Annotated in this window: 199 protein-coding genes and 5 tRNA genes (1 of these 204 cut by a window edge); 147 read left to right on the plus strand and 57 right to left on the minus strand. The window is 57.4% G+C overall.

Features of this window, described 5'->3' with window-relative positions; all coding sequences use genetic code 11:
* Positions 1-105 precede the first annotated feature (105 nt).
* Positions 106-1,905: a FlgO family outer membrane protein gene (locus HEP89_RS20620; RefSeq protein ID WP_168692955.1), complete on the minus strand. Its 1,800-nt coding sequence runs from the start codon at positions 1,903-1,905 to the stop codon at positions 106-108.
* 770 nt (positions 1,906-2,675) lie between these two features.
* On the opposite strand from HEP89_RS20620, the gene HEP89_RS20625 reads away from it, so the two are divergent.
* The 3 genes from HEP89_RS20625 to HEP89_RS20635 are packed head-to-tail and all read left to right on the plus strand — an operon-like array spanning position 2,676 to position 6,495.
* Positions 2,676-4,124 (plus strand): tyrosinase family protein, encoded by a 1,449-nt coding sequence (locus tag HEP89_RS20625; RefSeq protein WP_168692956.1) that lies wholly within the window; start codon positions 2,676-2,678, stop codon positions 4,122-4,124.
* Between the two features lies 1 nt (position 4,125).
* Positions 4,126-4,950 (plus strand): DUF2182 domain-containing protein, encoded by an 825-nt coding sequence (locus HEP89_RS20630; RefSeq protein WP_168692957.1) that lies wholly within the window; start codon positions 4,126-4,128, stop codon positions 4,948-4,950.
* Positions 4,951-4,968: 18 nt separating this feature from the next.
* A complete protein-coding gene (locus HEP89_RS20635; RefSeq protein WP_168692958.1) occupies positions 4,969-6,495 on the plus strand; it encodes a hypothetical protein in 1,527 nt (508 codons plus the stop codon).
* Here the strand turns inward: HEP89_RS20635 and HEP89_RS20640 are convergent, their stop codons facing one another.
* From HEP89_RS20640 to HEP89_RS20650, 3 genes are all read right to left on the minus strand, one after another.
* Entirely contained in the window at positions 6,496-6,981 is a 486-nt protein-coding gene (locus tag HEP89_RS20640) for a hypothetical protein (protein WP_168692959.1), read from the minus strand.
* 411 nt (positions 6,982-7,392) lie between these two features.
* On the minus strand, positions 7,393-7,974 hold the full coding sequence (locus tag HEP89_RS20645; RefSeq protein WP_168692960.1) for a dienelactone hydrolase family protein: 582 nt from the start codon (positions 7,972-7,974) through the stop codon (positions 7,393-7,395).
* A gap of 323 nt (positions 7,975-8,297) precedes the next feature.
* Positions 8,298-9,833 (minus strand): arylsulfatase, encoded by a 1,536-nt coding sequence (locus tag HEP89_RS20650; RefSeq protein ID WP_168692961.1) that lies wholly within the window; start codon positions 9,831-9,833, stop codon positions 8,298-8,300.
* 495 nt (positions 9,834-10,328) lie between these two features.
* Here HEP89_RS20650 and HEP89_RS20655 point away from each other — a divergent pair, with 495 nt between their 5' ends.
* Complete coding sequence (locus HEP89_RS20655) at positions 10,329-11,312, plus strand: transporter (RefSeq protein ID WP_286201065.1); 984 nt, start codon at positions 10,329-10,331, stop codon at positions 11,310-11,312.
* A gap of 456 nt (positions 11,313-11,768) precedes the next feature.
* Here the strand turns inward: HEP89_RS20655 and HEP89_RS20660 are convergent, their stop codons facing one another.
* Positions 11,769-13,295 (minus strand): M20 family peptidase, encoded by a 1,527-nt coding sequence (locus tag HEP89_RS20660; RefSeq protein WP_168692962.1) that lies wholly within the window; start codon positions 13,293-13,295, stop codon positions 11,769-11,771.
* A gap of 561 nt (positions 13,296-13,856) precedes the next feature.
* Positions 13,857-17,540, minus strand: coding sequence for a vitamin B12-dependent ribonucleotide reductase (locus HEP89_RS20665; protein WP_168692963.1), 3,684 nt, complete (start codon positions 17,538-17,540; stop codon positions 13,857-13,859).
* A 641-nt stretch (positions 17,541-18,181) separates the two neighbouring features.
* On the opposite strand from HEP89_RS20665, the gene HEP89_RS20670 reads away from it, so the two are divergent.
* Both HEP89_RS20670 and HEP89_RS20675 read left to right on the plus strand, forming a co-directional pair.
* The gene (locus HEP89_RS20670) at positions 18,182-18,892 is read left to right on the plus strand and encodes a response regulator (RefSeq protein WP_208993526.1); all 711 of its coding nucleotides are present in this window, start codon (positions 18,182-18,184) and stop codon (positions 18,890-18,892) included.
* 205 nt (positions 18,893-19,097) lie between these two features.
* On the plus strand, positions 19,098-19,484 hold the full coding sequence (locus HEP89_RS20675; RefSeq protein WP_022998394.1) for an NADH:ubiquinone oxidoreductase subunit NDUFA12: 387 nt from the start codon (positions 19,098-19,100) through the stop codon (positions 19,482-19,484).
* Positions 19,485-19,729: 245 nt separating this feature from the next.
* Here the strand turns inward: HEP89_RS20675 and aat are convergent, their stop codons facing one another.
* From aat to HEP89_RS20700, 5 genes are all read right to left on the minus strand, one after another.
* Positions 19,730-20,410: a leucyl/phenylalanyl-tRNA--protein transferase gene (gene aat, locus HEP89_RS20680; protein ID WP_022998396.1), complete on the minus strand. Its 681-nt coding sequence runs from the start codon at positions 20,408-20,410 to the stop codon at positions 19,730-19,732.
* A 141-nt stretch (positions 20,411-20,551) separates the two neighbouring features.
* A complete protein-coding gene (gene accC / locus HEP89_RS20685; RefSeq protein ID WP_022998397.1) occupies positions 20,552-21,898 on the minus strand; it encodes an acetyl-CoA carboxylase biotin carboxylase subunit in 1,347 nt (448 codons plus the stop codon).
* 15 nt (positions 21,899-21,913) lie between these two features.
* A complete protein-coding gene (gene accB, locus HEP89_RS20690; protein ID WP_168693486.1) occupies positions 21,914-22,384 on the minus strand; it encodes an acetyl-CoA carboxylase biotin carboxyl carrier protein in 471 nt (156 codons plus the stop codon).
* A gap of 321 nt (positions 22,385-22,705) precedes the next feature.
* Positions 22,706-23,509: a DsbA family protein gene (locus tag HEP89_RS20695; protein WP_022998399.1), complete on the minus strand. Its 804-nt coding sequence runs from the start codon at positions 23,507-23,509 to the stop codon at positions 22,706-22,708.
* Between the two features lie 58 nt (positions 23,510-23,567).
* Entirely contained in the window at positions 23,568-24,986 is a 1,419-nt protein-coding gene (locus HEP89_RS20700) for a M48 family metalloprotease (RefSeq protein WP_286201066.1), read from the minus strand.
* 257 nt (positions 24,987-25,243) lie between these two features.
* Here HEP89_RS20700 and HEP89_RS20705 point away from each other — a divergent pair, with 257 nt between their 5' ends.
* Positions 25,244-26,413 (plus strand): pyridoxal phosphate-dependent aminotransferase, encoded by a 1,170-nt coding sequence (locus HEP89_RS20705; protein ID WP_168692964.1) that lies wholly within the window; start codon positions 25,244-25,246, stop codon positions 26,411-26,413.
* Positions 26,414-26,491: 78 nt separating this feature from the next.
* Here the strand turns inward: HEP89_RS20705 and HEP89_RS20710 are convergent, their stop codons facing one another.
* The gene (locus tag HEP89_RS20710; protein ID WP_168692965.1) at positions 26,492-29,314 is read right to left on the minus strand and encodes a ribonuclease E/G; all 2,823 of its coding nucleotides are present in this window, start codon (positions 29,312-29,314) and stop codon (positions 26,492-26,494) included.
* Positions 29,315-30,002: 688 nt separating this feature from the next.
* Between HEP89_RS20710 and HEP89_RS20715 the strand changes: the two genes are divergently transcribed.
* The 3 genes from HEP89_RS20715 (at position 30,003) to prfB (ending at position 35,232) form a co-directional block, all read left to right on the plus strand.
* Positions 30,003-31,280, plus strand: a complete 1,278-nt coding sequence (locus HEP89_RS20715) for an N-acetylmuramoyl-L-alanine amidase (protein ID WP_055656584.1) — start codon at positions 30,003-30,005, stop codon at positions 31,278-31,280.
* 188 nt (positions 31,281-31,468) lie between these two features.
* Positions 31,469-33,940, plus strand: coding sequence for a penicillin-binding protein 1A (locus HEP89_RS20720; protein WP_062491600.1), 2,472 nt, complete (start codon positions 31,469-31,471; stop codon positions 33,938-33,940).
* 160 nt (positions 33,941-34,100) lie between these two features.
* A protein-coding gene (prfB, locus tag HEP89_RS20725; protein WP_152510645.1) for a peptide chain release factor 2 occupies positions 34,101-35,232 on the plus strand; the annotation gives its coding sequence in 2 pieces (ribosomal slippage) (positions 34,101-34,166 and positions 34,168-35,232; 1,131 coding nt in all).
* A 71-nt stretch (positions 35,233-35,303) separates the two neighbouring features.
* Here the strand turns inward: prfB and HEP89_RS20730 are convergent.
* The 3 genes from HEP89_RS20730 to bcp all read right to left on the minus strand — a co-directional run bounded on the left by HEP89_RS20730 (position 35,304) and on the right by bcp (position 38,083).
* The gene (locus HEP89_RS20730) at positions 35,304-36,656 is read right to left on the minus strand and encodes a M23 family metallopeptidase (protein WP_022998406.1); all 1,353 of its coding nucleotides are present in this window, start codon (positions 36,654-36,656) and stop codon (positions 35,304-35,306) included.
* A gap of 90 nt (positions 36,657-36,746) precedes the next feature.
* Complete coding sequence (locus HEP89_RS20735) at positions 36,747-37,580, minus strand: ferritin-like domain-containing protein (RefSeq protein ID WP_168693488.1); 834 nt, start codon at positions 37,578-37,580, stop codon at positions 36,747-36,749.
* A gap of 35 nt (positions 37,581-37,615) precedes the next feature.
* The gene (gene bcp, locus HEP89_RS20740) at positions 37,616-38,083 is read right to left on the minus strand and encodes a thioredoxin-dependent thiol peroxidase (protein ID WP_062491612.1); all 468 of its coding nucleotides are present in this window, start codon (positions 38,081-38,083) and stop codon (positions 37,616-37,618) included.
* 245 nt (positions 38,084-38,328) lie between these two features.
* Here bcp and HEP89_RS20745 point away from each other — a divergent pair, with 245 nt between their 5' ends.
* A complete protein-coding gene (locus HEP89_RS20745) occupies positions 38,329-41,574 on the plus strand; it encodes an AsmA-like C-terminal domain-containing protein (protein WP_208997707.1) in 3,246 nt (1,081 codons plus the stop codon).
* Positions 41,575-41,702: 128 nt separating this feature from the next.
* Here the strand turns inward: HEP89_RS20745 and tyrS are convergent, their stop codons facing one another.
* Both tyrS and HEP89_RS20755 read right to left on the minus strand, forming a co-directional pair.
* On the minus strand, positions 41,703-42,956 hold the full coding sequence (gene tyrS, locus HEP89_RS20750; protein ID WP_022998410.1) for a tyrosine--tRNA ligase: 1,254 nt from the start codon (positions 42,954-42,956) through the stop codon (positions 41,703-41,705).
* 123 nt (positions 42,957-43,079) lie between these two features.
* Positions 43,080-43,298: a hypothetical protein gene (locus HEP89_RS20755; protein WP_022998411.1), complete on the minus strand. Its 219-nt coding sequence runs from the start codon at positions 43,296-43,298 to the stop codon at positions 43,080-43,082.
* Between the two features lie 183 nt (positions 43,299-43,481).
* On the opposite strand from HEP89_RS20755, the gene HEP89_RS20760 reads away from it, so the two are divergent.
* Together HEP89_RS20760 and HEP89_RS20765 are read left to right on the plus strand one after the other, a co-directional pair.
* Positions 43,482-43,754, plus strand: coding sequence for a hypothetical protein (locus HEP89_RS20760; protein ID WP_031268405.1), 273 nt, complete (start codon positions 43,482-43,484; stop codon positions 43,752-43,754).
* A 110-nt stretch (positions 43,755-43,864) separates the two neighbouring features.
* Complete coding sequence (locus HEP89_RS20765) at positions 43,865-44,911, plus strand: P1 family peptidase (RefSeq protein WP_168692967.1); 1,047 nt, start codon at positions 43,865-43,867, stop codon at positions 44,909-44,911.
* 167 nt (positions 44,912-45,078) lie between these two features.
* On the opposite strand, the gene glnA is transcribed toward HEP89_RS20765, so the two are convergent.
* Positions 45,079-46,488, minus strand: a complete 1,410-nt coding sequence (glnA, locus tag HEP89_RS20770; RefSeq protein WP_055656579.1) for a type I glutamate--ammonia ligase — start codon at positions 46,486-46,488, stop codon at positions 45,079-45,081.
* Positions 46,489-46,615: 127 nt separating this feature from the next.
* Positions 46,616-46,954: a P-II family nitrogen regulator gene (locus tag HEP89_RS20775; RefSeq protein WP_006934743.1), complete on the minus strand. Its 339-nt coding sequence runs from the start codon at positions 46,952-46,954 to the stop codon at positions 46,616-46,618.
* A 466-nt stretch (positions 46,955-47,420) separates the two neighbouring features.
* On the opposite strand from HEP89_RS20775, the gene HEP89_RS20780 reads away from it, so the two are divergent.
* From HEP89_RS20780 to HEP89_RS20830, 11 genes are all read left to right on the plus strand, one after another.
* On the plus strand, positions 47,421-47,582 hold the full coding sequence (locus HEP89_RS20780; protein WP_031268407.1) for a DUF1328 family protein: 162 nt from the start codon (positions 47,421-47,423) through the stop codon (positions 47,580-47,582).
* 69 nt (positions 47,583-47,651) lie between these two features.
* A complete protein-coding gene (locus tag HEP89_RS20785) occupies positions 47,652-48,698 on the plus strand; it encodes a sensor histidine kinase (RefSeq protein ID WP_168692968.1) in 1,047 nt (348 codons plus the stop codon).
* A 234-nt stretch (positions 48,699-48,932) separates the two neighbouring features.
* Complete coding sequence (locus tag HEP89_RS20790) at positions 48,933-50,552, plus strand: CHASE domain-containing protein (RefSeq protein WP_168692969.1); 1,620 nt, start codon at positions 48,933-48,935, stop codon at positions 50,550-50,552.
* A gap of 75 nt (positions 50,553-50,627) precedes the next feature.
* Complete coding sequence (locus HEP89_RS20795; RefSeq protein ID WP_168692970.1) at positions 50,628-52,163, plus strand: NAD(P)H-hydrate dehydratase; 1,536 nt, start codon at positions 50,628-50,630, stop codon at positions 52,161-52,163.
* 91 nt (positions 52,164-52,254) lie between these two features.
* Positions 52,255-52,339 (plus strand) — tRNA-Leu (locus tag HEP89_RS20800).
* Positions 52,340-52,909: 570 nt separating this feature from the next.
* A complete protein-coding gene (gene tig / locus HEP89_RS20805; RefSeq protein ID WP_168692971.1) occupies positions 52,910-54,259 on the plus strand; it encodes a trigger factor in 1,350 nt (449 codons plus the stop codon).
* 252 nt (positions 54,260-54,511) lie between these two features.
* Positions 54,512-55,147 (plus strand): ATP-dependent Clp protease proteolytic subunit, encoded by a 636-nt coding sequence (locus HEP89_RS20810; protein WP_022998420.1) that lies wholly within the window; start codon positions 54,512-54,514, stop codon positions 55,145-55,147.
* A 236-nt stretch (positions 55,148-55,383) separates the two neighbouring features.
* Positions 55,384-56,649 (plus strand): ATP-dependent Clp protease ATP-binding subunit ClpX, encoded by a 1,266-nt coding sequence (clpX, locus tag HEP89_RS20815; protein ID WP_022998421.1) that lies wholly within the window; start codon positions 55,384-55,386, stop codon positions 56,647-56,649.
* Positions 56,650-56,981: 332 nt separating this feature from the next.
* Entirely contained in the window at positions 56,982-59,411 is a 2,430-nt protein-coding gene (gene lon / locus HEP89_RS20820; RefSeq protein ID WP_031268409.1) for an endopeptidase La, read from the plus strand.
* A gap of 187 nt (positions 59,412-59,598) precedes the next feature.
* Positions 59,599-59,874 (plus strand): HU family DNA-binding protein, encoded by a 276-nt coding sequence (locus tag HEP89_RS20825; RefSeq protein ID WP_031268410.1) that lies wholly within the window; start codon positions 59,599-59,601, stop codon positions 59,872-59,874.
* A 162-nt stretch (positions 59,875-60,036) separates the two neighbouring features.
* Entirely contained in the window at positions 60,037-60,693 is a 657-nt protein-coding gene (locus HEP89_RS20830) for a hypothetical protein (RefSeq protein ID WP_077292759.1), read from the plus strand.
* A 2-nt stretch (positions 60,694-60,695) separates the two neighbouring features.
* Here the strand turns inward: HEP89_RS20830 and HEP89_RS20835 are convergent, their stop codons facing one another.
* Positions 60,696-62,060 carry an FAD-dependent oxidoreductase gene (locus HEP89_RS20835; protein WP_077292760.1) on the minus strand — a complete coding sequence of 455 codons (1,365 nt, stop codon included), beginning with the start codon at positions 62,058-62,060 and terminating at the stop codon, positions 60,696-60,698.
* 146 nt (positions 62,061-62,206) lie between these two features.
* Between HEP89_RS20835 and HEP89_RS20840 the strand changes: the two genes are divergently transcribed.
* The 28 genes from HEP89_RS20840 (at position 62,207) to dnaE (ending at position 92,562) form a co-directional block, all read left to right on the plus strand.
* Positions 62,207-62,282 (plus strand) — tRNA-Val (locus HEP89_RS20840).
* 268 nt (positions 62,283-62,550) lie between these two features.
* On the plus strand, positions 62,551-64,209 hold the full coding sequence (locus HEP89_RS20845; protein WP_077292761.1) for a Na/Pi cotransporter family protein: 1,659 nt from the start codon (positions 62,551-62,553) through the stop codon (positions 64,207-64,209).
* Between the two features lie 285 nt (positions 64,210-64,494).
* A tRNA-Asp gene (locus HEP89_RS20850) sits at positions 64,495-64,571 on the plus strand.
* Positions 64,572-64,626: 55 nt separating this feature from the next.
* Positions 64,627-64,703 (plus strand) — tRNA-Asp (locus tag HEP89_RS20855).
* 510 nt (positions 64,704-65,213) lie between these two features.
* A complete protein-coding gene (locus HEP89_RS20860; RefSeq protein WP_006934719.1) occupies positions 65,214-65,579 on the plus strand; it encodes an NADH-quinone oxidoreductase subunit A in 366 nt (121 codons plus the stop codon).
* On the plus strand, positions 65,570-66,148 hold the full coding sequence (locus tag HEP89_RS20865) for an NADH-quinone oxidoreductase subunit B (protein ID WP_006934718.1): 579 nt from the start codon (positions 65,570-65,572) through the stop codon (positions 66,146-66,148). Before HEP89_RS20860 ends, HEP89_RS20865 begins: the two co-directional genes overlap by 10 nt.
* A gap of 181 nt (positions 66,149-66,329) precedes the next feature.
* Positions 66,330-66,935 carry an NADH-quinone oxidoreductase subunit C gene (locus tag HEP89_RS20870; RefSeq protein ID WP_022998427.1) on the plus strand — a complete coding sequence of 202 codons (606 nt, stop codon included), beginning with the start codon at positions 66,330-66,332 and terminating at the stop codon, positions 66,933-66,935.
* Positions 66,936-66,949: 14 nt separating this feature from the next.
* Positions 66,950-67,393, plus strand: a complete 444-nt coding sequence (locus HEP89_RS20875; RefSeq protein WP_077292762.1) for a GFA family protein — start codon at positions 66,950-66,952, stop codon at positions 67,391-67,393.
* Positions 67,386-68,570 carry an NADH-quinone oxidoreductase subunit D gene (locus HEP89_RS20880; protein WP_022998429.1) on the plus strand — a complete coding sequence of 395 codons (1,185 nt, stop codon included), beginning with the start codon at positions 67,386-67,388 and terminating at the stop codon, positions 68,568-68,570. The genes HEP89_RS20875 and HEP89_RS20880 overlap by 8 nt, the downstream gene beginning before the upstream one ends.
* Positions 68,571-68,651: 81 nt before the next feature.
* Positions 68,652-69,926, plus strand: coding sequence for an NADH-quinone oxidoreductase subunit E (locus tag HEP89_RS20885; protein ID WP_022998430.1), 1,275 nt, complete (start codon positions 68,652-68,654; stop codon positions 69,924-69,926).
* Between the two features lie 9 nt (positions 69,927-69,935).
* Positions 69,936-71,237, plus strand: a complete 1,302-nt coding sequence (gene nuoF / locus HEP89_RS20890) for an NADH-quinone oxidoreductase subunit NuoF (RefSeq protein WP_022998431.1) — start codon at positions 69,936-69,938, stop codon at positions 71,235-71,237.
* Between the two features lie 26 nt (positions 71,238-71,263).
* Positions 71,264-73,327, plus strand: a complete 2,064-nt coding sequence (gene nuoG / locus HEP89_RS20895) for an NADH-quinone oxidoreductase subunit NuoG (RefSeq protein ID WP_062488657.1) — start codon at positions 71,264-71,266, stop codon at positions 73,325-73,327.
* Positions 73,328-73,343: 16 nt separating this feature from the next.
* Positions 73,344-74,402, plus strand: a complete 1,059-nt coding sequence (gene nuoH / locus HEP89_RS20900) for an NADH-quinone oxidoreductase subunit NuoH (protein WP_031268412.1) — start codon at positions 73,344-73,346, stop codon at positions 74,400-74,402.
* Complete coding sequence (locus HEP89_RS20905) at positions 74,399-74,635, plus strand: hypothetical protein (RefSeq protein WP_168692972.1); 237 nt, start codon at positions 74,399-74,401, stop codon at positions 74,633-74,635. Before nuoH ends, HEP89_RS20905 begins: the two co-directional genes overlap by 4 nt.
* A 20-nt stretch (positions 74,636-74,655) precedes the next feature.
* On the plus strand, positions 74,656-75,144 hold the full coding sequence (nuoI, locus tag HEP89_RS20910; RefSeq protein WP_006934709.1) for an NADH-quinone oxidoreductase subunit NuoI: 489 nt from the start codon (positions 74,656-74,658) through the stop codon (positions 75,142-75,144).
* An 89-nt stretch (positions 75,145-75,233) separates the two neighbouring features.
* Complete coding sequence (locus tag HEP89_RS20915) at positions 75,234-75,848, plus strand: NADH-quinone oxidoreductase subunit J (RefSeq protein ID WP_031268414.1); 615 nt, start codon at positions 75,234-75,236, stop codon at positions 75,846-75,848.
* 97 nt (positions 75,849-75,945) lie between these two features.
* Positions 75,946-76,254 (plus strand): NADH-quinone oxidoreductase subunit NuoK, encoded by a 309-nt coding sequence (nuoK, locus tag HEP89_RS20920; RefSeq protein WP_006934707.1) that lies wholly within the window; start codon positions 75,946-75,948, stop codon positions 76,252-76,254.
* A 6-nt stretch (positions 76,255-76,260) separates the two neighbouring features.
* Positions 76,261-78,264: an NADH-quinone oxidoreductase subunit L gene (gene nuoL, locus HEP89_RS20925; RefSeq protein ID WP_055654518.1), complete on the plus strand. Its 2,004-nt coding sequence runs from the start codon at positions 76,261-76,263 to the stop codon at positions 78,262-78,264.
* Entirely contained in the window at positions 78,264-79,790 is a 1,527-nt protein-coding gene (locus HEP89_RS20930) for an NADH-quinone oxidoreductase subunit M (RefSeq protein ID WP_022998436.1), read from the plus strand. Before nuoL ends, HEP89_RS20930 begins: the two co-directional genes overlap by 1 nt.
* Before the next feature lie 22 nt (positions 79,791-79,812).
* The gene (nuoN, locus tag HEP89_RS20935; protein ID WP_022998437.1) at positions 79,813-81,252 is read left to right on the plus strand and encodes an NADH-quinone oxidoreductase subunit NuoN; all 1,440 of its coding nucleotides are present in this window, start codon (positions 79,813-79,815) and stop codon (positions 81,250-81,252) included.
* A gap of 8 nt (positions 81,253-81,260) precedes the next feature.
* Entirely contained in the window at positions 81,261-82,034 is a 774-nt protein-coding gene (locus HEP89_RS20940; protein WP_075282115.1) for a biotin--[acetyl-CoA-carboxylase] ligase, read from the plus strand.
* A gap of 42 nt (positions 82,035-82,076) precedes the next feature.
* The gene (locus HEP89_RS20945) at positions 82,077-83,762 is read left to right on the plus strand and encodes a ribonuclease J (protein WP_055654514.1); all 1,686 of its coding nucleotides are present in this window, start codon (positions 82,077-82,079) and stop codon (positions 83,760-83,762) included.
* A 44-nt stretch (positions 83,763-83,806) separates the two neighbouring features.
* Positions 83,807-84,211: a methylmalonyl-CoA epimerase gene (gene mce, locus HEP89_RS20950; RefSeq protein WP_006934701.1), complete on the plus strand. Its 405-nt coding sequence runs from the start codon at positions 83,807-83,809 to the stop codon at positions 84,209-84,211.
* 3 nt (positions 84,212-84,214) lie between these two features.
* Entirely contained in the window at positions 84,215-84,505 is a 291-nt protein-coding gene (locus HEP89_RS20955; protein WP_022998440.1) for a DUF1467 family protein, read from the plus strand.
* A 561-nt stretch (positions 84,506-85,066) separates the two neighbouring features.
* The gene (gene proS / locus HEP89_RS20960; RefSeq protein WP_152510662.1) at positions 85,067-86,395 is read left to right on the plus strand and encodes a proline--tRNA ligase; all 1,329 of its coding nucleotides are present in this window, start codon (positions 85,067-85,069) and stop codon (positions 86,393-86,395) included.
* Positions 86,396-86,519: 124 nt separating this feature from the next.
* Positions 86,520-87,824, plus strand: coding sequence for a lipoprotein-releasing ABC transporter permease subunit (locus HEP89_RS20965; protein ID WP_022998442.1), 1,305 nt, complete (start codon positions 86,520-86,522; stop codon positions 87,822-87,824).
* A gap of 11 nt (positions 87,825-87,835) precedes the next feature.
* Entirely contained in the window at positions 87,836-88,552 is a 717-nt protein-coding gene (locus HEP89_RS20970; protein ID WP_022998443.1) for an ABC transporter ATP-binding protein, read from the plus strand.
* A 533-nt stretch (positions 88,553-89,085) separates the two neighbouring features.
* Positions 89,086-92,562, plus strand: coding sequence for a DNA polymerase III subunit alpha (gene dnaE, locus HEP89_RS20975; protein ID WP_055656573.1), 3,477 nt, complete (start codon positions 89,086-89,088; stop codon positions 92,560-92,562).
* Between the two features lie 83 nt (positions 92,563-92,645).
* Here the strand turns inward: dnaE and HEP89_RS20980 are convergent, their stop codons facing one another.
* On the minus strand, positions 92,646-93,560 hold the full coding sequence (locus HEP89_RS20980; RefSeq protein WP_022998446.1) for a LysR family transcriptional regulator: 915 nt from the start codon (positions 93,558-93,560) through the stop codon (positions 92,646-92,648).
* A gap of 123 nt (positions 93,561-93,683) precedes the next feature.
* Between HEP89_RS20980 and HEP89_RS20985 the strand changes: the two genes are divergently transcribed.
* The 5 genes from HEP89_RS20985 to atzF are packed head-to-tail and all read left to right on the plus strand — an operon-like array spanning position 93,684 to position 100,707.
* Positions 93,684-95,288, plus strand: coding sequence for an ABC transporter substrate-binding protein (locus HEP89_RS20985; protein ID WP_168692973.1), 1,605 nt, complete (start codon positions 93,684-93,686; stop codon positions 95,286-95,288).
* A gap of 3 nt (positions 95,289-95,291) precedes the next feature.
* Entirely contained in the window at positions 95,292-96,317 is a 1,026-nt protein-coding gene (locus HEP89_RS20990; RefSeq protein ID WP_168692974.1) for an ABC transporter permease, read from the plus strand.
* Positions 96,314-97,204, plus strand: coding sequence for an ABC transporter permease (locus tag HEP89_RS20995; protein WP_022998449.1), 891 nt, complete (start codon positions 96,314-96,316; stop codon positions 97,202-97,204). Before HEP89_RS20990 ends, HEP89_RS20995 begins: the two co-directional genes overlap by 4 nt.
* An 11-nt stretch (positions 97,205-97,215) precedes the next feature.
* Complete coding sequence (locus tag HEP89_RS21000; RefSeq protein WP_168692975.1) at positions 97,216-98,847, plus strand: ABC transporter ATP-binding protein; 1,632 nt, start codon at positions 97,216-97,218, stop codon at positions 98,845-98,847.
* A 21-nt stretch (positions 98,848-98,868) separates the two neighbouring features.
* Positions 98,869-100,707 (plus strand): allophanate hydrolase, encoded by a 1,839-nt coding sequence (atzF, locus tag HEP89_RS21005; protein ID WP_168692976.1) that lies wholly within the window; start codon positions 98,869-98,871, stop codon positions 100,705-100,707.
* Positions 100,708-100,726: 19 nt separating this feature from the next.
* On the opposite strand, the gene HEP89_RS21010 is transcribed toward atzF, so the two are convergent.
* Complete coding sequence (locus HEP89_RS21010) at positions 100,727-102,196, minus strand: PLP-dependent aminotransferase family protein (protein ID WP_168692977.1); 1,470 nt, start codon at positions 102,194-102,196, stop codon at positions 100,727-100,729.
* A gap of 105 nt (positions 102,197-102,301) precedes the next feature.
* Between HEP89_RS21010 and HEP89_RS21015 the strand changes: the two genes are divergently transcribed.
* Positions 102,302-102,664, plus strand: a complete 363-nt coding sequence (locus HEP89_RS21015; RefSeq protein ID WP_055656571.1) for a cupin domain-containing protein — start codon at positions 102,302-102,304, stop codon at positions 102,662-102,664.
* A 67-nt stretch (positions 102,665-102,731) separates the two neighbouring features.
* Here the strand turns inward: HEP89_RS21015 and HEP89_RS21020 are convergent, their stop codons facing one another.
* Positions 102,732-103,133 carry a VOC family protein gene (locus HEP89_RS21020; RefSeq protein ID WP_197923265.1) on the minus strand — a complete coding sequence of 134 codons (402 nt, stop codon included), beginning with the start codon at positions 103,131-103,133 and terminating at the stop codon, positions 102,732-102,734.
* Positions 103,134-103,454: 321 nt separating this feature from the next.
* Here HEP89_RS21020 and rpsB point away from each other — a divergent pair, with 321 nt between their 5' ends.
* The 14 genes from rpsB to lpxB all read left to right on the plus strand — a co-directional run bounded on the left by rpsB (position 103,455) and on the right by lpxB (position 117,983).
* Positions 103,455-104,255 carry a 30S ribosomal protein S2 gene (rpsB, locus tag HEP89_RS21025; protein WP_031268422.1) on the plus strand — a complete coding sequence of 267 codons (801 nt, stop codon included), beginning with the start codon at positions 103,455-103,457 and terminating at the stop codon, positions 104,253-104,255.
* Between the two features lie 144 nt (positions 104,256-104,399).
* Positions 104,400-105,317: a translation elongation factor Ts gene (gene tsf / locus HEP89_RS21030; protein ID WP_055654498.1), complete on the plus strand. Its 918-nt coding sequence runs from the start codon at positions 104,400-104,402 to the stop codon at positions 105,315-105,317.
* 69 nt (positions 105,318-105,386) lie between these two features.
* Positions 105,387-106,106 (plus strand): UMP kinase, encoded by a 720-nt coding sequence (gene pyrH / locus HEP89_RS21035; RefSeq protein ID WP_022998459.1) that lies wholly within the window; start codon positions 105,387-105,389, stop codon positions 106,104-106,106.
* Between the two features lie 111 nt (positions 106,107-106,217).
* Positions 106,218-106,781 (plus strand): ribosome recycling factor, encoded by a 564-nt coding sequence (gene frr / locus HEP89_RS21040; protein ID WP_022998460.1) that lies wholly within the window; start codon positions 106,218-106,220, stop codon positions 106,779-106,781.
* 31 nt (positions 106,782-106,812) lie between these two features.
* Positions 106,813-107,580 carry an isoprenyl transferase gene (locus HEP89_RS21045; RefSeq protein WP_022998461.1) on the plus strand — a complete coding sequence of 256 codons (768 nt, stop codon included), beginning with the start codon at positions 106,813-106,815 and terminating at the stop codon, positions 107,578-107,580.
* 15 nt (positions 107,581-107,595) lie between these two features.
* Positions 107,596-108,438, plus strand: coding sequence for a phosphatidate cytidylyltransferase (locus tag HEP89_RS21050; protein ID WP_168692978.1), 843 nt, complete (start codon positions 107,596-107,598; stop codon positions 108,436-108,438).
* Between the two features lie 16 nt (positions 108,439-108,454).
* Positions 108,455-109,654, plus strand: coding sequence for a 1-deoxy-D-xylulose-5-phosphate reductoisomerase (dxr, locus tag HEP89_RS21055; protein WP_168692979.1), 1,200 nt, complete (start codon positions 108,455-108,457; stop codon positions 109,652-109,654).
* 112 nt (positions 109,655-109,766) lie between these two features.
* Entirely contained in the window at positions 109,767-110,909 is a 1,143-nt protein-coding gene (rseP, locus tag HEP89_RS21060; RefSeq protein ID WP_055654491.1) for an RIP metalloprotease RseP, read from the plus strand.
* A 164-nt stretch (positions 110,910-111,073) separates the two neighbouring features.
* Positions 111,074-113,455 (plus strand): outer membrane protein assembly factor BamA, encoded by a 2,382-nt coding sequence (bamA, locus tag HEP89_RS21065; protein ID WP_031268423.1) that lies wholly within the window; start codon positions 111,074-111,076, stop codon positions 113,453-113,455.
* A gap of 79 nt (positions 113,456-113,534) precedes the next feature.
* A complete protein-coding gene (lpxD, locus tag HEP89_RS21070) occupies positions 113,535-114,572 on the plus strand; it encodes a UDP-3-O-(3-hydroxymyristoyl)glucosamine N-acyltransferase (RefSeq protein ID WP_168692980.1) in 1,038 nt (345 codons plus the stop codon).
* A 49-nt stretch (positions 114,573-114,621) separates the two neighbouring features.
* Positions 114,622-115,086: a 3-hydroxyacyl-ACP dehydratase FabZ gene (gene fabZ / locus HEP89_RS21075; protein WP_022998467.1), complete on the plus strand. Its 465-nt coding sequence runs from the start codon at positions 114,622-114,624 to the stop codon at positions 115,084-115,086.
* A 6-nt stretch (positions 115,087-115,092) separates the two neighbouring features.
* On the plus strand, positions 115,093-115,890 hold the full coding sequence (gene lpxA, locus HEP89_RS21080; RefSeq protein WP_077292776.1) for an acyl-ACP--UDP-N-acetylglucosamine O-acyltransferase: 798 nt from the start codon (positions 115,093-115,095) through the stop codon (positions 115,888-115,890).
* A gap of 3 nt (positions 115,891-115,893) precedes the next feature.
* Positions 115,894-116,799, plus strand: a complete 906-nt coding sequence (lpxI, locus tag HEP89_RS21085; RefSeq protein WP_168692981.1) for a UDP-2,3-diacylglucosamine diphosphatase LpxI — start codon at positions 115,894-115,896, stop codon at positions 116,797-116,799.
* Between the two features lie 11 nt (positions 116,800-116,810).
* Complete coding sequence (lpxB, locus tag HEP89_RS21090; protein ID WP_286201067.1) at positions 116,811-117,983, plus strand: lipid-A-disaccharide synthase; 1,173 nt, start codon at positions 116,811-116,813, stop codon at positions 117,981-117,983.
* Here lpxB and HEP89_RS21095 read toward each other — a convergent pair.
* Positions 117,964-118,644, minus strand: a complete 681-nt coding sequence (locus tag HEP89_RS21095; RefSeq protein ID WP_168692983.1) for an aminotransferase class I/II-fold pyridoxal phosphate-dependent enzyme — start codon at positions 118,642-118,644, stop codon at positions 117,964-117,966. The genes lpxB and HEP89_RS21095 overlap by 20 nt on opposite strands.
* Before the next feature lie 48 nt (positions 118,645-118,692).
* On the opposite strand from HEP89_RS21095, the gene HEP89_RS21100 reads away from it, so the two are divergent.
* A complete protein-coding gene (locus HEP89_RS21100; protein ID WP_168692984.1) occupies positions 118,693-118,956 on the plus strand; it encodes a hypothetical protein in 264 nt (87 codons plus the stop codon).
* 350 nt (positions 118,957-119,306) lie between these two features.
* On the opposite strand, the gene HEP89_RS21105 is transcribed toward HEP89_RS21100, so the two are convergent.
* The 3 genes from HEP89_RS21105 to gltX form a co-directional block, all read right to left on the minus strand.
* Positions 119,307-121,733 (minus strand): methyl-accepting chemotaxis protein, encoded by a 2,427-nt coding sequence (locus HEP89_RS21105; RefSeq protein ID WP_168692985.1) that lies wholly within the window; start codon positions 121,731-121,733, stop codon positions 119,307-119,309.
* Between the two features lie 437 nt (positions 121,734-122,170).
* Complete coding sequence (gene gltA / locus HEP89_RS21110) at positions 122,171-123,463, minus strand: citrate synthase (RefSeq protein ID WP_022998477.1); 1,293 nt, start codon at positions 123,461-123,463, stop codon at positions 122,171-122,173.
* 236 nt (positions 123,464-123,699) lie between these two features.
* Positions 123,700-125,124: a glutamate--tRNA ligase gene (gene gltX / locus HEP89_RS21115; protein ID WP_168692986.1), complete on the minus strand. Its 1,425-nt coding sequence runs from the start codon at positions 125,122-125,124 to the stop codon at positions 123,700-123,702.
* 221 nt (positions 125,125-125,345) lie between these two features.
* On the opposite strand from gltX, the gene HEP89_RS21120 reads away from it, so the two are divergent.
* Entirely contained in the window at positions 125,346-127,664 is a 2,319-nt protein-coding gene (locus HEP89_RS21120) for a ComEC/Rec2 family competence protein (RefSeq protein WP_286201075.1), read from the plus strand.
* A gap of 4 nt (positions 127,665-127,668) precedes the next feature.
* On the opposite strand, the gene lexA is transcribed toward HEP89_RS21120, so the two are convergent.
* From lexA to HEP89_RS21135, 3 genes are all read right to left on the minus strand, one after another.
* Positions 127,669-128,379 (minus strand): transcriptional repressor LexA, encoded by a 711-nt coding sequence (gene lexA / locus HEP89_RS21125; protein ID WP_022998485.1) that lies wholly within the window; start codon positions 128,377-128,379, stop codon positions 127,669-127,671.
* Positions 128,380-128,500: 121 nt separating this feature from the next.
* On the minus strand, positions 128,501-129,304 hold the full coding sequence (locus HEP89_RS21130; protein ID WP_209014789.1) for a hypothetical protein: 804 nt from the start codon (positions 129,302-129,304) through the stop codon (positions 128,501-128,503).
* Between the two features lie 92 nt (positions 129,305-129,396).
* The gene (locus HEP89_RS21135; RefSeq protein WP_168692988.1) at positions 129,397-130,977 is read right to left on the minus strand and encodes an acyl-CoA synthetase; all 1,581 of its coding nucleotides are present in this window, start codon (positions 130,975-130,977) and stop codon (positions 129,397-129,399) included.
* Between the two features lie 153 nt (positions 130,978-131,130).
* Between HEP89_RS21135 and HEP89_RS21140 the strand changes: the two genes are divergently transcribed.
* Together HEP89_RS21140 and fumC are read left to right on the plus strand one after the other, a co-directional pair.
* Complete coding sequence (locus HEP89_RS21140; RefSeq protein ID WP_197923266.1) at positions 131,131-131,940, plus strand: alpha/beta hydrolase; 810 nt, start codon at positions 131,131-131,133, stop codon at positions 131,938-131,940.
* Between the two features lie 21 nt (positions 131,941-131,961).
* Positions 131,962-133,347, plus strand: coding sequence for a class II fumarate hydratase (fumC, locus tag HEP89_RS21145; RefSeq protein WP_077292785.1), 1,386 nt, complete (start codon positions 131,962-131,964; stop codon positions 133,345-133,347).
* A 60-nt stretch (positions 133,348-133,407) separates the two neighbouring features.
* Here fumC and HEP89_RS21150 read toward each other — a convergent pair whose 3' ends face one another.
* The 4 genes from HEP89_RS21150 to HEP89_RS21165 all read right to left on the minus strand — a co-directional run bounded on the left by HEP89_RS21150 (position 133,408) and on the right by HEP89_RS21165 (position 136,682).
* The gene (locus HEP89_RS21150) at positions 133,408-134,559 is read right to left on the minus strand and encodes a fumarylacetoacetate hydrolase family protein (protein WP_077292786.1); all 1,152 of its coding nucleotides are present in this window, start codon (positions 134,557-134,559) and stop codon (positions 133,408-133,410) included.
* A 197-nt stretch (positions 134,560-134,756) separates the two neighbouring features.
* Positions 134,757-135,515: an FCD domain-containing protein gene (locus HEP89_RS21155; protein ID WP_022998491.1), complete on the minus strand. Its 759-nt coding sequence runs from the start codon at positions 135,513-135,515 to the stop codon at positions 134,757-134,759.
* Between the two features lie 243 nt (positions 135,516-135,758).
* Entirely contained in the window at positions 135,759-136,127 is a 369-nt protein-coding gene (locus HEP89_RS21160; RefSeq protein ID WP_022998492.1) for a PilZ domain-containing protein, read from the minus strand.
* Positions 136,128-136,136: 9 nt separating this feature from the next.
* Positions 136,137-136,682 (minus strand): hypothetical protein, encoded by a 546-nt coding sequence (locus HEP89_RS21165; RefSeq protein WP_077292787.1) that lies wholly within the window; start codon positions 136,680-136,682, stop codon positions 136,137-136,139.
* Between the two features lie 193 nt (positions 136,683-136,875).
* Here HEP89_RS21165 and flgB point away from each other — a divergent pair, with 193 nt between their 5' ends.
* From flgB to HEP89_RS21320, 31 genes are all read left to right on the plus strand, one after another.
* The gene (gene flgB / locus HEP89_RS21170) at positions 136,876-137,256 is read left to right on the plus strand and encodes a flagellar basal body rod protein FlgB (protein WP_022998493.1); all 381 of its coding nucleotides are present in this window, start codon (positions 136,876-136,878) and stop codon (positions 137,254-137,256) included.
* Between the two features lie 12 nt (positions 137,257-137,268).
* Positions 137,269-137,685, plus strand: coding sequence for a flagellar basal body rod protein FlgC (flgC, locus tag HEP89_RS21175; protein ID WP_022998494.1), 417 nt, complete (start codon positions 137,269-137,271; stop codon positions 137,683-137,685).
* Between the two features lie 2 nt (positions 137,686-137,687).
* Positions 137,688-138,020 carry a flagellar hook-basal body complex protein FliE gene (locus HEP89_RS21180; protein WP_077292789.1) on the plus strand — a complete coding sequence of 111 codons (333 nt, stop codon included), beginning with the start codon at positions 137,688-137,690 and terminating at the stop codon, positions 138,018-138,020.
* Positions 138,021-138,068: 48 nt separating this feature from the next.
* The gene (gene flgG / locus HEP89_RS21185; protein ID WP_022998496.1) at positions 138,069-138,857 is read left to right on the plus strand and encodes a flagellar basal-body rod protein FlgG; all 789 of its coding nucleotides are present in this window, start codon (positions 138,069-138,071) and stop codon (positions 138,855-138,857) included.
* Between the two features lie 13 nt (positions 138,858-138,870).
* Complete coding sequence (gene flgA / locus HEP89_RS21190) at positions 138,871-139,326, plus strand: flagellar basal body P-ring formation chaperone FlgA (protein ID WP_055654468.1); 456 nt, start codon at positions 138,871-138,873, stop codon at positions 139,324-139,326.
* 4 nt (positions 139,327-139,330) lie between these two features.
* Entirely contained in the window at positions 139,331-140,437 is a 1,107-nt protein-coding gene (gene flgI, locus HEP89_RS21195) for a flagellar basal body P-ring protein FlgI (RefSeq protein WP_055654466.1), read from the plus strand.
* 193 nt (positions 140,438-140,630) lie between these two features.
* On the plus strand, positions 140,631-141,173 hold the full coding sequence (locus tag HEP89_RS21200; protein ID WP_055654463.1) for a MotE family protein: 543 nt from the start codon (positions 140,631-140,633) through the stop codon (positions 141,171-141,173).
* Positions 141,173-141,877, plus strand: coding sequence for a flagellar basal body L-ring protein FlgH (gene flgH / locus HEP89_RS21205; protein ID WP_022998500.1), 705 nt, complete (start codon positions 141,173-141,175; stop codon positions 141,875-141,877). Before HEP89_RS21200 ends, flgH begins: the two co-directional genes overlap by 1 nt.
* Positions 141,878-141,907: 30 nt before the next feature.
* On the plus strand, positions 141,908-142,408 hold the full coding sequence (locus tag HEP89_RS21210; RefSeq protein ID WP_055654461.1) for a flagellar basal body-associated FliL family protein: 501 nt from the start codon (positions 141,908-141,910) through the stop codon (positions 142,406-142,408).
* Positions 142,405-143,148, plus strand: a complete 744-nt coding sequence (gene fliP / locus HEP89_RS21215) for a flagellar type III secretion system pore protein FliP (RefSeq protein ID WP_022998502.1) — start codon at positions 142,405-142,407, stop codon at positions 143,146-143,148. Before HEP89_RS21210 ends, fliP begins: the two co-directional genes overlap by 4 nt.
* Positions 143,149-143,455: 307 nt before the next feature.
* On the plus strand, positions 143,456-144,358 hold the full coding sequence (locus HEP89_RS21220) for a flagellin (protein ID WP_031268437.1): 903 nt from the start codon (positions 143,456-143,458) through the stop codon (positions 144,356-144,358).
* Positions 144,359-144,525: 167 nt separating this feature from the next.
* A complete protein-coding gene (gene fliF / locus HEP89_RS21225; protein ID WP_062488683.1) occupies positions 144,526-146,172 on the plus strand; it encodes a flagellar basal-body MS-ring/collar protein FliF in 1,647 nt (548 codons plus the stop codon).
* Positions 146,172-146,810, plus strand: a complete 639-nt coding sequence (locus HEP89_RS21230; RefSeq protein WP_055654457.1) for a hypothetical protein — start codon at positions 146,172-146,174, stop codon at positions 146,808-146,810. The genes fliF and HEP89_RS21230 overlap by 1 nt, the downstream gene beginning before the upstream one ends.
* Positions 146,810-148,306 (plus strand): MotB family protein, encoded by a 1,497-nt coding sequence (locus tag HEP89_RS21235; RefSeq protein ID WP_077292792.1) that lies wholly within the window; start codon positions 146,810-146,812, stop codon positions 148,304-148,306. Before HEP89_RS21230 ends, HEP89_RS21235 begins: the two co-directional genes overlap by 1 nt.
* Positions 148,307-148,437: 131 nt before the next feature.
* Positions 148,438-149,541: a chemotaxis protein gene (locus HEP89_RS21240; protein WP_208997710.1), complete on the plus strand. Its 1,104-nt coding sequence runs from the start codon at positions 148,438-148,440 to the stop codon at positions 149,539-149,541.
* Complete coding sequence (locus tag HEP89_RS21245) at positions 149,531-150,814, plus strand: flagellar hook-length control protein FliK (protein ID WP_167579600.1); 1,284 nt, start codon at positions 149,531-149,533, stop codon at positions 150,812-150,814. The genes HEP89_RS21240 and HEP89_RS21245 overlap by 11 nt, the downstream gene beginning before the upstream one ends.
* Positions 150,768-151,343 carry a transglycosylase SLT domain-containing protein gene (locus HEP89_RS21250; protein WP_062488687.1) on the plus strand — a complete coding sequence of 192 codons (576 nt, stop codon included), beginning with the start codon at positions 150,768-150,770 and terminating at the stop codon, positions 151,341-151,343. Before HEP89_RS21245 ends, HEP89_RS21250 begins: the two co-directional genes overlap by 47 nt.
* A 169-nt stretch (positions 151,344-151,512) precedes the next feature.
* Complete coding sequence (locus HEP89_RS21255; RefSeq protein WP_022998510.1) at positions 151,513-152,787, plus strand: flagellar hook protein FlgE; 1,275 nt, start codon at positions 151,513-151,515, stop codon at positions 152,785-152,787.
* A 33-nt stretch (positions 152,788-152,820) separates the two neighbouring features.
* Positions 152,821-154,311 carry a flagellar hook-associated protein FlgK gene (gene flgK / locus HEP89_RS21260; protein ID WP_168692989.1) on the plus strand — a complete coding sequence of 497 codons (1,491 nt, stop codon included), beginning with the start codon at positions 152,821-152,823 and terminating at the stop codon, positions 154,309-154,311.
* 5 nt (positions 154,312-154,316) lie between these two features.
* Entirely contained in the window at positions 154,317-155,363 is a 1,047-nt protein-coding gene (locus HEP89_RS21265; protein WP_022998512.1) for a flagellar hook-associated family protein, read from the plus strand.
* A 51-nt stretch (positions 155,364-155,414) separates the two neighbouring features.
* Entirely contained in the window at positions 155,415-155,765 is a 351-nt protein-coding gene (gene flaF / locus HEP89_RS21270; protein ID WP_022998513.1) for a flagellar biosynthesis regulator FlaF, read from the plus strand.
* Positions 155,766-155,769: 4 nt separating this feature from the next.
* On the plus strand, positions 155,770-156,243 hold the full coding sequence (gene flbT / locus HEP89_RS21275) for a flagellar biosynthesis repressor FlbT (protein WP_022998514.1): 474 nt from the start codon (positions 155,770-155,772) through the stop codon (positions 156,241-156,243).
* 11 nt (positions 156,244-156,254) lie between these two features.
* Complete coding sequence (flgD, locus tag HEP89_RS21280; RefSeq protein WP_022998515.1) at positions 156,255-156,650, plus strand: flagellar hook assembly protein FlgD; 396 nt, start codon at positions 156,255-156,257, stop codon at positions 156,648-156,650.
* Positions 156,651-156,664: 14 nt separating this feature from the next.
* Positions 156,665-156,931 (plus strand): flagellar biosynthesis protein FliQ, encoded by a 267-nt coding sequence (fliQ, locus tag HEP89_RS21285; protein WP_022998516.1) that lies wholly within the window; start codon positions 156,665-156,667, stop codon positions 156,929-156,931.
* 385 nt (positions 156,932-157,316) lie between these two features.
* Positions 157,317-159,407, plus strand: a complete 2,091-nt coding sequence (flhA, locus tag HEP89_RS21290; RefSeq protein ID WP_022998517.1) for a flagellar biosynthesis protein FlhA — start codon at positions 157,317-157,319, stop codon at positions 159,405-159,407.
* A complete protein-coding gene (fliR, locus tag HEP89_RS21295) occupies positions 159,404-160,180 on the plus strand; it encodes a flagellar biosynthesis protein FliR (protein WP_077292795.1) in 777 nt (258 codons plus the stop codon). Before flhA ends, fliR begins: the two co-directional genes overlap by 4 nt.
* 30 nt (positions 160,181-160,210) lie before the next feature.
* On the plus strand, positions 160,211-160,591 hold the full coding sequence (locus HEP89_RS21300) for a hypothetical protein (protein WP_055656561.1): 381 nt from the start codon (positions 160,211-160,213) through the stop codon (positions 160,589-160,591).
* 179 nt (positions 160,592-160,770) lie between these two features.
* Positions 160,771-161,193, plus strand: a complete 423-nt coding sequence (locus HEP89_RS21305) for a rod-binding protein (RefSeq protein ID WP_031268441.1) — start codon at positions 160,771-160,773, stop codon at positions 161,191-161,193.
* Positions 161,193-161,621, plus strand: a complete 429-nt coding sequence (locus HEP89_RS21310; RefSeq protein ID WP_022998521.1) for a hypothetical protein — start codon at positions 161,193-161,195, stop codon at positions 161,619-161,621. Before HEP89_RS21305 ends, HEP89_RS21310 begins: the two co-directional genes overlap by 1 nt.
* Positions 161,618-162,073 (plus strand): hypothetical protein, encoded by a 456-nt coding sequence (locus HEP89_RS21315; RefSeq protein WP_055654441.1) that lies wholly within the window; start codon positions 161,618-161,620, stop codon positions 162,071-162,073. The genes HEP89_RS21310 and HEP89_RS21315 overlap by 4 nt, the downstream gene beginning before the upstream one ends.
* Positions 162,074-162,273: 200 nt before the next feature.
* Complete coding sequence (locus tag HEP89_RS21320) at positions 162,274-162,468, plus strand: hypothetical protein (protein WP_077292796.1); 195 nt, start codon at positions 162,274-162,276, stop codon at positions 162,466-162,468.
* Between the two features lie 67 nt (positions 162,469-162,535).
* Here HEP89_RS21320 and HEP89_RS21325 read toward each other — a convergent pair whose 3' ends face one another.
* The 8 genes from HEP89_RS21325 to motA form a co-directional block, all read right to left on the minus strand.
* The gene (locus HEP89_RS21325; RefSeq protein WP_077292797.1) at positions 162,536-162,793 is read right to left on the minus strand and encodes a hypothetical protein; all 258 of its coding nucleotides are present in this window, start codon (positions 162,791-162,793) and stop codon (positions 162,536-162,538) included.
* 229 nt (positions 162,794-163,022) lie between these two features.
* On the minus strand, positions 163,023-163,469 hold the full coding sequence (locus HEP89_RS21330; RefSeq protein ID WP_022998525.1) for a hypothetical protein: 447 nt from the start codon (positions 163,467-163,469) through the stop codon (positions 163,023-163,025).
* A 25-nt stretch (positions 163,470-163,494) separates the two neighbouring features.
* A complete protein-coding gene (gene flhB / locus HEP89_RS21335) occupies positions 163,495-164,568 on the minus strand; it encodes a flagellar biosynthesis protein FlhB (RefSeq protein ID WP_022998526.1) in 1,074 nt (357 codons plus the stop codon).
* A 52-nt stretch (positions 164,569-164,620) separates the two neighbouring features.
* Positions 164,621-165,685, minus strand: a complete 1,065-nt coding sequence (locus tag HEP89_RS21340; protein WP_022998527.1) for a flagellar motor switch protein FliG — start codon at positions 165,683-165,685, stop codon at positions 164,621-164,623.
* 69 nt (positions 165,686-165,754) lie between these two features.
* On the minus strand, positions 165,755-166,147 hold the full coding sequence (gene fliN, locus HEP89_RS21345) for a flagellar motor switch protein FliN (protein ID WP_022998528.1): 393 nt from the start codon (positions 166,145-166,147) through the stop codon (positions 165,755-165,757).
* Complete coding sequence (locus HEP89_RS21350) at positions 166,147-166,716, minus strand: hypothetical protein (RefSeq protein WP_077292798.1); 570 nt, start codon at positions 166,714-166,716, stop codon at positions 166,147-166,149. Before HEP89_RS21350 ends, fliN begins: the two co-directional genes overlap by 1 nt.
* Positions 166,697-167,656, minus strand: coding sequence for a FliM/FliN family flagellar motor switch protein (locus HEP89_RS21355; RefSeq protein ID WP_022998530.1), 960 nt, complete (start codon positions 167,654-167,656; stop codon positions 166,697-166,699). Before HEP89_RS21355 ends, HEP89_RS21350 begins: the two co-directional genes overlap by 20 nt.
* Positions 167,657-167,659: 3 nt before the next feature.
* Positions 167,660-168,556, minus strand: coding sequence for a flagellar motor stator protein MotA (gene motA, locus HEP89_RS21360; RefSeq protein WP_022998531.1), 897 nt, complete (start codon positions 168,554-168,556; stop codon positions 167,660-167,662).
* 185 nt (positions 168,557-168,741) lie between these two features.
* Here motA and HEP89_RS21365 point away from each other — a divergent pair, with 185 nt between their 5' ends.
* The 11 genes from HEP89_RS21365 (at position 168,742) to HEP89_RS21415 (ending at position 182,922) form a co-directional block, all read left to right on the plus strand.
* Positions 168,742-169,530, plus strand: a complete 789-nt coding sequence (locus tag HEP89_RS21365) for a DUF1217 domain-containing protein (protein WP_022998532.1) — start codon at positions 168,742-168,744, stop codon at positions 169,528-169,530.
* Between the two features lie 3 nt (positions 169,531-169,533).
* Positions 169,534-170,265: a flagellar basal-body rod protein FlgF gene (gene flgF / locus HEP89_RS21370; RefSeq protein ID WP_022998533.1), complete on the plus strand. Its 732-nt coding sequence runs from the start codon at positions 169,534-169,536 to the stop codon at positions 170,263-170,265.
* A complete protein-coding gene (locus tag HEP89_RS21375; RefSeq protein ID WP_168692990.1) occupies positions 170,262-171,053 on the plus strand; it encodes a hypothetical protein in 792 nt (263 codons plus the stop codon). The genes flgF and HEP89_RS21375 overlap by 4 nt, the downstream gene beginning before the upstream one ends.
* Positions 171,022-172,368, plus strand: a complete 1,347-nt coding sequence (locus tag HEP89_RS21380) for a FliI/YscN family ATPase (protein WP_077292800.1) — start codon at positions 171,022-171,024, stop codon at positions 172,366-172,368. Before HEP89_RS21375 ends, HEP89_RS21380 begins: the two co-directional genes overlap by 32 nt.
* A gap of 328 nt (positions 172,369-172,696) precedes the next feature.
* Positions 172,697-173,473: a winged helix-turn-helix domain-containing protein gene (locus HEP89_RS21385; protein WP_022998536.1), complete on the plus strand. Its 777-nt coding sequence runs from the start codon at positions 172,697-172,699 to the stop codon at positions 173,471-173,473.
* Between the two features lie 442 nt (positions 173,474-173,915).
* Positions 173,916-175,517, plus strand: a complete 1,602-nt coding sequence (locus HEP89_RS21390) for a HAMP domain-containing sensor histidine kinase (protein WP_208984173.1) — start codon at positions 173,916-173,918, stop codon at positions 175,515-175,517.
* 7 nt (positions 175,518-175,524) lie between these two features.
* Positions 175,525-177,762 carry an EAL domain-containing protein gene (locus HEP89_RS21395; protein WP_208997711.1) on the plus strand — a complete coding sequence of 746 codons (2,238 nt, stop codon included), beginning with the start codon at positions 175,525-175,527 and terminating at the stop codon, positions 177,760-177,762.
* A gap of 280 nt (positions 177,763-178,042) precedes the next feature.
* Complete coding sequence (locus tag HEP89_RS21400; RefSeq protein WP_077292802.1) at positions 178,043-178,753, plus strand: carbon monoxide dehydrogenase subunit G; 711 nt, start codon at positions 178,043-178,045, stop codon at positions 178,751-178,753.
* A gap of 231 nt (positions 178,754-178,984) precedes the next feature.
* Positions 178,985-179,476: a (2Fe-2S)-binding protein gene (locus HEP89_RS21405; protein ID WP_031268448.1), complete on the plus strand. Its 492-nt coding sequence runs from the start codon at positions 178,985-178,987 to the stop codon at positions 179,474-179,476.
* A 216-nt stretch (positions 179,477-179,692) separates the two neighbouring features.
* Entirely contained in the window at positions 179,693-182,053 is a 2,361-nt protein-coding gene (locus HEP89_RS21410; protein WP_022998541.1) for a xanthine dehydrogenase family protein molybdopterin-binding subunit, read from the plus strand.
* Between the two features lie 71 nt (positions 182,054-182,124).
* On the plus strand, positions 182,125-182,922 hold the full coding sequence (locus tag HEP89_RS21415; protein WP_022998542.1) for a xanthine dehydrogenase family protein subunit M: 798 nt from the start codon (positions 182,125-182,127) through the stop codon (positions 182,920-182,922).
* Positions 182,923-183,055: 133 nt separating this feature from the next.
* Here HEP89_RS21415 and glp read toward each other — a convergent pair whose 3' ends face one another.
* From glp to HEP89_RS21440, 5 genes are read right to left on the minus strand one after another with little or no spacing between them, the layout of a single operon-like run.
* A complete protein-coding gene (gene glp / locus HEP89_RS21420) occupies positions 183,056-184,261 on the minus strand; it encodes a gephyrin-like molybdotransferase Glp (protein ID WP_077292803.1) in 1,206 nt (401 codons plus the stop codon).
* Positions 184,261-184,773: a cyclic pyranopterin monophosphate synthase MoaC gene (gene moaC / locus HEP89_RS21425; protein ID WP_075283163.1), complete on the minus strand. Its 513-nt coding sequence runs from the start codon at positions 184,771-184,773 to the stop codon at positions 184,261-184,263. Before moaC ends, glp begins: the two co-directional genes overlap by 1 nt.
* 6 nt (positions 184,774-184,779) lie before the next feature.
* Positions 184,780-185,592 (minus strand): indole-3-glycerol phosphate synthase TrpC, encoded by an 813-nt coding sequence (gene trpC, locus HEP89_RS21430; RefSeq protein ID WP_077292805.1) that lies wholly within the window; start codon positions 185,590-185,592, stop codon positions 184,780-184,782.
* 3 nt (positions 185,593-185,595) lie between these two features.
* Complete coding sequence (trpD, locus tag HEP89_RS21435; protein WP_022998546.1) at positions 185,596-186,609, minus strand: anthranilate phosphoribosyltransferase; 1,014 nt, start codon at positions 186,607-186,609, stop codon at positions 185,596-185,598.
* A 24-nt stretch (positions 186,610-186,633) separates the two neighbouring features.
* Positions 186,634-188,526 carry a peptidylprolyl isomerase gene (locus HEP89_RS21440; protein WP_168692991.1) on the minus strand — a complete coding sequence of 631 codons (1,893 nt, stop codon included), beginning with the start codon at positions 188,524-188,526 and terminating at the stop codon, positions 186,634-186,636.
* 231 nt (positions 188,527-188,757) lie between these two features.
* Between HEP89_RS21440 and tpiA the strand changes: the two genes are divergently transcribed.
* The 6 genes from tpiA to HEP89_RS21470 all read left to right on the plus strand — a co-directional run bounded on the left by tpiA (position 188,758) and on the right by HEP89_RS21470 (position 197,255).
* A complete protein-coding gene (tpiA, locus tag HEP89_RS21445) occupies positions 188,758-189,516 on the plus strand; it encodes a triose-phosphate isomerase (RefSeq protein WP_055656557.1) in 759 nt (252 codons plus the stop codon).
* Between the two features lie 125 nt (positions 189,517-189,641).
* Positions 189,642-190,025: a preprotein translocase subunit SecG gene (gene secG / locus HEP89_RS21450; RefSeq protein ID WP_022998549.1), complete on the plus strand. Its 384-nt coding sequence runs from the start codon at positions 189,642-189,644 to the stop codon at positions 190,023-190,025.
* 133 nt (positions 190,026-190,158) lie between these two features.
* Positions 190,159-191,787, plus strand: a complete 1,629-nt coding sequence (locus HEP89_RS21455; protein ID WP_022998550.1) for a CTP synthase — start codon at positions 190,159-190,161, stop codon at positions 191,785-191,787.
* A 28-nt stretch (positions 191,788-191,815) separates the two neighbouring features.
* Positions 191,816-192,643 (plus strand): VOC family protein, encoded by an 828-nt coding sequence (locus HEP89_RS21460; RefSeq protein WP_062488702.1) that lies wholly within the window; start codon positions 191,816-191,818, stop codon positions 192,641-192,643.
* A gap of 295 nt (positions 192,644-192,938) precedes the next feature.
* Positions 192,939-194,099 (plus strand): efflux RND transporter periplasmic adaptor subunit, encoded by a 1,161-nt coding sequence (locus HEP89_RS21465; RefSeq protein ID WP_208984171.1) that lies wholly within the window; start codon positions 192,939-192,941, stop codon positions 194,097-194,099.
* On the plus strand, positions 194,100-197,255 hold the full coding sequence (locus HEP89_RS21470; RefSeq protein WP_168692992.1) for a multidrug efflux RND transporter permease subunit: 3,156 nt from the start codon (positions 194,100-194,102) through the stop codon (positions 197,253-197,255).
* Positions 197,256-197,493: 238 nt separating this feature from the next.
* Here the strand turns inward: HEP89_RS21470 and HEP89_RS21475 are convergent.
* Positions 197,494-197,569 (minus strand) — tRNA-Lys (locus HEP89_RS21475).
* A gap of 371 nt (positions 197,570-197,940) precedes the next feature.
* Between HEP89_RS21475 and HEP89_RS21480 the strand changes: the two genes are divergently transcribed.
* The 3 genes from HEP89_RS21480 (at position 197,941) to HEP89_RS21490 (ending at position 200,513) form a co-directional block, all read left to right on the plus strand.
* The gene (locus HEP89_RS21480) at positions 197,941-198,234 is read left to right on the plus strand and encodes a hypothetical protein (protein WP_031268452.1); all 294 of its coding nucleotides are present in this window, start codon (positions 197,941-197,943) and stop codon (positions 198,232-198,234) included.
* 299 nt (positions 198,235-198,533) lie between these two features.
* Positions 198,534-199,646 carry a TAXI family TRAP transporter solute-binding subunit gene (locus HEP89_RS21485; RefSeq protein WP_209014790.1) on the plus strand — a complete coding sequence of 371 codons (1,113 nt, stop codon included), beginning with the start codon at positions 198,534-198,536 and terminating at the stop codon, positions 199,644-199,646.
* A gap of 126 nt (positions 199,647-199,772) precedes the next feature.
* On the plus strand, positions 199,773-200,513 hold the full coding sequence (locus HEP89_RS21490; protein ID WP_022998556.1) for a cytochrome c biogenesis protein CcdA: 741 nt from the start codon (positions 199,773-199,775) through the stop codon (positions 200,511-200,513).
* A gap of 69 nt (positions 200,514-200,582) precedes the next feature.
* Here the strand turns inward: HEP89_RS21490 and HEP89_RS21495 are convergent, their stop codons facing one another.
* Positions 200,583-201,521 (minus strand): hypothetical protein, encoded by a 939-nt coding sequence (locus tag HEP89_RS21495; protein WP_168692994.1) that lies wholly within the window; start codon positions 201,519-201,521, stop codon positions 200,583-200,585.
* A 509-nt stretch (positions 201,522-202,030) separates the two neighbouring features.
* On the opposite strand from HEP89_RS21495, the gene glmU reads away from it, so the two are divergent.
* The 3 genes from glmU (at position 202,031) to HEP89_RS21510 (ending at position 205,774) form a co-directional block, all read left to right on the plus strand.
* A complete protein-coding gene (gene glmU, locus HEP89_RS21500; RefSeq protein WP_168692995.1) occupies positions 202,031-203,386 on the plus strand; it encodes a bifunctional UDP-N-acetylglucosamine diphosphorylase/glucosamine-1-phosphate N-acetyltransferase GlmU in 1,356 nt (451 codons plus the stop codon).
* A 117-nt stretch (positions 203,387-203,503) separates the two neighbouring features.
* Positions 203,504-205,330, plus strand: a complete 1,827-nt coding sequence (glmS, locus tag HEP89_RS21505) for a glutamine--fructose-6-phosphate transaminase (isomerizing) (RefSeq protein WP_168692996.1) — start codon at positions 203,504-203,506, stop codon at positions 205,328-205,330.
* A gap of 3 nt (positions 205,331-205,333) precedes the next feature.
* Positions 205,334-205,774, plus strand: a complete 441-nt coding sequence (locus HEP89_RS21510; RefSeq protein ID WP_168692997.1) for a GNAT family acetyltransferase — start codon at positions 205,334-205,336, stop codon at positions 205,772-205,774.
* A gap of 9 nt (positions 205,775-205,783) precedes the next feature.
* On the opposite strand, the gene HEP89_RS21515 is transcribed toward HEP89_RS21510, so the two are convergent.
* Positions 205,784-206,203, minus strand: coding sequence for a YbaN family protein (locus tag HEP89_RS21515; RefSeq protein WP_062488708.1), 420 nt, complete (start codon positions 206,201-206,203; stop codon positions 205,784-205,786).
* Between the two features lie 122 nt (positions 206,204-206,325).
* Here HEP89_RS21515 and HEP89_RS21520 point away from each other — a divergent pair, with 122 nt between their 5' ends.
* Entirely contained in the window at positions 206,326-207,063 is a 738-nt protein-coding gene (locus HEP89_RS21520; RefSeq protein WP_055654395.1) for a DUF502 domain-containing protein, read from the plus strand.
* Positions 207,064-207,167: 104 nt separating this feature from the next.
* On the opposite strand, the gene recG is transcribed toward HEP89_RS21520, so the two are convergent.
* Positions 207,168-209,270, minus strand: coding sequence for an ATP-dependent DNA helicase RecG (gene recG / locus HEP89_RS21525; protein WP_168692998.1), 2,103 nt, complete (start codon positions 209,268-209,270; stop codon positions 207,168-207,170).
* A 231-nt stretch (positions 209,271-209,501) separates the two neighbouring features.
* Here recG and HEP89_RS21530 point away from each other — a divergent pair, with 231 nt between their 5' ends.
* Positions 209,502-209,819: a succinate dehydrogenase assembly factor 2 gene (locus HEP89_RS21530; RefSeq protein ID WP_077292816.1), complete on the plus strand. Its 318-nt coding sequence runs from the start codon at positions 209,502-209,504 to the stop codon at positions 209,817-209,819.
* Positions 209,820-209,836: 17 nt separating this feature from the next.
* Positions 209,837-213,322: a transcription-repair coupling factor gene (mfd, locus tag HEP89_RS21535; RefSeq protein ID WP_168692999.1), complete on the plus strand. Its 3,486-nt coding sequence runs from the start codon at positions 209,837-209,839 to the stop codon at positions 213,320-213,322.
* Positions 213,323-213,560: 238 nt separating this feature from the next.
* Here the strand turns inward: mfd and HEP89_RS21540 are convergent, their stop codons facing one another.
* Positions 213,561-214,217 (minus strand): protein-L-isoaspartate(D-aspartate) O-methyltransferase, encoded by a 657-nt coding sequence (locus HEP89_RS21540; RefSeq protein WP_168693000.1) that lies wholly within the window; start codon positions 214,215-214,217, stop codon positions 213,561-213,563.
* Between the two features lie 171 nt (positions 214,218-214,388).
* On the opposite strand from HEP89_RS21540, the gene HEP89_RS21545 reads away from it, so the two are divergent.
* The 10 genes from HEP89_RS21545 (at position 214,389) to HEP89_RS21590 (ending at position 222,855) form a co-directional block, all read left to right on the plus strand.
* A complete protein-coding gene (locus HEP89_RS21545; RefSeq protein ID WP_022998567.1) occupies positions 214,389-214,682 on the plus strand; it encodes a septum formation initiator family protein in 294 nt (97 codons plus the stop codon).
* A 175-nt stretch (positions 214,683-214,857) separates the two neighbouring features.
* Positions 214,858-215,907: a pyruvate dehydrogenase (acetyl-transferring) E1 component subunit alpha gene (gene pdhA / locus HEP89_RS21550; protein WP_197923268.1), complete on the plus strand. Its 1,050-nt coding sequence runs from the start codon at positions 214,858-214,860 to the stop codon at positions 215,905-215,907.
* A gap of 14 nt (positions 215,908-215,921) precedes the next feature.
* On the plus strand, positions 215,922-217,319 hold the full coding sequence (locus HEP89_RS21555) for a pyruvate dehydrogenase complex E1 component subunit beta (RefSeq protein ID WP_168693002.1): 1,398 nt from the start codon (positions 215,922-215,924) through the stop codon (positions 217,317-217,319).
* Between the two features lie 16 nt (positions 217,320-217,335).
* Entirely contained in the window at positions 217,336-218,682 is a 1,347-nt protein-coding gene (locus HEP89_RS21560; protein WP_168693003.1) for a pyruvate dehydrogenase complex dihydrolipoamide acetyltransferase, read from the plus strand.
* A gap of 72 nt (positions 218,683-218,754) precedes the next feature.
* Positions 218,755-220,203, plus strand: coding sequence for a dihydrolipoyl dehydrogenase (gene lpdA, locus HEP89_RS21565; RefSeq protein WP_055654385.1), 1,449 nt, complete (start codon positions 218,755-218,757; stop codon positions 220,201-220,203).
* A 181-nt stretch (positions 220,204-220,384) separates the two neighbouring features.
* Positions 220,385-220,633, plus strand: a complete 249-nt coding sequence (locus HEP89_RS21570) for a GlsB/YeaQ/YmgE family stress response membrane protein (protein WP_022998572.1) — start codon at positions 220,385-220,387, stop codon at positions 220,631-220,633.
* Between the two features lie 32 nt (positions 220,634-220,665).
* Positions 220,666-220,905 carry a GlsB/YeaQ/YmgE family stress response membrane protein gene (locus HEP89_RS21575; protein ID WP_022998573.1) on the plus strand — a complete coding sequence of 80 codons (240 nt, stop codon included), beginning with the start codon at positions 220,666-220,668 and terminating at the stop codon, positions 220,903-220,905.
* Positions 220,902-221,342, plus strand: coding sequence for a thioesterase family protein (locus HEP89_RS21580; protein WP_168693004.1), 441 nt, complete (start codon positions 220,902-220,904; stop codon positions 221,340-221,342). The genes HEP89_RS21575 and HEP89_RS21580 overlap by 4 nt, the downstream gene beginning before the upstream one ends.
* A 56-nt stretch (positions 221,343-221,398) precedes the next feature.
* Positions 221,399-222,373 (plus strand): lipoyl synthase, encoded by a 975-nt coding sequence (gene lipA / locus HEP89_RS21585; RefSeq protein WP_022998575.1) that lies wholly within the window; start codon positions 221,399-221,401, stop codon positions 222,371-222,373.
* 29 nt (positions 222,374-222,402) lie between these two features.
* Entirely contained in the window at positions 222,403-222,855 is a 453-nt protein-coding gene (locus tag HEP89_RS21590) for a type II toxin-antitoxin system RatA family toxin (RefSeq protein WP_168693005.1), read from the plus strand.
* An 18-nt stretch (positions 222,856-222,873) separates the two neighbouring features.
* Here HEP89_RS21590 and HEP89_RS21595 read toward each other — a convergent pair whose 3' ends face one another.
* From HEP89_RS21595 to HEP89_RS21615, 5 genes are all read right to left on the minus strand, one after another.
* On the minus strand, positions 222,874-223,308 hold the full coding sequence (locus tag HEP89_RS21595; protein ID WP_022998577.1) for a hypothetical protein: 435 nt from the start codon (positions 223,306-223,308) through the stop codon (positions 222,874-222,876).
* Between the two features lie 98 nt (positions 223,309-223,406).
* Entirely contained in the window at positions 223,407-223,883 is a 477-nt protein-coding gene (locus tag HEP89_RS21600; RefSeq protein ID WP_168693006.1) for a hypothetical protein, read from the minus strand.
* 171 nt (positions 223,884-224,054) lie between these two features.
* Complete coding sequence (locus tag HEP89_RS21605) at positions 224,055-224,522, minus strand: hypothetical protein (RefSeq protein ID WP_168693007.1); 468 nt, start codon at positions 224,520-224,522, stop codon at positions 224,055-224,057.
* Between the two features lie 104 nt (positions 224,523-224,626).
* Complete coding sequence (locus HEP89_RS21610) at positions 224,627-225,136, minus strand: CinA family protein (RefSeq protein ID WP_168693008.1); 510 nt, start codon at positions 225,134-225,136, stop codon at positions 224,627-224,629.
* A gap of 6 nt (positions 225,137-225,142) precedes the next feature.
* Positions 225,143-226,396 carry a bifunctional 2-C-methyl-D-erythritol 4-phosphate cytidylyltransferase/2-C-methyl-D-erythritol 2,4-cyclodiphosphate synthase gene (locus HEP89_RS21615; RefSeq protein WP_168693009.1) on the minus strand — a complete coding sequence of 418 codons (1,254 nt, stop codon included), beginning with the start codon at positions 226,394-226,396 and terminating at the stop codon, positions 225,143-225,145.
* Between the two features lie 170 nt (positions 226,397-226,566).
* On the opposite strand from HEP89_RS21615, the gene dusB reads away from it, so the two are divergent.
* The 4 genes from dusB to HEP89_RS21635 form a co-directional block, all read left to right on the plus strand.
* On the plus strand, positions 226,567-227,571 hold the full coding sequence (dusB, locus tag HEP89_RS21620; protein ID WP_168693010.1) for a tRNA dihydrouridine synthase DusB: 1,005 nt from the start codon (positions 226,567-226,569) through the stop codon (positions 227,569-227,571).
* Between the two features lie 8 nt (positions 227,572-227,579).
* Positions 227,580-228,719, plus strand: a complete 1,140-nt coding sequence (locus HEP89_RS21625; RefSeq protein WP_035909465.1) for a nitrogen regulation protein NR(II) — start codon at positions 227,580-227,582, stop codon at positions 228,717-228,719.
* 2 nt (positions 228,720-228,721) lie between these two features.
* Positions 228,722-230,161, plus strand: coding sequence for a nitrogen regulation protein NR(I) (ntrC, locus tag HEP89_RS21630; RefSeq protein ID WP_022998584.1), 1,440 nt, complete (start codon positions 228,722-228,724; stop codon positions 230,159-230,161).
* Positions 230,162-230,543: 382 nt separating this feature from the next.
* Positions 230,544-230,686, plus strand: partial view of a PAS domain-containing sensor histidine kinase gene (locus HEP89_RS21635; RefSeq protein WP_168693011.1) — the 5' portion only. Its footprint extends 2,122 nt past the window's final position; 143 of the gene's 2,265 nt are visible here — the first part of the coding sequence; it begins with the start codon at positions 230,544-230,546; its stop codon lies off the right edge, out of view.

The raw sequence follows: 230,686 nt of genomic DNA on the forward strand, positions 1-230,686 counted from the left end.
CCCAAATCCTCCAAAGCCCCCGAAGCCGCCTGCCGGATATGCTGTTTCCCTAGGTGTCATGACTAACTCTCCCTACCTTTTTGATTGGCCGGTTCCGTTCCATTCTCAGGGCGGCAGTCCGGCTTGCCTTAGGGTTTCGGCGAAGTCCTTCCCAACCTGAAACTGCGCACTTGGCGAATTCTTCAGCCAGCGGCTTACGGTCAGATCCGGCTGACGCTCGCGCAGTTCGCTGATGGTCTGAGCTGCCAGTTCGGTGTGTCCAAGACGCATTTCCGCGACAGCCTTGGCACGCAGCGTCGAGGTGTGCGCACGGTTGGAGCGAAGCGACTGGTTGGCGAACTCGAGAGCGCGGTCATATTTTTCGGCCGTAACGCAGGCGGATGCCGCAAGCGACAGGAAAAAGTACCTGTAGGGATCGATGGGAGACAGGCGGAGGGCCAGTTCCGTGTCCTTGACAGCCTCCTCGCCAGCTCCCTTGAACGCGAAGAGAGTGCCGCGCAGCAGGCGGCCCATGGCGTAATTCGGATTGTACTCGAGGGCCATGTTGTAACGCTGTTCAGCTTCTTCGAGCTTGTGCGCGAGATTTGTGAGGGCAAATCCTTCGGACACAAGGGCCGTGACATTTGTCGGGTCATGGTCGAGCGCGGTTTGCGTGCAGCTCAAGGCAAGGGATTTTTCGCGCTCGGGCGAATCCGTCCACCCCTGTTGAACCGCCAGAACGTGCCATTTTGCCTTCCATGCCAGGGCCATTGCGGGTTGGCGCGACGAACGGTGAATCAGTTCGTCAAGAAGTTCGGCGGCGTATTCGAAATGATGGCGCGAGAGCCTGTAGATCAGTCCGATCGCGCTCATGAGAAGTGAATAGGCATCGAGTGTCTGCATCGGGCAGGACAGTGCCTGTTGCACCTCGCTCCGGAAGATTGCCGCGTGGCAGTCCTTGGCGAACTGATACATGACGGATGAATCGCTAAGGAGGGTAGGAACCTCCTCGCTCAGGCGATCCGACCAGATCACGCGACCGTTTTTTGCGTCGGCGAGTTCCGCGTCCAGAATTACGTGGTTCGCATCACCGCTATAGGTCCCCGACAGGACAAAATCCGCCTGAAGCATCTCCGAGATCTTGGCAAGGGAGATGTTCCGCATGCGAAAACCTGTCGTCGAAAGGCGGGAAATGACATTGAGTTCCGAGGACCGGGACAATGCGACAATCAATTCCTCTGCGAGCACTTCACCGAGCACGTAATTGTCTCTTGATCTGCTGCGTGGCGTGAAGGGAATAACCGCGACGGTGGGGAACAGGTCTTCGAATTGCTGTAACGGAAAAATGCTCGGGTGGGTTCCCACGGGATGGACCCTGAAGGCCCGCACCGTCTCCGCGACATTCTTGAGGTGGCAATCACCAAGATCCTCGAATTCCGCGTCGAGTTCGCTTGCCAAAGCATCCCTGACCTCGGCGGAGGCAACAATCTCTCCGGGCCGGGCAAGCGACATGAGACGGGCGGCAATGTTGACGTGACTGCCATAAATGTCGTCATCGCCGGTGGTGAGCACGTCGCCGGTGTCGATACCGATGCGAACCTGCAACCGGTTCACGGCAGGGAGTTGCTCGTTGATCTTTGCCAGTTCCGTGGTGAGACGCATTGCAAACCGGACTGCACTCGTTGCGTGCTCGATTTCAGCCAGAATCCCGTCGCCCAATGACTTCACGAGCCTGCCATCGTGTTCCGGCAGAAGGTCATCTTTCAGGTAGGCGACAAAGGAGAGCCAAGCTCCTATGGATGCATTGTCGGCAGTCGTAAACAGCCGCGCAGATCCAACTACGTCGGCAAAAAGTATTACTTTCTGCCGATTCTCCCATTTTTCGAATAGCCGTACGGGCTTTCGGTATTCAGCGGCTGCCTGCATGAATTTCCTCGTAGCGACAAAATCGCTCCACCTGAAAACAGTCTAAAATAAAAGAGTAGGCACCAATTTTTCGCAGAAATAATGAGGTAATTAACAATGATTGTTTCACATAGATAGATTTTCACACGCGTTTTCAACGCGATCTGCGCCATGGTCAGGCGAAATCGCTCTGCGTCCACTTGCGTTGCCGATAATAATTTTTTTTTCCGCTTCTAGATTGCCTTCAATCTAGTCATGTGTAAAGCAATACATTTATTACGCTAGGGAAGCTTTTCTTAAATATTTGAATTAGATTGTTTTGGGTGCTCACTTGCACGCGATCGTCGGAAAATAGGGAGGCGATGTGCTCTCGGTGCAATTGGCACTCGTGAAGCCTTCCGGCTGTCCTTTTCGGCTGTTTTCCTGATCCTGGAAGGCTAGGTCCTTGCCTTTGTCGCCGCGCTCTCATTCGTGGAGTGGCCGAAACCGGCACCTGCCGGTACCGGCGGAGGTCATTGATCCGTGTGGTCGGCTATCTAGCCAGTCGAAGTGATTTCGTCTTCGAACGCCGGGAAGAGGGGATCTTGGAATATTGCAACTTTCAATGCACGTAATGGTATTGCTGCCGCATTCTGTCAACCTGGGGCGTTACATCTTTGTTGTTTCATGCTAACGTAGCTGCCTGTTTGAAAAACAGATTGATGCGCTTTTGATTTTCAGGCGCCGCAAGTAAATTTTCGCTTTTCAAAATTCAGATGACTGTTCTCTCGAGTTTTCAATGGGAGGAAATAATGGCAGGCATAAGAAAAGACATTGCCAAGCTCGGCGGGCCATGGTCCGACACGATGCTTTGGTATGCGCGAGCCGTTGGTGAACTGCGGTCGCGCCAGTTGCGTGATCGGACAAGCTGGCACTACCTGGCAGCGATCCACGGCATCAATCCTCAAGGTTGGATTGATCAGAACATCATTTCACCGACCACGCCGGCGCCAAACGCCGACGAGCAACGATTGATGTTCAACCAGTGTCAGCATGCGGGTTGGTTTTTCCTGCCCTGGCACAGGGGCTATCTGCATGCGTTCGAGGCAATCCTGGCAGACTGGATTTTCAGACAGGGCGGTCCGACTACATGGGCATTGCCCTACTGGAATTATCTCAACGGGTCTGACCCAGCGTCGCGAGACTATCCGCAGGAGTTTTTGGACAGCACCATTCCGGGTGACAATACGCCGAACCCGTTGGCCAACGCGTTTCGTGGCCCTGCCGTGAAACTTGGTCCGCAGGCCTGGATCAATGTCGACATTTCGCTCGACGCGCAAACCACGCAGACCGTTTATACATCAATCCCCGGCACGCTTGGATATGGCGGTCCTATCAGCGGTTTCGACCAGCAGGGCAATGCCTATGGTGCGGTCGAAAGTGACCCGCACAATTTCGTGCATGTCATGGTGGGCGGCAACGTACCGCCCAGTCCGACCGGCTGGATGTACGATCCGGATTTTGCCGGTCTCGATCCGATCTTCTGGGTTCACCATTGTAACATCGACCGCTTGTGGGCCGCCTGGATGACCGGGGGAGGCAACTCCCAGGAAACCAGCCGGCCCTGGCTCAACGGGCCGTTCCCGCGCCAGTTTGCGATGCCGGACGCACAGCAAAATATTTCCATTTTCACGCCGGAAGACACGCTTCCGGGCGCGGCTCTTGCGCCGGTCTATGATAATCTGATCGATGGAACGGGCATTACGCCCACCGTGGGGATTGCAATGGCCACCACACCGACAGGTCGGGGCACTTCGACACTCGTCGGGGCAAACGACGAGGTGCTGCAGGTTACCGCAAGTCCGGTAACGGCACGCGTGAAACTGTCAGCAGCGCCAACTGCGGCCCTTGCTGCTGCAGCCCCGGCCGCAGCGGAGCGACTTTATCTCAACGTTGAAGGTGTCCGGGGAAATTCTCCGAGCGGTGTTCTGTCCGTTCGTGTTGTTGCGCCAGGCATACCGGATGCGGAAATCAACGAAACTCTGGTGTTCTTCGGCCTTGGAAAGGCCAGTTCAACCGACGGTTCGCACGCAGGCAACGGCCTGTCATCAACCGTGGAAATCACCGACAAGGTTGCGGCCATGCAGGCGCGTGCTGGTGCTGCAATCCAGGAGCTCGAAGTTAGCCTCGTTCAGCCAGAGGGGGCCTCGTCGGAAATTACCGTCGACCGGATCAGCATCTACCGTCTCAGGGTTAGATGACATGTCCCGGCTGGCAGCCTTTGCCGTGCAGACCAGTCGGGGCGCAATGCCCTGGCTGGTTGCCTTGAGCGCGGGCAGCTACCTCCTGCTCGGTTTCGCACAACCAGCTTCGAACGTCGCGGCTCTTTGCGGGCGTCTGAATGTTGCGCAATCCGTTTTCCTGCCCGCACCGAACCTTCAATTCTCGCAGATCTTGCAAGCGGTAGCCGCGGACTGGGTCCTGATGGTCGTGGCCATGATGGCGCCGCTGGTTGCCGCCAATCTGTCTTATGTCGGCCGAGTGGTGCATGCGTCCCAAAAGGTGGCTGCAAGTATTGCCTTTCTGCTCGGTTATCTTTGCGTCTGGACCTTGTCGGGCCTGTTGCTTGTGCCACTGGCGTTTGTCCTGGCGCTTGCCGGCGCCTGGATCGACTTGTCGTTGGCATTCGGTGTCGCTGTCGTTTGGAGCATGTCCCCGCTCGCCCAATGGGCCAGAAACAGGTGCCACGGTACCAGCCGGATGGCAGCTTTCGGACAGGAGGCACAGGCTGATGGTTGTTGGTTCGGTCTTCGAACCGGGGCGGCTTGTGTGGTTGCTTGCTGGCCCTGGATGCTTGTGCCTTTGCAGGTGGAGACCGGCCATATTGCCGTGATGGTGCTGACAGGTCTCTATCTTTTCGCCGACCGGATTGCACCGCCTGCCGCGCCAGTCTGGCGCCTGCCTCCGGCACTGGAAACTGTTCTGGGGGTGTCGCTCCTGCCAGGAGGACGCGGACCAAACGGGCACAGTCTGCGCCACACCAAGCCGCTTGCTGCAACAAGCCAGCCTGTCCGGACACGCCATTGACGGTCAGAGGAGGAAATCATGCCGATCAATTTCATTCCGAACGACCCGAGAGCCGGACACCCGCCTGCAGCCGTCATCGAGGCGCATGCTGAGCGGCCAGATGAACTGGCCCGGTATGTCTATCTGGGCTCCGTCCCGGAAGACACATATCCAACTGACAGCGACGGCTTTCTGTTCTGGCAATGCCGCGAGGCCGCTCTCAGAGCCATCGACCTTTGGGAGTTGATCGACGGGAGCACGCTGACCAAGTGGCAGAACGGGAAAACCCTGCGGCTGAAACACAAGACGCCGGGGCAGCCCCAACTCAATGCCTTTTACGACAGGCTTTCGCTCTCCTTTTTTCAGGTGGATGCTGCCGGGGGAGACAGTTACCGCTCAGGGGCAAGTACGGATGTTGTCGCACACGAGGCGGGCCATGCCTTTCTGGATGCAATTCACCCGGATCTTTGGGGGGCTTTTCAGGCGGAGCCGGGTGCTTTTCACGAAGCCTTTGGAGACTGCATCGCAATTCTTGTCGCGCTTCAGGACAAGGCGACCCGCAAGGTGCTTCTCGATCAAGGGCTGTTGAGACAGAAAAACTTTGTCGAGACCACTGCAGAGGATCTGTCCCACGGTATTGCCGTCCTGGTCGACGCAAATCACAATGCGGCGGTCCCACGGCGCGCTCTCAATACACATCAATGGGTGATGCCGGCCTCCTTGCCGGTGTCAGGTGGCCCGGGCGTTCTGATCAACGAAGTACATTCGCTGGGCATGATCTTCAGCGGTTGTTTTTACGACACGTTGACGAACATCTATCAGTCGCGCGGTGTGGAGAGCGAAAAAGGATTGCTGGCGGCGGCAAGGACGGCGGGAGAGTTGCTGGTCGCTGCTGCGCGTACGGCGCCACTTAAACCTCGATTTTTCCAGGCTGTCGGCAACGCCATGCTGATTGCGGACGGAATGCGCAATGCCGGGGTCAATGCCCAGGCGATCCGGGACGGGTTCGAGAGCCATAATGTGCTGTTGAATGCCGAACAACTGACATCTCCCACCGTGGTTCTGGCTGGCCGGCCGCCTTCGGAAACCGTTCATTCCGTTCGTGATGTGCTGACACAGGCCTCTCGCCGCAGCCTGCTTGAAGTCACCGGAGATGATACGGATCAACGGTTCTACGGCAGCCGGGTTCAGCTTGGCGACCAGTCGGTAGCAGCCGTTCGGCGGCGCCAGAAAGTCTCGCTCGCAGATGTCGCCAGCGATCTGGAAGGCGTCTATTGCTACGTTGAGGAAGACGTCCTCATCGGTGAGCAAAACGGGAATGCCGCCCTGCTGGGCGAGGTGGAGACGGTACGGCAATCCGCTGTCGAGGCGCAAAGCTTTGTCTTCAGCCTGCATGCCGCCGGTCAGATTTCAGAAGAGGCCCACAGCCAGGCGGGCGACGATACGATCGGTGCCGTGAGCCATGTGGTCAGTAACGTGGGGAAGGAGCGTCGATTGCTTCGAAAGCGTTTCAATTGCCGGTGTCACGCTCTTCCAGGTACGGCAAGGGCTTTCCTGTGCACTTGATCAGTTGAAGCCCCTTCGCCGAAGTATGCGTCTGCCGGTCTCATCAGTTTCGACATAGTGCGTCGGTTGACCGAGCAGTGGCGACGCCATGCCTTCAAGCTCTCCTGCTTCAGCTTGACCTGTCTCACCTGGTGCCATCTCAAGCTGGCCATTGGCCCGCAGACTTTGAATGTAGGCCTTTGCCTCCAGGATCGTGTCTTCAGCAACCTCTTTGAATGCGACAGGGTGAGGGCTGTCCAGCTGTTCAATGATAAACGACGTGGGAAGGTTCAGGAACAGGCCGGAGAGGGCGCCAAGTGCGCTGTCTTCCACGGATATCAGGCAATGACCTTCTGCTTCGATCCGCTCCGGGCGGAACGAAACTTGCTGGAGGTCGACAACACCTTCCGCGGCCGCCAGAACCGGCAGCACCAGTTGCAGGTTCTCGGCCGCGTTTCTTCCGGTTTTACGGGCAATCTTCAATAGCATTGCCGGCCAGCCAGACATTCCATCGGCGCCAGTCTCCTCCAGAAGTAGTTTCGGTAAACCTGGCGGGAGAGCGGCTTCCGTGCTGCCGGGGCCGGCGTCGATCAAAACACATTCCGATGCGGGATCATTTACCGCGAAACGTTCCTGCAATTCTCCCAGGATTGTTGCGTCAACACCGGGTTTGTTCGTCTCAATGACCTGGGAGGGACCAGCTGGAAGCCGTAACTCTCTCAAGGTGGACAGGACTGCAGCTACGTCATTTGACGTGCGAACAACCAGCGCAAAGGCAAGCCGAGCTCCCGTTTCACCTCTCATCTGGCCAATCGCATCCAGTGCCTCACAGACGAAGTGTCTGAGGGCGCCATGCGGGTCAAGAAGACTGTCCGGTGTCAGAAGCAGCAAGCGCAGCAGTTTGGCCTCCTGGTTTCCTCAGACGCGTTGCAGGAATTCAATGACCCGCCGGGTGAGCAGGGCAGACGCTTCTGCATCAAACGATGGTAGCGAGCTGTCGGCGAAATAGTGCTCCTCTCCGGGATAGAGAAAAAGAGCCGCATCCTCTGCCGTTTCAACGATCTCGCGCGCGGCATCGATGTCACCTTCGCCGACGAAAAAAGGATCATTGTCCATCGCGTGGATTTGAACAGGGACGCCGTTAGGCCAGGGCCCAAAAGACCAGTCACCGCTGATTGGCAGGCAGGAGTGGATCAGCAAGGCTGCCCGTGCTCCAGACCGGGTTTGAGCAAGCTTCTGCGCCGGTAGCACACCAAACGAGAAACCCGCGTAGACGAGATCGTGGGGGAGTTCATCTGCCAAACGGACACCGCGTTCACGCATCTCGTCAAAGCCGGTTTCCTCGATGAAGGCGAGGCCCTTCTCGATGCTGTTGAACGTATTACCCTCGAACAAATCCGGCGTGTGCACTTTGTGGCCGGCCTGTCGCAGATTGTCTGCAAACTTCAGCACCCCGGAAGTCAAGCCAAGCGCATGGTGAAACAGCAGAACCTCAGACATCTGGCTCCTCCAGAAGTGGAAAATAGCACGCAGCAAGGCATCGTGTCATCGGTGGGCGCATGCAACGGCGCGACCCGTCTCCGGGGACGCCTGTACGTCGGACGGACTTCTGGCTTTCCGAAGCTGATTGGCAGCGAAAGCGGTCACAGGCGGGACTGCGCGCGGGCAGGAAGGAGGTTGAGCGATCCCTGTTTTCATTTCGGGGTGGCAGATCTCCCGGTGCTCTTCGCACGCCGCGCCTGTTGCCTCATAGTTTAGCCTCCCGGCCTTATTCGTCCGGAAGGCTGTATTGGTGGAATTGAGGATCCGCCGCTTGCTTAGGCTTACTGCGGTGGCGGCGCAGCGTTCATGATCCGCTTCGACATGTCCTCAACAGACGTGGAGAAACTGGCAATCCGCGGCGGGAATTCCTCGAAGGAGGCAACAAACTTGTTCACCAGGCCGAGTGCCGGACCGATGGCCCAGGACCTGTTCTCCTGCCATTCGTCAAATCCCCGGGCGTCGTGGAACCGTTCAAAGGGATCGAGATCGAGGCGCGTGATCAACGGGGAAGTCATTTCGTATTGGTTGCCGTTGAACCAACGGTCTTGGCTGGTGAACAGGAACTTCCATTCCCCGAAGCGCAGGCCGTGGAAAGTGGTTTCAGTGAAATAGAAGAACTCCATCCGGTTGGAAGGCCCGGTTTGGGTCAGCAACGGGGTCTGGTCATAGCCGTCCAGATGAACCTTGAAGGTCTTGCCGCCAATGTCCGCACCCGCCAGAAGCTGTTCCTTGATGTCTGGCTGACCCAGTTGGGACATGATGGTCGGGATCCAGTCCTCCATGGTCATAAGTTCGCCGGTGGTGGTTCCTGCCGGCGTTACTCCGGGCCAGCGCACTGCCATGGGCACCTTGAAGCCGCCTTCATAACCGCCCACGCCCTTTTCACCCCGGAAAGGCTGGTTGCCGCCGTCGGGCCAGGAATTGGACGCCGCACCGTTGTCGGTGGAGAACATCACCATCGTATTGTCGGCGACGCCAAGTTCGTCCAGCAGGTTCAGAAGCTCACCCACGTCGTCGTCCAGTTCCACCATGCCGTCGGCATAAACATTGCCGGTGCCGGTGATGCCATCATAATGGTCGTTCAGGTTGGTGCGATAGTGCATGCGGGTGGTGTTGTGCCAGACGAAGAACGGCTCGTTGGCGGAGACAGCCTCCGTAATGAAGCGCTTGCTTTCTTCAAGCACGTCCTGGTCAAGGTTGCGCTGAACTTCCTGGCCGAAGGGCCCGAGATCCTCGATCTCCTGACCGCCATCTGCTTTTGCAAAGCTGTGAATGATGCCTCGCTGTGCCAGGTTCGCATCCTCGAAAGCCTGTGCCGGATAATCCACCTGCTCGATATATTCCCCGGCGTTCAGGTGGTAGAGGATCCCGAAGAATTCATCAAACCCGTGGTTGGTGGGTAGATGTTCGTCCCGGTCACCAAGATGGTTCTTTCCGAATTGTCCGGTGCGGTACCCCAGGGGCTTGAGCATTTCGGCCAGTGTCGGATCTTCGGTCGAAAGACCTTGTGGCGCACCGGGGAGACCGACGGTGGACAGGCCGACCCTAAGCGGGTACTGGCCCGTGATGAAGGCGGCCCGGCCTGCGGTGCAGGACGCCTGGGCATAATGATCCATGAAGAGCATGCCTTCGTTTGCGATCCTGTCGATATTGGGCGTCTCGCCTGCCATCATGCCTCGGTGGTATGCCGAGATGTTCCACATCCCGACGTCATCCCCCCAGATGACGAGAATATTTGGCTTGTCTGGTTCCTGGGCTGTGGCAGCTACCGGGGCCAGGCAGGCAGCAAGTGCTGCTGCCGCAATAATTTTCAACATCACGCGGCTCCTTCACGAACGATAAGTCCATCAAACAGCCCAATGATCCCATACGTCAAATGGATTGCAAAAATTCTGTATGCAAATTTTGGGTGTGAGTTAATGCGAGTGTTCAAACAAGAAGGGTATATGCCACCGGAAAGTGAGCTGCTGATTTCGGGACAAGGTGGCAATGACTTCCAAAGTTGCGCCGACCAGACAGATCAGTGAACGTTGACGATTTACCCCAAGCGTAGTCCAATTCGTTGCTGGATAATATCCCGGGAAAATTGCATACTGTAGCTTCGCTACCAAATTGAAGTTGCTCTTTTTCTTCGGGTGTTGGGAGCTCGTATTGAAAAGGTGGCCCGGCAGACTGGCGAGTATGAGAGTAGAGGACTGCCTTCATGCAAAAATCGGTCTGTCAAACGGGCGGTAAGTGCGCAAGCAAGTGGAAATCGACACACAGGGCCATGCAGCAAACCCGTAGCGACTTTTGAGGCAGGAGAGGCGGACGTGGGCGAGACAAGAACCAGCAAAGCACGCAGACACTCACTCACCTTGAAGGTGTCGCTGTTCGCACTGATGTGCCTTGCGGGCACATCGCAGCAGGCAAACTCGGCTGAAAGCGGTGTCGGTTTTTATCTGCTTGGGTCTAAAGGGCCATTTGCGGCGGTGCTGCCCGGGCCGGGTGTCTACTTTCAAAATGACGTCTATTTCTATTCAGGGTCTGCCGGGGCGAGCCGTGACCTGCCTGTTGGCGGCCGGGTTATCGGCAATGTCGACGCGACCGCCTATATCGATCTCGCAACCGGCTTGTGGGTTGTACCGACAAGCGTTCTTGGGGGCAGCCTTGCCCTGCAGGCGACGGTTCCTTGGGGTGGACAATCCGTCGATGCCTCACTTGATGCCGGCGGAATTCTCGGAGCATCTGTCAGCGATACGGTGTTCACGATTGGTGACCCCGTGGTTGGCGCCTTGCTGGGCTGGCACAACGGCAATTGGCACTGGACGACGGGTTTCCTCGTCAACGTGCCGGTGGGGGACTACCAGAAAGGCGAGATTGCCAACGTTGCCTTCAACCGTTGGGGGCTCGACATCAACGGTGGCGTAACCTGGTTCGATCCCAAAAGCGGCTGGGAGGTTTCCGGTGTAGCCGGTTTCACCTTCAACGGCGAAAACCCGGCCACAAACTACACCACCGGAACGGAATTTCACTTCGAAGGGGCGCTCACCAAAACCTTTTCACCCCAGTTCTCGGCAGGGCTGGTCGGCTATTACTACGACCAGATTACAGCCGACAGCGGATCCGGCGCCAGGCTTGGCGATTTCGAGGGGCGCGTTGCCGCACTCGGCGGCACGGCGGGCTACAATTTCCAGCTCGGCCAGACACCGGTCTCGACACGCGTGAAGGTTTACCGGGAGTTCGCTGCGGAAAATCGTCTGGAAGGGACGTCGGCCTATCTCACCCTGACGATCCCGCTGGGCGTCAAACAGTAGCGCAGACTGGGCAAATTTTTATCTTGTTCAGCAGGCCATGAAGACCTCAAGTCACATGTACATGTGGCCTTTTTCAAGACAGGCGAGCGGCGCAAAACCAGATCCGTCTTTGCAGAGGGAGAACTTCAGGATTCCGCAGTCGATTTCCAAAAGAAGCCAGAGCTTTCAAGGATCTATCCAAACCAACTTCTACAGAGGCCGAGGAGTATCTCTTTGTTATTTCTGGTTTCGGTCGTAAAAAGCGTTTGAACGCAAGTCGCCCGACGCGTTGCCGAAAGCAATTTTGCCAGACAATCCTTCAGCTCGAAGACGAACGCCCCGGTCGAAAAGGCGGTATTGAGATCGGTATTTGCCCCTTGTGTTCGCCCGCTGGATGCCCGCGTTTCCTAAAAGGCTTATTTGGTACTATCGTTACCGTTGTCCCTGCAGTTCTGCCAAACAATGCTGGGCCCGATTTCACAGGTCGTCCAGATTGTCCATCATCTGGTAGAAGAAGCCGATGGTCTTGCCGTATTCATCGACTCTGATGCGCTCATTGACACCATGGAAACCTTCAAATTCCTTCGTGTTTTCAAGCTGGATGCCGGTGATGGTAAAAACGTCCGGAGCGAACGGCCGGGCCTGGAAGTGTTTTGAATCCGAGCCGCCGATCACGAAGAACGGCGCCACGACGAGATCATTGCCCCAGATCTGGCGAATGGTCTTTTCCAGTGCCTTGTAGCCGGGGCCTTCGGGGTCAGCCATGGCGGTTGCAGGTGTCGAGGCGGAGATGTCCCGAATGGTTATGCGGTCGTCGCCGATGGCATCCTTTACGTGCTGGATGATGACCTCGGGCGTGTCGCCGGGCATGGGGCGAAAATTCACGACTGCCGTCGCTGAAGGTGGCAAAACGTTATCCTTGATGCCGGCATTGAACATGCTGACGGCAATTGTCGTATGCATCATGGCCCGGGTGACCTGATTGCCGGCCATGACCTCGACAAACTGCTTTTCGAGATCGGTCATCTCGCCGTCCTTGCCGAAGGCAACGGCTGCATAAAGCGGCTGATAGGCTTCATCCAGTTCAGGCCCGAGGTAACGATACTGATGACGCAGCGCAGGATGAATGCGGTAGGGAAACTGCGCGGCTTCCAGCTTGGTGATCGCCTTTGCGAGAATGCCGATATTCGATTCCTCGGGCGGCTGCGATGAATGACCTCCGACCCCATGCATCGCCAGTTCAAGGCTGACGTAGCCCTTTTGCGCTATGCCGATCAGCGCCGTATTATCTGGAAGTCCGGGGAACAGACCGGGCACCAGCGGAGCTGACTCGTCCATGACGAAGGCAAATCGCTTGATGCCGCGTTTTTCCAGGGTCTCCGCAATGAATCTGGCCCCTTCCGGGCCGCCGACTTCCTCATCTTGACCAAAGACGAAATAAATCGTCCGTTCCGGTTGCCAGCCTTCCTTGATCTTCATTTCAGCAGCTTCAAGAATGCCGTGAATCTGGTTCTTGTCGTCAAGGACGCCACGTCCCCAGATGTATCCGTCGGCAACAGCCCCGGAGAACGGATCTTGTTCCCACTGATCTCGCGAGTCCGCCGGCACTGGCACCACATCCTGATGAGCGTAGAAGAGTGCTGGCTCCAGATCCGGGTTCTTGCCTTCCCAGGTGTAAAGCAGGCTGTAGGGACGAGGATCGCCGAGGATTTCTCGCTTCAAGACCTTGTGTACCTCCGGATAGGCCTCGACAAGGAACGCGTGATAGTCCTCAAACGCCTTGGTGTCGAAGTCGTCCCGGTCCTGGTTCGAGATCGTCGGAAACTGCACGGCCTTGGATAGTCGTTCGACCGCTCCATCGAGATCGACGTCGATCGAAATCTGCTCGACGCCTTTCATTTGCTTGGAAGAGAAATCCTGCGGCTCTTCCGCTAAGGCAGTCGCGCCAAAGGCAATGGAAGCCATGAGTGAAAAGCTGGCCGCATATCTGGTGGGGCGCTTCATGTTGGTCTCCTGGAGTGTGCGTTCGACTAGAACCGATTCTGGCTGATTGTGTTCTTTTAGATCTTGCCGTCCTTCTTGATCAGGATGAAATTTTCATCGGATCTGCGATCAGGCCAATTATTGTTCTCGACCGTCACCCGGTTAGCGAGAAGTTGCATCCATTTTGCACCCATTTTTCGAGCTTGGTAATTAATCTTGATCAATCAGGTGGTCTGATTTGCAAATTTGCCAAAAAGCGACGATGGGGAAGCACTACTTGAACCTGCGATCGTCGTCTTGGAAACCAGCTCTGTTTACGGGGGGCTCTTTGGATACTCGCTCATGGTCTGTCAGCGGCCCTTCGAATGCCGATGGTGTCGAGAACCGTGGCATGGAATGGCGGAAACCGGTGCTGGCAAAAAGAAAACCCGCCCGATCGTTTCCGATGGGCGGGTTCTTTCGTCTGGGCGCCGGGAGCCGCGCTGTGGCCGGTGGGAACCGGCCTGGGCGAACTCCCGGCTAAGCTTTGTGTGCGATGGAATTCAGACTTCCGGCCGGTGCCGGCCAGAAGTCTGTTGATCGTCAGCTGCAGCCGCTGGTGGAGCCGCAGGTGTCGCACTTCAGGCAGGTGCCGTTGCGCACCATGGTGAAGTTGCCGCATTCCGAGCAGCTCTCGCCTTCGTAACCCTTCATTCGGGCCTGAGCGATCTGCTGAGCCGCGGTTTTCACCTGTGGGGCAGGGGCCGAGGTCACTTCGACAGCGGCAGCTGCTTCCGAGCCGCGGGCGAAAGCCGTTGCGACGGCGGAGGTCTGGGCGGCGATTGTTGTGCCCAGTTCCACTTTCACCGCTTCGGTGATCTCGCCTGAAGGCTCGTTGCCGGCGACGAGACGGAAACGCTCGGTCTGGCCGCGGACGAGGCCGTGGGAAACCACACCGCCGGAGCTGCCCTTGTCCATGGTCTTGACCGCGCCAGCGCTGACCGGGCCGCTGAAGGCTTCCGGCGGAACGTGGGCAAGGTCGTGACGACCGAGATAGGATACTGCCAGTTCGCGGAACACGTAGTCGAGGATCGACGTGGCGTTCTTGATCGCATCGTTGCCCTGGACCATGCCGGCCGGTTCGAACTTGGTGAAGGTGAACGCGTCGACATATTCCTCGAGCGGCACACCGTATTGCAGACCAAGCGAAACCGAGATCGCGAAGTTGTTGATGAATGCCCGGAGAGCCGAACCTTCCTTGTTCATGTCGAGGAAGATTTCGCCGAGGCGGCCATCGTCATATTCGCCGGTGCGCAGGAAGATGGTGTGACCACCGATCTTTGCCTTCTGGGTGTAGCCCTTGCGGCGGGTCGGCAGCTTTTCCTGTTCGCGGACAACGCGTTCGACGATCCGCTCGACGATGCGTTCGGCAACCACTTCGGCCTTTGCAGCCATCGGCTTGGCGGCCAGAGCCTCGAGGGCCTCGTCCTCGTCTTCGTCCTCATCGGCCAGTAGCTGGGCGTTGAGCGGCTGGGACAGTTTGGAACCGTCGCGGTAAAGGGCATTCGCCTTGAGCGCGAGTTTCCAGGACAGCATGTAGGCTTCCTTGCAGTCCTCCACCGTCGCATCGTTCGGCATGTTGATCGTCTTGGAGATCGCGCCGGAGATGAACGGCTGGGCCGCTGCCATCATGCGGATGTGGCTTTCCACCGACAGAAAGCGTTTGCCGATACGGCCGCACGGGTTGGCGCAGTCGAAGACCGGATAATGCTCTTCCTTCAGGAACGGTGCCCCTTCCAGGGTCATCGCACCACACACGTGGGTGTTGGCGGCTTCGATGTCAGCCTTGGAGTAGCCGAGGAAGGTCAGGAGATCGAATTCCGGATCTTCCAGCTGCTCGTCGGTAACGCCGAGAGTCTTCATCTGCTCGTCGCCGAGGGTCCAGCGGTTGAAGACGAACTTGATGTCAAAGGCCGACTTCATGCCGTCTTTCAGCTTGGTCAGGCTCTCGTCGGTGAAGCCCTTGGTCTTCAGCGCGGACGGGTTGACGCCCGGTGCCTGATCGATGGAACCATGGCCAACGGCGTAGGCTTCGATCTCGCCAATCTCGCTTTCGGTGTAACCGAGCTTGCGCAGGGCTTCGGGAACAGCGCGGTTGATGATCTTGAAGTAGCCGCCGCCGGCCAGCTTCTTGAACTTCACCAGCGCAAAGTCAGGCTCGATACCGGTGGTGTCGCAGTCCATGACCAGACCGATGGTGCCGGTCGGGGCAATAACGGTGGACTGGGCGTTGCGGTAGCCGTTCTTCTCGCCAAGCTCAAGGGCACGATCCCAGGCCTTCTTGGCCCGCTCGACGATCACCTGATCCGGGCAGGATACGTGGTCAAGAGCAACCGGAGCCGTGTTGAGGCCTTCGTAGCCATCCGCTTCGCCGTAGGCGGCGCGGCGGTGGTTGCGCATGACACGCAGCATGTGGCTTGCGTTTTTCTTGTAGCCCGGGAAGGCGCCGAGTTCACCTGCCATTTCAGCGGAAGTGGCATAGGCAACACCGGTCATGACCGCGGTGAGGGCGCCGCAAAGTGCACGGCCTTCGTCGCTGTCGTACGGAATGCCGGAGGTCATCAGCAGGCCGCCGATGTTGGCATAGCCGAGACCAAGGGTGCGGAACTTGTAGGACAGTTCTGCAATTTCCTTGGACGGGAACTGAGCCATCAGCACCGACACTTCCAGAACGATGGTCCACAGGCGGACGGCATGTTCGTAGTTGTCGATGTCGAAGGACCGGTCTTCCCGGCGGAACTGCATCAGGTTCAGGGACGCCAGGTTACAGGCCGTGTCGTCCAGGAACATGTATTCCGAGCATGGGTTGGATGCGCGGATTTCGCCATCGGCAAGGCAGGTGTGCCAGTCGTTGATCGTGGTGTGGTACTGAAGGCCCGGATCAGCGGAAGCCCAGGCGGCATAGCCGATCTGTTCCCAAAGTTCCTTGGCCTTGACGGTCTTCAGAACGTCACCGGAGCGGCGGGCGGTCAGGTCCCAGGTGCTGTCGTCAACAACGGCGTTCAGGAAGCCGTCGGTCACACGCACCGAGTTGTTGGAGTTCTGTCCGGCAACCGTCAGATAGGCTTCGGAATCCCAGTCCGTGTTGAACGTCGGGAATTCGATCTTGGTGAAGCCCTGCTTTGCAAACTGGATGACGCGCTGAATGTAGTTTTCCGGCACCATCATTTTCTTGGCAGCACGGATTTCACGCTTCAGGGCCGGGTTCTTGGCCGGATCGAAGCAGTCGCCGTTGTCCGCCTCGCAGTTGACGCAGGCGCGCATGATTGCGCCGAGGTGCTTCTGGCAGATCTTGGAGCCGGTGACGAGCGCGGCCACCTTCTGCTCTTCCTTGACCTTCCAGTTGATGTATTCCTCGATATCCGGATGGTCGACATCGACAACGACCATCTTGGCCGCGCGGCGGGTGGTGCCGCCGGACTTGATCGCGCCGGCTGCCCGGTCGCCGATCTTCAGGAAGCTCATCAGGCCGGAGGACTTTCCACCACCGGACAGGCGCTCGCCTTCTGCACGCACGTGGGAGAAGTTGGAGCCGGTGCCGGAGCCGTATTTGAACAGGCGTGCTTCGCGGACCCAAAGGTCCATGATGCCGCCTTCGTTCACCAGGTCGTCGCCGACGGACTGGATGAAGCAGGCATGCGGCTGCGGATGCTCATAGGCGCTCTTGGACTTGACGAGCTTGCCGGTCTGGAAGTCGACATAGAAGTGACCCTGGCCCGGGCCGTCGATGCCGTATGCCCAATGCAGGCCGGTGTTGAACCACTGCGGAGAGTTCGGCGCCACCTTCTGGGTCGCCAGCATGTAACGCAGTTCGTCGTAGAAGGCCTGAGCGTCGGATTCCTTGTCGAAATAACCGCCCTTCCAGCCCCAGTAGGTCCAGGTTCCAGCTAGACGATCAAAGACCTGGCGGCCGTCAATTTCAGAGCCGTAGCGCTCGTCCTCGGGCAGGTCTGCCAGTGCGGCCTCATCGGCCTCATGGCGCCACAGCCAGGACGGAACGGTGTTTTCTTCTACGGCCTTCAGCTTGGCGGGCACGCCGGCCTTGCGGAAATACTTCTGAGCCAGAATGTCGGACGCGACCTGTGAAAACTGGGTCGGGACCTGAATGTTCTCAAGACGGAACACGATGGATCCATCAGGATTCCGGATTTCGCTGGTAGCGTTCCGGAATTCTACGCTGGCGTAAGGCGATTGACCTTCCTTGGTGTAGCGCCGCTCGATCCGCATCTTCTCAAGTCCCCTTTTAGATTACAGCCGGTTCCCCCGAACCGGGCTTGACCGCATTGCATCCGAACTGGCGTGGCCGCCTGCCTCTGTTCTCGAATGCCGCCCTGCAAGTTACAGGCTTCGAGCCTGTATGTAGCGTATCTTGTGTTTCTATCCACTATATATAGTGGTCATCAACAGGTTTGTCACGACATGCGCCTTGAAGTCGGCACAACAAAACCCGTCTCCCGGCTTTGGGGTCAAAGACCTGGAGCGGTACTCTTGGATACTGATGGTTTTGGATGACCGGAGCGCCCGGATAGGCACCCGACTACGCACATCGCAATGATGAGAAACTAATGTAAACGAATTCTTAAGGTCAAGGACCGAGTGACAACAGCTAGTGCCTGGATTGTGGGCAAACGCAAAATCTTGTGTGGTCGTGTGGATAATGGGGAACGGAGCGGGGACAGCGTTTTAGCAAGGGATTTAGCGCTTGCTTTCCCGGCGAAGGAGTGCCCGCCAGGAAGGCACAAGACCCTGTGGATGACGATAGACCGCATTTTATGAAAATTTGAAGAAAATGGCGGTGATCGATTTCAACCGGGTTTAAGCCGGGTCTGGTTTCATGATCGTGGGATAGGGAAAAAGGTCCGCAATTCATGAAACATCACGCCGCATTCGGACTAGCGATGGAGGACATCGATGCTGTCGTCGTCGAGGACAGCAAGCCGATGCAGACGATTCTCCGGTCGATATTGCTCAGCTTCAAGGTTGCGCGCGTGCGGGTGTTCGATTCGGTCGACGAAGCGCTCGAGGCAAGTCTCGCCGAACCACCCAACGTGATTCTCACGGACTGGCGCATGGCGCCGACATCCGGCTACCAGTTCCTGCGTCTGGTGCGGCATCGCCACATGGAGCCACTTTGTTATGTGCCGATTCTCTTCATTACGGCACATGGCACGCGACCACTGGTCGACAAGGCCTTGCGGGCAGGTGCGCACCACGTGCTGGTCAAGCCGGTTTCGCCGTCGACGCTGTTCAAGCGCCTCAAGTGGCTTCTTGCAGACGACCGGCCGATGATCCTGGAGAACTCCGGCTTCTACAATATCTATGGCATTCAAAAGGCCATGGATGAACAGGCGGAAAAGATGCAGTCGCTTGCCGGAGCCCGGCTGCACCACCGCGTTGCCACGCAAAAGCGTGCGGAAGTGGAAGGAGCCGTTGAGGCGGCATTCGACACCAAGGAAGAAGAGCCGGAAAAGGTCTTCGCCGGTGTGAAGAAGGAAGCGCCTCCCAAACAGCATTCCGCCGCTGCCAAACATATCCGCAATGCCGGCTTTGCGCCCTTCAAGGGTTTGAAACTTCACTGAAGCAGTCTGTTTGTAACCACCTGGGTGCGGTGTGCACCGGGCGTGACTGCGGCAATCGGCCCGCAGGCGCAAAATCCCGTTCTTTTCTGGCTGCCAAGTCTGGACAGATGCGGCCGTTGTCGCCATAGTCCGCGAAATTCCGTCCTGTCATGTTGGCGGGGCAACGGATGTTTCCGACTTGCAATCAAGGGACCTTCAAAGGGCCATGAAAACTCTGCTGCTAGAATTGTTCACCTGGTGGAACAGCCAGACAATGGGCACCCGCTTCTTCACGTGGCGCAAGGGTGAGTTTGTCGGTGAGGATGAGTTCGGTAACAAGTACTACAAGGAACGCGCAGGCAAGAAGCGCTGGGTGATCTATAACGGTCTTGCCGAAGCCTCTGCCATTCCTGCGGGCTGGCACGGCTGGATGCATCACCGCGTTGATACGCCGCCGTCCGAAGAAACCTATCACGCCAAACATTGGCAGCAGGGTCACAAGGCCAACCCGACGGGCACTCCGGCCGCTTACCGGCCGCACGGTTCCATCCTGACCCCGGAAAAACGCCCGGATGTGACCGGCGATTATGAAGCCTGGACCCCGGGCAGCTGATAACCGCGCATTGCGAAAATCAGGAATGAAATAGCCCCGCAATTGCGGGGCTTTTTTGTTCGTCCATACTTCTTGGACGTCCATGACTCTGCCAAGAGGACCTGACTGTCAGGTCTTGTACGGGCTAGATGGTTGTCGATGACGCAGCGAAAATTGCAGGGTTGCACCCTGCGATGGCGAACGGTGAAGCAGTGAGGCCATTGAAACGAGAAGTGTCACAAATCGCGTGACGCATGAGCTCAAAACTAACGCTCGTACCAACTATCGAGCACCGCCAAAACCTCCTCACCACTGGCTTGAGGTGACAGGGCGTAGAAATCGGTTTCCAGCTTCAGGGCTTCGCTGAGCAGCTCGTTATAGGCAGCTTGAGGAACTTCCTCGGTGCCGAACTTGCTGAGGTGCTCGGTTACGAACTGAGTATCGAGCAGGGAATAGCCGCCGACGATCAGCCGGGCAACCAGATGCGCAAGGCATACCTTGGAAGCGTCGGTGCGGAAGGTGAACATGCTCTCGCCGAAAAAGGCGCCGTTCAGGCTGACACCGTAAAGCCCTCCGACAAGTTCGCCATCCTGCCAAGCTTCAATGGTGTGGCAATAGCCCATGTCGAAAAGCTCGCCGTAGAGGCGCCTGATCTCCCGGTTGATCCAGGTTTTCTGGCGTCCGGGCATGGGCTCGGCACAGCCATCGATAACGCCCTGAAAATCCGTGCTGACCCGCACCTCGAACACGTCGTTGCGAATCGTTCGGCGCAGGCGGCGAGGCAGGTGAAAGTTATTGAGGGGAAGGATGCCGCGACGCTCCGGCTCCAGCCAGAAGAGGCCGGGGTCGTCGGCAGATTCTGCCATCGGAAACAGGCCGCAGGCATAGGCTTTCAACAGCACCTGCGGTGTGATTTCCATGATGATGTCGTCTTTGTAACCAGCCATGAGGCCTCACTTACCAGACGGGATGGGCAGATCAGCAGGTGTCGACTTGAGCACCCAAAATCTGATCGGCCGGAGTGCCGGAGCACCTCATGCGCATTCCTTGGAACACGCGATGCTCCCGGCACTCGTCCCAGGATCCGGTCAGCTGGACTTCTTCGCCAGATATTGTTCCAGCCAGTGGATGTCGTACTGACCGTTCGCTATGTCCTGATTTTCCACCAGATCGCGGAAAAGCGGAATAGTCGACTTGATTTCGTCAACCACAAATTCGTCCAGGCAACGACGCAGACGCATCATGCATTCCACTCGGTTACGGCCATGAACGATCAGCTTGCCGATCAGACTGTCATAATAAGGCGGGATCTTGTAGCCCTGATAGACACCGCTGTCGACGCGAACACCCAGACCGCCCGGCGGGTGGTAGTAGGTGATTGTGCCTGGTGACGGCGTGAAGTTGACCGGATCTTCCGCGTTGATGCGGCATTCGATGGCGTGACCTTCGAACGTGATGTCGTCCTGGGTCATATCCAGCGATCCACCTGCGGCGATGCGGATCTGCTCGTTGACGAGGTCAATGCCGGTGATCATCTCCGTAACTGGGTGTTCAACCTGCAGACGGGTGTTCATTTCAATGAAATAGAACTCGCCGTTCTCATAGAGGAATTCCACCGTGCCAACGCCGCGATACTTCAGCTTGCGCATGGCAGCAGCGACGATCTCGCCGATTTCCTTGCGCTGGCTGGCATTGAGGCTCGGGGAGGGAGCTTCTTCGAGCACCTTCTGGTGGCGGCGCTGCAGCGAGCAGTCACGTTCACCGAGGTGAACCGCATTGCCCTTGCCATCGCCCAGAACCTGGATCTCGATATGCCGAGGCTTGCCGAGATATTTTTCCATGTAGAGCGCGTCGTCGCCGAAGGCAGCCTTTGCTTCGGAACGTGCCGTGGACAGGGCAGTATCGAGTTCGGCTTCGGTGCGGGCAACCTTCATGCCGCGGCCACCGCCACCTGCAGCTGCCTTTACCAGAACCGGGTAGCCGATCTCGCGGGCGATCGCGTGGGCGTCGTCACCAGCCGTCACGGCACCGTCGGAGCCAGGAACAACCGGGATGCCAAGGTCCTTGGCCGTCTGCTTGGCCTGGATCTTGTCACCCATGATGCGAATGTGTTCAGCGGTCGGGCCGATGAACTCGATACCGTGTGCTTCAAGGATTTCCGCGAAACGGGCGTTTTCCGACAGGAAGCCGTAACCCGGGTGGACGGCATCCGCTCCGGTGATTTCACAAGCCGCAAGAAGCTGCGGGATGTTCAGGTAGCTGTCGCGTGCGGCAGGCGGACCAATGCAAACGCTTTCGTCTGCCAGGCGCACATGCATCGCATCTGCATCAGCGGTGGAGTGAACCGCAACGGTGGAGATGCCGAGCTCTTTACAGGCGCGCAGGATGCGCAGGGCGATCTCGCCGCGGTTGGCAATGAGAATCTTGGAGAACATGGCCACAACGGCTCCTTATTCGACGATAATAAGCGGTTCGCCGAATTCCACCGGCTGAGCGTCGTCCACAAGGATCTGCTTGACGGTGCCTGCCTTGGTGGCAGGAATGTGGTTCATGGTTTTCATGGCTTCGATGATCAGGATCGTCTGACCTTCCACCACCTTGTCGCCAACCTGAATGAAGGTCGGTGCGCCCGGTTCGGCGGCGAGATAGGCCGTGCCGACCATTGGCGAGGTTACGGTCGTGCCGGCGTGGGCCGGTTCGGCGGCAGGCGCTGCTGCTGCCGGGGAAGCCGCTGCGGCCGGTGCTGTCGGTGCGGCCATCGGGGCTGCAACGTTTACCGGTGCGCTGATCGTCATCTGACGGGCCACGCGAATGCGCGTGTCACCCTGTTCCAGTTCGATTTCCGAGAGATTTGTCTCATCCAGGAGAACGGCGAGGTCCCGGATCAGGGCCGTGTCGAATTTCTTGTTATCATTACGCATCATGTTTGGCTCTCATACTCGGTCCGCAAGACACGCAGCTGGCCGGCTCGCCGGGCGACCGCTCCATACCGGGATGGGGTCAGACCCGAAATATCCAGCCCTGCAACTCGATCAGGGTCCGTAAGGCCGGGGCCGCAACCACGCTCTTGCTCCGCCGTTGTTGGGCGGACAAAGATCTTCGGCCCGTCTCTTCCTGGAGGCGAGCCACGCTTCTTATAGGGATTCAATTGGAACAGGAAAACCCCCGATTTCTCACTGACATGAGGAATGGGGGTTTCCAACAGGCAAGTGAACGCCGAAACACTGTTTCGGCTCACAGGTTCAGCAAGTGGTCTGGCCGCAATTCTGCAGCGCGTCGAGCTTCTGGCTCAGTTCCTCGTAACCGACCGCGCCCATGACCACGTCGTTGCCGACCACATAGGACGGAGTGCCGGTCAAGCCGAGACGGTTGGCCAGGGAGTAGACTTCTTCAATCGTCTGGCCGGCTTCGTCCGTTTTCATGGACGCCAGGAGATCGTCTTCCGAAATGCCGACGGACGTCGCTGCGGCTAGGGCGCTGGCCCGGTTCGCCTGGCCGCGGCTCAGCAGCAGTTTTTCATGGAATTCGCCGTATTTCTCTGGCGCCACAGAGTTGACCGCGACAGCCACCTGGGCAGCTTCGACAGAGCCCTGGCCGAGTACCGGGAACTCCTTCAGGACGACTTTGAGGTCGGGGTTTTCATCGATCAGCTTGACCATGTCGCCGTGCGCGCGCTTGCAGTAGCCGCAGTTATAATCGAAGAACTCGACCAGGGTGACAGACCCTTCCGGATTGCCCAGCACTACTTGCCGCGACGAATTGAAAAGAACGTCGGCGCTTTCGTTGAGGGCTTCCACGCGCGCAACTTCTGCAGCTTCCTTTTCACGGCGATCGAGTTCGGTCAGCGCTTCGGCAATCACTTCAGGATGCTCAAGCAGATATTCCCGCACGATTTTTTCAATCTCACCGCGGTTCAGATCCTGAGCGGCAACCGGGCCAGCCAAAAGGGTAAGTGCAAGCGCACAAGCCGACAGGACGCGCAGCAGCATCGGCGGGCAGAGCGACCCGGTCTTCAGGATCTGGATCTTCGGGGAAGTGTCGGTCATTCAAGGCTCCTCAGGTAACCGTCTTTCGTTCGAACGGCACCCATATGTGTCTGAGATATCAGCGGCCGTTGTTAGGCAGATTAGGTGGGTTGTACGCTACAATGTCGTCCGCTTGAAGCCATGCCGGCGTTCCTCTCTTCAAACTTTTTTGAGCACGCGCCGCGTAGCGTTTCGCAGCCTGGAAATCGCCACTCACCATCAGGCCTTTCGCAGTTGCCAAATCAGCTTCCGCTCGCTCGCCCTGGCGGCCGTGGGCAATGGCCAGCTGACTGTAGGCAACGCCCGAGTTCTGGTCCCGCTGGATCGCCTCCTTCAAGATGCGTTCTGCGTCCGGCAGATTGGACTTGTCGTTCGAAGCAACCAGCGCATACCCGAGCCAGGTGAGGAACTGCGGTTCGGTTGGTTTGAACGACAGAGCCTTGCGGAAGGGAGCGATCGCGCCTTTGGGATCGCCACCTTCGATCAGGGCCTGCCCCTTGAGCTCGTAATAGTAGGGGTTGTTCGGCTGCGTGCGGATCAGGGCGTCTATCTCCTTGACCGCGCCTTTTCCCCGGCTCTTCATTGCGGCAATGGCGCGTGCGTATTGTGCCTGGGGGCTTTTGTCGCTGCGCGGATAGGCTCGCAACGTGGCGGACGGATGGCTGGTGAAGGCGAACAGCTTGGCTCGCACCATGTCGTGCCTGTATTGCAGCACATAGTCTTCCGGCTGGTTGAAGTATTTCGATTTCTGCGCGTCGGTTGCCAGACTGTTGTAGCGGTCCTGTGCCATCGGGTGGCTCTGGGCATAAGGGTCGGCGTACTTGCGGGTGAACATCTGTTGTTCCGACATGCGCTCGAAGGTCTTCAGCAGGCCGCGCGGGCTTTGTCCGGTGGCACTCAGGTATTTGAGTGCGGCCCGGTCGGCTGCGGCTTCTTCGCCGCGCTGATAGGACAGGAACGACCGCTGGCCGACGGATCCCGAGCCCATGATCACAGCGCCACCGCCCGAAGCAACCTCACCGGACCCGGAGGCCGCACCGGCTGCCGCGGCCCCCGCACCGAGAATCATGCCGATGACAGAGATGATCTGGGCATTGGCGGCAGCGGCACGCAGGCGCACGAGATGACGACCGGCGATGTGGCCCGATTCATGGGCAATCACGCCAATCACTTCACCGGGTGTTTCCGATTCCATGATGACACCGATGTTGATGAACATCCTGCGGCTGTCGGGAACGAAAGCGTTGAAGCTCTTGTCGTTGACCAGAATGATTTCCGGTTCTGAATTGGAAATGCCGGCAGCCTTGAAGATCGGCGTCGCATAGTCCTTCAGAAGATGTTCCGTTTCTGCATCGCGCACGAGCGGCAGGCTGCGCCCCTGTGCCATCGCTGGTACCGAAACAAGAGGCAGGGCGAGGGCGCTTGCACAGGCAAGTGCGACAGCTTTACGCGCAAGGCTGCGAGGAAAATCGATTTTCAAAATGGCGGAACCAGGCACAGGTGCAAAACTCCAATCCGGACCGGAACGCTTTCCAGGCTCATCTTTGCTCAGATGTTATCCTGGGACATGGATGTGTGGCGAAGGTATGGAGGTGTGCGATGCGGGTCAAGGAAGCCGGCATGACAAAAAGGTAAGGTGCCGGGCCGTTGTCGTGCCGGAACAGCCTAAAAGTTTCAACTGGCCGCACGCGTTGCATCGGATGGAAAAATCCGCGATAGGGTGAAGCCAGTTTCTCAGCCGGATTTTCAGGACACATGAACCAGCCTCTTTTTCAACCGTCTCGCCGCAGTGACGTTGCCCCCTTCATTGCAATGGATGTTCTTGCCGAAGCGGCACGTCTGGAAGCGCAGGGGCGCAAGATCATTCATATGGAAGTCGGGCAGCCATCGGCCCCGGCGCCCAAGGCTGCGTTGGATATGGCGAGAAAAGCTCTGGATCATGGTCGTCTCGGCTACACCGAAGCGCTTGGCATCCGCCCGTTGCGCGCGGCATTGGCTGCGCATTATCGAACGACCTATGGTGTCGACGTGCCTGTCGAGCGGATCATGGCAACCACGGGCTCATCCGCCGGTTTCAATCTCGCCTTCCTTGCCGCGTTTGATCCCGGGGACCGAATTGTCCTGACAGCTCCCGGTTATCCGGCCTATCGCAACATCCTGAAAGCCCTTGGTCTCGTTCCGGTCGAGATCGAAGTCGGGGAGGAAACCCGGTGGAGCCTGACGCCAGCGCATCTGGAAGAGGCTCAAAAAGAAGGTCCTGTGAAAGGCGTCCTGGTTGCCAGTCCGGCCAATCCGACCGGAACGATGATGACGGCCGATGCGCTGGAAGACCTGATCCGCTATTGCGACGAGGCGGGCATATGGTTCATCTCGGATGAGATCTACCATGGGCTTTGCTACGACGGTGAAGAGAAGACAGCGCTGGAAACATCGCAGAATGTCATTATCGTCAACAGTTTCTCGAAATACTATTGCATGACCGGCTGGCGGATTGGCTGGCTGGTGTTGCCGGAACAACTGGTGCGCCCAACGGAGCGGATTGCCCAGAGCCTCTATATTTCTCCGCCAGAGCTGTCCCAGATCGCTGCGGGAGCAGTACTCAACTCGGTTCAGGAACTGGAAGCGGTCAAGGCAGGGTATGCTGCCAACCGTGCCTTGCTTCTCGACGGGTTGCCGAAAATCGGTCTCGACAAGCTGTTGCCGGTAGATGGGGCCTTTTACATCTATGCAGATATAAGCCAGTTCAGCTCGGACAGTCTCGATTTCGCCAGGCGTATGCTGCACGAGGCAGGTGTCGCGGCAACGCCCGGTGTCGATTTCGATCCCGTGCACGGTCATGAGTTCTTGCGCTTTTCCTTTGCAGGTGCGCATGACGATATGAAGTTGGCGCTTGAGAAGCTCAGCGGTTTTTTCAAAGCAGTCTGATCATCGATCGCATCGGACAACAAAAAAGGCGGCACACTGGCCGCCTTTTCCATTTCAAAGCTGGTTGATGTTGCCGGTTCAGAAGAAAGACCGGCCACGCTGCCACCAGCCGCCGCGTTTCGGCTTGTCTTCCTTGTCGTCGTCTCCAGATGTTTCGCTGGTTACGACAGGCTCGGCCGGCGCCTTGCGTGCAGGTGCTTCTTCTTCAGCATCGACGTCGGCTTCGCTGGCAATCGGCTGTTCGGAAGTCGGCGTTTCGACCACGATGGTGTCAGCTTCAGCCATCACCGGTGTCTCATCTGCCGCATCGGCCTCTACAGGAACGGCGGCACCGTCCTGCTGCGCAGTTTCTTCCGCAGGGCTTTCGCCGCTAGCGTCCGAAACCGTGTCGCCATCGACGGCCTTTGCCTCATCGGCCTGGGCACCATCTTGTGATGCGGCACCCGCAGCTTCTGTTTCCTGACCGCTTTCGGCGACGGCTACGGCTTCAGAACCGGTCTGATCGTCCTGCTGTTCTTCAGAGGAAGCGGCTTCCCGAGTTTCGTCATTGGTCTCGCCGTCGTTTTCAGCGCCACCTTCGGCCTGCATATCGTCACCGTTGCGACGGCCGCGGCGACCACCACGGCGTCCACGGCGGCGCTTGCGACGCGGTTCATCGTCACCGTCCTCCTCACCACCGGAACGGGCTTCCTGCGGCTGCTCGTCATCGCCGTCGGCATCGTCTGCCTCGGCGTTGACCTGACGCGATTCGCCATCGTCCTGCTGGTTATCGGAACCACCCCTCCGGCGCTTGCGCCGGCGGCGCCGGCGGCGGCCGTCATTGTCGTCTTCCTGAGCGAATTCCTCGATGTCCGGCTGTTCGGTGTCTTCGTCGATGATCTCGATCGTATCCGGCTGGACAATCGCAGGAACCGGCATCGGCACACGGTCGCGATCGACCGGTGCACCGCGCTCCAGAACGTAGAGCTGGCCATTGACCATGTCGTCCGCATGCACTTCGACATCGATGGCGAAGCGGGTTTCCAGATCGACCAGGTTCGAACGTTTCTGGTTGAGGATATAGAGCGCTACCTGCGTAGTGGTGCGAATGATCAGGTTGTGGGACGCGCCTTTCAGAAGGTTGTCCTCAACCGAACGCAGCACGTGCAGGGCAACGGATTCCACAGACCGGATCATGCCGGTGCCCTGGCAATGCGGGCAAGGCGTGGTCGAGCTTTCCAGAACGCCGGTGCGGATGCGCTGACGCGACATTTCCAGCAGGCCGAAGTGCGAGATCCGGCCAACCTGAATGCGGGCGCGGTCGTTCTTCAGACAATCCTTCAGCTTGCGTTCGACCGACCGATTGTTCTTCGACTCTTCCATGTCGATGAAGTCGATGACGATCAGGCCGGCAAGATCGCGCAGGCGCAGCTGTCGGGTCACTTCTTCCGCCGCTTCCAGGTTCGTCTGGAGCGCGGTGTCCTCGATATTGTGTTCGCGGGTTGACTTGCCGGAGTTCACGTCGATCGAGACCAGAGCTTCGGTCTGGTTGATGACGATATAACCACCGGACTTCAGCGTAACCTGCGGCGAGAACATTGCATCGAGCTGCGGTTCGACACCGTAGCGGATAAACAGCGGCGAGGGGTCGCGGTAGGGCTGGACGTTCTTCGCATGGCTCGGCATGAGCATGCGCATGAAGTCCTTGGCCTCGCGGTAGCCTTCTTCGCCCGCAACAAGGACCTCGTTGATGTCCTTGTTGTAGAGGTCGCGGATCGATCGCTTGACCAGACTGCCTTCCTCATAGACGAGGCTTGGAGCACTGGATTTCAAGGTCAGCTCGCGAACGTTTTCCCAAAGCCGCATCAGGTATTCGAAGTCGCGCTTGATCTCGGCCTTCGTCCGGCTTGCACCGGCGGTGCGCAGGATCACGCCCATGCCTTCCGGCACATCCAGTTCGGAGGCGATCTTCTTCAGGCGCTTGCGGTCAGTCGGCTGGGTAATTTTGCGCGAAATGCCGCCGCCACGAGCGGTGTTCGGCATCAGCACGGAATAGCGGCCTGCGAGCGACAGGTAGGTCGTGAGTGCGGCGCCCTTGTTGCCGCGCTCTTCCTTGACCACCTGCACCAGAATGATCTGGCGGCGCTTGATGACTTCCTGAATCTTGTATTGCTTGCGCAGCGGGATAATGCGTTCAGGAACTTCTTCCATCGCATCTTCCGCGCCGACGGATTCGACGGCATCGACATCATTGTCGGCATCATCGTCATCGTCGTTCTGACGCTGGCGGCGACGGCCGCGCCCGCGGCCACGCGAGCGAACCGGAGCCTCTTCTTCTTCGTCCGCTTCTTCCTCGGAAGAGGATGCTTCGTCTTCTTCTTCGTCGGAGGCGTCTTCGTCTGTGCTACGTGCGGATACGGCTTCGCCATCCGTTTCGTCGGCAGAGGTCTCTTCGGAAACTGCCTCAGTATCTTCTGTGGCTTTTACGGCCTCTTCGTCGCCTTCTGCGGTGTCTTCGGAGGTATCCGCCTCAACCTTGTCGCTGGCAACGGTTTCAGCAGCCTCGTTTCGTGCTGCACGGGAGCGGCGGCGGCGCTTTGGTTTTTCTTCACCGTCCGAATCATCACGCTGTCTGTCGGCTGCTTCCGCAGCCAGAAGTGCTTCCCGGTCGGCAACAGGGATCTGATAGTAGTCAGGGTGAATTTCGCTGAAAGCGAGGAACCCGTGGCGATTTCCGCCATATTCGACGAATGCGGCCTGCAGGGACGGTTCGACCCGGGTTACCTTGGCAAGATATATGTTTCCGCGCAGTTGCTTCCGATTAGCTGCTTCAAAGTCGAATTCTTCAACCCGATTGCCACGCACGACGACGACCCGGGTCTCTTCCGGGTGGCCCGCGTCGATCAGCATTTTGTTTGCCATTATTGAACTTCTCCACGGCAGCACTCATGGGCGCATGTGCGAAACGCGCATCGCGCAGCAGGAGGATGTCTGCCGTATTTGTTTTGCTAAGATGAGAAAGAGCGTCTGCGCCCGGCGCGGTCGTATGATCAACGAAGGCAGCCGCTGAAGCGGTACCTTGCTGTATGTTGATCACCATGTGCATCGCGCGGGTCCTTCAGGCAACGCAGGCCCTTTAGTTAAGTCGTTGTACCTTTTGCCGGTATGCAGCCTGGCTTCGCCAATGGGCCTGCATCCGGTTCCGGAATGGGTCCGCTCCTAACGGCCGCCGAAAACCTCGCCGGGGAAACTGCCGTTTTGTAAGGGCAACACGTCGCGAGGCGGGGCGGTCTCAAAGAGGTGCCGATACCAGATCCACTGTCTTCCAGGGCTTGTCTTTAAGCGGCAGAACGGCCTCTGTTCTGTCGTTAGAAGGCCTGGGAATGCGATAGCGTTGTGGATAGACACCCATGTCAGCTATCTGGAAAGGTATCGGTTTCAAACCGAAATCCGTAAGGTACTTTTACGTTCCGTCGCAGCGCATTGCAAGCAATGTGAATTGGATATGGCATTTTCCTTGCGTGGCGGATGGCGTATGACAGGGCTGACGGGGGCTCAACACGCGAAGTTTTCGAGCGACATGGCCGAAATAATTGAGTTCAAGGACAGAATGAAACCGCAAGTAGACCAGGGACCGGGCACTGTTTTGAGACTGGCGACGTCTTTCGCAGTGGTTTTGAGCATCTGCGTTGCTGCGTTTGCCGGCCTGACTTGCGCCGCATCTGCCGAACCTGAAAAGGCCCGGGTAACCGGAGCGCGCGTGGCGGGAGACGAGGCGCGCACGCGATTCGTTCTTGATATGAACCGTCAGGTGACACCGACCATCTCCGGCCTTGCCAATCCGGCCCGGCTGATCATTGACCTCCCCGAAGTGACATTTTCGCTGCCGGCCGATTCTGGCGAGAGCGGGCGAGGACTTGTCACCGACTGGCGCTTCGGCCTCTTTGCGGTTGGAAGATCCCGTGTGGTGATGGACCTCACGGGACCGGTGAAGGTCGACAAGACCTTTTTCCTGCCGGCTGTCGATGACCAGCCTGCGCGGCTTGTTGTGGACCTTGTCAGCGCGACAGCCGACGAATTCGACACCTTTGTCGAGACCTCAAGGCCCAAGCGCGTCGTCGCCGGGAGTGATTCCGCACCGAAAAGTGACCGGTTGACCGCTCCAAAGAACAGGGACAAGCCGCTGATCGTCCTCGATCCGGGGCATGGCGGTATCGACACCGGGGCGACAGGTGTCCACGGAACTCTCGAAAAGGCGATCGTTCTCGACTTCGCTCAGCTGCTCAAGGAAAAGCTGGATGAAAGCGGGCTCTACAACGTTCAACTTACCCGGGATGATGACACATTCATTCCGCTGGGGCGCCGAGTTGAAATCGGTCATGAACTTGAGGCCGATCTCTTCGTCTCCATTCACGCCGATTCTGTCCGGCGCGGGCAGAAATTGGCGCGTGGCGCGACCGTCTACACAATTTCAGACAGGGCGTCGGACCAACTGGCCGAAGATCTGGCCCAATCGGAAAACATGTCGGACGTCATCGCCGGTGTGGATCTGACGGAAGAGCCAACAGAGGTGACAGATATCCTGATCGATCTTGCGCGACGCGAAACGAGGTCGTTTTCGGTCTATTTCGCCAGATCGCTGGTGGACGAGCTGAAAAGCGCTGTCCGGCTGATCAACAATCCGCATCGTTCTGCAGGTTTCCGGGTGTTGAAGGCACATGATGTGCCCTCGGTGCTGGTCGAGCTCGGCTATCTCTCCAACGAACATGATGAGAAGCTTCTGATTTCCGACGAATGGCGTGAACGCATGGCGAATGCCATGACCGAGGCTGTTCACGGATTTTTCCGGCCGCGGCTTGCGCGGCAACAAGCAGCACCGTCACAGTAAAAATCCTTGCATTGCTTTCAAAATGGCAGGTTAGCACTGGCGATTGCCTCAGCATCGCCATATTGGTGCACGAGGAAGGCAGACAAGTTTGTGCGACTGTCGGCATCGGTGATGCTGAGCAAATGTTTCCGTGTTAAAAAGCTGGAAGCGCTAAGAACGGGGAAAGACGAGCCCGCGGTATGAAATTTTTGGTGAAGTTTTTTGGCTACCTGTTCGGAATCGGCGCGATCTTTGCGCTGCTGATTGCCGCCGGGGTCTGGATGTACCTGCAGGACCTGACGAAGGATCTGCCGGATTATACGGCCCTGAAGAACTATGAGCCACCGGTCATGACGCGTGTGCATGCCGCTGACGGTAGTCTTATGGCCGAATACGCGACTCAAAGGCGCATGTTCCTGCCGATCCAGGCAATCCCGGATCGCGTCAAGCAGGCGTTTGTCGCAGCCGAAGACAAGAATTTCTACACCCACATCGGTGTTGACCCGGAAGGCATTGCCCGTGCGGCGGTGCGTTTCATCCAGAACTATGGATCCGGCCGTCGTCCGGAAGGTGCTTCGACCATCACGCAGCAGGTCGCAAAGAACTTCCTCTTGTCCGATCTCGTGAGCGAAGAGCGTGAACGCCGTTCCGCCGCGTATGAGCGCAAGGTGAAGGAAGCGGTTCTTTCCCTGCGCATCGAGCAGGCCTACACCAAGGACGAAATTCTCGAGCTTTATCTCAACGAGATCTATTTCGGCTTCGGGGCCTACGGCGTCGCAGCCGCTTCGCTGATCTATTTCGACAAGTCGGTTCACGAACTGTCGCTTGAAGAAATCGCCTATATGGCAGCGCTGCCGAAAGGTCCGAGTAACTATCATCCTTACAGGAAGACAGAGGCCGCCATTGCGCGCCGCAACTACGTGATCGACCGTATGATCGCAGATGGTTACGTAAGCGCCCAGGATGGCGAGGAAGCCAAACAGAAACCGATTGTCGTCAAGCCGCGTGAAACCGGTTCTCGCCTGTTTGCCGCAGAATACTTCACTGAAGAAGTCCGCCGCGAAGTGGCCGACATCTTCGGCGACAAGCGCCTGTATGAAGGCGGGCTTTCGGTGCGATCGACGCTTGACCCCGAAATGCAGAAACTGGCCCGCAAGTCGTTGATGGACGGCTTGATTGCCTTCGACCACCAACGTGGCAGCTGGAACGGCCCTGTCGACAAGATCACGCTTGGTGCCGACTGGGGCATCGATCTGGCCAAGGTGGAAGCCCTGAGCGATCTGCCGGAATGGAAGCTCGCAGTGGTTCTGGAAGCCGGCGGCGAAGAGGCCAAGATTGGTGTTCAGCCGGAACGGCAGGTCAGTGGCCAGCTTTCCGAAGAACGCAAGACCGGCCCGATGTTCCTGAGCACCATGAAATGGGCCCGGGTCAAGGGCAGGGCACCGAGCGCCGTTTCCGATGTGCTGACGCCTGGCGATGTTGTTTATGTCCAGGAAAGCCCGGTTGCGCCTGGAACCTATGAACTTCGTCAGATCCCGAAGGTGTCGGGTGCTCTGGTGGCGATGGATCCCTATACCGGCCGTGTCCTTGCACTTGTCGGTGGTTTCAGCTTTGCACAGAGCGAATTCAACCGTGCAACGCAGGCCTACCGGCAGCCTGGTTCGTCCTTCAAGCCGTTCCTTTATGCTGCCGCTCTCGACAACGGTTACACGCCGTCTTCCGTGATCATGGATGCGCCTCTGGAAATCAGCCAGGGCCCGGGTCTCGGCACGTGGCGCCCGCAGAACTACGGCGGCAAATTCTACGGTCCGTCGACCCTGCGCACAGGTATCGAGCTCTCGCGGAACGTCATGACTGTTCGGCTCGCTCAGGACATGGGCATGCCGCTGGTCGCAGAATATGCGAAGCGTTTCGGCATCTACGACAACATGCTTCCGGTTCTGTCCATGTCGCTTGGTGCGGGGGAAACCACCGTGCTGCGCCTGACCACCGCTTATGCGACCATCGCCAATGGCGGCAGGAAAGTTCGACCAACCCTGATCGACCGTATTCAGGACCGTTACGGCCGTACCATCTACAAGCATGACAGCCGCATCTGTGACGGCTGTACGCAGGATGTGTGGGAAGGCCAGGACGAACCGACCCTGATCGACGACCGCGAGCAGGTACTCGACCCGATGACTGCCTATCAGATCACATCGATGATGGAAGGCGTGGTTCAGCGCGGTACGGCAACGTCCGTTCGCGCAGTAGGTCGTCCGGTCGCCGGCAAGACAGGTACCACCAACGACGAAAAAGACGCCTGGTTCATGGGCTTTACGCCGGATCTTGCGGTCGGCGTGTTTGTGGGCTTCGACAATCCGAAACCGATGGGCCGCGGGGCAACCGGCGGTCAGGTGGCGGCGCCGATCTTCACCGAGTTCGTCAAGACTGCTCTGGCCGACAAGCCACCGGTGGAATTCCGTGTACCAAAGGGCCTTCAGCTGATCCCGATCAACCGCCGCACCGGTCTTAGAACCGCCGCCGGTGATCCGGGTTCGATACTGGAAGCCTTCAAGCCGGGCATGGCTCCGCCGGACAGTTACTCCGTCATCGGGTTCCAGGACACCATGGGAGTTCCGACTGCGGTTTCTCCGGAAGCGCAGCAGGCCGTTACGGTCGGTACAGGCGGTCTTTACTGACCCGCTTGGCCTAGCAGGGGCTGGCTGACTGTCAGGTCATAGCGAGATCCTTTTCGACGGTTTACAGCGAAGTCCTGCTTGGGTAATGTCCCGCTCCAATTCTCGGCCCGGTGCCTCTTGCAGGAGACCGGGCCGCTTCACATCAAAAGCGAGGTATCCGATGCGCGCCGAAATGGAAGCGATCGTCGATGAAATCAAGCAGGCCATAAGCCTGCTGAGGAGGCATCTTTGACTGGGATCAGGCCGTCGTCCGACTGGAAGAGCTGAACGCCCTTTCCGAAGATCCGAACCTCTGGAATGAGCCGTCCAAGGCCCAGAAGCTGATGCGCGAGCGTCAGCAGCTTGATGACAGCATTGGTGGCATCAAGTCTCTGGAGCAGGACCTTTCCGACAATATCGAACTGATTGAACTCGGCGAGATGGAAGACGACAAGTCGGTCATTACCGATGCCGAGGAAGCGCTTCGTGGTCTCAAAGGCAAGGTCAACCAGCTGCAGCTCAATTCGCTGCTGTCCGGTGAGGCCGATGCGAACGACACGTACCTGGAAATCAACTCCGGTGCAGGCGGCACCGAGAGCCAGGACTGGGCGTCCATGTTGCTTCGCATGTACCGCCGGTGGGCGGAAAAACGGGGCTTCAAGGTTGAAGTGCTGGAATATCATGACGGTGAAGAAGCGGGCATCAAGTCCGCGACCTTGCTGATCAAGGGCGAGAATGCCTATGGCTGGCTGAAGACCGAATCGGGCGTGCATCGCCTCGTGCGGATTTCGCCCTATGACAGCAACGCCCGCCGACACACCAGCTTCTCCAGTGCCTGGGTCTATCCGGTGATTGACGATTCCATCGAGATCGACATCAATGAGAGTGATTGCCGCATTGATACCTACCGCGCCTCCGGAGCGGGTGGTCAGCACGTCAACACGACCGATTCCGCCGTGCGTATCACGCACCAGCCAACCGGTATCGTGGTGCAGTGTCAGTCCGAGCGCTCACAGCACAAGAACCGGGCAACGGCCTGGTCGATGCTGAAGGCCCGCCTTTATGAAGCGGAGTTGAAGAAGCGCGAAGAAGCGGCCAGCGCCGAAGCCGCCTCGAAAACCGACATCGGCTGGGGGCACCAGATCCGCTCTTACGTCCTTCAGCCCTATCAGTTGGTCAAGGACCTGCGCACGGGCGTTGAGAGCACGTCTCCGGGCGATGTTCTCGATGGCGATCTGGATGAATTCATGGAAGCTGCGCTGGCACAGCGCGTCTTTGGTGGAGATCCGGTCGAAGTCGCCGATATCGACTAAAGGCACAGCGGAAAATACAAATGAAAGCGGGGCCATTCGGCCCCGTTTTTTGTTCCGGGCTTGCTCACCCTTCAAAGGTCGAGTGCCGAGAAGCGATCGCCTGCCGCCAGGAAAGCTGCCGGGTTGCCGGGCTTGTCATGCCGGCGGATCTCGTAGTGGAGATGCGGACCAGTGGAGCGACCGGTGGAGCCGACATTGCCGACGAGATCGCCCGCCAGAACATGGTCGCCTTCCGATACCTGGATGCGGCTCATATGAGCATATCGGGTGACGAACCCGTTCGCATGACGGATCTCCACCATCTTGCCATATCCACCATTACGTCCCGCGCTGATCACTGTGCCGGGTGCCGTTGCGAATACGCGTGCGCCGTAAGGGGCCTTGAAGTCGATGCCAGTGTGCATGGCCAGCCGGCCCAGGAACGGATCAACCCGAGGGCCGTAGGTGCTTGACACGGAGCCGTTCCGGACCGGCCGTTTGATCGGCAGACGCAGTGCGGTAAATTTCACGCGGCGCAGAGTGTCCAGGGCTGTGTTTGCGCGGTCCAGGCGGTCTGGAAAGTTCTCGTCGTTTATCGGCTGGAACGGGCCGCCGAGGGAGGTCTTTTCACGCAGTGTGGCGTTGAGTCCGGGCGTGATAGAACGCGTGATGCGGAGGATGTCCTCAATACGGCCTTCCGTCGCGATGGTGATCGCATCGACGGCGGCCGTACTTTCTTCGTCCATCATGGAGATGTCGGCCTTTACCGCGTCGAGGGCAGCCTGTTTCTCAGAGTTTTTTTTTACGTCGGTATCCGGCGTTGCGGTATCGGTTGCCGGCTGCTGCAGAATAGCCAGAGGATCGAAGGATCTTGTGGAACCATCGCGCAATCCCAAGGCCTTTACCGGTTCCTCGATCAACTCGCTTTCGCCGCCGATTGCAGATTTGTCGCTACCATCCAGGGAAGCGAGGTTGCGCTCGTCGAGCGAAGGTTTCTCCGGGGGCAGGGGCTTGTCGTTGCTAAGGTAGATACCGACGCTTTCCGCCCTGGCAACCAGGTCGGCCACGATGGCATGGCGCTGATTGAGGTCCTGCTGCCGGCGCAGAACGTCCATTACCTGGATCTCGACGGTTTCCCTGTCGACCATCTGGCGGCTCGTCAGATTTGCAATCTCGGTACGCAGGCGGTCGATGTGGTCCTGATACTCCAGCACCAGCTCTGTTCTTTCAGCGCTGGCCTCGGCCATCATGTCACTGCGCAGGGCGTAGTAGCCAATTGTGCCTGCAACCGCCAAGGTTGCCGTCACGCAGCCGATTGCACCGCAAATAAGATGAACCGGCCTTACACTGTACGTGGTCGTCTTCTCGCCCTTTTCCAGAACCGGATGATGTGGCTCTGTCCGGGGGGCTTGATAGGTCCGCGTCGATTCTTGGCGCTGTTGCATTGTCACTCAGTCACTGCCTGCATTCTGCAAAAGATCTGAGCCTGATTAGAATTTGGTAAGGTTAATAATTCGTCTTCACGGCAGTGAAATTTATCCGATGAGAGGCGCAAGAGGCTTGTAAAAACCGGGAGTTAGTCCAGCTTCGGACCGCGCGCGATCGTTGAAGGGAGGTTTTAACGGACCCCTGAAGTGACGGCGCACGTAGCTGTGGAATGCCGACTCAGGCCTGATTCCCTGCCGGTCACACAGAAACCGGAACCACTTTGCGCCAAAGGCAACATGGTTTTTCTCGTCCCGATAGATGATGTCGAGACATTTGGCGGTGTCTTCGTCATCGATTTCGCGGGCTTTTTCGATCATCGGTGGCGTGATGTCGAGGCCTCTTGCCTCGAGTACCAACGGGATGATGGCAAGGCGGGCAGCAAGGTCGTGTCCGGTGTCCTGCGCTGCCTGCCAGAGACCGTCGTGGGCAGGCAGGTCTCCGTAGGTGGCGTCCAGTTTCGCCAGGCGCTCCTGCAGCATGGCGAAATGCTTGGCTTCCTCAAGCCCGACTCGCACCCAGTCGTCATAGTAGGACCTGGGCAGCCTGACGTGCGCGAAGCGTCCGATCAGGTCCCATGTCAGGTCCACTGCATTGAGCTCGATGTGTGCCAGGGAGTGAATCAGGGCAAGGCGGCCCGCCTTGCCCTTCAAGCTGCGTTTTGGCATGTCTCGCGGTGCAAGCAGAACAGGTTTTTCAGGCCGGCCCGGCCGATCCGGCATCGCACCATCTCTCGAGGGAGATCCGAGAGCGAGTTCACGCTGAAACCAGGCCCTGGAAACAGCATAGGCAAGCCGCACTTTTTCGGCTGTATCGGAAGCGCACACGATCGCTCGCGCTCCGGCAACCAGAGTGTGCGGCAAGTTGTCCCTTCCGGTCACCATCCAGGCGCTGCCGGTTGCCGTTTCCAGTGGGGAACTCACAGGGCCCGCGCAGCCTCAAGAACGGCATCCGCGTGCCCTGGAACTTTCACCTTGCGCCAGATCTCGGCGATCTTGCCGTCTGCACCGACGAGAAAGGTAGTGCGTTCCACACCCATGTATTTCTTGCCGTACATGGATTTTTCGACCCAGACCCCATAGGCCTCCGCGACTTCCTTTTCCGTGTCCGCCCCCAGTCTGATCGCCAGATTGTGCTTGGCGATGAACTTGTCGTGTTTGGCGGCTGTGTCAGGCGAGAGCCCGATAATGGTCACACCAAGTTTGGCAAATGCATCGGACTGTTCAGTGAAGGCAATAGCCTCCTTTGTGCAGCCCGGTGTGTCATCCTTGGGATAAAAATACACTACGACGGGTTTTCCTTTGAGGGCGCTCAGCGACACCTTGTTGCCGCCATCCCCTTCCAGTTCGAAATCCGGTGCGACATCCCCGACGGCCAATTCGCTCATCATGCCTTCCTTCTGTCAAAGTTTGTGCGTTAATGCCGGTTTCCGGCTGCGTCTACAATGGCTGCGGTCGCTTTTAGCAAAGCTTTCGCAGTATCATCAATCGCTCAGCGACTCGTCCGGAGCTGTAGTGAGGTAACCAGGCGCTTTGCTCCGAACCCGAACCCAAGCGCCTGTCTTACGCATGCAGGCGAAAGATTGGATTGACGTATTTGCCTAAAACCGGCGGATCTCAGGACACGGCCAAAGTGACGCCGAAAAAACGCAAGCGCTTGCGCTACGTCTTCGCCGCCGTTCTGGTTGGTTTTCTTGTCGGCATCGCCATTCTGTTTGCAACCGGGCCGGTGCACATTCCGCTTCTAGGCAGCCTGCTGGCCTATCAAGGCACCCGAGGGCAGGTTGAACTTTCCATTGGCAGCGCAAGTGTCGATTTTACTGCGCCGGACGGCATCAATATCCTGATTTCGGATGCCAGGGCGGAGATCGCCGGTGGGTCACCAGTAAGCATCAGTCTTCCTGAACTGACTGCGCCGCTGAACCGGGATGCACTGCTCTCCGGCAAGCTCCATTTTTCGTCTCTAATCCTGACAAGGCCCCATGTGCGGATTGTCCTGGCTGGCGGGCCGGCGAAGTTTCCGGAAATGGGGCCGCTCATGGAAGCCGTCGACAGGGTCAGCGATGTAGTGGACGACCAGTTTGCCCGCCGAGGCCTCAGCTTCGTCAAGATCCGTGACGCTTCTTTCGAGTTGGCCGGTTCCATCCCCAGACGATACCGAGGCATTGACGCGGACATCCTGCGTGACGACAACCGCTCGATACGGGCCTTCGCGCGAGTTGCCGGCAATATCTCCACCTGGCGACTGGAGCTTGCGCGCAACGCACCGCCGGGTGCGAATGCCAAGAGCATCGGGGTCGTGGTCAACGGAATCACCCTTGCCGAACTGCTGGGGCCAAACGCGAAATCAGTGCAGGGCAAGGGGCTGGGACTTCCGGCCTCCGCCAAAATCGAGAGCAGACTGACAGGCGATGGCAAGTTCGTCTCCGCCAATGCGGTTGCGCGTGTGCGCAACGGCTGGTTCCAGCTTGGCAAGACACTGGTCGCATTTGACGATGCAGCACTGTCCCTGTTGTTCGAGGCGGGACAAGACGCAATTGAAATTACCAGTTCGCACGTCATTCGCGGCAATTCACGCATCTTCTTCACGGGGTCTGTTTCGCCGGTTGCTGGTGATAGTCCGGAGTGGCAGATCAATCTGGATTCGGAATATCCGCAGTTCGGTTCAGCCGATGTTCCCGAAGAGCCGCATATGCTGGACGGCGTCCAGATTCGTGCGCGTTTCGATCCGCTTGAAAAATTGCTCTCCGTCGACCGCTTCACGGCTCGCTCTGGCAAGGCCGTCGTGCATGGTGTCGCCTCGCTGCAGATTACACCGGAAGGACCTTATCTGGCGCTGGCCGCTGATGGGGAGTTGATACCGGTTGCAGTGGCAAAGCAGCTCTGGCCGATCACGCTTGTGCCGCCGGCGCGCCGCTGGATCATCGAACGCCTGAAAGGCGGCTTGATCGAGACCGTTTCCTATACGGGTGCGCTCCGCCCGCCGGCATTTGATCCGCGGGATCCGGACCCGGGCTGGGCGGGGGACGACATGCGCCTGGACATGACGTTTTCCGATGGTGCAGTGACGCCTGTTGGGGACGTTCCGCAGATTGATGGCCTCGACGGTACGCTCACAATTGAAAACGAGACACTGACCGTGACCGCGACAGGCGGAACGGCGACGGCCTCAAGTGGCGGCGAGGTTACCCTGCCGGATGGTGTCTTCGCGATCCAGAACCTGCCTTTGCGGGACGGCAAGATGGCAAGCGTGAAGACCCGCATGGAGGGATCGGCGAGCGACCTTGGTGCGATGGTCAACAGTGCGCCTTTCCGCGTGCTGGACCGGGCTGATCTCAAGAATGATGGCGTCGAAGGGGCGGGAGAACTTGAAATCACGGCTTCGTTTCCCTTGGGCAATGAAATCGATCTTGCCGATATCGACTGGCAGGCGACAGGCCGTCTGACGAATTTCTCGGACAGCAATCCGATCATGGGGCACACGGTGCGCAAGTCGGATGTTGCGCTGGAGGCCAACAAGGATCAGGTCGCGATTACCGGCAAGGGGATACTCGACGGATTGCAGGCCGATATCGACCTTGTGGTGCCCTTGGGCGAATCCGGTGTTGCGGCACGACAGGATGTTGTTGTTGCGCTCAACGCGAAGCAGCTGAAAGAGAAGGGGGTGGATCTGACCGCCTTTCTCCAAGGCAACATGACGTTGAGCGTTACAAAGGTCAGCGACGGACAGGAATTCGTCATCGACCTGAAACAGACGGATGTCCGGCTGCAGGCGCTCGGCTGGCAAAAAGCCAAGGGTGTTCCCGCAACGGCGTCTTTCAAGCTGGTTGAAACGGACACACAGCGCCGCGTGAAGGATTTCAAGCTGGTATCAGAGGGCGTCGATGTTGCCGGTTCGATGCAACTGTCGATGGCCGGCGATCTTGTCAGCGCATCGTTCAATACATTCAAGCTGCGCCCGGGCGACAATGTCGAAGTCGATATCCAGAAGGCGACAGACGGACGTTATGACATCATCTTCGCCGGATCTTCCTTTGACGGACGCGGCCTGATCAAGAGCATGCGGAGCCCCGGCGGCAGCAAGGGAGCCGGTGACTTTTCGGGCGGTGCAAGAATTGCCGCCAATATTGACCGTGTAACCGGGTTCAACAATCAGGCGATCGAGAAATTCTCGGGCAAGATCGATACCGGTGCCAAGGGACTGGTCTCTGCGGACTTGAAGGGACTTGTGAACGGCCGTGCGAATTTCGAATTCACGGTGACGGACCAGGGCGGCACGCAGGCGGCAATTGGCCGTTTTGCAAACACAGGCGCAACACTGCGTTTTCTCGACCTCTACAAGCGTATGCGCGGTGGAACCGGGGTCCTGAATGTGGCGATGGCCGACGAGAACAGCTGGGTCGGCGATTTCAACGTACGCTCACTGCGGATCACGGAAGATCCGGCCATTCAGCGTATTCGCGAGCAGAACCGTTCCAATCGCATCCCGGACGGGCGTGCGATCAATACCAACGAAGCTGCGGACACCGCCAGTTTCGAAACGCTGGATATCAATTTCTCACGGGAAGGCGAATTGCTGACCATCAGTCGCGGGGCTCTCCAAGGCAACGCACTGGGAGGAACTGTCAGCGGCTCTGTGGATCTGTCGCAGCAGACGCTCAACCTTACCGGTACCTTCGTGCCGATCTACGCTCTCAACAATTTCTTCGCCAAGATCCCGCTGTTGGGCTTTGCGCTCGGCGGCAATTCCGGAGAAGGCCTGATCGGTGTGACCTATCGCTTGTCTGGTTCGGTGTCCGACCCGGTGCTGTCGGTCAACCCGATTTCGGCGATAGCACCAGGCATTTTCCGCAAGATGTTCGAGTTTCAGGCGAACTGAGCAATCGCACCAGCCAATGTCTGGCGAACCAATTTTCTGCCGAAGGCCTTTGTTCCTGTCACTCTTATTGCCGAACAAAAAAAGCCGGGCGGTGCCCGGCTTTTTTGTCAGTTCTGGAGTGCCTCTGCTCAGACCGGCTTCAGGAGCACGTGCTTTTTCTTGCCGAGCGACAGTTTGACGATGCCGTCGCCGGTCAGATCAGCAAGCGTGATCTGGCGCTTGTCGTCCTGCTCGCCCTTGTCGTTGATCTTGACCGCGCCACCCTTGATGTTGCGGCGGACGTCTCCATTCGAGGCGCACAGGCCCGCACTCACGAATGCGGATAGCACACCTATGCCGGCTTCCAGTTCGGCCTTGGCAATTTCTACCGTTGGCAGGCCTTCGGCGGATTGGCCTTCTTCAAATGCCTTGCGGGCGGTCTCGGCAGCAGCTTCAGCGTTTTCCCGACCATGGATCAGGGCAGTCGCTTCCGTTGCCAGTATCTTCTTGGCCTCGTTGATCTCCGAGCCTTGCAGTGCCGCAAGACGGGCGATTTCGTCCATTGGAAGAACTGTGAAGAGCTTCATGAAACGCTCCACGTCGGCGTCTTCCGTGTTTCGCCAGTATTGCCAGTAGTCATAGGCGGAAAGCTGCTCTTCGTTGAGCCACACAGCGCCGGCGGCAGTCTTGCCCATCTTTGCACCCGACGACGTGGTCAGAAGCGGAGAGGTGAGGGCAAAGGCTTCGACTTCTGCCAGACGGCGAACGAGATCGGTGCCGGACAGGATGTTGCCCCACTGGTCGGATCCGCCCATCTGTAGTCGGCAACCGGTGCGACGGTAAATCTCCAGATAGTCGTAGCCCTGCAGGAGCATGTAGTTGAATTCGAGAAAGGACAGATGCTGTTCGCGTTCCAGACGCAGGCGCACGCTGTCGCGCTGGATCATCTGGTTGACCGAGAAATGCCGGCCGATGTCGCGAAGGAAGTCAACGTAATTGAGCTTCAGAAGCCAGTCCGCATTGTCCAGCATGATGGCGTCTGTCGGGCCGTCACCGAAGGTGAGAAGTTTCTCGAAGACCTTGCGGATGCCGGCCTTGTTATCCTCAATCAGCTCTTCGGTGAGCATTTTTCGGGATTCGTCCTTGCCGGACGGATCACCGACGCGCGTGGTGCCGCCGCCCATGAGGGCAATCGGACGGTGGCCGGTCTTCTGAAACCAGTGCAGCATCATGATCGGTACGAGAGACCCGGCATGAAGGCTCGGTGCGGTGCAATCGAAACCAATGTAGGCCGTTACGGTTTCTTTCGCGCAAAGCTCGTCCAGGCCCTTCGGGTCCGAGATCTGATGAATGAAACCGCGTTCTGAAAGAACGTTTAGAAAGTCCGATTTGAACTCGCTCATAGTCGCCTGTCCGTCCGTCTTGTGTGCCTGCCGGCATTCCTGCGGTCGTGCTCTAGCGCGTGCCGCAGGACTTGTAAATTGCGCCTGCCGGAAAATCAGGACGCTGCAGCGCTCTGCCGCTGGTTAGTTGCCGACCTGGCCGTTGGCGCGCACCTTCACACAGACGAATTTCAATTCGCCCCCCTCCCAGGCAAGGCGCATGCCTTCCGAGAGTGTCCGTGGAACGGCTTCGCTCAGTGCGGCCTGACATTCCGCTTCATCCTGAAAAGTGCCTTCATCGGCGACTGGCCAGACATTGGGACCGCTCAAAAGCTGAATGGATACGGCCATAATCACCCACATGGATAACTCCTACTTATTTGTGAGACCCCAGGTCCCGGACATTTTCCCAACACACTCCGGCACACACTCTGGCGAAAGTGACGCAGCGTGATCACAGTCACAGCCAACATAGCGGGCGGCGCCTACATTCAATTCATCAGCAGCGCAACGAAAGCCGCTGTTCAACAATTGAAAGGAGCCGTCATGTTTCGCAAGTTTGCAATAGCCGCCGTCGCAGTCGCCACCATGGCAACCGCTGCTGTCACCATTACCCCGAACGAAGCTCATGCCAAGAACCGTCATGGTGGCGCGATTGCTGCAGGTGCCATCATCGGCCTTGCTGCCGGCGCTATCATCGCCTCCCAGGCTCAGCCGCGCTACTACCAGCCGGTCCGTTGCCAGAACCGGCCCGTGACCCGCTGGAGCCCTTACCATGGTCGGTATATCGTCGTCGGTTACCAGCGCGTCTGTTACTGATCTCATCCACAGCACAAGCGAATGGCCTCCTTCGGGAGGCTTTTTCGTCTTGAGATTTGGTTGAACCTCCTTTTCAACACGGGACAGTGAAATTATTCGTCCGGTGTTCCATGTCTTCCTTTCCCTCGCTCTCTCGCACTCGCGTTCATGGCCTCATATGCGGCACTCTGGAACCCGGCCCCCTGAATACCCTTGCGGACATCGATGGTATTGCGGTTGGGCACAGAACCATGTGCGAGGGCGACCTCAGAACCGGTTTCACGGCAATTGTGCCGCATCCGGGCAATCTCTTTCGCGAGAAACTTCCTGCCGCCGTCGAGGTGATCAACGGCTTCGGAAAGAGTGCTGGTTTGATACAGGTCGATGAACTCGGGACGCTGGAAACGCCGATCCTTCTGACCAACACCTTTGGCGTTGGAACCGGTGTGAACGCGCTCATCCGCCGGGCAATTGCCGAAAATCCAGAAATAGGCCGTTCCACAGGCACCATCAATCCCGTGGTGATGGAGTGCAATGACGGCTACCTGAGCGATATTCAGGCAATGGCCTTGAGCGAAGCCGATGCGGAAGCGGCTCTGAAGGCTGCAGGTTCGACGGTGGAGCAAGGCAGCGTCGGGGCAGGGACGGGCATGAGCGCGTTCGGCTTCAAAGGCGGTATCGGTTCGGCCTCGCGCGTCTTTGAACTTGGAGGCCGTCAGCACAGACTTGCCGCCCTGGTGCTTGCCAATTTCGGTCGCCCCGGAGACCTTGTCCTGCCGGATGGACGCAGACCGCATCCCAAGGAGGCGCGCCATAGCGAAGAACGCGGTTCGGTCATCGTTGTTCTGGCGACTGATGTGCCTCTTGAAAGCCGGCAACTGAAACGCATTGCCCGCAGAGCCGGGGCGGGTTTGGCGCGTCTGGGTGCCTACTACGGCAATGGAAGCGGCGATATCGCACTTGCCTTTTCAACTGCCTGCAAGATTGCCCATTTCGAGGAAGGTGATTTCATCGTTCGCGATATTCTCAAGGAAGACAAGATCGATGTCCTGTTTCACGCAGCAGCTGAAACGACGCAGGAGGCTGTACTCAATGCGATGATTGCGTCTCCCGCCATGCGTGGGCGGGGGCGTAGCAAACGGCCGTCTCTTGCCGATTGGCTTGACGGGCGCGCCTAGGTCGCTCGCGATTTTCTCGTGGGGCTTGTCAGGCTGGCCAAGGCTGCTTGAGGAACCGTCGGTGGTAACCCACTCACTCTTGCGCTGAGACATGGAAAGCGGGTTGCTCGGAAAACAAAAAGGCCGGGCAAATGCCCGGCCTTTCCGCTTGTTTGAACCCGAAGGGATCAGACAGAGTAGTACATGTCGAATTCGACCGGGTGCGGGGTCATTTCGAAACGCTCGACTTCTTCCATCTTCAGTTCGATGTAAGCGTCGATCTGGTCGTCGTCGAATACGCCGCCGGCTTTCAGGAACTCACGGTCTGCATCGACTGCTTCCAGTGCTTCGCGCAGGGAGCCGCAAACGGTCGGGATTTCTGCAAGCTCTTCGGCCGGAAGGTCGTAGAGGTTCTTGTCCATCGCGTCGCCCGGGTGGATCTTGTTCTTGATCCCGTCGAGGCCGGCCATCAGCAGAGCGGAGAAGCAGAGGTACGGGTTCGCGGACGGATCCGGGAAGCGAACTTCAACGCGCTTAGCCTTCGGAGAAGCAGTGAACGGAATACGGCAGGAAGCCGAACGGTTACGCGAGGAATAGGCCAGCAGAACCGGTGCTTCGTAGCCCGGGACCAGACGCTTGTAGGAGTTGGTCGACGGGTTGGTGAAGGCGTTCAGGGCCTTGGCGTGCTTCAGGATACCACCGATGAAGTACAGGCAGCTTTCCGAAAGGTCGGCATACTGGTTGCCGGCAAAGGTCGGCTCGCCGTTGTTCCAGATGGATAGGTGGCAGTGCATGCCGGTGCCGTTGTCACCGAATACCGGCTTCGGCATGAAGGTGGACGTCTTGCCGTAGGCATGTGCGACCTGGTGGACGACATACTTGTACTTCTGCATGTTGTCGGCGCAACGGGTCAGGTGGTCGAACTTCATGCCGAGTTCGTGCTGTGCAGCAGCCACTTCGTGGTGATGCTTTTCGGTCGGAACGCCCATTTCGGCCATGACGGACAGCATTTCGGAACGGATGTCCTGCGCGCTGTCGATCGGCGGAACCGGGAAGTAACCGCCCTTCGTGCGCGGACGGTGGCCCAGGTTGCCGGTTTCGTACTCGGAACCCATGTTGGACGGCAGTTCGGAGCTGTCGAGCATGAAGCCGGTGTTGTACGGGTCGGCAGTGAAGCGGACGTCGTCGAACATGAAGAATTCAGCTTCCGGGCCGACGAAAATGGTGTCGCCAAAGCCGCCGGACTTCACGTAGGCTTCTGCCTTCTTCGCGGTCATGCGCGGATCGCGGTTGTAGCCTTCACCGGTGACCGGGTCGACGATGTCGCAGAAGATCGCCATGGTGGACTGTGCGAAGAACGGGTCGATGTGCGCGGATTCCGGATCCAGGATCAGCATCATGTCGGACTCGTTGATGGCCTTCCAGCCTGCGATTGACGAACCGTCGAAAGCGACGCCTTCAGCGAACATGTCTTCGTCAACGAGTACTACGTCCATGGTGACGTGCTGCATTTTACCCTTAGGATCGGTAAAGCGCAGGTCGACGAATTTCACGTCTTTTTCCTGAATCTCCTTAAGGATTTCAGCGGCAGTGGTCATAATGTCCATCCCTTTAGTTTTTCATGTGAACGGTTGGGTACTGTTCCGGCCCGGCAGAGTGTCTTAAATTTGGCTCCGTTGCGTGGGACCGGAATTCGGATTGCCGGCGAATGCCGGAACGGGTGGGTCAGATAGCGTCTATGCCGGATTCACCGGTACGGATACGGACTGCTTCTTCGATATTTGAAACGAAAATCTTGCCGTCGCCAATGCGGCCTGTTTGCGCAGCGGATCTGATTGCGTCAACGGCTTTCTCGACCATGTCGTCGCCAAGTACAATTTCCACTTTCACCTTCGGCAGGAAATCCACGACATATTCAGCGCCGCGATAGAGTTCCGTGTGGCCTTTCTGACGGCCGAAGCCCTTGGCTTCCGTAACGGTGATGCCCTGGAGACCGACCTCTTGCAGAGCTTCTTTGACCTCGTCCAATTTGAAGGGTTTGATGATCGCTTCGATCTTTTTCATCACCTTGTGTCTCTCTCCACTTTTAAGGCCGGATAATTTCGGCGTGCCCTTTTCCGATCCTGCGGGACAAAACGACCCGGTCGGGCCCGGAAGGGACCGTTGCAAGCTATAAAGCACGATGTGTGCCAAACGGCCATGACAACCCGTAAATTTTACCCGCGCTGGGAAATCCGCCACTAAAAGCGGCAAATTCCAACAGCGGGGTGGTGGTCAGTCGCCTATCACATTTGTCATATGATCACAAAATAAGCAAAGAGCCTAAAAAATAGGCGGAATCTTAGCAATCGGATGAGATTGCCCTGCTCAGTGGTTGCATGATTTTGCACAATCTCAAGTCAATCGACAGTTCCAGCCGGCGCTGCTGGGTGCGTTGCTCCGATGTACGGGCAGTTCCTGGCTGATTTCCGGAATGAGGAACCATCCCCGCCCTTACGCGTTGCAAAAGAACTGGAATATGGAGACGGCTATGCTTTTCTACGCTTTGGCTGTGGTGGCCATTGCTCTCGTCGCAGGTTTGTTCGGGTTTTTTGGAATGGCGGGCATGTCGGCTTCGATTGCACAAATCTTGATCGGGCTGTTCCTTGCAGTTTTTGTGCTTTCCCTGATTGCGGGCATGCTACGAAGGTAGCAACGAATATCCTGGACCCACGAAACGCCATCGGGGTTCGCTTCTTTTGAGTTTAATGTGAGGTTATCCGTGCGCAGGCTCACATGGCATAACGCCAGCCAGTCTGATGAGCAGCTTCGAGAATATCTCATTCTCGCATTGCTTCGTTCGCGTGCCTGCGTCACCTTGCAGGACGATGCGTTGCAATATCTTTATATCGCGAACCTGCCTCACATATGGTCGGTGCCCGAGGGAGAGACCCCGAAGGACGAAACGGTCTTCGGTCATTCCGTGGGCAGGCAGCTCGACGACGCCAAGAAGGTAGTGCTGGAGACGGGGCGGTCGGAAAAGCTCGAGGTGATGGCTGACGGTGGCCACGTTTTCGAGATCCACATCGAAACGATTTCCGGTGTTGGAGGCATCATCCAGGTGCTGACAACCATTGTCGATGTCACGGAAAGCCGCCGACGAGAGCAGGCCCTCAAGGATTTGCTGCTGGAAGTCAGTCACAGATCGAAGAACCTTTTGGCTGTCATCCAGAGCCTGGCAGGTCAGTCCGCTCGCTACGCCGGGTCGCTCGAGCAGTTTCTTGCCGAGTTTCAGGGGCGGATCTTTTCCCTTTCAAATTCACAGGATCTTGTGACGGAAGCTGACTGGTTCGGTGTTCGCCTGTTCGATCTTGCCCGAGCTCAACGCGCGCTGTTTGATTCAAAGCGGGTCATTCCCATCTCCATGACGGGCGAAAACCCTTTGCTGACCCCCAATGCTGCGCTTTACATCGGCTTGGGCTTGCATGAATTGATCGCCGCAACACTGGACGTCGGCTGGGCTTCGGCTGACCAGGGAATATTGCTCACCTGCAAAACGGTGATGAGGCAGGGCCGGTTGTGCCTCGTTCTCAACTGGAATGCAGGAGAGAGGGGCAGGGTAGACACCAAAAAGGCGCTTGCCGCAGGTGAAGCAGATGGCGACAGAACCGCATTTTCTGCCTTGCTACTCGAAACAGTGCTGCCTCAATCCTTGAGCGGTTCTGCCGAATTGAGCATCTCCCCTGACGGAATAGATTACAGCATGGTGTTTCCGAAGACTGAGTACAACGTTCGGCGGGAAGTGGGTGAAGACCTGCTCCGGGCTTGAATTCTGCGTTAAAATTCTTCACTGGTCGCAGTAACTCATTCGGCTGGTCGACGGTTGTAGGGCGTTCTCGGAATGGTTGTTTTTAAATACTTCAATGAATATTGAAATTAACAAATGTTATGATGATATTTTGAAATTTGTTGTTGGTTCTACAGGTGATTTTTGTTGCTTGCATCGTGAAAACTTCCTAATTCTGTTTTCTCCATACCTTCTTCCCGGATCAGGCCCGCGGTGATGAAAAGACACATTCCCCTTCTTGTGTTCGTGATAAGTGCCGCTATCGGCCTGTCGCTGACCTACGTCATTCTGGACAGGGAGCGAGCGGTTGAGCGGCGGGAATTCGAAATACTCGCAGAAGAGGCGGTCGACCGGATCCGCGGGCGCACCGAGCAGAACTTTTCTCTCATTGCGGCGACGCATTCGTTTTTCGAGGCGGATGGCGGAGCCATGTCGAGGGCCAAATTCCAGAGCTTTGCCCTTGGCCTGTTCCTGAAGGGGCATTTGTCCGGCATGCAGGGTATCGGCTTTGCCAAGCTGATGCAGACCGGCAGGGAAGATGAAGCAAGCCTGGCATTGCAGCAGAATTACGAACTGGAACGTCAGGTCTGGCCCGAGACGGACCAGGCGCATCGTACCCCCATCATACTTCTTGAACCGCTGGACCTGCGAAACAAGGCTGCACTCGGCTTCGACATGTTCAGTGACGAAACCCGTCGCAAGGCCATGCTGGCGTCCGCAGACACCTTCACAGTCAAGGTATCAGCCCCTGTCATGCTGGTTCAGGAAATCACGGAGGAGAAGCAGACGGGATTCCTGGCGTATCTCCCGCTGGCAAGTGAAGAGGAAGCTGCCGGAGAAAAACTGAACGGCGAAGAAAGCATCCAGGGCTTTGTCTATGCGCCTTTCCGTGCCGGGGACCTGCACAAGGCTGCCCTGACTTCTCCGACCCCGGTACCGGTTCTTGTCAACACGACCGACGTGACGGACGAGCAGCCGGAGCACCTGTACACCTCTGAAGACTATGAGGCGCGCGCCGCGGAAGCTGAAAATCTCGTGACGCGGCAGATAGAAGTCGGCGGACGGGTTTGGGAAATCTCCGTTATCGAAGCTGCTTCAAAGGACAACGCCTTTCTTTATTGGCGTACCTTCATGCTCGGGTCGATATCTTTGCTTTTCTCCGCTGCGCTCGCGGTTTCGATTCGCTCCCGCCTGCGGGCGAGAGAGGCTAATCAGCGCCTGAAGGAAATGTCTGAAAAGACGATCCAGGAAAAGGATCTGATGCTTCAGGAAATGAAGCACCGGATCAAGAATTCAATTGCCCGCATTCTCGCGATTGCTCGCCAGACCGCCGGTGCCTCCGAAAGCCTGGAGGAATTCAACGATTCGTTCAGCTCTCGCCTGCAGGCCATGGCGAATGCGCAGGATCTGTTGACCCGGTCCAGGTGGTCGAAGGCGGACTTGAAAGCATTGCTTCTGCAGGAACTGGAGCAGGTCTTTGGTGAGGGGGCAAAGGGCATCAAGCTTGCAGGTCCGGCCGTTCAACTGAACGAGACCGGCACCCATGCGCTCGGTCTGGTGTTTCACGAGCTTGCGACAAACGCGATGAAATATTCCGATGTCTTTGCTGATGGCGGACGCTTCGAGGTTATCTGGAAGGTCTTGCCTGCCAAAAAAGGCAAGCAGCTTGAGCTCGACTGGCTTGAGGAGACCGGAAAAGTGATTGAAGCTCCGAAAAATTTTGGCTTCGGCAGCAGGCTCATGGAAGCGCTGGTGGCTGGTGAGATGAATGGCAAGATCGATCGGCAGTTCACCGAGAAGGGTGTCGCCATTCGGATTTCCGTGCCTCTGGTCTGAGAATCGGCTGCTGGGCCATGATTTGCCCGAGTGCATTCTCAAGCGCCGTTTGAACATGGAAGGGACTGCCTAAAAATGAGCCAGCATGGCACGGCCCTGGATTATGTGTTGCTGACCCCGCAGGAGATGGCGAAAGCCGATCGACTGACCATTGAGGGGGGTGTTCCAGGTATCGAACTCATGGAGCGGGCCGGCCAGGCTGTGGCACGTGCTGCGGCGCGGATGGTTCCGGCTTCAGGTCGGATAGTCATTCTATGCGGTCCCGGCAACAATGGCGGTGACGGTTTCATTGCGGCGCGTTGTCTGGCGTCAGCCGGATACGACGTTGATGTCAGGTTGCTCAAAGCGCCCGATGCTCTGAAGGGGGATGCGCTTGAAGCCTTTCGGCGCATGGGGCTTTCTTATGCACTTTCTGTTGAAGGCGATCATATCGCGAGCGATCTAGGCGCTTTGTTGGATGGCGCCGATCTGATCGTGGATGCTCTCTTCGGGGCTGGGCTGGACCGCGCTTTAGGTGGTGCCGCCGAAGCTTTGGTGAAAGCTGTCAACAATTGCGGCGCACCTGTTCTTGCGGTAGATCTTCCATCCGGAGTTCAAGGCGCAGACGGTGTTGTCTGTGGTGAGGCTGTCAGTGCGCAAGAGACGGTCACGTTCTTTCGGCAAAAGCCGGGGCATTTGCTTTATCCCGGTCGTCAAGCCTGCGGCCGGGTTACAGGTGCGCAGATTGGCATCGATGTAACCGTTCTCGATCAAATCGCGCCCGATACTTTTATCAATGGGCCGGACCTCTGGCTTGACCATTGGCCACAAGTCGCGCCGACCGGTCACAAATATTCCAAAGGACATGCGGTTGTCTTTGGCGGTCCGGTCACGGCAACTGGCGCTGCGCGGTTGTCGGCTGGCGCTGCGCTGCGGGCGGGGGCGGGGCTCGTAACATTGGCGTCACCGCCGGATGCGCTTCTGGTCAACGCAAGCCATCTGACGGCGGTAATGCTGAAGAAGATTGCCTCTGAAAACGGTATTCGCGATCTCTTGTCGGACAAGCGCCTCAACGCGGTACTGATCGGTCCGGGTTATGGTGTTGGTGAAAAGACCCGATCTGCGGTAGCGGAGATCCTGGACTGTAACCGGGCAAGCGTATTCGATGCCGATGGTCTGACGAGTTGCGCCGTTGATCGCGCACCGTTTTTCGAAAGCATCAGGTCGCATAAGGCGGCGGTCGTTCTGACGCCGCATGAGGGAGAGTTTGCTCGCCTTTTCCCGGAACTTGCAGGTAGCAAGCTGACCCGTGCCAGGGAGGCAGCACGAATGTCCGGCGCTGTCGTGATTCTGAAGGGGCCGGACAGCGTTGTCGCTGCGCCGGATGGGCGTGCGGCAATCAATTGCAACGCACCTTCATGGCTTGCAACGGCCGGGTCTGGTGATGTGCTTGCCGGAATTGTAGTTGGTCTGCTTGCGCAGGGTGTTTCCGGCTTCGAGGCGGCCGCAATGGCTGTCTGGCTACATGGCGAAGCTGGCCGGGAGGCCGGGCCGGGGCTGATCGCAGAAGATCTTGAGAGTGCCCTGAAACCCGCGCTTCGCGCACTTGTGGAGAAATCCGATTTACGGTGAGGCAGGGCAATGCTTTTTCCTTTGACGGGAAAATCAGCGATGCTATAGAGGCCCCGCTTCAATCGCAGGGTGGTTTGCCACTTGTTGCGACGCGGATGTGGTGAAATTGGTAGACACGCCAGATTTAGGTTCTGGTGCCGCAAGGCGTGGGGGTTCAAGTCCCTCCATCCGCACCATTCTTCAAAGTGAATTCCGTCCTGTGCGCATTCGGCGCTTGTCGTTCGACGTTGTGCTTTTTGTCGAGATCCCTCGTATTTGGTAGCCGTTTTTTGATCACCAAGCGTCAGGCCTGGTGGGGCACTGTTGACTGAGCGGAGTTGTTGCGCAGCGCAAATTTGCATTCCGTGTGGCTTCAGCAGTGCGGGCCGGTCTGGTCAAGCTCTGGCCAAGCTCTGGTTTGGCGTGGTCTGGCATTTGGTTGTCAGCATCGGCGACGGGGAGCGGTTCTTAACCGCAGGCCGGCGAGGTTGGCGGAATTGGCTTCCGGCTCCTGGAAGAGACCAAATCCCTTGGTCGAAAGAGCTGATTTTAGGCGATTTACGCCAGCAAAACCCCGCTCTCCCCTTGACACTTTCGGGCCTACGCAGTATCGCGCTCCCATCGTGCGTCTTGGAGTCTCTTCAAGGCGATGCATGGCCGTTTGAACGCTCCCGGCAAAAGGGGAGTGCAGGCGATGTGGCACACGGGATTTTAAAAACGAAACCTCCGGGGCGGATTGCCGCTCGGGACCGAGGACGACAAAACCCATGCAGGTAACCGAAACCCTCTCCGAGGGCCTCAAGCGTGAGCTGAAAATCGACATTCCGGCTGGTGATCTCGCCGCCAAGCTCGACGATTACATGGCCGACCTGAAATCCAAGGCCAACATCAAGGGCTTCCGCCCTGGCAAGGTTCCGCTCGCCCATCTGAAAAAGATGTATGGCCGTCAGGCCATGGCCGAGATCCTGTCGAACACCATCCAGGAAACCACCCAGAAGGCTGTTGAGGAGCGCTCCGAGCGCCCGGCTCTGACCCCGGAAATCGATCTGCCGGAAGAAGATGCTGAAAAGATCATGGCTGGTGACGCCGATCTTTCCTTCAAGATGACCTACGACATTCTGCCGAGCTTCGAGATCGTTGATTTCGCCGGTATCGAAATCGAGCGTCCGGTCGTTGAAATCGCTGAAGAAGAAGTCGACGAGCAAGTTTCCCAGATCGCCAAGAACAACGCACCGTTCGATGCGAAAGACGGCGCGGCTGCAGACGGCGACCGCGTGACCATGTCCTACCTGGGCAAGATCGACGGCGAGCCTTTTGAGGGCGGTGCCGACGAGAACGGCATGCTGGTTCTGGGTTCCGGTCAGTTCATCCCGGGCTTCGAAGAGCAGCTTGTTGGCGTCAAGGCTGGCGACGAGAAGGTCATCGAAGTGTCTTTCCCGGAAGAATATCCGGCTGCACATCTGGCCGGCAAGGCTGCCACCTTCGACATCGTCGTCAAGGAAGTTGCCGCACCGGGTGAAGCCAAGGTCGATGACGAGTTCGCTAAGAACCTCGGCCTTGAGTCTCTCGACAAGCTGAAGGAAATCGTCCGCGGCCAGATCGAGGGCCAGTTCGGTCAGATGACCCGCCAGCGCGTGAAGCGTCAGCTGCTCGACAAGCTGGACGAGCACTATTCGTTCGATCTGCCGGAAAAACTGCTGAACTCCGAGTTCGACGTTGTCTGGCGCCAGGTCGAAGAAGACATGAAGCGCAACGAGAAGACCTTCGAAGACGAAGAGACCACGGAACAAGAAGCGAAGGCGGAATACCGCAAGATCGCTGAGCGCCGTGTTCGTCTTGGCCTGGTTCTGTCCGAAATCGGTGAGCAGAACAACATCCAGGTGACCGACGAAGAACTGCAGCGCGCTCTTTACGATCGCGTCCGCCAGTTCCCGGGCCAGGAACAGCAGGTGTTCGAATTCTACAAGAACAACCAGCAGGCTCTGGCTTCCCTGCGTGCGCCGATCTACGAAGAAAAGGTCGTCGACTTCATGCTGGAACTCGCCAAGGTGACCGACAAGACGGTGACCAAGGAAGAGCTGGAGAAGCTGGTCGCCGAGGAAGAAGACGAGGCTTAAGGTCAATCCGCTTTCGGGGGAGTGCTCTCGAAAGCGGACAGATTGGCTGGTCGGTTTTCCCGTCTATCCCCAGATGTGGCCGCAGATTTAACCTTGCATTCACGCCGCATCTGTCATGACTTTGCGTTGAGGGCGACATCCCATATATACGGGGTGTCGCTTTTTTCGAGTCAGGCCCTGAATCGATGCGCTTCATGGCCTGTTTCCTGCCCGGAGACCCTCCGGGCAACATCTCAAGCATATGGATGAGGTATGAAGGATCCTGTCGATATCTACATGAACACTCTCGTGCCGATGGTTGTCGAGCAGACCAACCGGGGAGAGCGGGCCTTCGATATCTATTCGCGCCTGCTGAAGGAGCGCATCATCTTCCTGACCGGCCCGGTCGAGGATCACGTGGCAACCCTGGTAAGCGCACAGCTTCTGTATCTGGAAGCTGAAAACCCGACCAAAGAGATCGCGATCTACATCAATTCGCCGGGAGGTCTCGTGACCTCCGGTCTTGCGATCTATGACACCATGCAGTTCATCCGCCCGGCTGTGTCGACGCTCTGCATCGGCCAGGCAGCCTCCATGGGCTCGCTTCTGCTTGCCGCAGGCGAGAAAGACATGCGCTATATCCTGCCGAACGCGCGGGTCATGGTGCATCAGCCGTCCGGCGGGTTCCGCGGTCAGGCTGCCGACATCATGCTTCATGCACAGGAAATCCTGGCCATGAAGCGCCGGCTGAATGAAATCTACGTGAAGCACACCGGACGCACCCTCGACCAGGTCGAGGAGGCACTGGAACGTGACAACTTCATGACCGCTGACAAAGCTAAGGAATTCGGGATCGTCGACAAGGTGATCACCGACCGCAACACGCTTGGCGGCGACGAAGAGAAGTGAGGGACTTACCCGGCTTTAATCATGGATTGAATTTCCACGCTTAAAGCCGGAAAATCCCCAGGTGATGCCGGGTTTTCATCTTCGCCTTAAACCTATATTGATTTTTAATGGCGAAGCATGATGACATTACATGGTGAGGTGGCGACTGTGCGCCGCTTCAGAACCGGTTCAGTCATAATTTGGCCGCAACCGGAGAGATAAGGGGAAACACTCCCCGTAAACGCGAGGTTGACTACATGACCAAGGCCAGCGGCAGCGATTCCAAGAATACGCTTTACTGCTCCTTCTGCGGCAAGAGCCAGCATGAGGTTCGCAAGCTGATCGCCGGCCCGACTGTTTTCATTTGCGATGAATGTGTCGAGCTGTGCATGGATATCATTCGCGAGGAGAACAAATCCTCGCTGGTGAAGTCACGGGACGGGATCCCGACCCCTCAGGAAATTCGCGACGTTCTGGATGACTATGTCATCGGGCAGGGCAGCGCGAAGAAGGTTCTATCGGTCGCCGTTCACAACCATTACAAGCGCCTCAATCACGCATCGAAAAACAACGATGTCGAGCTGGCGAAATCCAACATCCTTCTGGTCGGCCCGACCGGTTGCGGCAAGACCCTGCTTGCGCAGACCCTTGCCCGTATTCTGGACGTGCCTTTCACCATGGCTGATGCCACCACGCTGACCGAAGCCGGTTACGTGGGTGAGGACGTTGAAAACATCATCCTGAAGCTGCTGCAGTCCGCCGACTACAACGTCGAACGCGCGCAGCGCGGCATCGTATACATCGATGAGGTCGACAAGATCAGCCGCAAGGCCGACAATCCGTCGATCACCCGCGACGTTTCGGGCGAAGGTGTTCAGCAGGCACTTTTGAAGATCATGGAAGGCACCGTTGCTTCCGTGCCGCCCCAGGGTGGCCGCAAGCATCCGCAGCAGGAATTCCTGCAGGTGGACACGACCAACATCCTGTTCATCTGTGGCGGCGCCTTTGCGGGCCTTGACAAGATCATTTCCGATCGTGGCACGCAGACGTCCATCGGTTTCAAAGCGCAGGTCCATGCACCGGAAGATCGCCGGATCGGCGAACTCTTCTCGGTACTTGAGCCGGAAGATCTGCTCAAATTCGGCCTTATCCCCGAATTCGTCGGCCGTCTGCCGGTTATCGCGACCCTGGAAGACCTCGACGAGGAAGCCCTGGTTACGATCCTGACGGAGCCGAAGAACGCTCTGGTCAAGCAGTACCAGCGTCTTTTCGAAATGGAACAGGTGGAACTGTCCTTCCACGAGGAAGCCCTCAAGGCGATCGCTCGTCGGGCCATCGAACGCAAGACCGGTGCACGCGGCCTGCGTTCGATCCTCGAAGCCATCCTGCTCGATACGATGTACGAGCTGCCTGGCCTGAAGGGTGTCAAGGAAGTCGTGATCTCTCCGGAAGTCGTGAAGGGCGAGGCACGCCCGCTCTATATTTACGAAGATCGGGAAGAAACGTCGGCTACCAGCGCCTGAGGCACTGAAGGCTGTTTCAAGAAACCGTGAATAAATGCCGCTCAACTTGAGCGGCATTTTGTTTTTGGGCGGTCATCCACTTGTTCGGGGCCGTTTTCCACCGGTGCAATGAGTCGTCAACAGACAAGACTTGTGGGCAGCAACCGATTGCCTTGACACCGGCAGGTCTGGTGTCCACCTAATAGACCTAAGGACGGCTTATGCGGATTGTCGGCGCGCCCATCTGGGGTGCCGTGATCTGGCCTTCAGGACCTACCGGTTCGGAGCCGTTTTCCAGTGTTTTGGCTGCCTTTTACCGAGTGGGGCCGGGACACGCTGAGAAAGGAAAAAAAATGAGCGACGCAGAAATTCGCGCCACAGATCAGGACAGCACGTCTGTCTACCCCGTCTTGCCCCTGCGCGACATCGTTGTCTTCCCGCATATGATCGTGCCGCTGTTTGTCGGCCGCGAGAAGTCAATCAAGGCGCTCGAAGAGGTGATGACCACCGACAAGCACATTCTTCTGGCAACACAGATGAATGCAGCTGACGACGATCCCAAGCCTGACCAGATCTACAATGTCGGCACGCTCGCGACCGTGCTGCAGCTTCTCAAGCTGCCCGACAATACGGTCAAGGTTCTGGTGGAAGGCGGTGCCCGTGCACAGATCGGCGAATACACCGACCGTGCCGACTATTTCGAGGCCTCCGCAACGGTTCTGCCGGAGCGCGATGGCGAGAACATCGAAGTGGAAGCACTTGCGCGCTCGGTCGTGTCCGAGTTCGAGAACTACGTGAAACTGAACAAGAAGGTTTCGCCGGAAGTTCTGGGCGCGATCAACCAGATCGACGATTATTCCAAGCTCGCCGACACGGTAGCTTCCCATCTTGCGATCAAGATTCCCGAAAAGCAGGAAATCCTTGGCGTCGTTTCCGTCGCCGAGCGGCTTGAGCGCGTCTTGGGCATGATGGAGAGCGAAATCTCCGTCCTGCAGGTGGAAAAGCGCATCCGTTCCCGCGTCAAGCGGCAGATGGAGAAGACCCAGCGCGAGTACTATCTGAATGAGCAGATGAAGGCCATTCAGAAGGAGCTTGGCGACAGCGAGGACGGCCGCGACGAGGTTGCCGAACTCGAAGACAAGATCAAGAAGACCAAGCTGACCAAGGAAGCACGCGAGCGCGCTGCGGCCGAAATCAAGAAGCTGAAACAGATGAGCCCGATGTCCGCGGAAGCGACCGTCGTGCGGAACTATCTGGATTGGCTGATAGGCATTCCGTGGAACAAGAAGTCCAAGGTCAAGCACGACCTGGCCTTCTCCGAAAAGGTTCTCGACACCGACCACTATGGCCTTGAAAAGGTCAAGGAACGGATCGTGGAGTATCTGGCGGTCCAGAGCCGGGCCAACAAGTTGCGTGGTCCGATCCTGTGTCTCGTTGGTCCTCCAGGCGTCGGCAAGACCTCGCTCGGCAAGTCGATTGCGAAGGCGACCGGCCGTGAATTCGTACGCATGTCGCTCGGCGGTGTGCGGGACGAAGCGGAAATCCGTGGTCACCGCCGTACTTACATCGGCTCGATGCCCGGCAAGGTCATTCAGTCGATGAAGAAGGCCAAGAAGTCCAATCCGCTGTTCCTGCTCGATGAAATCGACAAGATGGGCATGGACTTCCGCGGCGACCCGTCATCGGCTCTGCTGGAAGTGCTGGATCCGGAACAGAACTCGTCCTTCATGGACCACTATCTGGAGGTCGAATACGACCTTTCGGATGTGATGTTCGTGACCACGGCGAACACGCTGAACATTCCGGGTCCGCTGATGGACCGTATGGAAGTGATCCGCATCGCCGGTTACACGGAAGAGGAAAAGGTGGAAATCTGCCGCCGTCACCTCATCCCGAAAGCCGAGAAGGATCATGGCCTGCGCGAAGGTGAGTTCACCATCGAGGATGAAGCACTTCACTTCATCGTGCGTCGCTACACCCGCGAAGCCGGTGTGCGTAACCTTGAACGTGAAATGGCGACCCTGGCCCGTAAAGCGGTCAAGGACATCCTGATGAGCGACAAGGAAAGCATCACGGTGACCAGCGAGGTCGTCGAGAAATACCTTGGTGTGCCGCGGTATCGCTACGGCGAAGCCGAACTGGAAGACCAGGTCGGTGTGGTTACCGGCCTTGCCTGGACCGAAGTCGGCGGTGAGCTTCTCACCATCGAAGGCGTGATGATGCCCGGCAAGGGCAAGATGACCGTCACCGGCAACCTGAAGGACGTGATGAAGGAATCGATTTCTGCGGCGGCATCTTATGTCCGCTCGCGTGCGATCGATTACGGCATTGAACCGCCGACCTTCGAAAAGAAGGACATTCACGTTCACGTTCCGGAAGGGGCAACCCCGAAGGACGGTCCGTCCGCAGGTATCGCGATGGCTACCGCTGTGATCTCGACCATGACCGGCATTCCGGTTCGCCGGGATGTTGCCATGACAGGTGAAATCACCCTGCGTGGTCGCATTCTGCCGATCGGTGGTCTGAAGGAGAAGTTGCTTGCTGCCCTTCGTGGCGGAATCAAGCTGGTTATGATCCCGGAAGACAACGCCAAGGATCTGGCGGATATCCCGGACTCGGTCAAGAACTCGCTTGAGATCATCCCGGTTTCGGGCATGGAAGAAGTGCTGAAAAACGCTCTTGTTCGCTTGCCGGAGGCCATCGAATGGGATGAGTCAGCTCACGAAGCTGCAACCAAGGCGCGAGAAAAGGACGACGACACCTCCGGTGTTCTTGCCCACTAATCGCGACATTGCAGCGCACAAATTGGAAAGCCCCGGGAAAACCGGGGCTTTTCTTTTGAATAATCGGTCAAAATGGCTGTTTTCTGCGAAAAAACCACTTGCGTTTCAGTTCAATTCAACCGAATTTCGCGCAACGGCGCTGACAGGAATCGTCGGCACTCTGCCGTTTCTTAGAAAGGTATCTGCTATGAATAAGAACGATCTGATCGCAGCTGTTGCAGAAAAGACCGGCCTCACCAAGGCGCAGGCAGGCGAAGCAGTTGACGCAACTTTCGAAGCTGTCACCTCTACGCTGAAGAGCGGCGACGAAGTCCGCATCATCGGCTTTGGTAACTTCACCGTTTCCGAACGTGCAGCAACCGAAGGCCGTAACCCGCGGACTGGCGAAACGATCCAGATCCCGGCTTCTAAGACGCCGAAGTTCAAGGCCGGCAAAGGCCTGAAGGACGCCGTGAACGCCTAATAGCGCTCACGAGCGATTTCTTCGCTCAACCCCGTATCCGGAAACGGATGCGGGGTTTTTCCTTGCCTGTTTTCTATTTTTGATTGAGCTCTGGCGAATTGCCATTCCCACATTATATTGCGTTTGTCGTGAGGTGATGCCAATTGCTCGACAGGATTTGGAATGTCACTGCAAGCCTTGATCCGCAGGCGCCAACGCGCGCTATTTGATGCCTGGGTCCGTGACCCCCTGGTGCAGGTTCAGGTGGAACACCCCGAGGCACTTGGACGCCTCGTGTTCCTCGACGATTTCGACGAGGACGTCCAGACCGGAAAAGCCGGGAGAAGCAGCCTGAAGAACGTAGCCATCGTGCAGAAACCCGGCAACGCGGACGAAAATGCCAGCGTGTGGGTGAGGGCGGTGTATTCGTCCTATCAGAAAGCCTGGCTGCGCTTTGTCGAGCAGGTCTATGGCATCAAAGCCGCGCCGTCGGATCTTGCCGGGTACAATATCGACCACCTGCTCAACAAGGCACGTAGTCCCAATAAAGCCGGGTTCATTCGCATCGAAGCCATCAACGATGCCGTTAATCAGGCGTGGGGCGGTTTGTTCGAGCGAGCAGCTAGCAATCCAGAATTCAGTGCCAATCAGAATCGCCTTCGCCGGACGATGTCCTGGATCATCGCCGCCAAACTCATGGATCAGCCGCCGCCAAGAGGACCGAACGACCAGCAGGGGATTGCCCGTCTGGTGCAGTTCTTCAATCAGAACGGACTTGCCGCGGACAACCCGCAGCGCGGGCTCACCGACATGCTCCAGTTCGCCTATAAGTTCCAATAGACTTAGCGGGCACTTGCGATCACGTCGCGTGCGGCGCGCTGGCCTGAAAGCCAGCCGCCGTGCACTGTTGCCGGATAGTCCTGGGCGGTGGCTTCTCCCGCAAAGAAGACCCTTCCATTGAGGTCGGCAGCCAGTGCTTTTCTTGCTCGCGGCTCCACCCCGATAGGCAGGAACGAGTAGGATCCTCGCGTTCGTTCGTTTTGCTGCCAGGCGGAACTTATGCTGGCGTCAGGCGGCGGTATGTCGCGGCCGAACATGGTCTGAAGCGCTTCGAAGGCCGCCTGTCTGCGATTCTCTTCACCAAGTTTCTCAAGGTTCTGAGCAAATTCGCCGACGTTCAGCGCACATAGAATCGGTTTTCCGGTCACGGGCGAAAGATTCGGCCAGTAGGCAAAAGTGCCGGGCTTGCCGGATATGCGGCCGAAGTTGTGGACAGTTTCATCCCAGAACGCTTCCGGGAACGAGAGATAGATTTTATCAAGCACGCCCATGCGCAGGGAACTGACGGCGTTGCGCTTGTTGTCAGGAAGACCAGGTGAAAAGACGATGTCGCCAGCCTTCAGGACACCCAGAGACACTGCGCAGATTGCAAAATCGGCCTCCAGTACACCGTTCTCAGTTCTTACCGAAACGCCCCTTTGGGAATGGTCGATTTGGGTCACGACGGTTTCGGTCTGGATGGTCAATCCCTCCGCCACCCCCAATGCAATCTTGTCATAGCCCTGCGGAAGCACGGCGTCGGGTCCCTCAAAGGCACCGCCTTCTTCAACGGCTGCAAGCGAAAGGTTGCTCACTGGGGCTGCAAATTCCTGCTCCAGCAGAATATGCGCCATGAAGCCGAGTTCAGCGTCAGTGAGGCTCGACAGGGCTCGTTGCCGGCGTATCTTTTCAATGGCATTGGCTGCCGATATCCGGGTGAGGGAGGTTTCAGTGTCGTCCAGAAAATCTTCCAGGGCGTTCGCGAAAGTCTCGAAGCGTTCGACTGCTCTGCCACCGTTGCCGGTCAGGTCGAAGACCTCCTCGTTGTCGTAGTCCCACTCGAACATCGGCTGTGCGAAGCGCTGCGCGAGCGCTGTGATGGGGTTGGACCGTGTTCCATGGATCCAGCTTGCTCCAAGGTCGAGAGGCACCCCCAACGATCTGTCCGTGTGCAGACGGCCGCCGATCCGGTTACCAGCCTCAAGCACGGTTACGGAGAAACCTGCGTCTGCAAGTGTTCTTGCAGCCGTCAGACCGGCGATGCCGGCACCGACAACAACCACTCTCTGTCCGGCCACGGGTTGTGATGAGCTTGTTCTGGTCAACAGCGGCAGGCCGTTGAAGGCAGCCAGAATTCCAGTCAAAAACAACCGGCGGGATGTCACCATGGGTGCGGCTTTCTCACGCTTTTGAAGCTGTCAGTTTGCCGGTTTTCGGAGCCGTCATCCACAGGCTTTATCATTGAAACGGAAATCTGAGATTTTGCTCTTGCCAAGCAGCAAACGACCCCCTAAAAGGCGTCTCACCTCGTTGAGGGCGATTAGCTCAGTTGGTAGAGCGCTTCGTTTACACCGAAGATGTCGGGAGTTCGAGTCTCTCATCGCCCACCATTCCCCTTGTGAAATCCGTCACTTGTAACCAGGGTGCCTGCGCACCAGGGTGTTTTCTGCTGTTTGCTGCCGCCCCCACATTGCCCGGCGGTTCGCTATTTCGAATATTCGCACATTTACAGTCATTTCGCTTTGCCGCTGTTGCTGGGCATACCGGTGGCGGGTTGATTTCGTTTGGCCTTCGAATGGTGAGTTTTCTTTTTCCTTTTTGTCCGATAAACTTCTGCGGCTAAATAAAAAACTCGTTTAAAGGTAGCTACTTGGCAAGATGGGAATCCTAGTTTTCATCAAGATGTTCGGGGCAGTCATGCTGCTCCTTTACGCGGTTCGCATGGTTCGGACAGGCTTTGAAAGGGCGGCCGGGCCAACGTTGAGACGCGCCATCGGCCGGGCATCCTCCGGACCGGTTGCCGGCGCCTTGTCTGGAACTGCGGTTGCCATTTTGCTGCAAAGTGCGACGGCGGTTGCGATCCTGGCGGCGGGATTTGCGACATCCGGCTTCATTTCCACAGCTGCCGGACTGGCGGTTCTGCTGGGCGCCGATCTCGGGTCGGCGCTTGTCGTGCAGTTTCTGGTGTTCGATCTCAGCTGGCTGGTGCCGTTGCTTCTGGGCGGAGGTGCATGGCTGTTCCTGAAGCTCGACGCTCGATCCGCGAAACAGATCGGACGCATTCTTCTGGGAATCGCTTTCATCCTGATTGCGCTGCAAATGATCGGCGAAGCGACGACGCCGTTGAAGGAAGCGCGGTTCATGCCGCAGTTTGCCGGCTTCCTTGCGCAGGACACACCGACAGCGATGGCGGTTGGGGCGCTTCTGGCGTTTCTGGTGCATTCCAGCGTGGCGGCCGTGCTGATGATCGCAGCCCTGGTGCAAAAGACCGGCCTGCCGCACGAGGCAGCGATTCCACTCGTTCTGGGAGCGAACATTGGCGCGGGTATTGTCGCGCTCTGGCTGACACGCGGAATGGATCGCAAGGCCAAGCTTCTGCCGCTTGGCAATTTTCTCTTCAGGTCTACCGGCGCAGTGCTGGTCATGCTGGCGCTAAAATTCCAAGATCTGCCTCTGGCTTCGATCAGCAATGATCCGGCCCAGCAGATCGTTGCCGTTCATGTGCTTTTCAATCTCCTGCTTGTTCTCGTCTGCCTGCCACTGACAAGACCGGTTGCCTGGCTGGTTGAACGCCTGGTGCCCGACAGAGAGGAACAAGAAGAGGCAGACCGGCTGACACCGCAAAGCGCGCTGGACAAGCAACTGGTCGGCAATCCCAGACTTGCCCTGGCCAGTGCAACGCGTGAACTCCTGCGTATGGGGGAACTGGTCGAGGTGATGGCGAGACCGGTTCTCATGATGCTGGAGAAGGGCAGTGAGCCGGAAATCAGGCGCTTGCAGCAGTTGGATAAGCAGGTCAATGCGATCCACTCCTCGGTGAAACTCTACATCGCGGAGGTGAATCGTGGGGAGCTGACCGGCGAACAGGCTGAGCGCAGCATGGAACTGGTGGGGTTCGCGGTCAATCTGGAGCGCGCTGGAGATCTTGTGGCAAAGAACCTTCTCGAACTTGCCTTGGAGTTGCAGAAGAACAAGATCAGCTTTTCGCAGGAGGGGCTGAAGGAGCTGACCTGGATGCACGACCGTGTTCTGGCGAACATGGAGCTTGCCCTCAATGTGCTCGTTTCGGCGGATGTCGCATCCGCGCGCGAGTTGATTGCAGAAAAGGACAAGATGCGCACCCTGGAACGCGAAAGTCATAACCGGCATCTGGAGCGGCTGAAATCGAAAACGCTTCAGAGCATGGAATCGAGCAACGCCCATCTGGAGGTCATGCGCAGCCTCAAGGAAATCAATTCGCTGTTCGCAGCTGCGGCGGTGCCTATTCTTGCCAGAGAAGGCCTGTTGCGCGATACGCGGCTGGTGCCGGCTGAATAAAACACGGCTGAAGAACGAGAATCTGCGTGGCTCAGGTCGTTTTTATGAGCTGGCGAATGTGTTTGAGGCTAAGCCAATCGGAAAACAGTCCGTGGCAACGCGGATAATTCCATTACGAAACAGGAAGTTATCCACATTGATCGGCAAGGCGGCTCTGGGGAAAACCTGCGATTGGGCGCTTCTTTGTCAAAAAACGGCAATTCGGACGGAATAGGGTGCTTGACTTCCAAAACCAGCCGCCGTACATCAGCGCCACTTCAGGGCGACAACGCGTTGCCTGACGAAGCGGGTGTAGCTCAGTTGGTTAGAGTGCCGGCCTGTCACGCCGGAGGTCGCGGGTTCGAGCCCCGTCACTCGCGCCACTTCCCATAGAAGTGCTTTGGTACTTTCGGGAATTGGCGCATATACCGTGAATGTGCGGGTGTAGCTCAGTTGGTTAGAGTGCCGGCCTGTCACGCCGGAGGTCGCGGGTTCGAGCCCCGTCACTCGCGCCACTCACGGTACCTCTTGTTTCCCCAGACTGTTCAATCGAAAACATCAAGCCTCGCGCAAAGCGAGCGCTTTGCCGCGCAGACAGGCAACCCCTTGGCATTGTCGCCAAGATGGCTATCATGCGTTCAAGGCAGGGGCGACGCAGTCCATTCAAATTTCAGCTCTTTTGGTGTTTGTCTGGCGTTTGCTTCGATTCTGCGAGGGGGGTGGAAAACGAACGCAGGTGCGGCATATTTCCTGAAGGGTTGTGCAAAGTTTTTGCCTTCCTGCAAACTGGCTGAAATTAAGGATTTGTCGGGGGTAGGTGCGAAACAGGTGCAAACATGGCAAGAGTTTGACCGCATGTGGGTCTTGCGTTGCACCAAGTCGTAAGCTAAGCGTGCGCTCGCATGTTGGTTTCATAACGCCGACGGGCACAGCGTGACCTGCCGGTATAATGAAGGCAACGGGGCGCGCAGCCCTGGCACCGGATCGCCTCCCGATCCGCCTCCATATGCAAGGACGCGAAAGACATGGAAGAACTCTTGCGGGAATATGTCCCGATCGTCGTGTTCATCGGCATTGCGCTGGTGATCGGCCTTGCGCTGCTGATTTCGCCTTTCATCCTGGCCTACAAGAATCCGGATCCGGAAAAACTGTCGGCCTATGAGTGCGGCTTCAACGCTTTCGACGATGCACGCATGAAATTTGACGTGCGCTTTTATCTGGTCTCGATCCTCTTCATCATCTTCGACCTGGAAGTCGCGTTCCTGTTCCCCTGGGCAACCGTGTTCGGTGACCTGGGCTGGTACGGCTTCTGGTCCATGATGGTCTTCCTCGGTGTCCTGACCGTCGGCTTCATCTACGAATGGAAAAAGGGAGCGCTGGAATGGGATTGACCACGACCGAGCCGCTCGTCGCACCGCAGCCGCAGGGTATTATCGACCCGAATACGGGCAAGCCTGTCGGCGCGGATGACGCATTCTTCCTGGAAGTCAATAACGAACTGGCCGACAAGGGCTTTCTCGTAACCTCCACCGACAACCTCATCCAGTGGGCCCGTACCGGCTCGCTGATGTGGATGACCTTCGGCCTGGCCTGCTGCGCCGTTGAAATGATGCAGATGTCGATGCCGCGCTATGACGCCGAGCGTTTCGGCTTCGCGCCGCGCGCTTCACCGCGCCAGTCGGACGTGATGATCGTTGCCGGCACGCTGACGAACAAAATGGCGCCTGCGCTGCGCAAGGTCTACGACCAGATGCCTGAGCCGCGGTACGTCATTTCCATGGGGTCCTGTGCCAATGGTGGCGGCTACTACCACTATTCCTATTCTGTGGTGCGCGGCTGCGACCGCGTGGTGCCGGTCGATATCTACGTTCCAGGCTGTCCTCCGACAGCCGAGGCGCTGCTCTACGGCGTGTTGATGCTTCAAAAGAAGATCCGCCGCACGGGCACTATCGAAAGATAAGGATCTGCCGCCGAAGAGGCGGCGGATTTTTGAGGGAGTGGGCGCCTGGCGCCCGTTCAACTGACTCTCCGGGTCGCGTCCAGCGGGGCGCAACAAAGACCCGGCAAACTGGATCGATCGGCAGTCGGCACTCAATCGGAACCGGTTGAACGCTGCAGATCTACGAGTGAGGTCGAACACGATGGACGAGACGTTGAAGGAACTCGCTGAGCATATCGAGCTCGGTCTGGGTGAGTCCCTTGTGTCCTGGAAGGTCGAATACGGTGAGCTGACGCTGACCGTAAACGCGACCGACATTCTCGATGCGATCCGCTTTCTGCGCGACAACAGCTCGTGCAAGTTCGTCAATCTGACGGATATTTGCGGTGTGGATTACCCTTCGCGCGAGAAGCGCTTTGACGTTGTCTACCACTTCCTGTCTCCCGTTCAGAACCAGCGCGTTCGTGTGAAGGTCGCAACCGACGAAAATACGCCGGTTGCTTCGCTGACCCCGCTGTTTCCAGGTGCTGAATGGTTCGAGCGTGAAGCCTACGACATGTACGGCATTCTGTTCTCCGGCCATCCGGACCTGCGCCGCATCCTGACCGACTATGGTTTTGACGGATATCCGCTGCGCAAGGACTTCCCGGTTACGGGCTTTGTCGAAGTTCGTTATGACGACGAGAAGAAACGCGTTGTCTACGAACCGGTACGCCTGAACCAGGAAATGCGCTCCTTCGACTTCCTCTCGCCCTGGGAAGGCACGGACTACGTGCTGCCCGGTGACGAGAAGGCAACGACCAACTGAAGGGCGGGGCAGGGATGAGCGAACGGCTTTCAGGTGGGTGTCTTTGCGGCGAGGTGCGGTTTGCCGCAACGCCGGTAGACGGCGAAATGGGAGTCTGCCACTGCGCCATGTGCCGCCGCTGGACCGGTGGTACCTATATGGCTGTCAGCTGCGGATCGATGGACAGTCTGGACGTTCAAGGCAAGGATGCCCTCGGCGTCTACAAGTCATCCGACTACGGCGAGCGGGTTTTCTGCAGCAAGTGCGGTTCCTCGCTGATGTGGCGCATGGCCGACGGCTCACACGTGAGCGTTTCCGCGCAAGCCTTTGACGATCCGTCCGTTTTCAAATTCACGTCCGAAATTTTCGTTGACGAACAGCCGGCAAACTACGCTTTCGCTAATGAAACCCGCAGAATGACCGGTCCCGAAGTCATCGCCTATTTCACGCAAAAAATGCAGGAACCTCAAAATGGCTGAGGCTCAGGTTCGTAACTTCAACATCAACTTCGGTCCGCAGCACCCGGCGGCGCACGGCGTGCTGCGCCTCGTGCTTGAGCTCGACGGCGAAGTGGTAACGCGTGTGGATCCGCACATCGGTCTGCTGCACCGTGGAACCGAAAAGCTGATCGAGCAGAAGACTTATCTGCAGGCTGTGCCTTACTTCGACCGCCTCGACTACGTGGCGCCGATGAACCAGGAACACGCCTTTGCGCTTGCAGTCGAACGTATGCTTGGTGTGGAAGTGCCCAAGCGCGGCCAGCTGATCCGTGTCCTTTATTCGGAAATCGGTCGTCTGCTGTCGCATCTTCTGAACGTGACGACGCAGGCCATGGACGTGGGCGCGCTGACACCGCCGCTCTGGGGCTTCGAGCCCCGTGAAGAGCTGATGGTGTTCTACGAGCGTGCTTGCGGTGCCCGCATGCACGCAGCTTACGTTCGTCCGGGCGGTGTTCACCAGGATCTGTCTCGTGACCTCCTTGACGACATCTGGGACTTCTGTGATCCGTTCCTGCAGACGCTTGACGATATCGAAGGTCTCCTGACCGACAACCGTATCTTCAAGCAGCGCAACGTGGATATCGGCGTTGTCGACCTTGACGATGCCTGGGCCTGGGGCTTCTCCGGCGTGATGGTTCGTGGATCCGGTGCACCTTGGGATCTGCGCAAGTCGCAGCCTTACGAATGCTATTCCGAACTTGATTTCGATATTCCGATCGGCAAGAACGGCGACTGTTACGACCGCTACCTGATCCGCATGGAAGAAATGCGCCAGTCAGTCCGGATCATGAAGCAGTGCCTGGAAAAGCTGACGGTCGAAACTGGTCCGGTCTCGTCCATCGACGGCAAGATCGTGCCGCCGAAGCGCGGTGAAATGAAGCGTTCGATGGAAGCGCTCATCCACCACTTCAAGCTCTACACCGAAGGCTATCACGTCCCGGCTGGTGAAGTTTACGCAGCCGTTGAAGCACCCAAGGGTGAGTTCGGCGTCTATCTGGTCGCGGACGGTACCAACAAGCCGTACCGTTGCAAGATCAAGGCGCCTGGCTACAGCCACCTTCAGGCCATGGACTTCCTGTGCCGCGGGCACATGCTTGCCGACGTTTCGGCAGTGCTGGGGTCTCTGGACATCGTGTTCGGTGAGGTCGACCGCTGATGCGGACGGCACACAACCAATTTTCGACCCTGGCAGCCGCCCGTCCGGCTCCGGTCATTTTGACAGAACGGGGATAACACCATGGCAGTTCGCCGACTTGCCGCGGAACAACCAGAAAGCTTCGCGTTCACCGAGAAGAACCTCGACTGGGCAAAGAAGCTGATCGACCGTTATCCGGCAGGCCGTCAGGCCTCCGCGGTCATTCCGCTTTTGTGGCGTGCGCAGGAACAGAACGAAGGTTGGGTGAGTGAGCCGGCAATCCGCTATATCGCGGACCTGCTCGACATGCCGAAGATCCGCGTTCTGGAAGTGGCGACGTTCTATACCATGTTCCAGCTGCAGCCGGTCGGCAAGAAGGCCCATATTCAGGTTTGTGGCACGACGCCGTGTCAGCTGCGCGGGTCGGAAGACCTGATCAAGATCTGCAAGAGCCGCATTGCCAAGCACATGCACGAGATTTCCGAGGATGGCATGTTCTCCTGGGAAGAAGTCGAGTGTCTTGGCGCCTGTGTGAATGCGCCGATGGTGCAGATCTTCAAGGATACCTATGAAGACCTGACTGAAGACAGCTTCAACCAGTTGATCGACGATATCGCCGCCGGCAAGGAAGTAACGCCGGGCCCGCAGAACGGTCGCCGTTTTGCAATGGCCGAAGGCGGTCAGACGTCGCTCACTGAAATCGATGACAACACGAAGGGTGAGCTGCCGGTTCCCCATCTGGTCGACGGCTCGGAAAAGGCGTCTCATGCTTTTGCCGGCGCACCGATCAATGCAGGTGGCAACGACTATGACGGCGTGCCGACTCCTGCAGAAGATGCTGTTGCCAAGGTAAAGGCGGCGCATGCAGCCAAATCGGCCAAGGCAAGCGAAGCGCCAGCGGCAGCTGCGCCCAAGAAAGCTGAGGCAAAGGCTGAACCGGCCAAGAAAGCCAAGGCAGAAAAAGCAGCTACGCCTGCAGCGCGCAGTCAGAACAAGGGCAAGCCTGATTCCGACGACCGTGCCGAAGTTGAAGTTGCCCGCACAGCCGACACCAGTGGAAGCACCGACGGTCAGGAAAAAGAACCTGAACTTCTGAAGGAAGCGCGCGGCGGCAAGCCGGACGACCTGAAGAAGCTGAAGGGTGTCGGTCCGAAACTGGAAGCGACACTCAACGAACTCGGGTTTTTCCACTTCGATCAGGTGGCCTCATGGGGACCGCAGGAAGTTGCCTGGGTCGACAGCCGTCTGAAGTTCAAGGGCCGTATCGAACGTGATGGCTGGATTGAGCAGGCCAAGGTTCTGGCATCCGGCGGTGAAACAGATTTTTCCAAGCGCGTGGAAGCCGGTGAAGTGGCCTCCTCCAAGAGCGAAGACTAGGGGGAAGAGATGCTGAAGGATCAGGATCGGATCTTCACCAATATCTACGGTCTCCACGACTGGGGCCTGGAAGGCGCCAAGAAGCGCGGACAGTGGGACAATACCAAGGGCCTCATCGACAAGGGGCGCGACTGGATCATTCAGGAAATGAAGGATTCAGGTCTGCGTGGTCGCGGCGGTGCCGGTTTCCCGACCGGCCTGAAATGGTCGTTCATGCCCAAGGAATCCGATGGCCGTCCGGCATATCTCGTCGTCAACGCCGACGAATCCGAGCCGGGCACTTGCAAGGACCGCGAGATCCTGCGCCATGACCCGCACACGCTGGTCGAGGGGTGCCTTGTTGCCGGTTATGCGATGGGTGCCATTGCTGCCTACATCTATGTTCGCGGTGAATTCATCCGCGAGCGCGAGCGTTTGCAAGCTGCGATCGACCAGGCTTATGACGCCGGTCTGATCGGCAAGAACAACAAGAACGGCTACGACTTCGACATTTATGTCCACCATGGTGCCGGCGCTTACATCTGCGGCGAGGAAACCGCGCTGCTGGAAAGCCTGGAAGGCAAGAAGGGCCAGCCGCGCCTGAAGCCGCCGTTCCCGGCAAACGTCGGCCTTTACGGGTGCCCGACCACGGTGAACAACGTTGAATCGATCGCGGTTGCTCCGACCATTCTGCGCCGCGGTGCTGCGTGGTTCTCGGCGCTCGGTCGTCCGAACAACACCGGCACCAAGCTTTTCTGTGTTTCCGGCCACGTCAACAAGCCGTCGACCTTCGAGGAAGAGCTGGGCATCCCGTTTGCCGAGATGATCGACAAGCATTGCGGCGGTATTCGCGGTGGCTGGGACAACCTTCTCGCGGTTATTCCAGGCGGTTCGTCTGTTCCGTGCCTCACGGCAGAGCAGATCAAGGACGCGCCGATGGATTTCGACACGCTGCGCGGCCTTGGCTCCGGCCTGGGGACCGCAGCCGTGATCGTGATGGACAAGTCGACGGATATCATCAAGGCCATTGCCCGCCTGTCCTACTTCTACAAGCACGAAAGCTGCGGCCAGTGCACACCGTGCCGCGAAGGCACGGGCTGGATGTGGCGTGTGATGGAACGAATGGTCAAGGGCGAGTCCTCCTATGAGGAAATCGACATGCTGTTCAAGGTGACCAAGCAGGTCGAAGGCCACACGATTTGTGCACTCGGGGACGCGGCCGCCTGGCCGATCCAGGGTTTGATCAAGAATTTCCGGCCTGTTATCGAGCAACGCATCGATGACTATGTCGCCAAGTCGAAGTCTTCTTCGACCATGGTGGCGGCTGAGTAAGCGGAACGGGATTTGGAGAGCAACGGATGACGAAGCTCATCATCGACGGCAAGGAAGTGGATGTCCCGGCGGACTACACGCTGCTTCAGGCCTGTGAAGAGGCGGGCGCCGAGGTTCCGCGGTTTTGTTACCACGACCGGCTGTCTATCGCCGGCAACTGCCGCATGTGCCTGGTGGAAGTGAAGGGTGGACCGCCCAAGCCGACCGCCTCCTGTGCCATGGGCGTGAAAGACCTTCGTCCCGGCCCGAACGGCGAGCCGCCAGTGGTCGAGACCAAGTCCGAGATGGTCAAGAAGGCCCGCGAAGGCGTGATGGAGTTCCTGCTCATCAACCACCCGCTGGATTGCCCGATCTGCGACCAGGGCGGCGAGTGTGATCTGCAGGACCAGGCGATGGCCTATGGCGTCGACGGTTCCAGGTTCCACGAGAACAAGCGCGCCGTTGAGAACAAGGAAATCGGTCCGCTGATCAAGACGATCATGACCCGCTGCATTCACTGCACGCGTTGTGTGCGTTTCACCACGGAAGTGTGTGGTGTCACCGACATGGGTCTGGTCGGCCGTGGCGAAGATGCGGAAATCACTACCTATCTCGAAGCGGCCCTGTCGTCGGAAATGCAGGGCAACGTGGCAGATCTTTGCCCGGTTGGTGCCTTGACCCACAAGCCTTACGAATTCCACGCCCGTCCGTGGGAGCTGACCAAGACCGAAAGCATCGACGTGATGGACGCGGTCGGTTCCGCGATCCGTGTCGACACGCGCGGCAAGGAAGTCATGCGGGTGATGCCGCGGCTCAACGAAGAGGTCAACGAGGAGTGGATTTCCGACAAGTCCCGTTACATCTGGGACGGTCTGAAGACCCAGCGCCTCGACCGGCCTTACGCCAAGAAGGACGGCAAGCTGCAGCCCGTTTCCTGGGGTGAAGCATTCCAGATCATCGCCGAAAAGGTAAAAGGCGCGAGCGCCGACAAAATCGGTGCTCTGGCTGGGCAGATGGCAGGCGTTGAGGACATGTTCGCGCTGAAGGCGCTGATGGACAAACTCGGCGTTGCCAACATCGACAGCCGTTTCCCGGGGTCTCCGCTGCATCCGAAGAACGGCCGCGCAAGCTATCTCTTCAACAGCACGATCCAGGGCATTGAAGACGCTGACGCGATCATGTTGATCGGCACAAATCCGCGTCAGGAAGCTCCGGTTCTGAACGCTCGCATCCGCAAGCGTTGGGTCCAAGGCGACGTGACCATTGGCCTGATTGGTGAAAATGCCGATCTGACCTATCCGGTAACTTATCTGGGTGCCGGTCCGGACAGCCTGAAGGAATTCGTGAACCACGCTCCGGCAAAGGCCGAACGCCCGATGTTCATCATCGGCCAGGGCGCGCTGAACCGTCCGGATGGGGCTGAAGTGCTCGCGACGCTTGCTGCAGCCGCCAAGGCGCTTGGTGTCGTCAAGGACGGCTGGAACGGTTTCAACATCCTGCACACCGAAGCGTCCCAGGTTGGTGCTCTCGATCTCGGTTTCGTACCGGGCGAGGGCGGCAAGGACACAGGGTCCATGCTGGAGCCGGGTGCACTTGACGTGCTGTTCCTGCTGGGTGTCGACGAAGTTGAAGTTCCGGAAGGCGCTTTCGTTGTCTACCAGGGAACGCATGGTGACCGCGGTGCACACCGCGCCGACGTTATCCTGCCAGGCGCTGCCTATACGGAGAAATCCGCGATCTACGTCAACACCGAAGGTCGCGTCCAGATGGCCGACCGGGCCGCGTTCCCTCCGGGAGATGCCCGCGAAGACTGGGCGATCCTTCGCGCATTGTCCGCGGTGCTTGGCCAGACGCTTGAGTTCAACTCTCTTGCCGAATTGCGCTCAAAGTTGTTCGAAGCTGTTCCGCACATGACGGGCATCGATGCGATCGAGGCAGGTGATGCTGGCGATATCGCCAAGCTTGGCAACGCCAAGGCCAAGATGGATAGCGCAGGCTTCGCCAACGTGATCCGCGACTTTTACCTGACCAACCCGATCGCTCGCGCGTCCAAGACGATGGCCGAGTGCTCGGCGCTCGCCAAGACGCGAGCGGCAGAAGCAGCAGAATAAGGGGTAGGGGACCGATATGGCTGAGTTCATGACGACCTACGGTTGGCCGTTCCTCTGGATGGCATTCCAGAGCATTCTGCTGATGGTCGTGCTTCTGGTGATTGTCGCCTACGTGCTTTACGCGGATCGCAAGATCTGGGCTGCCGTGCAGATTCGCCGCGGCCCGAACGTGGTTGGTCCCTGGGGCTTGCTGCAAAGCTTCGCCGATCTATTGAAGTTCGTTCTGAAAGAACCGGTGATCCCGTCTGGATCCAACAAGGTTCTGTTCCTGCTGGCTCCGCTGGTATCCGTGCTTCTGGCGCTGGCGGCCTGGGCCGTTATTCCGGTTGCCGACGGCTGGGTGATTGCCAACATCAATCTCGGTGTGCTCTTCGTCTTCGCAGTGTCGTCGCTGGAAGTGTACGGTGTGATTATCGGTGGTTGGGCTTCCAACTCCAAATACCCTTTCCTGTCAGCGCTGCGTTCGGCCGCGCAGATGGTCTCCTATGAGGTTTCCATCGGTTTCGTCATCGTGACAGTGCTGCTTTGTGCCGGCACCTTGAACCTGACTGGTATCGTGCAGGCACAGGAAACCGGTCTTGCCAACATGCTGGGTGTGCCGTGGCTGTCGTTCCTGAACTGGTATTGGCTGCCGCTGTTCCCGATGTTCGTGGTGTTCTTCATCTCCGCACTGGCTGAAACCAACCGTCCGCCGTTCGATCTTGCGGAAGCGGAATCGGAACTGGTTGCCGGCTTCATGGTGGAATACGGCTCAACCCCGTACATGATGTTCATGCTCGGTGAATATGTCGCCATCTGCCTGATGTGCGCGCTTATGAGCATCTTCTTCATGGGAGGATGGCTGCCGCCGTTCGATTTTGCACCGTTCACCTGGGTGCCGGGCATCGTCTGGTTCCTGCTGAAGTGTTTCCTTGGCTTCTTCATGTTCGCCATGGTGAAGGCAATGGTTCCGCGTTACCGCTATGACCAACTGATGCGCCTGGGCTGGAAAGTGTTCCTGCCGCTGTCGCTGGCCATGGTCGTGGTCGTCGCCGCAGTCCTGATGATCATGGGCTGGGCACCGGGCGCAGCGTGACGATCTCGCTCGCCGGTGCAATCGGTGCCGCCGTCGGTCTTTATGTCGGCTGGCTCGATTGGAAGATCCTGAAGGGTATGCTTCAGGCGGCGGAGACGAAGAACAGACAAGCTGGCGGCGACGGTGGTGTCGCGGCCAGACACAAGGCGCCTCTGGGCGCACTGATTTTTGGAGTTCCGGTGTTCGGTTTCCCGATCATCGGCTATTGGGCCGCCAGTCAGCTGGCTGGTTGAGGAAAGAGAGGCTAAAAGCGATGGGACTTAGTCAAGCCGTCAAATCGCTGTTTCTGCAGGAGTTCGTGTCGGCCTTCGTTCTGGCGATGCGTTACTTCTTCAAGCCGAAACCAACGGTCAATTATCCGTTCGAGAAGGGCCCGGTGAGCCCGCGTTTCCGGGGTGAGCATGCCCTGCGCCGTTATCCGAACGGCGAAGAACGCTGCATTGCCTGCAAGCTGTGCGAAGCTATCTGCCCGGCACAGGCAATCACGATCGAGGCCGGACCGCGGCGCAACGACGGCACGCGCCGTACCACGCGCTACGACATCGACATGGTCAAATGCATCTATTGCGGCTTCTGTCAGGAAGCTTGCCCTGTGGATGCAATTGTCGAAGGCCCCAATTTCGAATTCGCCACGGAAACCCGCGAAGAGCTTTACTACGACAAGGAAAAGCTGCTTGCGAACGGCGACCGTTGGGAACGCGAAATTGCCCGTAACATTGAAATGGATGCTCCTTACCGTTAGGAGCATACCCAACAATGGTTTCCAGCCCGGCAATCCGGCCGGGCACCGCACTTCCGGCCGCAAGGCCACACGACAGGCAGGTCTTCGAAATGATCCTGAAAGCCCTCTTTTTCTACCTGTTTGCCGGCGTCACCCTGGCGTCAGCATTCATGGTGATCGCGTCGCGCAATCCGGTGACGTCGGTTCTGTTCCTGATCCTGGCGTTTGTGAATTCCGCTGGTCTTTTCATTCTGCTGGGCGCCGAATACCTGGCCCTGCTTCTGGTGGTCGTCTATGTCGGCGCGGTGGCGGTGCTGTTCCTGTTCGTCGTCATGATGCTTGATGTGGACTTCGTCGAACTGCGGCAGGGCTTCCTGCAGTATCTGCCGGTCGGCGCGCTGGTCGGCGTGATCCTGATGGTCGAGCTGCTGATGGGTCTGGGGGCCTGGATCATTGCACCGGGTGTTCTCGGGCACGGCGCAGAGCCGATGCCGGCACTTAGCGACGTGAGCAACATCCAGGCGATCGGGTCTGTGCTCTACACTAAATACATCTACTTCTTCCAGGTCGCTGGCCTGGTTCTTCTGGTGGCCATGATCGGGGCAATCGTCCTGACCCTGCGCCACAAGCCGAATGTCAAACGTCAAAGCATTCCGGACCAGGTTGCGCGAAACCGCGAAGCCTCAGTTGAGGTCCGCAAGGTGGAAACGGGCAAGGGTATCTGACGCAACCTGGTTGCGTTTTCGAGAAAGTCCGGGAACCGGCACGCTCCTCCGTGCTGTTTCCGGTTGGGGTAAACGAGGGGAGCACGGCGAGGCGCCCATGGAAATCGGTCTGTCGCACTATCTGTCGGTCGCGGCGATCCTGTTCACGATCGGGATCTTCGGGATCTTCCTGAACAGGAAAAACGTGATTGTTATCTTGATGTCTATCGAACTGCTGCTGCTGTCGGTGAACATCAACTTTGTCGCCTTTTCGTCGTTCCTCGGCGACATGATGGGCCAGATCTTCACCATGCTGGTTCTCACCGTGGCTGCCGCAGAGGCCGCCATCGGCCTTGCGATCCTGGTGGTCTTCCACCGGAACCGCGGCTCCATCGCCGTGGAAGACGTCAACGTGATGAAAGGGTAGGAGCTGATGTATTCCGCAATCCTGTTCCTGCCGCTGATCGGCTTCCTGATCGCCGGTCTTTTCGGCCGCGCCATCGGCGCCAAGGCCAGTGAATATATTACCAGTGGTCTCCTGATCCTCGCTGCGCTGCTGTCCTGGATCACTTTCTTCGGGTTCTGGCTCGGCGGCTCGGAAATGCAGATCGTCGATCTGTTCCGCTGGATCGATACCGGTGATCTGAAGGTGTCCTGGTCCATCAGGGTCGACACGCTGACCGCCGTGATGCTGATCGTCGTGACCACTGTGTCCGCGCTCGTGCATGTCTATTCCATCGGGTACATGCACCATGACCCGCATCGGCCGCGTTTCTTCGCCTATCTGTCGCTTTTCACCTTCGCGATGCTGTCGCTGGTGACGGCAGACAACCTTCTGCAGATGTTCTTCGGCTGGGAAGGTGTGGGCCTTGCCTCCTATCTTCTGATCGGCTTCTGGTATCAGAAACCGTCCGCAAATGCGGCCGCCATCAAGGCATTCGTCGTCAACCGCGTTGGTGACTTCGGATTTGCGCTCGGCATCTTCGGCGTCTTCTATCTGTTCCAGAGCATCGAGTTCACCACCATCTTCAACGACGCGCCGTCCTTCATCCAGGAGCACGGCGAGGTGATGACCTTCCTCGGCTACCATCTTGATCCGCATGCAGCGATGACGGTTGTCTGCCTGCTGCTGTTCATGGGGGCCATGGGCAAGTCGGCGCAGTTCCTGCTGCACACCTGGCTGCCGGACGCCATGGAAGGCCCGACACCCGTGTCCGCGCTTATCCATGCCGCGACGATGGTGACCGCCGGTGTCTTCATGGTGGCACGTCTGTCTCCGCTGATGGAACTTTCGCACACCGCGCTGACGGTCATCGTGTTCTTTGGTGCAACGACGGCCTTCTTCGCCGCAACTGTCGGTCTGGTGCAAAACGACATCAAGCGCGTGATCGCCTATTCGACCTGTTCGCAGCTCGGGTACATGTTCGTTGCACTTGGCGTCGGCGCCTATTCGATCGGTATCTTCCACCTGTTCACCCACGCCTTCTTCAAGGCGCTGCTGTTCCTATGCGCCGGTTCGGTGATCCACGCCGTTTCCGACGAGCAGGACATGCGCAAGATGGGTGGTCTTCGGAAGCATATTCCGATTACCTACTGGACGATGATGATCGGAACGCTGGCCCTGACGGGTGTGGGCATTCCATTCACCCATATCGGTTTCGCCGGCTTCATTTCCAAGGATGCGATCATCGAGGCAGCCTTTGCCGGTTCCGTGGGTGAACACGCCAATCCGATGGCCCTCTACGGCTTCTGGATGACTGTTATCGCTGCTGCGCTGACGTCGTTCTATTCCTGGCGCTTGACGTTCATGACCTTCCACGGCAAGCCGCGTGCGCCTGTCGATGTGATGAAACACGTACATGAATCTCCGCTGGTGATGACCGTGCCGCTGTTCATCCTGTCCATCGGCGCTGTGCTGGCGGGCATGGTCTTCTACGGTTCGTTCTACGGCGAAGGTTATGCAGAGTTCTGGAAGGGCGCACTGTTCAACAGTGAAACCAACCACATCCTGCATGCCATGCACGAAGTTCCTGGCTGGGTGAAGGTGTCCCCGTTCGTCATGATGGTGCTCGGCTTCCTGGTTGCCTACCAGTTCTACATCCGCTCTCCGGAAATGCCGAAGCAGCTGGCGGAGCGCCATTCCGGCCTCTACCAGTTCCTGCTCAACAAGTGGTACTTCGACGAGCTTTATAACTTCATCTTTATCCGTCCTGCCATGTGGCTCGGCCGGGTCCTCTGGAAGAAGGGCGATGGCACCGTGATCGACGGGTATGGCCCGAACGGTGTTGCTTCCCGTGTTCAGAATGTGACCGCCTGGGTCGTCCGCCTGCAGACCGGATATCTCTATCACTATGCATTTGCGATGCTGATCGGTGTGGCTGCGCTTATCACCTGGTCGATGTTCACCGGTGCAGGCACCGGCGGGGGTGCACACTAATGATTGACTGGCCAATTCTGTCACTCACGACGTTCTTGCCGCTGCTGGGCGTGCTCTTCATTCTCCTAGTTCCGGGGAATGACGAGGGCAGCAAGAAGAACATCCGGATGGTCGCTCTTGTGACCACCTCGGTGACCTTCCTTCTGTCGCTGTTCATCTGGGGCAATTTCGACTACGCCAATTCCGGCTTCCAGTTCGTGGAACACCGGGAATGGCTTGGAAGCAACATCAGCTACCGCATGGGCGTTGACGGTATTTCCGTCCTCTTCGTGATCCTTACGACCTTCCTGATGCCGTTCTGCATCCTGGCCTCCTGGGACAGCGTGCAGAAGCGGGTAAAGGAATACATGATTGCCTTCCTCGTTCTGGAAACGCTGATGATCGGCGTCTTCTGCGCGCTGGACCTGGTCGTGTTCTATGTGTTCTTCGAAGCTGGCCTCATTCCGATGTTCCTGATCATCGGTGTGTGGGGCGGGGCGCGCAGGGTCTATGCATCCTACAAGTTCTTCCTGTACACGCTGCTCGGCTCGGTGCTGATGCTGATCGCGATCATGGCGATGTACTGGAACGCAGGCACCACCAACATTGAAGCGCTCCTGGCGCATCAGTTCCCGGGCGGGATGCAAACATGGCTGTGGCTGGCCTTCTTCGCGAGCTTTGCCGTGAAGATGCCAATGTGGCCGGTGCATACCTGGTTGCCGGACGCACACGTGGAAGCACCGACCGCCGGTTCCGTCATTCTGGCGGGCGTGCTCCTGAAGCTCGGCGGCTACGGCTTCCTGCGCTTCTCCCTGCCGATGTTCCCGCTTGCCTCCGACATGTTCGCACCCTTCGTGTTCACATTGTCTGTGGTTGCGATCATCTACACGTCGCTGGTGGCGCTTGCCCAGGAAGACATCAAGAAACTGATCGCCTATTCATCGGTCGCACACATGGGCTACGTGACCATGGGCATCTTCACGATGACGGAGCAGGGTGTGCAGGGTGGTATCTTCCAGATGCTTTCCCACGGCATTGTCTCCGGTGCGCTTTTCCTTTGTGTAGGCGTTATCTACGACCGGATGCATACCCGCGAAATCGCTGCCTATGGCGGTCTGGTCAACCGGATGCCGAAGTATGCGGTTGCGTTCCTGATTTTCACCATGGCCAACGTCGGCCTGCCAGGTACTTCCGGGTTCGTTGGGGAAATCCTGACGCTGATGGGGGCGTTCCAGGTCAATTCGTGGGTGGCGTTCTTTGCTACCACCGGTGTGATCCTGTCAGCTGCCTACGCGCTCTATCTCTATCGCCGCGTCGTCTTCGGCGCGCTGGAGAAGGAAAGCCTCAAGTCGATCCTCGACCTGAACCTCAGGGAAAAGGTTATCCTGATCCCCATGATCATCCTGACGATCTTCTTCGGCTTCTATCCGATGGCGATCCTGGATGTGACACAGGGTGCGGTCGACAATCTCATCAATCAATACACCGCGGCGCTCGACGCGGCTGGCGTTGTCCAGCACGCAGCGTCTGCCGCGGCGGCCCACTAGGTTTCGAGGACGAGACAGAGCTATGTCTGAATTGACCCTATTGCCAGATCTCAAGCCGGTACTGCCGGAGATCATCCTGGCCCTCGGAGCCATGGTGCTGCTGATGATCGGCGCCTTTGGCGGCAAGCGCGTCAGCTACGCCGTCTTCGGTGGAGCAATGGGCCTGCTCGGCGGCACCTTCCTGGTGCTTCTGTTCGTGCCGGCCTTTGGTGAAACGTTCGGCGGTTCGTTCGTTCTGGACGATTTCGCCTACTTGCTCAAACTGCTGGTGCTGGCAGGTTCGTTCTTTGCCATCGCCATGTCCTGGGCCTACGCCAAGAGCCAGTCCTTCGACCATTTCGAGTATCCGATCCTGATCGTTCTTGCGACGCTCGGCATGATGCTGATGCTGTCGGCGAATGACATGATCGCACTTTATCTCGGCCTGGAACTGCAGAGCCTTTCGCTCTACGTCGTTGCCGCCATCAACCGGGACAGCGTGCGCTCGACCGAAGCCGGCCTGAAGTACTTCGTGCTGGGCGCGCTGTCGTCGGGCATGCTGCTCTATGGCATGTCGCTTGTTTACGGCTTCACCGGGCAGGTGGCCTTCGAGGGTATCGCGGAATCGCTGTCCCACGATGGCGCTTCCATCGGACTGGTGATCGGCCTGACCTTCATTCTTGCCGGTCTTGCCTTCAAGATTTCCGCGGTTCCGTTCCACATGTGGACGCCGGATGTCTATGAAGGGGCGCCAACCCCGGTTACCGCATTCCTCGCCGCTGCACCGAAAGTTGCTGCTATGGGCATGCTGGTCCGGATCGTGATCGAGGCCTTCCAGCCGGTTACCAACGACTGGCAGCAGATCATCGTGTTCGTGTCGATCGCATCGATGGCACTCGGAGCCTTCGCGGCTATCGGTCAGCACAACCTGAAACGACTGATGGCCTATTCGTCCATCGGTCACATGGGCTACGCGCTGGTGGGTCTTGCTGCCGGCACCCAGACAGGTGTCGAAGGCGTCATTTTCTACATGATCGCCTACATGGGCATGACGCTTGGTGTCTTCGCCTGCATCCTGTCCATGCGCCGCAAGGATGGCATGGTCGAGGAGATCGGTGATCTGGCCGGACTGTCCCAGACAAACCTGCCGATGGCAATCCTGCTGGGTCTGCTGATGTTCTCGCTCGCCGGTATTCCGCCGCTGGTCGGTTTCTTCGGCAAGTGGTACGTGTTCAGCGCGGCCGTCGAGGCCGGTCTCTTCCCGCTGGCCGTGATCGGCGTGGTCGCGTCGGTAGTAGGTGCCTATTACTACCTGCGGATCGTCAAGGTCATGTTCTTCGACGAACCTGTTGAAGGTTTCGAGGCCATGCCGATGGAGCTGCGCGTGGTACTGGGCCTGTCGAGTGTTTTCGTGATCTTCTTCTGGCTGGCACCGGGACAGATCGTCAGCGCGGCCAGCTCTGCTGCCCAGTCGCTGTTCTGATCGATCGCATGACAAGTTATGGACATGAACGTCCGGCGCCAGGTGCGCCGGACTTTCGCTTTGTGGAGCTGGAAACTGTCGGCTCCACGAATTCGCTGTGTTTCGACAAGGCACGGCAAGGGGACGCCGGTCATCTGTGGATCAGGGCAGACGAGCAGACCACAGGTCGTGGGCGCCGCGGGCGTGACTGGTCCTCACCGATAGGCAACATGTTCGCCAGCCTGCTTCTGATCGACCCAAAACCGGCTGAACGGATCGGCGAATTGCCGCTTGCTGCTGCCGTTGCATTGGCGGAAGCCGTTGACAAAGCCGCAGGTACACTGCAACTGGTAAGCCTGAAATGGCCAAACGACCTGCTTGTAGAGGGCTCGAAACTGTCCGGCATCCTGCTGGAGGCTGAAACGCTTAACGATGGCCGGCAGGCAGTTGTCCTTGGTTTCGGTGTCAATTGTGTTTCCCACCCGCCGTTGTCCTTGTATCAGGCGACGGATCTCAGGAGCTTGGGCTATCAGGTAACAGCTGAACGGTTGTTCGAATGTCTTGCGGAGACGCTGGCGGACAACCTGTCTCGCTGGCAGCAACCGGGCGGCTTTGAAGGAATTCGCCGAGCCTGGCTGAAACGGGCGGCACATCTGGGCAAGACCATAACGGTTCGGACTGCCCAGGAAGAAATTACCGGCACTTTTGCCGATTTGGACGCGCGCGGCCACCTGGTCCTGAAACAGGATGGTGGCGGTGAGCGAACGATTTATGCGGGTGATGTGTTTTTGCCTGGCGCTTGAGCGCCGGGCCGTTGCCCGATCTGACGTTTAAAGGAGCAATCCATGGCTTCGGCCAAGAAAAACAACAACAACAACGACATCGTGTTTCTGCCCCTGGGCGGGGTCGGCGAAATCGGCATGAACCTCGGTTTGTACGGCTATGGTCCGGAAGATGACCGGACATGGCTGATCGTCGACTGTGGTGTGAGTTTCGCCGGACCGGAGCTTCCGGGCATCGACGTAGTCGTTCCGGACATCAAGTTCCTGGAAGATGAAGTCGACAATATCGCCGGTATGGTGATTACCCACGCACATGAAGACCATTACGGCGGGATCCTGCATCTGTGGCCCTTCCTGAAGGTACCGGTCTATGCAACGGCCTTCACTGCCGGTCTGCTCGCAGCCAAGACGGAAAGCGAGCCGGGAGCAGAAGAGGTTCCGGTGACGGTGGTGAAGCAGGGCGAGCGCCACAAGATTGGTCCGTTTGATGTCGAATTTGTTGCGATGGCGCACTCCATTCCGGAGCCCTGCGCGCTGGCGATCCGCACGCCTGCCGGCATGGTTCTGCACACCGGCGACTGGAAGATCGACAGGACGCCTGGCGTCGGCCTTCCCATCGATCTGGACCGGCTTGCCGAGCTCGGCCGGGAAGGGGTGATGGCGCTTGTCTGTGACAGTACCAATGCAATTCGTGACGGTGTCAGCCCCAGCGAGGCAGATGTTGCCGTCGAGCTGAAAAAAGTTATGGCAAAGGCCAGCAAGCGAATTGCGGTCACCACCTTTGCATCCAACGTCGCCCGCATTCGGGCGATTGCGGAAGCAGCCGCCGCGAACGACCGCGACATGGTGATTGTCGGCCGCTCTATGCACCGGGTGATCGAGGTTGCCGGAGAGCTTGGCTATCTGGATGGACTGAAGCCGTTTCACGATGAAGAGGCCTATGGCTACCTGCCGCGGGAAAAGACCGTGCTTTTGTGCACGGGATCGCAAGGCGAAGCCCGCGCTGCCCTCGCCAGGATCGCAGCCGGCGACCATCGCAACATCGCGCTGTCAAAGGGCGATATGGTCATCTTTTCTTCGCGCACGATCCCCGGCAACGAGAAAGCCGTTGGTGAGGTGCTGAACAACCTTGCCGACAAGGATGTCGACATCATCACCGACCGTGACGCCCTTGTGCATGTGTCCGGTCACCCGCGCAGGGGCGAGCTGGAGCAGCTTTACAAACTGGTCCAGCCGAAAGTCGTGCTTCCCGTCCACGGGGAACCGTTGCATCTTGCCGCCCACGCCGCGTTCGCAAAGGACCTCGGGGTGCCTGAAGTGGTGCGCGGCAAGAACGGGGACATCATCCGCCTGAGTGCGGGGCGTGCCGGCATCATCGACGAGGCGCCGTCAGGCATCCTGGTGAAAGACGGCGATATCCTGGACGATCCGGAAGTCACCGGCGTCAAGGAACGGCGCAAGCTTTCGTTTGCGGGCGCTGCGGTGATCGCGCTGGTGGTCAACCGATCCGGGGAGCTGCTGGACGACCCCAATGTTGTCCTGTTGGGCTTGCCGGACACGGATGATGAAGGTGATCCGATGGAGGACATCGTCATCAAGGCTGTCAGGGGCGCTGTTACCAGCATCCCGAAGAACCGGCGCAAGGACAAGGATCTGGTTGCGGAGGCTGCGCGCCGTGCAGCCCGGTCCGAGATCCTGAACGTCTGGGGCAAAAAGACGCTCTGCAAGGTGATGGTGACCCAACTATAGTCATCGCGGCGGCCTGAGTGGCCGCTGACAGCGGAGGTTTGCAAATGATCGGACGGCTCAATCACGTCGCCATTGCGGTGTCGGATATCGAAGCAGCAACGGCAGTCTACCGGGACACTCTCGGTGCAGAGGTTTCAGCCAGGGAAGAGCAGCCGGACCACGGCGTCAGCACGGTGTTCATCAACTTGCCGAACACCAAGATCGAGCTGCTTGAGCCACTTGGCGAGAATTCTCCCATTGCAAAGTTCCTGGAAAAGAACCCCTCAGGTGGCATTCACCACGTTTGCTACGAGGTCGATGACATTATTGCCGCGCGCGACAAGCTGCTGGCAGATGGGGCCCGGGTACTTGGCGACGGTGAGCCGAAGATAGGGGCGCATGGCAAACCTGTGCTGTTCCTGCATCCCAAGGATTTTCTCGGTACCTTGACCGAACTTGAAGAGGCTTAATTCATGTCCATCGCGTTTGGCATGGCCATCTATTTCATGCTCTGGTGGATCATTCTGTTTGCCATCCTGCCGTTCGGCATGCGCCGGACGCAGGAGGAAGCAGGCGAGGTTGTACCAGGAACCGAGCCAAGCGCTCCCGAGCAGCCGCGATTCCGTCGGGTAATCATCCTGACCACCATCGTGACTACTGTGGTTTTTGCCGGATACCTCGGTATGCGCAACTCGGGATTCGGGCTGGACGACATTCCGTTCCTCAACCCGCCAACCGGCAGCTACAGTCACCCGTCCAACTGACGGGTGCGCCTCCCGGGGCATATTTGTTCGGATCCCACGACAAGTCCGCCCGGTTGCAAGAAAACTGACGCTATTCCGCAAAGAAAAAAGGCAGAGCCAAGCTCTGCCTTTGTAAAGTTCCGCGTCTAAATTCGACCCTGTACCCTTACTGTCCGGTATTCCCGTACAGCTGGGCGGCTGCAAACCAAAAGGTGCGCCTGAGGGTCCTTCCTCCCAAGACTCAGACCGCGATGTCCTTGAGCCTCTTGGCATTTCTGCCAAGGCATCTTTTTGTTATGAAGATGGAAACTAGCGGATTGATTCAGCCTTGTCACCTATTTGTCGTGCACAGGCTATTTTTTTTGCTTGCCTATTTCCTTGGCGGCAATTGGTACTAAGACCTTAGTTCTGAAGCCGGCAAAAAATTAGGCGGCAAACTTCAGCAAATACCTGCATTTGCGCGCTATTTTGCCGTCATTTCTGTATAAGGCAGGCATGCCTGCGCAAAGGGCTTGTATTTGGTGGCTGCTTGCGCTTTGACTGCGCACAAAACAGGCGATGCCCAAGATTGAGAGAACATTCATGCGTCTTTCCCGTTACTTTCTGCCCATACTGAAAGAAACACCCAAGGAAGCGGAAATCGTGTCCCACCGGCTGATGCTGCGTGCCGGCATGATTCGTCAGCAGTCCGCCGGAATCTATTCCTGGTTGCCACTTGGGTTGAAGGTCCTGCGCAAGATCGAACGGATCGTAGAAGAAGAACAGGCCAGGGCAGGCGCGATCCAGTTGCTGATGCCGACGATCCAGTCAGCCGATTTGTGGCGTGAGAGTGGCCGGTATGATGCCTATGGCAAGGAGATGCTGCGCATCACCGACCGTCACGAGCGGGACATGCTGTTTGGGCCGACAAACGAGGAGATGATCACCGACATCTTCCGTGGCTACGTGCGATCCTACAAGGACCTGCCGCTGAACCTCTATCACATCCAGTGGAAGTTCCGTGACGAGGTGCGCCCGCGCTTTGGTGTCATGCGCGGCCGGGAGTTCCTGATGAAGGATGCCTATTCCTTCGATCTGGACAAGGAATCGGCCCGCCACGCCTATAACCGGATGTTTGTCGCGTACCTGCGCACATTCGCCCGCATGGGGCTGAAGGCGATCCCGATGAAAGCCGACACTGGCCCGATCGGCGGCGACATGAGTCACGAGTTCATCATTCTTGCCGACACTGGCGAAAGCGAAGTCTTCTGCGACAAGTCGTTGTTGGAGCTGCCGACGCCTGCGGAAGATACGGACTTCTCCTCCGACCTGACGCCGATCGTGACCGAATGGACGACGCCCTACGCGGCAACGGATGAAATGCACGACGAAGCCGCCTTCGGTGCGCTGGCTGAAGACATCCGCGTTTCGGCGCGTGGTATCGAAGTCGGTCATATCTTCTATTTCGGTACCAAGTATTCCGATGCGATGGGTGCCAAGGTAGCGACTGCAGAAGGCACGGAAGTACCGGTCCACATGGGCTCCTACGGTGTCGGCGTTTCACGCCTTCTTGGCGCCTTGATCGAAGCCAATCATGATGAAAATGGAATCGTCTGGCCGAAATCCGTCGCGCCGTTCCATGTCGGGCTGGTCAATCTGAAGCCGGGTGACGAGCTGACGGATCCGGTGTGTGAAGATCTCTATGCCAAGTTTGAAGCTGCCGGCATCGAGGTTCTTTACGACGATACGGACACCCGGGCCGGTGCCAAGTTCGCGACGATGGATCTGATTGGCTTGCCGTTCCAGGTCGTTGCCGGGCCGCGTGGACTGAAAGACGGCTTGCTGGAAGTCAAGGACCGGGCAACTGGGGAAAAGGAAATGCTTTCTCCAGAAGCCACCTTGAACAAGCTGACGGCGGCATTGACGGACTAACCAAGTCCGGTGATCCTCTGTGTGGGGATTCGGTCGCGGCGTCTGCTGCGGCCAGCCGGCCTGCCGGAAATATTTCGGTAGGTGGGCTGTGCTGAATTTGGGGCTGTGCTGAACTGGATGGACAATGACAGCGGTAGATACGGCGGACATTGACGACGGTCGCAAGCCGGCAGCCCCGACACGCGCCTTTTCCGCATTTGAATGGATGATTGCAGGGCGCTACCTGCGATCAAGGCGCCGCGAAACCTTCATATCCGTCATTGCAGGCTTTTCCTTCGCTGGCATCATGCTTGGCGTGGCAACGCTGATCATCGTGATGGCAGTGATGAACGGGTTCCGGACGGAGCTTCTCGGCAAGATCCTGGGTATCAACGGTCATATGCTGGTTCAGCCGATCGACCAGCCGCTGACGGACTATGATGCGGTTTCCGCCCGGTTGCAGGGTGTGCCGGATGTGGTCAGTGCGATGCCCTTCGTGGAAGGCCAGGCGTTGGTTTCCGGACCTGCAGGGAATTTCGGAGCGCTCGTTCGCGGCCTTTACGAAAGCGATCTGCGCCGTGTGCCGCTTATCGCGAACAATGTGCGGGCCGGAACCCTTGACGGGTTCGACGAGGGCGAGGGGGTTGCCATCGGTTCGCGCATGGCGCAACAGCTCGGCATCACCCTTGGTGACAATGTCACCATTATCTCACCGCGTGGTAGTGTGACCCCCATGGGCGTTACTCCGCGGTTGAAGGCCTATCCGGTCACCGCCATTTTCGAAATCGGCATGAGTGAATACGACGCGACCTTCCTGTTCATGCCACTGGAAGAGGCGCAGGCCTATTTCAACATGGATACCAAGGCGACCGGTATCGAAGTTTATGTAGCTGACCCCGACAGGGTCGGTATCATGAAGGACACGATCGAGGAGGCTGCGGATCGGCCGGCTTTCGTAACCGACTGGCGCCAGCGCAATGTCACCTTCTTTGCAGCCCTTGAGGTGGAGCGGAACGTGATGTTCATCATCCTGACGCTGATCGTCCTGGTGGCGGCGCTCAATATCGTTTCCGGCATGATCATGCTGGTGAAGGACAAGGGCAAGGACATCGCGATTTTGAGGACCATGGGCGCGACGCGTGGGTCGATTATGCGGATCTTCCTGATAACAGGCGCCAGCATCGGCTTCGTCGGTACATTCGCCGGCTTCTTCCTTGGACTTTTGGTCTGCCTGAACATCGAGAGCATCCGTCAATTCGTTTCCTGGCTTACCAGGACGGAACTGTTCGATCCGACGCTCTACTTCTTGTCACAGCTGCCCGCGGAGATTGACTCCGGAGAGACGATAACAGTGCTTGTCATGGCGCTTGCGTTGTCACTGCTGGCGACGGTCTATCCTGCGTGGCGGGCTGCGCGGCTCGATCCCGTTGAAGCCCTCAGATATGAATAGGGAGACGGGAGATGAACATGGCCGTTGACCCCAACCAGGCACCGGGACTGGCGCCCGCCGCCCTGCAATTGTCTGGCATTACCCGCAGTTTCGACGAGGGTAATCGCGAACTTCATATCCTGAACGGCGCAGATCTGCGCATCGAGGCCGGTGAGATGGTTGCCCTTGTGGCGCCGTCCGGAACCGGCAAATCGACCCTCTTGCATATTGCCGGTTTGCTGGAGCGCCCGGACGAGGGCGATGTCTTCCTCGGACCGGTCAACTGTTCGGATCTGTCGGATGATGAGCGCACGGCCATCCGGCGTAACGACATCGGGTTCGTCTATCAATTTCATCACCTGCTGCCGGAGTTTACCGCACAGGAAAACGTGATGATGCCACAGATGATCCGTGGCTTGCCGCGAAAGATGGCAGCGGAGAGAGCAGACGAGCTTTTGAAATACATGCGTCTCGGTGAGCGTGGCAGCCATCGCCCTTCGGAGCTTTCCGGCGGGGAGCAGCAGCGCGTTGCCGTTGCCCGTGCAGTTGCGAATGCGCCTCGTATCCTTCTTCTGGATGAACCGACGGGAAATCTGGACCCCAACACTGCAGGCTATGTATTCGACGCCTTGCAGGCATTGGTGCGGGCGTCCGGTGTTGCGACGCTGTTCGCAACTCACAACCTGGAACTGGCGGGCCGTATGGACAGGGCAATAACGCTGTCCGAAGGCCTGGTCAGGGACCTGTAGGTTTTTTCCGGTAAGACAATCCCAAAAAAATGCTTCCTACCCGTATGAGCGGGCTCCTCACGGGTGCGGTTACCCAGAAGAACAAAGCAAAAACCCAAAGTTTTCAGCAAATTTGATTTGCTTGATGACAAGGGGAACAAAAAGGGCTTGCAATAGGAACAAAAAAGGAACATTATCCAGTTACGCAATTAGCAACGGTTGGAGGATGTGATGATCCATATCGCTCGTGATTTTGCCGCTTTCGGTGCAATGGTTTGCTTCTGCACGACGCTCGCCGTCTGGGGCGACGTGCTTCTGTCCGTCGGCTGATCAATCTCTGCTGAACGGTCATTGTTTCGGTAAATGGTGCCAGTGCGTTTTTTGAGTTCCTGGACTCAGTCCACTGCGGTGTGATGCGAAGTCAGGATTACAAAGAACAGCGGTAACAACTCCTTCGGCGTCTCGACACGCTATTCCGAACACGCTTCACTTGAGCGCTGATTCTGGAAGATGTTATGAGAGCCGCCATGTCTGCTACAGATCCCAATAATTCTCTGTCTTCCGGTTCGTCAGAAAATGCCGGCAGTGAGGCAAGCGGTCCCGGCTATGTTCACCTCCGGGTCCATTCGGCGTTGTCGCTTCTGGAAGGTGCGTTGCCGATCAAGAAGCTTCTCGACCTCGCCAAGGCTGATGACCAGCCGGCGCTTGCGATTGCCGATACCAACAATCTGTTTGGCGCGCAGGAATTTGCAACCAAAGCGTGGGGAACCGGAATTCAGCCGATTGCGGCGTGTCAGCTTTCCGTCTTTTTTGACGATGGACTTGAAAGCGGGCGGAGAGGGGAACCTGCGCTTTCGGACGTTGTTCTTCTCGCCATGACAGAAGCCGGTTACGGCAATCTGATGGAGCTGAGTTCTCGGGCCTTCCTCGACACGGAAACCGGTCTGAGGCCACACGTTTCCTCCGGGTATCTTCTATCAAAGTCCGAAGGCGTTATCATTCTGACCGGTGGTGTCGGAGGGCCGATCGGGGCAGCGCTCCTTGCCGGACGCAAGGACCTTGCAAAAAGCCGGTTGGAAACACTGGCGGACCGTTTTCCCGGTCGTTGCTACGTGGAAATCCAGCGCCATGGCATGGAAGCCGAGCGCAAGACCGAAGATGCGTTTCTCGATCTGGCCTACGAATACGGGCTGCCACTGGTCGCCACCAACGAAGCCTTCTTTCCCAAGCGCGAAGACTATGAAGCTCATGACGCCCTAATCTGCATCTCCGAGGGCAGGGTGCTGATCGAGGATGACCGCAGACGCCTGACACCGGAGCACTACTTCAAAAGCCGCGCGGAAATGTGCGCGCTCTTTGCGGATTTGCCAGAGGCGCTTGTTTCAACGGTAGAAATTGCCCGGCGCTGCAGCTTCCGCCCGTTGAAGCGCGCGCCGATCCTGCCCCGGTTTGCCGGTGCGGATGCGGATCCGGAAGAAGCGGAGAAGGCAGAAGCGGAAGAGTTGATCCGCCAGGCACGCGAAGGATTGCAGGCGCGCCTTGATGCGCACGGACTGGCGCCGGGTCTTGAGGAGAAGGACTACTGGGACCGTCTCGACTACGAGACCGGCATCATCGAGCGCATGAAGTTTCCCGGGTACTTCCTGATCGTTGCGGACTTCATCAAATGGGCGAAAGGGCAGGATATTCCGGTCGGCCCGGGTCGCGGGTCCGGTGCGGGGTCCCTGGTTGCCTGGTCGCTGACCATTACCGACCTTGATCCCATGCGGTTTTCGCTGCTGTTCGAACGCTTCCTCAATCCTGAACGCGTTTCGATGCCTGACTTCGATATCGACTTCTGCCAGACCCGGCGTGAAGAAGTGATCCGTTATGTTCAGGAAAAATACGGCCGGCAGCAGGTCGCGCAGATCATCACCTTCGGATCGCTTCAGGCCCGCGCCGTGCTGCGCGATGTCGGCCGCGTGCTGCAAATGCCTTATGGCCAGGTCGACCGGCTCTGCAAACTTGTTCCCGCCAACCCGGCAAATCCTGTAACGCTTGGTCAGGCGATCGAGGAAGAGCCACGCCTGCGCGAGGCAGCCAAGGAAGAGGAAATCGTCGAGCGGCTGCTGGGCATGGCTCAGAAGCTCGAAGGCCTTTACCGGCACGCTTCCACGCACGCTGCGGGCGTTGTCATCGGTGACAGGCCTCTGGAACAGCTGGTGCCGCTCTACCGAGACCCGCGTTCCGACATGCCGGTTGCCCAGTTCAACATGAAGATGGTGGAAGACGCCGGACTTGTTAAGTTCGACTTCCTCGGCCTGAAGACACTGACGGTTATCGATACGGCGGTGAAGCTGATTGAACGGCGCGGTATCGATGTCGACGTGGCAGCCCTGCCGATCGACGACGAGAAAACCTACAAGCTGCTGGCGCGCGGCGAAACGTTTGGCGTGTTCCAGCTGGAAAGTCAGGGCATGCGCCGCGCGATTGCAGGCATGAAACCCGACCGGTTCGAAGACATCATTGCCCTTGTGGCTTTGTATCGTCCCGGACCGATGGAGAACATCCCAGTCTACAACGCGGTGAAGCACGGCGAACAGGACCCCGATTGCTTGCATCCCCTGCTTGAACCCATCCTGATGGAGACGAACGGCATTATCGTCTACCAGGAACAGGTGATGCAGATTGCGCAGGTTCTGTCCGGCTACTCTCTCGGTGAAGCTGACCTTCTGCGCCGCGCCATGGGTAAGAAGATTGCCGCGGAAATGGAAGTCCAGCGGGCGCGTTTTGTCGACGGCGCGGTGGAGCGTGGGATCAACAAGAGCCACGCCGGAACAATCTTCGATCTTGTGGCGAAGTTCGCCAACTACGGTTTCAACAAGTCGCACGCTGCGGCGTATGCGCTGGTCTCCTATCATACGGCCTGGCTCAAGGCGAACCACCCGGTCGAGTTCATGGCCGCTTCCATGACACTGGATCTGGGCAATACGGAAAAACTGGGCGACTACCGTCAGGAATGTCGGCGCATGAAGATCGAGATCGAGCCGCCGTCAATCAACCGCGGGCAGGTCTATTTTGACGTTGCCGACGGCAAGATCCTTTACGCGATGGGCGCGATCAAGGGTGTTGGCGAGCAGGCGGTTGAACACATTGTTGAGGTTCGGGGCGACAAGCCTTTCAAGAGCCTTGGCGATTTTGCGCGTCGGATTTCACCCAAGGCCCTCAACAAGCGAACGCTTGAAAACCTGGTCGCAGCCGGAGCATTCGATGAGCTTGAGCCCAACCGGGCACGGGTTTTTGAAGGCCTCGACCGGATCATGGGCCTGGCTCAACGCACCGAGGAAAACAAGACGCTCGGCCAGGACGAGCTTTTTGGCGGCAGCGACAGCGAAGAACCCTTGCAGCTGGATGATGTCCATGGCTGGACAAACGAAGAGAAGCTGCAGCGGGAACACTCGGCGATCGGGTTTTATCTGTCAGCGCATCCGATCGACGAATACGCCTCCGTGCTGGAAAAGATGCGGGCACAGCCGTGGAGCCAGTTTTCGGAAGCAGTCAAGAAGGGGGCGTCTCACGGCCGGCTTGCCGGAACCGTCGTGTCCATGCAGGAACGCAAGACCAAGACCGGCAATCGCATGGGTATCGTTCGCCTGTCCGATGCTACGGGCCAGTATGAGGCGTTGCTCTTCCGGGAGAAACTCGAACAGTTCCGGGATGCCTTGCAGGCTGGACGTTCCGTTGTCGTGCTCGTCGGGGCCGACATGCGCGACGACGAGCCCTCCCTTCGAATCGAACAGGTTGATCCGATCGATCAGGTCGCAGCCCGCCTGCAGAAAAGCATGCGTGTCTTTGTTCGCGATGAACGTCCAATCCCGAGCCTTGCAAAGCAGTTGCAGGTGAGGGGTGAAGGCGACGTGACGGTGATTGTGCTTCTGGAAAACGGCGCACGGGAAGTGGAGGTCAAGCTCCCCGGCCGGTTCCGCCTGTCACCGGAAATTGCGGGCGCGCTCAAGGCAGTGCCAGGTGTAACGGACGTACAGGTGGCGTGAGCATCCAGGGCGCCGACAATGCGATTTCACTGTGGGAGCGCTGGTGCGCCAGGGTTTCAATGGTCCTGAAAATGCTCGCTCTGTCAGTTGCCGATGCGGGCGCTGTGATAGTCCTTGAGCGCAGTGGCCAGCTGCAACGCAAAGCGCGCTGAAGCCACGGGAAGTGTCCGCCCGCGCATCTGGCCCAGAATTAGGTTCCCGGGTGGCAGGTCCTTGCTCGAGATCGGTTTGAAAACCAGCGAGCCGTCATCCTGCTCTCTGAGCCCCAGAGGGATCTGGAAGCCGATCAGTTTCTCACAAAGAACGTAGTGCCGGATCAGGTCGAAGCTTTCGGTTTCGACAGCGGGAGATACGCGGCGACTGCCACGCCGGGCAGCAAAGTCCAGCAGATGCCTGACACCATATTTGGTTGTCGGGGCGACGTGGGGCACATCGAGACAATCCCGCAGGCGCACCTCCGCTTTTTTTGCCAGTGGATGGTCGCTTGCCATGACCGCATAAACCTCCTGCGGGATGACATGAAGCACCTCGAAATCCACCAGATAGACTGGCTCGAACACCAGTGCCAGGTCGCTGGAATAGGACACGAGTTCCTGCTCGGCCTGGGTTCTGTCCCTGACGTTGACCGAAAACGTGACGCCCGGATGATCACGCCGGTACCGGGCGATCTGCTCGGGCAGGAAATAAGGAACCATGGCCTGGGAGCAGGCGATGGAAACGTGCCCTCTGCGTTCTCCTGCAAGATCCGCGACCTGGCTCTGCACACGAGCAAGGTCTGAAAGGCTTGCGCGGTAGTGGTGGAGAAGAAGCTCTCCGGCAGGGTTGAGACGTACGCCCTTCGGTAGGCGCTCAAAGAGCTGTGCGCCAAACTCCTGCTCGAACCTTTGCACCCGGCGCGTGAGCGCCGAGGCGGTCAGGTTCATGTCTTCCGCCGCTTTTCTGATGGAGCCCGCTCGGGCGACAGCCTCAATGAGCTGAAACGTGTATAAGTGTCTCATTTCAATAGGCTTTGTTTATAGCGTTGCATTTTTTTCATCGCATCTGTGAATTTATAGCATTTTTCGGAAACAGAAAACACCTGCAAGCTTCGGAAAGCCAATCGCACAGCGGAGTTTCCGAACATGTCCCTACACAGACGCGAATTCCTCAAAGCCGGAGCTGCCGTCGTCGGCGCCCTCCCGTTTTCCCGGTCCCTGTCTGCCTTCGCCGCAAGCGATACTCTGGTGGCGGTGACCGGTCAGACCATCAACAGTCTGGATCTTCACCGTACCGGTACCAACAGGGCCAGCTATCAGGTTGCCATCAACAGTTATGACCGGTTGATTACGTTCGGCAGCAAGACCCTGGACGATGGCAGCGTTTCCTTCGACTATTCGAAGCTGGAACCGGAACTCGCGGAAAGCTTGACAATTTCCGACGACGGTTTGACCATTACCTTCAAGCTGAAGCCGAACGCCGTTTTCTGGGACGGCAGCAAGGTGACCGCTGAGGATGTAAAATGGTCTTTCGACAGGGCAGTGTCAGTTGGCGGGTTCCCGAGCACGCAGATGAAAGCTGGCGGCCTTGTGCGGCCGGATCAGTTTGAAGCCGTCGATGAGGCAACCTTTGTCGTCAAGCTCGACAAGCCATCAAAGCTATCCTTGCCGGATCTGGCAGTTCCCGTGCCGTTCGTCATCAATTCGAAAGTCGCCAAGGAACATGCGACAGCCGATGATCCCTGGGCGACTGAGTATCTTCACACGACACCTGCCGGGTCCGGAGCCTATAAGGTTGCCCGTTGGGATTCCGGCCAGCAGATCGTTTACGAACGCTTTGACGAATGGGCTGGTGGACCCTTGCCCAAGGTTCGCAGAATCATTGTTCGAGAAGTTCCGAGCCCGGCAACGCGCCGCGCCCTGATCGAACGTGGTGATGTGCAGGTGTCCTTCGACATACCGGATAAGGATGCTGCTGAGCTCGCTGAAAAGGTGAAGGTGTATTCAACACCGATTGCCAACACCATGCATGTGGTTGGCCTGAATTACACTTTCGAACCTTTCCAGGATCCGAATGTGCGCAAGGCTATCGCCTACGCGATTCCCTACAAGGATATCTTCGATACTGCAGCTTATGGCCGCGGCGCACCGTTGTGGGGCGGTAGCGAGACCATTGAAGACACCTCCTGGCCACGCAAGTCGCCCTATAGCCATGACATGGAGAAAGCCAAGGAGTTGCTTGCGGCATCCGCCTATCCTGATGGCTTCGAAGTCCCTCTGTCGATCAGCACAGACCTTGCATCCTGGATGGAGCCAACTGCACTGCTGATCCAGGAAAGTCTCGGCAAACTCGGCATCAAGACGGAAATCGAGAAGATCCCCGGGGCAAACTGGCGCACGGCGGTGCTCGTGGACAAGCGCCTGCCACTACATCTTGAAAACTTCGGCGGCTGGCTGGACACGCCCGACTACTACTTCTTCTGGGCGTATCAGGAAGGCAACCTTTTCAATTCCTCGAATTATCGAAACGAGGAAATCGAGACCCTGACCTCGGAAACGCTTCACATGGCGCAGGACGATCCGGAGTACGCGCCGAAGATCAAGCGGATGTTCGAGATCGCGATGGAAGACCTGCCGAGGATTCCGCTTTATCAGCCGGCGCTCAACGTCGCGGTCAACAGTGCCGACGGTTACGAGTTCTGGTTCCACCGCCAGCTCGATGTCCGCTCTCTGACGAACGTGGAGAGCTAGGTCATGGCGCGTCGCAGCTCAGCTACGCTTAACCGCATTCTGCAGGCGATACCGGTTCTGATAGGCGTTGTGGTGATCAGCTTCATCCTCACCCGTGCCTTGCCCGGTGACCCAGCAGTGCAATTTGCCGGAGCTGCGGCAACGCCTGAATCCATCGAAGAGGTTCGACGGTCTCTGGGCCTCGACAAACCGTTGCCGGAGCAGTTCCTGATCTATGTAAGAGATCTGCTGCAGGGAGATCTGGGCCAGTCGGTTTCCACCGGCCGGCCCGTTGCGACGGAACTTGCGTCCCGACTGCCGGCCTCGCTCGAATTGACGCTGTCCGCCCTGATCCTGTCCTGCCTGATAGCCGTTCCACTCGGCGTTCTGGCAGCGACACGGCCGGGAACCTGGATTGACCAGCTATGCCGGATACTTGTCACTGCCGGCGTATCTCTGCCGACATTCTTCACCGGCATCGTTCTGATCTATGTTTTCTATTATCTCTTGGGCATCGCTCCGTCGCCCCTTGGCAGGCTCGATTTCATCTATCTTGATCCGCCAAGGATTACCGGGTTCTTCCTGATCGACGCTGCAATTGCCGGAGATTTGGAAACCTGGTTCGGAGCGCTGAAGCAGCTGGTCTTGCCAGCAACGACGCTAGCCCTCTTCACCCTTGCTCCGATCGCGCGCATGACGCGGGCGGCGATGCTGTCTGCATTGGCGGCCGACTATGTCAGAACCGCACGGGCAGCAGGTCTCGGGCCAGGGATGGTCCTCTACGGCTACGCTTTCCGCAACGCCCTGCTTCCGGTCGTGACCACGCTGGGTATGGTGTTTTCCTTTGTGCTTGGGGCGAATGTGCTGGTCGAGAAGGTCTTCGCCTGGCCAGGCATCGGATCCTATGCGGTCGAGGCGCTTGTGGTTTCCGATTACGCCGCGGTTCAGGGGTTCGTTCTGGCGATGGCATTGCTGTTCGTCATTCTCAACCTGTTGATCGATCTGTCCTATTCGCTGATTGATCCACGTTTCGGGACATCTTCGAAATGAGTGATACGACGTTGCCTCCAACCGTCGCGGAGCGGAAGACCGGCTCCGGTGCGCTGGCCCATACGATCTATGTCCTTCGGGAAAATCCGGTCACGGCCCTGTCTTTCGCCATGTTCGCTTTTTTCATCGGATCAGCAGTGCTCGGACCTGCACTGGTTCCCTACGATCCGCTGCAGACGAATGCGGCAAATGCATTGCAGGCCCCCAGCTGGTCTCATTGGTTCGGAACCGACAATCTTGGCCGCGATGTCTTTTCAAGGGTGATCGTTGCAACGCGCCTTGATCTGATCATCTCGGTGTCCGCTGTCGCGCTTTCCTTCGTCATCGGTTCGGTCCTTGGTGCCGTGGCCGGTTACCGTGGAGGCTGGCTGGATGTAGTGCTCAACCGGTTTCTCGACACCATCATGGCCTTTCCATTGTTCGTGCTGGCCATGGGCATTGTGGCGGCGCTCGGGAATTCGATTTCCAACATCATTCTGGCCACTGCGATCATCAACATTCCGTTCTACGCCCGTCTTGTTCGTGCGGAGGTCAACATCCGGCGGGAAGCCGGCTTCACGCTTGCCGCAAAGCTTGCCGGCAATTCGGATACCAGGGTGCTGGCGTTTCACATATTCCCGAATGCCCTGCCGCCAATGATGGTGCAGGTCTCGCTGAATCTGGGGTGGGCCATTTTGAACGCGGCCGGGCTGTCCTTTATCGGCCTTGGTGTTCGTCCGCCCACACCGGAGTGGGGCATCATGGTTGCTGAAGGCGCGAATTTCATCGTGTCCGGCGAGTGGTGGCTGGCGTTGTTTCCGGGGCTCTGGCTGATGCTGGCAGTCTTTACCTTCAACCTGATGGGAGACGGTCTTCGCGACATCGTCGACCCGCGTCGCCGGACCTGAGGAGCTTTGCCATGCTGACCATCAAGGATCTCAAAGTTGCCTTCAAGACGCGCCGCGGAGACGTTCAGGCCGTCAAGGGTATCAGCTTCGACCTGGCCAAGGGCGAACGTCTGGGCATTGTCGGGGAAAGCGGATCGGGAAAATCCGTTACATCTTATGCCCTGATGCGCATTCTGGACGCCGGTGGCCGGATCAAATCCGGTGAGGCGGTATATGACGGTATCGATCTCAAACAGGCGGCGGAGCGCGACATGCGTGAAATCCGCGGTCGGGAGATCTCGATGATCTTTCAGAACCCGCGTGCCGCACTCAATCCCATTCGGAAGGTTGGGCACCAGCTTGAGGACGTCCTTCGCCAGCATGGCCGGGCGACCAGGCAAAATGCGAAAGCAAAGGCAATCGAGGCACTGGAGGCGGTGAAGATCAACGAGGCTGCTGAGCGTTACGAAGCCTATCCCTTCGAGCTGTCGGGTGGCATGTGCCAGCGCGTCGTGATTGCCATTGCGCTTGCCTGTGACCCCAAGCTTCTCATCGCGGACGAGCCGACCACCGGCCTCGATATCACCACCCAGAAGGCCGTCATGGACCTTGTCGATGATCTTGTTCGGGCGCGCGAAATGTCGTCGATCCTGATTACGCACGATCTCGGCCTGGCGTCCGAATATTGCGATCGTATCGTCGTGATGAAGGACGGTGTCATTGTGGAGGAGGGCAGGCCGGCGGACCTGTTTTCAAACCCTCGACATGCCTATACCAGAAAACTGGTGGACGCGACGCCGCGGCGCGGAGCCAGCATTCGTTCATTGCTGCCGGAAGATCAACGCGCACCGCTGGCCGCACGGACAATCGGCAATTCTCCGATGATGGAAGTCGTCAACCTGACCAAGACCTACCAGGGCAAATCCGGTCCGGTGTACGCCGTCAAGGGCATCAGCTTCACTATTCGCGAAGGCGAAAGTGTCGGACTGGTCGGCGAATCCGGCTGCGGAAAATCCACCACGTCTTCCATGATCGTGCGACTGCTTGATCCAACGTCAGGCCACCTGCTTTTCAGGGGGGAGGATATTGCCAAGCTCCCGTCGGAGAACTTCTCCCGGCATCCACTGCGGCAGAAAATCCAGATGGTCTTCCAGGATGCGACGGACAGTCTCAATCCCAGACATACCGCCCGCCAGTCGATGGCCGAACCATTGAAGCGTTTGACAGGATTGAAAGGCGCCCACTTGGGCGAACGGGTGGAAGAGCTTGCCGCATTGACAGGCTTGCCGAGCCATCTTCTTGATCGGTTTCCGCACCAGCTGTCAGGGGGGCAGAAGGCGCGCGTCGGCATAGCCAGGGCAATCGCCCCGGATCCCGATCTCCTGATCCTTGATGAGCCGACTGCCGCTCTGGATGTTTCCATTCAGGCCGTTGTCCTGAACCTGCTTGCAGACCTGCGGGCCCGGCTTGGCATGAGTTACCTTTTCGTCAGCCATGATCTCAATGTCGTGCGTCTGCTGTGCGACCATGTCGTCGTCATGAAGGGCGGCAAAGTTGTTGAGGCGGGAGCCGTCGAGACAGTCATGGATACGCCCCAGAACCCGTACACTCGCGAATTGCTTACGGCTGCGCCCCAGGCACCGGCGCGCAAAACCGCCGCCTAAGACATTTTGGAAGGACTAGACATGATCCGCGAACTTCCCTTCACGCTCGCCGGGCTCCGGCAGGCCTATGCCGAAGGCTTGTCTGTTGAGGCCGTGATCGAAGAAGCCTTCAGGCGGCTTGATGCCACCGGCGACCCGGGGATCTTCATTCACCAGGCACGAGAAACGGCACTTGCTGAGGCCCGTAGTCTTGGCAACCCCGATAGCCGGCCTCTTTGGGGAATTCCCTATGTGGCCAAGGACAATATCGACGTGGCTGGCATGCCGACGACTGCAGCGTGCCCGGATTTCGAGTATTTCGCTGATAGCGATGCTTTTGTCGTTGGACGTCTTCGGCAAGCGGGCGCAATTTGTCTTGGCAAGACCAATCTCGATCAATTCGCGACTGGCCTCGTCGGAGTGAGAACGCCATACCCCGTGCCATTGAACGCGGTGGATCCGGAAATCGTTCCCGGTGGCTCTTCCTCAGGCTCGGCCGTTGCTGTTGCCCACGGCTTTGCGTGCTTCTCGCTGGGAACCGACACGGCCGGGTCCGGGCGTGTGCCGGCAGCCCTCAACGGCATTGTGGGGCTCAAACCAAGCCTGGGCGTTCTGTCCGGCTCAGGTCTGGTCCCTGCATGCCGGACCCTCGATACGATCTCGATTTTTGCCATGACTGTTGCGGACGCATGGGCCGTATTCGAGCCTGCTGCAGGCTACGACCCGGCAGATGCCTATTCCAGGCAGCTGCCGGTCCAGCAAATGTCTGCCAGTCAGGGAACTGTAAGGATCGCGGTCCCTGACGATGCTTCACTGAAAACCTTCGGTGACATGGCTCAGACGGACCATTTCAGGGCAACGATCGCATCGCTGCGCACGCAGGGGGCCGTTGTGCAGGAAATCGATTTTCAGCCGTTTTACGATGTCGCTAGCCTGCTCTACGAAGGGGCCTGGGTCGCGGAACGTACGGCTGCTGTCGGTAATCGTCTGATTGATGCGCCGCAGACGCTTCATCCGACGACGCGCGCAATTATCGAACCGGGTCTTTCTTTGACCGCTGTCGACGCATTCCGTGGACTTTACAAGCTGCAGGACCTGCGCCGGATCTGTGATGAGCTTTTGGCAGAGACCGACTTCCTCTGCGTTCCGACGATACCGACATTCGTCTCGGTAGAAGAAATTACCGTTGACCCCATTGGCCCGAATTCAGGCCTTGGCACCTACACGAATTTCGTCAACCTTCTCGATCTTTGCGGTATTGCCGTGCCAACAGGTTTGCGACAGGACGGCCGGCCTGGAAGCCTGACCGTTCTGGCCCGCTGCGGTCAGGATGCAGCCGCCGCCGCGCTTGCCGCTACAGTGGAAGCGGGGCCGCTTGGAGCAACGACCTGGGCTCGGCAGAAACCTGCGCTGACCACAAGCGAGATCGCTGCCAGTGAAATAGCTGTTGCGGTCTGCGGCGCCCACATGTCGGGACTGCCGCTAAACAAGGAGCTGATTTCTCACGGCGCACGCTTTGTAAAATCCAGCAAGACAGCACCGGAATACCGTTTCTTTGCGCTTGCAGGCGGGCCTCCGAAGCGGCCGGGCCTTGTGCAGGTTGGGGCCGGCGCGGGCGGATCAATCAATGTGGAGGTCTGGGCAATGCCGCTTGAGACCTTCGGCAGTTTCATGTCGGGTATTCCGGCACCGCTGTGCATCGGCACGGTCAAGCTGGAAGACGGAACCGACGTAAAGGGATTTTTGTGTGAAGGACATGCAGTTGAAGGGGCTGTTGAAATCACCGAACTGAGTTCCTGGCGAACCTATCTTTCGTCAGTGGTTGCTTCCGTTCCCCAGCCGGATGTCTCAGACGAGAAGCTGACCGCGCATGCAAGCTGAACTTCTGACATACGAGGGTTCAGTCAATGCGGGATATTGAGGGTAGGCGGAATGTTTCTTCTGATTGCTGATTGCCAAGCTCTTCGCAGGCCAGCGTCCCCAGGCGGTGAATAGCGGATTCAAGTGCGTCCGACCAAACGTCGCCGCAACTGATGCGAAGGCAATGTGCATAAAGGCCTGAAGCGGTGAAAAGACTGCCAGGAGCAAAGCAGATATTTTGATTTAAGGCATTGTAATAAAGCTTTGTTGTGTCGATTTTTTTGTCCATTTCTACCCACAAAACGAAACCGCCGTCCGGATGTGTGACCCTGGTACCCGCCGGAAAGGACTGTGCAATGGCCCGGCGTGCGCGCGCGACATTGGTTTCCATTGTCCGGGCCATGCGAGACACATGGCGCTCGAAGTCCCGGGATGACAGAAATTCAGCCAAAGCCAGTTGAGGTGCCAACGGGTTGCAGATTGAGGCGGAGAACTTGGCCTTGGTGATTTGGGCAATGCGGCCGGGAGCGCGGATCCAGCCGGTTCGGTAGCCTGGGGCGAGGGTTTTCGAGAAAGAGCTGCAATAGAAGATCTCGGTCTCGTGCGGCAGACTGAAAAACGGTGCCGGACGGCATCCGCCAAACCCGAGGCCGCCGTAGGTATCATCTTCGATCAAGGGTGTCTTGTAACGGTCCAGCAGCTTCAGGACAGAACGTTTCACAGGCTCCGGCATCATGGTGCCAAGTGGGTTGGTGAAGCTGGACGACAAGGCAACGGCAGTTACGGTTCCCGATTTCAGAGCCAGCTCGAGTGCGGACGGATCGATGCCGTCCCGCGAGGTTGGCAACTCCCAGGCCTTCAGTTTCAGCCGTTCGAGAACCTGCAGCAGTCCGAAATAGGCGGGCGATTCGACGGCAATCGTATCGCCCGGCTGTGTGAGCGTTTGAAGTGCGAGCCCTAAAGCTTCGGTGCAGCCACTCGTAATGACAATTTCTTCCTGGGAAACTGTGCTGCCATGCAGGCACATAAGCTTTGCGATTTCTCTCCTGAGTTCCGGTAACCCCTGAGCAGACCCATAGGCGTTGAGTTGCTGTCCTTTCGAGCGGAGGAGTCGTGCCTGCAAGGCGTTCAGCGGCTCTGCGGCCAGCAGAGACGGGGCGGGAATGGCGCAGCCAAGCGGCACATATGCCGGGTTTGACGCATGTTCGAGCATCTCCAGGTAAGGAGCTTGAAACACGACACTGCGGCTGGTCTCGGGTGGTGTTGTTTTACTGGGCTCGATGAGCCTGTGGCTTGCTGGACGGGTGACGAAATAGCCGGACTTTGCCTGTGCCCGGATATAGCCTTTGTCCTCGAGATGGGCATAGGCCTGGTTGGCTGTCGACAGGCTAACGGAATAACTGCGCATGGTGCGCCGGAGGGAAGGGAACCTCTCCCCGGGCTTCAAGGTGCCTTTGTCGATCAGCTGAGCCAGGGACTGGGCAACAGACTGGTATTTGAACGAAACCATTTCAACTGTATCTGTTCATTTTCGAGTTTTTGTATCTGTTTTGATTTTAGGAGAGATGTCAAACCGGGTCGGACATTTCATCAATCAGGAGTGCCGGACATGGCAATGGAACATCCGATCCGTTTCACGGAAAAACTTGCAAGGCTCGAAGGGTTATGGTCGCCGCGCGTCATTGCGGAAATGAACGATTACCAGTTCAAGATCGTCCGCATTCAAGGAGACTTCGTCTGGCATGATCATCCTGAAACGGATGAGACCTTCATCGTTCTCAAGGGCGAAATCCGCATCGATTTTCGTGATCGCACCGTGGTACTGGGCGAGGGGGAAATGTACGTCGTGCCGAAGGGCGTCGAGCACAAGCCTTATGCGGACTCGGAAGCCGAGCTGCTGCTGATCGAACCGAAGGGTATTCTCAATACCGGCCATGCGGGCGGAGACAGGACCCAGGAAAATGATCTCTGGATCTGACAAGGTTGTTCGGGCCGGGACTTTTGTGCGTTCCGGCCTCGCCAACGAGGCAGTTCTCGGCGAGCTTTTACTGCCCTGCGGGCCAGATAAATTCGATGCGGATACCACCGGGTTCAGCCAGCATCATGTGCCTGCGTGGGCCTCCGCCGAGAGGCTCCGGCATAAATTCGATCTCGACTCCCGGCCAGGCCTTCACCTTTTCGGCAATTTCCAGCAGCTTTTCTTCGCTTGAGACTTCAAGGGCCAGATGGTGGAGGCCGATATTGGTTTTCCTGTCGAAGCCCGTCACAGGCCTTGTGCGGTCTGCCTGCCAGAGCGTCAGGCGGGCGGTGCCGTCGGAAACGGTTGTTCGCGGGTAGTTGTCATCACGTGCCAGCAGTTGCCAGCCGAGCAGCTCGGTGAAAAAGGCGGTGGTCTGGTCCAGATCTCGGACTGTAAGGCCCAGGTGGTTGATGCCTTTGGTGGTCACGGTGGAGTGTCCTTGCTGTGGCGAGTTCAAAATAGGTATAAATGACATGATTGTTCGTCAACACACGTCGCTGCTTATCAAGGTATCGAAACGTGAGCTTGCGTCAGGGCGGGAAAATTCGATTTTCAAACAGCGATTGGGTTGAAGAAAACCGGCCCTTGGGCCTTGAAATAAAATTTCTTCCCAACTATAAGGCGCGCATTCCACACGCAAGGGGCGGAAACCGAGCTTATCGGGGTCCTTCCGGTGGCCGAAGGGAAATCTCTCCGGTCCACATCCTCTTGCGGAGGTCAAACCGGAAAAACTCAGGAGATAAGGGCCATGTCTTTGCCCGATTTCACCATGCGTCAGCTGCTGGAAGCTGGCGTTCACTTTGGTCACCAGAAACACCGTTGGAACCCGCGCATGGGTCAGTACATCTTTGGTGTACGCAACGATGTTCACATCATGGACCTGTCCCAGACCGTTCCGCTTCTGCACCAGGCTCTGAAGGCCGTGTCCGACACGGTTGCCGGCGGTGGCCGCGTTCTGATCGTAGGTACCAAGCGCCAGGCACAGGAATCTGTCGCATCTGCAGCGCGCAACTCCGCTCAGTATTACGTCAACGCACGTTGGCTCGGCGGCATGCTGACGAACTGGAAGACCATCTCCCAGTCCATCCAGCGCCTGCGCAAGCTGGAAGAAACCCTGTCTTCCGACGCTGCCAACGCTCTGACCAAGAAAGAGCGTCTGTTCATGGACCGCGAGCGTGAAAAGCTCGAGCGGAACCTTGGCGGTATCAAGGACATGGGCGGTATTCCGGACCTGATCTTCGTGATCGACACCAACCGCGAAGCCATTGCCATCCAGGAAGCCCGTCGTCTGGGTATTCCGGTTGCCGCGATCCTCGATTCCAACTCCAATCCGGAAGGCATCACCTATCCGGTGCCGGGTAACGACGATGCCGGCCGCGCTCTGTCGCTGTACTGCGACCTGATTGCTCGTGCCGCCATTGACGGTATTTCCCGTGCACAGGGTGCTTCCGGCATGGACATCGGCGCTTCCGAAGAAGCTCCGGTTGAAGAAGTTCTTGCTGAGGCTTCTGAAGAAGCTCCGGCTGAAGCAGCAGCTGCCGAGGCTTAAGCCTCTCCTGCCGCGGTCTGCCGCGGCAGAATACTGTTGAAATTCGCAAGGCGGGCTGCATTTTGTTGCAGCCCCGTCATAAAGGCGCGGAAGGCCATGGGCTAAACCGTGTCTCATCTGAAACCCCCATGCACGAGGCAATCGATGAGCATTACCGCTGCGATGGTAAAAGAGCTCCGCGAGAAATCCGGCGCTGGCATGATGGACTGCAAGACCGCCCTGACTGAAGCAGGCGGTGATATGGAAGCAGCTGTTGACTGGCTGCGCACCAAAGGTCTGGCCAAGGCTGCCAAGAAGGCTGGCCGTGTGGCTGCTGAAGGTCTGGTCGGCGTTGCCGCCGATGGCAACAAGGCTGCCGTGATCGAGCTGAACTCCGAAACCGACTTCGTTGCACGCAACGAAGGGTTCCAGGAGCTGGTCTCCAATGTGGCCAAGGTAGCCGTCGGCACCGATGGTTCCGTTGAAGCCGTTTCCGCTGCAAACCTTGGTGGCAAGCCGGTTGCAGAAGCGATCACCGATGCGATCGCCACGATCGGCGAAAACATGACCCTGCGCCGTACTGCGGTTCTGGCCGTAAACGAAGGCGTTGTCGCGACCTACGTTCACAGTGCTGTTTCCGACGGTCTCGGCAAGATCGGCGTTCTGGTGGCTCTGGAATCCGCTGGTGACAAGGACAAGCTGAATGGCCTTGGCCGTCAGATTGCCATGCACGTTGCTGCAACCAGCCCGCTGTCGCTGAACACCGAAGAACTGGATCCGACCGTTGTCGAACGTGAGAAGTCTGTCTTCTCCGAACAGGCACGCGAATCCGGCAAGCCGGAAAACATCATTGAAAAAATGGTGGAAGGCCGTTTGCGCAAATTCTACGAGGAAGTTACCCTCGTGAAGCAGGCCTTCGTGATCAACCCGGATCAGACGGTTGAGCAGGCCGTAGAGGCGCTCGCTAAAGAAATCGGCGCTGAAGTCAAACTTACCGGCTTTGTCCGCTTCGCAATCGGCGAAGGGATCGAGAAGGAAGAGCAAGACTTCGCCGCAGAGGTGGCAGCAGCCACCGGGCAGTAAGCTCAAGGAAAAGCGCCGGCAAGTCCGGCGCTTTTTTTTTAGAAAGACAATTTCAAAAAGGGTGCACCCATGACGAATTCCTTGCGCTGGAAACGGATCCTTCTGAAACTCTCCGGCGAGGCCCTGATGGGATCGCAGGCTTTTGGAATTGACCCGGCCATCGTGCAAAGGATCGCCAAGGAAATCGCCGACGCAGTGGCTCTTGGAGCTCAGGTCGGCGTTGTCGTCGGGGGAGGGAACATCTTCCGCGGTGTTGCAGTCGCCGCCAAGGGTGGCAACCGCGTCACCGGCGACCACATGGGCATGCTGGCCACCATCATGAACAGCCTGACGCTTGCGGATGCCCTGCGCCGCCTGAAGGTCAATGCCCGTGTTCTGTCCGCCGTATCCGTTCCCTCGATCTGTGAAACCTTTTCGCAGCGTGTCGCAGACCGCTACATGGAAGACGGCGATGTGATCGTCTTTGCAGGGGGCACCGGCAACCCGTTCTTCACCACGGACAGCGGTGCGGCTCTGCGGGCTGCCGAAATGAAGTGCGACGCCTTCCTGAAGGGGACGCAGGTGGACGGCGTCTACTCCGAGGACCCCAAGGTCAACCCGAACGCGGAGCGCTATGACACCCTTGGTTATGACGAAATCATAACCCGCAACCTGAAAGTCATGGACACGACGGCCATTGCCCTGGCCCGTGACAATTCCATTCCCGTCATTGTGTTTTCCATTCACTCACCCGGCGCCCTCGTCAGTGTGCTTCAGGAAACCGGCACCTACACTGTCGTGGGTGACTGAAAGTTTTAAGAACCAATCCCGGTTCAAGCTCTTGTGTTTCGGTGCGTTTATGCCATGTTGGCGCGCGCCGAGACTCTATTAAGCCAAGCACAAAACAACAGTGAGGATAAAATGTCGGTAGAAGGTGTGGACCTTGATGATCTGAAGCGCCGCATGCAGGGAGCCTTGTCGGTTCTGAAAACGGAATTTGCCGGACTGCGTACCGGCCGCGCCTCTTCTTCCATGATGGATCCGATTACTGTTGATGCCTATGGCCAGTCCATGCCGATCAACCAGGTAGCCACCGTCTCCGTTCCCGAACCTCGCATGCTGGCTGTTCAGGTCTGGGACAAGAGCATGGTGTCGGCCGTTGAAAAGGCGATTCGAGAATCCAACCTTGGTTTGAACCCGGTTGTAGACGGCATGCTTTTGCGGCTGCCGATTCCCGAGCTGAACCAGGAACGCCGCCAGGAGCTCATCAAGGTGGCCCACAAATACGCCGAACAGGCAAAAGTTGCGATCCGTCACGTCCGCCGCGATGGCATGGACGCTGCCAAGAAGGCCGAAAAAGACGGTGACATTTCCCAGGACGACAGCCGTGTCGCATCCGATGAAGTGCAGAAGCTGACCGACCAGATGATTGCTGAGGTCGACGGCATGCTGGAGAAAAAAGAGCAGGAAATTTCCCAGGTCTGATCGACCTGGGGAGTGTGAGTTGGGGGAGCACATGAGCGTCAGCCCGGACCGCAACCTGCATGCACCTGCTGCGGATGAAACCGGTGCGAAAATGCCCCGTCACGTTGCCTTCATCATGGATGGCAACGGGAGATGGGCAACTGCGCGCGGTTTGCCACGGACAGAGGGACATCGACAGGGGCTTGCCGCACTGCGCAAGGTGATCCGCCACGCTGGCCGTGTCGGCATCGAAACCATCACGATCTACAGCTTCTCATCCGAAAACTGGAACCGGCCACAGGCTGAAGTTTCTTTCCTGATGGGGCTGCTGCGCCGTTTCGTGCAGCGCGATCTGAGCGAGCTTCACGAAGCCAATGTGCGTATCCGCATCATCGGCGGGCGCAGTGATCTGGAACCGGGGATTTTGGCGCTTCTGAAAGAAGCTGAAGACCTGACCCGTCACAACACCGGCCTGAACCTGGTCGTTGCGTTCAATTATGGTGCACGGTCGGAAATCGTGCGGGCGGCACAGGAGCTGGCAGCAAAGGTTCAGGCTGGAGAAATGCAGCCGGCCGAGATAACCGAAGACGCGATCACGGCGGCGCTGGATACCTCCGGTTTGCCGGATCCCGATCTCATCATCCGCACCAGCGGAGAAATGCGTCTTTCCAATTTCCTGCTGTGGCAGGCGGCCTATTCCGAGTTCTATTTCTGCGATCTTTACTGGCCGGACTTCGATGAGGCGGCCTTCGACAAGGCTTTGAGCTGTTTCTGCAGCCGTGAGCGCCGGTACGGCGGCCTTGACGCCAAGGCCAACTGACCCCCGGCTTGAGCAATGGCAGAACCACACCAGAACCCGAAAAAACTGTCCGACCTTCGCCTCAGGTTCATTTCGGCACTCGTTCTGGGGCCTCTTGTTCTTCTGATCACCTTTCTGGGCAATCTGCCCTTTGCTGCGCTGACGCTGATCGCGTCCGGACTGTTCCTGTGGGAGTGGTTCACGATCACCGGGACACAGGCAAAGTCACCCAGTTCACTCACCGGGTTTGCAACGCTGTTTGCCATCGGGGTGCTGACCGTAGCCGGACATCCTGACCTTGGTCTCGGGGCTATGGTTGCTGGTGCTTTCATCGCCTATGCGCTTGGTGGTTTCTCCAAGGCTGGACGATGGGCCATCGAAGGGATCCTCTACAGCGGGCTTGCACTGTTCTCGCTGCTTGTACTTCGTGAAGGAAGCAACGGGCTTCAGGTCGCGTTTTTCCTGCTGTTTGTTGTCTGGGCAACCGACATTTTCGCCTATTTTACCGGCCGTGCATTGGGTGGGCCCAAGCTCTGGCCACGTGTATCACCTAAAAAGACCTGGTCTGGTGCCATTGGCGGGCTGGTGCTCGCTACGGTTTTCGGCGCTGGCGTTGCTTTTGTCGCAAATGCGCAGGACCTAATGCTTTGGGCTTTGCTGGCGGCCGGGCTCTCGATCGTCTCTCAGGCAGGGGACCTTCTGGAGTCTGCCATCAAGCGGCGGTTTGACGTCAAGGATTCCAGCAAACTGATCCCCGGGCATGGCGGCATCATGGACAGGATCGACGGTCTGGTGGCCGCAGCCATTTTCGCCGTGCTGATTGGCCTAGTCGCTGGCGGCGGCCTTGCAGACCCTATTGCCGGCCTCGGTCTGATTTGAATTTGGAGTAACAGGCATGGCAGCTGCCTCTGCAGCCCGCGACCCTGGCGCGAAAACCCGGATAACCGTTCTAGGGGCCACTGGGTCCATCGGCCAGAGCTTGGCGGATCTCATTCAAAGAAATCCGGACAGCTATGAAGTCGTCGCGCTGGTTGCAAACCGGAACGCCGCGGGCCTCGCCGACATGGCAAAAGCGCTAAAGACCGGTTCCGCGATCCTTGCCGAGGAAACCTGTTATCCGGAACTCAAGGAGCGGCTTGCCGGCAGCGGCATTGCAACGGGAGCCGGTGAGGCTGCCGTTCTGGAAGCGGTCACGCAGGATACGGATATTGTCGTCGGTGCCATTGTAGGGTCAGCGGGATTGAAGCCGACCATGGCCGCGATCCGGCCAGGACGCCGCATAGCACTTGCCAACAAGGAATGCCTGGTTTGTGCGGGTGATCTGTTCATGGCCAAGATCCTCGCGACCGGGGCGGAACTCCTGCCCGTCGACAGCGAGCACAATGCCATCTTTCAGGTTTTTGAAACCGACAAGGCCGACATGGTCGAGAAGGTTATTCTGACGGCGTCGGGCGGACCGTTCAGGAGTGTCTCGAAAACCGACATGGCACGGGTAACACCACAGCAGGCGCTCAAGCATCCCAACTGGGACATGGGCGCACGCATTACGATCGACAGCGCAACGATGATGAACAAGGGCTTCGAGGTTATCGAAGCGTCCCATCTTTTTCCGGTTGCCCACGATCAGCTTGGCGTGCTGGTACATCCGCAATCGACGGTTCACGGACTTGTGCAATACAAGGACGGATCCCTGCTGGCTCAACTCGGCAGTCCGGACATGCGCACGCCGATCGCCCACTGCCTTGCCTTTCCCCGCCGGATGAACGTTCCGGTGAAACGTCTGGATCTGGCCGAACTCGGCACACTCACTTTTGAAGCACCGGATCTCGACCGGTTCCCGGCACTCCGTCTTGCACTGGAAGCCATGCGGGCAGGGGGAATGGCACCGGCTGTGCTTAACGCTGCAGATGAGGTTGCCGTGGACGCTTTTCTGAAGGGCCGGATCGGCTTCATGGACATTCCGGCTGCCATTGAAGAGGTGCTGGTTGCGATGGGGGCAGGCGGCAAGCTGACGGACGCTGCCGGCGTCGAGGATGTTCTTGCCATCGACGCAGAAGCACGGCAGAAGACTGGTGAATGGATAAGAACACGGTAATCGGGGTGTTGAAGGCCCTGAATTTTTGGTCTCCCACCATTAACACGCCGTAATTTTCTTTTTAGTACAATCCTTCAAAACAATCCTAGCTGCGCAGGATCGGACATAGTTCATGGACCTTCTCGTTTCCGCCTATTCCCTGATAGTCGGCACAATCATTCCCTTTCTTTTTGTGCTTACAATCGTCGTCTTCTTCCATGAGCTCGGCCATTTCGCTGTGGCTCGTTGGTGCAACGTAAAGGTGGATGCTTTTTCCGTCGGCTTCGGGCGTGAGCTTTTCGGTTTTAATGACCGGAAGGGAACTCGTTGGAAACTCTGCTGGATTCCGCTTGGTGGCTACGTCAAGTTCGCCGGCGATGAAAATGCGGCAAGCGTACCAAGCCGTGAGGCGATTGCGCAGATGAGCGAAGAGGACCGGAAAACGGCTTTCATCGCCAAACCGGTCTGGCAACGCATGGCCGTTGTGGCCGCGGGGCCCATCGCCAACTTCCTTCTCGCGATCGTGATCTTTACCGCGCTCTTCGTAACCTCCGGCAAACAGGGTTTCGAGCCTGTCGTCGAACAGGTTTTTGCGGGCGGTGCAGCCGAGCGCGACGGGCTTCTGGCCGGCGATATCGTGAAGGAAATTGACGGCAGGCCTATCCAGACGTTCGGCGAGATGCGTCAGATCGTCCTGATGAATGCCAACACGCCTCTTGTTTTCGAAGTCGAACGGGGCGGGCAAGACGTCACTTTGACCGTTACGCCCGACGCGAAGGAGAAAGAAGTCTTTTTCGGTGAGAGGCAGGTGGCCGGCGATATCAGCCTTCGCGGCGTGTCCGATCCGTCTCATCTCATTCACATCAAATACGGGCTTGGCGAAGCGGCTCTTGAAGGAACTGCGGAAACCTGGCGCATCATCGAAAGCACGGTCAGCTATATCTGGGGCATCATTTCCCAGCGGCAGTCGGCGGACCAGCTTGGTGGTCCGATCCGCGTGGCCCAGATCTCCGGGCAGGTCGCAGATCTCGGGTTCCTTCCGCTCATTTCTCTGGCGGCCGTACTTTCTGTCAGCATCGGTCTGATCAACCTGGCGCCGGTGCCGATTCTCGATGGTGGACACCTCGTTTACTTCGCTGCAGAAGCCCTGCGTGGCAAACCGCTCAGCGAAAGGGTGCAGGACGTTGGTTTCCGGATCGGTCTGGGACTTGTTCTCATGCTGATGGTGTTCGTCACATGGAAGGATATCATGCGGCTCGTGGGAACCAATTCATGACACCCGTGACATTGACGCAACGTCTTCAGACTAAATCGCTTTCCGCCCGGAAGGGCGGTTGCGTTATCGGTAAAAACCTATAAAACACTCGTCGGTTCCGAGAATCTGCTGGGGTGAGTGCGGATTCTCGGGAGGGGTATTAAAAACAAAGGCATAGCGCAATAATGCAGCGATTGCAGAGACTTACACGGGCCGTACTGTTGGCGGTTGCCGTATTTTCGATCGGGACGGTTTTGCCGAAAGCTTTCGGGCCGGTGTCCCTGGTTTCACAGGCACAGGCGGCGGTGGCCAGAAGCATTGACGTGCGTGGCAATACCCGTGTCGAGGATGAAACCGTTGTCAGTTACATGACCATCGTTCCCGGACGCTCCTACAGCGCGTTCGATGTCGACGAGTCACTGAAGGCGCTCTACGCAACCGGCCTTTTTGCAACGGTCGACATCACCCCGCGTGGCAGCGTTGTCGTTGTGACGGTTACCGAGAACCCGATCATCAACAGGGTCTCTTTCGAAGGTAACCGGAAGATCAAGGACAGCGCGCTGGAAACCGCCGTACGGTCTCAGCCGCGCTCGATGCTGTCCCGTGCCAAGGTTCAGGCTGACGTCCAGAATATTCTTGAAGCTTATCGTCGCTCCGGTCGCTATGGCGCGTCCGTCGAGCCGCAGATCATCGATCGTGGTCAGAACCGTGTCGATCTCGTTTTCGAGATCAACGAAGGTGCGAAGACCGGCGTCGAGCGGATCAGCTTCATCGGCAACTCCGCATTCAGCGACGGCCGCCTGCGCGATGTCATCCGTACACGCGAAAGCGGCCTTCTGAGCTGGCTGCGCAGCACCGACACCTACGATCCGGACCGTTTGGCTGCGGACGAGGAGTTGCTGCGTCAGTACTACAACAAGAAAGGCTATGCGGACTTCCGTATCGTCTCTACCAGCGCAGACCTCGATCGCGAGCAGAACATCTTCTACGTGACTTTCACGGTGGAAGAGGGCGAGAAGTACGAGATTGGCGATGTCGAGATCGTTTCCACGATTGCCGACGTTGATCCGGAAGATCTTCGCCGCCTGATCCGTACCAAGAGTGGTCAGACCTTCAACTCGCTGCGCGTCGAGCAGTCTGTTGAAGACATCACGCTTCGTGTGTCGGAAGAGGGTTATGCCTTTGCTCGTGTCCGTCCGCGTGGTGCTCGTGACTACGACAACAACACGATCTCCCTGATCTACTACATCGAAGAAGGTCCTCGCGCCTACATCGAGCGGATCAACGTGATCGGCAACGACCGTACCCGTGAGTATGTCATTCGCCGCGAGTTCGACATTGCTGAAGGCGATGCGTTCAACCGTGCGCTTGTCGACAAGGCGGAACGCCGTCTGCGCAATCTCGGTTTCTTCGAGAAGGTTTCCATCACGACGCAGCAGGGCAGTGCACCTGATCGCGTGGTCGTGAACGTCCGCGTCGAAGAAAAGCCGACTGGTGAAATCTCCTTCGGTGTCGGTTATTCGACGGTTGACGGTGTCATTGGTGACATTTCGCTGACCGAGAAAAACTTCCTGGGCCGTGGCCAGTTCGTGAAGCTCGCTGTTGGCGGCGGTACGGACACCCAGTCCTACGAGTTCCGTTTCGTTGAACCGTTCTTCATGGGACGCCGTGTTGCCCTTGATCTGGACCTCTATCGCAAGGTGGATGATGCCAACGACTACCGTTCCTTCGATCAGAAGAAGACCGGTGGCGGGTTCGGTTTCACTCTGCCGCTTCGGGAAGATGAGCTGACTGTCCGTCTGTTCTACAACATCTTCCAGGAGAAGAACTCCGATCCGGACAACAACTCGACCAACATCAACAACTGTGACACCGCAAGCCTTTCCCTGGCGGTCTGTGACTCCCTCGGCACCTACCTGACGTCTCTGGTTGGCTACGAGCTGCGTTACAACACGCTCGACCGGATCCTGGATCCCTCCGACGGTATCTATGCTTCCTTCGGTCAGGAAATTGCTGGTCTGGGTGGCGACAGCTTCTACATCAAGACCGAAGCTCAGGCTCGCGCCTACAAGGAAATCCTGGCTGACTATGGTCTGATCGGTAGCCTGTCGGTGCGTGGTGGTAACATCATGGCCCTTGGCGATGAGCGTCTGCGTGTGTCCGAACAGTTCATGCTTGGTGGCACTCTCGTTCGTGGCTTTGAGAACCAGGGTATCGGCCCGCGTGACGCAACGACCGAAGACGCTATCGGTGGTCGGTTCTACTTCGCGGCAACTGCCGAAACCCGGTTCCCGTTCCCGGTCATCCCGAAGGAATTCGGCCTGAGTGGTGCAGTGTTTGCCGATGCCGGTTCGCTGTGGGATGCCGATAGCAGCCTGGTGAACCTGGTGGAAACCAACGGTGGCCAGATCGACTCGAACGACTTCAACGTTCGTGCGTCGGTTGGTGCAGGTATCCGCTGGAACTCTCCATTCGGACCTCTGCGGGCAGACTTTGCTTACCCGATCGTCAAAGACGACTCCGACAAAACGCAGATTTTCCGGTTGAGCGGCGGTACCCGCTTCTAAACTGCGGTCACATAGGATAAAAAACGGCCGCCGACACGTTCGGCGGCCGTTTTTGTTGGCTGGCAAGAAGGATAACATCATGTCCGAGCCAAAATTTTTTGAGTCTCCGGCTCCGGTCTCTCTTTCAGACATCGCAGCGTGGGCGGAAGCTGAGATCGCTCGCGGCGAACCTACCCTGGAAATAACCGGTGTAGCGCCATTGGAAGATGCCACGCCCGGTGCTCTGGTGTTCTTCGACAACACCGCTTACCTGAAGCAACTGGACGGGACCACGGCAGCTGCATGCCTGGTCAACCGGAAACACAAGGACAAGGTGCCGGAGGGCGTTGCTGTTCTTGTATGTTCAGATGCCTATCGCTCCTGGGCGAAGGTTCTCGCCAAACTTTATCCTGCAGCCATGGTTCCGGTAGAACCTGGCGCCGCAGTCATTTCAGAACGGGCTGTAATCGATCCGGCTGCGTCGCTGGAAGACAATGTCACGGTAGAACCTGGTGTCGTGATCGGTGCGGGGGCAGAGATCGGTGCGGGCACTGTGATCCGGGCCAACGCTGTCATCGGACAGGGCGTCAAGATTGGCCGGGACTGTGTGATCGGTTCGAATTGCACGGTTCAGCACACCGTGCTTGGCAACCGCGTCTATATGCATCCTGGCGTTTGCTGCGGCCAGGATGGCTTTGGCTATGCGATGGGGCCGATGGGTCATCTCAAGGTGCCCCAGGTTGGCCGCGTGATTATTCAGGACGACGTTGAAATCGGCGCCAACACGACCATCGATCGTGGCGCAAACCGGGATACCATCATCGGCGAAGGCACGAAGATCGATAACCAGGTTCAGATTGGCCACAATGTCGTGGTCGGACGTCACTGCGTGATCGTTTCTCAGGTCGGTCTTTCCGGAAGCTGCACGCTTGAGGACTTCGTCGCCATTGGCGGGCAAACCGGTGTGCGTGGTCACGTAACGATCGGCATGGGGTCGCAGGTGGCCGCGGTGAGCGTAGTCAACGATGATTTGCCTGCCGGGGGACGCTACGGCGGCACGCCCGCAAAGCCGGTCAAACAGTGGTTCCGTGAAGTCGCTGCCGTCAGAAAGCTTGCAGAGCGTGGCGGCGGATCGTAAACGGAATACAAACAGGACTTTGCGGCGGTAATTCGCCAAGGGGTATTATATGGAAGACGCAGAAAACAAAACACTTGCCAGCGCAGACATCATGCGGATCATGAAGCTGCTGCCGCACAGGTATCCTTTTCTTCTGATCGACAAGATCATAGAGATGGATGGCGACAACAGCTGCATCGGCATCAAGAACGTCACCATCAACGAACCGCACTTCACCGGACATTTTCCGGAGCGGCCCGTTTTCCCGGGTGTTCTTCTGATCGAAGCCATGGCACAGACCGCCGGGGCCCTTTGCGTTCATGCCCGTGGTGACGATGCGCCGCCGCAGCTTGTCTATTTCATGACCATCGACAAGGCGAAGTTCCGCCGGCCTGTTGAGCCTGGTGATCAGGTTCATTTCCACGTCAAGAAGATCAAGCAACGCTCCAACATCTGGAAGTTTGACGCCGTTGCCAAGGTAGATGGCAACAAGGTCGCAGAAGCTGAAGTCAGCGCCATGCTGGTAGATGCGTGAGGAAATATGACTGACATACATCCAACGGCCATAGTCGAAGACGGGGCCGTAATCGGCGAGGGCGTTCGAATCGGGCCTTATTCTACAGTTGGCCCGAACGTGAAACTTGCTGACGGAGTTATCCTGGAGTCGCATGTCGTCGTCACGGGCCACACGAGTGTGGGTGCCAAAACGCATATCTTTCCCTTCGCCAGCATTGGTCACAAGCCACAAGATCTCAAGTTTGCGGGTGAAGTGAGCTTTCTGGAAATCGGCGCCAACAATCAGATCCGTGAACATGTCACCATGAGCCCCGGTACGGAAGGTGGCGGTGGCTATACCAGGGTCGGTGACAATTGCCTGTTCATGATGAGCTCGCATGTCGGCCACGATTGTCAGGTCGGCAATCACGCAATTCTGGCGAACAACGCCACGCTTGCAGGTCACGTCGAGCTTGACGACTTCGTCATTCTGGGCGGCTTGAGTGCGGTCCGGCAATGGTCTCGCATTGGAACCGGTGCGATTGTCGGCGGAATGACCGGGGTCGAATTCGATGTCATTCCCTATGGTTCCGTGATCGGTGACCGCGCACGTCTTGCCGGTCTCAATCTGGTTGGTCTCAAGCGCAAGGGCTTGCCTCGGGAGCAGATCCACGCTTTGCGGGCAGCTTATCGCGCGCTGTTTGAGAGCACCGAAGGAACCTTGCGCAGCCGGGCGGAAGCTGTTGCTGCAGAAGGTGCCGATCAGCCCCTGGTCAAGACGGTTACCGACTTCATCCTTGAAAAGGAAGACCGCCGGTTCTGCACACCGCGCAGCGAAGACTGACGGATGAACAGGGCAGATACGGGACTGGAGCCACGCCTTGCCCTGATCGCAGGCAATGGCAGTCTGCCCTGTCAGATCGCTGAAGCGCTCAGCAGCGCCGGACGTGAATTCAGGATTATCGCCATCAAGGGCGAGGCTGATGAACGCACGCGGGCACAGGCCGATACCGAACTCGGCTGGGGCGAAATCGGCCGGCTTTACAAATTTCTGAAAAAGACCGGGTGCCGGGACGTGCTTCTGATCGGAGGTGTCTCCAAGCGCCCTGATTTCACGTCCATACTTGGCGATTTGGGTACCTTGAAGCGGTTGCCGACGATAATCCGGGCCCTGGCCGGCGGTGATGACAGTCTGTTGACCAAGGTGATCCGGCTGTTTGAAGTTGAGGGGTATCGCGTTGTGGGGATCAAAGATGTGGCGCCGCAACTGCTTGCCTCAAGTGGTGTGCTTGGCAAAGTTCAGCCGAGCCAGGGAGACTGGCGGGACGCTGAGTTGGCCTTGCGGGCGACGGAAAAGCTCGGTGAACTCGATATCGGTCAGGCGGCGATTGCTGTTGGTGGGCGGGTCGTTGCGCTTGAGGGTGCAGAAGGGACCGACGCCATGCTGCAGCGCTGCGCGGAGCTCAAGCGCATTGGCAGGATCCGTTCCAAAGGCCGCGCGGGTGTCTTGGTAAAGACAGCAAAGCCGAACCAGGATTTGCGGGTGGATCTTCCAACCGTCGGCCCCATGACTATTGACCTCGCTGCTGCAGCAGGCCTTGCCGGCATTGCAGTTGAGGCGAGTGGCGCACTGATCGCGGAAAAAGAAGAGACTCTCAAGAAGGCGGATAATGCCGGCCTTTTTGTCATCGGTATAGAGCACGGCACCAGGTTCGGGGTCACCTCAAAGGGACAATCGGACGAGCGTTCGTGATGACAGGAAAAATGCCCACGATTTGCCTGGTTGCAGGCGAAGAATCTGGTGACCAGCTCGGGTCGGAATTGATGAAAGCGCTCAACGAACGGTTGGGCGTAGGTGTTCGTTACTGCGGTGTCGGCGGCGAACGGATGATGTCTCTGGGCCTCAAAAGCTTCTTTGACATGTCTGATGTTTCCGTCATGGGATTGACGGCAGTCCTCGCCAGATTGCCGTTGATCATCAGGCGGGTCTACCAGACCGTGGATGCCGTGGTTGCGGCCAATCCGGATATTCTGGTTATCGTCGACAGTCCGGACTTCACGCATAACGTTGCCAAGCGCGTGCGCAAGCGCGCACCGCACATACCCATCGTCGGTTATGTTTCACCTTCTGTCTGGGCCTGGCGTCCAGGCCGGGCCCGCAAGATGAGCGTCTACGTCGACGACCTTCTGGCCTTGTTGCCGTTTGAGCCTGATGTGCACCGCAAGCTCGGTGGCCCGCGCACCCATTACGTCGGCCATCCCTTGAGTGAAATCGCATCCGAACTGCGCCCCTCGGTTGGCGAAAGAACGCCTGTAGAGGCAGACGAGAAGATCCTGCTTGTGCTGCCGGGGAGCCGGCGAAGCGAAATTGACAGGTTGCTAGGCGACTTCGCTAAGACTGTTGCGATCGTCAAAGAAAAGTTGCCCGGGCTCAAGGTTATTCTGCCGGCAGTCGCGCACCTTGAAGACAAGATCCGGCAGGATACGGCCCATTGGCCTGTTCCGGTCGAGATTGTGACCGGCCTGGACGCCAAGCGGGCGGCCTTCCGAAAGACGCACGCAGCCTTGGCCGCGTCCGGCACTGTTTCACTTGAGTTAGCTCTATCAGGCGTTCCGATGGTCGTTGCCTACAAGGTCGACTGGTTTTTCAGACGGATGAAGGAACTCAACCGGGTCTTCAAATTCTCGAGCGTTGATTCTTTTGTCCTGCCAAACATCATCCTGGGAACAAAAGCCATCCCGGAGTTCCTTGATGAGGAAGTGCAGCCAAAGGTGCTGGCGAACCATCTCGTTGAGCTTCTGAACAGCGGTCCTGAACGCCAGAAACAGATCGAGCATCTGCAAAAGCTTGATGATGTCATGCGCTTGCCGGACGGGCATAGCCAGCGCGGGGCTGCGGCCGATGTCGTGCTTGCTGCTATGAAGACAGAATCCTGACGATGTCGTCGCCTCGCTCAAAAGCGGCGGGGAACAGTTTCACCACGTCTTCATAGCCGGGCAGCCGTTGATAGGCGAGTGCGGGTATTCCACTGTCATTCATCGTGCGGACGATTTCGCTGCAATCGCTGCGTCCGGTGCGTATCAGAAGAAAGTCACAACTGCCAGAAACCGGATGGCATCGGGTCTCCTGCGCGATCCTGCGTCCAGTGTCGTCGCGCATGCCTGCGAGACGGGCTGCCATGCGCCGGAGCTCATCGTATTTGCCGAACAAGCGTATCGCCATGGCGGCTTGAATGGCACTTATCATACTGTTCACGCGCGACTGGAGGAACTCCACGGCAGTTGTCTCGCAACAAAGCATGTAGCCAAGTCCTATTCCCGCGAGACCGCTCTTTGAGGTGCCGCGCAAAAGAACCAGGTTGGGATGCTTCTTCAAAAAGGCGAGGCGGTGTTCTGGGGCTTTTGAGAAAAGCACGTAAGCCTCGTCCAGGAGCACCAGTCCTTCTCTGGCACTCACCAGGCTCTCCAGTTCACAGGGTGAAAGATCCTGCGTGGTCGGATTGTTTGGGGCACTTAGCAGGACAGTGTGATGCGAAGGAGATTTCCTGATCAGCTCGTCCAGTGTCGGGAACTTCTCCTGTGCGATACCGAGTTTCATCAAGGTCTCGTCGAACAGGAAGAAATCCCTGTTCAAGGTCGCCACTGGATGGTTCTCGGATCGGGTGATGAGAACCTGCTCCAGGAGCTGGATAATACTGTGGCCGAAGACAGCCGAGACACCTTCCGAAAGTTCCAAAGCAGTGCGCGCTGCTCTCTCGGCTTTTTCCTGAAGGTCCGTTTCAATCCCGGCCAGTACGCCTACGCTGGCAGATTCGCCAATCTGGGCCGTTATTGCATGAATGTCAGCTTCGAAGGTTTTGGGCCACCTGAAAAGGTCCCTGGCGCTCCTTCAGAAGATGATCCAGCCTGAAAGGGGCAGCGGTTCTCGGGTATTTGAGACGGTTACTGGCCGGGCAAAACTGGTTCATGGTGCAGATATTGTCCGAAGACCGCTTCGCAGTCCTTGAAGTATTTTCGCGTGAAGAGGATGTGGGTGTGCCAGAAGATTTCGACGACGTGGGTTGGCTGCAGGTGCACACTCGTGTCGGCGCCACATTGCATCTGGTCTCTGGCAGATTTGAGGAACGATCTGTAGGCCTCTTCAACCTTGCGGGCCGAGGAGATTGGAAGCTCCGATGAACCGGTGCAGGCCAGACAAACAAAAACCGGGTGCAGTACGCCCCCGGTTTTTCCAAGTCTCGTGGGATCAGGTTGCTTTGCTCAGGCGTTCGCCACGTTGTCCAGGAAATGTCCGACTTCATTCTTCAGAATATCTGTTTTCTGCGACAATTCGCTTGAAGCGCCGAGAACCAGATTGGCGTTCTGACTGGTCTGGGCGACTGCCTGCGATAGATCCGACATGTTGGTCTTTACGGAACCTGTGCCCTCGGCGGCCCGCTGAACGTTGACCGAGATTTCGCTCGTTGCAGCACCTTGCTGTTCGACTGCCGCTGCAATGGTTGAGGTGTATTCGTTGACCTCTTCCATCGTCTGTGTGATCGCCTCGATTGCGACAACGGCGTCCTTGGTTGCGTTCTGGATTTCGGAGATCTGCGAGCTGATTTCCTCGGTGGCCTTGGACGTCTGGGTTGCCAGTTCCTTCACTTCGGCGGCAACGACTGCAAAACCCTTGCCGGCCTCGCCGGCGCGTGCGGCTTCGATCGTTGCATTGAGGGCCAGGAGATTGGTCTGCTCTGCAATCGCCTGGATCAGGTTGACGACTTCGCCGATCTTGGTGGCTGCAGTTGAAAGGCTTTGAACCTTTTCGTTGGTAACCTGGGTGCCTTCGGTTGCCCGGTCGACAACCTGCGTGGTCTGGTTCACCTGACGGGAGATTTCCTGAATAGAAGCGGCAAGCTCTTCTGCGGCGCTCGCAACCGTCTGAACGTTCTGTGTCGCTTCGTCGGTTACACCATAGGTGCTATCGGCAAGGCTGGAGTTCTGGCTGGCGATAGCGCTGAGATCCTGAGCGGTGCCATCAAGTGTCTGTGCCGTTTCTGCAACGGAGCCCAGGACTTCTGTCGCTTTCTCTCGGAAACCGGAAATCAGCGCCTCAATGCGGGCTTGCCGCTCTGCACGCAGGTGCTGGTCTTGCTCTGTTTCCGACTGCAGGCGCAGACGCTCAACAGCGTTGTCGCGGAAGACCTGCATGGTTCGGCTCATGTCGCCAATCTCGTCACCGCGCCCGATACCGTCGATCTCGACATCCGTGTCACCTTCCGCCAGGCGGGACATTGTTTCGGTGGTCCGGCGGAGAGGGCGTGTTACCGCGAAGTTGAGTGCGATAGCCATCCCAACGCCGGCCAGGATGGCTGTCAGAAGGGCGAGGCTGATAACGCCAAGTGCACTGGTGCTGGAGGCTTGTGCAGCAGTGCTCTGATTGGTGGAGATGGTGGTGATTTGCGTTTGCACTGTCTGAGACAGTTCCGTCATGGTGTCGATCTGTTCGGCGAGCTGGAGCTGGTTTGAAGCCAGTTCGGAAAAACTCGCAGCGAAGCTGTCGATAGAGCTCTTCACAGCCGGGACGATGTCGGAGATCGCCGGGAAGTCCTTTGCGCTCGATTCGAGCCGGGACGCCAGTTTGTCGAGGCCCTCGATACCGGTCGTCACGGTCTGCTGAGACGTGTCGCTCGGCGACAGCATGAAGTAGAACGCGGCGGCCTTTACTGCGTTTGCGTCTGCCTCGATCTGCATAACCGTGTCCGCGACGCTGTCGACGACATAGAAACGCTGGTTGATCTGGTCAGCCTGTGCATAGACATTGTCGATGGCCACATTTGCCTGTGACCGGATTTCCTTCACATCGGAAACAAGCTGCTCGAACCCCGCCTTGGCGGCATCTGTCAGGTCGAAGATCGCGATGTAGTCCTTCGTCTCGGTCAGTTTGCCGAGTGTCTGCTCCAGTTCGGCCGTTTTGGCAGCAAGCTGCTGGAACTTGCCCGGGTCGACGCCGTCAAAACTGTTTGCTGCCATCTGCTTGGCAGAAGGAACAAGCAGGGCAACCCGATCCTTGATGTCTGAAAGCTGCTTGGCGTTGTTGGCTGCAGCGTTGAAAAGATTTTGAAGGGTAAGCGCCTCTTCCTGGAAACCGGCGGCAGCCTGGCCCACCTTGTTGGCGAGCACCAGCGTCTTGCGTGCGTTTGTCTCGTCCTGGCTGACGCCGTCTCGTGCCATCAGGGCCTTGCCGAGGATCTCCGAAGAGATCTTCTCAAGATTTTGCACAGCGCCATCAAGTTGCTGTTGCTTTGCGGTCTGTGTCTGCGTCAGGCCGACGACCTCTTCGAAAGCCTCACGGAATTGCTTTACAGCAGTAGCTGCTTCAGCGACGGGAACCTGAGCTTCGGGATCAGCCTTGAGCTGGTTCTGGAGCGTTTCAAGTTCGGCACTCAACACACCGATGTCGGAGATTGTTGCCTCAGCTGTCTGAAGGTCCTGTGAGGACAGGAAGCTTTCCTTCTTGCTTGCCAGATTTTGCAACTGTGCAATGGCGGAAGTTGACTGTTTGGCAACCTCCATACGCTCCGAGAGGGTCAAGACGCTGTATGCGCCAACACCACCTACAATGCCCGTAAGGGCAACAACGGCAGCAAAGCTGCCGCCGACTTTTACCCCAAACTTCAAGTCAGAAGCGAACTTCAGGAAACTCATGTTAACCCCTCGAAACCCCAGCGTGTTCAATGCGCGCTATTTGTTTGAAAGGGTAAGCAAAGATTCCTTATTATTCGTGAAAATTCTCTACTACGGGAATTTAGGGTGTAATTATAACGATTAATTCTTTATCTCATATGTAAATGAGGAAATTTAGAGAAATATCATTTCGAGTTTTAAGTGCGTGTTTTTTACTTTTTTTGCTTCAGTTTATTTTTCGGAAAATATTCGATATTTTCTATTCTCTTGAGTAATGGCAGGTGAATGCTTTTTTTCTTGCCTCGATTGAACGGGAAAAATATTTCTTGGATTTGTTTTGTTTCCGCTGGGTCACAAAATAAAGAAGACGCCCGGCAATAAAGCCGAGCGTCTTCCGTTTTGATATGCATTCAGCTGAAATGCTGCTGCAAATTCCAGGCGTTTGTCGGTGTGCGGCCTTAGCGGCGCTGGTCGATCGGCGTGTAGTCGCGCAGTTTCTCACCAGTGTAGAGCTGGCGCGGACGGCCGATGCGCTGGGACGGATCTTCCACCATTTCCTTCCACTGGGCGATCCAGCCGACGGTACGGGCCAGAGCGAACAGAACGGTAAACATCGTGGTCGGGAAGCCAAGCGCGCGTAGCGTGATACCGGAATAGAAGTCGATATTCGGGTACAGCTTCTTCTCGACGAAATATTCGTCGTTGAGCGCGATTTTTTCCAGCTCCATGGCAACGTCCAGCAGCGGATCGTCCTTGATGCCAAGCTCGCCGAGAACTTCGTGCGTGGTCTTCTGCATGATGCGCGCACGCGGGTCGTAGTTCTTGTAGACGCGGTGACCAAAGCCCATCAGACGGAATGGGTCGTTCTTGTCCTTGGCACGAGCGACATATTCCGGAATGCGGTCCACGGAGCCGATTTCCGACAGCATGTTGAGCGCTGCTTCATTGGCGCCGCCGTGTGCCGGCCCCCAGAGGCAAGCGATACCGGCTGCGATACAGGCAAACGGATTTGCACCGGAAGAACCTGCCAGACGAACCGTGGAGGTCGATGCATTCTGCTCATGGTCAGCGTGAAGAATGAAGATGCGATCCATGGCGCGGGCCAGAACCGGGTTCACCTTGTATTCCTCGCAAGGGACCGCAAAGCACATATGCAGGAAGTTTGCCGCATAGCTCAGGTCGTTGCGCGGATAAACGAATGGCTGACCAACGTGGTACTTGTAAGCCATTGCGGCGATGGTCGGCATCTTCGCGATCATGCGCAGGGAGGCAACCATGCGCTGGTGCGGATCGGTGATGTCGGTCGAGTCGTGATAGAAAGCGGACAGCGCCCCAACCGTTCCGACCATGACTGCCATCGGGTGGGCGTCGCGACGGAAACCGGAGAAGAAACGGTTCATCTGTTCGTGGATCATCGTGTGGTAGGTCACACGATTGACGAAGTCGTCCTTCTGGGTCTTCGTCGGCAGTTCGCCGTAGAGCAGAAGATAGCAGGACTCCAGGAAGTCGCCGTGGTCGGCGAGCTGCTCGATCGGGTACCCGCGGTAGAGCAGGGTGCCTTCGTCACCATCAATATAGGTGATCTTGGACTCGCAGGAGGCGGTGGAGGTGAAGCCCGGGTCGTAGGTGAACATGCCCGTGTCCTTGTACAAGGACGAGATGTTCACAACCGACGGTCCGATGGATCCGTCAAGAACGTCGAATGCGTGGTCGTTACCACCGACATTGAGCTTGGCGTTGTTGTCGGCCATTCAGAAACCCCTTTACGTTAAACGGATGTGCTGTCCTGGTTTGACCCTTCAGGCGATGGGTCCCGTTTCCGGTTGCCGGACCAGCACTGGAGACTTTTTCGCGTCTTGCGTAGCCCATTTACTGCACTGCCGCAAGCTGGCCGATATAACGCTTTGGTCAAAGACGGATTTCGCCAACCAGAGCGACTGCCGGAAGCTTGGCTTTTGCCTAAAAATGCATCCGGCAGTGCTTTGTCTCAGGCTGCCTGATCCTGAATTCTGGCAAGGGATTCTTCCCGGCCAAGAGCGATCAGGACGTCATAAATGCCGGGTGACGTGCCTCGGCCCGTCAGCGCGGCCCGTAGCGGCTGCGCCACCTTGCCCAGTTTCAATTCCTTGTCTTCCGCGTAGGCCTTTACAGCAGTTTCCAGCGGGTCCTCGCTCCAGTCAGAAGCGCTGGAAAGAACTTCGTGAAGATCCTTCAGGATCGCCCGGGCGTCGTCGTCCAGGATCTTCTGGGCCTTTTCGTCGGTGTCGAGTGGGCGCTGACGCCACAGATAGGAGGCGCTTTCCGTCAGTTCGACCAGGGTCTTGGCCCGTTCCTTCAGTCCGGGAAGTGCTGCAAGTGCGGTGTTCTCGTTGTCACCATCGGCAAGCCAGGCGAGAATCTGGTCGCCGCCTTCGGCATGTGCGAGATAGACCTTCCAATGGCTCAGCAATTCGCCGTCATCGGTCGCGCGCATGTAATGACCGTTGAGGTTCTCAAGTTTCTTGAAATCGAAACGCGCAGCCGACTGGCCGACAGCGTCGAAACCGAACCACTTGATCATGTCTTCGAGCGAAATGATTTCCTCGTCACCATGGCTCCAGCCGAGACGTGCCAGATAATTCCGCATGGCCTGCGGCAGATAGCCCATCTCGCGATAAGCTTCGGCGCCGGTAGCACCGTGACGTTTGGAAAGTTTTGCGCCGTCCGGCCCGTGAATGAGCGGAATATGCGCCATTGCCGGCACATCCCATCCCAGAGCCTTGAAGATGAGCGTCTGGCGAGCTGCATTCGTCAAGTGATCGACGCCGCGGATGATGTGCGTGATGCCCATGTCGTGATCGTCCACCACAACAGCGTGCATATAAGTCGGCGTCCCGTCGGAGCGCATCAGTACAAAGTCATCAAGGTCCTTGTTCGGGATCACGACGCGACCCTGTACGAGATCGTCGACCACCGTCTCGCCTTCCTGAGGGGCCTTGATGCGGATAACTGGGTCAACGCCGGCCGGGGCTTCGGAGGCGTCTCGCTCGCGCCATGTCCCGTCATAGCGAGGCGGCTTGCCCTCGGCGCGGGCTTTCTCGCGCATGGCGTCAAGCTCTTCCGGGGTGCAGTAGCAGCGATAGGCCGTGCCGTTGGACAGCATTTCCTCGACCACTTCCTTGTGGCGCTCAACACGGGAAAACTGGGAGATCGGGTCTCCGTCCCAGTCGAGCCCCAGCCAGGACAGGCCGTCAATCAATGCGTCCACCGCTTCCTGCGTGGAGCGAGCCCGATCCGTATCTTCGATCCGCAGCAGCATCTTGCCGCCGTGATGACGCGCGAAGAGCCAGTTGAAGAGCGCGGTGCGGGCGCCGCCGATATGCAGGAACCCGGTCGGGGACGGGGCGAAGCGCGTGACGATGTTCTGTGCCATGGTGCTTTATGAAAGTCTCTGTCAGTATGACGGCGCGGAGCGCGCCGGATTGGTGGCGCGGTCTTAGCACAGGCTTTGGCGAGGCTAAATAGGGGCTCCGGCCATTTCTTGGACCAAAACGAGGAGCTGAAGTGACGTCACGGTCCGGTCCGCTCGATATTTCTGCCGGCCGGTCGCAAACGGCAACCCTTGATGTTGAGCGCGAGGTTTTATCACCTGCCGTGCTCACGCCTGAAGTACGTAAGAAGCGGCGTTCAAGGCCAGCGGGCGCTGGTCACACTTATTCTGCTCACAATGCGTCAGCAGATCGTCTTTGGGATTCGCAAGGGCTGTTGTGGTGTGCCTTCGCATTTGCCGGGGGAATTGGTGTCTACGTTTCGTTGCCCGAAGAACCTTCCTGGGTTCTGTTGGGAGTTCTGGTCGTGCTGGTAAGCGCGGTTCTCTGGCGTGTGAAGCAGCGCGGCACGGTGGCGGTTTCCGTCGTTCTCTTCCTGGCATTCTTTGCCGGACTGGCAGCTTCCAGTCTTCGCACGGCATATGTTTCGGCGCCGCGCCTTGCCGAACAGATGAACGCAGATCTTGCTGGCTACATAGAAGAGATTGACAGCGGGGCAGCCGGTCACCGGATCGTGCTGGCCGTATCCTCGGTCAATGGGCGTCCTGTCGAGGAGGGCGAGTTCCCCGCCAAGGTGCGCTTGCGGGTTCCGGCGGGAAGCGACATTGAAGTGGGGCGCACCGTGAGCGTCAGTGCGCGGCTGTTTCCCCCTGCAGGTCCCGTCTTTCCAGGAGGATACGATTATTCCTTCCGGGCCTTCTTTCAGCAGATAGGTGCGACGGGTTTCAGTTTCGGGTCTCCCGAGGTCATCGAGACTGAGGAGGCTGGAAATGAATTTCGCCCAGCCGTTGCCGTTGCCAAGCTTCGAATAGACCTCGCGGAGCGTATCAGGGGCAATCTTTCGGAAGGGCCGGAAACCGCACTGATCATTGCTCTTCTGGTTGGAGACCGCAGCGGTATAACCGAAGAGCAGGAAGAGATTTTACGGGCCGCCGGACTGGCTCACATTCTTGCAATTTCCGGACTGCATATGGCGCTCTTTGCAGGCGGCGCCTATGGCGCGGTCTTGCTGCTCTTTTCCTTGGTGCCGGTCCTGACGCTCAGGTGGCCGGTGCACAAATGGGCCGCGCTTTCAGCCCTTGGTGCTGCAGTTGTCTATCTGCTTCTGTCCGGTAGTGCGGTTGCGACGCAACGATCGTTCCTGATGATCGCGATTGTCTTTGTCGGAATTCTGGTGGGGCGACGCGGCCTGACCCTGCGAAGCGTAGCGTTGGCTGGCCTCGTACTCTTGCTGATTGCTCCTGAGCGGTTGTTTTTTCCCGGCTTCCAGATGTCCTTCGCTGCCGTGATCTGCCTGGTCGCCGTATATGACCTGTGGCGGCAGCGAGATCGTTCTCTGTCATCTGGTGAAAGACTGTCCGGATGGGGCATGGCGACTTGTCTTTACCTCGGCAAGTGGGTTGCAGGGCTGTTCGTCACCGCATTGGTCGCAGGGCTGGCGACCGGCATAATAGGAGCTCATCACTTCAGCCGCATCGCGCCCTATGGCCTTGTCGGCAACTTGCTGGGAATGCCGGTGTTTTCACTTGTTGTGATGCCGATGGGAGTACTTGCATTCGTTCTGATGCCCTTCGGCCTTGCAGCTCTCCCTCTGGCTGTCATGTCTTTCGGAGTTTCACTTCTGTTGAGGGTTGCTTCCTTTACCGCAGTCCTTGATGCCGGCAGCGGAACTTCCGGAAGGCTCGACGGGGCTGCTGCATTGCTGTTGCTATCAGCATTATTTGCCGGATTGTTGGTGCCTGGCAGAAAGCGTGTGCTCGCCGGAGTGCCTCTCGTCGCAGGAATATTGATTGTTCTTACCAGCCGGCCTCCCGATATCCAGATTGCTGCAAGCGGCTCTCGAATAGCTGCCCGCGATGAAACGGGAACTTTGCGTTACGCAGCAAGGGGGAGATCGTTTGCAAGTGATCTATGGCTGCAGTCGGAAGGAGTGAGGAATGATGCGATCTTGTCGCGCAAGATGAAATCGCCTCAAAGAAATTGCGATGACGACGGTTGTGTCATCAGGGCCTACGTCAATTCAGAGGACGCAGAACGGCTGGATGGCAAGCGATCCTTTTTTGCAATCGCGCAGCCAAAGACATTTGAATCGTTTCAGCTGGATTGCCGATATGCCGATTTGGTCGTGACCGATCTTGTCGCTCCGGAGAGCTGCGGCGCAACCCTCGTTCTGGATCACGGTACGCGCACCGAACGTGGTGCCGTCTCCATCTGGCTATCGCCCGGTGATTTCAGCGAGGCCGCAAATGCTACGAGCGGAGCCGGTGCACCGGGCCATCCGCCAAACGAAAATCTGAAAATCGAGAAACTGAAGTTTGCCATCCCGGACCCACCGCGCCCCTGGCATCACCAGGGTACGGTAACGAGAGACAGCCTGCGTCTAGCCGAGCGCGCCTCGGTGACCGAAGCGCGCGCAGAGGAGTGACTGGTCAATACTGACGAAACAGGGCAACGAGGCGGCCCTGAACACGAACGCGGCCGGGACCGAAGATCCTGGTTTCATAAGCCGGGTTGGCTGCTTCAAGAGCGATGGAAGCGCCTTTCTTGCGCAGCCTCTTCAAGGTGGCTTCTTCATCGTCCACAAGTGCAACCACGATGTCGCCACTGTCGGCGCTGTCGGTCCGGCGGATAAGAACGGTATCACCGTCCAGAATGCCGGCCTCAATCATGGAATCACCACGAACCTCCAGCGCGTAGTGTTCCCCGCGACCAAGCAGGTCCTGCGGCACTGTGATGGAATGGCTGTGTGTTTGAATGGCCTCGATGGGCACGCCGGCTGCAATGCGGCCCATGACGGGGATTTCCGTAACACTGGACACCGGCACCGGTGCAGCTTTTTCAGGCTCCGGTTTGCCGAGTGAGCCTTCAATGACTTCAGGTGAGAAGCTGCCTCTTGGCCGTGGAGCGCCCAGGCCGGGTGCGATGGAGTCCGGAAGACGAACAACCTCCATGGCTCTGGCCCGGTTCGGCAGGCGCCGGATGAAGCCACGTTCTTCAAGCGCGGTGATCAGGCGGTGAATGCCGGACTTGGAGCGCAGGTCGAGCGCATCCTTCATTTCGTCGAAAGACGGCGGCACACCGGTTTCTTTCAGTCTTTCGTGAATGAACATGAGCAGTTCGTACTGCTTGCGCGTCAGCATGTAGGCGTCCCCTGACCGAGAAAACATCTGGTACAAATCAAGAACATGGTACCTGTTCTCATTGTGTTCTGCAAGGGTAAATGTTCTCTTACTGTTCTTGGCTTCGAACAAGTTGCCGTATTCAATCCGTCTCCGATATCGGATTTAGGTCGTCCTTCGATCCGGTCATGATCAGCAGTTCACAGGTGATCAAAGTCGGCGCGTCACCAGTGGTGAGAATGCCCCGATGCAGTGCACCTTCGAGATCAACGGCGCGGATTGGGACGCAAAGCTCTTGATCCGGTTTCGCGCCAGCGTTTTCAGTCAGGAGTATCTCGGAGATCAGACCTGTCATCGGCTGGGCATCGCGAAACGCTGCTCCGGCCAGACTGCCCAGTCCATAGACCTCGTAGGAGGGGGCTTTCAGCTCTTTTGCGAGTTCTTGGATGCTGTCCGTCAGATCGGCAAACGGAGCGAGTGTGGTGATAAGCGCATTGTAATCGGTTGTCCGTGACTGTTTGTCATCCTGCTGCACACGAAACAGCGTGAATTCGGTTTCCGGATCCAGCGATGCCACGAAGGCTGCGCCTTGCAGGCCGTACCCTTTGATGGCCCCCTGATGCGCAACCTTCAGCGTATGCGGCAGTAAGTGGCCAAGGTGCTCGACTTCTTCCTCACGCCAATAGGCGTGTACATGAGCGAACCATTCACCATCTCGTATCCCGAGAATGGCAACTGCGGACTCCAGCGTTGCGCCTTTCGAGGAGTGCGTGTCGCTGTACCAGGCTGCATGTCTGTCATCAATTGCACAGGCAGGCATTACGAAGTCGAACGCTTCGAGCGTGAGCCCGGAAAGATCGAGAACGGCGGAGCTCAGTCCTTGGTGCGTGGCGAAGCGGCCCAGCGCCTCCAGCAAGGGAGTTTGCTCTGCCAGGGAGATTTCCAATGGTTTCGCCAGACATCTGGCATGGGGGAGCCGATTGATGGCTGCTGGGCCGGGATGACGAATGTCGGACAGAGACCTGGGGGCGGGCCGTCTCATAACAGGCCTTTCTCGGTCAAATGCTCCCGCACCAGTTTCTTGGTGATCTTGCCATAGGCGCTTGTCGGCATTGCGGGAATGAAGAGATAACGTGCAGGCATCTTGTAGCGGGCGATCTTGCCGTTCAGATAGTCGCTGAGTTCCTGATGGTCGGGTGACTTGTCTGGGGCAGCCACGCAAACGGCTAGGCCGACTTCGCCCCATTGCCTGTCCGGAATGCCGAGAATTGCGACCTCGGAAATATCCGGATGTGTAAGCAGCACTTCCTCGACTTCCTTCGGGTAGACGTTGGAGCCACCAGAAATGTACATGTCCGACGCTCGGCCTGTCAGGAAGAGGTAGCGCTGTTCATCCATGTGACCGATGTCTCCGGTGCGGAACCAGCCGTTCCGGAAAGACTTCTGGTTGGCGTCTTCGTCTTCCAGATAGCCAGCACAGACTGCCGAACCGATGACGCAGACTTCACCCGTTTCATTGGGGGGCAAATGATTGCCTTCCTCGTCCTGAATCGAAACCTCTATACCTGTGCGCTCGGTACCGCAGGTGCCGCTGCGTGTCTCAGGTCCATCCTCCAGAAAATGATCCTGTGGCCGTAGCACGGTGATGTTTCCGGTGACCTCGCCAAGTCCGTAGTATTGAACCAGAACGTGCCCCAATTTCTGGAGTGCCAGCTTCTGGTCCTCCCTATACATGGGAGCCCCCGCATAAATGACGTGACGAAGGCTCGAGTGATCGTACTGATCGACAGAAGGGTCCTCCACCAGGCGTTTGACGATTGTGGGAACGGTGAAGAGATTGCTGACCTTGTGTTTTTCGATCAACTCGAATGCAGTCGACGGATTGAAGCCACCTCCGGGCAGAAGAACATGTGTGGAACCAACTGATAGCTGGGCAATCAGTTGCAACCCTGCACCGTGTGACAATGGAGCTATGACCAGCGACGCATCGCGCTCCGTCGTCCCGGGCAACAGGTCTGCCATGTAGTTGACGCAAACGAATCCGATCTGCCCGTGACTGAGGACAACCGCCTTCGGGCGGCCGGTTGAGCCTGAGGTGAAGAACAGCCAACAGGGATCGTTATAGTCCACTGCCTCGTTCTGCAGGACCTGTCCCCGGTAACGGGAGAGGAGATCCTCATAGCTTGTGCCAAAGTCGCTGGATCCAATTGTAATGCATCCTGTCAGCTGATCTCTGGCGTTTCGCACTGCATCGGCCTGAGCACCAAAATCAGCGTCACACAGGAAAACCTTCGCCTTCGCTTTTACCGCAGCATAGGCCGTTTCGCCCGGAGCCTGTCTGAAATTGCAGGGAACCCAGATGGCTCCCAGACGAAATGCGGCCAACATGATCTCGATCATCTGATGCGAGTTCTGGGCCTGGACCAGCAAGCCGTCGCCCTTGGAAACGCCGAATTCCGATTGGAGACCCTTGGCAAGTGCGGAGACGCGCGAATCGATTTCTGACCAGCTCAAGGTGACCCCATCCTCGACAACCGCAGGCCCTGAGGGCCACCGGGCAGCGTTCCTGGACAGAAAATGCGCAAGATTGGCCACGCGATTGGAACAGCGCTCCACCATCTAAGTTTGCCTCCCGACTACTGGTTTTTTCAGACGTTAGGTTGATGGCAGTCCGTTTGACAAGTTGAGATTGGCATTCAGACCGTTCCGCTTTCTAGGTAAATCGTGCAAGTATGCCGCCGATCGGTTTCGACGTTTGCCTGAGGATTTCGAATGAGTGAGATGACGATTATTGATTGGGACGATGCCTATTCAAATGCTGCCTATATTCCAGGCGCTGACGATTTCATCGTGCGCTGGGCACAGGAAGCGAAAACCTTCCGGAAAAGCTGGGTCGAAAAGGATCTGGATGTCGTTTACGGGGAAGGGGATCGTCAGCGGTTCGATGTGTTTCGGCCGCAGAGGAAGTCCAAGGGGCTCGTCGTGTTCGTGCACGGTGGCTACTGGCTGAGATTCGATAAAAGTTCCTGGTCGCATTTTTCTAGCGGCTGCCTGGCAAGAGGCTGGACGGTATGCATGCCGTCGTATGATCTGGCTCCTGATGCGCGGATCGCAGATATCACGCGGCAAATCTCTGTCGCGATTACGAAGGCGGCTGCTCGCGTCGGTGGCCCGATCCGTCTTGCCGGGCATTCCGCTGGTGGGCATCTGGTCACACGCATGATTTGCGAAAACAGCCGGTTGCCGAAAGACGTTCTGGATCGAATCGAGCGTGTTGTTTCCATCAGCGGTTTGCACGACCTTCGCCCGCTCAGAAACACGGTGATGAACAAGTCCTTCCAGATGAACGAAGACGATGCCATGGCCGAAAGTGCGGCATTGATGGTGCCCGCCGTTGACTGTCCGGTTGTCGCCTGGGTTGGCGGAGCGGAGCGTCCGGAGTTTCTAAGGCAATCGAAACTCCTTGCGGATGCCTGGCCAATGGCCACCTACAAGGAGGATCCCGGCCGCCATCATTTCGATGTCATAGACGGTTTGAAGGATCCCGATAGTGAACTGACGGAAACCTTGCTGGCCCCTTGAGCCACTCACGAGGAGGCGCATATGCGTACTGAAAGCGACAGCATCGGCGAAATAGACGTGCCGGAGGACAAATACTGGGGGGCACAGACACAGCGCTCCTTGAAGTATTTTTCCATCGGTAGCGACCTGATGCCGATAGAGCTTGTCCACGCTTATGGCGTTTTGAAGAAGGCAGCGGCCCTAGCAAACGAAGAGCTGGGGTTGCTGGATGCAGATCTTGCTCGGTTGATTGTCCAGGCAGCCGACGAAGTAATTGATGGAAAACTTGACGACCATTTTCCGTTGCACGTCTGGATGACCGGCAGCGGAACACAAACCAACATGAACGTGAATGAAGTGATCTCCAATCGCGCCATTGCCCTTGCCGGTGGTGTGCTGGGGTCAAAGGATCCGGTTCATCCAAACGATCACGTGAACCTGTCTCAATCGTCCAATGACAGCTTTCCCGCAGCGATGCACATGGCCGCTGCACTCCAGGTGACACATCGCCTTTTGCCCGGCGTCCAGCTGCTCCACAAGAGCCTGCAAGACAAAGCCGACGCCTGGGACGACATCATAAAGATCGGCAGAACGCATATGCAGGACGCCACGCCTTTGACGCTTGGTCAGGAGTTTTCCGGTTATGCGGAAATGCTGCGTCAGGACATTGAGCGCATCAGTTTTGCCCTAAAGGATGTCTATGGACTGGCGCTGGGCGGAACCGCAGTCGGGACGGGCATCAACGCTCATCCCCTTTTTGCGGAGTTGTCTGCCACCCGGATCGCTGAACTGACGGACTTGCCGTTTTATACGGCTTCGAACAAGTTTGCGGTTCAGGGGGCGCATGATGCTCTTGTCATGTTGAGCGGAGCCTTGAAGACGCTTTCAGTGTCCTTGTTCAAGATCGCAAACGATATCCGCCTCTTGTCCTGCGGGCCCCGCTGCGGTTTCTTTGAGTTGAAAATTCCGGCAAACGAGCCGGGCTCTTCGATAATGCCAGGCAAGGTCAACCCGACGCAGTGCGAGGCACTGGCGATGGTTGCGGCACAGGTGATGGGCAATGACGTCGTCGTCGGGATAGGTGGCGCCAGTGGCTACCTGGAGATGAATGTCTACAAGCCGCTGATGATCAATGCGATCCTGCAGTCGGTAAAGATCATGGGCGACGGTTGCACCAACTTCTCCCTTTTCCTGGTGGAAGGTATGGAGCCGAACGAGAAGCGCATCAGGGAGTTTCTGGATCAATCCCTGATGCTGGTGACTGCGCTAAGTCCGGTGATCGGATATGACAAGGCCAGTCATGCCGCACACCATGCGTTTGAGCATGATCTGACCTTGAAGCAGGCATGCCTTGACCTTGAATTCGTCAGTGCGGAGGAATTCGACCGGGTTGTTGATCCGGCGAAGATGGTCCAGCCGTCGCTTTAAGGTCGGCCGAAAGGTTCCTGATTAGCGCTTTCGTGATGCGCTGGGCAATTCGGCGTACGACTACAAGAGACCCCTTTGTGCGAGATTGCGCATGAGGGAGCTTATGCCGAATGTCCATTCCGGACATTCGGTCGAAAGCCGGACCGTGTTGCTCAATCGACCTAGGCCCAGACTTTCGATTGTGACGACGTCGCCCAGTTTGTGAGTGAAACCTTCTCCGGCAACGTCCCGGTCCTGCGTCGGTGCGAAGAGGGTACCGAGAAACAGCATGATCCCGTCGGGATACTGATGGTGGCGGCCCAGGGTTTGCCGGACCAGATCCACAGGGTCCCGACTGATTTCCTTCATCGAAGATCTCCCCTTCAGGATGAAGCCGTCCGTTCCCTCCACCGTCAGGTCCAGCTCTGCCAGTCGAACGTCATCCAGAGAATATCCCTGGTCGAATAGTCGGATCATCGGTCCGATGGCACAGGATGCATTGTTGTCCTTTGCCTTGGACAAGAGCAGAGCCGAACGGCCCTCGACATCACGCAGATTGACGTCGTTTCCAAGCGTTGCGCCAACAATCACACCCTTTGAAGAGACTGTCAGAACCACTTCCGGCTCTGGGTTGTTCCAGCTGGACACCGGGTGAAGTCCGACGTGGGCTCCGGTGCCGACAGAGGAAAGAACCTGCGCCTTGGAAAAGACCTCGGCATCCGGGCCGATGCCGACTTCCAGGTATTGGCTCCAGAGCCCCTCGGAGATAAGCGCTTGTTTGACCTTGGCAGCTTCTTCGGATCCGGCTCGCAGGTTACGCAGGCTGTCGCCGATGGTTGCACCTACCCGTGCCCGGATCGCTTCGGCCTTTTGAGGATCTCCTGCCGCTTTCTCCTCGATCACGCGTTCGACCATGGAGTTTGCGAAGGTCACGCCACATGCCTTCACTGCCTGTAAATCGCAGGGAGCCAGAAAATGCAGGTTGGCGAGATCGCTGCAGGTACCAGCCGCGATTTCATCCAGAGTACCAAGATCTTCTCCTTTAGCTGCGGCAACATAGGCAGCCGGTTCCCTTAGTTCGCAAATATCCCGAACGGTGGGGGCGGCTGCGGACGTGATGTCGAAAACGTGGTTTTCGCGCAGCGTGACGACGGCGGGCCCCCTGACATCGGGTCGCCAGACACGGCCCAAAAATGTGCCGGAGGACAATTCGGTTTCTGAATAGAATTTCATGGCGTTCCCAGGTTGGCCGTTAGGCCATCATTGTTGGTTTTCCCTAGTCTGCTGGGAAAATTCTCAGTTGTCCAACAAATGTGAAAACGCAGGCGTCACTCCACGAGTTCTCTTGAGAGAGCGGGTATCCGGTTGAGAAATTATCGGATGCCTGTCTTTGTTTGCCGGACAGACCTACAGGTGTCCTGTGAACCACGTCACTCCTGGAGGGTCGAAGCGACCAGCTTGTCCGCCATGGCCTTGTTTTGCACCAGCATGTCTTTCATGCGTCCACGCGCCAGTTCTGCGTCTCCGGAATCGATCGCTTCAGCAACGCCGACGTGATTGCGACGTGCAATCTTTTCTTCCGGAGGGGTTCGTTGTGAAGCGGCATAGGAAAAGAGCATAACCGCGTAGATCAGATTCTGGAGCTGGGAAAGCATCTGATTGCCACTGGCCTGTAGGATCGTGGCATGGAACATGTAGTCGGCGCCGATCATGCTTTCCTGACCATCCAGAGGATGGATGGCACGCGCGGCCGCAAGAATGGTGTCGCGTTGCTCCCGGCTTGCGTTGACGGCTGCCAGGGCGGCGGCCTCCGGCTCGAAAATCAGTCTGAGGTCGGTTGCTTCCGCATAAATTCTCGCAGTCTGCGGACTTCTTGGGTCATGCCAGCGAATGACGTCCGGATCGAGAAGGTTCCAGTCGTCAAAGGGGCAGACCCGAGACCCATATCTGCGTGCCGTTCGAACGAGCCCTTTGCCGCAAAGCACCTTGATGGCTTCTCGGACAACAGTTCGCGAAACACCGAGGCTGTCGACAAGTTCGTCCTCACGCGGAAGGATCGCGCCTGTCGGATATTCTCCCCGCGCAATCTTTCTACCGAGATGTTCGACCGTATCTTTGACTGCCCCCGTCGGCAGGGATGTAAGGACCTTGTCCGGAAGTTCGAAGAAATTACGCTTTTTATTATCCATTCAACAGACTCAGGCAGTCGGGTCTTTCCAATCGTATTTGATCGGCGAGACCGGCGTTGTGTCCTGCGCATGTTTTACAAGCGAATTTTATAAAATACTAGATTTAATGAGTTGCCACGACGTTTTGCAAAGCTAATACGTCGCTTCTGGAGTCTCTTTATGTCGCTGCTGTTTGAATTATTGACCATTCAGGCAAGGAAATGAATTCGCTGCTTTGAAATTTGTAGGACAATTACTCGGGACCTAGCCATCCAGAGCATAAAGCCTTTGTGCAAGTTTTCTGACGCCGGTGTTCTTGAAGTGCCGGATACTTGCAGGTGGAACTAAATAGACAACTCCGGCGGCCAGTCCGTCGCGCCAGCGCAGCTGCACTTCGGCAACGGTTTTGGGGACGGCATCGAAGACATAGAACTCCTCCGGCAGGTCGGTAACCTCGTTCAGTACGAGACGGACACCTCCATCCGAAATGTCCCTGATCGTGCAATCGCAAATAAATTCATTGTCCAGACTCGCAAGTTTCGCGGGGCGCAATCTTGTGCGTTGGCGCGGATGCAGGCGACGCTGAATTGCTGCGGCAATGGAGTCCCGTTTCGAAGACAGAAATGAAAACATGGCACAACCTCAGTTGTTGGGTCTTGATGGGGCGAGCGGTCCCGTTGGCCTTAAGGGCTCTGGTCTGCCTGAACCGGGGAGTACGGGCCGATAGCTGGGATCTCCCAGCGTCGAGGGGCGGTGTGTGACTGGTGATTGTGCGTTCCGGCAAAGGCGATATGCAAGATCGTACAAACCGCGCCAACCAGCCGGTGTGCTGCCAAGGTTGTCCAGCACTGCAAGTGCACCGCCCGTTATTGCACCCCTGCGTGCTCCACTTGGGCCTTCCCAGGCGCCGCCTGCAACGGCGCCTTCCATCGCGCCGTCGACGATCGGCATGTCCGATTGATCCTTGTTGATATGCGCATCTGCATAGGCTCTTGCGTAGGCGTCGCAGTTCGTGGTCTGGGCTGAGGCTTCTGGGGCCAGGCAGGCAACTGAAGCAGCGATTGCAGCCTGCAGGAGCCCGGCCTTCGCAAGCTGGACACGGTGCATCGTGAAGGCGCGACATATGAATGGTTGGACCGAGGGTCTGGCTGCTTTCCTTGCGCAGGTCGGCGGCTGCAGACGTTTCATACGCTTCTCCCTAATACCGAATACTGAAAGGGCAGGGGCGCCCGCACCGGTAATGCATGCACACCGAAGATTGCGTGAAACTTGCGTCGCAGGCGTCCGGGAAGGAACCCTGCCAAATCATCACGGTCGAACAGTTTCGGGCAAGCTTGGCTGACTATCCCTTGGGGCAACCTGAGCTGATAGGAGGTCTTCTATGGAACCTGTGTTCCTGACCAAACTCGTTTCGAATAGCAATGACTGGCTGTCCGTCCGCCAGGCGACCATTGCCGAAAACATTGCCAACGCAAATACGCCAGGCTTCCGCTCCAAGGACCTGGAACCGTTCACAACCGTGATCAGCAAAACCCAGCTTGCCATGACCGCAACTCATGACGGCCATCTTGGTCAGACCATGGAAGCCGCGCGCAAGTCCGATGTCGAAAAGGCGGATAGCTGGACGGTCACGCATTCCGGTAACTCCGTCAGCCTGGAACAGGAACTCATGAAGGCAGGAGAGGTCGCGCGCGATCATTCGTTGAACGCCAGTATCGCGAAGTCCTTTCACCGCATGTACCTCTCCACAGTGAAATCCTAAAGGAAAACAATCATGTCTGATCCGCTTTCCGCAACCTTGCAGATTTCCGGCGCTGGTCTCAGAGCGCAGTCGGAGCGGTTGAGAGTTGTGTCCGAAAACCTCGCCAACGCCCGCTCTACCGGCGAAGCAGCCGGCGATGATCCCTATCGGCGCAAGACCATCACGTTCGAAAGTGAATTCAACCGCGCCGTCCAGGCCAACCTGGTTTCCGTGAAGGACATCGGCAAGGACAAAGCCGAGTTCGCGGTGGAATACGACCCCGGCCATCCGGCGGCAGACGAGAACGGCTACGTCAAGATGCCGAATGTCAACACGCTGCTTGAACTGGCCGATATGCGTGAAACCAACCGCTCTTACGAAGCCAATCTGAAAGTCATGACGCAGGCCCGCGAGATGGTCATGCGCAACATTGACCTGTTGAGGAACTGATCATGATCAATGAAATCTCCGCGCTGACATCGTCGACCGACGGCGTCCTGAAAGCAGCCTCCACCACCAGGTACACGGCGAGTACGCCGGATCTTGGCGGCACGGGCGCCGTGGGCGAATCCAGTTTCTCCGATGTGATGGCGAAAGTTTCGACCGATGCGATCGACAAGATCAAGCAAGGCGAAGCGGTATCGATTGCAGGTGTCGACGGACAGGCGTCGGTACAGCAGGTGGTCGAGGCCGTAATGGCTGCTGAATCGACCCTCCAGACCGCAATTGCCATCCGCGACAAGGTCGTGAGCGCCTATCAGGAAATCAGCCGCATGTCGATCTGATCGAAGGCTTGGCCTCGATAAGCGATTGTAATTACCAGGAGAAAATCCATGAAAGCCCTTGCTATCGCCGCGACCGGCATGAGCGCCCAGCAGACGAATGTCGAAGTGGTCGCCAACAACATCGCCAACATGAACACCACGTCCTTCAAACGTTCGCAGGCGGAATTCTCAGACCTGCTCTATCAGGCAGAGCGCCTGCAGGGCGTGCCGAACCGGGGTGGTGAAGATCCTGTACCGGAAGGTGCTCAGCTTGGTCTGGGCGTTCGTACCGCCGGGATCCGCAAACTCCATGCCCAAGGCTCGCTGACCAACACCGGCAACCAGTTCGATGTTGCGCTCGATGGGCGGGGATGGTTCGAAATTACCGGTCCTGATGACGAAACACTGTTTACCCGAGCCGGTTCGTTCAACAAGAATGCAGACGGCAGACTGGTGACCATTGACGGCTATGCCGTCGAACCGGCGATCATCATTCCGCAAGAAACCATTGAAGTTGTCGTCAATGAATCGGGTCAGGTCTATGCCAAGGTCGATGGCGAGATGACGCCTCGTGAACTTGGACAGCTGACGCTTTCCAATTTTGCCAACGATGTCGGTCTGGAACCAGTGGGTGGCAACCTTTTCCGTGAAACCGAGGCGTCTGGCACGCCTGTTACCGGTGTTGCGGGTGATCCGGGTTTCGGCGTGGTTCGCCAGGGGTATCTGGAAAGCTCCAACGTTGATCCGGTAAAGGAAATCACTGCCTTGATCAGCGCTCAGCGCGGCTATGAAATGAACTCCAAGGTCATGAAAGCCGCCGACGAGATGGCCGGTACCGTCACCAACGGCATTCGCTAACAGGGAGAAGGTGATGACGATCCGATCCCTTTTCCTGGTGCTGGTCATGATCTTCAGCACCGGGGCAGCGAAAGCAGCCGGAGGCATAGATCTGCCGGTTCCGCGCCAGACCATACCGGCTGGAACCGAAATCACTCACCAGGATCTGATCGAACGGTCGTTTCCAACGCGGACAGCGCAGCAATTCGCGGTGTCTACCAACAGGGGCCAACTGGTTGGCATGGTTGCACGGCGTACGTTGCTTCCAGGACAGCCGGTACCGATCAATTCGGTCGAAAAGCCGGTCCTTGTTCGTCGTGGTGAGCCGGCGCGACTGGTTTTCCGTGAGCAGGGGCTGGTGATCATCATGCAGGTGGAAGCTCTTCAGAACGGCGGAGCCGGCAACTTCGTACGCGTACGCAATGTCGATAGCGGTCTGGTTGTTTCCGGGCGGGTTCAAGAAGACGGCACCATACGTGTGGAGAACTGATTTTATGACCCGGTTACTCGTTTTTGTTCTGGCTGCACTGTTGGCCTTGCCGGTGTCGGCAATGTCCATGGTGCGGATCAAGGACATCGCCAGTCTGCAAGGGGTGCGCGACAACCAGCTTGTCGGCTATGGCCTCGTTATCGGTCTGAAAGGATCCGGCGACACGTTGCGCAATTCCCCATTCACGGAGCAATCGCTGCAATCGATGCTCGACAGTCTGGGGGTGAACGTACGCGATGCGCGGCTGCGGACGCGTAACGTAGCAGCCGTTGTCGTGACCGCCGAAATGCCGTCTTTCATCGGTCAGGGATCGACGATCGACGTAAGTGTGTCCTCGCTTGGCGATGCGACGTCACTTGCCGGGGGTACTCTCATCGCTACCCCTTTGCTGGGAGCTGACGGGCAAATCTACGCGGTTGCGCAGGGCCCCGTTGCAGTATCAGGTTTCTCGGAGCTGGGGCAGGCGGAAAGCCTGACCCAGGGGATACCGACTGTCGGTCGGGTTCCAAACGGTGGTCTCATCGAAAGAGATTTGCCGGCTAAATTTTCGCAAATACCTAACCTGGTTCTCGAACTTTCCAATCCGGATTTCCGCACCGCAGTGCGTATCGCCGATGCGATCAACCAGTTCACCAGGGAGCGATACGGCATCAAGGTGGCCAAGGAGCGCGACTATCGCACCGTGGTACTCACGCCTCCGCAAAACATCAGTGTCACGCGGTTCATCGCTGAAATCGAGGCTATTCGGGTGACGCCTGACCAGATTGCGAAGGTCGTGATCGATGAGCGAACAGGGACTGTGGTCATAGGCAAGGATGTGCAGATTTCGACCGTTGCGATTACCCATGGCAATCTGACGGTTCGTATATCGGAAGCACCCGAGGTTTCGCAGCCGTCGCCGTTTTCGCTGAATGGCCAGACAGTGGTTGTGCCACGAACATATGTCGATGCTCAGGAAAGCGGTGGTCAACTGGCTGTTGTCGGTGGAACGGACCTGCCCACGCTGGTACGAGGTCTCAACCGGATCGGTCTGCGACCAACTGGTATCATCGCCATCCTTCAGGCGATCAAGACAGCCGGCGCGCTGCAGGCGGAACTCGTGGTGCAATAAGTCAGACCTGGTCCTAACCCAACAGGGAAGCCAGCACTCATGTGGTCTGAACCCCTGAAGGGCGGGATGACGTCTCCTTCATGAGAGCAATTCTGAAACGCCGCTTTTTGAAGCGGCGTTTTTTTGCGACAGCCTCACGCAAGCTCGATCTCCGATTGTGCGGTCAAAGAGGTTCTGCACAAGGGAAGGCCTTATGCCACGACATTTGGACCGCGGCCGCACATTCACGCTTCTGGTGCTTGCGGCAGTTTCGCTCACATTTGGCGGCCAGGCCATTGCCCAGGCGCCGCGTCAGAAGCCGCAGGCACGCGAAAGCGCGATTGCGCCCGTACCGCCACAGGACAGCGAGCTCTATTGCAAGAACATCGCCGAAGCGGCTTCGGATGCGCGCATCAAGTGGCAGACCTGGAAACTGATCAGCCTGGAGGCAAGTCTCCGGGACAGGATTGAAGAATTGCAGCGCAAAGAGCGCGAATTCGAAAAATGGGTCGAGCGGCGCGAAGACCTTCTCAACGAAGTCGAGGATCAGGTTGTCTCCATTATCGGGCGCATGCGTCCGGAAGCAGCTGCGGCGCAGCTGCAGACGACCGACGAGGAAGCCGCTGTTGGCGTTCTCCTGAAACTGAAGGCCCGTGTTGCCAGCAGCATTCTCGATGAGATGGAGCCTTCCCGTGCTGCCCAGCTAACCCAATCGATGATGGGCCTGACCCATCCCGAAATACAACGGAGTTTCTGATGCGCGCTTTTGTGATCTCCCTAGGAGCTGCGATGCTGACCGGCTGTGCCGGGCAGCTGGAAGACGTTGGTCGCGCACCGGAGATGTCTCCGGTCGGGTACGGCCTTGCCGTTCAACAGCCGGCAGCTTATCCGCTGAGCACTTTCGGGCAGGGCACGGTCAAGGACTACAACTCCTTGTGGGCCAGCGGTCGCGACAATTTCTTTGCAGACCCGCGTGCGAAGAAGGTCGGTGATGTGCTGACAGTAACCATCCAGATCAATGACCGCGCGAACATGGACAACAGTTCGGATCGCCGCCGCACTTCCGATATCGGTTGGGGTGGCACCATGGATTACGACTGGGATGGCATCGGGCATGGTGGCAGCGGCAATCTTGGCGTTGATTCCGGCTCCGGTTCCGCGGGTTCCGGCTCTATCGATCGGTCGGAAGAAATCCAGCTGTCCGTTGCCGCCGTCGTCACGGACCGGCTGCCGAATGGCAACCTGGTGATCTCCGGCTCGCAGGAAATGCGCGTCAACTTCGAGATGCGCATCCTGCAAATCGCCGGGATCGTACGTCCGCGGGACATTCAGGCCAACAACACCATTCCTTACGACAAGATTGCCGAAGCGCGGGTCTCCTATGGTGGCCGCGGCAGGATCACCGAGGTTCAGCAACCGGCCTGGGGGCAGCAGATCTACGACATCGTGACGCCCTTCTGAGCCCTTCCTGAAAGTACCGGAAAGACCCAAATGCCTAATATCATTGAAGTTCCTTTTGAGGGTGCGCGGGAAAATCAGCGCAGCTCCGGTTTCGTCGCGGCGTTGGTGCTCCTGACGCTGATTGGCGGTGGCGCTGGAGCGGGCCTTGCAAAATATGTTGCGGACTATACGGAAGAGGAAGTTCATGGCCGGCTTCGCCAGCAACAGAGCTTTACCGAAACGCTGCCGTTTTCGCCTTCGACACGCCTGCAGACGCTTGAACCGCTCGTGACAAATCTGGCATCGCCGCAAGACGCCTGGATCAGGTTGCAGGCGTCAATTCTTCTGGAAGACGATCCGGACGGTGATGTCGGTGTGCTCAAGAAAAAGGTCGAGGACGATTTTCTAGGCTACATGCGCACGCTTACGCTCTCTCATCTGGAAGGGGGGATCGGTTTGCAGCATCTTCGCGAAGATCTCACCGAGCGCGCTCAGACACGCACCAAAGGTCAGGTGAACGAAGTCATTCTGGAATCGGTGGTTATTCAATGAGCCGTCTTCTTGTTGCCGGCCTTGTACTGGTCGCGATGACGGGGGCTGCGGCTGCCCAGGTGCCGGATCTTTCTGCGTTGCTACCTGCAGGAGAGGGCAGTGCCAGCGGCCGCATCATCCAGATGATTGCACTCTTGACGGTGCTTTCTCTGGCTCCGGGCATCCTGATCATGGTGACGAGCTTCACCCGTTTCGTGATCGCTTTCTCGTTCCTGAGGTCCGGTATAGGTCTTCAAACAACACCGGGTAACCTGATCCTCATTTCGCTGGCCCTCTTCATGACTTTTTACGTCATGGCTCCAACTTTCGACAAAGCCTGGGAGCAGGGTGTTCAGCCTCTGATGAACAACGAGATCTCCGAGGAAGAGGCCTATGTGCGGATCACAACGCCCTTCCGGGACTTCATGCTCAGCCAGGTGCGCGAAGAAGATCTCGTTCTCTTTGATGATCTTGCGGCCGGCCGCGTGACAGAAAACGAAGCGGCCTCTGCAGAGGAAGTTGAACTGCGTGTCTTGATCCCGGCTTTCATGATTTCCGAGTTGCGCCGGGGTTTCGAAATCGGATTTTTGATCGCGTTGCCTTTTCTCGTGATCGATATGATCGTCGCAACGATCACCATGTCCATGGGTATGATGATGTTGCCACCAACAGTCATATCGTTGCCTTTCAAGGCGTTGTTCTTTGTTTTGATCGACGGATGGAACCTTCTGGTCGGTAGTCTTGTGCGATCATTCTTGTAACCGACGGAGGCGTCGGGGCGCAAAAGGGCGGGGCCGAAAGGCTCCGCTTTTTTTGTTTTGGCGATAAGATCGCGCGCGACTATATCTTTTGGTCCAAGATTAGGCCTTGGAGAAATTCGAAAAAGATCAAATTGCCCGTATCGACGTAAGCTTCACGCAAGATTGAGCCGCTAGGGTCATTTTCACAGCAGGTTGAACCCCAAACTACCCACGGTTCAAAAGCATGACGCTGCTCCTGCTGTGCCGGTGCAAACCCGGCATGTCCCAATCCAATCCAGTACACACTGACACATTGAAGGGACATATCATGTCTAGCTTGATGACGAACGCTTCCGCAATGACCGCTCTGCAGACTCTGCGGAACACCAGCGCCAACCTGGCAGAGACGCAGAACCGCATCTCCACCGGTTATCGCGTTGCCGGCGCGGAAGACAACGCTGCCTACTGGTCCATCGCAACCACCATGCGTTCTGACAACATGGCTCTTAGCGCCGTTGAAGACTCTCTGGGTCTGGGTGCTGCGACCGTCGACGTCATGTACACTGCTATGGACAGCACTGTTGATGTCATGAACGAAATCAAAGCCAAGCTTGTTGCTGCCCGTACTCCGGGTGTCGACCGCGGCAAGATCCAGTCCGACATCAACGAACTGCAGAACCAGCTTAAGTCGACTGCCGAATCCGCTGTTTTCAACGGTGAAAACTGGCTGTCTTCCGACGTGACCACCGTTACATCGAAAGAAATCGTCAGCTCCTTCACCCGCGTCGGTGGTGCGGTTTCCGTTCTGACGACCACGGTTGATATCACCGCTACCCAGCTCTATGACACCACTGGTGGTGGTACCGGTATCCTCGATCGTGCTCTGACGAACGGTAACGTTGTCGACACCATCGACATCTCCGCTCTGACGGACAGCGCTGCCGACCTGACCACTCTGGAAGGCATGATCTCGGATGTCGACGAAGCTCTGGGCCTCATCACAGACTCCGCAACCCTGCTCGGTTCCACCAAGAAGCGCGTTGATCTGCAGAAGGACTTCGTGTCCGCTCTGATCGACTCGATCGACCGTGGTGTCGGCCAGCTCGTGGATGCTGACATGAACAAAGAATCGACCCGCCTCCAGGCTCTGCAGACTCAGCAGCAGCTCGGTATCCAGGCTCTGTCGATCGCCAACCAGGGTTCGCAGAACATTCTGTCCCTGTTCCGTTAATCCAACCAGTTTATCTGACCGGATTTCCAGGCAAGAGGACCGCGCCCTTCGGGGCGCGGTTTTTTTGTGTCCAGAATTTCCGTCTTCAGGCCCGGGTGACAGGCTCGCGCAAGGTCCAGTTCCGATAGTGGTTCAAACAGAACGTTACGTGCATGAAGGGGTTATGCATGCCGGGCCGTGAACACGCCGAAAAACTATGGGCAAACCTGATGGAACTGGGAGTGCGCAGACTTGTCGCGCTCGCCTTGATCGGGCTCGCTACAATCGCGACCGTCGGCGCGGGAGCATATTACTTGAGCCGACCGGAACAGACCGTCCTCTATACGGGTCTCGACGGTGAAGACGTCACTCGCATCGGTTCCGCGCTGCGGGACGCCGGCATTCCTTTCGACATCAATTCGGAAGGCACCGCCGTCATGGTGAGCCATGCGCAGACAGCCAAGGCGCGCATGCTTCTGGCCGAAAAGGGTCTCCCGCGTGGAGCCAACTCCGGCTACGAGCTCTTCGACGAGTTGGGGTCGCTTGGGTTGACCTCCTTCATGCAGGAAGTGACACGGGTGCGAGCGCTTGAAGGTGAGCTTGCCCGAACCATCCAGCTCATGAAGGGGATCCGGGCAGCGCGCGTTCATATCGTGTTGCCAGAGAAAGGATCTTTCAGGCGCGATCAGCAGCCGCCGTCGGCATCTGTCGTCATCCGTTCCGATGTGCCAGACGATGTACGAACCGCCGATGCCATCCGCCACCTGGTTGCTGCCGGTGTTCCGGGCATGCAAGCCGACAAGGTTACAGTGCTCGACACGTCCGGTGGTATCCTGGCGGCCGGCCAGGATCCGACCAAGGCCTCCGCAGGCCAGCTTGCCAGCCTCGAGACGGCTGTCAGCAGCCGGATCCAGGAAAACATTCGCAAGACCCTGACGCCATATCTTGGCCTGGACAACTTCGAGGTCAGTGTCGCCGCGGAGCTGAACACGGACCGCAAGACGATTGCCGAGACGATTTTCGATCCGGACTCGCGGACCGAGCGCTCAATCCGGACCATTCGCGAAAACGAGAACGCTCAGAACTCCAGCGTCTCGGCACCGACAACGGTCGAGCAGAACCTTCCTGAAGAGGATGTGTCCGCGGACAACGGTGAGCGTTCCAGCGAAGAAAACGAGCGGCGCGAGGAAACCGTTAATTACGAGATCTCCTCCAAACGCATCGAGACGTCTCAGGATGGCTATCGTGTCGACCGTCTGTCCATTGCGGTTCTGGTTGATAAGTCCCGTCTTGCGCAGTCTCTTGGCGGCGAACCGACCCAGGCTCAACTGGATGAACAGCTGACGGAAATCGAAGCACTGGTTGCTTCTTCTGCGGGGATTGAAAAAGAACGGGGAGACCTGGTCAAGGTTGCTGTCGTCGACTTCATTGACGGCGGCCGGGCCATGGAGCCGATCCCGCCGATCAGCATCACCGAATATCTGATGCGCCAGTCCGGCAACATCATCAATGCGCTCGCAATCCTGACCGTGTCGATGCTGGTGATCTGGTTCGGTCTGCGGCCTGCCGTGGCTGCCCTGGTGCCGCAAATGGCCAAGCCGCAGGTCGAAATGGCCGAACTCGGAATGCTGCCGGAGACTGCGGAAGGGACTGCAGAAGCAGTCGACGGGGATCAGACCTTCCTGATGCCGCCGGATCATTCCGACATGCTGCAGGACCTCAACAGCCGGCGCAACAAGTCCGCGCTCCGGAAGCTGGAATCCTTGCTGGAGTTCAACGAGGAACAGTCTGCCGCGATCCTGCGCCAGTGGCTCTATGAATCGGAGCGCATCTAATGACCACCTCAATCGCTTCCCATATTCCCGTCCTGTCCGCCTCCAGATTCAAGTCCTTCGGTGCATTCGACCCCGCTCTCGTGGACGTTCTGGAGCCTTGCGAGGAAGCTGTGCCCGAACCCAGCCTGGAAGAACAGCTTCAGGCCGAATACGAGCGCGGCCTGGCGGAAGGCAGTGACCGCACGATGGCTCATTTTCAGGCCATCCTGGAACAGGAGCGCGAGGAGCACGCAAGGCAGCTCAAAGACGAGCGTGACCGGTTCGACATGCGTGAATCGGCCAACGTGAGCGCCTCCATCGAAGGCTTCCTCAATGTTATGGAGCAGCGGATCTCCTATTCGCTTTCCAAGCTTCTTCAACCTTTCCTGACAGAGCAGATCGTCGACCAGCTGGTCGATGCCTTTGCCGGCAATCTTCGGCAACTGACCGAGGAAACGGAGGGCAAAATGATCAGGCTGCGCGGACCGGAAACTCTGGTCAGCCGAGTGCTGGAGCAGTTGCCGGCCTTGAGAGACCGGATCGACGTTCAGCATGCTGATCAGGTCGAACTGGTGGCTCTGCTTGACGAGACAACCATTGAAACACGGCTCGGACAATGGCTCGGCCAGCTTGAAGCCTTGAAAGGGGAGGCAGACTGATGTTGGACGGCGTCCCGAATGAAATCGTAATTGTCCGGCGCAAGAACAGCTGGGAAGACGATCAGCTGCCACATGGCGTCTGGAAGATTGCCTACGCGGATTTCATGACCGCATTGATGGCCTTTTTTCTGGTCATGTGGCTGATCAATGTGACCGACGACAGCGTGCGTCGCGGCGTTGCGCAGTATTTCAACCCGGTCAAACTTGCCTCCACGGCTCCGAACCGCAAGGGCCTGAACGATCCGGAGATCAACGGCGATACCAACGAAGCCGGCACCAAGCTTTTCACCGGCAAATTGGGTGGGTCTGATGCGCCGGTCGATCAGGATGAGAACTTCGGTGATGGCCTGGACAAGGGACACAGACTGGAGGAGGTGGTCGAGACACCGGAGATGGGTGGGGCTCCGGCCTCTGGGCAGTTTACCCAGACCCATTCGGAATCGATCCTTTTCACGGATCCCTATGCCGTACTCGACACCCTTTCGCAGAAAATCCGTGTCGCCGATGTGCGGGAGGACAACCCAAAGGGTATAGGCACAGGTCTTCAGAAAAACGAAGGCGTTCAGGGTGGGCAGGCCTATCGGGATCCCTTTGATCCGATGTTCTGGCAGTTCCGTCCTGGCCGAGGTGTCGCCAGTGCCGAGGCAGCTCCTGACGTAAGTTTGCCGGGCGATGGTACCGCGCCTTCTACCCAGGCTCTGGCCGGTGAATTCGCCTTTGCTGCGCCGTTTGAAGATGGCACGCAACCTGAGACCGGCATTACCCGGCAAAACGGAAACGCTGCCCCTGGAAATGGGCCTAGCAACGGGGACTACATGGCGGAACAATCCGGAACGACGTCCTTTGAATTTGTCAGCAACGGCGCACTTCCCGACAACGGGGATACGACGGATCAGGTCGTCGCTCATGTGCTTGGCAAGTCGCTTCAGGCGTCTTCAACCGAGGTGATCGCTGAAGTCCAGACAGAAACGGTCATTGGTACCGGAGACGGTGAGGGCACTTACGAAGAAGACTTCACGGAAAGCAGCGCCGAGGTACTGGTCGCCCGTCTTTCGGAAGTCCTTGCCCAGACTGAGGGGACAGCTCTTGAGGAAACCGCCAGTCAGATTACGGTGACGAGAGAAGGTGAGGGAGCCTTGATCAGCCTTACCGACGACCAGAACTTCGGTATGTTCGCCATCGGGTCTGCCGAGCCACGCCCGGAACTCGTCAAACTGCTTGAACGGATTGGCAAGGTGGTTGCCGAAACTCCGGGACAGATTGTCATCAAGGGTCATACGGACGCGCGCCCTTTCAAAAGCAAGACCTATGACAACTGGCGCTTGTCGTCGGCACGCGCTCACATGGCTCTCTACATGCTCACTCGCGGAGGTGTCGGCAAGGACAGGTTCAACCGAGTCGAAGGCTACGCCGATCAGGATCTGAAAGTTCCTTCCGATCCTCTTGCTGCCTCCAACAGGCGGATTGAGATCTACTTGCTGGAAGGGGCTCGGTAATGCGCTGCCTTTCCATCAGGATCCCTTGCTTCAAAGGTCTGCTCCTTGGCTTGATTGCGGCCGTCTTCTGGGTGTCGGCAGGCTGGGCGCAGCAGGTTGGTAAGCAGACTTCGGATCCGGAACCATTTGAAATGATCCGGTCGCTGCAGTCCTTGCAAGAGCAGATCGCACAGGGCAACAGCCATGTGATGCAGGCGCAGCGAGCCTTGCTGACAAAGATGGACGCAAGTTTCGTCGTGTTGCCAGCCGACGCGTGGCAGGAACCACGCAACGCGCGGGCGGCCGTCATCCATCTTCTGAGTGGCGGACACCCAGACGTAATGCGGTATCTCTTGTCCCTCGATCCGGCACCCGCTGTCGACCGCAAACTCATGGAAGCGTCGCTTGCCTATGTCGAAGGCAGGGAAGAGGACATGATCGTTCTTCTGGCGGCGATCGATCCGCTGGAACTGCCGGCAAGCCTGGGGGGACATGTCGCACTGGTAAAGGCTGCACCCTACATCCGCACGGATCCGGAAAAGGCGATGGAACTGCTTCAGGTCGCCAGCCTACTGATGCCTGGAACGCTCGTCGAGGAAGCTGCTCTTCGCCGGGAAGTCTTCGTCGCTGGGATGACCGGGAACGTCGATCGCTTTCGAGTTCTCAGCATCCGGTATCTTCGCCGGTTCCGCACGTCGGTTTACGCTGGTGATTTCCGCAGGCGATTTGCCCTGTCACTGGACACGCTCGGATTTGTCAAAAGCGAGGACAAGTTCGCGCTTCTGGATGACGTGCTGCACGAATTCGATGCCGACAGCAGGCGCGGTCTTTATCTTCGGCTGGCCCGTTCCGCCCTGCTGGCAGGCCATCTGAATGTCGCGCGAAAGGCAACGGGAGAAGCGCTGACGCTAACCGTCGACGGCACCAAGGAAAACGAAATCCTGAAGATCTATCTTGCGGCAACCCGTCTCGACCCGGAGTTCATTACAGCCAACCGAGACCTGTTGTGGTCGATCGACAAGTCGATCCTGACAGCGCAGGACCTGGCGATGCTTGACGGCGTCTATACCGTGCTCAACTCGGTCCGGCATTTTCCGGAGCCGCCGCCCAACGTGATCGGCGAATTCAACGTCGCGACCAATATGGACGCTCCTGAAGATCAAAGCTGGGTCAGCGCGGACATGGAACTTGCGAATGTTCTGTTGCGCCGGACGGGAAAGTCCCTCGCTCAATTGGGAGAACAGGATGAGCGTTAACACTCAGGCATTCGTTCCGACTGCGCCGAAGTCCGGCAAGTCGACGGACGCTGGAACGGGCGAGCGCGGGCAAACCTCTTCCAAAGAAGCCGCAGCTGCATTCCAGGCCGTCATGCAGAACATGAAAAAAGGCGATGCTGCCGAAGATGCGGCAGGAAAACCCGGGTCTGAAACATCTGATCAGGCAGACGGGGCTACGGGTGATGCAAACGGCAAGACCGGTTCCGGCAAGGAACAGGCGGCTGGTTCTGCGGCGTTTTCGACCAGCAATCTTGTCGATGCCCTGCGTCAGGCTTCCCAGAACGCACTGTCACGCAAGGCGAAGGATGGCGAGGGCCTGGATGGTGCGGTCGAGGGACAAACGGACCCGAAGGCCGAAACCATGTTGCAGAGTTCGGCAGCGCATGTGGGGTTGTCGCTAAATGCGGTGCTGGCTGGAAAACCCGGGCAGGTTCCCTCGTCGCAGGCCCAGTCTGGTGCAGCCCCTATGCCTTCGCTCCTGCAAGGGCAGGCCAACGGCATGCCGGTTGGTGATCCCGATGGACCTGCACAGACCGGAACTTCTTCGCTCTTCGCGCAGTTCGGCGTCGAACCGGAGGCAATTTCCGACGGCGAAGGACGTGGGGCTATTGGCCGGTCCATGTTGCCGGACGAAGCGGCGGGCACCGTCAAGGTTCTGCGCCAGGAAACCCACTTTGCACCGAATATGCGACTCTCCCCCGCGCAACAGGTGGGTGACCAGATCGCCGCTGCGGTAAAGGATATGGCTTCCAGCTCCGCATCACTTGACGGTGGCATAACTGCCAAGGCGGAAGGTCCTGTTCTGAAAACACTGGATATCCAGCTCACGCCACATGAGCTCGGCACCGTGAAAGTGTCTCTCAGGATGGTCGGTGATACAGTGGAAGTGTCGCTTGTAACGAGCAGGGCGCAAACTGCGGAACTCCTGAAGCAAGACCGGCAACTGCTCGATCAGATGCTCAGGACGACCGGGGTCAAGGCTGATGCCATCACGATCCAGGCTGGAGACGACCGGATCCAGGTCCAGGCGGGAAGCAACGCTTCAGGCCCTCAGGCCCAGAACCAGAATGGCGCTGGTGGCGGTAACCCGTTTGACGGCCAACCGCAGAGTTCCGGCAACGGTGCCGGACAGCAGAATGGGCGTCCGGGCCAAAACTCCAGAGAAGACGCGTATCAGGCTTCTGAAACAACAAGAGGAACAGGTCATGAGGAAGGTTCTGACATCAGCCTTTCTGACGGCATCTATCTTTAGTGCTCTCGCCGTTAGCGTGCCTGCGGCTGCCGAGACCCAGAACGTTTGCGAACGCGAGATGATCTCGGCTGCGCGAAAGTACAACGTGCCGCTCGGCGTGCTTTATGCGGTCGGGCTGACGGAAACCGGGCGGCGCAATTCGCTGTACCCCTATGCCCTCAATATCGAGGGAAAGTCCGTGTTTCCTCCCAGCCGGCAAGCCGCGAAGCAGGACGTGATTGATGCGCAACAGCACGGCAAGAAGCTGATCGACATCGGCTGTATGCAGATCAACCATCATTACCACGGTGACCAGTTCCGTTCGGTGGATCAGATGCTGGAACCACGTGCAAATGTGCAATATGCGGCAAGGTTCCTGAAGGACCTGAGGCGGCGCCAGGGATCCTGGACGATGGCTGTTGCCCGCTATCATGCGGGTCCGAACAATGATCCCGCGCAAAAACGGTATGTCTGCACGGTGATCCGCAACATGGTTGCTTCCGGTTTTGGAAACTGGACACAGCAGTCCAAGCAATTCTGCGGCGCCTGATCTCTGAAAAGCACCGGACAGCTTGCCCGGTGCTTTCGTTTTGTTTGATAGATAAATTTTTACATAATTAAGTATCTGAATGGAAAGAATAATTATTTTCTCGCAACAGCTTCGCGCAAGTTAGGTCGGTTTGACTGTCTCCAGTTGATTTGGACACAGGAGACCTGTCATGGGCCTTTTCGGAGTTATGCGAACCGGCGTTTCCGGCATGAACGCACAGTCGAGCAAGCTCGGCACAGTTGCCGAAAACATTATGAACTCGAGCACGACAGGCTATAAGCGCGCCCAGTCGGAATTTTCCTCACTGGTTGTTTCGCAAGGGGCTGGCTCGTTCAACTCCGGCGGCGTCGAGGCGCACACCCAGTACCAGGTTTCCAAGCAGGGAAACATCAGCTTCACCACGTCGAAGCTTGATCTTGCGGTGGATGGCAACGGCTTCTTCGTTGTCGGCAACGAGGCGGGTGAAAGCTTTCTGACCCGCGCCGGTCACTTCGTTCCGGATGGAGATGGCTATCTCCTGAATACGGCCGGCTATTATCTCCAGGGCTATCCGATCACGGGCAACACCGCGCCAACAACCGTTGCCAACGGTCTTGGTGGTCTGGAGCGGATCAACATCACCCAGAACCAGCTGGAAGCCACTCCCACCAGCGAAGCGTTCCTGCGCGTGAACGTGAGTGAAGACGCGGCGATTGTACCGGCGGCGGATTTGCCCTCCGCCAACGCAGCAACCGCGAGCTATTCCCACAAGACGTCCATGATCGTGTACGACAACCTCGGCAACGAGGTGAAACTGGATGTCTATTACTCCAAGGTCACGGAAACGGCTGCAGACAGTGATTGGGAAGTCTCGATCTACAACGCGGCAGATGCCGCACCCGGTGGCGGGTTTCCCTATACTGCTCCGGCACTGAATACCCAGACGCTGACCTTCGACGTCACCACAGGCAATCTCACCGGTGCCAGTGCGACCGCAATCAATATCGCGGTTCCCAATGGTGGCACCTTCGACCTGGATCTTGATCAGTCGACCTACCTGAATGCCGATTTCACGGTCACCAACGTTGATGCGGACGGGAACGCACCGAGTGCGGTGAAGAACGTCGAATTCTCTGACGACGGCACTCTGTTTGCCATCTACACCAACGGTGACCGCCGGGCGATCTACAAGATCCCGCTGGCGGATGTACCGAGCCCTGACAGGCTCTCCAACAAATCCGGCAACGTCTACAGCACGTCCTTCGATTCCGGTGATGTCCGGGTCGGTTTCGCGGGCGAGGGCGGCCTTGGCAGCATCAAGGTTGGTGGCCTTGAGGACTCCAACGTCGACCTCGGCAACGAGCTCACCTCGATGATCGAATCCCAGCGCACCTACACGGCCAATTCCCAGGTGTTCAAGGCCGGTTCCGACCTGCTCGAGCAGCTCGTCAACCTGGTCCGCTAACACGGCTCACCCGCCAATCGGAAAGTTATTGTCATGAGTTTGTCTGTAGCCCTCAAAGTCGCCCAGTCCGCGCTGGCCGCAAGGCAGACAGAATCCTCCGTGGTTTCGCGAAACATCGCCGGGGCTCAAGACCCCTGCTACTCGCGCAAATCCGTTCTGTTGAGCCAGACCTACACCGACACCGGTCAGGCCGGCGGCCTCAAGGTCGACGGTATCGGCCGGGTGACGGACAGCGCGCTGTATTCGTCGCTCCTGTCCTCCACCTCCACTGGATCCTCCCAGGAAGCGGTCCTGGCGGGTCTTACCCGTCTCGCTGAAACCACAGGCGATACCCAGAACCACATGTCCGCTGCGGCAAAACTCGGTGCGCTGAAGCTGTCGCTTCAAAACTATGCTTCCGATCCCAGCAACGCGATCCAGGCGCAGGACGTTCTGCAGGCCTCCAAGGACATGGTGCAAACGCTCCAGTCCGGAACGGCACTGGTGCAGGATGTGCGCACCAACGCGGATGCGGACATGGCGACCTCCGTGCGTGAGATCAACACGCTGTTGAAACAACTCGAAGATCTCAACTCGGTTATCGTGCGGGGAACGCAATCGGGGGCTGATGTCACCGATGCCCACGACAGCCGCGACCAGGTTCTGCTCAAGCTGTCCGAGGAAATCGGCATTACCACGCTGAACCGCAGCAATGGCGATATTGTGGTCTACACGGACAGCGGCGTGACGCTGTTTGAAACCAAGGCCAGAGCGGTCACCTTCGAGCCGACCATTGTTTATGGTGCTGCTACCACGGGTAACTCCGTGATGGTGGACGGCGTTCCCGTTGCGGGACCGGGCGCACTCATGGAGATCAAGTCCGGCAGGCTGCAAGGTCTTGCTGAACTGCGCGACGAAGTCGCGGTGACCTACCAGAGCCAGCTCGACGAAATCGCGCGTGGTTTGATCGAAGCCTTCGCCGAAAGCGATCAGAGTGGTGGCGGCAATCCGGATCAGGCTGGCCTGTTCACGTGGTCTGGTGCACCGGCGGTGCCGGCATCCGGCACCCATATCACCGGGCTTGCTGCGGAAATCGTCGTCAATGCCAACGCCGATCCGGATCAGGGCGGCGACCTGGACAGGTTGCGCGATGGCGGCATCTCCGACCCGTTCGATCCCAATTACAACTACAACCCGTCCGGTGCTGCCGGGTTCTCCGACCGTCTGCAGGAACTGGTTTCCGCCTTTGACAAGGACACCGTTTTCGACAGCGGCGTGGAACTCGATCCGACCGACACGTTGTCCGGCTTTGCCGCTTCATCCGTCAGCTGGCTGGAAGCCGGTCGAAAGACCATGACGAGCAATGTCGAGGTGCAGACCGTCATTCTCAGTCGGACGGCTGAAAACCTCAACAACAAGACAGGCGTCAACATCGACGAAGAAATGACGCTGCTACTGGAAATCGAGCGATCCTACTCAGCGGCGACACGGCTCATCAGCGCCGTCGACGGCATGCTGGAAGACCTTCTGGCCGCGGCGAGGTAACAGTTATGAAAACCACCTATATCTCCACGATCACACTCGCCGATGCGTCTCGCCGGCAGATCCAGAACCAGTCCAGCCTCGTGCAGAAGCTCAGCATCGAGCTGTCCTCCGGCCGCAAATACGACGTCGGCCTGGATCTTGGGACCAAGACCGGCGAAAGCGTGTCGCTTCGGTCCGAGTTTCATTTTCTCAATGGCATCATGGATACCAACGCGCTCACCGCGTCGCGGCTCGATGTCAGCCAGGCGGCAATGGGCGACATACTGACGGATGCGCAGGACTTTCTGGCGACCCTTGTGGCCCTGCGTGAGAACAACGGCAGTTCGGACATCGTCAAGGCGGATGCCGTCGGCAATCTGGAGCTTCTGACGTCCCGTCTGAACACCCAGCTCAACGGCAATTTCGTCTTTGCCGGCATCAATACGGACCAGGAACCCTTCGCGGATTATTCCGATCCGACGTCTCCGAACAAATTGGCCGCCGATGCAGCGTTCATGACCGAGTTCGGGATGGCCCAATCCAACCCGGGCGTTTCGGGCATCACACCTGCGGCAATGTCCACTTATCTAAACGGTGCCTTCGAGACGATGTTCCAGAACCCAGCCTGGGGCACGTCCTGGTCGAGTGCGTCCAGCAACGTGATGGTCAGCCGTATTTCGGCGAGTGAAACGGTGTCCAGTTCCGTCAGCGCAAACGAGCAGGCCTTCAGAGACCTGGCCGCGGCCTACACGATGATGTCCGACCTCGGTAACGAAGACCTTGATCCCGAAACCTGGAAGGTGGTGGTCAACAAGGCCATCGAGAAGCTCGGCACCGGTATCGCCGACGTCACCAGCCAGATGGGCAAGCTCGGCAATGTGCAGGAGCAGGTCAAGCTGGCGAGTGAACGGTTGAAGGTTCAAACCGACATCCTGAACCGGCGCATCAACGACCTTGAAAACGTCAATCTGGAGGAAACGTCGGTGCGTCTCAACACGGCTCTGACACAGCTTGAGACCACCTATGCGGTCACGGCCCGCATGCAGGGTCTGAGCATTCTCAACTACCTGTGATCGTGGCCGAATGTCTGATTTTTCGTATCAAACCCAACCTTGAGAGGGCCCATGTACAATCTGTCTTACGCTGAGGTTATGGACGATCTTTGCTCTGACCAGCGGCTCAACGAACATGAGGCAATGTCGATCGTTATCGGCAAGCTCAACGTCGCCCAGGAGCGCGGCGTCAAGTCTCCCGAAGCCGTCGACGCGCTGTTCTACACACGGCGCCTGTGGAGCTACTTCCTGGAACACCTGGCGGACGACGCCAACGAACTGCCGATCGAAACGAGAGCCAATCTGATCTCTGTCGGCATCTGGGTCCTGAAAGAGGTCGAATCCTTGCGCCAGTGGGAGCAGGAGGACTTCTCCGACATCATCCAGATCAATTCCATCATCCGCGACAGCCTGGACGGTTAAACTCATGAAAATCGGTTTGAAAGCGGGCGAACGCCTGTTCATCAACGGTGCGGTGATCCGGGCCGAACGGAAAACCAACATCGAACTGCTGAATGATGCCGTATTCCTGCTGGAAGCCCATGTGCTTCAGCCAGAAGAGGCGACGACGCCGCTTCGCCAGCTCTACTTCATTCTCCAGACCATGATCATCGATCCGGCAGCCGCTGGTGCGGTTCAGGACATGTTCCATCTCGTGCTTGGTTCCGTGAAGTCGGCGTTCTCGAACAAGGAGGTGCTGATGCATCTCGACAAGGTTGAGGAGCTGGCAAAAACGGATCGGTGGTTCGAGGCAATGAAGGTTGTGCGTGCGCTCTATCCGCTGGAGGCAAGCCTGATGCTGGCCGAAAAGAACCGGCGCGCGCAGGAAACCCGGCAGACCGCCCCCCGGCCGGCGCCAAGAGAAAATTTTCAGTATGGCCCCAGGTTGGCCGTTGTTTAAGGAGTGATTAGATGACCAGTGTTGAAGGCGTCAGCGCCACCCAGGGTGCTGCCTCGACTGCATCCGCTCAGAAGCAGCTGACTGTCGACTACGACACCTTCCTGCATCTGATGATGGCTCAGATGCAGAATCAGGATCCGACCAATCCCATGGACGCGTCAGAACAGCTCGCGCAGCTCGCAAGCTTCAGCCAAGTTGAGCAGTCTATTCAGACGAACGCCAAGCTGGAAACGCTTCTGACCAATCTTTCGTTCGGTCAGGTAGATGATCTGATCGGGCGGACCGTGACCGACGCCAACGGCACGACGGGTGTCGTGGAAAAGGTTGAAGTCTATTCCGACGGCACCGTGCTCGCGCTCGACAATGGTCAGGGTGTTCTGCTTGGACCGGGTGTAACCATTTCCTGAGCGGATGGAATGACATGAATGAAGTTGATGCCCTGGACCTGGTCCGGACTGCAATCTGGACGATCCTCGTCGGATCTGCCCCCGCGATCGTACCGGCGATGATTGTCGGTATCGGAATTGCATTGCTGCAGGCCCTGACCCAGGTTCAGGAAATCACTCTTACCTTCATTCCGAAGATCGTGGCGATCCTGGTCATGATCGTGGTCGCCGGACCTTTCATCGGCGGCCAGATCTACTCGTTGACGACCCTGATCTACAATCGGATCGAAACGGGGTTCTAGCGACGGTCTGCAGGACTATTCTTGCATGGTTTCAGGTGCCGTCGTGGTCCTGAATTTATTTGTCGTCCAGCTTTGCAGCGAAAGCTGTAAGCCGGGATCAGGTCCTTTGCGTTGTCGGCGAAACCTTTCACCTTGGCACATGTCGCTAATGGATCCAGGCCTTTGCCGCGATGACAAGGTAGATGCGTTTCTCGCATCCATTTCTCCTTGAACCACGACTTGCTTCAAGTGCGAAGGCCGCTCCCTTCAGAGCCTGGAGCGACCATCGTCGGTCAGAACGCTCACCCTTTCCCGAACTTCCCTCCTGAAATCCTTCTTCAAAAAAGCCTCGCGCAAGCTTCAAGGGCGAGGTTGCCAGGTATCAGACCTGCAGCAGAGAGAAGGCATGACAGACACCTCCCTTTCGCCGACTGCCGGCAATGCGCCGGACAGCCGCCGCGACGTCGGCTTTGCCATAGGCATCGTCCTAATCCTGGCCGTTCTTTTTCTGCCAATCCCGACATTCCTGATCGATATCGGCCTGGCCATGTCGATCGCGCTGTCGGTCTTGATCCTGATGGTCTCGCTCTGGATCCAGCGTCCGCTCGATTTCTCGTCTTTCCCGACGATCCTGCTGATCGCCACCATGCTGCGGCTGTCGCTCAATATCTCGACAACGCGCATGATCCTTGCCAACGGCCACGAGGGGCTGAATGCGGCAGGCTATGTGATCAACGGCTTTTCGCAATTCGTGATGAGCGGTGACTTTGTCATCGGTCTGATTGTTTTTGCGATCCTGGTCATCGTCAACTTCATGGTCATCACCAAGGGCGCAACCCGTATTGCGGAAGTTGGTGCACGCTTCACTCTGGACGCGATCCCGGGCAAGCAGATGGCGATCGATGCGGATCTTTCCGCAGGCCTTATCGATGACAAGGAAGCACAGCGTCGGCGCAAGGAACTGGAAGAGGAAAGCTCCTTTTTCGGCGCGATGGATGGTGCCTCCAAATTCGTTCGCGGCGACGCGATTGCCGGCCTTATCATTACGGCTGTGAACATCCTTGGCGGCATCGTCATTGGTGTGACCCGCTATGACATGACGGTTTCCAACGCGGCAGACGTTTTCACCAAGCTCTCCGTCGGCGATGGCCTCGTCTCCCAGATCCCGGCACTGATCGTTTCGCTGGCGGCTGGTCTGCTGGTGTCCAAGGGCGGCACCAGAGGATCGACCGACAAGGCTGTTCTCGGCCAGCTTGGCGGCTATCCGCGTGCCCTGTTCGTCGCAGCTATCCTGATGGCCATCTTCGCGTTGATGCCTGGTCTGCCCATGTTGCCGTTCCTGCTGCTGGCGATCCTGATGGGCTTTATCGGTTATGCCATTCCGAGGCGTTTGGCAGCGGCGAAAAAGGTCGAGGACGACAAGATACGCGCAGCTGAGGAACAGGCAAAGCTTGAGGAAAAGGACTCCGTCAAGGAAACCCTCAAGTCGGCTGAGGTCGAACTGGTGCTTGGCAAGCAGCTTTCCGCCGAGCTGCTGACGCGAACCGGTGAACTGTCTCGCCGCGTTGCCAAGATGCGCCGGAAGTTTGCCGAGCAGTATGGTTTTGTCGTGCCCGATATTCGGGTCACCGACAGTCTGACGCTTGATCCGAAGAGCTACCAGATCAAGATCCACGGCACCATCATTGCCTCGCAGCATCTGAAAGTGGGTGAACTGCTGGTCATTCCGAACAATGACGAGGCACTGCCGGTACCGGCTGACCAGACGCGTGAGCCTGCATTCGGGATGCCAGCCTACTGGGTGCCGCCTGCGTACAAGGACGAACTCAAGCGCCGCGGCATGACGCCGGCCGAGAACATCACGGTCATCCTCACGCATCTGAGCGAAGTGATCCGCAACAACCTGCCGCAGCTCTTGTCCTACAAGGATATGCGCAAGCTGTTCGACAGGCTGGACCCGGAGTACCAGAAGCTTCTCGACGATATCTGTCCGGCGCACACGTCTTTCTCCGGTCTGCAAGCGGTGCTCAAGCTTTTGCTGGCCGAACGGGTTTCGATCCGGAATCTCAACCTGATCCTGGAAGCCGTTGCCGAGATCGTTCCACACGTCCGCAGATCGGAGCAGGTGGTGGAGCACGTTCGAATGCGCATCGCCCAGCAGATTTGCGGCGACCTTGCAGAAGGCGGCCCTCTGAAAGTGCTGCGTCTCGGAAACCGATGGGATCTAGCCTTCCACAATGCCCTGAAACGGGACGGGAAGGGCGACGTCATCGAGTTCGACATCGAGCCGCAACTGGTGGAGGAATTCGGCACGCAAATGTCCGACGCGGTCAAGAAACACATGAAGGACGGCAGCCGCTTCGCGGTGGTAGCGGCACCTGATGCCCGGCCATACGTACGCATGATCGTGGAGCGCATGTTCCCGACCTTGCCGGTCCTGTCGCATCTTGAAATCGCACGCGGAGTGGATGTTTCCGCGCTCGGAAGCGTCTCGTGATTTCCGGCGGCCTCTTTTTCAGCACCTTCAGCTCCTCGCTGCTTCTGGCGGTCTTCCTGTTGTTCTGCCGGATAGGAGCGTGCCTGATGGTGATACCGGGGTTCGGTAGCAACCGTGTGCCGGTGCATGTTCGCCTGTTCATCGCGCTTTCCGTCGCGTTGGCCTTGTCGCCCCTGTTGGCGCCAGGCGTACAGGCGTCCCTGCCGGATGAGCAGCTCGGCACTGTTGCCGGCTTTATCGGGGCGGAGTTGCTGACCGGAGCCTTCATCGGTTTTCTGGGACGCATCTTTCTGGCGGCCCTGGAGACGCTGACGACGCTGGTGTCCATGGCAATCGGCCTGTCGAACATGCCGGGCATGCCGATCGATGGCGTGGATTCCCTGCCGCCTGTCGCAAACCTTTTCACGGTGACGGCAACGGCGATGGTGTTCATCACCAACCAGCATTGGGAAATCCTGCGCGGGCTGGCTGCCTCCTATGAAGCGATCCCGGTCGGGCAGCCGCTGGCGGCCGTAACAGGCCTGGAGCAGTTCGCCGAGCAGTTGGGCCGAACCTTCATCCTGGCATTGCGGGTGTGCAGCCCGTTCATCGTCTACACGGTTGTTGTGAACTTTGCCGTCGGCCTCGTCAACAAGCTGACACCGCAGATCCCGGTCTACTTCATCTCCATGCCGTTCGTGATCGCGGGCGGTCTCTACTTTCTTTATCTCGTCATCGCGGAGGCCATCATGATCTTCCTCGACGGCTACTTCACTTGGCTCCAGATAGGTTAGGCAAACCTGACCGTGAAAGGTTCCTGTTCCATGGCAAGAAAAAGTCAGGATATTGAACGTTTGTTCCGGATGCAGAAGCAGATTTTCCTGTTTTCATCCTGGCTACTTCAGAAGCTTGACGCTCAGGTCTATCAGCTGAACGAAAAGGAAAGACGCATTCTGCTGGCCCTTTCGAATGGCGACCTGGCACAGCACGACAGGTTCATCGCCAACGCTGCCGAGCGGCTGAGACGCATCATCGAGGAGATGTCACGGCTCAGCGAAGCGCGCGCAAAGGTGAACTCCGAATATGATCGCCAGCGGTTGATGCTGAAACTCATGGCTGAACGTCTCGCCAGGATGCGTGGGGAGGAACAGCGTGCTGAAGAAGAACGGGACCTGATGGATCTGCTCGACCGCAGATACGGGTGAAAGCCACTTGGCGTGAACGGGGCATATTCGTCGCCGTCCAGCAAGAAGACGCAAGCCTCCCGCAAGCTGCGCAGGCTATTCCTGAGGATGCAAACAAGGTTCGGTTCAAGTGTATTGCTTGCCTTGCCCTGTCGCCTGCCGGGCCTTGTTTGCACCTTATGTTTTTCGAGGAGCCCAGCATGGCGATTTCGCCTCCTTCAGATCTGATCCTGGATGTGTCCAAGGCTGCCGATCCGGTGAACCTTGCTGACGCCACGAACCGTCTCAGGTCCATTTCCGCTGGTGGTTCGGGAGATGGCTTTGCACTTGCCTATGCCGGTGCGACGAACCGGGCAGGAGCCACTGAAGGCAGTTTTCGAACCGCCAATTACGAAGGACCGTCCCAAAAGTCTCCTGCGGAGAAATTCGAGGCGATGATCCTCAGCCAGTTCGTCGAAACAATGCTTCCGGATGACTCCGAAGCGGTCTTCGGGTCCGGAACCGCTGGGGAAATCTGGAAATCGATGCTTGCCGAACAGGTCGCAAACCAGCTTGCCGCCAGTGGCGGTGTCGGTATCGCCGGCCTGATTTCAGATACGCTTGAAAAGGGAGTTAAAGCCTGATGGACGCTGCCAACGATGTTGACTTTCAGGACGTTGCCGTGACCGATCTTGCACTTCAGGAATTCACCCCCGATCCGGTGCGATCCATGCCGCTGGTTGTCGCCGTTCGCCGAGCAATCGGCGCTGTGCGCGAGGAAACCCGAGCGCTTCGTGCAAACCCGACAGCGGACCTGAAGATCTTCGAATACGGCAAGAGCCAGGCTTTGCTTGACCTGTCCAGGGCTCGGACACTCGTGCCGCCGGCGTTCTATTCTGAAGAGCTGCGCGAAGACATCGCCGAATTCAAGGAAGTGCTCGATGAGAATGTCGGCCTGTTGCAACTGCATATGAATGCGGTGACGGAAGTTGTCGGCATGATGTCCAGAACCATGATCGACTATGAATCCGACGGCACGTACCAGGCACCGTTTCCGGAGAGGGCTCGATGATCAAGACCATCGTTGCCGGCCTCTGGATGTCTGCCACCATGCTGGCGTCCGGTTACGGCACCACGCAGTATCTGGCAGCCCAGAAAAGGGTCGGCGACGATGAGCCGGCGTTTGTAGGGCTGGATTATGAGACAGTGAACCCGGTCAACGTGCCGATCCTGTTTGATGGCACGCTGCAGGGATATGTGGTGATCAAGATGGTCTTTACAGCGGATGGCGATACATTGCGCCGCCTGCCTGTACCGCCACACCCTTTCCTGGTGGATGAAGCCTTCCGGGTACTCTATTCGGATGAAACCCTCGATTTCCGTAGCCTGGAACGTTACGACCTGGAGGCTTTCACCGAACGTCTCAAGAAAACCACCAACGCGCGTCTCGGCCGGCCCGTGGTGCACGACGTCCTGGTGGAGGAATTCAACTATTTCGACAAGGAAGACGTGATCACGCACTAGCCGCTGATCCTTGTCTTGTACTGAAAAACTTCTTCTGCCGCCTCCCAGGCAATTGACGCCCAGTTTCGGCTGGGCGTCTTTTTTTGATCCTCACCGCGGCCTGTTTTGTGCTTGATGGAACAGGACTATTCGGAAAACCTACGGAATAGACCGAGCGCAGAGTGCGCGACTTTGCCTGGTACGGTTTGGAGGATAGGCCCATGAAGACGATACCGGTATCGAGCAGTAGTGGCTCAATCGATCTGACTTCCGATGATATCCAGGTTTTGGAAAACGCAGTTGAAATCCTGCTTTATTCCGATGTTGAAGACGGTGAGCAGGCGAGGGAAATGCGGCTAACCGGAAAAAGCCTGCACGAAATCATGGAGCGCTTGTCGACGCTTCTGGGAGAGTGAATTTGAGCGATAGCAGGTCAATATAAATTCGTTGTGCTTGTTTCGCGGCATTTAGCGAATGCCGATTTCAGCCATCAGTATCGAAAATCGTGTCGATCGCCTGGAAGATGGTCTTGTAGACACCGATTTCGTCTTTGGCGAAATCTCCGTGTGGCACCGCTCTTTTTGCTTCGGCAATCAAGTCGGCCTTGATGGCTGCCAGATCCACTTGCGTACCCATCGGCCGATTTGAGAGCTCCACGTGCAGGCGTTTGGCGATCCCGGCATAGGCGACGATTGCAGTCACCATGTGGGCGGGATCCTCCGGGATCTGGATTTTCTTCATACGCGCCGTTTCTCTGGTTTCAGTTGCAGGTAGTTTCAAGGTCCGGAAGACTCGAAACGCGCGGCAGGGCCAACAGCATATGGTGCTAGGCTGGCAGAATAGAAGCAAGTTGGCGAATTTCGGTAAGTTGCCGATGCATCAGGCGAAATAGCGGGCCGGCACATCGTTCGCATCTGTGCGGACGAGCTGCCTGACAAACCGGAAATTATTTGGGATGCCTGAAACGCAACTACCGCAACCGGGCGTCCTTCAGGGCCTCGAGTAGCAGTTCCGTTTCTTTCGCTTTGTTGCCACCGGCGTCCGGCACCTCGACATAGGAAACGTTGACTGCATTGTCCGGCCAGGCGAGGACGGCGGTAAAATAGATCCAGACACCCTTGTTGAAGAATTCCAGATCCAGGGAAATGCGCGGGGTGGTTTCCCACTCGACATCTGCCTGTGCGGCCATGGAATAGCGCAAGGAGCCTTCCTTGAAGAAGAGCTCGGCCGATGTCTTGATCAATTCATCGATATTGCCGTGCTGGTCTGTTCGTATGTAGGCGACGAAGTCGACCACATCGACCAGTTTCAGATCTTCGATAAATTCGGTCAGAGCAGAGGCAATTGCTTCCTGGCGCTGCCGGTCGCATTCCAGTGGCGACGGTTTCGTGCCGTTGCCTTCAGGCATATCGTGCATTCCCCGGACCTCCAAATACATTAAATTATACAGCAGTTTTGGTCTGGCGTGAGTACACGTAGCAAATGATTTCCGCAACTGCTCTGTAGAATTCCGGCGGGATCATCCTTTCAACTTCTGTAGCAGCGTAGAGAGACCGTGCAAGTTGCCGGTCCTCGATCACGGGAATATTGTTCGCCTCGGCGATCTCCCTGATCTTCAGCGCAATCAGATCCTGCCCTTTAGCTACAACAACCGGGGCAGGGTTTTGGTCCCCGTCGTAGCGCAAGGCAACGGCGAAGTGTGTCGGATTGGCAACAATCAGGGTTGCTTGCGGCACGGCTGACATCATGCGGTTTCGTGCCCGGTCGCGTGCGAGCGAGCGTTGCCGGGCCTTGACGATCGGGTCGCCTTCCATCTGCTTGTGCTCGTCCTTGATCTCCTGCTTGCTCATGCGCAGGTTCTTGCGCCAGTGCGAGCGGGACCAGAGAATGTCGACTGTAACCAGTAGAATGGTTACGATGCAGACGCCGGCGATCAGCTTCATCGATATCTGAAGGATCGCTTCGGGAAGTGCGCTTGGATCTGTGAACATGGCGTTGATCAGTTCCGCTTCATTCGCCCGGAACTGGCCATAGACGATGGCACTGACCGTGGAGAACTTGAAGACTGCCTTGAGGAACTCCACAAGGCCTTGGGCTCCGAATATGCGGCTCCAGCCCTTCGCCAGCGAGAGCTTGGAGGCATCCGGCTTGATGCGGTGAAAAACGATGCTGGGCGTGTTCTGCAAAAAAGCGGACGCAAGACCGGACACGGCAAGCAGTGCGACAATCGGGGCGAGGAAGACCATGACCTCGATCGACACCGCATGGGAGAGCAGCAATGCGTCGGCGCTGTTTCCAAGATCCACTCCTCCCGAAAGGTCCAGAAGATGCGTCAGCGTTTGCACGAGCTGACTCGATGCCGATGTAACAACGAAACTGCCGATCAAGAGCGTCGCGATAAATGTTGCCAGAACGGGGGCTTCCCGTGAGACCGGGGTGTTGCCCTTTTCTATGGCATCGCTGATCTTTTTCTCGGTCGGTTCCTCTGTTTTTGAATCCTTGTCTTCTTCCGACATCCAGCCACCCGGTGTTCAGGCTCAGATCACGTCGAACCGCTTGCAAAGACGATCACGCAAAGAATGCGCCTTCGTCCTGCTTCGGATTCAGCTCGATTTCACCACGCGACGCCATTTCCAGCGCAAGGTTGGTGATCGCGCTGCGGGCATCCAGAACGTCGCGCTGAGCGGCCGGTTCGCCGGCTGCAAGTTCGTGTTCGGCGATACGACGTGCGCGCGATGTCAGAGATGACAGGATCACTTCCCGGAACTGGGCATTGGTTCCCTTCAGTGCCAGCACGATCCTGTCCGTCGGGATCTGATCGAAAATCGCCATGCGGGTCCGGGCGTTGAGATTGGTGATGTCGTCGAAGGTGAAGAGCAGACCCTTCAGAAGTTCTGCGGTTTTCGGTTTCACCTCGTTCAGGTTCTCCAGAGCGTCTTCCATGTGCTCGCGGTCCATCTTGTTGAGAATGTCCGCCATTCGAGCATGGGAGTCTGCTTCCAGGGTGCCCGACAGGTTGAGCATGAAATCCTCATGCATGGTCTTTTCGACGTCGCGCATGATTTCCGGTACAACCGCCTTGATCGACAGCATGCGCCGGACAAGAGAGTTGCGCGTCTGGTTATTGATCTGGCCGAGAACCTTTGCTGCTGCACTCGGCTTTATCTTTGTCAGGATCAGCGCTGCGGTTTGCGGGTGTTCCTTCAGGAGATAGTTTGCGAACACCGTTTCGGAAACCGTGGTCAACCGGTCCCAGATGGACCGGTTGGAGTTGCCGAGCACGTCCGACATGATGTCTGCAAGCTGATCGTCCGGCAGGACACCTTCCAGCATTTTCTCCACTTCGTTGGCCGAACCATAAAGCGTCGTGCCATGAGAGAACTGCTCGATGAATTCCTCGGCCAGGCGATCAAGTTCTTCCGATGCCACCGTTCCGAGCTGAGCTGCGGAGACGGTGATCATCCGGATTTCTTCCTGATCGAAATGCCGGAGCAGTTTCTGCGAACTCGTCTTGCCCAGCGACAGCAGCAGAGCGGCCACGCGCTGTGTACCGTTCATTCGGCGGGCAGGCGGAGCAGGCGGCTTGGCCAGGTTTGCAGCGGTTGCTGCGGCGGCGTTGGCGGAATTCATCATTTTGTCACTTCAATCCTAAGGAGACAGCCTTGGGCAAACCGGAGAATGTGAGGCCGGAGAAATTCGACCTCAGATATCCATACCGCCGGCCTGGGCGCTCATGATCTCCGTCAGCGAAACGCCGAAGCGCGAGTTGTCGTCTTCCACAACCACCACTTCTCCGCGGGCGATGACACGGCCGTTGACCACGATGTCGATCGGTTCGCCGACACGATGATTGAGCGGAATGACCGCGCCGCGACCGAGTTTAAGGAGGTTGGAAACCAGCATGGTCGCAGATCCGAGAACCACCTGGATGTTCACGGGAATGCCGAGAATGGTGTCGAGATTTCGGTCGTCACCGATGGTATCGCCATTCTGGTTCTTTTCCGGCGATTCCACCTTGGCGAAACTCGCGGCATCGGCCGGGCGGGTTTTCGGGCCTTTTTCAGCGTCGATGTGATCGATGATTGTTTCGGACATTACATCTTATCCTTCTGGTTCATGGAGACCGTGCGGAACGGGCTTTGCAGCGAATTGTCGATACGGTGGACGCGCGTGGGTGCCTGTTGATGGACCTGGCCGCGATGAATGGTCGTTTCCTTGCGCCCGCCGGAATGAACGGCACCAGCAGCGCCAGCTGCCTGCTCGCCTGCCGTGTCTTCGGCGAAGATGTCGATGTCGTCGCGAACAGGCGCAAAACGCTTCGGGTCATGCAGGACGGCGGTCGCCTTGGAGAGCTCTTTCAGCTCTGCGCGCAGCACGGACTGCTGGCGTTTTGCCTCACGGGTCAGACCGTCGATTTCCGCGATCAGCTCCCGAGCATCGTCCATCCGGTTGCCGAGCGCATTGAGGATCTGGGCACCCTTGACGTTGATCTCCTGGATCGAGACCTCGATGCCGTCGAGTGCGAGGGCGGTCTGATCGAAGATACGCTGGTAGTCATCGTGGTAGCTGCCCAGTCGGCGCAGCTCCCGGTGCATGGAAAGCATCCGGACCGTGGTCGCGACCAGCGCGAGCAGGAGAACGCCGTCAACGATTGCGGAGATCATCGAAAAGATCCTTTTCTTCCTCATGGATGAGCTCTTCGATCTGCAACGTGTAGGATCCGTTCAACTGTCCAAGCTGGCAGGTGAAGACGGGCTGGTCGTTGCAGGCGAGTGTGACCGGAGAGCGGGCTGTCGCCTGAAGTTCGATGACCTGTCCGACCCGGAGGTTTGCAAGGTCGCCGAGCGACATTTCACGTTCTTCGAGAATGGCTTCCAGCTTGACTTCGGTGCGCTGGATCTCGTTGTGGAAATGCTGTGTCCACTGTTTGTCGCGGCTCGACATCTCGCCGGACAGAACCTGGGAAAGGCGCTGCCGCAGCGGGTTAAGTGTCGAGTGCGGCATGACGATAAACACTTCGCCGCCGCGCCCGATTGCCTGTTGCAGCAGGCGGGCCACCACGGCCGGGTTGTTCCGCCGGCCAACCACCGCAAAGTCCATGCGGCTTTCGATGCGCTCGATCTTCAGCGTTGTTTCGGCAATCGGAGCAAAGCTCTCGGCAAGTGCCTTGGCGGCTACCTCGAACATGGTGCGCGCGATTCGCGTTTCGATGTTCGAGAAGGGGCGTTCATCGTCGATGGGAGGCTCGGTCCCGTCAGCACCGAAGAGGACATCCACCAGTGTGAAGATGAAGTCCCGGTCGAAGCCGACGAGTACACGGGCGTCCCATTCCGGAGAATAAAGTACGGCCACCAGCGCATTGGATTCGAACTCGTCGAGTACGTCGCCGATGCGGTTGTTTTCAACGTAGCTCACCGAAATGTAGGACGGTGAGGGGGACTTCTGGCGCATGGCGTCGGCCATCAGGCGGGCCATGCGGTCGAACACCACCGGAAGCATCGGCAGGCGGTCAACGGAAATTCCGGCGGCATCCAGCAGTCGGTCGGCGATCATCGCGCGTTCGGAGCTGGAAGCATTGGAGCTTGCGGTCGCTGCTTCGATCATGGCTTAGGCGGCTCCCTGCAGGTCCTGGACGTTATCGGCACCAGCGCCACCGGCACTCATCGTCTCGTTTTCAACTTCGTCGATGGTTGGACGGTCGTAGTCGGAGATGGTCTTGCGGCCATGCTCAAGGGCGATCTGCGGATCGGCGCCGTTCATGAAGGCAAGCAGGGTCTGCTTGACGACGATGTAGGTACGAAGGCGGGACTCGCGGACGTTGCGGATCTTGGAGGCGATCGGGCCGAACAGCGAGTAGGAGAAGAAGATGCCGACAAACGTGCCCACGAGTGCCGCGCCAATCAGGCTGCCTAGCAGCTGAGGAGACTGGTCGATTGCGCCCATGGCCTTGATGACACCGAGTACGGCCGCGATGATGCCGATGGCAGGCAATGCATCAGCGATGCTGCTCATGGCATGGTACGGCTTCATCTGGTCGCGGTGGATCGTGTGAAGTTCTTCGTCGACCAGCGCTTCGATTTCGTGAGCGCGGGCATTTCCGACGATGATCAGTCGGAAATAGTCGCAGATGAAGGTTGTCAGACTGGCATTGCGCAGAACCGACGGATACTTCTGGAAAATCGGAGAAGTATTCGGGTCTTCAATGTGCGGCTCGACCTGGTTGCGGCCCTTGGCGCGAAGCTCGCGCATCAGGCCGTAGAGAAGTGCCAGAACGTCGAGATATTCCCGCTTGTTGGGAACTGCGTTGCGCAACGCATCCGACACGGCAACCAGGGTTCCCCTGATTACCTTCATTGGATTGGCAACGACAAAAGCACCGATAGCGACGCCAAGAATAATGACGAGCTCCCACGGCTGCCAGAGGACGGAGACCTTGCCTCCGAGTGCGGCAAAGCCGCCTATAAGGGACGCGCCTGCTATGATCAGGCCGATAAGAATAGTCACCTAACAGCTCCCAACTGGTGTGGATTGCAACTCTGATTGGGAGGACGCTACTGGCCGAGACTTGCCTGAAGCTGACGCGCGAAAGCCTTTTGGAAATCATCACCGGTCGTCAGCCTGGCGTAAGGTTTGCGAGTGAGTGTTCCCCGAAAGCCTGCCCGCCATGGGCCCGCAATGGGGATAGAACCATGATCAATACATTGAGCCAGGTTCAGCTGGTCAGAACCAATATGGAACGCTCGCTGAAGACGGTCGCCGCGGACCCTATGGTCGAACGTCAGACCGAATATTATCGCGAGAACATCCGCAACATTAAGTCCATCGACGAATTCCTGGCTGATGATCGCATCTTCAACTACGCAATGACTGCCATGGGTCTGGAGGACATGATCTACGCGAAGGCGTTCATTCGGAAAGTGCTGGAAGAAGGCACGGACGAACGTGGCGCATTCGCCAATCAGTTGGCCGATACCAAGTACAAGAATTTTGCTGAAACCTTCAATTTCAAGCGGTATGGCGAAACGACGACTTCTTTTGCACGGACGCAGGACGCGATTGTACAGAAGTATCATCGGCAGACTCTGGAAGTGCGCGAGGGTGAACAAAACCAGGGTGTCCGTCTGGCACTCTATTTCGAACGCCGTGCGCCCGATATCACCAACGCGTACGATGTTCTGGCCGACCGCGCGCTTGCCGAGGCCGTTTATACTTCCCTTGGCCTGCCGCAAGAATTTGCGATGACCGACATCGACAAGCAGGCAGCCTACCTGGAAGAACGTCTGGATTTCAGCAAGTTCGGAGATGCGGACTACCTGGCGAAATTCCTCAACCGGTTCTCGGCACTCTATGACCTTTCCAACGGCCCGTCCGGCAACATGTCGCCAACACTTGCTCTTTATGGCAATGGCCGAGGGGTTATCCAGATGGGCGAGGGACTGTTGGCAAGCATCCAGAATTTCCGCCTCGGAGGCTTTTGATCCATGGAATCCGCTCTTTATGTTGCGCTGTCTGCGCAGGTTGCACTTTCGAACCGTCTGGAAACGGTTGCCAGAAACGTTGCCAACATGAACACAGCCGGCTACCGGGCAGACGAGGTCAAGTTCGCAGAGCTCGTCTCAAAGGCAGCTCAGGACAAGGTTAGTTTCTCCACCGGTGGCGAGAAATACATTTCCCGGCAGTACGGCAGTCTGAACAAGACCGACAATCCGCTTGATCTCGCAGTGGAAGGCGAAGCCTGGTTTGCAATCCGCGATGTCAACGGCAACTTGTCCTATACACGGGACGGGCGCTTGCAGATCGGCAATGACGGAACCTTGCGTACCTTGACCGGACAACAGATCCTGGGAGCAGGCGGGCAGCCGATTGCACTCGATCCGGATGCCGGGACACCCTTGATCACGCAGTCGGGCGAGATTTCCCAGGGTGACGTTGGAATTGTCGGCCAGGTCGGTTTGTTCCTGATCCCCGACGATGCCCAACTCACGCGTGCTGAAAACTCGGCGGTCATTCCTGACAAGCCGGTTATTCCCGTGCAGACCTATGACACAAACGGCGTTCGCCAGGGATATGTCGAAGGCTCGAATATCAATCCCGTCCGGGAAATGACCAAGATGATCATGATCTCGCGCGCCTTTGAGAGCGCGACGAAGATGATCGATACCAGTAATGAAAGCCAGGAGAAGGCCATTCGCGAACTGGGGGCAACCTCATGACGGCGGTGGATGCAACACAGGCGGTGGGCAAGCCGATGGACCTCAATGCTGTCATGGATGGTTCGCCCGTCAAGGCAGCGCGGCCCGGAGTTTCGCCCAAGGCTGAAAACTCTGCCTTCAGTTTCGGTGACTTCATCGACGTGATCAATCCCTTGCAGCATATTCCGGGGATTGCGGAACTCTATCGATCGGTAACGAACGACGAGATTTCCGACAACGCCCGCAAGGCCGGCAATGCTCTTTACGGCTTCGCACTCGGCGGGCCGGTCGGGCTGGGTGCCATGCTCGCCTATAACGAAGTCGGCGATCGCCTGAACAGCAGTCAAGAAAATGTCACGGCACAGCCCGTCGAAGTTGCGGAAGTGGCTCCTGCCGGCGAACCGGCGCCCACAAGCGATGTTCCTGTGCCAGTGCGCAAGCCTGGTGTTGAGCCAACTGCAACCGAAGCCGATAAGGCTGCTGGCACAGCCGTACTTGGTGAAACCGTGGCATCGGCTGGTCGCAAGGGCGCTCCGCCAACCGCTCTTGTCGATCTCATCAACAGCACTGGTGCGGCTCCCGGGCCGGTTGGGGAAACAATGACATCACCCGACAAGTCTTCTTCGGGTAATGCCTCATCCGTTTCCTATCTCGACATGCAAGATAGTGCCACGCCATCGGGGCCGGTAATGCCTGACCAGCAGGGCCTTGACCGTCTCGCTTCGCACAAATCCAACCATCTGCCTCTCGATGTCTTGAAAGCTCTTCAGGAACGCCATGCCGAACGCTCCGTATCTGAACGCACTTGATCAAATCTCCGCGTCTTTGGCGGCCCTGGAAACTGAGATCGGGCCCGTCAAACTCAGCGGACGTGTGACCCAGGTTTCTTCCGAATCCATTCGCGTCTCCGGTCTTTCCCGCGTGGTTTGCCTGGGCGATCTGGTGCAGTTCGAAGGGCGGGCCGGCACCCGGCAGGGCGAGATCATCCGGCTCGACCAGAAGGACGTGGTAATCAAGCCATTGGAGCGCGTGACCGACATTGGCATCGGCAGCGTTGCTTCGGTCATGGGCGGACTCGCCATTCATCCGGACATGAGCTGGCGCGGCCGGATCGTGAATGCGCTTGGTGAACCGATTGATGGGGCAGGGCCGCTTGCCCATGGTGTGGAAGCGTTTCTTCTTGACCGCGCACCGCCACCGGCGATGAACCGAAGCAAGATTTCCGAAGGGGTTCGAACCGGTGTGCGGGTGATCGATCTGTTCACACCACTGTGCGTCGGACAGCGTGTCGGCGTTTTTGCTGGTTCCGGCGTTGGCAAATCCACACTTCTTGGCATGCTGGCCGGGTTTGGGGACTTTGACACGGTTGTGGTCGGTCTCGTTGGCGAACGCGGCCGCGAAGTGCGCGAGTTCATTGATGACATCCTGGGCGAGACCTTGGCGCATTCCGTTGTTGTCGCCTCGACTGGCGATGAAAGCGCCATGCAGCGCCGGCTTGCCCCCAAGACGGCTATGAGCGTTGCCGAGTACTTTCGTGCGCAAGGTCACAAGGTGCTGCTCATTCTGGATTCCGCCACCCGATTTGCCCATGCCGCACGGGATGTGGCGCTGGCGGCTGGGGAACCTCCTGTCGCCCGCGGGTTTCCGCCAAGCGTCTTTGCTGATCTTGCCCGCCTCATCGAACGCGCCGGACCTGGAAGCAGCGGCGAGGGCTCAATCACAGGGATCTTTTCCGTTCTTGTTGACGGTGACGACCACAACGATCCGGTTTCCGATGCAATTCGTGGTCTTCTGGATGGGCACATCGTACTGGATCGTCAGATTGCCGAGGCCGGCCACTATCCGCCGGTCAGCGTATTGAAATCCACCTCGCGGCTTGCCGACCGGGCCTGGACACAGGATCAGCAGGAACTTATCCATCGGATCAAGGGGCTGATATCCTACTATGAAGATACAAAGGATCTCCGCCTGATGGGCGGTTTCCAGACTGCGGGCGACGAAAAACTGGAAAAGGCCTGCAGACTTGTGCCCAAGATTTACGAAGCGCTGAGACAGCGCGCAGACCAGGTGGCACCGTCCGATCCCTTTGCAGACCTGGCCCAGGCTTTAGCTGCCGATACGTAAACCATTTTCCACATCTCTAGTATAAATACGAAATTGCCGCCTTGTCTGGCGGCGATTTTTGTATATATCAGTGTTACATCTTATTAAGGATTGCGGAAAAACGCGGTCCCCGGCATTTTAATAAATTTTTCTCTCAGTTTATTGGTAATGTCCGTGATTTTTTATTTAGTTTTCTATGTGGATATAAGAACTTCCCCCACTATAAATTCTGAAATAGTTGTCGAGTTAGGGAAGAAACGTTGACCTTGTGAAGCTCCAAAATTACGGATTCAACATTGGTAAAATCCAAGGGGCTGATATGTTCATAATCGTAGACTCAAGAGAGATAGTGACCGCAGGCTATGCCTCGGCATTCGACCGGGAAGGCTATGCCTCCCTGGAACTTCATCCATCGGAACTTCTTGACTGGCTGGAAATCACCTGTGCCCAGGATCTGGGCTCGGTTGACGCCATCCTTCTGGGAGAGTGTGAAGAAAGATGCGGCTACGTTGCATCGATCCGCAGCCGGTGTCCGGAAGCCCAGATCGTGGCTCTGGAAGATACCGCCAACCTTGAGAGCACGCTCGACCTGTTTTCCGCAGGTATGGACGATGTTCTGAAGAAGCCGGTTCATGTTCGGGAAATCATTGCCCGCGTCGGAGCTTTCCGCCGCCGGATCACTTCCCGGAACAATTCAGCAGGCACCGGTGCCATCGAAGTCTTCTTCGACGGTCGCGATCCAGTCGTCGGTGGGGACGTCATGGAACTGCCGCGCCGGGAACGCCGCATTCTTGAATATCTCGTCAAGAACAAGGGACGGCGTGTCACCAAGACACAGATCTTCAATGCTGTTTACGGCGTCATGAACGACGGCGTGGATGAATGTGTCGTGGAAAGCCACATCTCCAAGCTGCGCAAGAAATTGCGGAAAAAGCTTGGCTACGATGCAATCGAGTCGACGCGCTACATCGGCTACATGCTGAAAGACGCCACGGCCACCAAGCAGAAGGTTGCAGACACCCGGCGTCAGGTTCAGGCCTCGCCAGCAACCGCACACGCTGTAGAGGTTCCGGTTGACACCCGCACCACCACCAACAAGCCGTTTTTGTCAGTGGTCAATGCCTAATCGGAATAAGCTCAGAATATGAAGACCTTGCAAGGAACAATAATTTGCAATGGCAACGATCGAGCGGACTGGTATGAAAGTTTTGCCGGAGACAATTGCATGATGCGATGCCGCTCTAATTCGTCGAATTCAGGTTTTTTGTAGATGCAAGACTATCTGTTTTGCTGTGGAAAGAAGGCTCTTTCAATTTACAATTGATTTTTATGGAAAATTTAGAAAACCTACCCAGAATATACGACACACTGACGCTCTAATCACATGATCTCCGCTGCGCGGCGCATTGATGGGGCGAGGGGCAATGTAGATGTGTCTGTGAATCAAGTATTGAAGAGACGGTCCGCAAAGGCGGTTCGGTTTTCGTCCTTGACTGGAAGCCATTTAAATCGGCGTTCTGCCGGAGTTTTATGAGCTGGAACGGACACCGTGATTTGAGGTGGGCGTCTTGACACTGAACGGCAGTACGTCGTTGCCATATACTCCCAAGGAGATGGGCCGTTCCAGCCTGTCCCGGACATTCATTCTCTATACGCTCGGTCTTTTCGCTGTTCTTGGCGTCATATTCATCGGCATTCTCACGAAGATCACGTGGGACGCCTCTCACGCACGCGCCATTCGTGTGACCGAGGCCTTCTTTCAGGCAACCAAACGCCCGTTTGAACGCGCCATCTGGACAGTCAATGCGGACGCGACCCTGCAGCTCATCCGCGGGTTGGAAAGTCTCGAAGTTGTCGAGAAAGTCTGGGTTGAAACACCGGACACAGGCAATTTCGGTGAACCTGTTACCGGGCCGCGCGCTGCCGAAGCTCTCAGTTATACACTCAATTCGCCCAGCACCATCCTGCACAAGGATGCAATCGGGCAGGTGTTCATTCTCATCGACCGCAACACGATTTCCTATGAAATCGTTTCGACTGTCGGGTTCATCGTCACCGCGATCATTGTCTATCTGCTGTTGCTCGCCATTGTGATCAGAACAGTCTTTCGCCGTCTGATCGGTCAGCCGCTTTCTGCAATCGTGGAGTATCTTTCCACGCCGCGCCTGATCGAAGATCCACCCAAGGCCGAACTGATGCCTGGCCGAGCGGACGAAATCGGTATTCTCGCCGCCAGTCTCCAGTCCATGGTTCAGCGCCGGCATCTGGATTTGCAGAAAATTCAAGAATACCAGACTAATCTCGAGGACTTGGTCGCCCACCGGACGGAGCAGCTTAAGTTGGTGCAGGAAGAGCTTATCCAGGCAGATAATCTGGCCGCGCTTGGCGCGCTGGTTGCCGGGGTTTCGCACGAGCTGAACACGCCTCTTGGAAACGCGTTGATGGCGGCCACGACCATCAAGGATTCAACCGGTTACTTGCGTACCGAACTTGAAGAGCAGAAACTGAGCAAGGAAGCTCTGGAAAACGAAGTCGAACGTATTTCCGATACCGCGCATATCATCGAGAAGACACTCGGCCGGGCCCGCGAGCTTGTAGGGAACTTTCGTCAGGTGGCTGTCGACAGGCAGAGCGAGAAGAAGCGGTCCTTCAATTTCGACCACATCATTCGTGAAACTCTTGCAACACTGCAGCCGACGCTCAAGAAAACGCCTTTCAAGGTCGAGCTTGATCTCCATGCGGACGAAATCATCGATAGCTATCCTGGCGCGGTCAGTCAGCTCGTCTCGAATTTTGTCGAAAACGCCATCAAGCACGGATACGAGGGGCGCAGCGAAGGTCTGATCAAGCTGTCTTCCCAGGTGGTTCACCCGAAGGACAAGAACCGAAACAATTCGAACGAACGCAAGATTATCTTCAAATGCCAGGATTTCGGTGTAGGCATTCCGGAGAAGAATCTGAAAAAAGTATTCGAGCCGTTCTTCACGACGAAGTTCGGCAAAGGAGGATCCGGTTTAGGGATGGCGATTTGTTACCAGCTGGTCACCGAAGCCCTGAACGGAACCATCTCGGTGTCTTCCAGCGTCGGGTCGGGAACCGAATTCATTATCGAATTCCCCGCCATGGCCGCTCAGGATACCAGGAAGCCTCTCGGACAGAAGGTGCATTGAGATGGTGATGGACTTTCTTGCCCCCTCCGAGCCGGAAGTGAAGAAGATCACGAAGGCGCCCTGGAAAATCCTGATTGTCGATGACGATCCCGACGTACATGAAGTCACCAAGATCGCCGTTGGTGGATGCATCTTCGAAAATCGTCCGTTTGAACTTTTGCATGCTCTCTCGGCTCAGGAAGCCCGGCAGATCCTGTTGAAACACCCCGATATCGCGGTGGCGCTTGTCGATGTCGTCATGGAAAGCGATACGGCAGGTCTCGGGCTTGTGAGCTGGATCCGTTCCGAACTCGGCAATCATTTCACGAGGTTGATCCTGCGTACAGGTCAACCCGGGTATGCACCGCAGACCGACGTGATCATGAAATTCGACATCGACGGCTACACCGAAAAAGCCGAATTGTCGCGTACCAAGCTGATTACAGCCATCGTTACAGGTCTGCGCGGTTACAAGCTTGTCATGTCGCTTGAGACCAACCGCAAGAAGCTCAAGCAGTTAAACGAGCATTTTGCAGCTATTGTCGAAAAGAACGCCCTGAGTGAATTTGCTGCGGCAGTCCTGAAGCATTTCACGGTTCTTGTCGGGCAACCTGTCGACAGCCTGTTGTGTGGTCTTGAGACGCTTCCCGACTACGGGTCCTTCGACAAGTCCAACGTCCGTGTGCTCGCGGCAACGGGAAATTTCGAGGACAAGATTGATCTGCCGGTGGACGTCATCAGTGACGATGCGATCCGCAATGCCGTGGCAAGATGCGTCGAGACACAGGCAACATGCTCGTCGCCCAAAGGAATTGCTCTTCCGCTTGTCACTCGTAACGGCATGACAGGCGCGCTTTATCTCGGTATTTCCGAGGAGTTGCTGGAGGAGCTCGTCGGGTCGGAAGTCGTGCAGTTGTTTGTTTCCAACGTCGCGCTTGGCTACGAGAAGACCGGCCTTTTGGAGCATATTCGCAACCTTGCTTATGTCGATCGCGTGACCGGGTTGTCGACATTCTCCGGTTTCATCGAAACCTTTCAGCGCCACGCCGCCAACGGTGCCAAGCTGCTGGTTGTTCATTCCGACATCCAGAGATTCCGTGTCATTGTCGACGGGATCGGCGACGAAAAGGCGGGCGCGGTCTTGAAACGGACCGGCCACCGCCTGTCGCAGACTTTCCCCGATGCGCTCACCATTGCCAGGAAGGAAAAGGACGAATTTCTTATCCTTCTGAAGGGCGGTGAAGAGAATACGATTCAGGATGTGGTTGCGCGGATCGAAGATGCTTTCCAGCAACCGATAACGCTCGAAGACAACCAGATCACCCTTCGACTGCGGCTGGGGTTTGCATCCACCGGCACCGAGACGCAGAGCGCGGAAGAACTCGTGCGTTTTGCCTCCATCGCCCTTAACGATGTGCGTCAGAAAGGGGTGACCAACCACGCGGTTTTTCATCCGCTGATGCAGGAAGCTGCCTTTGAGCGCCTGCGGCTTGCTTCACTGCTTACCGGTAGTTCCAACCAGACGAAGTTTTCGCTGAATTATCAGCCGATCATGCACGCCCGGGACGAGAGCCTTGCGTCCTTCGAGGCCCTGATGCGGTTCCGTACCCCGAGTGGAACGTTCCTGAATACCGCTCGGATGATCGAAGCTGCCGAAGCCAGTGGTCTTATTACCGAAATCGGCGCGTGGATGTTCAAGACGTCCTTTACCGAGTTCAGCAGCTTGACCGGAATTTCCGATGACGTTCGGTTGAACGTGAACCTGTCTCCCAGGCAGGTTCAAGCAAACCGGATCTACAAGGACATCGAAGATGCTGTGACAGCCGCCGAACTGCCGCTGGATCGCCTCGTATTCGAGGTGACCGAAGGGCTGTTCCTCAGCAACGATCAGGTGACTCTGGCCTTCCTGACGTGGCTGCGTGACAAGGGTGCGCGTGTCGTTATTGACGATTTCGGCACCGGGTATTCCTCGTTCAGTTATCTGCGCAAGCTGCCGGTTGACGGTATCAAGATCGACCGAAGCTTTATTATGAACATGGATCAGGATGCGGATGCACTTGCTGTCGTGAAATCCATCATCGCCGTTGCGCAGGCGCTGGATCTGAACGTTACAGCAGAAGGTGTCGAGACTGTTGCCCAGAGAAATATCATGCAGGAGCTGCATTGCGACTACCTGCAAGGATATTTCTACGCCAAGCCTCTGGCGACCAATGACCTGTCCGGTTTCATCCAGAAGGCTGTCGAACCGGGGGTTGCCTTCGGATAAAACAGTTTATCCGTCCGTTTATCAATTTCTGGCCGGAACTGTCAGGACAGAAGTGCCTTTTTGGCGCATACTGCGACAGCTAGGTCATACGTTGAATTGAAGACATCGGACAGCCTGTCAAGGATTGCGTTCTGCAATTCTGTTCACATAAGCGATTGAAAATTTGTACGAAACACGCTCTCATGCGGGAAAACGTGTTTGCGGCGGACGCGTCAATCGCGTTGAATGTCGACTGAACCTTTGTAAATATGCGCTAAAGCGCAACTTGGGGAGAAAACATATGGACATGAGCGGCTCCCACCGGATTCCGGCCAAACGGGAAACCGTATGGCAAGCCTTGAACGATCCGGATGTCTTGCGGGCCTGCATCCCGGGCTGCGAAAGCCTCGAGAAGACCTCGGACACCGAAATGACCGCCGCGGTCACATCGAAAATCGGGCCTGTAAAAGCCAAATTCAAAGGGGAAGTAACCCTTGAGAACATCAATCCTCCGGAAAGCTACACGATCTCGGGAGAAGGCAAGGGCGGCGTCGCCGGGTTTGCCAAGGGGTCTGCGGATGTGAAGCTTACGGAGGAAGGTGACGAAACCATACTTTCCTACGAAGCCAAGGCGCAGGTCGGGGGCAAACTTGCCCAGCTCGGCAGCCGGCTGATCGATTCCACCGCCAAGAAAATGGCGGAAGACTTTTTCACGAAGTTCTCCGAGATGGTTGGTTCACCGGCAGGGCAGGACGAAACTGCGACCACAGCTGGTGCCGATGACGATCTGGATCCCGGTGTGGCCGAGGAAGCCAAGCGGATCGCGATTGAAGAGTCCCCTGGCGAAGTCATGCACGTAATTGAGGATGCGGAGCATGCAGTCGAGGAAAAGATCCATCAGGCGGAACAAAATATTGAAGCCGCTGCGGGACGCAACGTGTTCGGCGGCCCCATGGTCTGGGGGCTCGTGTTGCTCGCCGCCGTGATTGTCGTGCTTGCACTTGCAAGTTGACCGGGTAGGACAAATCTTGAAATGATCGGGCTCTGACAATTTAGGACGCGCCAGGGCCCCAGCACAAAACACGGTGACAAGCCGGGAAATTGGGTCAGTGACACGCAATCGAATTCGATTGTTTATTCGTACGCTGGTCTGGATCGGACATCAGAGGTCTTGCCTGTCATTTCATGCAGGTGGCCGGTTTGATCGGTCCGGTTCAGGGAATTTCATGAGGGAGAGGAATTCATGTCGAAAGTATCGATGGTATTGAACGGCAAGACGGTTTCGGCTGATGTCGAAGACCGGACGCTGCTCGTATCGTTTATCCGGGACGTGCGCGGATTGACTGGTACGCACGTTGGCTGCGACACCTCGCAATGCGGTGCCTGCGTTGTGCATGTCGACGGCAAGGCCGTAAAGTCTTGCACCATGCTCGCAGCCCAGGCCGACGGCGCAGAAGTTGTAACACTTGAGGGGATCGGCACAGCCGACAGCCTGCACCCCGTACAGGCAGCTTTCCGTGAACATCACGGGCTTCAGTGCGGCTTCTGTACCCCCGGCATGATCATGACCGCCGTGGACATGATCAAGCGTCATGGTGCTGGAAATCTCGACGAGGCAACCATTCGCCACGAGCTGGAAGGCAATATCTGCCGCTGCACCGGCTACCACAATATCGTCAAGGCGATCAAAGCCGCCTCCGATCAAATGGCCGGTATGGCTCAGGCCGCCGAATAACGGCGTTGGCCTGAACTCCCAAAATTGATGCGCGAACACGTTCGCGCAGCAGGACAGCAAGACCGATCAATCGAATGAAATGCCGGGAGGAACAGGCATCTTCGTATTGACCGCCAGGTCTTGAGAGACAGTTGCCTTGATGGCAGCAGCCGGATTGTCCGGCGAGTGGAGGATGTCCGGTACTGGCGGAGCCGGCAGATATTCGGGAGAGAAGAAATGGCAGTTGAAGGGATTGGCGCCCGTGCCTTGCGCAAGGAAGACAAGCGCTTCATTACCGGCAAGGGCAAATACACCGACGATATGACCATGCCGGGCATGGGGTACGCTGCTTTCGTTCGCTCGCCGCACGCGCATGCAAAGGTCAAGGGGATTGACGCGAGCGCTGCTCTGGCAATGCCGGGTGTGGATGCGGTTCTCACCGGCGACCAACTGGTGGGTGATGGTATCGGCAACCTGATCTGTGGCTGGATGATCCATTCCAAGGATGGTTCGCCGATGAAGATGGGCGGTTGGCGCGCACTGGAACCGGAAATTGTCCGCCATGTCGGGCAGGCCGTTGCCGTGGTTGTGGCCGATACGCAGGCTCAGGCACGTGATGCTGCTGACGCGGTTGTGGTTGATTATGAGGAATTGCCAGCCGTTATCGATCCGCTTGCGGCACTCGAAGCAGGTGCCCCGCAGATTCACCCGGAAGCCGAAGGCAACCTGATCTACGATTGGGAAATTGGCGACGAAGGAGCCACAAACGCGGCCTTCGAAAAGGCTGCTCATGTCACGCGCATGGAGATCCACAACAACCGCCTCGTTCCGAACGCGATGGAGCCGCGCGCAGCTCTTGCAGGTTACGATGCGGCCGAGGAGCACTATACGCTTTACACCACTTCGCAGAATCCACATGTGGCTCGCCTGGTGTTGTCGGCCTTCTACAACGTTGCTCCTGAAAACAAGTTGCGTGTGATTGCGCCTGATGTTGGCGGTGGCTTTGGTTCCAAGATCTACATCTACCCGGAAGAAATGGTCTGCCTATGGGCGTCCAAACGTGTCGGTCGTCCGGTCAAGTGGGTGTCTGACCGGACCGAGGCCTTCCTGACGGATGCACATGGCCGGGACCATCGCTCTGAAGCGGAACTCGCGCTTGACGCGGACAACAAGATCCTGGGCCTCAGGGTCAAGACGATCGCCAATCTCGGCGCCTACATGTCTTTGTTCTCGTCTTCCGTGCCGACGTATCTCTACGCTACGCTTCTTTCGGGTCAGTACGACATTCCGGCTATCCACGCCAACGTGAAGACGGTCTACACCAACACCACACCGGTGGACGCCTATCGGGGCGCAGGCCGGCCGGAGGCGACCTATCTTCTGGAGCGGATCATGGAAACGGCAGCCCGTGAAGTGGGCTTGTCGCCGGCAGAGTTCCGTCGCAAGAACTTCATCCGCACGTTCCCGCATCAGACACCGGTGATCATGTGCTACGACGCAGGTGATTATGATGCGACGCTGGACGCAGCCCTGAAGGCCGCGGACTACGACGGCTTTGCCGCCCGCAAGGCGGAAGCAGCTTCCCGCGGCAAGCTGCGCGGTATTGGTCTGTCCTGCTACATCGAGGCGTGCGGTATTGCACCGTCCGCTGCGGTCGGTTCACTTGGTGCCGGTGTCGGTCTTTGGGAATCTGCCGAAGTGCGTGTAAACCCTGTCGGATCGATCGAGGTTCTGACGGGGTCGCACAGCCATGGTCAGGGACACGAGACAACCTTTGCCCAGCTGATCAGCGAACGTTTTGGCCTGGATACCAATGCGGTGTCCATTGTTCATGGCGATACCGACAAGGTTCAGTTCGGTATGGGAACCTACGGCTCGCGCTCCGGTGCGGTTGGCATGTCGGCAATCGTCAAGGCGCTCGACAAGGTCGAAGCCAAGGCGAAGAAGATTGCTGCTCACCTGATGGAAGCCTCCGAAGGAGACATCCAGATCGAAGGTGGCGAATTGAAAGTAGCCGGCACCGACAAGAAGCTGACCTTCACCGAGGTGGCTCTCGCTGCCTACACGGCGCACAACCTGCCTGAAGGCATGGAGCCGGGCCTGAAGGAAGGTGCCTTCTACGATCCGACCAACTTCACCTTCCCGGCAGGTACCTATGTCTGCGAAGTCGAAGTGGATCCGGATACGGGCAAGACGGAAGTGGTCAACTTCGTCGCGGCTGACGACTTCGGCAACATCATCAACCCGATGATCGTGGAAGGTCAGGTGCATGGCGGTATTACGCAGGGCATTGGCCAGGCACTTCTGGAAAATGCGTCCTACGACGAAAACGGCCAGCTGCTGACGGCGTCCTACATGGATTACTGCATGCCGCGTGCCGATGATGTGCCGTCCTACAATCTGTCGACGCATGTCACGGCCTGCCCAGGCAACCCGCTTGGCATGAAAGGTTGCGGCGAGGCTGGGGCTATCGGATCTCCGCCGGCAGTTATCAATGCGATCACGGATGCGATCGGGGACAACAGCCTGTCGATGCCAGCCTCTCCTGAAAAGGTCTGGGCGCTTTACCATGCAGGTGTGAAGCAGGCGGCCGAATAACGCCACAACGGGATTTTCGGGCGGGGCAACCCGCCCGCCATTGCACAGTTCGAAATCCGGGGAGACCCAGCATGTATGAAACGACGTATCACAAGGCCGGATCAGTAGCGGAAGCTGCTTCACTAATGGCCAATGCCGATGACGGCAAATTCCTTGGTGGTGGCCAGACTTTGCTGCCAACCATGAAACAGCGGCTTGCAGCCCCCAGCGATCTGGTGGATGTGACCAAGATTGCGGACATGAAGGGGATCAGCGCAAACGGCGATGGTGTAACTATCGGCGCAGCAACGAGCCATTTCGAAGTCTCGACTTCCGATCTGGTGAAGCAGAAGCTTCCTGGACTGGCGTCACTCGCCGGTGGCATTGGTGACCCGGCGGTTCGTCATATGGGCACCATTGGCGGCTCGATTGCCAACAATGATCCTGCAGCCGACTACCCTGCTGCGCTGGTTGCGCTCGGTGCTACCGTTGTCACCAGCAAGCGGGAACTGGCAGCGGAAGAGTTCTTCACCGGCATGTTTGAAACCGCGCTTGATGAAGATGAAATCGTCGTCGCGGTCAAGTTTCCGGGTGCTGCGGCCAGTGCCTATGCCAAATACCCGAACCCGGCATCGCGTTATGCCATGGCCGGTGTCTTCGTTGCCAAAGGCAACGATGGCTCCGTCAAGGTTGCGGTAACCGGAGCAGGGCAGGGTGGTGTCTTCCGCATGTCCGCCATGGAAACGGCGCTTGCAAGTAATTTTTCAGCCGACGCCGTCGCCGGCATAGCGCCCGACGCAGACGATCTACTGTCAGACATTCACGGGTCTGCTGCTTATCGTGCGAACCTGGTTACCGTTATGGCAAAGCGCGCCGTCCAGAAGGCGTAACCGACCTCGTGCTGATTTAAGAATAAGAACCCGGCCGACACTCGGCCGGGTTTTGTTTTCCTGAGGGAGGAGTAGTCAGCTTCTCGATTGGGGCACGAGCGCAGACAGTCGCACGGCTAGCTGCCACGTCACGTCAGAGTACCAGTATGGGCACTTCTGCTCCGGCTTCCAGCGCCGGTGCATGAGGTGGACGGACCACAAGTGCGCCGGATTTGGCGAGCAGGTTCAACATGGAACTGTCTTGCCGGGAAAACGGCGTTACGATCAGATCGCCGTGTTCCGAATTGGAAAGCGTTGCCCTGACGTAGTCCTGCCTGCGGTCGTTCTCGGGCAAGGGAGAAGCGAGTATGGCTCGTTGAGGTCCGGACTGTTCCGGCGTCTGACCGAGCATTGCCTGCATGAGTGGCTTCAGAAACAGCAAGCCGCATATAAGGCTTGAGACGGGGTTTCCGGGCAGACCAAGAACCTTGGTGCCGCCAAGACGGCCTGCCATCAACGGCTTGCCCGGACGCATTGCAATTCGCCAGAACGCCAGGTCCATGCCTTCCTGTCCAAGGACACTTTGAACAAGATCGTGGTCGCCGACTGAGGCCCCCCCAAGCGTGACGAGAATGTCGGCCTTCTCGGTAATCGCACGCCTAACGTGGTTCGCAAGTGCCACCGGTTCGTCGGGTGATATTCCAAGATCGAGTGGCTGACCGCCACAATCTTCCACGAGTGCGGCGATACCTGCGTGGTTCGAGGCGATTATCTGATCCGGTCCCGGTTCCGTTCCTGGGCGAACCAGTTCATCCCCGGTTGCGAGTATCGCAACCTTCGGTCTGCGGTGCACCGGCAAGACCGCGTGGTTCATTGCAGCGGCAAGGGCGAGATGCCGGTAGGCAAGTTTGAGCGGCGGTTGCAGAAGCACATCACCTTCGGAAAAGTCCAGGCCGGCCGGACGGACGAATGCGCCCTTGGCCGGGTTCTCCAGAACGGTTATGCGCTCGCCTTCACGCTCAGCGTTTTCCTGGATCAGGATCGTGTCCGTACCGGCCGGCACAGGAGCACCGGTAAAGATCCTCACCGTTTCACCGTTGCCGACCGTTCCGGAAAAACCATGGCCAGCCGGTGCTTCGCCGACAACGGTCAAGGATGTTCGGGCATCGGAAAGATCTTCATGACGAATGGCGTAGCCGTCCATCGCAGACGCTGCGAAAGGCGGTTGGGTTCGGGTGGAAACAAGGGGGGCGGACAGATATCTGCCGTTGGCGCTCTCGAGCGGAACATATTCCGTTTCAAGAGGTTTTACGCCGGAAAGGAGCTTCGTCAGCGCTTCGTCGACAGGCATCAGGCTCATCAGGTGCCACCCAGGCTGCCGTCCTTGTCGAGTGTCCAATGGCCGGATTTGCCACCGGATTTTTCGACCAGACGGATATCTCCGATGACCATGCCCCGGTCTACTGCTTTCGCCATGTCGTAAATCGTCAGGCAGGCCAGCGAGCATGCGGTCAAGGCTTCCATCTCGACACCTGTCTGGCCGCTGACCTTGGTTGTCGCTGTCACTATGAGCCCGGGAAGATCATCATCGGTATCGATGTCGATGGACACCTTGGACAACATCAGTGGATGGCAGAGCGGTATCAGTTCGTGGGTCTTCTTGGCGGCCAGGATGCCGGCTATGCGTGCCGTGCCGATAACGTCGCCTTTCTTGGCGTTCCCGGACCGGATGAGATCCAGGGTTTCAGTCCGCATGGTGACAGTCCCGCGCGCGACGGCAATCCGATGCGTTACGGACTTCTCGGATACGTCCACCATGTTGGCAGACCCTGCCGCATCCAGATGGGTCAGTTTGGCGTCCTTGTTGGCCATGTCCGCCTAAACCGCTTCGGAGAGGGCCGGACGGGCCAGGAGCGTTCTGGTAGCCGAGGCGACGTCTTCCTGACGCATCAGGCTTTCGCCGATCAAGAACGTTGAAATACCAACCTTGTTCATTCGGGATAGGTCGGCGGGGGTGAACAGGCCGCTTTCGCCGACAATGATTCTGTCGTCCGGAATGCGCGGCGCAAGCTCTTCGCTTGTTTCCAGCTTGGTCTCGAATGTCTTGAGATTGCGGTTGTTGATACCGAGCAGACGAGACGACAGCTTGAGCGCACGCTCCAGCTCATCAGCGTCATGTACCTCGAGCAAGACATCCATTCCGAGTTCGAACGCGGTGTCTTCCAATGCTTTGGCGGTGTCGTCATCAACAGCGGCCAGAATGATCAGGATGCAATCGCCACCCCAGGCTCTGGCTTCATATACCTGGTAAGGATCGTAGAGGAAATCCTTGCGCAGCGCCGGAAGGGCAACAGCGTCACGTGCAGCAGCCAGAAACTCAGGCCTTCCCTGAAAAGAGGGCGTATCGGTTAGGACCGAAAGACAGGCTGCGCCGCCTACTTCGTAAGCCTTAGCCAAGAGAGGTGGATTGAAATCTTCCCGAATGAGCCCTTTCGAAGGGCTGGCCTTCTTGATTTCCGCAATGAGAGCGTACTCACCGTTATCGTGTTTGGCTTCGATCGCCTTGAGAAACCCGCGTGGAGCACTCACGTCTTTGATGCGTGCCTTGAGTTCGTCGATCGAAACGGATGCCTTTGCAGCGATGATTTCCTCGCGCTTGTAGGCTTCGATCTTTTGAAGAATGTCTGCCATGTCTTACCCGTTCGATGCTGCGACAAGCTTTTCCAAGGTGTCGGCTGCGGATCCGCTGTCAATGGATTGCGCCGCCAACTCGACACCATCCTTCAAGGTTTCCACCTTGTCTGCAACCAGCAGGGAGGCAGCCGCATTGAACAGCACCACATCTCGATAGGCGTTCTTTGCTCCGGCGAGGACGTCGCGCAGGGCTTTCGCGTTTTCCGAGGGAAGTCCGCCCTTGAGATCTTTCGGATCGGAAACGGCAAGGCCGACATCTTCGGGTGAAATTTCAAACGAACGGATTGTCCCGTTCTTGAGTTCGGCAATAGCGGTTGGACCGGTTGTGGTTATTTCGTCCATTCCGTCGGACCCGTGAACGACCCAGGCCTTTTCGGACCCTAGCTCGCGAAGAGCTTCCGCAAGCGGCTCCACCCATTTGCGGGCAAATACACCAACCATCTGACGCTTCACGCCTGCGGGATTGGTCAATGGGCCAAGCAGATTGAAGATTGTGCGCGTGCCGAGTTCCATGCGGGTTGGACCCACGTGTTTCATGGCTGCATGGTGCAGCGGGGCGAACATGAAACCGATACCCGCCCTGTTGATGCAATCGGATATCTTCCTGGCATCGATATCGATGTTGACGCCAAGTTCGGCTAGCGCTTCTGCAGCGCCCGACTTGGAAGACAATGACCTGTTGCCGTGTTTGGCAACCGGAACACCGCTGCCGGCTACGACCAGGGCCGTGCACGTGGAAATATTGTAGCTGCCGGAATTGTCGCCACCCGTTCCAACTATATCCATCGCGTTGGCCGGGGCCCTCACGGGGATCATCTTGGACCGCATGGTCGCAACCGCACCCGTGACTTCGGCAATGCTTTCGCCGCGCACACGCAAGGCCATCAGAAACCCGCCAAGCTGCGATGGTGTTGCAGATCCCGACAGGATCACCTCAAAGGCTTCGCGGGCTTCTTCAGGGCTCAAGGCGTGACCGTCTGACACCTTGGCGATGAAGTCCTTGAATGTGCTCATGTCGTCATTCCACTTTCAAACGGATCAATTCCGGTCCAACCCGATCATCTGGGCGATACCGGCATTGTTTATCTCGACCCCTGCCTTGGTTTCCCGGTCGGAGATGAACTGACCGAGCAGCGTGTCCTGAATCTGCTGGGAAAGCTGCTGACCCAGGGCCGCTACTTGCGGTGCGTCGCTCTGGAAGTCCGGTACGTTGGAACCGCTCACTTTAAGCACGATCCGACCGTTGCCATCGTTGGTTTCGGTGACCGCGCTTGTTCCAACGGGGCCGTCGAATACTGCCGAAACAGCTTCGCGGCCGAAATCCCCGGACGGCGTGTTGCGCTTCAGGTCAGTTGCGGATTTCACTTCCAGCCCGGTTTCTGCGGAAAGGGCAATGAACGGCGTGCCGCCTTCTGCCTTGGCCAATAGGTCTGCCGCAGTGTCGCTCAAGCGTTTGCCGAGTTCATCCTGCTTCCAGGCGGCAATGACGTCTTCGCGAACTTCGTCGAGGGTGCGTTCACGCGACGGAATAACCTTTGCAACGTCATACCAGAGAAAGCCTTGCTCACCGAGCTGAAGGACATCGTTTTCGATGCCGATGTCACTGTCGAACGCACCTGCTACAAGTCCCTCTGCATCAGGCAAGGTTACGGGTTTACCGTCTTCACCGTTTCCGGATGCATCAAAAGCTGACGGAGTTTCTACAGTCAGGGAGAAACGCTCGCCGATTTCGTCCAGCGGAGCACCGCCGGCCCGGGCATCCTCGACTTCGTTAAGCAGATCCAGAATTTCCCGTTCCGCCTGTTCCTTCGCGAGGCTCTGGACGATCTCGTCCTTCACGTCTTCGAAGGGTTTGGTGCTTTCAGGAAGGATTTCTTCGACATTCAGAATGACAGTCGAGAACCTGCCTTCCACCGTACCGCTGGTGGCGCCTTCTTCCAGGCTGAAAGCGGCATCGCCGATAGCTTCATCGAGAAAATCGGCCTTTGCCATGACGCCAAGGGCAACGTCGTTGTTGGCAAGGTTGCGGTCAGTCATGAGTTCGTCAAAGGTCTTGCCGTTCGCAATTTCTTCGGCAGCTTCTTCCGCAGCCTGTTGTGACGGGAAGGACATCTGGCGGATCTTGCGGCGTTCGGGCTGGAAGAAATCTTCCGACCGGCGCTCAAACTCAGCGCGGGCGTCTTCGTCGGAAATGTCATCCGGACGAGAGAGAGATGTCGGCGTGAGTGAGACGTATTTGATTTCACGGAACTCGGGTGCCCGGAAATTATCCTTGTTCTCTTCGAAGTAGGTTGTCAGGACACCATCGGCCGGATCCTCGATGTCTCCGATGAATTCCGGTGTGACGACCAGGTAATCAACGCTTCGCGTTTCACCCTGATAGGCGTCAAGAACTTCCAGATAGGCAATCGGCGCCTTCATGCTGCCGGCGAGGCCTTCTGCAAGCTGCGCTCGCTCTGCAACCTTGCGGCGTTCGACGACATATTCGTCTTCCCGGTATCCGTTTGCCTGCAGAACCTGCTGTAGCCGGTTCTTGTCATACCTGCCACCCAGGCCCTGAAAGGCAGGGTCACTCTGGATAATGGTCGCCAGGCGTTCGTCCGAAACACCGAGTTTCATGTTTTGAGCGGTGTTGTTCATGGCCGCTTCGGCCACAAGCTTGCCCAGGGTTTGCTGCGGAACACCGAGGGTCGCGCCTTCTGCCGGCGTCAGCGGCCGGCCGAACTGTTGAGCCAGCCGTCCGAGGTCCTGCCTGTAGGCCCGATCAAAATCGAACAGGGAGACTTCCGTGTCACCGACCTTGGCGGCGGTGTTCTGGCCGACACCGGTCAAGAAACCGCTAATGCCCCACACGGCGAAGCTAAAGATCAACAGAGCAATAAACAGTTTGGCAACCCAGGTGCCAGCGCCCTTGCGCAGCGCGTCAAGCATGACGACTCCCGTATTCTTCTTCGTTCCGGCAGCCGGCGTCACCGGCTGAATTCAGGACCGGCCTTGGCCGGAGCGGGCGGATCATAAAGACGCCGCGCCGCCGCCGCAAGGCGGCCTTTTACAAACTTCGGAAGCGATTTGGGTTTTCCCGTCCTCAGGGTGATTGCAACGCGTGTGCGCTTCTGCTCTATAGGCGGCAAATCAAGGATCATGCCGCGGGAGAAACTGAACATGAGCGCAGCGATCAAGCCGCTGGTTGCCGGTAACTGGAAAATGAACGGTCTGAAGGCAAGCCAGGCTGAAGTCTACAAGATGATCGCCGGCATCAGTGACGATCTGGCGGATTCGGTCGATGCGATGATTTGTGCGCCTGCAACGCTGATCGCAGCAATTGCGGAAAAGGCTGGCAGTGGCGCGCTGTCTGTAGGTGGTCAGGATTGCCATACCGCTGTATCTGGTGCTCACACCGGCGATATTTCTGCTGAAATGCTTGCAGATGCCGGCGCAAAGGCCGTCATCGTCGGTCATTCCGAACGCCGGACGGATCACGCTGAAAGCGATGTTGATGTCAATGAAAAGGCTCGGGCAGCCTGGAGAGCCGGTCTTGTGGCGATTGTGTGTGTCGGCGAGACAGAAGCCGAGCGCAAGGCAGGCCAGGCACTTGCTATTGTCGACCGCCAATTGAACGGATCGGTTCCGGATGGGGCGACTGCCGAAAACTGCGTGATTGCCTACGAGCCGGTCTGGGCGATCGGTACAGGTCTGACACCCACCGCAGGTGATGTTGAGGAAATGCACAAGGCAATGCGGGACAATCTTTCCGCAAGGTTCGGCGGGGAAGGAGCTTCCATGCGCCTTCTTTACGGCGGGTCTGTGAAACCGGGCAATGCGCGTGAACTGATGTCTGTTGCCAATGTCGACGGCGCCCTTGTTGGCGGCGCCAGTCTCAAGGCTGAAGATTTCCTCGGCATACTTGCTGCTTATTCCTGAAGACACCGAATATATTGTGCCCGGCCTTGAAGCTTCTGTGTCGAAGGCGCAATTGAAGGGTGGAAAGCTGGCGGCGTCTGGTGTAGAAGGCCGCCAATCTTGAATTCAATGAAGAATGGCGTTCGATGGAAACCGTAGTCATCGTAATCCACTTGATGGTCGTCCTGGCCCTGGTGCTTGTTGTCCTCCTGCAGCGTTCCGAAGGCGGCGCGCTTGGCATTGGCGGCGGAGGCGGTGGTCTGATGTCCAGTCGTGGGACTGCGAATATCCTGACGCGTGCAACTGCCGTTCTGGCGGTCGCTTTCTTCGCTACTTCGCTGACGCTCAGCCTTATTGCAAAGAATCAGGACCGGCCCGGTTCGATTCTTGATGCTGTTCCAACGGCAACCCAGGAAGCGCCTGCCACGACGGACGGCACGACCGAAGGCGGTTCAGGCGGTGTTCTCGATTCGTTGAAACAGCTGAACCAACAGCAACCTTCCGGACCTCAGGTCCCGGCCGCCCAGTAAGGCGGCCGAACGGGTCTTCTGGCCCATTCACCCGACATATGCCCTGCGGCTTAACTCGCAGGGCATTTTTATGTGTTGAGAACGCAACTCCCGAGTGGCCAAGGCGCCCTCGGCAAGGATATGGTATTGGTCCATGGCGCGATATATTTTCATCACTGGCGGCGTGGTCTCCTCGCTTGGAAAAGGTCTTGCTTCTGCAGCACTGGGCGCATTGCTCCAGGCTCGCGGTTACAAGGTCCGTCTCCGCAAACTCGATCCCTACCTGAACGTCGATCCGGGCACCATGAGCCCGTATCAGCATGGCGAATGCTTTGTGACCGACGATGGTGCGGAAACAGACCTCGATCTCGGCCACTACGAACGGTTCACCGGCCGTCCTGCGAACCAGCAGGACAACATCACCACCGGGCGGATCTATCAGGACATCATCGCCAAGGAACGGCGCGGCGATTATCTGGGCGGAACCGTCCAGGTCATTCCGCACGTGACTGATGCGATCAAGAACTTCGTTCTGACCGGCAACGAGGACTACGATTTTGTTCTCGTCGAGATCGGCGGAACTGTGGGCGATATTGAAGGCCTGCCGTTCTTCGAGGCGATCCGCCAGCTTGGCAACGATCTTCCGCGAGGCGATGTCGTCTATGTGCATCTGACCCTGATGCCCTACATCCCGAGCGCCGGTGAAATGAAGACCAAACCGACGCAGCACTCTGTAAAGGAACTGCGGTCCATCGGTATTCAGCCGGATATCCTGATGATCCGTTGTGATCGCCCGATTCCGGAAACGGAAAAACGGAAGCTGTCGCTATTCTGTAACGTGCGCGAGAGCGCGGTCATTCCGGCTTACGACGTCAAGTCGATCTACGACGTGCCGGTCGCCTACCACAAGGAAGGATTGGACGACGAAGTTCTGGCTGCATTCGGCATCAAGGGGGCACCTGCACCGGTGCTCGATCGCTGGAACGGCATTTCCGAGGCGGTTGCCAATCCGGAAGGCGAGGTCAAGATCGCGATTGTCGGCAAGTACACCGTTCTGAAAGATGCCTACAAGTCGCTGATCGAAGCATTGGTCCATGGCGGTATCGCCAACCGGGTCAAGGTGAACCTTGAATGGATCGAATCGGAGACATTCGAGAAGGAAGACCCGAGCCCTTATCTGGAAGGTGTTCACGGAATTCTGGTTCCCGGTGGTTTTGGGGAAAGGGGCGCAGAGGGCAAGATTGCTGCGGCACACTTCGCCCGGACCCGCAAGATCCCGTATTTCGGAATTTGTTTCGGCATGCAGATGGCGGTTCTGGAAGCGGCACGCAATCTCGCCGGGATCGCCGAAGCCAATTCCACCGAGTTTGGCCCGGCGAAGGAACCTGTTGTCGGCCTGATGACCGAGTGGACGAAGGGCAACCGCAAGGAAGTGCGCGACGCCGAAGGCGATCTGGGCGGTACAATGCGCCTTGGAGCCTATCCTGCTGCGCTCAAGACCGGTTCCAAGATTGCTGAAATCTATGGAACGACCAGCATTTCGGAGCGTCATCGCCACCGGTATGAAGTCAACATCGGCTACCGCGATGAACTCGAGAAATGCGGTCTGATTTTCGCCGGGACATCGCCAGACGGTGTTTTGCCGGAAACGGTCGAAATCGCGGATCATCCCTGGTTCGTCGGTGTTCAGTACCATCCGGAACTGAAGTCCCGTCCTTTCGATCCGCATCCGCTGTTTGCATCCTTCATAAGCGCAGCGATCCATCAGGGCCGTCTGGTCTGATCGGCCAAGGCGGGAAGGGGACAAGATAATGGTGCGCGGGCTCGATCACGTCGTTGTAGCGGTGAGGGATCTGGAGGCCGCGGGCCAGGTGTGGGCGGACCTTGGTTTCACGGTTACTCCTGAAAATCGCCATTCCTGGGGAACGGCCAACCGTTTGGTTCAGCTCGACGGTTTTTTCGTCGAGCTGTTGAGCGTTGCCGATCGGGATCTCATTTTCGAGGCTTCTGAAGAGGTTTTCTCGTTCGGGGCTTTCAACCGAGATTTTCTGTCCCGGCACGAAGGGGCCAGCATGCTGGTGCTGGACAGTTCCGATCCTGCGAAGGACAGGGACGATTTCAGCAAGGCTGGACTGAAACTCTACGAGCCGTTTTCCTTCGAGCGCACCGCCAATCTGGCGGATGGCGGCAAGGTGCAAGTTGCCTTCGACCTGACATTTGTCAGTGATGCACTTGCACCGGAGATCGGCTATTTCACTTGCAGGAATCGATTTCCCGAAAATTTCTGGAAAGAAGCCTTTCAGGATCATGCCAACGGCGCGTCAACGATAAAGACAGTCTATCTCGTTGCCGGCGATCCCTCGGATCATCACGAGTTTCTGGGTGGGTTCACGGGCCAACGCGAAATGCGCGCCACCAGTCTGGGTCTGGAGCTCAAGACTGCTCGTGGAACAATATCCGTGCTAACGCCATCTGCGTATGCGTCACTGGTCGGCACTGATGCAGCTGCGCAAATTGCCGGCTCCCTGCCGCAGATTGTTGCTCTGGAAATCGGCTGCAAAGGCCTGGATGAGCGCAAGATAGTGCCGGCAGGCCAGCTCAACGGGCTCACGCTGATCCTGTCGCCAGTTGTCTCATAAATGAAATTCATTCTTTGTGAGAAGGCTTAGCCGGGAGACATGTTCCGTCCAAGGCTCTCCGGCTGGATTTGCTGCACTTTATCGCATTCAGAAAATTTGCCGACGCACAAACCATTAGGTGTGTTTCGTGATTGCCGTGTCGGGCAATGTATACGTGACTTTGAAAACGTTAAGGAATTTTTCCCGCCAAGACCACACGGCAAGGGCACTATTCACTTGTTGAATCAACCAGTCCTTTTATAGTGAACCCCAAATTATGCGCCTTGACCTGATGGTCGGACTGCGGAGTTCCCGAATGACTTTTTTGCCTTTTGCCTCTTTCCCTCGCAATTTTGCACTCGTTGCTGCAACCTCGGCACTCTTGGCCGCATGCTCCGACGACTCGCAAAAGGCCGCTCCGGCAGCGCCGCCACCATCGGTGACCGTTGCGAAGATTGCATCCCAGGATATTCGTCAAAGCGCACGTTTTGTCGGGCAAGTCGCTGCAATCGACCAGGTCGATCTCATGGCTCGCGTCAAAGGTTTCCTGGAAGAGAAAGCTGTGCCGGACGGCTCCGTCGTCAAGAAAAACGACCTGTTGTTCACGATTGAAAAAGCGCAGTATCAGGCCGCACTGACAAAGGCCAAGGCGGATCTTGCAAGCGCAAAGGCAGACGCTGCACTGAAGGCTGCCGACGAGAAGCGTGACAGGGACCTCCGAGACAAGGGGCATCTCTCCGAGGCTGCTTACGAAGCGACCTTGGCGCAAAAGCAACAGGCGGAAGCCTCTGTGGAGGCAGCGCAATCGTCTCTGCAGGAGGCGGAACTCAACCTCAGCTACACCGATATTTCGGCACCTTTCGACGGCCAGCTCGGCAAGACCACCTACAGCGTTGGCGAGGTCGTCGGACCCACGACGAATTCACTGGCCAGCTTGATCAGCCTTGCTCCTGTCTATGTCAATTTTTCCGTCAGCGAGGCGCAGTATCTCAACGCGGTCAAGACACACGGGATAAACCCTGCCGATATCCAGCCGGATGAGTCTCCAGACCTGAAACTGGTTTTGCCAAACGGGCAGGACTATAATGAAAAGGGCAAAATCGTTTTCATCGACAATCAGGTCGATACAGCGACAGGCACCATCTCCTTCCGCGGACAATTCGACAACAAGGACATCCGCCTGATTTCCGGAACCTATGTGACGGTGGTTCTCGAAGCGCCGAAAACGGAAACGGCGCTGGTTGTGCCGCAGGCTGCCATTCAAAGGGACCAGGAAGGTGCGTTTGCACTGGCAATCACGTCGGACAAGAAGGTCGAACAGCGCTACGTGACACTGGGTCAGCAGGAAGGCACGGATTTCGTCGTCTCCAAAGGCCTGAAGGAAGGTGACGAGGTCATCATCGAAGGGTTGCAGAAAGTGCGCCCCGGCGTTGTCGTGAATCCGGTACTTGCTTCCAAGCCGGCGGAGAAAAGCTAAATGTTTTCACGCTTTTTTATCTACCGGCCGAAATTCGCGCTGGTCATTTCCATTGTTATCACTATTGCCGGTGTGCTTGGGTATCTGTCGCTTCCGGTTGAACAGTTTCCGAATATCACCCCGCCGGTCGTAAACGTTACGGCGACCTATACCGGCGCCAATGCCGAAGTGCTGGAAGAAACTGTTGCCGCGCCGATCGAAGGGCAGGTCAACGGCGTCGACGACATGATCTACATGCAGTCGACCAGTAACGACAGCGGCAACTATTCGCTCAACGTTACCTTCGCTGTCGGAACAGATCCGGACATTGCCACGGTCAACACGCAGAACCGGGTCAGTCAGGCCAACAGCCAGCTGCCAAGCGATGTGACCAACAACGGTGTGACAGTGCAAAAAGCCAGCACGAACATGTTGCTGGTCATTACACTGTTTTCGCCAAACGGCAGTTATGATCCGGTCTTCCTGTCAAACTATGCCTCGATCAACCTGAAGGATGCACTTGCCCGTGTGCCAGGGGTTGGTCTGGCAGACGTCATGACCGACTTTTCCTACGGCATGCGCATCTGGCTTGATCCGGACAGATTGACCAGCCTGGGCATGACACCGACGGATTTCATCACCGCCGTACGTGACCAGAACATTCAGGTGGCTGCCGGTCAGATCGGCGCACCTCCGGTTCCGGAAGGACAGCAGTTCCAGTACACGATCAAGGCAAAGGGCCGTCTGACCTCACCGGAAGAATTTGAACAGATCGTTCTGCGGACCGGTGCAGACGGCGCAGTCGTAACGATTGGCGATGTCGCCCGCGTCGAACTCGGCGCGCAGGTTTACAACGCCTCCGGCGAATACAACGGCAAGCCTTCCACGGTTCTGGCAATCTATCAGGCACCAGGTGCAAACGCGCTTCAGGTATCGGAAAACGTGCTGGCTCGCCTGGATGAACTGGCCAAGAATTTTCCGCCGGACATGCAGTACGGTGTTCCCTTCAACACCACGGATTTCGTTCAGGCTTCTCTCAACGACGTCATCACCACGCTTTTCCTGACCTTCCTTCTGGTGGTCTCGGTGGTGTTCATCTTCCTCGGGAACTGGCGAGCGACAATCATTCCGACTGTTGCCATTCCAGTGTCGCTTATCGGCACGTTTGCTGTCCTGCTGGCACTTGGCATGACGCTCAACACGATTTCGCTCTTCGCGCTGGTTCTGGCCATTGGTATCGTTGTGGATGATGCCATCGTCGTCGTGGAAAACGTGGAGCGCATCATAGCCGATGAAGGCTTGTCGCCGAAAGAAGCCACGACGAAGGCGATGGAACAGATCACAAGTCCGGTGATTGCCACGACGCTGGTGCTGCTGGCGGTGTTCGTTCCGACAATCTTCATGCCGGGCATTACCGGCCGTCTCTATTCCCAGTTCGCAGTCACCATCTCGGTCTCTGTGTTGATTTCCTCAATCAACGCGCTGACGCTGTCTCCGGCTCTCTGTGGCCTGATCCTGAAAGCCCGTTCTGGCCCGCCGCGCGGCATCATGGGGCTGTTCGACCGTGGCATCACCTCGGTACGTAACGGATATACCGGTATTATTCGCCGCCTTGTTCGTTTCGCCGTGATAGGGCTTGCCGTAGTTGCCGGGGCGGTCGCCTTGATCGTGACACTCGGCGGATCACTGCCTCAGGGCTTTCTGCCTTCGGAAGACCAGGGCTACCTGATGGTCGACGTTCAGCTTCCCGATGGAGCGTCGTTGCAACGGACGGAGAACGTCACCAAGCAGGTGGTTGACCTGACTTCCAAAACGCCGGGTGTGGAAGACGTCGTCATCGTCAACGGCTACTCCATCCTGAACGGCGCAACGTCCTCGAATGCGGCGCTGGTGATTGCGACTATGAAGAACTGGGAAGACCGTCAGGCACCCGACCTTCGCATTAACGCGATCCTCGCAAAGTTCTGGGCGGAATTCTCGACGATTCCCGGTGCGAATATCATTGCCTTCAACCCCCCGCCGATTCCGGGCCTTGGCACGACCGGCGGTGTTCAGGTGATGCTGCAACAAACCGGTGGAGGTTCGCCGCAGGATTTGTCATCGGCACTTGGTTCGATGATTTATTCTGCCAACCAGAGTGCCGAAGTTGGGCGCGCCTACTCGACTTTTCGGGCCAATGTGCCTCAGGTCTTTATCGATCTTGATCGTGAAAAGGCCAAAACGCTCGGCATCAATGTGTCGGATGTGTTCACGACACTGCAGGCTTATCTGGGCTCGTACTATATCAACGACTTCAACATCTTCGGCCGGGTCTACAAGGTGATGATCCAGGCCGAAGGCAAGTTCCGCGATAGGGTGGAGGATATCGGTGCACTTTATGTGCGGTCGAGCGACGGCACCATGGTGCCCATGCGCAGCATTCTGACGACACAGAATGTCCTCGGTCCGCAGATCCTGACCCGCTACAACATGTTCCGTGCTGCTGCCGTGATGGCTGATCCGGCTCCTGGTGCTTCAACAGGTGTTGTCATCAACGAAGTCAATGCCGCGGGTGCTGAAGCTCTTCCGGACGGGTATTCTCTCGAGTGGACAGGTACAGCGCTGCAGCAGCTCGGATCGGGGCAGATCGTTCTTTTCATCCTGCTTTTGTCAATCTTGTTCACGTATCTCTTCCTGGTCGCTCAGTATGAGAGCTGGACGATGCCGATTGCGATCTTGATGTCGGTGTCCTTTGCAATCCTCGGGGCGCTTGTTGCGGTCTTTGCGACTGGGGGGGATGTCAACCTCTACACACAGATCGGCATGATCATGCTTGTCGGGATGGGCGCCAAGAATGCCATCCTCATCGTGGAGTTTGCGATGGAGCAAAGGGCCGATGGCAAGTCGATCAAGGATGCAGCAGTAGAAGCGGCTCATCTTCGGTTCAGGGCGGTCATGATGACGGCCTTGTCGTTCTTGCTCGGTGTCGTGCCTTTGATGACCGCATCAAGTGCTGGTGCGGCCAGTCAGAAGGCCATTGGCTTCGCGGTGTTCGGTGGCATGCTGTTTGCGACCTGCATCGGCATTCTCATGATCCCGATTCTTTTTGTGAACATGCAGACCATGCGTGAAACTGTCAAAAGCTGGTTTGGCGGAAAAGGAAAAAACCAGACGGAACAGGAGCCTGTTGCGTCCTGACGTGAGAAAATTTTCAATACGCAAACGATTTTGCGTTGTTTGAATCTTACTTAAGGTTAGTTTGGCCGGGCGATCCAGATGGGTTGTCCGGCTTTGCTTTTAGGTCAAATGCCAGCAAGTTCTCAGGTCTCGGGATCGCGAACTTGGATAGTGAAAACACAGATCTCGTCCACCGTGCGACGCGCAAGCGGTGGATACTACAAGCTTAAAATTTTTAAGGCTAAGGTTTTGGAAATATTGGTGAGCCGACAGGGGTTCGAACCCTGGACCTACTGATTAAAAGTCAGTTGCTCTACCAGCTGAGCTATCGGCTCTCACCAATTTCCGAAGCGGTTCAGTGCGTTGTTGCAGCGCCACCGCGTTGGTGGCGTGTGTTTAGGCCGACCTTGAGGACAATGCAAGAGGCAAAATCGATTTTTTCAACAGGGTAGGAAAAAACAGCGTTGTTCAGTGGTCACTGTTGAAAACACACAACCAAATTCGGGAAATGGTGAATTCTCGCACATGTTATTAGCAACAACGGTCCTTCGATTGATAGTATTATCAAGTACAGTCGATTTTACTCTTTTTAACTCTAGTTGCTAATTTTCGCTTCTAAGAAAATAACGATCATTCTCCTGCGAAAACTGTCAGGTAGCGCAATAAAGCTATGTGAGGTAACGTTATCAGGCACATGAGAGGTTACATGCACACAACGACAATCGACACCCACACGAGCTCCGTCGAGTTCGATTTCGTGAAAGGGCACATCGCGGCGACGATGACGCTGATTCACGGATTGATCGACCAGGGCTTGATCGACCGGGAACGGCTCGACCTGTTTTTCGCGTCGTTTATCGGAGACCTACCGCATAGCCGGGAAACGCTCGGCTTGCGTCTCATCCTTGACCAGTGGCGGCAGGGCCTTCGCGACGGTGATGCTGAAGAAGAGCTAAAGGGGAAGCTCTTTGAGGTAATCCGGGGAGGGCGAAACAACTGACGCTGTCTGGAGTATGGCCGGTCCAAGGGGTTGGGGACCGTGGCATATTCTCGTCCGTAGCATTTGTTCAATCGAAATTTGTTCTGATCAGAAATTTTTTCAAATTGTTTGTGCTATCGGTCCGGTCATGGGCTCGTTAACTTGTGATTGAACCGATCGTCCCGAACTGGCGTTGACGCGTCGCCTTTGCTATCCCTTCGACATTGCGTAATCTTGCGGGTGCCTCGGCAGCCAGATCTGCAGGAGTCGCACTGCAGCGCCTGATGCTGGGTTGTTGCAGTCGGTGTGTAGCCGAGTTGTTGAAGGATACCGCCATATTTGTCGGCGGCAGAAGGGCGGAACATTTGGCAAAGTCTCAGGAGACCCTAGTAGCGACGCAGTGCTTTACGCGCCAGTTGTCCGGTTCCAATACCGCATGCAGCCGTCTTACCGCACTTCTGGGCGCGGGATTGTTGGTTATGAGTGGTGCAATCGATGGCGTGCGTGCGGATGAACAGCATTTCATCACGATTGGCACCGGCGGCGTTACCGGCGTCTACTATCCGTCCGGCGGGGCGACATGCAAGATTGTCAACATGACACGCGCCGACCACGGCGTTCGTTGCTCAGTCGAAACCACGCTGGGGTCAATTGCCAATATCGAAAAGATTCGTTCCGGTGAAATCGATTTTGGTTATGTGCAGTCCGACTGGCAGCATCACGCTTTTCTCGGGACCTCTGCGTTTGAAGAGGTCGGGCCGTTTGACGAGCTACGCTCCATATTTTCACTTCATGCCGAAGTCGCAACAATCGTCGTTCGAGACGAATCTTCTTATCGGGTCTTCGATGATTTGAAAGAGGCAAAGATAAATATCGGCAGCAAGGGATCGGGGTCTGCAGCTTCCTGGAACGCACTGATCAGCGGCCTTGGCTGGACGCAGAGTGATCAGGAAGATCTTGAAGAGCTCAAGACATCGGAGCTGTCTGAAGCGCTTTGTTCAGGCAGAATTGATGCGTATTTCGAATTGATAGGTCATCCGGCTGCGTTGATCGAGGAAACTCAGGCTCGTTGCGATATTCGTCTGATTGGTATCGATGGCAAAGCCGTTGACGAGCTTTTGACAGAAGTTCCCTACTACATGCCGGCCGACATCCCTGCGGGCCTTTATGGTCTTTCGCAGCCAGTGGATTCCTTCGGCGTTGTCGCGACCTTCGTAACGTCTGCACGCATGCCGGAACCGATCGTGACAACACTCGTAGAAGCGGTTTTCGAAAATTTCGACAGTTTCAAGCGTCTGCATCCTGCACTTGGCCGCCTGACAGAAAATGACCTGGTTGCCTACGGGATGCCGGCGCCGCTACATCCTGGCGCATTGACCTATTTCCAGGAAAAAGGCCTAGTGCCCGCAACCGCACCGGCAAAGGCAAACTGACCGGTGTTCACAGCTCTCCAAATGGTGAGCACCTTGTGTCTTTGGTCAAAGCGGGGAAGCGGCTAATATGGTCGCTCCGAGGCTCGCCGGATTGCCGGTGGGCTGCCTGAACAACCGGAATGTCGAATGATCCAGGAAGTCACCATCATAGGCGCCGCGCTTGCCGGTGTCCTATCTTTTGTCTCGCCTTGCGTCCTGCCGTTGGTGCCACCTTACCTGGGGTTCCTCGCGGGCGTTTCGCTGGAGCAACTATCAGGTGAAGCAGAAGACAGCACGGCTGCATCGCGTCGGGTGTTTCTGAGTGCCCTGTTCTTTGTGCTTGGTTTTTCAACCGTGTTCGTTTTGCTGGGGGCGACTGCCAGTTTTCTTGGCCAGTTCATTCGCGCCTATCTCGATTACCTGAGCTATATCGCCGGCGCCGCGATCATCGTTATGGGCCTGCATTTCCTTGGCGTGTTCCGCATAGGCCTGCTTTACAAGGAAGCGCGTGTTCACGTGGAGAAAAAGCCTGCGGGTCCGCTTGGCGCCTATGTCATCGGCCTTGCCTTCGGCTTTGGCTGGACACCTTGTGTCGGCCCAATACTGGCCGCCATTCTGTTTGTCGCTGGCGGAAAAGAAACGGTGGGGCAGGGAGCCTTGCTCTTGAGCGCCTATGCACTCGGCCTCGGTATCCCGTTCCTGATTGCAGCGCTTTTCGCTTCGCCGTTTCTCAAGTTCATGCGGCGGTTCCGCAAGCACATGGGTGTCGTCGAAAAGACCATGGGCGGAGTTCTCGTATTGACCGGGGTCATGTTCCTGACCGGGCAGATGGCGGTCTTGTCCTATTGGCTCCTGGAAACGTTCCCCGCGCTGCAGACCATCGGATAAACGCAGCGCCAAGGTTCTTCGCCTTGGCGCATTGCATCAACCGAATGGAATCTAACGAGATTAGTTGCCTTAAAACGCCGTGTCGCGAAATTCCGCAGCAGTCACGAGCGGGTCACCCGCGAACAGGGCCGGGTGACAGAGCTCAGTCACATCCAACAGGTGAAGACACGCAACGGCAGCGTCCGCCGCATTGGCAAACGGTCCGACCATCAAGGCAATACCGCCTTGAGGCGTATTTCGTTCCATCAGGAGCGGGCGAAGGTCACGCATGCGTTCCGCATTTTGATTCTTGAAATCGGCCCAGGCTTTTGCTGCTGCAGCAGTTGAGCTGTAGTGACCGATAATCGCCCCGAAATCGCTTCGTTTCAGTTTGCTGTCACCTCCACCGCGAAGCCGTCCGGCGGGACTGGAAGGCGTGATAACCACAGGTCGACTTGTCGTCTGGGTAGGTGTTGCGTCGAACGGCTCCGGCAAGGGCGGCGTAGAAGGCGTATTGTCTTCAACGGCCAAGGGTATTGAACCTGTCGCTTGGGGTTCGCCACCTGGTGCGGGCAGATCTACCCTTGGCAGGTCGACAATCCGGACCGGTTCGGCAGAATTGAAACTTCGGGTAGGTGCGTCGGCTGGAGCGGTTCCGGAATCGATGCTGACCAACCGGGGGGGCGCCTTGGGGACGTCAAGGGCAGGCGTTGAAACCTGATTCTCGGCGTCCGCCAGATCTGGTGCCGCAGAAGTCGTCTGGTTCGGCTTTGAAGCAACGAGTTTTGCTTTAGGCGACGCGACGGGGACGGGAAGTGGTTTCTCCACTTTTTCAGTCACCTCAGTGCGGACGATGCCCGGGCTCGGTTCCACTGGTTCGCCGCTGTCTCTATCGGTATTTCCCGTTTCAGAAAGCTTGGAAAAAGCAGCTTCCTTCTCCAGTGCTGCGATGCGGCGCGAATATGCAAGATTTTGTTCGGCAAGTGCGCTAAGGCGTCGACGCAATCCGACGATTTCTTTCTGCAGCACAGAGATCTGGCTCTGGTCCAGACCGGGAAGGGGGGCGTGATCGCTTTCTTCCGACAACTGCATGACCTCTACCGGTACCCCTCTGCCGGAAGAGGACGTGATGGAGGCCGTTGACCCCACGCTTCCGACCGGGGGCAGGGCTAGTCCCGTCGGGAAATCGAACTTCGGTGTGAACTGGCCGTGGGCGTTGCTGAACTGGTAGGAAGCAAGGCCGACAGTTCCCATACAAACGGCCGCAAATGCCCAGGAAAGCAGGCCGACACGCGAAGGCGTGAACGTATCCCGGACAACGTCCCGAACAGATTTTTGTGCCTTCCGTTTTGCCAAAAGTCCTGCTTTCCGAGCCTGAAACCGAATCTCAAAGAAGATACCTCATCAGGTGTGCATTATGGTTAATGAAAAGCAAACCGAAGCACTCAGGAAGTCAGATCTTTCAATGTTCTGTGGATCGGGGCATATAGAGGCCGACTTGTGTGGGTGATGCCCGAAAAATTGACAGTGGACCTTTGATGACTTCCCGTTCTTGCCTTTCGATTGTTCTGGCCGCCGGACTCGGCACTCGGATGAAATCCAACCTGCCAAAGGTGATGCATGAGATCGGCGGACTGCCGTTGGTCGGGCATGTGGTAAAGGCCCTGAAACAGGCTGGCTCTGACCGAATTTCCGTCGTAACCGGCCCAGATATGCCCGAGCTTGAAAAGCTGGTTCAAAACCTTGCGCCGGAAGCGCATTGTCATGTCCAGCACGAGAGGCTGGGTACGGCTCACGCGGCGCTTGCCGCCCGGTCTGCGCTGGCCTCGCCTTCGGACGAAGTCCTGATCCTGTTCGGCGACACTCCACTGGTGACGGCAGACACGATAGGCAAAGTTCGACGGGCCTTGTCGGATGGTGCAGACTTGGCAGTGCTTGGGTTCGAAACCCAACAACCATTCGGCTATGGCCGGTTGCTGACCGATAACGGGCAACTTGTTGCCATTCGGGAAGAAAAGGACGCCTCGGACGAAGAACGGAGGATCACCTTTTGCAATTCCGGCATCATGGGTTTCTCGGGGCAGCATGCACTCTCTTTGTTGGATGCGATTGGCAATGCCAATGCCAAAAGCGAATTTTACCTGACGGACGCGGTTGAAATCGCCAACAGCAAGGGCTTGAAGGTTGTTGCGGTTTCCGGCTCGGAAGTCGAAACGCAAGGCATCAATACACGTGCTCAGCTGGCTGCCTGTGAAGAGGATTTCCAGGTTCGTATGCGTAATATCGCTTTGGAAAACGGCTGCACATTGCTTGCGCCGCACACGGTTTATTTCTCGCATGATACCGTTCTGGAATCTGATGTGGTCGTAGAGCAGAATGTCGTCTTCGCCCCGGGGGTAAGGGTCGCAAGCGGAGCAAGGATCCGCGCCTTCAGTCACCTTGAGGGGGCATCCGTTGGCAGAAATAGCGCTGTTGGCCCCTATGCCCGTCTGCGGCCCGGCGCGGTTCTGGGGGCCGACACCCGTGTCGGCAACTTTGTCGAAGTCAAAAACACGACCTTCGAAGACGGTGCCAAGGCCAATCATCTCAGTTACATCGGTGATGCAAGTGTCGGCTCGAAGTCGAACATTGGTGCTGGCACGATAACCTGCAATTACGACGGCTATCTGAAACACCGGACAGAGATTGGAGCGGGCAGTTTTGTCGGTTCCAATTCCACGCTGGTGGCACCGGTCAGCCTTGGCAGTGGGTCTTTTGTCGCTGCCGGAAGCGTGATCACCTATGATGTGGACCAGGATTCCATGGCATTTGGCCGTGCTCGGCAGATCGTCAAGGAAGGCAAGGCAAAACAGCTGCGGGACCGGCTGAAGGCTGCCAAGGAAAGCAAATCCTGACTTTCATACAATTCTCGACCCTTGTCATTTAATGAAACAGGGATTGATTTCTGGTTGGCAGGCGCTGTCGTCTAAAGCAGTGCGGTCCATTGGATCCATTTTTAAAGGGCTTTTTGCATGTGTGGCATTGTTGGCGTGTTGGGAACGGTTGATGCGGCGCCGCGGATCGTGGATTCGCTGAAGCGGCTGGAATACCGGGGCTATGATTCTGCCGGGGTTGCCACATTGGTGGATGGTGCCATCGTACGTCGCAGGGCGGAAGGCAAGCTGCGCAATCTTGAAGCTGTTCTCGAAAAATCACCCCTGACAGGCATCTCCGGGATCGGTCACACACGGTGGGCAACACACGGTGCACCAACTGTTGCCAATGCCCACCCGCACCAGGCCGGCTCGGTTGCCGTCGTTCATAATGGTATCATCGAAAACTATCTGGAACTCCGAGAGGAAATCGTCGCTGCCGGCGCCGTGCTGGATACGGAAACCGACACAGAAGTAGTGGCCCATCTGGTCAATCTGTCGATGGCCAACGGACTTTCTCCTCGCGATGCTGTTGCACAGGTTCTGCCGCGCCTGAAGGGTGCTTTTGCATTGGCGATGCTGTTTTCCGGTGAGGAAGATCTTCTTATCGGTGCCCGCAAAGGATCGCCGCTTGCTGTCGGGCATGGAGACGGGGAAATGTTCTTCGGGTCCGATGCCATAGCCCTGTCGCCGTTTACCGACCGGATTACCTATCTTGATGAGGGCGATTGGGCTGTCATCACTAGGGCAGGTGTTGAGATTTTCGATCAGGCGAACCAGCCTGTCACGCGCCCGGAAGCAAGGTCGTCTGTCACCTCCAGTCTGATGGACAAGGGCAATTACAAGCACTTCATGGCCAAGGAAATCCACGAGCAGCCGGAAGTGCTGGGCCATACGCTGTCACGCTATTTCGATTACACGACCAAGCGGGCTCGTGTGGAAGGGGCTGACCAACTCAAGTTCAAGGACCTGTCGCGCCTTATCATCACGGCCTGCGGAACGGCGTATCTTGCCGGTCTGGTGTCCAAATACTGGTTCGAGAAATACGCTCGCCTTCCCGTGGAGATCGATATCGCCAGTGAGTTCCGCTATCGCGAAACACCGGTGAGCGACAAGGACACGGCGCTGGTGATTTCCCAGTCTGGTGAAACTGCAGACACGCTCGCCTCACTGCGGTACTGCAAGACGAACGGTGCCACGATCGGCGCGATCGTCAATGTACCGGAAAGCACGATAGCCCGGGAAGCCGACCGGGTGTTCCAGACCATTGCCGGACCTGAAATCGGCGTCGCCTCGACAAAGGCCTTCACGTGTCAGCTTGCGGTGCTCGCCGGTCTTGCCCTGCAGGCCGGACGGGAACGCGGCGTGCTGACGCCGGAGCGGGAGCAGGAGCTTGTCGCGGAATTGATCGAAGTGCCGAGCCTTGCTCTCAAGGCCCTGGCCCGTGAAAGCGATATCGAGAAACTAGCGCATCCGCTCTCCAAGGCAAGCAATGCCCTTTACCTCGGCCGGGCAACCAATTTCCCGCTTGCTCTGGAAGGCGCGCTGAAGCTCAAGGAGCTCTCCTACATCCACGCAGAAGGCTACGCTGCCGGGGAACTCAAGCACGGTCCTATAGCCCTCATTGATGAAAACATGCCGGTTTTCGTGATCGCGCCCTATGACGCGATTTACGAGAAAACCGTTTCCAACATGCAGGAAGTGGCTGCGCGCGGCGGACGGATCGTGCTCATCACAGACGAGCGCGGTGCGTCGGAGTGTGGCAATGCGGCCGAAAATACAGTCATTCTGCCGGACATGTCGGATATCGTTGCGCCGATCATCTACGCGTTGCCTGTTCAGCTCATTGCCTACCACACGGCTGTCTTCATGGGCACCGATGTCGATCAGCCGAGGAACCTGGCCAAATCCGTGACGGTTGAATAGTCCATGGACAGCACAAGCACGCAAGATCGGGTTCTGCCCTTCGAGGAGCGGTTCCGGGCCGACGTTATTGCTCTCTGGGAGAAATGTGGACTGACGCGCCCCTGGAATGACCCGGACAAGGACATCGACCGCAAGAAGACCGACAAAAACGGTGCCTTCTTCGTGCTTCTGCGTGGAGACAGGCTTATCGGGTCCGTCATGGCCGGGTATGACGGCCACCGCGGCTCGATCAACTATCTTTCAGTCGATCCCGAATGCCAGACGGTGGGCCTCGGGAAAATGCTGATGAGCCGCTGCGAGGCATTCCTAGTTGCGAAGGGCTGTCCGAAGATCAACCTTATGGTACGTCAGGACAACGACAAGGTTCTGCGGTTTTACGAACAACTCGGATATGCGGAGGAAAGCGCTGTTTCCCTTGGGAAGCGGCTTATTCCAGACATTTAGCCCGTCGACCTATGACGGATCCTTGCAACCGTCGGGAGGGGTGTTGCCCGGGCCCGATGGACGAGACAAGACGTAGGCTGCGCAGCCGATCATGAACAGTCCGACACCTATGGCAAGCCACAGGTCAGGATGGGCTGAAAGATAGAAGACGCAATATCCGAAGGTCATTCCGGAAATGGCGAAGATCTTTGCCTTCGGCGGGATCGCACCATGTTCGCGCCAGGCAATCACTGGCGGCCCGAAGATAGGGTGGTTGAGGATGCGCGCCTCAAGTGCGGGAGAGGATCTGGCAAAACAGGCAGCGGCAAGGATGAAGAATATCGTGCTCGGCAGAATGGGAAGGAACGCACCGACAATCCCGAGGCCGACACATCCGGTTCCCAGAAGTTTGAACGTGGTCCGCCGCAACACTGCCTCCAAATCCGGCATAATTTGAATACATCGCTGAAAAATAAATCAAGCGAAGGATACCGCACTGCGATAAAGATGCTTATCTAAGTGCGGGTCAGTTGAAAAGACGAGCACACACAGGGAAGTTTCGGGTTTAACCCATGAGCCGACATAAACATAAAGCAGAAGACGCGCACAAGATAGGCCATCGGCCGGGTGCGGCAACACGTCTTCGCAACTACTTCCTGACAGGGCTGGTCATCGCCGGCCCGATCGGCATTACCCTGTGGTTGACCTGGACCTTCATCAAATGGGTGGATGGCTGGGTCAAGCCGTTTGTACCCAAGATCTACAATCCGGACACCTACCTGCCGTTTCCGATACCCGGTTTCGGGCTCATTGTTGCAGTGTTTGTTCTCACGGTCGTCGGCTTTCTTGCAGCAAACTTCCTTGGCCGCAGTCTTATCTCGGTTGGCGAAAAAATCGTTGGTCGCATGCCGCTCGTTCGTAACATTTACAGTGGCTTGAAGCAGATTTTTGAGACAGTGCTTGATCAGCGCGGAAGCAGCTTCACCACGGCGGCGCTGATCGAATATCCACGCAGAGGCCTCTGGGCGATTGTGTTCATCTCCACCGACACCAAGGGCGAAGTGGAGCGCCGGCTCAAGGACAAGGCCGATACACTTTCCGTATTCCTGCCGACGACGCCGAACCCGACATCGGGATTTTTGCTGTTTGTTCCGAAGGAAGATGTGATCGAACTGGACATGAGTGTCGAAGATGCCGCAAAGCTCGTGATCTCGGCTGGTCTGGTCAATCCGAAATATCCGGAAATTCTCGCAGACGATATTGTCGATCCGGCGCAGCTGGAACGGGTGAGAAGCTCCGAAGACGCCTGAGTGCGTTAAGCCATGTAATCAATTATTCGCTTTGCCCTACGTCGTCAGGCGTCCTTGCCGACTTACGCGCGATTGGCTCAGTTGGCTGCTGCTGTTCGATCGTGTCAGCCGGCCCTGAGGAGCCTGATCGCGGCATCGCGGCCGAACAGATACAAAAGACACCGCAGAGCTTCGCCGCGTTTGGTTTTCAGATCCGGATCCAGTTCAAGGATAAGTCTCGCGTCGTCGCGTGCGACTTCCATCAGATCGGCGTGTTCGTCAGCGCGTGCGATACGAAAACCTGGCGTGCCGGATTGCCGGGTGCCGAGAATTTCACCACCGCCGCGAAGCTTCAGATCTTCTTCCGCGATCAGGAAACCATCGTTGGTCTGGCGCATGATGTTGAGGCGCGCGCCAGCCGTTTCTCCAAGCGGTCCCTTGTAAAGAAGGACGCAGGACGAAGGCTTGTCACCCCGTCCGACACGGCCTCGCAGCTGGTGCAATTGCGCGAGGCCAAACCGTTCGGCGTGTTCGATCACGATTATGGTGGCATCGGGCACATCGACGCCGACTTCAATAACGGTTGTTGCCACCAGCACCTTGGTTGCGCCGGACTTGAAGTCTGCCATGGCGGCATCTTTTTCGTCGGCGTTCATGCGGCCGTGGACCAGTGAGACGCGTTGCCGAAGAGCATGTTCCAGAACCCGGTGTCGTTCCTCAACGGCGGCCAGGTCGATCTTTTCGGATTCTTCCACCAGTGGACATACCCAATAAACCTTCTGTCCGTCGGCGACCGCTGCACCAACCCGGCCAATGATCTCGTCCAGGCGGTCCAGGGACACTGACACGGTTGTGATGGGCTTGCGGCCCGCGGGTTTGTCCGTCAGGCGAGACACGTCCATGTCGCCAAAGCCTGTCAGCACAAGAGTTCTCGGAATAGGGGTGGCGGTCATGACCAGAACATCGACGCCGTTGCCCTTGGCTGAGAGGGCGAGCCGTTGATGCACACCGAAGCGATGCTGCTCGTCTACGACGACCATGGCCAGATTGCGAAAGGTCACGGTTCCCTGGAAAAGGGCGTGGGTGCCGACCACGAGGTCGATCTCACCTGCGTCCAACTGTTCCTGTCGAAGGCGACGTTCCTTCTGGCTGTCCTTTCCGGTCATCAGGGCAAGGCGAATGCCTGCCTTTTCGCACAGTGGCAACATCGACGCGTAGTGCTGTCGGGCGAGAATTTCCGTCGGGGCCATCAGGGCCCCTTGTGCACCGGTTTCTATCACCTGTGCCAGGGCGGCAAGCGCAACAACGGTCTTGCCGGCGCCGACATCGCCTTGCAGAAGTCGCAACATGCGTACTGGTTTGGCGAGGTCTTCATTTATTTCTTCGATCGCTTTTGCCTGACTGCCGGTCAATTGAAACGGCAGTGACGCTATCACCGCTTTTTGCAGTTCCCCTTTGGGGCTTCGCGATATTCCGCCAAGCGTACGCATGTGTGCCCGCACCATGGCAAGAGCCAACTGGCTGGCGAGCAGCTCGTCATAGGCAAGCCGCTGCATGAAGGGGGAGGCGGGGTCGATGTCGTTGCGTTCATGCGGTGCATGCAGTGTCTTCAAGGCTTCTGCAAAGTCCGGCCAGCCAGTCTGGTGAAGATGGGCGTCATTCAGCCATTCCGGGAGGTGAGGCACACGGTCGACAGCCGCCCGCACAGCCTTTTGCAGGGTTTTGGAGCTCAAACCGGCGGTTAACGGATAGACCGGTTCGATCGCCGGCATTTCTTCCGCTTCCTCAGGTTTTAGCGAATAGTCCGGGTGCACCATCTGAGGGCGCTCGTTGAACCATTCGACCTTGCCTGACACGATCCTTCGTTCGCCTTCGGGAAAAGTTTTCTCCAGCCAGTCATGGCGCGGGTGAAAGAAGACAAAGGTGATCTGGCCTGTCTCGTCGTAGGCGTTGATCCGGTAAGGTGCTTTCGAATGCCGGGGGGGCGCCATGTGCCGGCCGATGGTGACATCCAGTGTGACGATGTCGCCATTTTCCGAATAGGCGATGCCCGGGCGGTGCCGCCGGTCTATAAGACTATGAGGAATATGAAAAAGCAGATCAGCAACGGTCGCGTCACGGTCCGGCTGGCTGCCGACGAGGCCGGATACCAGCTTTTCGATCTTTGGTCCGATTCCAGGCAAAGTCGAAACCGGGGCAAACAGGGGATCGAGGACCGGCGGGCGCATGTTCGGCGTGTAAACCTTCGAGAGACGGCAGGGCGTTCGGTATCAGGAACCCCTGTTCTGCCACGAAGGCGGAGCGCTGCGCAACAAATAGAACATTCTGTGAACTGGGCGCTGACAAGCTCGTTCTCTGGCGCTATATAACCGACACGAAATCACTCGTCCGGCCGATATCGGCGAAAACAATTCTGCCTTTGCCTCAAGGCCGGTCAGCTTCTCATAGGTCTGTCTCTCATGTCCGAAATGTCCGGCGCACACGTCGATACCAATGGTGGCGAACGGGATTCCCGGCGCAAGAAAATACTGTTTCGGTGCTGGCATCGGGGCATGAAGGAAATGGATCTGCTGTTGGGTGGATTTGCGGATGCCAAGATCGACAGCCTTACGGAAGAAGAACTCCTCGAACTCGAGCACTTGCTGACAGCGCATGACCAGGATCTGTACGCCTGGATGACAGGTCGCAAGCCCTTGCCGCAGGAGTGGGACGGTCCGCTTTACCGCCGCATCATTGCCTATCATGAAGCCGCCGGTCCGGCCGGGTTCGGCAGATAACAACAAGGACGCCAGCTGTGTTTGACAGCCTGCTGAAGGATCAGGCCAACGTGACGCTTGCCGGCGTTCCGGATGGGGCCGAAAGCTACGCTCTTGCAAGGCTGCTCGCCGAATCCCGAGCGCAGGGCCTTGCCCTGGTATTTGTCGCCCGCGACGCCACGCGCATGGCCATGGTCAGCGAAGCACTTCAGTTCTTCGATCCCGAGGTCGAAATCCTGCAGTTGCCCGCCTGGGATTGCCTGCCATACGACCGCGTTTCGCCCAATTCTGCGATCAGTGCACGCCGCCTGCTGGCGCTCGGCCAACTTGCGCGTGGCATGACGGACGGCAAGAAAACCGTCCTGATGACAACGCTCAACGCGGCACTTCAGCGTGTTCCCGAGCGCTCTTTCATGGCCGACCAGACCTTCTCCATGGCACCGGGTAACCGGGTCGACATGGGAGCGATCTCCACATGGCTGGAGATGAACGGCTTTTCGCGGACCCCGACCGTTCGTGAAACCGGCGAATATGCTGTTCGTGGCGGTATTGTCGATCTCTTTGCGCCTGGAGCGGAGGAGCCCGTGCGGCTCGATTTCTTCGGCGATACCCTTGAATCGATCCGCTCATTCAACGCGGAAACACAGAGAACCTCCAAACAGCTGAAACGCCTTGACCTGGTTCCGATGAGCGAGGTCGTATTGTCCGAGGAAGCCATCTCACGCTTCCGTCGTTCCTATCTCGCCAATTTTGGCGCAGCCAGCCGTGAAGACGTGCTCTATCAGTCGATCAGCGACGGTCGCCGATACGCAGGCATGGAGCATTGGCTGCCACTGTTCCACGACCGACTGGAAAGTCTGTTCGATTACATCGGCGATACGCCTGTCGTTCTGGACACCAGCATGAGTGACGCAGTCCGCGAACGCGTTGACCAGGTCACGGAATACTACCGCGCACGTCAGGAAGCGCGCGAAATGGGGACAAGCGCCGGAACGGTGCCTTACATGCCGGTGGAACCGGCCAGTCTCTATGTCACCGAAGAGGAATGGCGTGCAGCTGTCGCCGACCGCGCAAGCGCCGCACTTGATCCCTTTACTCCGCCGCCAGGCAGCGGCAAGACGATTGTCGAACTGGGTGGGCGTCAGGGCCGGAGTTTTGCTGCCGAAAGGGCCGCGGGCGACATCAACATTTTTGACGCGCTGACTACTCACGTGCGCCAACTGCAAAAGCAGGGCAAACGCACGGTGATTGCCTGCTGGTCGGAAGGTTCGCGCGACCGTCTCGGCCAGATCCTTGAAGACCATGGTCTTGGAGCGGTCAAGAATGCGGACACGCTGAAGGACATCGAGGGACTTCCCGCCAAGACAACCGCGCTGTGTGTACTGGGCATCGAGCATGGCTTTGAGCTCAATGACGTCGTCTTCATCGGCGAACAGGACATTCTCGGCGACAGGCTGGTTCGCAAGTCGCGTCGCAAGTCCAAAGGTGCCAACGTCATTACCGAAGCGACGGGCCTTTCGGAAGGCGATCTCGTCGTTCACGTGGACCACGGTATAGGCAGGTTCATCGGTTTGAAAACGATCGAAGCAGTCGGCGCGCCGCATGACTGCCTGGAACTTCAATATGCCGGTGGCGACAAACTCTATCTTCCGGTCGAAAACATCGAGCTTTTGTCCCGCTATGGCTCGGAAGACCAGGAAGCCCAACTCGACAAGCTTGGCGGCGGTGCCTGGCAGGCACGCAAGGCCAAGCTCAAGAAGCGCATTCTGGAAATCGCCGACGGCCTGATCAAGACAGCAGCTCAACGCGCTCTCAAGACCGCGCCGGTGGTGGAAACACCGGAAGGCGTCTACGACGAGTTCGCGACGCGATTCCCCTACGAGGAAACAGACGATCAGCTTACAGCGATCGATGCGGTTTTCGACGATCTGTCATCGGGGCGGCCGATGGATCGCCTGGTTTGCGGCGACGTTGGATTCGGCAAGACGGAAGTGGCGCTTCGTGCAGCTTTCATTGCCGCCATGTCCGGGCGCCAGGTTGCGGTGGTGGTACCTACGACCCTTTTGGCCCGTCAACACTTCAAGACCTTTTCCGAGCGCTTTCATGGTCTGCCGATCAACGTAGCCCATGCATCCCGCCTGGTGCCCACGAAGCAACTGAGCCTGACCAAGAAAGGCATCACCGACGGATCAGTCGATATTGTCGTCGGCACCCATGCATTGCTGGGCAAGTCCATCGAATTCCGGGATCTCGGCCTGCTTATCATCGACGAGGAGCAGCATTTCGGGGTCAAGCACAAGGAGCGGCTGAAGGAGCTGAAATCGGACGTTCACGTGTTGACGCTATCGGCGACACCGATCCCGCGGACCTTGCAGCTTGCGCTGACCGGGGTACGCGAACTGTCGCTGATCGCAACGCCGCCGGTGGACCGGCTGGCAGTGCGCACGTTCGTTTCGCCGTTCGATCCGTTGGTGGTTCGAGAAGCCCTTCTGCGCGAGCATTACAGAGGCGGGCAGAGCTTCTATGTCTGTCCGCGCCTTGCCGACATTGCAGAGCGCCTCGAGTTCCTTGAAAATCAGGTGCCTGAACTGAAAGTGGCGGTTGCCCATGGCCAGATGCCTCCGGGGGAACTTGAAGACGTCATGAACGCCTTCTATGAGGGCAAGTACAACGTCCTGCTGTCGACAACGATCGTGGAATCCGGGCTGGATATTCCGACCGCGAACACGTTGATCGTGCACCGGGCGGATATGTTCGGCCTTGCACAGCTCTACCAGCTGCGCGGTCGTGTCGGCCGGTCCAAGACCCGCGCCTACGCGCTCTTTACGGTTCCTGCGAACAAGACGTTGACAGCGACTGCCGAACGCCGATTGAAGGTCCTTCAGTCTCTCGAAACGTTAGGGGCAGGCTTCCAGCTGGCCAGCCACGATCTCGACATTCGCGGGGCCGGGAACCTGCTTGGCGAGGAGCAGTCCGGGCATATCAAGGAAGTCGGATTTGAACTGTACCAGCAGATGCTGGAAGAGGCGGTTGCCCAGCTCAAGGATGGTGGCGCGGATTTTGGCGACGAGCAGTGGTCGCCGCAAATCAACATCGGCACGCCTGTTCTCATCCCGGAAAATTACGTCGCGGACCTGCAACTGCGTCTGCAGCTTTACCGCCGTTTGGGCGATGTCACCGAGGCAGAGGAAATCGATTCCTTCGGCGCGGAACTGATCGACCGCTTTGGACCGTTGCCGGAAGAAGTGCAGCATCTCCTCAAGATCGTCTTCATCAAGGGGCTTTGCCGCAAGGCCAATGTCGAGAAGGTCGATGCCGGGCCGAAAGGGATCGTCATCACGTTCCGCAATAGCGAATTCTCCAATCCGGCCGGTCTGGTTTCCTACATTGCCGAGCAGGGTGTCCTTGCGAAGATCCGACCGGATCAGAAGGTGGTCCTGACGCGCGATTGGGATAAAACCGACGCACGTTTGAAAGGGACCGCAACAGTGCTGACCAAGCTGGCGCGCCTGGCGACCGCCTGAGGCAGAGTTCGCCGGCTCACTCAAACGTGTGGAACGAGGGCGTGGACCCGAGCAGGGGCCAGCCCAAAATCGCACTGAATGTGTGGTTATTCGGAGGGCCGAGGAGTTCGCGATGGACGAGCTGGTGGCCCCAAGCCAGAGTAACTTCCTGTTTTACAGAGTTTTTCTGTAACAACGCTTGAACCAATTGAAGGGGCCGCCGGGATACCTGATGTTGGCGGTTGACACCCGACAGGCCTCAGCCCGCATCCGTCCATCCTTCGGCGCCCACCAGAGGTACGTAGGCGACGGCACCGAGATTGTCTGTTTTGAACTCGGTTTCGGAAAGCCTTTCGATCCGGATGAGATCTTGTTGCCGTTTTGACTTGCCAACCGGAATCACCAGTCGACCGCCTACCTTGAGTTGCTTTTTGAGAGAATCGGGAACAGCCGGCGCTCCCGCCGCAACTGCGATGGCATCGAAAGGGGCTTCCGGCGGACAGCCAAGTGTTCCGTCGGCGCAAATAACCTCGACGTTCCTGCAACCTGCCTGTTTCAGATTTTCCCTGGAAAGGCTGACGAGCTCCTGAAGTCGATCTATCGAAATGACTTTTTGAGCGAGGTTTCCAAGCACAGCAGCTGCGTAACCAGAACCTGCCCCGATCTCCAAAACCTTCGCGTTTTCGCTGATTTCAAGCAGTTCGCAAGTGAGAGCCACAACATAGGGCTGGGATATTGTCTGGCCATATCCGATGGACAAAGGCCCATCCCAGTAGGCTCGGTTTACCTGGCTCTTCGGAACAAAGATATGGCGCGGCACACTGGCCATAGCGGCCAGAACCCGTTTATCGCTAATGCCGCGCCTGTGCAGTTGCTTCTCAACCATTTCTGCGCGTGAGGACGTCCACTGATCCATGGGCTGCTCTCGCCGGACACAAATTTACCGTGCATTTGATTGGCTGTCTCAAGACTCTATTAAACCTAAATCCGCATAGTGAGAGAACCAAGAGGCCAGTGTATCAGCGTTAAGGTCCAAAGAGTGCCCCGAGCAGCTACCCGTCAGCGAAAACAGTCATTTCTCCGTCGATTGATCACGCCTGCAATCGCCATTGCTGCGCTTGGTTACTTTGGCTTCCATGCAATGAGCGGTGAGCTAGGTATGGTTGGCCGCGCAATGATCGAGCGTCAGGTTTCCGAACTTGAAGGTGAATTGGCTGTCTTGACCGCCCAGCGTCAGGAGCTCGTCTCAAGGGTTAGTCTGCTTCGGCCGGAGAGCCTCGATCCTGATATGCTCGATGAGCGCGCAAGGCTCAATCTCAACCTGGTGCATCCTGACGAGCTGGTTGTTCTCAGGCCGGGTCACCGTTACAGTATGAACTGAATTTCAGTTGATTTTGCTTCATTAACAATAATCTGGTTAAATATAAAATTCTGTAGTATCAACAATACTTTGATGCTGTTGTTGCAGTGCGAGATGCGTGGATTGGATTGACAGACCCAACCGGATAAGTTGCTCCTACCTATCTTAGGGGAAACGTCACGCCGAGATGAGGGTTATGGCCACAGCATCAAAGACCACTTCCGCTAGCTCCAAGAGCACCAGCCGGACACGCAGCTCCGCCAAGAAGGCGCAGCCTGCGATCGCCGAGTTCGATAAGGACGAAGAACTTCACGCTTACCGCGAAATGCTTCTGATCCGACGTTTTGAGGAAAAAGCCGGGCAACTGTACGGCATGGGCCTCATCGGCGGGTTTTGTCATTTGTATATCGGACAGGAAGCTGTCGTCGTCGGTATGCAGATGGCCAAGAGAGACGGCGATCAGATGATCACCGGTTACCGGGATCATGGCCACATGCTGGCAATGGATCTCGATCCGAAAGGCGTGATGGCGGAACTGACCGGTCGTCGCGGTGGCTTGTCGAAAGGCAAGGGCGGCTCCATGCACATGTTCTCCAAGGAGAAGCATTTCTATGGCGGCCATGGCATCGTCGGTGCACAGGTGTCGCTTGGTACCGGCCTCGGGTTCGCGAACAAATACCGTGAAAACGGCAACGTTGCGATGGCCTTCTTTGGCGACGGTGCGTCCAACCAGGGTCAGGTCTACGAGAGCTTCAACATGGCCGAGCTGTGGAAGCTTCCGGTCGTTTACGTGATCGAGAACAACAAGTACGGCATGGGCACCAGCGTTGCCCGCGCCTCCGCCACAACAGATCTTTCCCAGCGCGGTGCTTCCTTTGGAATTCCGGGCAAGCAGGTCGACGGTATGGATGTGCGCGCAGTCAAGGCAGCCTCCGCTGAAGCGCTGGAATGGTGCCGTGAAGGCAAGGGGCCGTTCATTCTTGAAATGATCACCTACCGCTACCGCGGCCACTCCATGTCGGATCCTGCAAAATACCGCTCCAAGGACGAAGTCCAGAAGATGCGGACCGAACATGACCCGATCGAACAGGTGCGTGCGCGCCTCATGGACAAGGGTTGGGCTTCCGAAGACGACCTCAAGGCCATCGACAAGGATGTGCGGGCCAGGGTCGCGGAAGCTGCCGAATTTGCACAGACGGATCCGGAACCGGATGTGTCTGAACTCTACACCGACATTCTGCTCTAAGGCCGGGGGACAACATGCCGATTGACATTTTGATGCCGGCGCTTTCGCCGACTATGGAAGAGGGCAAGCTCGCCAAGTGGCTGAAGGCCGAGGGCGACACCATCTCTGCAGGCGATGTGATCGCCGAAATCGAGACCGACAAGGCCACCATGGAAGTGGAAGCGGTTGACGAAGGCACGCTTGGAAAAATCCTGGTTGCCGAAGGAACCGACAACGTCAAGGTGAATGCCAAGATTGCGGTTCTGCTGGCCGAGGGCGAAGACGCCAGTGCCATCGACGCCGCAGCTTCCGCGCCAGCCGCCGCTGCAGCCCCTGAAGCCCCTGCGGCTGCAGAAGCTTCGAGCGCACCAGCTGTCGCCTCTGCTCCGACGCCTGCTGCTCCTGCGCCTGAAACTGCTGACGATCCGGAAATTCCGGCTGGTACGGCAATGAAGTCCTCCACCGTTCGCGAAGCTTTGCGGGATGCGATGGCCGAGGAAATGCGCCGTGATCCGGACGTCTTCATCATGGGTGAGGAAGTCGCGGAGTATCAGGGCGCCTACAAGATCACCCAGGGCCTGCTGGACGAATTTTCCGCCAAGCGTGTCATCGATACGCCGATCACCGAGCACGGCTTTGCCGGTCTTGGCGTCGGGGCAGCGATGGCGGGTTTGAAGCCGATCGTCGAGTTCATGACCTTCAACTTCGCCATGCAGGCGATTGACCAGATCATCAACTCCGCCGCCAAGACGTTGTACATGTCCGGCGGTCAGATGGGTGCCCCGATTGTCTTCCGTGGACCAAACGGTGCCGCGGCGCGAGTCGGTGCCCAGCATTCACAGGATTACGCTTCCTGGTACGCCCACGTGCCGGGCCTGAAAGTGGTCCAGCCGTATTCGGCTGCAGATGCAAAAGGCCTTCTGAAGGCAGCAATTCGCGACCCAAACCCGGTCATCTTCCTGGAAAACGAAATCCTCTACGGTCATTCCTTCGAAGTCCCGGACATGGACGATTTCGTTCTGCCGATCGGCACGGCGAAGGTGGAACGCGGCGGAACGGACGTGACGCTGGTTTCCTGGGGCATCGGCATGACCTACACCATCAAGGCGGCTGAAGAGCTGGCCGGAATGGGGATCTCGGCCGAGGTCATCAACCTGCGCACCATTCGTCCGCTGGATATCGACACCGTGCTGGCGTCCGTCCGCAAGACAGGTCGGATCGTGACGATCGAAGAAGCCTTCCCGATGTGCTCCGTTTCATCGGAAATCGCCTACCAGGTTCAGGAAAAGGCGTTCGACTATCTCGACGCACCGATCCTGCGCGTGACCGGCAAGGACGTTCCCATGCCTTACGCTGCAAACCTGGAAAAGCTGGCTCTGCCGAACGTTGGTGAAGTCATCGATGCGGTCAAAGCCGTAACCTACACCGCCTGAGGCCAGGGAGACGGACATGCCAATCAATATTACCATGCCGGCCCTTTCTCCGACCATGGAGGAGGGCAACCTGGCCAAATGGCTGGTCAAGGAAGGCGATCAGGTTTCGGCCGGCGATGTAATCGCCGAGATTGAAACCGACAAGGCGACCATGGAAGTGGAAGCGGTTGACGAGGGCACGGTCGGCAAGATTGTCGTGCCTGCGGGAACCTCAGGTGTGAAGGTCAACGAACTGATCGCCGTACTTCTGGAAGACGGTGAAGATGCCAGTTCCATCGACACCTCTGGTGGATCTTCGGCACCTGCTTCTTCATCGGGAGGCGACAAGGCTCCGGCTGTGCCGGAAAGCTCGCCGGCGATCGAGGTCGGGGCAAAGGCGGCAACGGATCCGGTTCCGGCTCCCAAAGCCGCTGATGGAAACCGCATCTTTTCGTCCCCGCTGGCTCGCCGTCTGGCTCAGCTCAACGGTCTTGACCTGAAAGCACTTTCCGGTTCGGGTCCGCATGGCCGCATCGTCAAGCGCGACATCGAGGCAGCTCTTGCTGCAGGTACAGGCAAGGCAGCGCCCGCTGCTGCTGCGGAAGCACCGAAGGCTGCCGCGGCACCGGCCATGGCAACCGGCCCGTCCGCGGATCAGGTTCTGAAGCTGTTCGACAAGGACAGCTACGAACTCGTGCCGCATGACGGCATGCGCAAGACCATTGCCAAGCGTCTCACCGAGTCGAAGCAGACCATTCCGCACTTCTATGTGTCCGTGGACTGTGAACTCGACGCTCTTCTGGCTCTTCGGTCACAGCTCAACGATGCTGCCGCCAAGGACAAGGAAGGCAAGCCGGCCTACAAGCTTTCGGTCAACGACATGACCATCAAGGCTCTGGCTCTGGCCCTGCGCGATGTCCCTGATGCGAACGTCTCGTGGACCGACGATAACATGGTCATGCACAAGCATGCCGATGTCGGTGTCGCCGTTTCCATCCCGGGTGGCCTGATCACGCCGATCATCCGCCGGGCGGAAGAAAAGCCTCTTTCCGTCATTTCCAACGAGATGAAGGATTACGGTAAGCGTGCGAAAGAACGGAAGCTGAAGCCAGAAGAGTACCAGGGTGGTACCACCGCGGTCTCCAACATGGGCATGATGGGCGTGAAGAACTTCTCGGCCGTCGTCAACCCGCCGCATGCGACCATTCTGGCCGTCGGCGCCGGTGAAAAACGCCCTGTCGTCAAGAACGGCGAACTGGCTGTTGCCACGGTGATGAGCGTGACGCTTTCGACCGACCACCGCTGCGTGGACGGTGCGCTTGGCGCCGAGCTTCTTGCCGCGTTCAAGGGCTACATCGAAAACCCGATGAGTATGCTTGTTTAAGCCTCATCTCCGGCGCGGCGGCAACGCCGCGCCGTTTTCAATCGATGACTTCATTCGCCGGGGAAATACACCATGGCTGATACCAATTACGACGTGATCATTATCGGCTCAGGGCCGGGTGGTTACGTGACCGCTATTCGTTCTGCCCAGCTGGGCTTCAAGACTGCGATCGTTGAACGCGAACACCTTGGTGGCATTTGCCTCAACTGGGGTTGCATTCCGACGAAGGCCCTCCTGCGTTCTGCAGAAATCCTGGACCATGCCAACCATGCCAAGAGCTTCGGTTTGACGCTCGAAGGCTCCATGAAGGCGGACGTCAAGGATGTCGTTGCGCGTTCGCGCGGCGTTTCCGCCCGACTGAACGGTGGCGTCGGTTTCCTCATGAAGAAGAACAAGATCGACGTGATCTGGGGTGAGGCCAAGCTCACCAAACCGGGCGAAGTCAAGGTCGGAAAATCTTCCAAACCTGTTGTCGAGCCGCAAAATCCGGTTCCGAAAGGCGTGAAGGGTGAAGGCACCTACACCGCCAAGCATATCATCGTGGCAACTGGTGCGCGTCCGCGTGCTTTGCCTGGCATTGAACCGGACGGCAAGCTTATCTGGACTTATTTCGAGGCCATGAAACCGGCCAAGATGCCTAAGTCGCTGGTGGTCATGGGGTCGGGTGCGATCGGGATCGAATTCGCGTCTTTCTATCGATCCATGGGCGTCGACGTAACGGTTGTCGAGCTGATGGCCAACGTGATGCCGGTCGAGGACGAGGAAATCTCGAAATTCGCGCGCAAGGCTCTGGAGAAGCGCGGCCTGAAGATAATAACCGAAGCAAAGGTGACCAAGGTCGACAAGGCGGCAGATTCGATTACTGCCCATGTGGAGACCAAGGATGGCAAGGTCAGCCAGATTAAGGCTGATCACCTGATTTCCGCTGTCGGCGTTCAGGGCAACATCGAGAATATCGGTCTGGAAGCGCTCGGAGTGAAAACCGACCGAGGCTGTGTGGTCATTGATGAGTATGGGCGCACCAATGTGCCCGGCCTCTATGCCATTGGCGATGTCGCCGGTCCGCCAATGCTTGCCCACAAGGCTGAGCATGAAGGCGTGATTTGCATCGAGAAGATTGCAGGTGTGCCTGGTGTTCACGGGATGGATCATCGCAAGATTCCGGGCTGCACCTACTGCAACCCGCAGGTTGCCTCTGTTGGGCTGACCGAAGCAAAGGCAAAGGAACAGGGCCGCGACATCCGCGTTGGCCGGTACATGTTCAACGCCAACGGCAAGGCCATCGCGCTTGGCGAAGACAATGGCATGATCAAGGTTATCTTTGACAAGAAGTCCGGCGAGCTTCTCGGTGCGCATATGTGCGGCGCAGAAGTGACCGAACTCATCCAGGGTTTTGTCGTCGCGATGAACCTCGAGACTACCGAAGAAGAGCTGATGCACACGATCTTCCCGCATCCGACCTTGTCGGAAATGATGAAGGAAGCCGTGCTGGACGCCTACGGCAAGGTGCTCAACGCCTGATCCCTTTTGGCCTCGGGGTAAAACTGCACCGAGGCCGCTTTCCATTTGCCGTACTCTGGATCTGCAAGCAGTGAAAGAAATGCGCAGACCTGAACGTTGATCCGGACATCAACGCTGGACGCTTTTTCTGAAACGGGTAACGTGAAACCGTCTGAGAAAAGGCTGAAAGGAGCCGTCAGTCATGGATGTAAAAGCAATTTTGATCTGGGTTGCAATCGGCATTATAGCCGGTTGGCTTGCAAGCGTCGTCGTTGGCGGCGGTGGTCTGATCCGTTACCTCGTCAGCGGTCTCATTGGCGCGTTTGTTGGTGGTTTCCTGTTCAAGCTCGCAGGTATCAACGTCAATCTGGGCAATGCCTACGTCAATGAAATTGTCGTGGCGGCCGTTGGAGCAATTGTCGTTGTGCTGCTTGCGCGACTGATCGCCTGACGAATTGAAATTTCTGGAAATAGGAGTCCGCGATGGGGTGGATCATCACAATCATCATCGGCCTCATTGCGGGCGCCGTTGCTCACCGGGTGCTGAACAGTCGCGGAGGTTTTCTTGGCAGCCTCGTTGTCGGCCTTGTCGGAGCGCTGGTTGGCGGTGAACTCGCATCGCTGCTCAACCTGCATGTGACAGGTGGTATTCTCGATCGTCTGATTATCGCGGTTCTGGGCTCTATCCTGTTCCTGTTCATCTGGAAGAAAATGTTCAAGTGAGCACAAATTCGGACGAATTCGAGAGCCTGGAGGCTTTTGTTCTCAGGACAGGCGACAAGCTTCGTTATGGTGATACGGACCGGCAGGGACATGTCAACAATGCCGTGTTCGCCACTTTTCTGGAAACCGGCCGTGTTGAATTGCTCTACAATGAAGCGCTGGCTGACCAAGGCGCAGCTTTTGTGATCGCGCGGCTGGAGCTGGATTTCCTGGCGGAAGTCAACTGGCCGGGCGAAGTGGAGATCGGCACAGCCGTGATTGACGTTGGTCGCAGCTCGTTCAAGCTGTTCCAGAAAGTTTTTCAGAATGGAAAGCCGGTTGCGCAGGCGGTGACCGTCATCGTCCAGATGAGTGAGAGCACGCGAAAGTCTCAACCGCTGTCGGAACGTGCACGCGAGCGGCTTCAGGAACTGACCGGTCCTGCGCTAATCACATAGCTGGCTCAACGCTAATCCGTCTTGACCTTTCACCGGAATAACGACACTTAAGGCCCATGGTTACGATCGTCGACACGCTCAATCGCCCGCAGCAACAATCCGAAGCGCGCCCGCGCCACCCGGAAAAGGCTCACCGTCCGGACAATCCGATACAGCGGAAGCCGCACTGGATCCGCGTCAAGGCACCGACATCGCCGGTCTACCGCGAAACGCAGAATGTCGTGCGCGAGAACAATCTCGTTACGGTTTGCGAAGAGGCAGGATGCCCGAACATCGGTGAATGCTGGTCGAAGAAGCATGCCAGCTTCATGATCCTTGGTGATACCTGTACACGTGCCTGCGCCTTCTGCAACGTGCGCACGGGCATGCCAGGGCCAGTCGACCCGAAGGAAGCCCAGGGTGTTGCGGATGCCGTTGCTGCAATGGGGCTCGAGCATGTGGTGATCACCTCCGTCGACCGGGACGATCTGGACGATGGCGGTGCACAGCATTTCGCAGATGTAATCAATGCAATTCGCAAGACCGCGCCATCGACCACGATCGAGGTTCTGACGCCTGATTTCCTGCGTAAGGACGGTGCTCTGGAGATCGTCGTGGCGGCGAAGCCCGATGTCTTCAATCACAACCTTGAGACAGTACCGTCGAAATATCTGACCGTTCGCCCCGGAGCGCGTTATTTCCATTCGATCCGCCTTCTTCAGAAGGTCAAGGAACTTGATCCGGAAATGTTCACCAAGTCCGGGATCATGGTCGGGTTGGGGGAAGTGCGCAACGAAGTGCTGCAGCTGATGGACGACCTCCGGGCCGCTGATGTCGATTTCCTGACGGTCGGCCAGTATCTGCAACCTTCCAAGAAGCACCATCCGGTCGTGTCCTTCGTGACGCCGGAAGAGTTCAAAGGCTATGAGCGTATTGCTTACGCCAAAGGTTTCCTGAAGGTGTCGGCAAGCCCGTTGACGAGGTCGTCTCACCACGCTGGTGAAGATTTCGCGGATCTTCGCGCCGCGCGCAAAGCAAAGCTCGGCCACTAACGCCAAAGCAACAGGACACTGGACACCGTATGCCCAGTTTTTCATCCGACCACAAAGTCAACCACAAGGCGGACGAGATGTTCCGCCTTGTTGCCGACGTAGAGCGGTATCCCGAATTCGTGCCGTTGTGCCAGGATCTTCACGTGCGCGGCCGCAAGGAGCTGGATGGTGGACGGACGGTACTGGTGGCCGACATGACGGTTGCCTACAAGCTGTTCAAGGAAACCTTCACCAGCCGCGTTGAACTGCGCCCGCACGACAGGACGATCCTGGTTGAGTACCTGGACGGCCCGTTCAAGCATCTGGAAAACAAGTGGACTTTCGAGGATGCAAGCGAAGGCAGCTGCAACGTCGGTTTCTATATTTCCTACGAATTCCGCAGTCGGACGCTCGGCTCTCTCATGGGCGTTATGTTCGAAAAGGCCTTCCGAAAGTTTTCAAGCGCCTTCGAAGCTCGCGCGGACCAGGTTTACGGGACCTGATTAAGCTGACTTTTGAGCCTACTTGAACTGCTTGAAGGCGTCGCGAATGATGCGGATACGACTCGATTGCATGTCGAGGGGCTCTGCCTGGCGACGGATCTGCTCGATTTCCTTCTTCTTCAACCCGAGACTTTCGAGCGTTGCGAAGGATGTATAATCGGTACAGACGGGCGTGCGGCTGGAGCCGACATTCTCTTCGACCACGAGGTTTCTTCCGGCAGCAGCTTCTTCTTCCGTCCAGATAACGGTGTTCGAGGATACCCAGAAAGTGCGGTCGCAATATTGGGCCTGGTAGTAGCCCTCTTTCGGTTTTGTCAGAATTTCATGAAATCCGGTGAACGTACCGTTGGAATACTGGGACCTGATATAAAAGTCGCTCTGAGCGTGAGCTACGCCGGCAAAGGTAGTGCCAGCGGCCGTCAGAGCAGCGAAGAACGCGAGGGCGCGTTTCATGTCAGGGTCCTTTTTTCTGCGCGCTTATGTCACCTGTTCCTGTTGAAAGTCTAAGCTGACCAGCTTACCCGAGCCTTACCAGCCCGGTGCCGGCTTTTTTAGTTGCCGTGATATGACTTGGCAGCGTTGTCGCCGTCCGTTGTTTTGAACGCTTCGCGAATGACCGCGAAACGGTTTACCCGCTTTACCGACGACCCGTCATTTTGAACGACAAGTCTCGGATCATCCTGTACGCCGAGGTCTTCAAGCGTCACCTGTTCTTCAGGATGATCGCAAATCGGCCGCCAGCCCTTGCCCCGATTGAACTCCACCCGAACCTTGTAATCCTGCTGCACTTCGAGCTGCGTCCAGGCGACTGTCGCATAGCGTACAAAGTAGGATCTGCCACAATACTGAACTGCCACCAGCCCGTCCGCCATCCGGTCATAGATGCGGTGGGAGCCGCGGAACAGCTGATTGCCGTCGCGCGAAATAATGTAGGTGTCACCCGGTTTCGGCGTGTTGTTGCCGGCCTGCGCATTGGCGCACGCAAGGGCGAGGGCACTTCCTGCAAGAAGCGCACGTTGGATTAACATATCCCGTTCCCTTTACCGCGAAATCATTTCGCGAGTTGGTTCCTGCTTACGGTGACCATACGGCAAGTGTTTGTAAAAGTGATTTCGTAAGGGAAATGAGTTTGATTAAAACTTTAAAAGCACTGATTTTGTTGACGAATTATCGAATAACTGTCCAGAAGCGGCCGGCTTTTAGCGTGTGTGATACGTGCTGTGGCCTTCTTCGACGCTATTGCTCTGGAACATTGCGCCGATCGCGGAAAGCCTGCTTTGTGGGGCCGAAGTCTCATCTGGAGCGGCCAGAAGATCGTGCGCACTCATTGTGACGCCGATGTCCTCAAGACTGACCTGTCGCTCGGGATTGCCGCAGATCGGACGCCAGCCACGGCCAAAATTGAATTCCACCTGAACTTTGTTGCCGCGTTCGGTTTCCACTTGCGTCCAAGCGACCGAATGGCTGCGTACAAAATAGCTACGCTGGCAATAAGAGACCTTTTTCAATCCGCGGGCGTTTTCCGTGAACAGCTTGTGGCTGCCCACAAAGTGTCCGCTGCGATCGCGTGAAATCAGGTAAAAATCGCCAGGCTGAGGTATGGCACCTGCAAAAGCGGTGGAGCCTGCGCACAAAAATGCAGCCAGAATGGTCGCTGGTTTAATCATAAAGGTTCTGATCTTGAGTTACGTTGAGGTCAAGTTGTCTGGAATATACATATGACCAAGCGGAAGCCCAGCGCGAACTCCCATGAGCGTTAATGAGCATTTACTCAGGAAATTGCATTTAAAATCGATGTGAGGGCAGTTCTGACGGTGGCAAGCCGGATTGATTGCCGGCCGTTGTCTGCAAACCAGCAATGGAGATGATCCGTCGGGCGATCCTTTGCCGCAACGGCAATATGGACAGTGCCAACTGGCTTTTGAGCACTTCCGCCACCTGGTCCAGCGATACCCGTTACAGAAACTGCTACATCCGCATTGGATCTGGCGAGTGCTCCTTCTGCCATGGCAATCGCGACTTCCTTGCTCACGGCCCCATGCTTTTCGATAAGGTCTTTCGGAACGCCCAGCATTTCGTTCTTTGCTTCATTGGAGTAGGTCACAAACCCCCGGTCCACGGCGGCCGAAGATCCCGCGATCTCCGTAAGTGCTCCGCAAATCAGGCCTCCGGTGCAGGATTCTGCCGTCGCTACCATTTTCTTGGCGGCAATGAGCCCGTCCAGCACAGCAATTGACAGAGGCGCAAGCTCTTCCAGGTTGTTTGGAGATGTCTCGGTCATGGATTTCTAGTCCTCGTCCTGAAAAGGAAGACGCACAGTCACACTGGCCAGGGCCGCGATACCTTCCTTGCGGCCTGTGAAACCGAGGCGCTCGGATGTCGTGGCCTTGACCGAGATCCTCGAAACAGGCATGGCGCAAATCTTGGCAATCGAAGAGCGAATTGCCTCGCGGTGGGGGCCGATCTTCGGTTCCTCGCATACGATGGTGACGTCGACATGCGCCAGTCTTCCACCGCGTTCAGACAGGCGGCGCATGGCGTCCATTTGAAACTGGTCAGAAGAGGCACCTTTCCACTGCGGGTCGCTTGGAGGGAAATGCTGGCCGATATCGCCATCGCCAATGGCACCAAGCGTTGCGTCCGTAATAGCGTGCAGCACCACATCCGCGTCTGAGTGACCTTTCAGCTTGCTGGAGTGGGGAATGGCTACCCCGCCCAAAATGACGGCATCGCCATCTTCAAAGGCGTGGACGTCGTATCCGATCCCGGTTCTGACGTCGGCGAGTTCTGAAAGCGGCAACGGGGAGGCGGGGGTAGTCGACATCAGTTGTAACTCGGCCTGTTGTTCTGCACGACGGAGGTCGGCGGCAGTTGTGATCTTGAATGCAGCGGGGTCGCCCTCCGTCAGGACAATGGTCATCCCGTCCCATTCCGCAAGGCCGGTGTCGTCAGTAAAATCGAGTTTTCCCGCTGCTACCGCCTTTTCGTGCGCCCTGAGTATGCGCTGCAAGGGAAAGGCCTGTGGTGTCTGCGCTGCCCAGAGCCCGGCTCTGTCAACGGTTTCCAGCGAACGACCCGATTGATCTGCTCTTTTTAACGTGTCGGCCACGGGCAGCGCGGCGAGAACGCCTTCGTTCCCTGCCTGCAGTTGCTCAAGCAATCTGTCTATCACGGCAGATTGGAGAAACGGCCGTGCAGCATCGTGGATCAAAACGTAATCAAATCCTTCGAGTGCGAGGGCCTTCAATCCTGCCAGGACCGATTGCTGCCTGGTGGCACCACCGTAGACTGCCGGTCCGATCTTGGACGCTGTTTCAGTGGAGGCCGCTCTTGCTGCTTCAGAGAAATGGTTCACGTCGTCAGGGTGAATGACGGTTACGAGACGGTTGATCCGGGGGTGATTCCCGAGAGCATCCAGTGTATGGCTCAGCACAGGACGGCCAGCCAACGGCCTGTATTGCTTGGGTAACGCATTGTCGGAGCCCGCAAGACGGGTGCCACGCCCTGCGGCAACGACTAGGGCGGCAGCGGTTTTTGTCATTAACGGGCTCCTCGTGCTCTGCATCAAACCGTCAGCTTTGAACCGTCTTTACCTAGGAACCTGTTCGGACCGCAAATTTTGACTTGTTGCATTGCGAAACTTGTCTACAATATAGGCAATTATGAATCTGCACAGTCAATAAGCAGAAAAGAGACGCTGTGTCGCCGTCTATGAAAACACTCACGATTGGCCGGTATCAACTCGCAAACCCGGCCGTGCTCGCGCCGATGTCCGGCGTGACCGATCTCCCTTTCCGCCGGCTGGCTGCCAGATACGGCGCCGGCATGGTCGTCAGCGAAATGGTTGCGAGCGAATCCTTCGTCAAAGGCGACGCCGAAACGCAAATGCGTGCGGAGGCTCAGGACAAGGGGCTTCATGTCGTTCAGCTTGCAGGGCGTGAAGCCCGCTGGATGGGGGAGGCCGCCAAGGTTATCGCTGGTCTTGGTGCCGATGTAATCGATATCAACATGGGCTGTCCCGCCAAAAAGGTGACGTCCGGATACTCCGGTTCCGCACTGATGCGGGATCTCGACCATGCCCTGACGCTGGTTGATGCGACGGTGGCAGCGGTCGATGTGCCCGTCACTTTGAAGATGCGCCTTGGCTGGGATGACAAGAACCTGAATGCACCGGAGCTGGCCCGCCGTGCGGAAGCAGCCGGGGTGCAACTCATCACCGTTCACGGGCGCACCCGATGCCAGTTCTACAAGGGCAAGGCCGACTGGCGTGCGATTGCAGCTGTCAAGGACGCTATTTCGGTTCCCCTGATCGCCAATGGGGATTGCAAGAGTGCTGAAGATGCCTTGCGTATGCTTGAGCTTTCCGGCGCTGACGGCGTGATGATTGGCCGGGGCGCATATGGACGTCCCTGGTTGCCGGGCCACATCGGACATTTTCTGGCAAGTGGCGAACAGCTCAACGCACCAACTGGAACAGAGCTGGCGGAGTTAGTGGCGGAGCACTACGAGGCCATCCTCAGCCACTACGGTGAGCGGCAGGGTATTCGCATCGCGCGCAAGCATCTCGGTTGGTATCTGGACGAGACAACGTCTGCGGGCGCAGCCGACATCCCTGGATCTGTCCGCAAGACCCTTATGACTTCCAATCAGCCGTCGGAGGTTATCCGCCTCGCAAGCGACTGGCTTTCTTCCTCGAACAAACGGACAGCAGCTTGAAGGACATCATGTCTCAGACAGGCCGTACGGCCGCGCTTGCCAGTGACGGGCCGACTATACTGGATGCCTTGCCACACCCGGTGCTTCTGGTTGCGCCGGACGGCGTGATCGAGTCTGCCAACATGGCCGCGGAAATTTTCATGCGGTCCAGTGTATCGGTGCTTCGTCGCCATCCAATCAGTGACTTTGTTCCTTTCGGGAGCCCCTTGCTGACCCTGATCGAGCAGGTGCGTGAACGCAGCGCGCCGGTCAACGAATACAAGGTCGACATCGGTTCTCCGCGTATCGGTGCGCCGAAGGTGGTCGATATCAACGCTGCGCCGGTATCGGAGCGGCCGGGGGCTGTGGTGTTGATGTTCCAGGAACGCACCATGGCGGAAAAGATCGACCGGCAGCTGACGTCCCGTGGAGCCGCCCGCACCGTGACGGGACTTGCCGCCATGTTGGCGCACGAGATCAAGAATCCGCTGTCAGGAATTCGTGGCGCGGCCCAGCTTATAGAGCAGTCGGTGCCAGCCGAAGACCGGGCGCTGACTCGTCTTATCATGGATGAGACCGACAGGATCGTGAAGCTGGTCGACCGGATGGAAGTATTTTCGGACGAACGACCGATCGAAAGAGAGCCGGTCAATATTCACGTGGTTCTGGACCACGTGAAGCGCTTGTCGGATTCCGGCTTTGCCCGCGGCAAACGGATTGTGGAGATTTATGATCCATCGTTGCCTCCGGTTTATGCCAACAAGGATCAGCTGATTCAGGTTTTCCTGAACCTGATCAAGAATGCCAGCGAAGCGATTGGCGATGATCCCGATGGTGAAATTCGCGTTTCGACGGCGTTTCGGCCCGGTGTGAGGCTGTCTGTTCCCGGTACTGACGAAAAGGTCAGCCTGCCGCTGGAGTTCTGTGTTCAGGACAATGGACCGGGCGTTCCGGAAGACCTTCTTCCGCATCTGTTTGAGCCGTTTATCACGACAAAGACCAATGGCTCAGGTCTTGGTCTGGCACTCGTTGCCAAAATCATTGGTGACCACGGCGGTGTCATCGAATGTGACAGCCAACGCCAGAAGACAGTTTTCCGCATTCTGATGCCCGCGTTCACGGGTGACAGCACAGCTTCGTCCGACCGGACCAGCAGAGGAACCGAGTAACCATGCCGACGGGCACGATTTTAGTTGCAGACGACGACGCAGCCATCCGCACAGTTCTCAATCAGGCCCTGTCCAGGGCAGGTTATACGGTGCGGCTGACTTCCAACGCCTCAACGCTCTGGAGATGGGTCTCATCCGGCGATGGCGATCTTGTGATCACCGACGTGGTCATGCCGGACGAAAATATCTTCGACGTGCTGCCACGCATGAAAAAGATGCGGCCGGAGTTGCCGGTTCTGGTCATGAGCGCACAGAACACCTTCATGACGGCCATAAAGGCCTCGGAGAAGGGGGCGTATGAATATCTGCCCAAGCCGTTCGACCTGAAGGAGCTGACCAGTATTGTTCAGCGCGCACTGGAAGAGCCGAAGAAGCGGCCGGCTGTCGATCTTGATGATGCGGGCGAGGGTATGCCACTTGTGGGGCGGTCTCCCGCCATGCAGGAGATCTACCGGGTTCTTGCACGGCTGATGCAGACCGACCTGACGGTGATGATCAACGGCGAATCCGGTACCGGCAAGGAACTTGTCGCAAGGGCGCTTCATGATTACGGCAAGCGGCGTAACGGACCGTTTGTTGCCATCAACATGGCGGCCATTCCACGAGACCTCATCGAAGCCGAGTTGTTCGGTCACGAGAAGGGTGCCTTTACCGGAGCACAGAACCGCAGCTCCGGTCGGTTTGAACAGGCAGATGGCGGTACATTGTTTCTGGACGAAATCGGCGACATGCCGATGGAAGCTCAAACCAGGTTGCTGCGCGTCTTGCAGCAGGGCGAATACACGACCGTCGGTGGCCGCACCCCGATCAAGACCGACGTCAGGATCATCGCAGCCACCAACAAGGACTTGCGGCACCTGATTAATCAGGGCCTTTTCCGCGAAGACCTTTATTTCCGGCTGAATGTGGTTCCGATCCGCCTGCCGCCGTTGCGCGAGCGCGTGGAGGACATTCCGGATCTGGTGAGGCACTTCTTTACGCTCGTTGAAAAAGAGGGGCTGCCGGCAAAGCAGATCGACCAGGGAGCGCTCAATCTTCTGCGCCGGTATCGCTGGCCTGGAAACGTGCGCGAACTGGAGAACCTCGTTCGTCGTTTGGCTGCGCTGTATCCGCAGGACGTGATCAGCGAAAACCTGCTGGAGCAGGAGTTGAGTCAGCCTTCGGTCTCGCCGATGGAAGAGGAATCCCAGGAGACCGTCAATCTCGGTGGGTCGGTCGAGCGTTATCTTTCCGGCTATTTCGACACGTTCGGCGATGCCTTGCCGCCTCCCGGCCTCTATCACCGCATCCTGAGGGAGGTGGAGTACCCTCTGATCAGCGCAGCATTGGCGGCGACGCGTGGTAACCAGATCAAGGCGGCAGAGCTTCTCGGTGTCAACCGGAACACACTGCGCAAGAAGATCCGGGATCTCGACATCCAGGTGATGCGGTCTACCCGATAGTCTTTTCAGGACAGGGCGGCAAATTGATGCGGTCAGGCCGAAAGGTCTGGCCGCTTTTTTGTTCCAGTTGCAGGTTGTCGTGACGAGTGGTCTTGTGATTCACGGGGTGGGAAATCACGAGGAGATATTTTCGTCCTCAATATCAGCCTGGTTTCATTGGGTCATCTGAAGGAAAATTCCAATTACAGACGGGGCATTCATTTTGTGAATGCTGCAAAAAAGAATAACGAATTCAGCAGTGTGCGATAAAGTGATCACCTGTCCACCGCAAATTTTCTGCGCCTCTTCTGGTCTGTTGCAATTTCGCAACATTGTGTGATAAGTTTGCCGCAAATACATCAAGACAGTCCGCGTTTGGCGAGCTGAAATCAAAAGAGACCGAATGATACTGGAAGCAGTACAAGAACCCGTCGCTCAATCCAGCGCCGCAGGCAAATTCTGGCGGCGTGTGGGTCTTGCGATCATCCTGCTTGCCCTCGTTTCCATCGGTGTCACCTTCGTTATCCTGATGGGGCTGACGTCCAT

This window comes from Labrenzia sp. 5N (genome assembly GCF_012395805.1).
GTDB lineage: Bacteria > Pseudomonadota > Alphaproteobacteria > Rhizobiales > Stappiaceae > Roseibium > Roseibium algicola.

Excerpts from the sequence above, each read along its gene's own strand:
- HEP89_RS21340 (WP_022998527.1), bottom strand. The coding sequence starts at position 165,685 with ATGATGAATTCCGCCAACGCCGCCGCAGCAACCGCTGCAAACCTGGCC.
- aat (WP_022998396.1), bottom strand. The coding sequence starts at position 20,410 with ATGGCTGGTTACAAAGACGACATCATCATGGAAATCACACCGCAGGTG.
- tyrS (WP_022998410.1), bottom strand. The coding sequence starts at position 42,956 with ATGAGCGAGTTCAAATCGGACTTTCTAAACGTTCTTTCAGAACGCGGT.
- HEP89_RS21615 (WP_168693009.1), bottom strand. The coding sequence starts at position 226,396 with ATGACAAAAACCGCTGCCGCCCTAGTCGTTGCCGCAGGGCGTGGCACC.
- nuoH (WP_031268412.1), top strand. The coding sequence starts at position 73,344 with ATGGCTGAGTTCATGACGACCTACGGTTGGCCGTTCCTCTGGATGGCA.
- HEP89_RS21555 (WP_168693002.1), top strand. The coding sequence starts at position 215,922 with ATGCCGATTGACATTTTGATGCCGGCGCTTTCGCCGACTATGGAAGAG.
- HEP89_RS20865 (WP_006934718.1), top strand. The coding sequence starts at position 65,570 with ATGGGATTGACCACGACCGAGCCGCTCGTCGCACCGCAGCCGCAGGGT.
- HEP89_RS21510 (WP_168692997.1), top strand. The coding sequence starts at position 205,334 with ATGGACAGCACAAGCACGCAAGATCGGGTTCTGCCCTTCGAGGAGCGG.
- HEP89_RS21490 (WP_022998556.1), top strand. The coding sequence starts at position 199,773 with ATGATCCAGGAAGTCACCATCATAGGCGCCGCGCTTGCCGGTGTCCTA.
- atzF (WP_168692976.1), top strand. The coding sequence starts at position 98,869 with ATGATCCGCGAACTTCCCTTCACGCTCGCCGGGCTCCGGCAGGCCTAT.
- ntrC (WP_022998584.1), top strand. The coding sequence starts at position 228,722 with ATGCCGACGGGCACGATTTTAGTTGCAGACGACGACGCAGCCATCCGC.
- fumC (WP_077292785.1), top strand. The coding sequence starts at position 131,962 with ATGCGTACTGAAAGCGACAGCATCGGCGAAATAGACGTGCCGGAGGAC.
- HEP89_RS21000 (WP_168692975.1), top strand. The coding sequence starts at position 97,216 with ATGCTGACCATCAAGGATCTCAAAGTTGCCTTCAAGACGCGCCGCGGA.
- flgI (WP_055654466.1), top strand. The coding sequence starts at position 139,331 with ATGACCCGGTTACTCGTTTTTGTTCTGGCTGCACTGTTGGCCTTGCCG.
- HEP89_RS21015 (WP_055656571.1), top strand. The coding sequence starts at position 102,302 with ATGGAACATCCGATCCGTTTCACGGAAAAACTTGCAAGGCTCGAAGGG.
- HEP89_RS20715 (WP_055656584.1), top strand. The coding sequence starts at position 30,003 with ATGAAACCGCAAGTAGACCAGGGACCGGGCACTGTTTTGAGACTGGCG.
- lexA (WP_022998485.1), bottom strand. The coding sequence starts at position 128,379 with ATGCTGACGCGCAAGCAGTACGAACTGCTCATGTTCATTCACGAAAGA.
- flgH (WP_022998500.1), top strand. The coding sequence starts at position 141,173 with ATGCGCGCTTTTGTGATCTCCCTAGGAGCTGCGATGCTGACCGGCTGT.
- HEP89_RS20835 (WP_077292760.1), bottom strand. The coding sequence starts at position 62,060 with ATGGTGACATCCCGCCGGTTGTTTTTGACTGGAATTCTGGCTGCCTTC.
- HEP89_RS21520 (WP_055654395.1), top strand. The coding sequence starts at position 206,326 with ATGAGCCGACATAAACATAAAGCAGAAGACGCGCACAAGATAGGCCAT.
- HEP89_RS21050 (WP_168692978.1), top strand. The coding sequence starts at position 107,596 with ATGGCAGAACCACACCAGAACCCGAAAAAACTGTCCGACCTTCGCCTC.
- HEP89_RS20670 (WP_208993526.1), top strand. The coding sequence starts at position 18,182 with ATGAAACATCACGCCGCATTCGGACTAGCGATGGAGGACATCGATGCT.
- HEP89_RS21515 (WP_062488708.1), bottom strand. The coding sequence starts at position 206,203 with ATGCCGGATTTGGAGGCAGTGTTGCGGCGGACCACGTTCAAACTTCTG.
- flaF (WP_022998513.1), top strand. The coding sequence starts at position 155,415 with ATGTACAATCTGTCTTACGCTGAGGTTATGGACGATCTTTGCTCTGAC.
- HEP89_RS21460 (WP_062488702.1), top strand. The coding sequence starts at position 191,816 with ATGGTGCGCGGGCTCGATCACGTCGTTGTAGCGGTGAGGGATCTGGAG.
- HEP89_RS21230 (WP_055654457.1), top strand. The coding sequence starts at position 146,172 with ATGACCACCTCAATCGCTTCCCATATTCCCGTCCTGTCCGCCTCCAGA.
- gltX (WP_168692986.1), bottom strand. The coding sequence starts at position 125,124 with ATGGCACAGAACATCGTCACGCGCTTCGCCCCGTCCCCGACCGGGTTC.
- flhA (WP_022998517.1), top strand. The coding sequence starts at position 157,317 with ATGACAGACACCTCCCTTTCGCCGACTGCCGGCAATGCGCCGGACAGC.
- glmU (WP_168692995.1), top strand. The coding sequence starts at position 202,031 with ATGACTTCCCGTTCTTGCCTTTCGATTGTTCTGGCCGCCGGACTCGGC.
- HEP89_RS20790 (WP_168692969.1), top strand. The coding sequence starts at position 48,933 with ATGAAAAGACACATTCCCCTTCTTGTGTTCGTGATAAGTGCCGCTATC.
- bamA (WP_031268423.1), top strand. The coding sequence starts at position 111,074 with ATGCAGCGATTGCAGAGACTTACACGGGCCGTACTGTTGGCGGTTGCC.
- HEP89_RS21480 (WP_031268452.1), top strand. The coding sequence starts at position 197,941 with ATGCACACAACGACAATCGACACCCACACGAGCTCCGTCGAGTTCGAT.
- HEP89_RS20635 (WP_168692958.1), top strand. The coding sequence starts at position 4,969 with ATGCCGATCAATTTCATTCCGAACGACCCGAGAGCCGGACACCCGCCT.
- tsf (WP_055654498.1), top strand. The coding sequence starts at position 104,400 with ATGAGCATTACCGCTGCGATGGTAAAAGAGCTCCGCGAGAAATCCGGC.
- HEP89_RS21240 (WP_208997710.1), top strand. The coding sequence starts at position 148,438 with ATGATCCGGTCGCTGCAGTCCTTGCAAGAGCAGATCGCACAGGGCAAC.
- HEP89_RS21625 (WP_035909465.1), top strand. The coding sequence starts at position 227,580 with ATGTCTCAGACAGGCCGTACGGCCGCGCTTGCCAGTGACGGGCCGACT.
- nuoI (WP_006934709.1), top strand. The coding sequence starts at position 74,656 with ATGGGACTTAGTCAAGCCGTCAAATCGCTGTTTCTGCAGGAGTTCGTG.
- HEP89_RS20885 (WP_022998430.1), top strand. The coding sequence starts at position 68,652 with ATGGCAGTTCGCCGACTTGCCGCGGAACAACCAGAAAGCTTCGCGTTC.
- HEP89_RS21455 (WP_022998550.1), top strand. The coding sequence starts at position 190,159 with ATGGCGCGATATATTTTCATCACTGGCGGCGTGGTCTCCTCGCTTGGA.
- lpdA (WP_055654385.1), top strand. The coding sequence starts at position 218,755 with ATGGCTGATACCAATTACGACGTGATCATTATCGGCTCAGGGCCGGGT.
- HEP89_RS20630 (WP_168692957.1), top strand. The coding sequence starts at position 4,126 with ATGTCCCGGCTGGCAGCCTTTGCCGTGCAGACCAGTCGGGGCGCAATG.
- HEP89_RS21095 (WP_168692983.1), bottom strand. The coding sequence starts at position 118,644 with ATGAAACTCGGTATCGCACAGGAGAAGTTCCCGACACTGGACGAGCTG.
- HEP89_RS21540 (WP_168693000.1), bottom strand. The coding sequence starts at position 214,217 with ATGGATCAGTGGACGTCCTCACGCGCAGAAATGGTTGAGAAGCAACTG.
- fliP (WP_022998502.1), top strand. The coding sequence starts at position 142,405 with ATGAGCCGTCTTCTTGTTGCCGGCCTTGTACTGGTCGCGATGACGGGG.
- proS (WP_152510662.1), top strand. The coding sequence starts at position 85,067 with ATGCGTCTTTCCCGTTACTTTCTGCCCATACTGAAAGAAACACCCAAG.
- HEP89_RS21410 (WP_022998541.1), top strand. The coding sequence starts at position 179,693 with ATGGCAGTTGAAGGGATTGGCGCCCGTGCCTTGCGCAAGGAAGACAAG.
- secG (WP_022998549.1), top strand. The coding sequence starts at position 189,642 with ATGGAAACCGTAGTCATCGTAATCCACTTGATGGTCGTCCTGGCCCTG.
- HEP89_RS20645 (WP_168692960.1), bottom strand. The coding sequence starts at position 7,974 with ATGTCTGAGGTTCTGCTGTTTCACCATGCGCTTGGCTTGACTTCCGGG.
- HEP89_RS21140 (WP_197923266.1), top strand. The coding sequence starts at position 131,131 with ATGAGTGAGATGACGATTATTGATTGGGACGATGCCTATTCAAATGCT.
- HEP89_RS20640 (WP_168692959.1), bottom strand. The coding sequence starts at position 6,981 with ATGTCTGGCTGGCCGGCAATGCTATTGAAGATTGCCCGTAAAACCGGA.
- HEP89_RS21595 (WP_022998577.1), bottom strand. The coding sequence starts at position 223,308 with ATGAAACGCGCCCTCGCGTTCTTCGCTGCTCTGACGGCCGCTGGCACT.
- gltA (WP_022998477.1), bottom strand. The coding sequence starts at position 123,463 with ATGGCCGACAACAACGCCAAGCTCAATGTCGGTGGTAACGACCACGCA.
- HEP89_RS20845 (WP_077292761.1), top strand. The coding sequence starts at position 62,551 with ATGGGAATCCTAGTTTTCATCAAGATGTTCGGGGCAGTCATGCTGCTC.
- HEP89_RS21160 (WP_022998492.1), bottom strand. The coding sequence starts at position 136,127 with ATGTTTTCATTTCTGTCTTCGAAACGGGACTCCATTGCCGCAGCAATT.
- HEP89_RS20620 (WP_168692955.1), bottom strand. The coding sequence starts at position 1,905 with ATGCAGGCAGCCGCTGAATACCGAAAGCCCGTACGGCTATTCGAAAAA.
- HEP89_RS21150 (WP_077292786.1), bottom strand. The coding sequence starts at position 134,559 with ATGAAATTCTATTCAGAAACCGAATTGTCCTCCGGCACATTTTTGGGC.
- HEP89_RS20945 (WP_055654514.1), top strand. The coding sequence starts at position 82,077 with ATGGCTTCGGCCAAGAAAAACAACAACAACAACGACATCGTGTTTCTG.
- trpC (WP_077292805.1), bottom strand. The coding sequence starts at position 185,592 with ATGGCAGACATTCTTCAAAAGATCGAAGCCTACAAGCGCGAGGAAATC.
- HEP89_RS21210 (WP_055654461.1), top strand. The coding sequence starts at position 141,908 with ATGCCTAATATCATTGAAGTTCCTTTTGAGGGTGCGCGGGAAAATCAG.
- frr (WP_022998460.1), top strand. The coding sequence starts at position 106,218 with ATGTCGGTAGAAGGTGTGGACCTTGATGATCTGAAGCGCCGCATGCAG.
- HEP89_RS21350 (WP_077292798.1), bottom strand. The coding sequence starts at position 166,716 with ATGATCTCCGCAATCGTTGACGGCGTTCTCCTGCTCGCGCTGGTCGCG.
- clpX (WP_022998421.1), top strand. The coding sequence starts at position 55,384 with ATGACCAAGGCCAGCGGCAGCGATTCCAAGAATACGCTTTACTGCTCC.
- HEP89_RS21605 (WP_168693007.1), bottom strand. The coding sequence starts at position 224,522 with ATGATTAAACCAGCGACCATTCTGGCTGCATTTTTGTGCGCAGGCTCC.
- HEP89_RS21165 (WP_077292787.1), bottom strand. The coding sequence starts at position 136,682 with ATGAAACGTCTGCAGCCGCCGACCTGCGCAAGGAAAGCAGCCAGACCC.
- HEP89_RS20860 (WP_006934719.1), top strand. The coding sequence starts at position 65,214 with ATGGAAGAACTCTTGCGGGAATATGTCCCGATCGTCGTGTTCATCGGC.
- HEP89_RS21530 (WP_077292816.1), top strand. The coding sequence starts at position 209,502 with ATGTCCGAAATGTCCGGCGCACACGTCGATACCAATGGTGGCGAACGG.
- flhB (WP_022998526.1), bottom strand. The coding sequence starts at position 164,568 with ATGTCGGAAGAAGACAAGGATTCAAAAACAGAGGAACCGACCGAGAAA.
- HEP89_RS21465 (WP_208984171.1), top strand. The coding sequence starts at position 192,939 with ATGACTTTTTTGCCTTTTGCCTCTTTCCCTCGCAATTTTGCACTCGTT.
- HEP89_RS21310 (WP_022998521.1), top strand. The coding sequence starts at position 161,193 with ATGGACGCTGCCAACGATGTTGACTTTCAGGACGTTGCCGTGACCGAT.
- nuoF (WP_022998431.1), top strand. The coding sequence starts at position 69,936 with ATGCTGAAGGATCAGGATCGGATCTTCACCAATATCTACGGTCTCCAC.
- rseP (WP_055654491.1), top strand. The coding sequence starts at position 109,767 with ATGGACCTTCTCGTTTCCGCCTATTCCCTGATAGTCGGCACAATCATT.
- HEP89_RS20765 (WP_168692967.1), top strand. The coding sequence starts at position 43,865 with ATGTCTTCCTTTCCCTCGCTCTCTCGCACTCGCGTTCATGGCCTCATA.
- HEP89_RS21100 (WP_168692984.1), top strand. The coding sequence starts at position 118,693 with ATGGTTCTCGGATCGGGTGATGAGAACCTGCTCCAGGAGCTGGATAAT.
- HEP89_RS20675 (WP_022998394.1), top strand. The coding sequence starts at position 19,098 with ATGAAAACTCTGCTGCTAGAATTGTTCACCTGGTGGAACAGCCAGACA.
- HEP89_RS20830 (WP_077292759.1), top strand. The coding sequence starts at position 60,037 with ATGTCACTGCAAGCCTTGATCCGCAGGCGCCAACGCGCGCTATTTGAT.
- fliN (WP_022998528.1), bottom strand. The coding sequence starts at position 166,147 with ATGTCCGAAACAATCATCGATCACATCGACGCTGAAAAAGGCCCGAAA.
- fliQ (WP_022998516.1), top strand. The coding sequence starts at position 156,665 with ATGAATGAAGTTGATGCCCTGGACCTGGTCCGGACTGCAATCTGGACG.
- HEP89_RS21245 (WP_167579600.1), top strand. The coding sequence starts at position 149,531 with ATGAGCGTTAACACTCAGGCATTCGTTCCGACTGCGCCGAAGTCCGGC.
- nuoN (WP_022998437.1), top strand. The coding sequence starts at position 79,813 with ATGTCTGAATTGACCCTATTGCCAGATCTCAAGCCGGTACTGCCGGAG.
- HEP89_RS21300 (WP_055656561.1), top strand. The coding sequence starts at position 160,211 with ATGGCAAGAAAAAGTCAGGATATTGAACGTTTGTTCCGGATGCAGAAG.
- HEP89_RS21010 (WP_168692977.1), bottom strand. The coding sequence starts at position 102,196 with ATGGTTTCGTTCAAATACCAGTCTGTTGCCCAGTCCCTGGCTCAGCTG.
- HEP89_RS21575 (WP_022998573.1), top strand. The coding sequence starts at position 220,666 with ATGGGGTGGATCATCACAATCATCATCGGCCTCATTGCGGGCGCCGTT.
- HEP89_RS21135 (WP_168692988.1), bottom strand. The coding sequence starts at position 130,977 with ATGGTGGAGCGCTGTTCCAATCGCGTGGCCAATCTTGCGCATTTTCTG.
- glp (WP_077292803.1), bottom strand. The coding sequence starts at position 184,261 with ATGAGCCTGATGCCTGTCGACGAAGCGCTGACGAAGCTCCTTTCCGGC.
- moaC (WP_075283163.1), bottom strand. The coding sequence starts at position 184,773 with ATGGCCAACAAGGACGCCAAACTGACCCATCTGGATGCGGCAGGGTCT.
- HEP89_RS21560 (WP_168693003.1), top strand. The coding sequence starts at position 217,336 with ATGCCAATCAATATTACCATGCCGGCCCTTTCTCCGACCATGGAGGAG.
- HEP89_RS20665 (WP_168692963.1), bottom strand. The coding sequence starts at position 17,540 with ATGCGGATCGAGCGGCGCTACACCAAGGAAGGTCAATCGCCTTACGCC.
- fliF (WP_062488683.1), top strand. The coding sequence starts at position 144,526 with ATGCCGGGCCGTGAACACGCCGAAAAACTATGGGCAAACCTGATGGAA.
- HEP89_RS20825 (WP_031268410.1), top strand. The coding sequence starts at position 59,599 with ATGAATAAGAACGATCTGATCGCAGCTGTTGCAGAAAAGACCGGCCTC.
- flgK (WP_168692989.1), top strand. The coding sequence starts at position 152,821 with ATGAGTTTGTCTGTAGCCCTCAAAGTCGCCCAGTCCGCGCTGGCCGCA.
- HEP89_RS20985 (WP_168692973.1), top strand. The coding sequence starts at position 93,684 with ATGTCCCTACACAGACGCGAATTCCTCAAAGCCGGAGCTGCCGTCGTC.
- HEP89_RS20780 (WP_031268407.1), top strand. The coding sequence starts at position 47,421 with ATGCTTTTCTACGCTTTGGCTGTGGTGGCCATTGCTCTCGTCGCAGGT.
- HEP89_RS20955 (WP_022998440.1), top strand. The coding sequence starts at position 84,215 with ATGTCCATCGCGTTTGGCATGGCCATCTATTTCATGCTCTGGTGGATC.
- accC (WP_022998397.1), bottom strand. The coding sequence starts at position 21,898 with ATGTTCTCCAAGATTCTCATTGCCAACCGCGGCGAGATCGCCCTGCGC.
- lon (WP_031268409.1), top strand. The coding sequence starts at position 56,982 with ATGAGCGACGCAGAAATTCGCGCCACAGATCAGGACAGCACGTCTGTC.
- HEP89_RS21200 (WP_055654463.1), top strand. The coding sequence starts at position 140,631 with ATGCCACGACATTTGGACCGCGGCCGCACATTCACGCTTCTGGTGCTT.
- HEP89_RS21375 (WP_168692990.1), top strand. The coding sequence starts at position 170,262 with ATGACGGCGGTGGATGCAACACAGGCGGTGGGCAAGCCGATGGACCTC.
- HEP89_RS20880 (WP_022998429.1), top strand. The coding sequence starts at position 67,386 with ATGGCTGAGGCTCAGGTTCGTAACTTCAACATCAACTTCGGTCCGCAG.
- HEP89_RS21405 (WP_031268448.1), top strand. The coding sequence starts at position 178,985 with ATGTCGAAAGTATCGATGGTATTGAACGGCAAGACGGTTTCGGCTGAT.
- HEP89_RS20650 (WP_168692961.1), bottom strand. The coding sequence starts at position 9,833 with ATGTTGAAAATTATTGCGGCAGCAGCACTTGCTGCCTGCCTGGCCCCG.
- HEP89_RS21105 (WP_168692985.1), bottom strand. The coding sequence starts at position 121,733 with ATGAGTTTCCTGAAGTTCGCTTCTGACTTGAAGTTTGGGGTAAAAGTC.
- recG (WP_168692998.1), bottom strand. The coding sequence starts at position 209,270 with ATGCGCCCGCCGGTCCTCGATCCCCTGTTTGCCCCGGTTTCGACTTTG.
- HEP89_RS20755 (WP_022998411.1), bottom strand. The coding sequence starts at position 43,298 with ATGTGGGTGATTATGGCCGTATCCATTCAGCTTTTGAGCGGTCCCAAT.
- HEP89_RS20930 (WP_022998436.1), top strand. The coding sequence starts at position 78,264 with ATGATTGACTGGCCAATTCTGTCACTCACGACGTTCTTGCCGCTGCTG.
- dusB (WP_168693010.1), top strand. The coding sequence starts at position 226,567 with ATGAAAACACTCACGATTGGCCGGTATCAACTCGCAAACCCGGCCGTG.
- HEP89_RS21180 (WP_077292789.1), top strand. The coding sequence starts at position 137,688 with ATGATCAATGAAATCTCCGCGCTGACATCGTCGACCGACGGCGTCCTG.
- tpiA (WP_055656557.1), top strand. The coding sequence starts at position 188,758 with ATGAGCGCAGCGATCAAGCCGCTGGTTGCCGGTAACTGGAAAATGAAC.
- HEP89_RS20795 (WP_168692970.1), top strand. The coding sequence starts at position 50,628 with ATGAGCCAGCATGGCACGGCCCTGGATTATGTGTTGCTGACCCCGCAG.
- lpxI (WP_168692981.1), top strand. The coding sequence starts at position 115,894 with ATGAACAGGGCAGATACGGGACTGGAGCCACGCCTTGCCCTGATCGCA.
- flgD (WP_022998515.1), top strand. The coding sequence starts at position 156,255 with ATGACCAGTGTTGAAGGCGTCAGCGCCACCCAGGGTGCTGCCTCGACT.
- HEP89_RS21470 (WP_168692992.1), top strand. The coding sequence starts at position 194,100 with ATGTTTTCACGCTTTTTTATCTACCGGCCGAAATTCGCGCTGGTCATT.
- HEP89_RS21400 (WP_077292802.1), top strand. The coding sequence starts at position 178,043 with ATGGACATGAGCGGCTCCCACCGGATTCCGGCCAAACGGGAAACCGTA.
- flgF (WP_022998533.1), top strand. The coding sequence starts at position 169,534 with ATGGAATCCGCTCTTTATGTTGCGCTGTCTGCGCAGGTTGCACTTTCG.
- tig (WP_168692971.1), top strand. The coding sequence starts at position 52,910 with ATGCAGGTAACCGAAACCCTCTCCGAGGGCCTCAAGCGTGAGCTGAAA.
- HEP89_RS21305 (WP_031268441.1), top strand. The coding sequence starts at position 160,771 with ATGGCGATTTCGCCTCCTTCAGATCTGATCCTGGATGTGTCCAAGGCT.
- trpD (WP_022998546.1), bottom strand. The coding sequence starts at position 186,609 with ATGAGCACATTCAAGGACTTCATCGCCAAGGTGTCAGACGGTCACGCC.
- HEP89_RS21570 (WP_022998572.1), top strand. The coding sequence starts at position 220,385 with ATGGATGTAAAAGCAATTTTGATCTGGGTTGCAATCGGCATTATAGCC.
- HEP89_RS21325 (WP_077292797.1), bottom strand. The coding sequence starts at position 162,793 with ATGAAGAAAATCCAGATCCCGGAGGATCCCGCCCACATGGTGACTGCA.
- HEP89_RS21600 (WP_168693006.1), bottom strand. The coding sequence starts at position 223,883 with ATGTTAATCCAACGTGCGCTTCTTGCAGGAAGTGCCCTCGCCCTTGCG.
- HEP89_RS20775 (WP_006934743.1), bottom strand. The coding sequence starts at position 46,954 with ATGAAAAAGATCGAAGCGATCATCAAACCCTTCAAATTGGACGAGGTC.
- rpsB (WP_031268422.1), top strand. The coding sequence starts at position 103,455 with ATGTCTTTGCCCGATTTCACCATGCGTCAGCTGCTGGAAGCTGGCGTT.
- HEP89_RS21265 (WP_022998512.1), top strand. The coding sequence starts at position 154,317 with ATGAAAACCACCTATATCTCCACGATCACACTCGCCGATGCGTCTCGC.
- HEP89_RS20660 (WP_168692962.1), bottom strand. The coding sequence starts at position 13,295 with ATGAAGCGCCCCACCAGATATGCGGCCAGCTTTTCACTCATGGCTTCC.
- HEP89_RS21355 (WP_022998530.1), bottom strand. The coding sequence starts at position 167,656 with ATGATCGAAGCAGCGACCGCAAGCTCCAATGCTTCCAGCTCCGAACGC.
- dxr (WP_168692979.1), top strand. The coding sequence starts at position 108,455 with ATGGCAGCTGCCTCTGCAGCCCGCGACCCTGGCGCGAAAACCCGGATA.
- HEP89_RS20870 (WP_022998427.1), top strand. The coding sequence starts at position 66,330 with ATGGACGAGACGTTGAAGGAACTCGCTGAGCATATCGAGCTCGGTCTG.
- HEP89_RS21610 (WP_168693008.1), bottom strand. The coding sequence starts at position 225,136 with ATGACCGAGACATCTCCAAACAACCTGGAAGAGCTTGCGCCTCTGTCA.
- HEP89_RS21315 (WP_055654441.1), top strand. The coding sequence starts at position 161,618 with ATGATCAAGACCATCGTTGCCGGCCTCTGGATGTCTGCCACCATGCTG.
- HEP89_RS20995 (WP_022998449.1), top strand. The coding sequence starts at position 96,314 with ATGAGTGATACGACGTTGCCTCCAACCGTCGCGGAGCGGAAGACCGGC.
- HEP89_RS21320 (WP_077292796.1), top strand. The coding sequence starts at position 162,274 with ATGAAGACGATACCGGTATCGAGCAGTAGTGGCTCAATCGATCTGACT.
- nuoL (WP_055654518.1), top strand. The coding sequence starts at position 76,261 with ATGTATTCCGCAATCCTGTTCCTGCCGCTGATCGGCTTCCTGATCGCC.
- HEP89_RS20760 (WP_031268405.1), top strand. The coding sequence starts at position 43,482 with ATGTTTCGCAAGTTTGCAATAGCCGCCGTCGCAGTCGCCACCATGGCA.
- lipA (WP_022998575.1), top strand. The coding sequence starts at position 221,399 with ATGGTTACGATCGTCGACACGCTCAATCGCCCGCAGCAACAATCCGAA.
- HEP89_RS21235 (WP_077292792.1), top strand. The coding sequence starts at position 146,810 with ATGTTGGACGGCGTCCCGAATGAAATCGTAATTGTCCGGCGCAAGAAC.
- lpxB (WP_286201067.1), top strand. The coding sequence starts at position 116,811 with ATGCCCACGATTTGCCTGGTTGCAGGCGAAGAATCTGGTGACCAGCTC.
- flgC (WP_022998494.1), top strand. The coding sequence starts at position 137,269 with ATGTCTGATCCGCTTTCCGCAACCTTGCAGATTTCCGGCGCTGGTCTC.
- flgB (WP_022998493.1), top strand. The coding sequence starts at position 136,876 with ATGGAACCTGTGTTCCTGACCAAACTCGTTTCGAATAGCAATGACTGG.
- pdhA (WP_197923268.1), top strand. The coding sequence starts at position 214,858 with ATGGCCACAGCATCAAAGACCACTTCCGCTAGCTCCAAGAGCACCAGC.
- lpxD (WP_168692980.1), top strand. The coding sequence starts at position 113,535 with ATGTCCGAGCCAAAATTTTTTGAGTCTCCGGCTCCGGTCTCTCTTTCA.
- HEP89_RS21380 (WP_077292800.1), top strand. The coding sequence starts at position 171,022 with ATGCCGAACGCTCCGTATCTGAACGCACTTGATCAAATCTCCGCGTCT.
- HEP89_RS21255 (WP_022998510.1), top strand. The coding sequence starts at position 151,513 with ATGGGCCTTTTCGGAGTTATGCGAACCGGCGTTTCCGGCATGAACGCA.
- HEP89_RS20730 (WP_022998406.1), bottom strand. The coding sequence starts at position 36,656 with ATGCAACAGCGCCAAGAATCGACGCGGACCTATCAAGCCCCCCGGACA.
- HEP89_RS21395 (WP_208997711.1), top strand. The coding sequence starts at position 175,525 with ATGGACTTTCTTGCCCCCTCCGAGCCGGAAGTGAAGAAGATCACGAAG.
- mce (WP_006934701.1), top strand. The coding sequence starts at position 83,807 with ATGATCGGACGGCTCAATCACGTCGCCATTGCGGTGTCGGATATCGAA.
- HEP89_RS20705 (WP_168692964.1), top strand. The coding sequence starts at position 25,244 with ATGAACCAGCCTCTTTTTCAACCGTCTCGCCGCAGTGACGTTGCCCCC.
- HEP89_RS21045 (WP_022998461.1), top strand. The coding sequence starts at position 106,813 with ATGAGCGTCAGCCCGGACCGCAACCTGCATGCACCTGCTGCGGATGAA.
- HEP89_RS20980 (WP_022998446.1), bottom strand. The coding sequence starts at position 93,560 with ATGAGACACTTATACACGTTTCAGCTCATTGAGGCTGTCGCCCGAGCG.
- glmS (WP_168692996.1), top strand. The coding sequence starts at position 203,504 with ATGTGTGGCATTGTTGGCGTGTTGGGAACGGTTGATGCGGCGCCGCGG.
- HEP89_RS20915 (WP_031268414.1), top strand. The coding sequence starts at position 75,234 with ATGATCCTGAAAGCCCTCTTTTTCTACCTGTTTGCCGGCGTCACCCTG.
- HEP89_RS20875 (WP_077292762.1), top strand. The coding sequence starts at position 66,950 with ATGAGCGAACGGCTTTCAGGTGGGTGTCTTTGCGGCGAGGTGCGGTTT.
- HEP89_RS20625 (WP_168692956.1), top strand. The coding sequence starts at position 2,676 with ATGGCAGGCATAAGAAAAGACATTGCCAAGCTCGGCGGGCCATGGTCC.
- accB (WP_168693486.1), bottom strand. The coding sequence starts at position 22,384 with ATGCGTAATGATAACAAGAAATTCGACACGGCCCTGATCCGGGACCTC.
- glnA (WP_055656579.1), bottom strand. The coding sequence starts at position 46,488 with ATGACCACTGCCGCTGAAATCCTTAAGGAGATTCAGGAAAAAGACGTG.
- HEP89_RS20735 (WP_168693488.1), bottom strand. The coding sequence starts at position 37,580 with ATGGTGACCGGAAGGGACAACTTGCCGCACACTCTGGTTGCCGGAGCG.
- HEP89_RS20710 (WP_168692965.1), bottom strand. The coding sequence starts at position 29,314 with ATGGCAAACAAAATGCTGATCGACGCGGGCCACCCGGAAGAGACCCGG.
- HEP89_RS21590 (WP_168693005.1), top strand. The coding sequence starts at position 222,403 with ATGCCCAGTTTTTCATCCGACCACAAAGTCAACCACAAGGCGGACGAG.
- flbT (WP_022998514.1), top strand. The coding sequence starts at position 155,770 with ATGAAAATCGGTTTGAAAGCGGGCGAACGCCTGTTCATCAACGGTGCG.
- HEP89_RS21220 (WP_031268437.1), top strand. The coding sequence starts at position 143,456 with ATGTCTAGCTTGATGACGAACGCTTCCGCAATGACCGCTCTGCAGACT.
- pyrH (WP_022998459.1), top strand. The coding sequence starts at position 105,387 with ATGACGAATTCCTTGCGCTGGAAACGGATCCTTCTGAAACTCTCCGGC.
- lpxA (WP_077292776.1), top strand. The coding sequence starts at position 115,093 with ATGACTGACATACATCCAACGGCCATAGTCGAAGACGGGGCCGTAATC.
- HEP89_RS20810 (WP_022998420.1), top strand. The coding sequence starts at position 54,512 with ATGAAGGATCCTGTCGATATCTACATGAACACTCTCGTGCCGATGGTT.
- HEP89_RS20990 (WP_168692974.1), top strand. The coding sequence starts at position 95,292 with ATGGCGCGTCGCAGCTCAGCTACGCTTAACCGCATTCTGCAGGCGATA.
- flgA (WP_055654468.1), top strand. The coding sequence starts at position 138,871 with ATGACGATCCGATCCCTTTTCCTGGTGCTGGTCATGATCTTCAGCACC.
- HEP89_RS21440 (WP_168692991.1), bottom strand. The coding sequence starts at position 188,526 with ATGCTTGACGCGCTGCGCAAGGGCGCTGGCACCTGGGTTGCCAAACTG.
- HEP89_RS20940 (WP_075282115.1), top strand. The coding sequence starts at position 81,261 with ATGACAAGTTATGGACATGAACGTCCGGCGCCAGGTGCGCCGGACTTT.
- HEP89_RS21250 (WP_062488687.1), top strand. The coding sequence starts at position 150,768 with ATGAGGAAGGTTCTGACATCAGCCTTTCTGACGGCATCTATCTTTAGT.
- HEP89_RS21330 (WP_022998525.1), bottom strand. The coding sequence starts at position 163,469 with ATGCACGATATGCCTGAAGGCAACGGCACGAAACCGTCGCCACTGGAA.
- nuoG (WP_062488657.1), top strand. The coding sequence starts at position 71,264 with ATGACGAAGCTCATCATCGACGGCAAGGAAGTGGATGTCCCGGCGGAC.
- flgG (WP_022998496.1), top strand. The coding sequence starts at position 138,069 with ATGAAAGCCCTTGCTATCGCCGCGACCGGCATGAGCGCCCAGCAGACG.
- HEP89_RS20965 (WP_022998442.1), top strand. The coding sequence starts at position 86,520 with ATGACAGCGGTAGATACGGCGGACATTGACGACGGTCGCAAGCCGGCA.
- HEP89_RS21155 (WP_022998491.1), bottom strand. The coding sequence starts at position 135,515 with ATGGATAATAAAAAGCGTAATTTCTTCGAACTTCCGGACAAGGTCCTT.
- HEP89_RS21365 (WP_022998532.1), top strand. The coding sequence starts at position 168,742 with ATGATCAATACATTGAGCCAGGTTCAGCTGGTCAGAACCAATATGGAA.
- HEP89_RS20695 (WP_022998399.1), bottom strand. The coding sequence starts at position 23,509 with ATGACCGACACTTCCCCGAAGATCCAGATCCTGAAGACCGGGTCGCTC.
- bcp (WP_062491612.1), bottom strand. The coding sequence starts at position 38,083 with ATGAGCGAATTGGCCGTCGGGGATGTCGCACCGGATTTCGAACTGGAA.
- HEP89_RS21415 (WP_022998542.1), top strand. The coding sequence starts at position 182,125 with ATGTATGAAACGACGTATCACAAGGCCGGATCAGTAGCGGAAGCTGCT.
- fabZ (WP_022998467.1), top strand. The coding sequence starts at position 114,622 with ATGGAAGACGCAGAAAACAAAACACTTGCCAGCGCAGACATCATGCGG.
- nuoK (WP_006934707.1), top strand. The coding sequence starts at position 75,946 with ATGGAAATCGGTCTGTCGCACTATCTGTCGGTCGCGGCGATCCTGTTC.
- HEP89_RS20970 (WP_022998443.1), top strand. The coding sequence starts at position 87,836 with ATGAACATGGCCGTTGACCCCAACCAGGCACCGGGACTGGCGCCCGCC.